General features: G+C 69.0%; 219 protein-coding genes, 12 tRNA genes and 1 pseudogene (1 of these 232 running past the window's edge). 131 read left to right on the forward strand and 101 right to left on the reverse strand.

Going from position 1 to position 224011, the window contains the following annotated elements; all coding sequences use genetic code 11:
- Positions 1-95: 95 nt before the first annotated feature.
- On the forward strand, positions 96-746 hold the full coding sequence (locus tag DMC61_RS02995) for a DUF4232 domain-containing protein (protein ID WP_125686598.1): 651 nt from the start codon (positions 96-98) through the stop codon (positions 744-746).
- Here DMC61_RS02995 and DMC61_RS03000 read toward each other — a convergent pair.
- From DMC61_RS03000 to DMC61_RS03015, 4 genes are all read right to left on the reverse strand, one after another.
- Complete coding sequence (locus DMC61_RS03000) at positions 743-1180, reverse strand: hypothetical protein (RefSeq protein WP_125686600.1); 438 nt, start codon at positions 1178-1180, stop codon at positions 743-745. The genes DMC61_RS02995 and DMC61_RS03000 overlap by 4 nt on opposite strands.
- 61 nt (positions 1181-1241) lie before the next feature.
- On the reverse strand, positions 1242-2501 hold the full coding sequence (locus DMC61_RS03005) for an MFS transporter (protein WP_125686602.1): 1260 nt from the start codon (positions 2499-2501) through the stop codon (positions 1242-1244).
- A gap of 215 nt (positions 2502-2716) precedes the next feature.
- Positions 2717-3067: a metallopeptidase family protein gene (locus DMC61_RS03010; RefSeq protein WP_037333558.1), complete on the reverse strand. Its 351-nt coding sequence runs from the start codon at positions 3065-3067 to the stop codon at positions 2717-2719.
- A gap of 4 nt (positions 3068-3071) precedes the next feature.
- Complete coding sequence (locus tag DMC61_RS03015) at positions 3072-4052, reverse strand: septum formation family protein (protein WP_043848504.1); 981 nt, start codon at positions 4050-4052, stop codon at positions 3072-3074.
- 94 nt (positions 4053-4146) lie between these two features.
- On the opposite strand from DMC61_RS03015, the gene DMC61_RS03020 reads away from it, so the two are divergent.
- Genes DMC61_RS03020 through DMC61_RS03035 form a run of 4 tightly spaced genes read left to right on the forward strand, consistent with a single transcriptional unit; the run spans position 4147 to position 7380 of the window.
- Positions 4147-4749 (forward strand): hypothetical protein, encoded by a 603-nt coding sequence (locus DMC61_RS03020; RefSeq protein WP_172843547.1) that lies wholly within the window; start codon positions 4147-4149, stop codon positions 4747-4749.
- Complete coding sequence (locus tag DMC61_RS03025) at positions 4750-5916, forward strand: glutathionylspermidine synthase family protein (RefSeq protein WP_016330637.1); 1167 nt, start codon at positions 4750-4752, stop codon at positions 5914-5916.
- 50 nt (positions 5917-5966) lie between these two features.
- Positions 5967-6419 (forward strand): DUF350 domain-containing protein, encoded by a 453-nt coding sequence (locus DMC61_RS03030; RefSeq protein ID WP_016330638.1) that lies wholly within the window; start codon positions 5967-5969, stop codon positions 6417-6419.
- Positions 6420-6474: 55 nt separating this feature from the next.
- Positions 6475-7380: a haloalkane dehalogenase gene (locus DMC61_RS03035; RefSeq protein WP_125686604.1), complete on the forward strand. Its 906-nt coding sequence runs from the start codon at positions 6475-6477 to the stop codon at positions 7378-7380.
- 69 nt (positions 7381-7449) lie between these two features.
- Here the strand turns inward: DMC61_RS03035 and DMC61_RS03040 are convergent, their stop codons facing one another.
- Entirely contained in the window at positions 7450-8733 is a 1284-nt protein-coding gene (locus DMC61_RS03040; protein ID WP_125686606.1) for an aspartate aminotransferase family protein, read from the reverse strand.
- Between the two features lie 133 nt (positions 8734-8866).
- Here DMC61_RS03040 and serS point away from each other — a divergent pair, with 133 nt between their 5' ends.
- The 3 genes from serS to DMC61_RS03055 are packed head-to-tail and all read left to right on the forward strand — an operon-like array spanning position 8867 to position 11979.
- A complete protein-coding gene (gene serS, locus DMC61_RS03045; protein WP_076153332.1) occupies positions 8867-10135 on the forward strand; it encodes a serine--tRNA ligase in 1269 nt (422 codons plus the stop codon).
- 24 nt (positions 10136-10159) lie between these two features.
- The gene (locus tag DMC61_RS03050) at positions 10160-10927 is read left to right on the forward strand and encodes a DUF3558 domain-containing protein (protein ID WP_125686608.1); all 768 of its coding nucleotides are present in this window, start codon (positions 10160-10162) and stop codon (positions 10925-10927) included.
- Positions 10928-10974: 47 nt separating this feature from the next.
- Positions 10975-11979 carry a DUF3558 family protein gene (locus DMC61_RS03055; protein ID WP_125686610.1) on the forward strand — a complete coding sequence of 335 codons (1005 nt, stop codon included), beginning with the start codon at positions 10975-10977 and terminating at the stop codon, positions 11977-11979.
- Here the strand turns inward: DMC61_RS03055 and lhgO are convergent.
- Positions 11976-13160: an L-2-hydroxyglutarate oxidase gene (gene lhgO, locus DMC61_RS03060; protein ID WP_125686612.1), complete on the reverse strand. Its 1185-nt coding sequence runs from the start codon at positions 13158-13160 to the stop codon at positions 11976-11978. The two genes, DMC61_RS03055 and lhgO, sit on opposite strands and share 4 nt — an antisense overlap.
- Positions 13161-13240: 80 nt before the next feature.
- On the opposite strand from lhgO, the gene DMC61_RS03065 reads away from it, so the two are divergent.
- The gene (locus tag DMC61_RS03065) at positions 13241-13837 is read left to right on the forward strand and encodes a TetR/AcrR family transcriptional regulator (protein ID WP_125686614.1); all 597 of its coding nucleotides are present in this window, start codon (positions 13241-13243) and stop codon (positions 13835-13837) included.
- Positions 13834-14322 carry a nuclear transport factor 2 family protein gene (locus tag DMC61_RS03070; protein WP_125686616.1) on the forward strand — a complete coding sequence of 163 codons (489 nt, stop codon included), beginning with the start codon at positions 13834-13836 and terminating at the stop codon, positions 14320-14322. Before DMC61_RS03065 ends, DMC61_RS03070 begins: the two co-directional genes overlap by 4 nt.
- Positions 14323-14521: 199 nt before the next feature.
- Here the strand turns inward: DMC61_RS03070 and DMC61_RS03075 are convergent, their stop codons facing one another.
- Together DMC61_RS03075 and DMC61_RS03080 are read right to left on the reverse strand one after the other, a co-directional pair.
- Positions 14522-16054 (reverse strand): MFS transporter, encoded by a 1533-nt coding sequence (locus DMC61_RS03075; protein ID WP_125686618.1) that lies wholly within the window; start codon positions 16052-16054, stop codon positions 14522-14524.
- Complete coding sequence (locus DMC61_RS03080) at positions 16051-17142, reverse strand: C45 family autoproteolytic acyltransferase/hydolase (protein ID WP_125686620.1); 1092 nt, start codon at positions 17140-17142, stop codon at positions 16051-16053. The genes DMC61_RS03075 and DMC61_RS03080 overlap by 4 nt, the downstream gene beginning before the upstream one ends.
- Positions 17143-17285: 143 nt before the next feature.
- Between DMC61_RS03080 and DMC61_RS03085 the strand changes: the two genes are divergently transcribed.
- Both DMC61_RS03085 and DMC61_RS03090 read left to right on the forward strand, forming a co-directional pair.
- Positions 17286-17504, forward strand: a complete 219-nt coding sequence (locus tag DMC61_RS03085; protein WP_038507458.1) for a hypothetical protein — start codon at positions 17286-17288, stop codon at positions 17502-17504.
- Positions 17501-18187 (forward strand): hypothetical protein, encoded by a 687-nt coding sequence (locus DMC61_RS03090; protein ID WP_125686621.1) that lies wholly within the window; start codon positions 17501-17503, stop codon positions 18185-18187. Before DMC61_RS03085 ends, DMC61_RS03090 begins: the two co-directional genes overlap by 4 nt.
- On the opposite strand, the gene DMC61_RS03095 is transcribed toward DMC61_RS03090, so the two are convergent.
- A complete protein-coding gene (locus DMC61_RS03095; RefSeq protein WP_125686623.1) occupies positions 18166-21288 on the reverse strand; it encodes a BTAD domain-containing putative transcriptional regulator in 3123 nt (1040 codons plus the stop codon). The two genes, DMC61_RS03090 and DMC61_RS03095, sit on opposite strands and share 22 nt — an antisense overlap.
- 124 nt (positions 21289-21412) lie before the next feature.
- Between DMC61_RS03095 and DMC61_RS03100 the strand changes: the two genes are divergently transcribed.
- From DMC61_RS03100 to DMC61_RS03135, 8 genes are all read left to right on the forward strand, one after another.
- The gene (locus DMC61_RS03100; protein WP_016330652.1) at positions 21413-22543 is read left to right on the forward strand and encodes a DegT/DnrJ/EryC1/StrS aminotransferase family protein; all 1131 of its coding nucleotides are present in this window, start codon (positions 21413-21415) and stop codon (positions 22541-22543) included.
- A gap of 7 nt (positions 22544-22550) precedes the next feature.
- The gene (locus DMC61_RS03105) at positions 22551-23480 is read left to right on the forward strand and encodes an NAD-dependent epimerase/dehydratase family protein (protein WP_016330653.1); all 930 of its coding nucleotides are present in this window, start codon (positions 22551-22553) and stop codon (positions 23478-23480) included.
- Positions 23481-23506: 26 nt separating this feature from the next.
- Entirely contained in the window at positions 23507-24703 is a 1197-nt protein-coding gene (locus tag DMC61_RS03110; RefSeq protein ID WP_125686625.1) for a glycosyltransferase family 4 protein, read from the forward strand.
- A complete protein-coding gene (locus tag DMC61_RS03115) occupies positions 24690-25316 on the forward strand; it encodes a DapH/DapD/GlmU-related protein (protein WP_038507474.1) in 627 nt (208 codons plus the stop codon). Before DMC61_RS03110 ends, DMC61_RS03115 begins: the two co-directional genes overlap by 14 nt.
- 216 nt (positions 25317-25532) lie before the next feature.
- Positions 25533-26069, forward strand: a complete 537-nt coding sequence (locus DMC61_RS03120) for a Uma2 family endonuclease (protein ID WP_233594680.1) — start codon at positions 25533-25535, stop codon at positions 26067-26069.
- A gap of 156 nt (positions 26070-26225) precedes the next feature.
- Positions 26226-26786, forward strand: coding sequence for a copper resistance CopC family protein (locus tag DMC61_RS03125; RefSeq protein ID WP_125686628.1), 561 nt, complete (start codon positions 26226-26228; stop codon positions 26784-26786).
- A gap of 45 nt (positions 26787-26831) precedes the next feature.
- Positions 26832-27341, forward strand: a complete 510-nt coding sequence (locus DMC61_RS03130; protein WP_125686630.1) for a SigE family RNA polymerase sigma factor — start codon at positions 26832-26834, stop codon at positions 27339-27341.
- Positions 27338-28078, forward strand: coding sequence for a hypothetical protein (locus DMC61_RS03135; protein ID WP_125686632.1), 741 nt, complete (start codon positions 27338-27340; stop codon positions 28076-28078). The genes DMC61_RS03130 and DMC61_RS03135 overlap by 4 nt, the downstream gene beginning before the upstream one ends.
- Here the strand turns inward: DMC61_RS03135 and DMC61_RS03140 are convergent, their stop codons facing one another.
- On the reverse strand, positions 28079-29038 hold the full coding sequence (locus tag DMC61_RS03140) for a Gfo/Idh/MocA family protein (protein WP_125686634.1): 960 nt from the start codon (positions 29036-29038) through the stop codon (positions 28079-28081).
- Positions 29035-30141 carry a DegT/DnrJ/EryC1/StrS aminotransferase family protein gene (locus tag DMC61_RS03145; protein WP_043847842.1) on the reverse strand — a complete coding sequence of 369 codons (1107 nt, stop codon included), beginning with the start codon at positions 30139-30141 and terminating at the stop codon, positions 29035-29037. Before DMC61_RS03145 ends, DMC61_RS03140 begins: the two co-directional genes overlap by 4 nt.
- 158 nt (positions 30142-30299) lie before the next feature.
- Here DMC61_RS03145 and DMC61_RS03150 point away from each other — a divergent pair, with 158 nt between their 5' ends.
- From DMC61_RS03150 to DMC61_RS03180, 7 genes are read left to right on the forward strand one after another with little or no spacing between them, the layout of a single operon-like run.
- Entirely contained in the window at positions 30300-31025 is a 726-nt protein-coding gene (locus tag DMC61_RS03150) for a UDP-N-acetylglucosamine acyltransferase (protein WP_125686636.1), read from the forward strand.
- A gap of 17 nt (positions 31026-31042) precedes the next feature.
- Positions 31043-31282 (forward strand): acyl carrier protein, encoded by a 240-nt coding sequence (locus tag DMC61_RS03155; RefSeq protein WP_063275939.1) that lies wholly within the window; start codon positions 31043-31045, stop codon positions 31280-31282.
- Positions 31282-32007, forward strand: coding sequence for an SDR family NAD(P)-dependent oxidoreductase (locus tag DMC61_RS03160; RefSeq protein WP_199749874.1), 726 nt, complete (start codon positions 31282-31284; stop codon positions 32005-32007). Before DMC61_RS03155 ends, DMC61_RS03160 begins: the two co-directional genes overlap by 1 nt.
- A complete protein-coding gene (locus DMC61_RS03165; RefSeq protein WP_125686640.1) occupies positions 32007-33404 on the forward strand; it encodes an AMP-binding protein in 1398 nt (465 codons plus the stop codon). Before DMC61_RS03160 ends, DMC61_RS03165 begins: the two co-directional genes overlap by 1 nt.
- Positions 33401-34453 (forward strand): acyl-protein synthetase, encoded by a 1053-nt coding sequence (locus tag DMC61_RS03170; RefSeq protein WP_016330668.1) that lies wholly within the window; start codon positions 33401-33403, stop codon positions 34451-34453. Before DMC61_RS03165 ends, DMC61_RS03170 begins: the two co-directional genes overlap by 4 nt.
- Entirely contained in the window at positions 34450-35691 is a 1242-nt protein-coding gene (locus DMC61_RS03175; protein WP_125686642.1) for an acyl-CoA reductase, read from the forward strand. The genes DMC61_RS03170 and DMC61_RS03175 overlap by 4 nt, the downstream gene beginning before the upstream one ends.
- Positions 35692-35725: 34 nt before the next feature.
- Positions 35726-36697 carry a lysylphosphatidylglycerol synthase transmembrane domain-containing protein gene (locus DMC61_RS03180; RefSeq protein ID WP_125686644.1) on the forward strand — a complete coding sequence of 324 codons (972 nt, stop codon included), beginning with the start codon at positions 35726-35728 and terminating at the stop codon, positions 36695-36697.
- Positions 36698-36701: 4 nt separating this feature from the next.
- Here DMC61_RS03180 and DMC61_RS03185 read toward each other — a convergent pair whose 3' ends face one another.
- Positions 36702-38645 carry a DUF6541 family protein gene (locus tag DMC61_RS03185; protein WP_125686646.1) on the reverse strand — a complete coding sequence of 648 codons (1944 nt, stop codon included), beginning with the start codon at positions 38643-38645 and terminating at the stop codon, positions 36702-36704.
- A gap of 261 nt (positions 38646-38906) precedes the next feature.
- On the opposite strand from DMC61_RS03185, the gene DMC61_RS03190 reads away from it, so the two are divergent.
- From DMC61_RS03190 to DMC61_RS03200, 3 genes are read left to right on the forward strand one after another with little or no spacing between them, the layout of a single operon-like run.
- Positions 38907-40517 carry a hypothetical protein gene (locus DMC61_RS03190; protein WP_125686648.1) on the forward strand — a complete coding sequence of 537 codons (1611 nt, stop codon included), beginning with the start codon at positions 38907-38909 and terminating at the stop codon, positions 40515-40517.
- On the forward strand, positions 40514-41950 hold the full coding sequence (locus tag DMC61_RS03195) for a hypothetical protein (RefSeq protein ID WP_125686651.1): 1437 nt from the start codon (positions 40514-40516) through the stop codon (positions 41948-41950). Before DMC61_RS03190 ends, DMC61_RS03195 begins: the two co-directional genes overlap by 4 nt.
- A 53-nt stretch (positions 41951-42003) precedes the next feature.
- Positions 42004-42738: a 1-acyl-sn-glycerol-3-phosphate acyltransferase gene (locus tag DMC61_RS03200; protein ID WP_125686653.1), complete on the forward strand. Its 735-nt coding sequence runs from the start codon at positions 42004-42006 to the stop codon at positions 42736-42738.
- On the opposite strand, the gene DMC61_RS03205 is transcribed toward DMC61_RS03200, so the two are convergent.
- The gene (locus DMC61_RS03205; protein ID WP_016330675.1) at positions 42735-43535 is read right to left on the reverse strand and encodes an HAD family hydrolase; all 801 of its coding nucleotides are present in this window, start codon (positions 43533-43535) and stop codon (positions 42735-42737) included. The two genes, DMC61_RS03200 and DMC61_RS03205, sit on opposite strands and share 4 nt — an antisense overlap.
- Before the next feature lie 82 nt (positions 43536-43617).
- On the opposite strand from DMC61_RS03205, the gene DMC61_RS03210 reads away from it, so the two are divergent.
- Positions 43618-44511 carry an LLM class flavin-dependent oxidoreductase gene (locus DMC61_RS03210; protein ID WP_125686654.1) on the forward strand — a complete coding sequence of 298 codons (894 nt, stop codon included), beginning with the start codon at positions 43618-43620 and terminating at the stop codon, positions 44509-44511.
- 281 nt (positions 44512-44792) lie between these two features.
- On the opposite strand, the gene DMC61_RS03215 is transcribed toward DMC61_RS03210, so the two are convergent.
- Positions 44793-46802 carry a DUF6541 family protein gene (locus DMC61_RS03215; protein WP_125686656.1) on the reverse strand — a complete coding sequence of 670 codons (2010 nt, stop codon included), beginning with the start codon at positions 46800-46802 and terminating at the stop codon, positions 44793-44795.
- Between the two features lie 81 nt (positions 46803-46883).
- Here DMC61_RS03215 and glf point away from each other — a divergent pair, with 81 nt between their 5' ends.
- The 5 genes from glf (at position 46884) to DMC61_RS03240 (ending at position 51567) form a co-directional block, all read left to right on the forward strand.
- Positions 46884-48110 (forward strand): UDP-galactopyranose mutase, encoded by a 1227-nt coding sequence (glf, locus tag DMC61_RS03220; protein ID WP_125686658.1) that lies wholly within the window; start codon positions 46884-46886, stop codon positions 48108-48110.
- The gene (locus DMC61_RS03225) at positions 48103-48618 is read left to right on the forward strand and encodes a phosphatase PAP2 family protein (protein WP_125686660.1); all 516 of its coding nucleotides are present in this window, start codon (positions 48103-48105) and stop codon (positions 48616-48618) included. The genes glf and DMC61_RS03225 overlap by 8 nt, the downstream gene beginning before the upstream one ends.
- On the forward strand, positions 48615-49574 hold the full coding sequence (locus DMC61_RS03230; protein WP_125686662.1) for a decaprenyl-phosphate phosphoribosyltransferase: 960 nt from the start codon (positions 48615-48617) through the stop codon (positions 49572-49574). Before DMC61_RS03225 ends, DMC61_RS03230 begins: the two co-directional genes overlap by 4 nt.
- 98 nt (positions 49575-49672) lie before the next feature.
- The gene (locus tag DMC61_RS03235; RefSeq protein WP_072029246.1) at positions 49673-50023 is read left to right on the forward strand and encodes a hypothetical protein; all 351 of its coding nucleotides are present in this window, start codon (positions 49673-49675) and stop codon (positions 50021-50023) included.
- Positions 50024-50061: 38 nt separating this feature from the next.
- On the forward strand, positions 50062-51567 hold the full coding sequence (locus tag DMC61_RS03240; RefSeq protein WP_199749875.1) for a hypothetical protein: 1506 nt from the start codon (positions 50062-50064) through the stop codon (positions 51565-51567).
- 79 nt (positions 51568-51646) lie between these two features.
- Here DMC61_RS03240 and DMC61_RS03245 read toward each other — a convergent pair whose 3' ends face one another.
- The 4 genes from DMC61_RS03245 to DMC61_RS03260 form a co-directional block, all read right to left on the reverse strand.
- Positions 51647-52240 carry a hypothetical protein gene (locus DMC61_RS03245; protein WP_125686666.1) on the reverse strand — a complete coding sequence of 198 codons (594 nt, stop codon included), beginning with the start codon at positions 52238-52240 and terminating at the stop codon, positions 51647-51649.
- Positions 52240-52926, reverse strand: a complete 687-nt coding sequence (locus DMC61_RS03250) for a hypothetical protein (RefSeq protein ID WP_125686667.1) — start codon at positions 52924-52926, stop codon at positions 52240-52242. Before DMC61_RS03250 ends, DMC61_RS03245 begins: the two co-directional genes overlap by 1 nt.
- A 170-nt stretch (positions 52927-53096) precedes the next feature.
- Positions 53097-53852, reverse strand: a complete 756-nt coding sequence (locus DMC61_RS03255) for a decaprenylphospho-beta-D-erythro-pentofuranosid-2-ulose 2-reductase (RefSeq protein ID WP_125686668.1) — start codon at positions 53850-53852, stop codon at positions 53097-53099.
- Positions 53849-55219, reverse strand: a complete 1371-nt coding sequence (locus DMC61_RS03260) for an FAD-binding oxidoreductase (RefSeq protein ID WP_043848510.1) — start codon at positions 55217-55219, stop codon at positions 53849-53851. The genes DMC61_RS03255 and DMC61_RS03260 overlap by 4 nt, the downstream gene beginning before the upstream one ends.
- A gap of 101 nt (positions 55220-55320) precedes the next feature.
- Between DMC61_RS03260 and DMC61_RS03265 the strand changes: the two genes are divergently transcribed.
- From DMC61_RS03265 to DMC61_RS03275, 3 genes are all read left to right on the forward strand, one after another.
- Positions 55321-55803 (forward strand): GtrA family protein, encoded by a 483-nt coding sequence (locus DMC61_RS03265; protein WP_016330686.1) that lies wholly within the window; start codon positions 55321-55323, stop codon positions 55801-55803.
- A 6-nt stretch (positions 55804-55809) separates the two neighbouring features.
- Entirely contained in the window at positions 55810-57735 is a 1926-nt protein-coding gene (locus DMC61_RS03270) for a glycosyltransferase (RefSeq protein WP_125686670.1), read from the forward strand.
- 133 nt (positions 57736-57868) lie between these two features.
- On the forward strand, positions 57869-58882 hold the full coding sequence (locus DMC61_RS03275; RefSeq protein WP_125686672.1) for an acyl-CoA dehydrogenase family protein: 1014 nt from the start codon (positions 57869-57871) through the stop codon (positions 58880-58882).
- Here DMC61_RS03275 and DMC61_RS03280 read toward each other — a convergent pair.
- Positions 58879-59121 carry a hypothetical protein gene (locus tag DMC61_RS03280; RefSeq protein ID WP_125686674.1) on the reverse strand — a complete coding sequence of 81 codons (243 nt, stop codon included), beginning with the start codon at positions 59119-59121 and terminating at the stop codon, positions 58879-58881. The genes DMC61_RS03275 and DMC61_RS03280 overlap by 4 nt on opposite strands.
- 115 nt (positions 59122-59236) lie before the next feature.
- On the opposite strand from DMC61_RS03280, the gene DMC61_RS03285 reads away from it, so the two are divergent.
- The 4 genes from DMC61_RS03285 to DMC61_RS03300 all read left to right on the forward strand — a co-directional run bounded on the left by DMC61_RS03285 (position 59237) and on the right by DMC61_RS03300 (position 62649).
- Positions 59237-60001 carry an ESX secretion-associated protein EspG gene (locus tag DMC61_RS03285; protein WP_063277345.1) on the forward strand — a complete coding sequence of 255 codons (765 nt, stop codon included), beginning with the start codon at positions 59237-59239 and terminating at the stop codon, positions 59999-60001.
- A gap of 143 nt (positions 60002-60144) precedes the next feature.
- Positions 60145-60621: a hypothetical protein gene (locus DMC61_RS03290; protein WP_228709301.1), complete on the forward strand. Its 477-nt coding sequence runs from the start codon at positions 60145-60147 to the stop codon at positions 60619-60621.
- 6 nt (positions 60622-60627) lie between these two features.
- Positions 60628-61179, forward strand: a complete 552-nt coding sequence (locus DMC61_RS03295; RefSeq protein ID WP_125686678.1) for a DUF3558 family protein — start codon at positions 60628-60630, stop codon at positions 61177-61179.
- Between the two features lie 12 nt (positions 61180-61191).
- Positions 61192-62649 carry a hypothetical protein gene (locus tag DMC61_RS03300; RefSeq protein ID WP_125686680.1) on the forward strand — a complete coding sequence of 486 codons (1458 nt, stop codon included), beginning with the start codon at positions 61192-61194 and terminating at the stop codon, positions 62647-62649.
- 53 nt (positions 62650-62702) lie between these two features.
- Here the strand turns inward: DMC61_RS03300 and DMC61_RS03305 are convergent, their stop codons facing one another.
- From DMC61_RS03305 to DMC61_RS03315, 3 genes are read right to left on the reverse strand one after another with little or no spacing between them, the layout of a single operon-like run.
- Positions 62703-63611 carry a glycosyltransferase gene (locus DMC61_RS03305; protein WP_125686682.1) on the reverse strand — a complete coding sequence of 303 codons (909 nt, stop codon included), beginning with the start codon at positions 63609-63611 and terminating at the stop codon, positions 62703-62705.
- Entirely contained in the window at positions 63608-64432 is an 825-nt protein-coding gene (locus DMC61_RS03310) for an ABC transporter ATP-binding protein (protein ID WP_125686683.1), read from the reverse strand. Before DMC61_RS03310 ends, DMC61_RS03305 begins: the two co-directional genes overlap by 4 nt.
- 3 nt (positions 64433-64435) lie before the next feature.
- Positions 64436-65389 (reverse strand): ABC transporter permease, encoded by a 954-nt coding sequence (locus DMC61_RS03315; RefSeq protein ID WP_199749876.1) that lies wholly within the window; start codon positions 65387-65389, stop codon positions 64436-64438.
- 145 nt (positions 65390-65534) lie between these two features.
- Here DMC61_RS03315 and DMC61_RS03320 point away from each other — a divergent pair, with 145 nt between their 5' ends.
- The 4 genes from DMC61_RS03320 to pseI are packed head-to-tail and all read left to right on the forward strand — an operon-like array spanning position 65535 to position 68182.
- The gene (locus tag DMC61_RS03320) at positions 65535-66164 is read left to right on the forward strand and encodes a hypothetical protein (RefSeq protein WP_038507558.1); all 630 of its coding nucleotides are present in this window, start codon (positions 65535-65537) and stop codon (positions 66162-66164) included.
- Between the two features lie 35 nt (positions 66165-66199).
- Complete coding sequence (locus DMC61_RS03325) at positions 66200-66640, forward strand: hypothetical protein (RefSeq protein WP_038507561.1); 441 nt, start codon at positions 66200-66202, stop codon at positions 66638-66640.
- A 3-nt stretch (positions 66641-66643) separates the two neighbouring features.
- On the forward strand, positions 66644-67096 hold the full coding sequence (locus DMC61_RS03330; RefSeq protein WP_125686685.1) for a GNAT family N-acetyltransferase: 453 nt from the start codon (positions 66644-66646) through the stop codon (positions 67094-67096).
- A 30-nt stretch (positions 67097-67126) separates the two neighbouring features.
- Positions 67127-68182, forward strand: a complete 1056-nt coding sequence (pseI, locus tag DMC61_RS03335) for a pseudaminic acid synthase (RefSeq protein WP_125686687.1) — start codon at positions 67127-67129, stop codon at positions 68180-68182.
- Here pseI and DMC61_RS03340 read toward each other — a convergent pair.
- Positions 68179-69312: a DegT/DnrJ/EryC1/StrS aminotransferase family protein gene (locus DMC61_RS03340; RefSeq protein WP_125686689.1), complete on the reverse strand. Its 1134-nt coding sequence runs from the start codon at positions 69310-69312 to the stop codon at positions 68179-68181. The genes pseI and DMC61_RS03340 overlap by 4 nt on opposite strands.
- A complete protein-coding gene (gene pseB, locus DMC61_RS03345; protein WP_125686691.1) occupies positions 69305-70288 on the reverse strand; it encodes a UDP-N-acetylglucosamine 4,6-dehydratase (inverting) in 984 nt (327 codons plus the stop codon). Before pseB ends, DMC61_RS03340 begins: the two co-directional genes overlap by 8 nt.
- Positions 70289-70337: 49 nt before the next feature.
- Between pseB and DMC61_RS03350 the strand changes: the two genes are divergently transcribed.
- Genes DMC61_RS03350 through DMC61_RS03370 form a run of 5 tightly spaced genes read left to right on the forward strand, consistent with a single transcriptional unit; the run spans position 70338 to position 75087 of the window.
- Positions 70338-71084, forward strand: coding sequence for a cytidylyltransferase domain-containing protein (locus DMC61_RS03350; RefSeq protein WP_125686694.1), 747 nt, complete (start codon positions 70338-70340; stop codon positions 71082-71084).
- The gene (locus DMC61_RS03355) at positions 71081-72049 is read left to right on the forward strand and encodes a spore coat protein (protein WP_125686696.1); all 969 of its coding nucleotides are present in this window, start codon (positions 71081-71083) and stop codon (positions 72047-72049) included. The genes DMC61_RS03350 and DMC61_RS03355 overlap by 4 nt, the downstream gene beginning before the upstream one ends.
- Positions 72046-73623, forward strand: a complete 1578-nt coding sequence (locus DMC61_RS03360) for a hypothetical protein (RefSeq protein ID WP_125686698.1) — start codon at positions 72046-72048, stop codon at positions 73621-73623. The genes DMC61_RS03355 and DMC61_RS03360 overlap by 4 nt, the downstream gene beginning before the upstream one ends.
- Positions 73624-73627: 4 nt before the next feature.
- Entirely contained in the window at positions 73628-73873 is a 246-nt protein-coding gene (locus DMC61_RS03365) for a hypothetical protein (protein ID WP_016330706.1), read from the forward strand.
- A gap of 59 nt (positions 73874-73932) precedes the next feature.
- Positions 73933-75087: an epoxide hydrolase family protein gene (locus tag DMC61_RS03370; protein WP_125686700.1), complete on the forward strand. Its 1155-nt coding sequence runs from the start codon at positions 73933-73935 to the stop codon at positions 75085-75087.
- Between the two features lie 82 nt (positions 75088-75169).
- Here DMC61_RS03370 and DMC61_RS03375 read toward each other — a convergent pair whose 3' ends face one another.
- Positions 75170-75775, reverse strand: coding sequence for a bacterial proteasome activator family protein (locus tag DMC61_RS03375; protein WP_125686702.1), 606 nt, complete (start codon positions 75773-75775; stop codon positions 75170-75172).
- A 134-nt stretch (positions 75776-75909) separates the two neighbouring features.
- Between DMC61_RS03375 and DMC61_RS03380 the strand changes: the two genes are divergently transcribed.
- Complete coding sequence (locus tag DMC61_RS03380; protein ID WP_016330709.1) at positions 75910-77109, forward strand: cysteine desulfurase-like protein; 1200 nt, start codon at positions 75910-75912, stop codon at positions 77107-77109.
- On the opposite strand, the gene DMC61_RS03385 is transcribed toward DMC61_RS03380, so the two are convergent.
- On the reverse strand, positions 77106-78083 hold the full coding sequence (locus tag DMC61_RS03385; RefSeq protein ID WP_125686704.1) for an NAD(P)H-quinone oxidoreductase: 978 nt from the start codon (positions 78081-78083) through the stop codon (positions 77106-77108). The two genes, DMC61_RS03380 and DMC61_RS03385, sit on opposite strands and share 4 nt — an antisense overlap.
- An 80-nt stretch (positions 78084-78163) precedes the next feature.
- Here DMC61_RS03385 and DMC61_RS03390 point away from each other — a divergent pair, with 80 nt between their 5' ends.
- A complete protein-coding gene (locus tag DMC61_RS03390; protein WP_199749877.1) occupies positions 78164-79705 on the forward strand; it encodes a M28 family metallopeptidase in 1542 nt (513 codons plus the stop codon).
- An 83-nt stretch (positions 79706-79788) separates the two neighbouring features.
- Here DMC61_RS03390 and DMC61_RS03395 read toward each other — a convergent pair whose 3' ends face one another.
- Complete coding sequence (locus DMC61_RS03395; protein ID WP_125686706.1) at positions 79789-80700, reverse strand: neutral zinc metallopeptidase; 912 nt, start codon at positions 80698-80700, stop codon at positions 79789-79791.
- Between the two features lie 539 nt (positions 80701-81239).
- Between DMC61_RS03395 and DMC61_RS03400 the strand changes: the two genes are divergently transcribed.
- Positions 81240-81743, forward strand: coding sequence for a MarR family winged helix-turn-helix transcriptional regulator (locus DMC61_RS03400; RefSeq protein ID WP_199749878.1), 504 nt, complete (start codon positions 81240-81242; stop codon positions 81741-81743).
- On the opposite strand, the gene DMC61_RS03405 is transcribed toward DMC61_RS03400, so the two are convergent.
- Both DMC61_RS03405 and DMC61_RS03410 read right to left on the reverse strand, forming a co-directional pair.
- Positions 81733-82878, reverse strand: coding sequence for an RNA polymerase sigma factor (locus tag DMC61_RS03405; protein ID WP_125686708.1), 1146 nt, complete (start codon positions 82876-82878; stop codon positions 81733-81735). The two genes, DMC61_RS03400 and DMC61_RS03405, sit on opposite strands and share 11 nt — an antisense overlap.
- Positions 82875-83282 (reverse strand): YciI family protein, encoded by a 408-nt coding sequence (locus DMC61_RS03410; protein ID WP_125686711.1) that lies wholly within the window; start codon positions 83280-83282, stop codon positions 82875-82877. Before DMC61_RS03410 ends, DMC61_RS03405 begins: the two co-directional genes overlap by 4 nt.
- 103 nt (positions 83283-83385) lie before the next feature.
- Here DMC61_RS03410 and DMC61_RS03415 point away from each other — a divergent pair, with 103 nt between their 5' ends.
- On the forward strand, positions 83386-85110 hold the full coding sequence (locus DMC61_RS03415; protein ID WP_125686713.1) for an RICIN domain-containing protein: 1725 nt from the start codon (positions 83386-83388) through the stop codon (positions 85108-85110).
- A gap of 49 nt (positions 85111-85159) precedes the next feature.
- On the opposite strand, the gene DMC61_RS03420 is transcribed toward DMC61_RS03415, so the two are convergent.
- The 3 genes from DMC61_RS03420 to DMC61_RS03430 form a co-directional block, all read right to left on the reverse strand.
- Positions 85160-85248: transfer RNA gene (locus tag DMC61_RS03420), tRNA-Ser, on the reverse strand.
- A 44-nt stretch (positions 85249-85292) separates the two neighbouring features.
- Positions 85293-85655 carry a DUF4190 domain-containing protein gene (locus DMC61_RS03425; protein WP_043847845.1) on the reverse strand — a complete coding sequence of 121 codons (363 nt, stop codon included), beginning with the start codon at positions 85653-85655 and terminating at the stop codon, positions 85293-85295.
- Positions 85656-85678: 23 nt separating this feature from the next.
- Complete coding sequence (locus DMC61_RS03430; RefSeq protein ID WP_016330718.1) at positions 85679-85966, reverse strand: DUF2277 domain-containing protein; 288 nt, start codon at positions 85964-85966, stop codon at positions 85679-85681.
- A gap of 113 nt (positions 85967-86079) precedes the next feature.
- Between DMC61_RS03430 and DMC61_RS03435 the strand changes: the two genes are divergently transcribed.
- A complete protein-coding gene (locus DMC61_RS03435; RefSeq protein ID WP_123798234.1) occupies positions 86080-87024 on the forward strand; it encodes an Ldh family oxidoreductase in 945 nt (314 codons plus the stop codon).
- Here the strand turns inward: DMC61_RS03435 and DMC61_RS03440 are convergent.
- Both DMC61_RS03440 and DMC61_RS03445 read right to left on the reverse strand, forming a co-directional pair.
- Positions 87021-87239, reverse strand: coding sequence for an RNA-binding S4 domain-containing protein (locus tag DMC61_RS03440; protein ID WP_016330720.1), 219 nt, complete (start codon positions 87237-87239; stop codon positions 87021-87023). The two genes, DMC61_RS03435 and DMC61_RS03440, sit on opposite strands and share 4 nt — an antisense overlap.
- Positions 87240-87246: 7 nt before the next feature.
- Entirely contained in the window at positions 87247-88008 is a 762-nt protein-coding gene (locus DMC61_RS03445) for a serine protease (protein ID WP_125686715.1), read from the reverse strand.
- 146 nt (positions 88009-88154) lie between these two features.
- Here DMC61_RS03445 and DMC61_RS03450 point away from each other — a divergent pair, with 146 nt between their 5' ends.
- Entirely contained in the window at positions 88155-88979 is an 825-nt protein-coding gene (locus DMC61_RS03450; protein WP_125686717.1) for an SDR family oxidoreductase, read from the forward strand.
- A 102-nt stretch (positions 88980-89081) separates the two neighbouring features.
- Positions 89082-89762, forward strand: coding sequence for a hypothetical protein (locus DMC61_RS03455; RefSeq protein WP_125686719.1), 681 nt, complete (start codon positions 89082-89084; stop codon positions 89760-89762).
- Here DMC61_RS03455 and DMC61_RS03460 read toward each other — a convergent pair.
- Positions 89750-90598 (reverse strand): LysR family transcriptional regulator, encoded by an 849-nt coding sequence (locus DMC61_RS03460; RefSeq protein ID WP_233594682.1) that lies wholly within the window; start codon positions 90596-90598, stop codon positions 89750-89752. The two genes, DMC61_RS03455 and DMC61_RS03460, sit on opposite strands and share 13 nt — an antisense overlap.
- 76 nt (positions 90599-90674) lie before the next feature.
- On the opposite strand from DMC61_RS03460, the gene DMC61_RS03465 reads away from it, so the two are divergent.
- The 3 genes from DMC61_RS03465 (at position 90675) to DMC61_RS03475 (ending at position 94156) form a co-directional block, all read left to right on the forward strand.
- Positions 90675-91391: a hypothetical protein gene (locus tag DMC61_RS03465; protein ID WP_125686724.1), complete on the forward strand. Its 717-nt coding sequence runs from the start codon at positions 90675-90677 to the stop codon at positions 91389-91391.
- A gap of 72 nt (positions 91392-91463) precedes the next feature.
- Positions 91464-92726: an MFS transporter gene (locus DMC61_RS03470; RefSeq protein WP_125686726.1), complete on the forward strand. Its 1263-nt coding sequence runs from the start codon at positions 91464-91466 to the stop codon at positions 92724-92726.
- A 293-nt stretch (positions 92727-93019) separates the two neighbouring features.
- On the forward strand, positions 93020-94156 hold the full coding sequence (locus DMC61_RS03475; RefSeq protein ID WP_233594683.1) for a diguanylate cyclase: 1137 nt from the start codon (positions 93020-93022) through the stop codon (positions 94154-94156).
- A 69-nt stretch (positions 94157-94225) separates the two neighbouring features.
- On the opposite strand, the gene DMC61_RS03480 is transcribed toward DMC61_RS03475, so the two are convergent.
- The 7 genes from DMC61_RS03480 to DMC61_RS03510 all read right to left on the reverse strand — a co-directional run bounded on the left by DMC61_RS03480 (position 94226) and on the right by DMC61_RS03510 (position 106481).
- Positions 94226-99181, reverse strand: coding sequence for an RHS repeat-associated core domain-containing protein (locus tag DMC61_RS03480; RefSeq protein ID WP_125686730.1), 4956 nt, complete (start codon positions 99179-99181; stop codon positions 94226-94228).
- Between the two features lie 34 nt (positions 99182-99215).
- Complete coding sequence (locus tag DMC61_RS03485) at positions 99216-99740, reverse strand: YbaB/EbfC family nucleoid-associated protein (RefSeq protein ID WP_125686732.1); 525 nt, start codon at positions 99738-99740, stop codon at positions 99216-99218.
- Positions 99737-100066, reverse strand: coding sequence for a type VII secretion target (locus DMC61_RS03490; RefSeq protein ID WP_063277286.1), 330 nt, complete (start codon positions 100064-100066; stop codon positions 99737-99739). The genes DMC61_RS03485 and DMC61_RS03490 overlap by 4 nt, the downstream gene beginning before the upstream one ends.
- Positions 100063-102057 (reverse strand): WXG100 family type VII secretion target, encoded by a 1995-nt coding sequence (locus DMC61_RS03495; protein ID WP_125686734.1) that lies wholly within the window; start codon positions 102055-102057, stop codon positions 100063-100065. The genes DMC61_RS03490 and DMC61_RS03495 overlap by 4 nt, the downstream gene beginning before the upstream one ends.
- A gap of 11 nt (positions 102058-102068) precedes the next feature.
- Complete coding sequence (locus tag DMC61_RS03500) at positions 102069-102479, reverse strand: hypothetical protein (protein ID WP_063277284.1); 411 nt, start codon at positions 102477-102479, stop codon at positions 102069-102071.
- A gap of 31 nt (positions 102480-102510) precedes the next feature.
- Complete coding sequence (locus tag DMC61_RS03505; protein WP_125686736.1) at positions 102511-103362, reverse strand: ESX secretion-associated protein EspG; 852 nt, start codon at positions 103360-103362, stop codon at positions 102511-102513.
- A gap of 179 nt (positions 103363-103541) precedes the next feature.
- Positions 103542-106481 carry an AAA family ATPase gene (locus DMC61_RS03510; protein ID WP_125687120.1) on the reverse strand — a complete coding sequence of 980 codons (2940 nt, stop codon included), beginning with the start codon at positions 106479-106481 and terminating at the stop codon, positions 103542-103544.
- 472 nt (positions 106482-106953) lie between these two features.
- On the opposite strand from DMC61_RS03510, the gene DMC61_RS03515 reads away from it, so the two are divergent.
- Positions 106954-108048 carry a S1 family peptidase gene (locus tag DMC61_RS03515; RefSeq protein ID WP_125686738.1) on the forward strand — a complete coding sequence of 365 codons (1095 nt, stop codon included), beginning with the start codon at positions 106954-106956 and terminating at the stop codon, positions 108046-108048.
- 75 nt (positions 108049-108123) lie between these two features.
- On the opposite strand, the gene DMC61_RS03520 is transcribed toward DMC61_RS03515, so the two are convergent.
- Together DMC61_RS03520 and DMC61_RS03525 are read right to left on the reverse strand one after the other, a co-directional pair.
- Entirely contained in the window at positions 108124-108528 is a 405-nt protein-coding gene (locus tag DMC61_RS03520; protein WP_016330736.1) for an SsgA family sporulation/cell division regulator, read from the reverse strand.
- Between the two features lie 417 nt (positions 108529-108945).
- The gene (locus tag DMC61_RS03525) at positions 108946-109419 is read right to left on the reverse strand and encodes an Lrp/AsnC family transcriptional regulator (RefSeq protein ID WP_016330737.1); all 474 of its coding nucleotides are present in this window, start codon (positions 109417-109419) and stop codon (positions 108946-108948) included.
- 155 nt (positions 109420-109574) lie between these two features.
- Here DMC61_RS03525 and DMC61_RS03530 point away from each other — a divergent pair, with 155 nt between their 5' ends.
- The gene (locus DMC61_RS03530) at positions 109575-110612 is read left to right on the forward strand and encodes a beta-ketoacyl-ACP synthase III (RefSeq protein WP_125686740.1); all 1038 of its coding nucleotides are present in this window, start codon (positions 109575-109577) and stop codon (positions 110610-110612) included.
- On the opposite strand, the gene DMC61_RS03535 is transcribed toward DMC61_RS03530, so the two are convergent.
- Positions 110599-112077 carry an adenylate/guanylate cyclase domain-containing protein gene (locus tag DMC61_RS03535; RefSeq protein ID WP_125687122.1) on the reverse strand — a complete coding sequence of 493 codons (1479 nt, stop codon included), beginning with the start codon at positions 112075-112077 and terminating at the stop codon, positions 110599-110601. The genes DMC61_RS03530 and DMC61_RS03535 overlap by 14 nt on opposite strands.
- Positions 112078-112161: 84 nt before the next feature.
- On the opposite strand from DMC61_RS03535, the gene DMC61_RS03540 reads away from it, so the two are divergent.
- Entirely contained in the window at positions 112162-112662 is a 501-nt protein-coding gene (locus tag DMC61_RS03540; RefSeq protein WP_125686742.1) for an FBP domain-containing protein, read from the forward strand.
- A gap of 50 nt (positions 112663-112712) precedes the next feature.
- On the opposite strand, the gene DMC61_RS03545 is transcribed toward DMC61_RS03540, so the two are convergent.
- Positions 112713-113528, reverse strand: a complete 816-nt coding sequence (locus DMC61_RS03545) for a class I SAM-dependent methyltransferase (protein WP_125686744.1) — start codon at positions 113526-113528, stop codon at positions 112713-112715.
- Positions 113529-113605: 77 nt separating this feature from the next.
- A complete protein-coding gene (locus DMC61_RS03550; RefSeq protein WP_125686746.1) occupies positions 113606-114298 on the reverse strand; it encodes a FadR/GntR family transcriptional regulator in 693 nt (230 codons plus the stop codon).
- Between the two features lie 74 nt (positions 114299-114372).
- Between DMC61_RS03550 and DMC61_RS03555 the strand changes: the two genes are divergently transcribed.
- Complete coding sequence (locus DMC61_RS03555) at positions 114373-114999, forward strand: GNAT family N-acetyltransferase (RefSeq protein ID WP_125687124.1); 627 nt, start codon at positions 114373-114375, stop codon at positions 114997-114999.
- A 107-nt stretch (positions 115000-115106) separates the two neighbouring features.
- Positions 115107-115868, forward strand: coding sequence for a sulfite exporter TauE/SafE family protein (locus DMC61_RS03560; RefSeq protein WP_016330744.1), 762 nt, complete (start codon positions 115107-115109; stop codon positions 115866-115868).
- A 49-nt stretch (positions 115869-115917) separates the two neighbouring features.
- Here DMC61_RS03560 and hisC read toward each other — a convergent pair whose 3' ends face one another.
- Positions 115918-116973, reverse strand: coding sequence for a histidinol-phosphate transaminase (hisC, locus tag DMC61_RS03565; protein ID WP_016330745.1), 1056 nt, complete (start codon positions 116971-116973; stop codon positions 115918-115920).
- Positions 116974-117070: 97 nt separating this feature from the next.
- Between hisC and DMC61_RS03570 the strand changes: the two genes are divergently transcribed.
- The 8 genes from DMC61_RS03570 to DMC61_RS03605 all read left to right on the forward strand — a co-directional run bounded on the left by DMC61_RS03570 (position 117071) and on the right by DMC61_RS03605 (position 124075).
- Positions 117071-117703 (forward strand): dienelactone hydrolase family protein, encoded by a 633-nt coding sequence (locus DMC61_RS03570; RefSeq protein WP_125686749.1) that lies wholly within the window; start codon positions 117071-117073, stop codon positions 117701-117703.
- A 48-nt stretch (positions 117704-117751) separates the two neighbouring features.
- Positions 117752-118231 (forward strand): hypothetical protein, encoded by a 480-nt coding sequence (locus DMC61_RS03575; protein ID WP_233594684.1) that lies wholly within the window; start codon positions 117752-117754, stop codon positions 118229-118231.
- Entirely contained in the window at positions 118231-119367 is a 1137-nt protein-coding gene (locus DMC61_RS03580; RefSeq protein ID WP_125686751.1) for a PPE domain-containing protein, read from the forward strand. Before DMC61_RS03575 ends, DMC61_RS03580 begins: the two co-directional genes overlap by 1 nt.
- Positions 119367-120128, forward strand: coding sequence for an ESX secretion-associated protein EspG (locus tag DMC61_RS03585; RefSeq protein WP_125686753.1), 762 nt, complete (start codon positions 119367-119369; stop codon positions 120126-120128). The genes DMC61_RS03580 and DMC61_RS03585 overlap by 1 nt, the downstream gene beginning before the upstream one ends.
- Positions 120129-120147: 19 nt before the next feature.
- Positions 120148-122124, forward strand: coding sequence for an acetoacetate--CoA ligase (locus tag DMC61_RS03590; protein ID WP_125686755.1), 1977 nt, complete (start codon positions 120148-120150; stop codon positions 122122-122124).
- Between the two features lie 30 nt (positions 122125-122154).
- On the forward strand, positions 122155-123804 hold the full coding sequence (locus tag DMC61_RS03595; RefSeq protein ID WP_125687127.1) for a phosphatidylglycerol lysyltransferase domain-containing protein: 1650 nt from the start codon (positions 122155-122157) through the stop codon (positions 123802-123804).
- A gap of 65 nt (positions 123805-123869) precedes the next feature.
- Positions 123870-123959, forward strand: a tRNA-Ser gene (locus tag DMC61_RS03600).
- A gap of 42 nt (positions 123960-124001) precedes the next feature.
- Positions 124002-124075 (forward strand) — tRNA-Arg (locus DMC61_RS03605).
- 135 nt (positions 124076-124210) lie between these two features.
- On the opposite strand, the gene DMC61_RS41090 is transcribed toward DMC61_RS03605, so the two are convergent.
- The 5 genes from DMC61_RS41090 to DMC61_RS03620 form a co-directional block, all read right to left on the reverse strand.
- Positions 124211-124282 (reverse strand) — tRNA-Cys (locus DMC61_RS41090).
- Positions 124283-124297: 15 nt separating this feature from the next.
- Positions 124298-124369: transfer RNA gene (locus DMC61_RS03610), tRNA-Arg, on the reverse strand.
- A 3-nt stretch (positions 124370-124372) separates the two neighbouring features.
- Positions 124373-124461 (reverse strand) — tRNA-Ser (locus tag DMC61_RS03615).
- Positions 124462-124474: 13 nt separating this feature from the next.
- Positions 124475-124551 (reverse strand) — tRNA-Pro (locus DMC61_RS41095).
- A 35-nt stretch (positions 124552-124586) separates the two neighbouring features.
- Positions 124587-124660, reverse strand: a tRNA-Arg gene (locus DMC61_RS03620).
- A gap of 632 nt (positions 124661-125292) precedes the next feature.
- Here DMC61_RS03620 and DMC61_RS03625 point away from each other — a divergent pair.
- Both DMC61_RS03625 and DMC61_RS03630 read left to right on the forward strand, forming a co-directional pair.
- Positions 125293-126312, forward strand: a complete 1020-nt coding sequence (locus DMC61_RS03625) for a DNA cytosine methyltransferase (RefSeq protein ID WP_233594685.1) — start codon at positions 125293-125295, stop codon at positions 126310-126312.
- A gap of 38 nt (positions 126313-126350) precedes the next feature.
- The gene (locus DMC61_RS03630; RefSeq protein WP_125686757.1) at positions 126351-127547 is read left to right on the forward strand and encodes a DNA cytosine methyltransferase; all 1197 of its coding nucleotides are present in this window, start codon (positions 126351-126353) and stop codon (positions 127545-127547) included.
- On the opposite strand, the gene DMC61_RS03635 is transcribed toward DMC61_RS03630, so the two are convergent.
- The 6 genes from DMC61_RS03635 to DMC61_RS03660 form a co-directional block, all read right to left on the reverse strand.
- A complete protein-coding gene (locus DMC61_RS03635) occupies positions 127534-128439 on the reverse strand; it encodes a DUF6339 family protein (protein ID WP_125686759.1) in 906 nt (301 codons plus the stop codon). The genes DMC61_RS03630 and DMC61_RS03635 overlap by 14 nt on opposite strands.
- The gene (locus tag DMC61_RS03640; protein WP_125686761.1) at positions 128436-129398 is read right to left on the reverse strand and encodes a hypothetical protein; all 963 of its coding nucleotides are present in this window, start codon (positions 129396-129398) and stop codon (positions 128436-128438) included. Before DMC61_RS03640 ends, DMC61_RS03635 begins: the two co-directional genes overlap by 4 nt.
- Positions 129395-131491, reverse strand: coding sequence for a helix-turn-helix transcriptional regulator (locus DMC61_RS03645; RefSeq protein WP_125686763.1), 2097 nt, complete (start codon positions 131489-131491; stop codon positions 129395-129397). Before DMC61_RS03645 ends, DMC61_RS03640 begins: the two co-directional genes overlap by 4 nt.
- 107 nt (positions 131492-131598) lie before the next feature.
- Positions 131599-132021: a very short patch repair endonuclease gene (locus DMC61_RS03650; protein ID WP_255431472.1), complete on the reverse strand. Its 423-nt coding sequence runs from the start codon at positions 132019-132021 to the stop codon at positions 131599-131601.
- A gap of 117 nt (positions 132022-132138) precedes the next feature.
- Positions 132139-134475, reverse strand: coding sequence for a hypothetical protein (locus tag DMC61_RS03655; RefSeq protein ID WP_125686766.1), 2337 nt, complete (start codon positions 134473-134475; stop codon positions 132139-132141).
- Positions 134476-134719: 244 nt separating this feature from the next.
- The gene (locus DMC61_RS03660) at positions 134720-135277 is read right to left on the reverse strand and encodes a TetR/AcrR family transcriptional regulator (RefSeq protein WP_125686768.1); all 558 of its coding nucleotides are present in this window, start codon (positions 135275-135277) and stop codon (positions 134720-134722) included.
- A gap of 47 nt (positions 135278-135324) precedes the next feature.
- Between DMC61_RS03660 and DMC61_RS03665 the strand changes: the two genes are divergently transcribed.
- Both DMC61_RS03665 and DMC61_RS03670 read left to right on the forward strand, forming a co-directional pair.
- Positions 135325-135993, forward strand: a complete 669-nt coding sequence (locus DMC61_RS03665; protein ID WP_125686770.1) for an SDR family oxidoreductase — start codon at positions 135325-135327, stop codon at positions 135991-135993.
- A 4-nt stretch (positions 135994-135997) separates the two neighbouring features.
- Complete coding sequence (locus DMC61_RS03670; RefSeq protein WP_016330760.1) at positions 135998-136891, forward strand: SWIM zinc finger domain-containing protein; 894 nt, start codon at positions 135998-136000, stop codon at positions 136889-136891.
- On the opposite strand, the gene DMC61_RS03675 is transcribed toward DMC61_RS03670, so the two are convergent.
- Positions 136888-137880: a tetratricopeptide repeat protein gene (locus DMC61_RS03675; protein ID WP_125686772.1), complete on the reverse strand. Its 993-nt coding sequence runs from the start codon at positions 137878-137880 to the stop codon at positions 136888-136890. The genes DMC61_RS03670 and DMC61_RS03675 overlap by 4 nt on opposite strands.
- 177 nt (positions 137881-138057) lie before the next feature.
- Between DMC61_RS03675 and DMC61_RS03680 the strand changes: the two genes are divergently transcribed.
- Together DMC61_RS03680 and DMC61_RS03685 are read left to right on the forward strand one after the other, a co-directional pair.
- Complete coding sequence (locus DMC61_RS03680; protein WP_370456386.1) at positions 138058-138714, forward strand: HNH endonuclease family protein; 657 nt, start codon at positions 138058-138060, stop codon at positions 138712-138714.
- Positions 138715-138742: 28 nt separating this feature from the next.
- The gene (locus DMC61_RS03685; RefSeq protein WP_125686776.1) at positions 138743-139399 is read left to right on the forward strand and encodes an alpha/beta fold hydrolase; all 657 of its coding nucleotides are present in this window, start codon (positions 138743-138745) and stop codon (positions 139397-139399) included.
- On the opposite strand, the gene DMC61_RS03690 is transcribed toward DMC61_RS03685, so the two are convergent.
- On the reverse strand, positions 139377-140012 hold the full coding sequence (locus DMC61_RS03690; RefSeq protein ID WP_125686778.1) for a nitroreductase family protein: 636 nt from the start codon (positions 140010-140012) through the stop codon (positions 139377-139379). The genes DMC61_RS03685 and DMC61_RS03690 overlap by 23 nt on opposite strands.
- Positions 140013-140067: 55 nt before the next feature.
- Here DMC61_RS03690 and DMC61_RS03695 point away from each other — a divergent pair, with 55 nt between their 5' ends.
- A complete protein-coding gene (locus DMC61_RS03695) occupies positions 140068-140544 on the forward strand; it encodes a MarR family transcriptional regulator (RefSeq protein ID WP_125686780.1) in 477 nt (158 codons plus the stop codon).
- Here DMC61_RS03695 and DMC61_RS03700 read toward each other — a convergent pair.
- From DMC61_RS03700 to DMC61_RS03710, 3 genes are all read right to left on the reverse strand, one after another.
- Positions 140513-140938, reverse strand: coding sequence for an ATP-binding protein (locus DMC61_RS03700; RefSeq protein WP_063277263.1), 426 nt, complete (start codon positions 140936-140938; stop codon positions 140513-140515). The genes DMC61_RS03695 and DMC61_RS03700 overlap by 32 nt on opposite strands.
- A gap of 77 nt (positions 140939-141015) precedes the next feature.
- The gene (locus DMC61_RS03705) at positions 141016-141789 is read right to left on the reverse strand and encodes a SigB/SigF/SigG family RNA polymerase sigma factor (protein ID WP_125686782.1); all 774 of its coding nucleotides are present in this window, start codon (positions 141787-141789) and stop codon (positions 141016-141018) included.
- Positions 141786-142202, reverse strand: coding sequence for an anti-sigma factor (locus tag DMC61_RS03710; RefSeq protein WP_016330768.1), 417 nt, complete (start codon positions 142200-142202; stop codon positions 141786-141788). Before DMC61_RS03710 ends, DMC61_RS03705 begins: the two co-directional genes overlap by 4 nt.
- A gap of 136 nt (positions 142203-142338) precedes the next feature.
- Here DMC61_RS03710 and DMC61_RS03715 point away from each other — a divergent pair, with 136 nt between their 5' ends.
- The 6 genes from DMC61_RS03715 (at position 142339) to DMC61_RS03740 (ending at position 145457) form a co-directional block, all read left to right on the forward strand.
- Positions 142339-142647, forward strand: coding sequence for a WhiB family transcriptional regulator (locus DMC61_RS03715; protein WP_037315146.1), 309 nt, complete (start codon positions 142339-142341; stop codon positions 142645-142647).
- A gap of 214 nt (positions 142648-142861) precedes the next feature.
- A complete protein-coding gene (locus tag DMC61_RS03720; RefSeq protein WP_016330770.1) occupies positions 142862-143215 on the forward strand; it encodes an STAS domain-containing protein in 354 nt (117 codons plus the stop codon).
- Between the two features lie 54 nt (positions 143216-143269).
- The gene (locus DMC61_RS03725; RefSeq protein WP_037336001.1) at positions 143270-144055 is read left to right on the forward strand and encodes a metal-dependent hydrolase; all 786 of its coding nucleotides are present in this window, start codon (positions 143270-143272) and stop codon (positions 144053-144055) included.
- A gap of 63 nt (positions 144056-144118) precedes the next feature.
- The gene (locus tag DMC61_RS03730; RefSeq protein ID WP_125686784.1) at positions 144119-144676 is read left to right on the forward strand and encodes a TetR/AcrR family transcriptional regulator; all 558 of its coding nucleotides are present in this window, start codon (positions 144119-144121) and stop codon (positions 144674-144676) included.
- A 53-nt stretch (positions 144677-144729) separates the two neighbouring features.
- Positions 144730-145041, forward strand: a complete 312-nt coding sequence (locus tag DMC61_RS03735; RefSeq protein ID WP_125686786.1) for a hypothetical protein — start codon at positions 144730-144732, stop codon at positions 145039-145041.
- 35 nt (positions 145042-145076) lie between these two features.
- A complete protein-coding gene (locus DMC61_RS03740; protein ID WP_125686788.1) occupies positions 145077-145457 on the forward strand; it encodes a hypothetical protein in 381 nt (126 codons plus the stop codon).
- A 44-nt stretch (positions 145458-145501) separates the two neighbouring features.
- Here the strand turns inward: DMC61_RS03740 and DMC61_RS03745 are convergent, their stop codons facing one another.
- Together DMC61_RS03745 and DMC61_RS03750 are read right to left on the reverse strand one after the other, a co-directional pair.
- Positions 145502-147136: an ABC transporter permease gene (locus tag DMC61_RS03745; RefSeq protein ID WP_125686791.1), complete on the reverse strand. Its 1635-nt coding sequence runs from the start codon at positions 147134-147136 to the stop codon at positions 145502-145504.
- On the reverse strand, positions 147133-148029 hold the full coding sequence (locus tag DMC61_RS03750; RefSeq protein ID WP_125686793.1) for an ABC transporter ATP-binding protein: 897 nt from the start codon (positions 148027-148029) through the stop codon (positions 147133-147135). The genes DMC61_RS03745 and DMC61_RS03750 overlap by 4 nt, the downstream gene beginning before the upstream one ends.
- A 94-nt stretch (positions 148030-148123) precedes the next feature.
- Between DMC61_RS03750 and DMC61_RS03755 the strand changes: the two genes are divergently transcribed.
- Entirely contained in the window at positions 148124-148627 is a 504-nt protein-coding gene (locus DMC61_RS03755; RefSeq protein ID WP_038507712.1) for a GbsR/MarR family transcriptional regulator, read from the forward strand.
- A gap of 179 nt (positions 148628-148806) precedes the next feature.
- Here the strand turns inward: DMC61_RS03755 and DMC61_RS03760 are convergent, their stop codons facing one another.
- Complete coding sequence (locus tag DMC61_RS03760; protein WP_125686796.1) at positions 148807-149397, reverse strand: TetR/AcrR family transcriptional regulator; 591 nt, start codon at positions 149395-149397, stop codon at positions 148807-148809.
- A 96-nt stretch (positions 149398-149493) separates the two neighbouring features.
- Here DMC61_RS03760 and DMC61_RS03765 point away from each other — a divergent pair, with 96 nt between their 5' ends.
- The 6 genes from DMC61_RS03765 (at position 149494) to DMC61_RS03785 (ending at position 155282) form a co-directional block, all read left to right on the forward strand.
- Positions 149494-150126 (forward strand): NAD(P)-dependent oxidoreductase, encoded by a 633-nt coding sequence (locus DMC61_RS03765; protein ID WP_125686797.1) that lies wholly within the window; start codon positions 149494-149496, stop codon positions 150124-150126.
- An 87-nt stretch (positions 150127-150213) separates the two neighbouring features.
- On the forward strand, positions 150214-150930 hold the full coding sequence (locus DMC61_RS03770) for an SGNH/GDSL hydrolase family protein (protein WP_125686799.1): 717 nt from the start codon (positions 150214-150216) through the stop codon (positions 150928-150930).
- Positions 150931-151055: 125 nt separating this feature from the next.
- A complete protein-coding gene (locus tag DMC61_RS41335; protein WP_199749879.1) occupies positions 151056-151226 on the forward strand; it encodes a hypothetical protein in 171 nt (56 codons plus the stop codon).
- 334 nt (positions 151227-151560) lie between these two features.
- Positions 151561-152166 (forward strand): RNA polymerase sigma factor, encoded by a 606-nt coding sequence (locus DMC61_RS03775; RefSeq protein ID WP_101611873.1) that lies wholly within the window; start codon positions 151561-151563, stop codon positions 152164-152166.
- Positions 152163-152642: a hypothetical protein gene (locus DMC61_RS03780; protein ID WP_007030725.1), complete on the forward strand. Its 480-nt coding sequence runs from the start codon at positions 152163-152165 to the stop codon at positions 152640-152642. Before DMC61_RS03775 ends, DMC61_RS03780 begins: the two co-directional genes overlap by 4 nt.
- A gap of 111 nt (positions 152643-152753) precedes the next feature.
- The gene (locus DMC61_RS03785) at positions 152754-155282 is read left to right on the forward strand and encodes a CHAT domain-containing protein (RefSeq protein ID WP_125687130.1); all 2529 of its coding nucleotides are present in this window, start codon (positions 152754-152756) and stop codon (positions 155280-155282) included.
- A gap of 252 nt (positions 155283-155534) precedes the next feature.
- On the opposite strand, the gene DMC61_RS03790 is transcribed toward DMC61_RS03785, so the two are convergent.
- Entirely contained in the window at positions 155535-155975 is a 441-nt protein-coding gene (locus tag DMC61_RS03790) for an SRPBCC family protein (RefSeq protein WP_125686801.1), read from the reverse strand.
- Between the two features lie 49 nt (positions 155976-156024).
- Here DMC61_RS03790 and DMC61_RS03795 point away from each other — a divergent pair, with 49 nt between their 5' ends.
- The 4 genes from DMC61_RS03795 (at position 156025) to DMC61_RS03810 (ending at position 159824) form a co-directional block, all read left to right on the forward strand.
- A complete protein-coding gene (locus tag DMC61_RS03795; RefSeq protein ID WP_125686803.1) occupies positions 156025-157989 on the forward strand; it encodes an FUSC family protein in 1965 nt (654 codons plus the stop codon).
- A 72-nt stretch (positions 157990-158061) separates the two neighbouring features.
- On the forward strand, positions 158062-158400 hold the full coding sequence (locus tag DMC61_RS03800) for a hypothetical protein (protein ID WP_125686805.1): 339 nt from the start codon (positions 158062-158064) through the stop codon (positions 158398-158400).
- Positions 158401-158602: 202 nt separating this feature from the next.
- Positions 158603-159535, forward strand: coding sequence for a TauD/TfdA family dioxygenase (locus DMC61_RS03805; protein WP_125686807.1), 933 nt, complete (start codon positions 158603-158605; stop codon positions 159533-159535).
- Between the two features lie 61 nt (positions 159536-159596).
- On the forward strand, positions 159597-159824 hold the full coding sequence (locus DMC61_RS03810) for an antitoxin (protein ID WP_016330787.1): 228 nt from the start codon (positions 159597-159599) through the stop codon (positions 159822-159824).
- A gap of 69 nt (positions 159825-159893) precedes the next feature.
- Here the strand turns inward: DMC61_RS03810 and DMC61_RS03815 are convergent, their stop codons facing one another.
- The 5 genes from DMC61_RS03815 to DMC61_RS03835 form a co-directional block, all read right to left on the reverse strand.
- A complete protein-coding gene (locus DMC61_RS03815) occupies positions 159894-160871 on the reverse strand; it encodes a prephenate dehydrogenase (RefSeq protein WP_255431470.1) in 978 nt (325 codons plus the stop codon).
- 23 nt (positions 160872-160894) lie between these two features.
- Positions 160895-162913, reverse strand: coding sequence for an NADPH-dependent 2,4-dienoyl-CoA reductase (locus DMC61_RS03820; RefSeq protein ID WP_125686809.1), 2019 nt, complete (start codon positions 162911-162913; stop codon positions 160895-160897).
- 9 nt (positions 162914-162922) lie between these two features.
- Entirely contained in the window at positions 162923-163459 is a 537-nt protein-coding gene (locus tag DMC61_RS03825) for a PadR family transcriptional regulator (RefSeq protein ID WP_125686810.1), read from the reverse strand.
- Positions 163460-163570: 111 nt separating this feature from the next.
- Positions 163571-164419: an SAM-dependent methyltransferase gene (locus tag DMC61_RS03830; RefSeq protein ID WP_172843546.1), complete on the reverse strand. Its 849-nt coding sequence runs from the start codon at positions 164417-164419 to the stop codon at positions 163571-163573.
- Positions 164420-164446: 27 nt separating this feature from the next.
- Positions 164447-164914 carry a MarR family winged helix-turn-helix transcriptional regulator gene (locus DMC61_RS03835; protein WP_125686812.1) on the reverse strand — a complete coding sequence of 156 codons (468 nt, stop codon included), beginning with the start codon at positions 164912-164914 and terminating at the stop codon, positions 164447-164449.
- 144 nt (positions 164915-165058) lie between these two features.
- Between DMC61_RS03835 and DMC61_RS03840 the strand changes: the two genes are divergently transcribed.
- Positions 165059-166009 carry an alpha/beta hydrolase gene (locus tag DMC61_RS03840; RefSeq protein WP_125686814.1) on the forward strand — a complete coding sequence of 317 codons (951 nt, stop codon included), beginning with the start codon at positions 165059-165061 and terminating at the stop codon, positions 166007-166009.
- 131 nt (positions 166010-166140) lie between these two features.
- The gene (locus DMC61_RS03845) at positions 166141-167358 is read left to right on the forward strand and encodes an esterase family protein (protein ID WP_125686816.1); all 1218 of its coding nucleotides are present in this window, start codon (positions 166141-166143) and stop codon (positions 167356-167358) included.
- Here the strand turns inward: DMC61_RS03845 and DMC61_RS03850 are convergent.
- Positions 167338-168189: an oxygenase MpaB family protein gene (locus tag DMC61_RS03850; protein WP_125686818.1), complete on the reverse strand. Its 852-nt coding sequence runs from the start codon at positions 168187-168189 to the stop codon at positions 167338-167340. The two genes, DMC61_RS03845 and DMC61_RS03850, sit on opposite strands and share 21 nt — an antisense overlap.
- Positions 168190-168234: 45 nt before the next feature.
- A complete protein-coding gene (locus tag DMC61_RS03855) occupies positions 168235-169131 on the reverse strand; it encodes a hypothetical protein (protein WP_125686820.1) in 897 nt (298 codons plus the stop codon).
- Positions 169132-169262: 131 nt separating this feature from the next.
- On the opposite strand from DMC61_RS03855, the gene DMC61_RS03860 reads away from it, so the two are divergent.
- Positions 169263-169859: a DUF4383 domain-containing protein gene (locus DMC61_RS03860; RefSeq protein ID WP_125686822.1), complete on the forward strand. Its 597-nt coding sequence runs from the start codon at positions 169263-169265 to the stop codon at positions 169857-169859.
- 3 nt (positions 169860-169862) lie between these two features.
- Here the strand turns inward: DMC61_RS03860 and DMC61_RS03865 are convergent, their stop codons facing one another.
- The 3 genes from DMC61_RS03865 to DMC61_RS03875 all read right to left on the reverse strand — a co-directional run bounded on the left by DMC61_RS03865 (position 169863) and on the right by DMC61_RS03875 (position 172864).
- Positions 169863-170843 (reverse strand): SCO0930 family lipoprotein, encoded by a 981-nt coding sequence (locus DMC61_RS03865; RefSeq protein ID WP_125686824.1) that lies wholly within the window; start codon positions 170841-170843, stop codon positions 169863-169865.
- Positions 170844-170925: 82 nt separating this feature from the next.
- Complete coding sequence (gene pcaB / locus DMC61_RS03870; protein WP_125686827.1) at positions 170926-172299, reverse strand: 3-carboxy-cis,cis-muconate cycloisomerase; 1374 nt, start codon at positions 172297-172299, stop codon at positions 170926-170928.
- Positions 172300-172324: 25 nt separating this feature from the next.
- Positions 172325-172864, reverse strand: coding sequence for a DinB family protein (locus tag DMC61_RS03875; protein WP_125686829.1), 540 nt, complete (start codon positions 172862-172864; stop codon positions 172325-172327).
- A 99-nt stretch (positions 172865-172963) separates the two neighbouring features.
- Here DMC61_RS03875 and DMC61_RS03880 point away from each other — a divergent pair.
- Both DMC61_RS03880 and DMC61_RS03885 read left to right on the forward strand, forming a co-directional pair.
- Positions 172964-173036 (forward strand) — tRNA-Lys (locus DMC61_RS03880).
- Positions 173037-173301: 265 nt separating this feature from the next.
- Positions 173302-174099 carry a hypothetical protein gene (locus DMC61_RS03885; protein ID WP_043847851.1) on the forward strand — a complete coding sequence of 266 codons (798 nt, stop codon included), beginning with the start codon at positions 173302-173304 and terminating at the stop codon, positions 174097-174099.
- 62 nt (positions 174100-174161) lie between these two features.
- On the opposite strand, the gene DMC61_RS03890 is transcribed toward DMC61_RS03885, so the two are convergent.
- The 3 genes from DMC61_RS03890 to DMC61_RS03910 form a co-directional block, all read right to left on the reverse strand.
- A complete protein-coding gene (locus tag DMC61_RS03890) occupies positions 174162-174890 on the reverse strand; it encodes a dienelactone hydrolase family protein (protein ID WP_125686831.1) in 729 nt (242 codons plus the stop codon).
- A gap of 168 nt (positions 174891-175058) precedes the next feature.
- Entirely contained in the window at positions 175059-176267 is a 1209-nt protein-coding gene (locus DMC61_RS03900) for an amidohydrolase family protein (RefSeq protein WP_125687135.1), read from the reverse strand.
- 70 nt (positions 176268-176337) lie between these two features.
- Complete coding sequence (locus tag DMC61_RS03910) at positions 176338-180774, reverse strand: DUF6531 domain-containing protein (RefSeq protein WP_125686832.1); 4437 nt, start codon at positions 180772-180774, stop codon at positions 176338-176340.
- Positions 180775-180987: 213 nt separating this feature from the next.
- On the opposite strand from DMC61_RS03910, the gene DMC61_RS03915 reads away from it, so the two are divergent.
- From DMC61_RS03915 to DMC61_RS03930, 4 genes are all read left to right on the forward strand, one after another.
- Entirely contained in the window at positions 180988-182514 is a 1527-nt protein-coding gene (locus DMC61_RS03915; RefSeq protein WP_125686835.1) for a nucleobase:cation symporter-2 family protein, read from the forward strand.
- 38 nt (positions 182515-182552) lie between these two features.
- Entirely contained in the window at positions 182553-183461 is a 909-nt protein-coding gene (locus DMC61_RS03920; RefSeq protein ID WP_125686837.1) for a serine protease, read from the forward strand.
- Between the two features lie 298 nt (positions 183462-183759).
- Positions 183760-183963: a cold-shock protein gene (locus DMC61_RS03925; RefSeq protein ID WP_016330817.1), complete on the forward strand. Its 204-nt coding sequence runs from the start codon at positions 183760-183762 to the stop codon at positions 183961-183963.
- A gap of 102 nt (positions 183964-184065) precedes the next feature.
- Entirely contained in the window at positions 184066-184710 is a 645-nt protein-coding gene (locus tag DMC61_RS03930; RefSeq protein WP_125686839.1) for a GNAT family N-acetyltransferase, read from the forward strand.
- Here DMC61_RS03930 and DMC61_RS03935 read toward each other — a convergent pair.
- Positions 184700-185347 (reverse strand): response regulator transcription factor, encoded by a 648-nt coding sequence (locus tag DMC61_RS03935; RefSeq protein WP_016330819.1) that lies wholly within the window; start codon positions 185345-185347, stop codon positions 184700-184702. The two genes, DMC61_RS03930 and DMC61_RS03935, sit on opposite strands and share 11 nt — an antisense overlap.
- Positions 185344-186540 carry a sensor histidine kinase gene (locus tag DMC61_RS03940; RefSeq protein WP_125686841.1) on the reverse strand — a complete coding sequence of 399 codons (1197 nt, stop codon included), beginning with the start codon at positions 186538-186540 and terminating at the stop codon, positions 185344-185346. The genes DMC61_RS03935 and DMC61_RS03940 overlap by 4 nt, the downstream gene beginning before the upstream one ends.
- A gap of 141 nt (positions 186541-186681) precedes the next feature.
- On the opposite strand from DMC61_RS03940, the gene DMC61_RS03945 reads away from it, so the two are divergent.
- Positions 186682-187770, forward strand: coding sequence for an alpha/beta hydrolase (locus DMC61_RS03945; protein ID WP_125686843.1), 1089 nt, complete (start codon positions 186682-186684; stop codon positions 187768-187770).
- Here the strand turns inward: DMC61_RS03945 and DMC61_RS03950 are convergent.
- Positions 187767-188723, reverse strand: a complete 957-nt coding sequence (locus DMC61_RS03950; protein ID WP_125686845.1) for an SDR family NAD(P)-dependent oxidoreductase — start codon at positions 188721-188723, stop codon at positions 187767-187769. The genes DMC61_RS03945 and DMC61_RS03950 overlap by 4 nt on opposite strands.
- A 56-nt stretch (positions 188724-188779) precedes the next feature.
- Here DMC61_RS03950 and DMC61_RS03955 point away from each other — a divergent pair, with 56 nt between their 5' ends.
- Positions 188780-189172: a MerR family transcriptional regulator gene (locus DMC61_RS03955; protein WP_016330823.1), complete on the forward strand. Its 393-nt coding sequence runs from the start codon at positions 188780-188782 to the stop codon at positions 189170-189172.
- A gap of 106 nt (positions 189173-189278) precedes the next feature.
- Positions 189279-190265, forward strand: a complete 987-nt coding sequence (locus tag DMC61_RS03960) for an MCE family protein (RefSeq protein ID WP_125686847.1) — start codon at positions 189279-189281, stop codon at positions 190263-190265.
- A 16-nt stretch (positions 190266-190281) separates the two neighbouring features.
- Here DMC61_RS03960 and DMC61_RS03965 read toward each other — a convergent pair whose 3' ends face one another.
- Positions 190282-190704, reverse strand: a complete 423-nt coding sequence (locus DMC61_RS03965) for a hypothetical protein (RefSeq protein ID WP_016330825.1) — start codon at positions 190702-190704, stop codon at positions 190282-190284.
- On the reverse strand, positions 190697-191062 hold the full coding sequence (locus DMC61_RS03970) for a hypothetical protein (protein ID WP_125686849.1): 366 nt from the start codon (positions 191060-191062) through the stop codon (positions 190697-190699). The genes DMC61_RS03965 and DMC61_RS03970 overlap by 8 nt, the downstream gene beginning before the upstream one ends.
- 425 nt (positions 191063-191487) lie before the next feature.
- On the opposite strand from DMC61_RS03970, the gene lanKC reads away from it, so the two are divergent.
- From lanKC to DMC61_RS03990, 4 genes are all read left to right on the forward strand, one after another.
- Positions 191488-194031, forward strand: a complete 2544-nt coding sequence (lanKC, locus tag DMC61_RS03975; protein WP_125686851.1) for a class III lanthionine synthetase LanKC — start codon at positions 191488-191490, stop codon at positions 194029-194031.
- A 39-nt stretch (positions 194032-194070) separates the two neighbouring features.
- The gene (locus tag DMC61_RS03980) at positions 194071-194214 is read left to right on the forward strand and encodes a SapB/AmfS family lanthipeptide (RefSeq protein ID WP_123798255.1); all 144 of its coding nucleotides are present in this window, start codon (positions 194071-194073) and stop codon (positions 194212-194214) included.
- A 111-nt stretch (positions 194215-194325) separates the two neighbouring features.
- Positions 194326-195993 (forward strand): ABC transporter ATP-binding protein, encoded by a 1668-nt coding sequence (locus DMC61_RS03985; protein ID WP_125686853.1) that lies wholly within the window; start codon positions 194326-194328, stop codon positions 195991-195993.
- Entirely contained in the window at positions 195990-197726 is a 1737-nt protein-coding gene (locus DMC61_RS03990) for an ABC transporter ATP-binding protein (RefSeq protein WP_125686855.1), read from the forward strand. The genes DMC61_RS03985 and DMC61_RS03990 overlap by 4 nt, the downstream gene beginning before the upstream one ends.
- On the opposite strand, the gene DMC61_RS03995 is transcribed toward DMC61_RS03990, so the two are convergent.
- Together DMC61_RS03995 and DMC61_RS04000 are read right to left on the reverse strand one after the other, a co-directional pair.
- The gene (locus tag DMC61_RS03995; RefSeq protein ID WP_016330831.1) at positions 197682-198101 is read right to left on the reverse strand and encodes a thioesterase family protein; all 420 of its coding nucleotides are present in this window, start codon (positions 198099-198101) and stop codon (positions 197682-197684) included. The genes DMC61_RS03990 and DMC61_RS03995 overlap by 45 nt on opposite strands.
- The gene (locus tag DMC61_RS04000) at positions 198095-199327 is read right to left on the reverse strand and encodes a hydroxyacid-oxoacid transhydrogenase (protein ID WP_063275109.1); all 1233 of its coding nucleotides are present in this window, start codon (positions 199325-199327) and stop codon (positions 198095-198097) included. Before DMC61_RS04000 ends, DMC61_RS03995 begins: the two co-directional genes overlap by 7 nt.
- A gap of 171 nt (positions 199328-199498) precedes the next feature.
- Here DMC61_RS04000 and DMC61_RS04005 point away from each other — a divergent pair, with 171 nt between their 5' ends.
- From DMC61_RS04005 to DMC61_RS04035, 8 genes are all read left to right on the forward strand, one after another.
- Positions 199499-201160 carry a thiamine pyrophosphate-dependent enzyme gene (locus DMC61_RS04005; RefSeq protein ID WP_255431473.1) on the forward strand — a complete coding sequence of 554 codons (1662 nt, stop codon included), beginning with the start codon at positions 199499-199501 and terminating at the stop codon, positions 201158-201160.
- 259 nt (positions 201161-201419) lie between these two features.
- On the forward strand, positions 201420-201590 hold the full coding sequence (locus DMC61_RS41340; protein WP_170064563.1) for a hypothetical protein: 171 nt from the start codon (positions 201420-201422) through the stop codon (positions 201588-201590).
- Between the two features lie 248 nt (positions 201591-201838).
- The gene (locus tag DMC61_RS04010) at positions 201839-202042 is read left to right on the forward strand and encodes a cold-shock protein (protein ID WP_005163378.1); all 204 of its coding nucleotides are present in this window, start codon (positions 201839-201841) and stop codon (positions 202040-202042) included.
- Positions 202043-202183: 141 nt separating this feature from the next.
- Positions 202184-202894: a hypothetical protein gene (locus DMC61_RS04015; RefSeq protein WP_125686859.1), complete on the forward strand. Its 711-nt coding sequence runs from the start codon at positions 202184-202186 to the stop codon at positions 202892-202894.
- A gap of 78 nt (positions 202895-202972) precedes the next feature.
- Positions 202973-203845, forward strand: a complete 873-nt coding sequence (locus tag DMC61_RS04020; protein ID WP_125686861.1) for an ATP-NAD kinase — start codon at positions 202973-202975, stop codon at positions 203843-203845.
- Positions 203846-203927: 82 nt separating this feature from the next.
- On the forward strand, positions 203928-205178 hold the full coding sequence (locus DMC61_RS04025) for a GAF domain-containing protein (RefSeq protein ID WP_199749880.1): 1251 nt from the start codon (positions 203928-203930) through the stop codon (positions 205176-205178).
- Between the two features lie 104 nt (positions 205179-205282).
- Positions 205283-206668: a hypothetical protein gene (locus DMC61_RS04030; protein WP_125686864.1), complete on the forward strand. Its 1386-nt coding sequence runs from the start codon at positions 205283-205285 to the stop codon at positions 206666-206668.
- Positions 206668-207633: a glutamate ABC transporter substrate-binding protein gene (locus tag DMC61_RS04035; protein ID WP_125686866.1), complete on the forward strand. Its 966-nt coding sequence runs from the start codon at positions 206668-206670 to the stop codon at positions 207631-207633. The genes DMC61_RS04030 and DMC61_RS04035 overlap by 1 nt, the downstream gene beginning before the upstream one ends.
- A gap of 43 nt (positions 207634-207676) precedes the next feature.
- On the opposite strand, the gene DMC61_RS04040 is transcribed toward DMC61_RS04035, so the two are convergent.
- The 4 genes from DMC61_RS04040 to DMC61_RS04055 all read right to left on the reverse strand — a co-directional run bounded on the left by DMC61_RS04040 (position 207677) and on the right by DMC61_RS04055 (position 211003).
- The gene (locus DMC61_RS04040; RefSeq protein ID WP_125686868.1) at positions 207677-209155 is read right to left on the reverse strand and encodes a PPE domain-containing protein; all 1479 of its coding nucleotides are present in this window, start codon (positions 209153-209155) and stop codon (positions 207677-207679) included.
- A 19-nt stretch (positions 209156-209174) separates the two neighbouring features.
- Complete coding sequence (locus DMC61_RS04045; protein WP_125686870.1) at positions 209175-209729, reverse strand: DUF3558 family protein; 555 nt, start codon at positions 209727-209729, stop codon at positions 209175-209177.
- A gap of 10 nt (positions 209730-209739) precedes the next feature.
- Positions 209740-210156 (reverse strand): hypothetical protein, encoded by a 417-nt coding sequence (locus tag DMC61_RS04050; protein ID WP_125686873.1) that lies wholly within the window; start codon positions 210154-210156, stop codon positions 209740-209742.
- A gap of 94 nt (positions 210157-210250) precedes the next feature.
- Positions 210251-211003 carry an ESX secretion-associated protein EspG gene (locus DMC61_RS04055; RefSeq protein WP_233594686.1) on the reverse strand — a complete coding sequence of 251 codons (753 nt, stop codon included), beginning with the start codon at positions 211001-211003 and terminating at the stop codon, positions 210251-210253.
- Positions 211004-211127: 124 nt separating this feature from the next.
- Here DMC61_RS04055 and DMC61_RS04060 point away from each other — a divergent pair, with 124 nt between their 5' ends.
- Complete coding sequence (locus DMC61_RS04060) at positions 211128-213794, forward strand: tetratricopeptide repeat protein (protein WP_125686875.1); 2667 nt, start codon at positions 211128-211130, stop codon at positions 213792-213794.
- Between the two features lie 24 nt (positions 213795-213818).
- Here the strand turns inward: DMC61_RS04060 and DMC61_RS04065 are convergent, their stop codons facing one another.
- The 6 genes from DMC61_RS04065 to DMC61_RS04090 all read right to left on the reverse strand — a co-directional run bounded on the left by DMC61_RS04065 (position 213819) and on the right by DMC61_RS04090 (position 218790).
- On the reverse strand, positions 213819-214403 hold the full coding sequence (locus DMC61_RS04065) for a PaaI family thioesterase (protein ID WP_016330842.1): 585 nt from the start codon (positions 214401-214403) through the stop codon (positions 213819-213821).
- Between the two features lie 9 nt (positions 214404-214412).
- Positions 214413-215828, reverse strand: coding sequence for an MFS transporter (locus tag DMC61_RS04070; protein WP_125686877.1), 1416 nt, complete (start codon positions 215826-215828; stop codon positions 214413-214415).
- A gap of 214 nt (positions 215829-216042) precedes the next feature.
- A complete protein-coding gene (locus DMC61_RS04075; RefSeq protein WP_233594687.1) occupies positions 216043-216501 on the reverse strand; it encodes a hypothetical protein in 459 nt (152 codons plus the stop codon).
- 4 nt (positions 216502-216505) lie between these two features.
- Entirely contained in the window at positions 216506-217063 is a 558-nt protein-coding gene (locus tag DMC61_RS04080) for a SigE family RNA polymerase sigma factor (protein WP_125686881.1), read from the reverse strand.
- Positions 217064-217408, reverse strand: a complete 345-nt coding sequence (locus DMC61_RS04085) for a hypothetical protein (RefSeq protein WP_125686883.1) — start codon at positions 217406-217408, stop codon at positions 217064-217066. It lies immediately after the preceding gene.
- Between the two features lie 140 nt (positions 217409-217548).
- Complete coding sequence (locus DMC61_RS04090) at positions 217549-218790, reverse strand: Ig-like domain-containing protein (RefSeq protein WP_125686885.1); 1242 nt, start codon at positions 218788-218790, stop codon at positions 217549-217551.
- A 421-nt stretch (positions 218791-219211) separates the two neighbouring features.
- Between DMC61_RS04090 and DMC61_RS04095 the strand changes: the two genes are divergently transcribed.
- Positions 219212-219415, forward strand: a complete 204-nt coding sequence (locus DMC61_RS04095) for a cold-shock protein (protein ID WP_003097368.1) — start codon at positions 219212-219214, stop codon at positions 219413-219415.
- A 118-nt stretch (positions 219416-219533) separates the two neighbouring features.
- Here DMC61_RS04095 and DMC61_RS04100 read toward each other — a convergent pair whose 3' ends face one another.
- Complete coding sequence (locus DMC61_RS04100) at positions 219534-219953, reverse strand: hypothetical protein (RefSeq protein ID WP_125686887.1); 420 nt, start codon at positions 219951-219953, stop codon at positions 219534-219536.
- A gap of 514 nt (positions 219954-220467) precedes the next feature.
- On the opposite strand from DMC61_RS04100, the gene DMC61_RS04105 reads away from it, so the two are divergent.
- From DMC61_RS04105 to DMC61_RS04125, 5 genes and pseudogenes are all read left to right on the forward strand, one after another.
- The gene (locus tag DMC61_RS04105) at positions 220468-220725 is read left to right on the forward strand and encodes a hypothetical protein (RefSeq protein WP_020633070.1); all 258 of its coding nucleotides are present in this window, start codon (positions 220468-220470) and stop codon (positions 220723-220725) included.
- A 126-nt stretch (positions 220726-220851) separates the two neighbouring features.
- Positions 220852-221630 (forward strand): annotated as a pseudogene (locus tag DMC61_RS04110) (hypothetical protein).
- Between the two features lie 145 nt (positions 221631-221775).
- Positions 221776-221848: transfer RNA gene (locus DMC61_RS04115), tRNA-Glu, on the forward strand.
- Positions 221849-221876: 28 nt separating this feature from the next.
- A tRNA-Asp gene (locus DMC61_RS04120) sits at positions 221877-221950 on the forward strand.
- A gap of 31 nt (positions 221951-221981) precedes the next feature.
- A tRNA-Phe gene (locus tag DMC61_RS04125) sits at positions 221982-222055 on the forward strand.
- Between the two features lie 125 nt (positions 222056-222180).
- On the opposite strand, the gene DMC61_RS04130 is transcribed toward DMC61_RS04125, so the two are convergent.
- Entirely contained in the window at positions 222181-222960 is a 780-nt protein-coding gene (locus tag DMC61_RS04130; protein ID WP_016330851.1) for a trypsin-like serine protease, read from the reverse strand.
- Between the two features lie 157 nt (positions 222961-223117).
- On the opposite strand from DMC61_RS04130, the gene DMC61_RS04135 reads away from it, so the two are divergent.
- The gene (locus DMC61_RS04135; RefSeq protein WP_125686889.1) at positions 223118-223939 is read left to right on the forward strand and encodes an arylamine N-acetyltransferase; all 822 of its coding nucleotides are present in this window, start codon (positions 223118-223120) and stop codon (positions 223937-223939) included.
- 4 nt (positions 223940-223943) lie between these two features.
- On the opposite strand, the gene DMC61_RS04140 is transcribed toward DMC61_RS04135, so the two are convergent.
- Positions 223944-224011, reverse strand: the final stretch of a protein-coding gene (locus DMC61_RS04140; protein ID WP_016330853.1) for a GNAT family N-acetyltransferase. It continues 232 nt past the right edge of the window; 68 of the gene's 300 nt are visible here — the last part of the coding sequence; the start codon falls outside the window, past its right edge; the stop codon is at positions 223944-223946.

The following is a 224011-nucleotide window of genomic DNA, read 5'->3' on the forward strand; positions in this document are numbered from 1 at the left end:
ATTAACACCTTGTGGGGAATTAACCGGTGGGGCGCAACCTCGTCGGCGGACGACACGTCTACTGGACGGTGGGTCACCCGGATACAGGGAGGCGAATGACCATGGTTCGTTCGAAGTTGATCTCCATCGGCGGTCTCGTCGCGGGTACCGCCGGGCTGTTGATGCTCAGCGCGTGCGGTGCGGAGAACGTGCCCGTCGCCCAGAACACGTCCGCGTCACCGTCGAGTTCGGTGCCGGACACCTCGGCGGCGCCCAGCGCGACCTCTTCGGCTCCGGCCCCGGCTCCACAGCCCGTCCAGCCGCCCGCGCAGGCGTCGAAGAACGACGGGCTCTGCAAGGCCGGCGACGTCAAACTGTCCCTCCAGGACAGTGACGCCGCCGCGGGCACGGTGTACCGGAAGCTCGTCATCACCAACACGAGTGGCAACTCGTGCACCATCCAGGGCTTCCCCGGCGTCTCCTACGTGACGGGCGCCGACGGCCACCAGGTCGGCGAGGCCGCGTACCGCGACGGCACCAAGGGCGGCCCGGTCCAGCTGGCCAACGGCGAGAGCGCGATCGCCGACGTCGGCTTCGTGAACGTCCGCAACTACCCCGAGGAAGTCTGCAAGCCGGTCGAGACCCGGGGCCTGCGCGTGTACCTGCCGCAGGAGACGGCGTCGAACTTCCTGGCGGTGCAGGGACTCGGCTGCACCGGCAAGATCTCGGGCAACCAGCTGACGGTCAAGACCGTCCACAAGGGCTAGAGCTGCGTGCAGAGCTGTTCGGCCTGCGCGAGGTGGCGCTGCCCCGAGATCTGGTTGAAGTGCAGGCTGAACACCATCCGGCTGACACCGTCGATATGGTCGGCCAGCGGCCGGTAGGTGTCGTTGGCGGCGGCCGCCGCGGCGGAGAGTTCGCGGGCGGCCGTCATCCGGTGCAGGACCTCGGGCGCCAGGACGGCCACGGTCCGCTCGCCGGGCGCGGAATCGGTGGTGTCGGGGATCGTGCCGACCCTGGCCAGCGCCGAGCACGCTGCTTGCGCGTCTTCGAGTGCCCCCGCGTTGACGCCGGAGAGCGCCCAGAGCATGCCGATCACACCGCCACCGATCACGAAACCGATGACGGCGGTGAGCACTTGCGGGCGTCTGGAAGGTTCTGTCGTCCCCACGCCGGCCTCCGGCACCAGTGTCTGCTGCATCGCGGACCTCCCCGTCACCCGTGGCGGTGATGGGCTATTTCAGCACCAAAGACCTTGGTTTTCACCGGTCTTGGTGGAGAACCCGCTCCTCCGTGGCCGATTCGTCATCGAAGGCGCCGGGCCGTAACGAGACGAACGCGAAACCGGCTACGCCGAACAGCAGCAGCCCGGACGTGAGGAACGTCCGGGCCGGGGAACCGAGGGCGTGGGTGAGGACGCCGCCGAGCAGGGCGCCGATCGGGATAGCGCCCCACACGACGGTGCGCCACACGCCCAGCACCCGGCCGAGCAGGTCGCCGGGGACGAGGGTGTGCCGTGCCGTCCCGAGCACGATGTTCACCGCGACGACGGCCGCCGCGAACAGGCCGAACAGCGCCGCCCCGGCCACCGGCGAGCTCGTCAGGCCCATGCCGGTGAACGCCGCGCCGCAGCAGGCCGTGCCGCCGAGCAGCACCGCGCGACGGCTGAACGCCTTCACCAGCCGCGGAGCGAGGGCGGCGCCGAGCAGACCGCCGATACCGCCGACGAACGCGAAGAGCCCAAAGGCCGCTTCGCTGAGGCGCAGGTACTCGATCGCGTACAGCACCAGCTGCGCCTGCGCGAGTTCGCTGACCAGGCTGATCGCCCCGGCGAGGACCACCAGGCGCAGCACCAGCCGACTTCGCTTCAGCCAGCGGAAACCCTCCGCCAGTTCGGTGCGGAGGTCGGTGGTGGCGCGCTCGGCGGTTCGCGGCCGGTAACTCCCGGCGAGGCCGATCAGCACGACCGCCGCGATCGCGAAGCCCACCGAGTTGAGCAAGAACGGGAAGGTCGCGAAGAGCGCGAAGGTGGCGCTGCCGACCGGCCCGCCGAGGAAGGTCTGGCCGACGATCTCGGTGGCCTGGAGCTTGCTGTTCGCGCCGTCGAGCGAACCCTCGCCGACGACCGCCGGGATGAGCACGTTCGCGGCGCTGTCGGCGACCACCTCCGCGAAGCCGATGAGCAGGGCGGCGGCGTAGACCATCCAGATCGTCACGCCGCCCGCGGCGACCAGCGCGGCCGTCCCGCCGACGACCACCGCGCGGACGCCGTTCGCGAGGATCATCGCCCGCCGCCGGTCGACCCGGTCCAGCAGCGCGCCCGCCGGGAGCGCGAACAGCAGCCACGGCAGGAACTGGGTCGCCGAAAGCCCGGCGATGAGCAGCGGATCCCGGGTCAGGGTGACCGCGAGCAGAGGGAACGCGACCTTGCCGATGCCGTCGCCGAGGTTCGACGCCGCGCTGGACGCGAGCAGCCAGCGCAACCGCCGGTCGCTCCTCCTTCGCACCGTCGATTCGGCCATGCACCGCCTCCCCAGGCATTCGCCGGCGACGGCCGGCGACAACGTGTCGAAAAGTTTAGCGGGGCTGTCGCCCAAAGTGGCGGGGTTGTTACACCCAGTTAAGAATCCGGAGAACCCTTGGTGCTCCACGCACAAAAATCACCGACCATGCGGCCCCCGGCGCGGAATCCGTCGCGGGGAGAGCAAGGGACCTTTGCTATCACCCGCGCGGCGGCTCAGCCCCACCCGAGTTCGTGCAGCCGCTCGTCGTCGATGCCGAAATGGTGGCCGACCTCGTGGACCACCGTGATCAGCACCTCCTCGACGACGTCCTCCTCGGTGTCGCACATCTGCAACAGCGGGCGCCGGTAGATCGAGATCCGGTCGGGCAGCACCCCTCCGTACTCGTGGGTCCGCTCGGTCAGCGCGACCCCGTGATAGAGCCCGAGGATCGTGGGCGACTCCTCGTTGAACTCCTCCACGAGCACCACGACGTTGTCCATGGCGTCCGCGAATTCGGGTGGGAGCTCGTCCAGTGCCTCCGAAACCAGCTCTTCGAAACGCTGCTGGGTCATCTCGACGGGCACCTGATCACCCTCCGGTCTTCGGCGGTGAGGAAGACGACGGCGGCGGGGACTCGCCGGTGCCGACCTTGACGCTCCCGGTGACCGGCGCCAGCCCCTTGTTGTCCGGCAGGACCGCCGCCACCTTGCAGTTCACCAGCGTCGACCCGGCGTCCCAGCTCTCCTGCTCGCGGACGTCCCAGCTGATGATGAGCTTCTTCGCCGCCAGGTCCGCGTTGCCGCTGTACTCCTGCGCGGCCGTCGAGCACTCGGTGTCCAGCCAGGTGTTCTGCTGCTCCTGCGACGGGTAGCCGTCCTTGAACTTCGTCTTGAGGTCGAGCGTCGCGAAGATCTCGTACGAATGCGCCTGCGCGCAGTCGATCGGGTCGCCGAAGCTGTTGTTGAGCAGCGCGAGGCAGGTGCCCGGCTCCCACACCGCGGACTGGTCCTGCTCCTTGGCGGGCCCCTTGGTCGGCTGCAGCTTGCCGCCCTGGCCCGCCCACTGGAGGCCGCAGCGCAACTGCCGGTCGCCGTCGGCCCACTGCGCGGGCGTCGGCCGGAGCAGGTTCATGCTCAGCTTGCCGTAGGGATCGAGGTTGCGGCCGAGGTACGGCTTGACGTCCACAGTGCACTGCGACCGGGAGATCTCCTGCCACTGCTCCAGGTTCGGGCTCGGCACCCCCGGCGGGTACTGCGCGCCGATGTCGACGATGCTGGTGACCTCGAACAGGTGGGACTCCGCGCACGGCACGCGCCGCGCGTCGGTGGCGTCCGGGTTGTTCCAGGTCAGACAGGTGCCAGGGGGAGACTGGAACGCCTCGGCCGCGGCGGGCGACAGTTTGGGGGCGCCGCCGCCCGCACCGCCCTCCGGGCCCACGTTCCACGAAAACGCCACACTCAGCGAAAGCGCGATGATCGCGCCCACGAACACACCGGCCATGACGAGCCGGGTGCGCAGGGTGCTCAGCGCGTTTCGCGGGTCACGGAACCGCTCGGCCTGTTGAGACATCCACTCCATGATGCCCGCGCCGCACGTAAGGTGCGCGTACCGGGTGGTTAGTGTTGGACACGAGTTCGGGCCGGCGGGCGATTACGGAGCTTCGATGACGCAGGATGACAACCAGGGGGCACAAGCGCCTCAGGAGCCGCCGAAGCGCGGCACCATGCGCTTCCAGGACAGCAGCACGCAGGCGCGGCAGCCGTCGCTGGCCGAGCAGCGGGCACGCCAGCAGGCGCTGGCGGAGCAGGAGCGCCAGGAGGCGCTTGCCGCCGAGGCCGCCCGCGCGGCCGAAAAGAAGTCTTCGACCAAGAAGAAGATCCTGATCGGTACCGGCGTGACCGTCGGCCTGGTCGGCCTGGTCGCGACGTTCTACACCGTCGCGAAGCCGGAGAACGTCACGGCCGTCTGCACCACCAAGGACGGCATCGTCGACCAGGACGACAACTGCGACGAGCGGTACGTGACGTCGCACGGCGGCTACCACTCCGGTGGCTTCTTCTTCATCCCGATTCCGGGCGGCGGCGGATACAACAGCTACCGCTACAACTACGGCGGCACCGGGACCATCGGGCAGCGCGTGTCCGGCGGCTCGTACACCGCGCCGTCGGGCGCGAACATCAGCACGAAGTCGGGCAAGTCCGTCCAGCGCGGCGGGTTCGGCATCAGCGGCAAGAGCGGCGGCAGCGGCAAGAGCGGGGGCTCGTAGGTGTACCGGGATTCCAAGCCGCCCCGGCGGGACTGGCAGAACATCGTCGAAGAGCAGGGTCTGGTCTTCGGCACGCCCGCCCGTGACGGCTCCGGCAAGTCCCGGCCGTACTGGGACGAGTCGGTCCACTACGTCTTCGACATGGACGAGATCCTGTCGGTCGAGGCGGACGTGGAACTGCTGCACTCGATGTGCCTCGAAGCGGTCGACAACGTGATCACCACCGAGCAGTACCACCGCTTCGGCATCCCGGAGTGGGTCTGGCCGCATATCGCGGAGTCGTGGAAGCGGCAGGATCCGCACGTCTACGGCCGGTTCGACCTGCGCTACGACGGCAAGAGCCCGGCGAAGCTGCTCGAATACAACGCCGACACCCCGACCTCGCTGCTCGAGGCCGCGGTGCTGCAGTGGCACTGGAAGACCGCCGTCTTCCCCGAAGACGACCAGTGGAACTCGATCCACGAGAAGCTCGTCGAGCGCTGGGGCGAACTCGCCGACAAGCTGCCCTCGAATGAACTGCACTTCACCTGGTCTTCGGCCGATCCGTCCGGTGAGGACCACGTGACGACGGCGTACCTGCAGGAGACCGCGGCCGAGGCCGGGCTCGACACCGTCGGCCTGTCGATCGAGGAGATCGGCTGGGATCCGGTGCTCAAGCGGTTCGTCGACCTCGAAGAGGCGCAGATGGCGACCGTGGTGAAGCTCTACCCGTGGGAATGGGTGGTCGACGAGGAGTTCGGCCGCTTCGCCGTGGAGACCATGCCGCGCACGCTGTGGGTCGAGCCGCTGTGGAAGATGATCCTCTCCAACAAGACGCTGCTCGCGATCCTGTGGGAGAACTACCCGGGCCATCCGAACCTGCTGCCCGCCTTCGCCGACGACCCCGGCCTGCTGACCGAGTACGTCCGCAAGCCGAAACTCGGCCGCGAGGGCGCGAACGTGCAGATCGTCGCCACCGGCTACGAGACGCAGACCGACGGGGTCTACGGCGCGGAAGGGTACGTCTACCAGGCGTTCGACCCGCTTCCGGAGTTCCAGGGTTACCGGCCCGCGCTCGGCGCGTGGATCGTCGGGGACCAGGCCGCCGGTCTCGGTATCCGCGAGACCGCGGGACTCGTCACGGACGACGGTGCGGCGTTCGTCCCGCACCGCATCATCGAGACGTGATAGAAGCAACCGCACAAACCTGACATTTCCTGACTTCCTGGAGAACCCCTGTGACCACCACCCTTGCGCTGTCCGACACGTTCGGCTCCGACCTCGTGCGAGGGATCGGCGCGATCCTGCTGTACGGCGTCGTCGGCCTGCTGATGATGTTCGCCGGGTTCTGGGCGATCGACTGGACCACGCCCGGCAAGCTGTCCCAGCTGGTCACCCGCGGCCTGCCGAACGCGGTCATCGTCACCGCGTCGGGCCTGCTGTCGATGGCGTTCATCATCGTCGTGGCGATCGCGAACTCCGCCAGCGACCTGACCGAGGGCCTCATCACCTCGCTGGTCTACGGCCTGCTCGGGATCATCGTGCAGGTGGCCGCCGTCCGGCTGCTGGAGTGGGCGACCCGGATCGACATCCGCTCGACCATCGAAAGCGAGAAGTTCGCCCCGGCCAGCGTCGTCGTGGCCTCCGCGCACCTGGCGCTCGGCCTCATCGTGGCCGTTGCCATCTCGTGACTTTCTGACGCACTGAAAGCGGCATAGGCGCACGATTCCCACTAACGTGGGAGTCGTGCGCCTTTTAAGGACACCGGACGACCGGTTTTCGGACCTGCCCGATTTCGACTTCGAACCGCGCTACGCGGAACTCGTCGACCTTCACGGCGGCGTGATCAGAGTGGGCTACGTGGAGGCCGGACCCGAGGACGGACCGCCCGTCCTCCTGCTCCACGGCGAGCCGACGTGGTCCTACCTCTACCGCAAGGTCATCCCGGTGCTCGCCGACGCCGGGCTGCGCGCCATCGCGCCCGACCTGGTCGGCTTCGGCCGCTCCGACAAACCCGGCGACATGGTCGACCACACCTACCAGCGGCACGTCGAGTGGATGCGCGCGTTCGCCTTCGACGTGCTCGACCTGACCGACGTCACCCTGGTCGGCCAGGACTGGGGCGGACTGATCGGCCTGCGGCTGGTCGCCGAGAACCCCGACCGGTTCGCCAGGGTCGTCGCGGCCAACACCGGCCTGCCCACCGGCGACACCGACATGCCCGAGCTCTGGCACAAGTTCCGCGACGCCATGGAGAACGCCCAGGTCATCGACATCGGGCGGTTCGTCCAGTCGGGTTGTCAGACCAAGCTGAGCGACGAGGTCCGCGCCGCCTACGACGCGCCCTTCCCGAACGAGATGTACAAGGCCGCGCCGCGCGCGATGCCGTCGCTGGTGCCGATCACCCCGGAGGATCCGGCCTCGGCCGCCAACCGGGCCGCGCTCAAGGTGCTGTCCGAACTGGACAAGCCGTTCCTGGTCTCGTTCTCCGACGGCGACCCGATCACCGCGCCGTGGGGCCTCGAACTGCGGGGTTCGATGCGCGGCGCCCGCGAGCTGGAGCATCCGACGATCACCGGGGCCGGTCACTTCCTGCAGGAGGACGCCGGCGTGCGGCTGGGCGAGGTCATTGCCCGTTTCGCCCGCTCCTGATCCCCGTGGATGTCATGAACGACCCTTTCCTGACGGAAAACGTCAGGAAAGGGTCGTTCATGACACTTGTCAGGAGACGGCGGCCAGCGCGTCCACGATGATCCCGAGACCCTCCGCGGCCTCTTCGGCGGTCAGCGTCATCGGCGGCGCGATCCGCAGCACGTTGCCGTGCAGCCCGCCCTTGCCGATCAGCAGCCCCCGCGCCTTGGTCTCCTCCATCATCCGCGCCGCGGCGCCCGGGTTCGGCGTCATGCCGCCCGGCTCGACCAGCTCGACGCCGATCATCAGCCCCTTGCCGCGCACGTCCCCGATCAGCGGGTTCCCGGCCGCGCGCAGGCCGTCGAGCAGTTCGTTGCCGCGGGCGAGCGCGTTGGCCTGCAGGTCGCCCTCGGCGATGTGGTCGAGCACCGCGGCCGCGCCCGCCATCGCGACCGGGTTGCCGCCGAAGGTCGAGATCGAGTTCGCGGTCAGGCAGTCGACGAGGTCGCCGCGCGCGACGAGACCGCCGATGGCGAGGCCGTTGCCGAGCCCCTTCGCGAAGGTCATCGCGTCGGGGACGACGTCGTGCGCCTGGATCCCCCAGTAGTGTTCCCCGGTCCGTCCCCAGCCGGTCTGGACCTCGTCGGAGATGAACAGGATCCCGTACTGGTCGAGGACCTCCTTCATCGCCTTGAACAGGCCGTCCGGAGGTGAGCTGAAGCCGCCGACGCCCTGGATCGGCTCGGCGATCATGCAGGCGACGTCGCCCGAAGTACCCGTCTCCAGGACGTCCACGAGGTCCGCGACGCACGCGTCGATGTACTCGGTGTCCGAAAGCTCGCGGAACGGGCTGCGGTACCGGTAGCCGCCGTGCACGTAGCTCACCTTCACCGGGCTGAGCGACGACGCCGACCAGCCGCGGTTGCCGGTGATGCCGACCGTCGCGAACGACCGCCCGTGGTACGAGTTCCGCATCGCCAGCACCTGGTTGCTGCGCCGGTACTGGGTGGCGAGCATGAGCGCGGTGTCGTTGGCTTCGGTCCCGGAGTTGGTGAAGAACACCTTCGCGTCGGGGATGCCGGAGAGCTTCGCGATGCGCTCGGCCAGTTCGACCTGCGAGCGGATCAGGTACAGCGTCGACGTGTGCAGGATCCCGGTGTCGAGCTGCTTGCGCACGGCGTCGCTGATCGCCGAGACGTCGTAGCCCATCGAGTTCGTCAGGATGCCCGCGAAGAAGTCGAGGTAGGTGCGCCCGGTCGAGTCGATGACCCGGCGGTCCTGCGCGTGCACGATCTCGATCGGCTCGTCGTAGTAGAGCGCCAGCCACGACGGCAGCACCGCCTTGTGCCGCGCCAGCAGGTCCGCATCGGTCATCGGGTTTCTCCGTCCGCAGCAGGGAGATCTCAGTATGGGGAGCGGCCGAAACGGGCGGCAACGATCAGACTGTCGGGTTATCCGCCCGGACCCGCACATTTTGTGCGACTCGCACGGACTACCCTCAGCACTCGTGATTGACCCCAGGACTCTGCGCGATGAACCGGACGTCGTGCGCGCTTCGCAGCGTGCCCGTGGCGAGGACGAAGGAGTGGTCGACAAGCTGCTCTCCCTCGACTCCCGCCGCCGGTCCTCCATCGCCGCCGCCGACAAGCTGCGCGCCGAGCAGAAGTCGCTGGGCAAACTCATCCCGAAGGCGCAGGGCGACGAGCGGGCCGGGCTCCTCGCCAAGGCGAAGGAGCTCGCCGCCCAGGTCAAGACGGCCGAGGTCGAGCAGACCGAGGCGTCGGAGGAGTTCGAGCAGCTGCACCGCCTGGTGCCGAACCTCGTCCACCCCGACGCGCCCGAAGGCGGCGAGGACGACTACGTCGTGCTCAAGCACGTCGGCGAGCCGAAGAAGTTCGACTTCGAGCCGAAGGACCACCTCGAACTCTGCGAGGGCCTCGGCGCGCTCGACATGGAGCGCGGCGCGAAGGTCTCGGGCTCGCGGTTCTACTTCCTCACCGGCGTCGGCGCCCAGCTCCAGCTCGGCCTGCTGAACATGGCGATCGCGCAGGCGACCGCGAACGGCTTCACCCCGATGATCACGCCGACCCTGGTGCGGCCGGAGATCATGGCGGGCACCGGGTTCCTCGGCGCGCACTCGTCGGAGGTCTACCGGCTGCGCGACGACGACCTGTACCTCGTCGGCACCTCCGAGGTCCCGCTCGCCGGCTACCACGCCGACGAGATCCTCGACCTCGGCAAGGGCGCGAAGCGGTACGCGGGCTGGTCTTCCTGCTACCGCCGCGAGGCCGGTTCGTACGGCAAGGACACCCGCGGCATCATCCGCGTGCACCAGTTCGACAAGGTCGAGATGTTCGTCTACACGCGTCCCGAGGACGCCGAGGCCGAGCACGCGCGCCTGCTGGACTGGGAAGAGCAGATGCTCGCCAAGATCGAGGTCCCGTACCGGGTGATCGACACCGCCACCGGCGATCTCGGCACGTCGGCGTACCGGAAGTTCGACTGCGAGGCCTGGGTGCCGTCGCAGGGGACCTACCGCGAGCTGACCTCGACGTCGAACTGCACGACGTTCCAGGCCCGCCGCCTCGGCATCCGTTACCGCGACGACGACGGCCGCCCGCAGACCGTCGCCACGCTGAACGGCACGCTCGCCACCACCAGGTGGATCGTCGCGATCCTGGAGAACCACCAGCTCGAAGACGGTTCGGTCCGGGTGCCGGAGGCGCTTCGTCCCTTCCTCGGCGGAACCGAGGTGCTCACGCCGGCATCGAAGTAGGGTCCGCACCGAGGAGGGACCCGAATGAACCGCCGTCGCAAGTCGATCACCGCGCTGTCCGCGGCGGTCCTCCTGCTCGGCGGATGTTCCGAGACGATCTCGGGTACGGCGTCGCCGGTGCCCGGCCAGGGGCCGGTGCTCACCAAGGCGGCGCCGTACCTGTCCGAACGCGACGACACGCCGCGCGGCGTGTCCCTGTCGATCACGCAAAGCGCCGACATCCCGCTGAACGACTTCCACGCGGGCGCCCTGCCCGGTGAGAAGTTCGGCATCGGCGGCTTCACCTGGACGCGCTACGCGTCCCCGCTCGGCCCGACGGCCTGCGATCTCGCGCTCGCCGCGGCCCCCGCGATCGCGTCGAAGCTGCCCGGCGGCGAGCCGAACCCGAAGATCGTCCCGCCGCCCGGGCAGAAGAAGCCCGACGAAGCCGCGAAGCTGGCCATCGCCCCGGGCACGCCGGTGGATCCGGCCAATCTGGCAAATCCCGAGGACAAGGGCTGCGAGTGGAAGGACTCCGACGGCGACAAGGGGCAGCGTCCGCTGAACGTGACGCTCTTCCTCGCGACGGCCGTCGCCGGGCTCCAGGGCACCCCCGAGGAGACCGACCTCGGAGGTCGCAAGTGGACGGTCCGGTCCGACACCGCCACGAAGTACTGCACGGCCGCGACGCCGATCAGCGCGACGTCCACCGTGAAGGTCTCCAGCGGCCACTGGGACGACGAGACGAAAGCCTGTGACCTGCTGCGGGCCGCGCTGCCGACGGTGAGCGCCGCGCTGCCCGCCGGTTCGTGAACGGCGGCCGCGCACAAGTAGTGTGCGAGCCGATGAGGAGGGGACGCATGCGGTTTCGTAACTCGCTCGCGATCGGGCTGGCGGTGGTGACGCTCGGCGGCTGCACGTCGACGGTCGCCGGTACGGCTTCGCCGGTGCCCGGACAGGGACCCGTCATCACGAAGGCCGAACCGTGCGGCCTCCTCTCGGAGGAACACGCGAAAGCGCTGGGAGTCACCTATCCCGGAGCGGAGCGCCCGGCCAAACCCGAACAGAAGGTCCCCGCGACCTGCCGGTTCCGCGAGCCGGAGGACGTGCGCAAGGCGTCGAACCTCGAGGTCTCGCTGAGCAAGGACCTGCCGCTGAACGAGTACATGAACGGTGCCCAGCCGGGCGAGAAGTTCGGCATCGGCGGCTTCACCTGGACGCGGTACGCGACCATCCTCGGGCCGACCTACTGCTCGCTGAGCACGGAGATCACGCCGGACTCGTTCGTGGAGATCACCAGCGAAAGCCCCGACCACACCGAGGCCAACGCGTGCGACCTCGCCAAGGCGGCGGCCCCCGCGATCGCGTCGAAGCTGCCGGGTGGGGAGCAGAACCCGCAGATCACCGCCCCGCCGGGGCAGAAGCCCGCCGAGCCGGGCGGGCCGCTCGTGAGCACCGACCCGTGCGCCATGCTCAAGCCCGAGCAGACCGCCCAGTTGCGGCTCGCCCCCACCGGCGAACCGATGAAGTCCAGCGCCGACCCGAACCAGTTCGGCTGCGAGTGGGCCGACACGGACGGCGAGAAGGGCGAGAAGGCCTTCGACCTCTGGTTCTACACGACGAAGCCGATGGACGAGACTCCGACGCTGATCTCGCAGGGCCAACCGCAGGATTTCGACTCGGGCGACCGCAAATGGAAGCTCTACACCGAATCGGGCAGCAAACTGTGCGCGGCGGGTATCGCGATCACCCCGACATCGACGGTGGCGATCATCGCGGGCAACCTCGACGACCCCGCGAAGGCGTGCGAAGTGATCAAGGCCGCGGTCCCGCTGCTCAACGCGAACCTGCCGCCGTCGTCCTAGCCGGTCACCTCGTCGGCGATGTGCTTCGCGATCTCCAGCGCGCTCGTCGCCGCCGGTGAGGGCGCGTTGAGGACGTGCACCTGGTTCCGCGCGGTCTCGATCAGGAAGTCGTCGACGAGTGAGCCGTCCGGGCGCAGCGCCTGTGCCCGGACACCGGAGCCGTGCCGCACGATGTCGTCCTCGGTGACGGCGGGCACGAGCCGCGCGAGGCTTTCGGCGAAACGACGGCGGGAGAACGACCGGCGGACCTCGTCGAGCCCGGTCGGGTACGCGTACTTGCGCGCGAGCCGCCAGACGCCGGGGAAGCGGGCGACTTCGGCGAGGTCCTTCGCGGAGATGTCGCGCCAGGTGTAGCCCTCGCGCCGCAGCGCGAGCACGGCGTTGGGGCCGGCGTGCACGCTGCCGTCGAGCATGCGGGTCAGGTGCACGCCGAGGAACGGCAGCGACGCGTCGGGGACCGGGTAGATCAGGCCCCGCACCAGATGGCGGCGTTCGGGCTTCAGTTCGTAGTACTCGCCGCGGAACGGCACGATCCGCGCGCCCGGGGTGAGCCCGGCGAGCCGGGCGATCCGGTCCGCGTGCAGGCCCGCGCAGTTGACGAGGGCGTCCGCGTGGAGCACGTCGTCGCCGGTCGCCACCTCGACACCGCCGGTGCGGCCGGGGCGGATACCCAGCGCGGGTGTGCCGAGCCGCAGGTCGGCGTCGGACTCGTCGAGCAGCCGTACCAGCGCGGAGCAGACCGCGGGGAAGTCGATGATGCCGGTGGACTCCACGCGCAACGCGGCGACGCACGAGACCTCGGGCTCGTACTCGCGGGCCTCGCTCGGGGTGATCAGCTTGGCCGGGACCCCGTTGGCCTCCGCGCGTTCGGCGAGCACCTTGAGCGCCGGAAGCTCGGCTTCGGCGGTGGCGACGACCAGTTTGCCGCAGACCTCGACCGGCACCCCGTACTGCCTCGCGAAGTCCACAATGGACCGATTGCCCGCGGTGGACATCCTGGCCTTGAAGGAACCCGGCTTGTAGTAGAGCCCGGCGTGCACGACGTTCGAGTTGTGCCCGGTCTGGTGGGCCGCCCAGCGGTCCTCCTTCTCGAGCACCGTGACGTCCAGACCTCGTTTGGTCAGCTCCCAGGCGGTGGCGAGACCGACGATCCCGCCTCCGATGACTACGACTGTGCGCACGATCGACCAGGTTACCCGGAGCGCTACCTGACAGCCGTCAGGTTAGGTGGTACCGTACCTGACAAATGTCAGGTAAGCGGTTGAGCAGGGAAGAGCGCCGGGAGCGGATCCTGGCCGCGGCGGCGCGGGTGTTCGCCGCGTCCGGGTACGACGCGGCGGGGATGCGCGAGGTCGCGACGGCGGCGGGGATCAGCACGCCGGTGCTCTACGACCATTTCCCGTCCAAGGCGGCGCTGTACGCAGGCCTGCTGGAGTCCGAAGTGGACAGCCTGCTGGCGGGCTGGGCGGAGCTGCCGCCATCGGACACCGCCGAGGAACTGCTGCACGCCAGGGTGGCGGCGATCTTCGCCTGGATGGAGGCGAACGAACGCGGCTGGCGGATGATCTTCGCCGAGACGCCGTCCGACGAGGGCGTCGCCGAGGTGCACCGGCGTGGTCAGGCCCGCTCGACCGCGCAACTGACCGAGGTGTTCGGCCGGGTCCCCGGCCTGGCGCTGACCGCGGACCTGCCGCGCGACCGCGCGAACGAAGCGCTCGCCGAAGCGGCGAAGAGCGCACTGAACGCCATCGCCACCTGGTGGTGGGACAACCGCGACATCCCGCGGGAGCAAGTCGTCGCGCTCACGACGGATCTGTTGTGGCGCGGCCTGGGGAACCTGATCCAGGAGGACCGATGAGCATCGAAACCACCGAGCGGTACCGCCGGGCACTCGAGACCCGGGACGTGGACCTCGCGCTGAGCGTCTTCGCGCCGGACGCCGTCGTGCACTCGCCGCTGACGAGCCGGGTCCGGTTCAGCGGGCACGCGGAACTCAAGCCGTTGCTGGAAGTCGCCTACGCGCATCTGCGCGACGTCCGGTTCCACACCGACACCGGGGACGGCGAGACGCGCCTCGTCGTCTATACCGCGCATATCCGCGGCGAGGAGATCGAAGAGGCGGCGGTGCTGAAACTCGGCAAAGACGGGCTGATCACCGAGGTGACGCTGTTCGTGCGGCCGTTGCCCGGGCTCGTCGCGCTGATGGACGCCTTCGGCCCGGACATCGCGCGCCGCAACGGCCGCACCTTCGCGGCGCGGCTGCTCGCGGTGGCCGCGAAACCCTTGCTGGCCATGGTGCGGTCGGGTGACCGGCGCGCCGTCCCGCTCGCCGGCCCCCGCTGACGGACGACACGCGTGATCAGACGGACGACACGCGTGATCGGACGGACGACACGCTCGTCGTCCGTCCAATCACGCGCGCCGTCCATCCCGTCCCGGGAAGAGTCCCTTATGGACAATGAGTGCCTGAAACCCCGCTGACGGATGTCATGAACGACCCTTTCCTGACGAAAAACGTCAGGAAAGGGTCGTTCATGACACTTCACGCGGCCACAGGGACCGGAGCAGGTTCCTCTTCCGGGTCTTCGAGGACCTTCGGCACCCCGCGCAACGTGAACAGGGCGCTCACCGCCAGCACCGCCATCAACCCCGCCGAGCACAGCATCGTCACCTGCAACCCGTCGACGAACGCCAGTTTCGCGTTGGCCAGCACCAAAGCCCCCTGTTCGGGTGGCAGCTGGGCCGCGACCTGGACGGCGCCGCCGAGGGTGTCCGAGATCGCCTCCGGCGGCACACCCGGCGGGATGACGAGTTCGCTCCGGTACAGCGCGCCGAGCGCACTGCCCAGGACGGCGATCCCCAGCGCCCCACCGAGTTCGGTCGCCGTCTCGGAGATCACCGACGCCGCGTCCGCGCCGGCCTTCGGCACGACACCGAGCACCGTGTCCGTCGCGACGGTGAGGATCAGCGCCAGCCCCACGCCGAAGATGATCATCGCCGCCAGCAGATCCGTGTAGACGATCGTCACGCCGATCCCCGAGTACAACGCGAACCCGACCGCCGACAACGCGCAGCCCAGCGCGATGGTGACCGCGCGGCCGAAGAGCTTGATCCCGAACGGCGCGAGCACGCCGCCGAGGATCGCGCCGCCCATGCCGGGCAGCCCGGCGAGCCCGGATTTCAGCGGCGACCAGCCCGCCACCAGCTGCAGGTACTGCGCGAACATCAGCGAGACCGCGAGCTGCGCGAACATCGCCACGATGGTGGTGCCGACGGTCGCCGAGAACGCCCGCCGCGCGAACAGCTTCAGGTCCATCAGCGGTTCGGCCAGCCGCGGCTGCCGCAGGACGAACGCCAGCAGACAGCCGAGCCCGAGCACCGCGGCGACCGCGACATCCCAGTGTCCCCAGCCCTTGTACGCCACTTCCTTGATCGTGTAGACGATCCCGACCATGCCGACGATCGACAACAGCACGCTGAGGACGTCGATCCGGCCAGGGGCCGGGTTCTTCGACTCGGGCAGGATCAACGCGCCCGCGATCACCATGACCACCACCACCGGCACGTTGACCAGGAACACCGAACCCCACCAGAAATGGTCGAGCAGGAAACCGCCGACGAGCGGCCCCATGCCGAAACCGAGGATCGTCAGCCCGCTCGAAATCCCGATCACGGCCGCGCGTTCCTTGCCGGTGAACACGTTCCGCACGATCGACAGGGTCGACGGCATCAGCGTCGCGGCGGCGACCCCGAGCAGCGCGCGGGCGGCTATCAGGAGTTCCGCCGTCGGCGCGTACGCCGTGATCACCGAAGCGACCCCGAACAGCGACGCCCCGATCAGCAGCAGCTTCTTCCGGCCGACGCGGTCGCCGATGTTCCCCATCGTGATCAGCAGCCCGGCGAGCGCGAAACCGTACGCGTCGGCGATCCACAGCAGTTCCGTCGTCGAGGGATGCATCTGCTCCGAAAGCGACGGCAGCACCAGATGGAGCACCGTCAGGTCGATCGCGATCAGCAACTGCGCGAGCACGCAGACCGCGACCGTGCCGATCTTGCGGCCCTTGCCGATGGTCACCGCGACACCCCGAAGGTGAGTTCGGGCGAGTTCCGCGCGGTGCCGTTGTCGCCGTCACCGAGGTAGAACCGCGTGCTCATGGTGCGGGCCGCCGGGTCGAGGACACTGCGCCACAACGTCCGCCACGGCGCACCGGGCTCGACCGCGAACGACACCGCGTCGAGCGCGGCACGCGGTCCGGCGCCCGCCTCCTTGGTGACGGTGCGCAGCCGCTCGTAGGTGCGCATGGTCTCCGGCGTGTCCTCCGGCAGCGCGTCGATGTCCGGGTGCCGGTGCAGCAGGTGGTTCGTGACGCACAGCGGTCCGTCGGCCACCTCGACGAAGTACTCGACGTCGTGCGCTCCGCGTTCGTAGACGAAGCCGCGGCCGGAGGCGTCGGCGACGATGTAGTGACAGGGCGCGCCGTGCGCGTACTGCTTGGCGAGCATCAGCGCTTCCTTGGCCTCGTCGACGTTCTCGCAGGTGTCCAGCAGATACCGGCACACCTGCAGCACCGACAGGCCCGCCTGCGGACCGTGTTCCAGCGGCATGGCCGTCTCGACGTCGGCCATCAGCAACGCGACGACCAGCCCGGCCTCGTTGACCCCTTCCGTCGCACCGTCCATCGTGGCCATCGTCAGCGCGGTCGAGGCGATGCCGTCGTCCGGGATCGTCGTCAGGACGTAGGGCCGCGACGCCATCGGAACGGTCCCGTCGTCGACGGGTTCCTGCCCGGCCAGCACCGCACCCAGCTGGGTCCAGCTCATGGTGAAGAAGTCGTAGTTCCGGCCGAGCGCGCTCCCCGTCCACAGCGCCGAACACCCCGATCCGGCGGGCAGCGCGCTCGCGTCGTCGAAGGAGACCGCCGCGTCGGCCGGGAGCCCGTAGGCCTCGGCGAACCCGGCCAGGCGTCCGGCGTACTCGGGCCAGTTCCGGGTGAACCAGGTTCGCCGTGCCCTGGCGACGACCGGGTCGAGCGACGACGGCGACCAGTCCGAGCGCGCCTTCACTTCGGCGCCGAGCGCCCGGCCGATCTCGGCCTGGGAGCCGCGCAACGTCAGATGCCGCACGGCGAGGAAGTCTTCGGGAGATCCAGCTGCGTAAGTCATGTCCGGAGGGTCTCCGCGACCGCTGACCGTCCGCGCACCGATGGCTGACGGCGTCTGTCAGTGCCTGTCAGTGTTTGTCATCGGAATGTCATGTGCCCCGCGCGAAAGTGGTCCCACCAAGGCAACGACAAGCGAGGGAAACCATGCTCAGCAACAAGGTCTACATCATCGGCGGGGCCGTCATCAGCGTCCTCTTCGTCGCGCTCGCGATGGTCGAGTTCTCCACGGGCTACCCGGAGGACGGCCTGCAGGACCTGCTCTACGCCGTCGTCAGCGCCGGTGCCGGCGCCCTGCTGTACGTCCTCGACCGTCGCCAGCGTGAACGCCGTGCGGCTGCGGAAGCACAGCGTGACGCCCGATGAGGAACATCGATGGCGGCTTCCTCGCCGCACCCGACCAGGCCTCGCTCCAACGCCGCGAACAGGACGTGCGCAAGGGAAAGCTCGCGCTGATGCTGGCCGTCGTGGGCGGCTTCGTCGCACTGATCGCCGGCTACAACGTCTTCGCGGACTTCTCGCCGGTTTCGCTGGTGGTGACGATGCTCGGGCTGGCCGCCGCGGTCGGCGGCGGGGTGCTCACCAAACACCTGACGCGCAACGTGCGGTTCCGGGTGCACAAACCGAACGCGGGCCTGGTCGGCGCCGCGAAGCTGACCGGGCTCCTGGTGGCCTTCCTCGGGGTCGCCGCCCTGCTCGGTGCGATCGAGGCGCCCGGTGCGCTGCGCGTCGTCCTGATCGCCGGCGGCGTCGGCACCATCGCCTACGTGAAGTCGCTGCACGACCAGCAGTGGGTGCTCTTCGAACTGGACGCGGTGGGCGTCCGGATCGAGCGGACCGTCGTGCCATGGCGTGACGTCGCCCGGCTCACCATCGACCCGGTCGGCCCCGGGATGACCCGGCTCGGCGCCGTCCCGAACAACGCGGCGCCGCTGTACGTCGCGGTCCAGGACAGCGAGCTCGACCAGCGTCACCTCGCCGGCGCCGTCGGCCGCTTCGCGCCCCAGGGGATCCAGCTGGCAGGCGGTCAGAGTTTCCCGGTCAATTGAGCGGCGCCGCGCACGCCGAGCCCTCGGCGATAGGCCCGGTCGAAATCGTCCCCGAGCCGCTGCCGCACGGTCGTCCTGAGCAGGGCGGCGTCCAGATCGACGGCGAACGAGGTGCCCCGGATGGTCACCGCCGCCCCGATCAGGACCGCCGCCCGCTCGGCGTCGCCCCGCAGCAGCGCGACCCCCGCGAGGCCTTCGACGGCGCAGGCCATGGTGATGCTGTCGTGCCAGCGGTCCGCCGACACCAGCGCCAGCCGGTGCAGTTCCTCGGCCCCGTCGGCGTCGCCCTCGGCGGCCAGCACCCAGCCGAGCGAGATCTTCGCGCCGGCACGCACCCCTTCGGCCGCGAACGAACCACCGGAACACTCCGCGAGCGCGCGTTCGCTCAACGCGCGGGCCGCCGTCAGATCGCCCTCGTGCCGGGCGAGCACCGACAGCCCGACATACCCGGCCGCCCGGCTTTCGGGCATCCCGGCCCGGCGCGCGATCTCGATGGAGAGTTCGAGATCCGCCCGCGCGCCCGCCGCGTCGCCGTGAAGTAGTTTGCTTCCGCCGCGACGGCACAACAGATCCGCGTTGTCGTCGGACGCGCCGAGTTCCCGCATCAGCCGCAGGGCCTCGTTCATCGTTTCGAGGGCTTCGGCCTGCCGGTTCGTCCAGATCAGGGTCTGTGACAGATGGTCGAGGGCCATGGAAAGGCCCCAGCGTTCCCCGATCGAGCGGAACGCCTGCGCCCCCTCGCGCAGGAATTCCTCCGCCGTGTCGAGATCGCCCTGCATCATCGCGCGGAGGCCGTAGCCGGTCGGCGCGAGGGCGAGACTCCAAGCGTCACTGTTCGCCAGCAGCGCCCGGCTGCGTTCGATCAGCGCGTCGTCGTCACCGGGCGGGCCGCTGACGACCCCCATCAACAGCAGCAGCGCCGGGTTCCGGGGCGCCTTGACGAGGCTCAGCATGAGGCCTTCCACCAGCGGCAGGTGCCGGTCGAGCGCCTCGTGGCCCCGCAGCCCCGCGGCGGCGGTGAGCACGCAGAGCTGGTGTTCCTCTTCGAGACCGTCCGGCGCCCGCTCTCCGAGCCGTTTGACCACTTCCAAGCACAGCGTCGAGCCCTCGAACCGGCGACCGCGCATCCACCAGTACGTCACCAGCGAAGCCGAAAGCCGGAGCGCGAGCCGCGGGTCGGATTCGGCGGCCCAGCGCAACGCGGCGAGGAGATCGTCGTAGGCGGCGTCGAGACGGTCGAGCCAGCGCAGCTGGTCGCCGGTGCGCAGCTTCGGATCCGCTTCCTCGGCGAGGGCGAGGAAATGCTCGGCGTGCCTGCGCCGCACTTGCTCGGTTTCGCCCGCTTCGGTGAGTTTCCCGGCGAAGAAGGCCCGGATCGTTTCGAGCATCCGGTACCGGTCGCCGCCGCGTTCGACGAGTGATCTGTCCACAAGGGACGGAAGCAGCTCAGCGATGTCCGGTACGGCGCAGACCGCTTCGGCGTCGGCCAGTGTCGTGCCGCCCGCGAAGACCGTCAGCCGCCTGCCCAGCAGACGCTCGTCCTCGTCGAGCAGATCCCAGCTCCACTCGACGACGCCGCGCAGGGTGCGATGCCTGCTCTCGGCGGCCCGGCTGCCCCGCGAGAGCAGCCCGAACCGGTCGTCCAGCCTGGCCGCGATCTCGCCGATCGGCAGTGTCCGCACGCGTGCGGCGGCGAGTTCGATGGCCAGCGGCAATCCGTCGAGCGCGGCGCAGACCCGCTGGACGTCGCCCGCGGTGGTGTCGTCCACGGCGAATCCCGGGTCGCCGGCCCGCGCGCGGTCGGCGAACAGCCGGACGGCGGCGAAGTCCAGCGACCGGGCGGGCGGCGTGCCCGGCGGCGGCACGGCGAGCCTCGGCACGGGGGAGACGACCTCGCCGGTGATGCCCAGCGGTTCACGGCTGGTGGCGAGCACCCGCAGGGCCGGGGCCGCGCCGAGCAGCCGGGCGGCCAGCTTCGCGGCGGCCTCGACCAGATGCTCGCAGTTGTCGAGCACCAGCAGCACCGCCCGATCGGCCAGCGCGTCGATCAGCCGGTCCAGCGGCGCGTTCTCCACCGGCGCGGTGACCGCCCCGAGCGGGACCGTCCGCAGACCGAGCGCGGTCAGCACGGCGTGGGCGACGTCCGGCTCCTCGGTGTACGGCGCGAGCTCGACGAAGACCGCCGGGAGGTCCATCGCGGCAGCGGTCTCGATGGCCAGCCTGGTCTTGCCCGTCCCGCCGGGACCGGTCAGCGTCACGAGCCGCGAGCGGTCCAGCTGCCCGAGCACGTGCCGGAGGTCGCCTTCGCGACCGATGAAACTGGTGAGCTGCGCGGGAAGTGGCGCGGTTGTGGTTTTAACCGGCGGCGTCTCACCCCGCAGCACGGCCAGATGCGCGGCGGCGAGTTCCGGTCCGGGGTCGGCGCCGAGCTCGTCGGCCAAAATCCGGCGGGCGTCCTCGAACGCGGTCAGCGCGTCGGCCTGACGGCCGGCGGCGTGCAGGGCGCGGATCAGCAGCGCGCGGGGCCGTTCCCGTAGCGGCTGCTCGTCGATGACCTCGCGAAGCTCGCCGAGGACGTCTTCGTGTCTCCCGAGCTTGAGAGCGGCCTCGACACGGTCTTCGATCGCCGACGTCTTCAGCTCGTTCAGCCGCGTGACCTGCGGATCCCGGAACGGCGCGTCGGTGATGTCCGCGAACGCCGGACCGCGCCAGAGACCGAGAGCGTCACGAAGCAGCTCAGCCGCTTTCGCGGCGTCTCCCGTCGCGAGAGCGCGTCGGCCCTCGGCGGCGAGCCGCTCGAACCGGTGGACGTCGACGTCGTCGGGGTCCACGACGAGGCGGTAACCCGCCGGGCTGAACTCGACGGGCGCGAGCTCCTTCAGCGCGCCGCGCAGCCGCGAGACCTGCGATTGCAGCGCGTTCGCCACCCCATCGGGTGGCTGCTCGCCGTAGAGGCCGTCGATGAGCCGCTCCGCCGGGACGACCCGGCCCGCCTCCAGCGCGAGCAACGCGAACAGCGTGCGGACCCTCGGGCCGCCGACCGGCACGGTGGTGCCGTCCTCGCGGCGCACCTCCGTCGCCCCCAGAACGCCGAATCGCATGCCGTCACCCTAGGGCGTCGTTGACCTGGGCGGATCCAGCCCGCCCGAGATCGGCCGAATGGCGTCTATACACTTCGCCGGGTCCCCACGCAATGGGAGAGGGCGGCGGGAGAGGGTAGAGGAAATGTCTGAGCACGAACCCGTGGTCCTCGGTCAGCCGACCGTCGGCGACGAAGAGCTCGCCGCGGTGGCGGAGGTGTTCCGGTCCGGCTGGCTGGCCGGTGCCGGTCCCGCCTGCCGCCGTTTCGAGGAACGCTTCGCGAAGACCGTCGGCACCGCGCACGCCCTGACCACCAGCAACTGTGGCTCGGCACTCTTCCTCGGGCTGCGTGTGCTCGGTGTGAAGCCGGGCGACGAGGTCATCGTCGGCGACTACACGTTCCCCGCCACCGGCCACGCCGTGCTCCAGGCAGGCGCGACCCCGGTGTTCGCCGACATCCGCCCGGACGTGTGGAGCGCCGACCCGGCGTCGATCGAAGCGCTGATCACGCCGCGCACGGTCGGCATCCTCGCCGTCGACGTGGCCGGGCAGCCCGGTGACTTCGACGAGTACCGCGCCATCGCCGACAAGCACGGCCTGTGGCTGTTCGAGGACGCCGCCTGCGCCGCGGGCGCGACGTACAAGACCCGCCCGGCAGGCAGCCTCGCCGACCTCGCCGCGTTCTCCTTCCACGGCCGCAAGGGCATCACCGCGGGCGAAGGCGGCGCGCTGGTCTCGGACCGCGAAGACCTCATCGCGCACGCGCGCAAGCTGCACACCTACGGCATCGAGCCCGCCATCACCCGTGAGGGTTCCGGCGCGCTGCCGATCCCGGAGTTCCACGAGCTGGGCTACAACTTCCGGCTCTCGGACGTGCAGGCCGCGATCATGAACGTCCAGCTCGACCGCCTCCCGGACCTGCTCTCGGCCCGCCGTTCGGTGGCCAAGCGCTACCACGAGGCGTTCGAGAATCTGCCCGGTATCGACGTCCCGGTGGAGCTGCCGGACCGCGAGCACCCGTGGCAGGCCTACATCCTCACCGTGGCCCCGGAGATCGACCGCGACGCGCTCGCGCTGCGGATCCGCGAGCAGGGCGTGCAGTGCAACTTCGGCACCTACGCCTCGCACCTCCAGCCCATCTACGGCAAGAAGCAGACCTTGCCGGTATCGGCGGACCTCTTCGCCCGTCACCTCGCCATCCCGATGCACGCCAACCTCACCGATGCCCAGGTCGACCGGGTCATCGGGACCGTCAGCGCCGCACTGCCGAGCTAGGAGAGAAATGCCCGACAAGAAGGTCCTCTTCACCGGGGGCGGCGGTTTCATCGCCGCGCACGTCATCCCGATGCTGATCGAAGGCGGCTACACCGTCCGCGTCTTCGACAACATGACGCGCGGCGACCGCGCCCGGATCAACGAGTTCGTCGCCACCGGCAAGGTCGAACTGGTCGAGAAGGACGTGCGCTACGGCGGCGCCGTGCGCGAGGCCATGCGCGGCTGCACGCACGTCATCCACTTCGCCACCGTGTCGATCAACAAGTCGGTCGCGGACCCGCACGAGTCCATCGACATCAACATGGTCGGCAACCACAACGTCTTCGCCGCCGCGGCGGACGAGGGTGTCGAGCGGCTGGTGTTCGCCTCGACCGCGTCCGTCTACGGCGACCCGAAGCGGCTGCCGATGCACGAGGACGACGAGCTCAAGCCGCTCACGCCGTACTGCATCTCGAAGCGCGCGGGCGAGGACATGCTCGGCTTCTACGAGCGCACCAAGGGCCTGTCCTGGAACGCGCTGCGGTTCTTCAACGTGTACGGCCCCGGCCAGAAGATCGAGGCCTACTACACGTCGGTGATCAACCACTTCATCCAGCGGCTGCGCGCCGGCCAGCCGCCGATCATCGACGGTCGCGGCGACCAGTCGATGGACTTCGTGCACGTCACCGATCTGGCCCGCGCCGTCGTCGCCGCGCTCGAATCGGAGCAGGCCAACGTGCCGATCAACATCGGCACCGGTATCGACACCTCCATCGCGACGCTGGCGAAGATCCTCATCGACGCCGTCGGCGTGAACGTCGAGCCGCTGTTCAACGAGCGCGACGTGCTGGTTTCCCGGCGTGCCGCCGACATCACCCGTGCCCGCGAGATCCTCGGCTGGGAGCCGAAGATCTCGGTGGAAGAGGGCATGTACGAACTGGTGAAGGCTTCGGAGTGAGTGCCGGGCCAGGGGAGAGCCGCCCCATGCGTATCGCCGTGGTGAACAACTTCTTCCCGCCGAGGGTGGGCGGAAGCGCGCACATGGCGGCTTCCCTGGCCGAGCAGTACGCGGCGCGCGGGCACGAGGTGCTCGCGATCACCGCCGCGTACGCCGACGCCCCGGCCGACGAGACGAAGGACGGCTACCGCGTCGTCCGCCTGCCCGCGGTGAAGATGCCGCAGCTGGGCCTGTCGATCGACTTCGACATGAGCTTCGCCTCGCTGCGGCCGGGGAACTGGCGACGGCTGCGGAAGCTGCTGGACGAGTTCAAACCGGACGCGATCCACCTGCACGGGCAGTTCTTCGACCTGTCGTGGCTGGCCGGACGGTACGCGCGGCGGCACAAGCTGCCGATGCTGCTGACCATCCACACGCTGCTGATCAGCGACAACAAGCTGTACGGCGGCGTCTTCCGGTTCCTGGACACCGTGCTGGTGAACCCGATCCTGCGCTACCTCAAGCCGCGGTACGTCATCCTCGACAAGCTCGGCGTCGACTACTGCGTCGAGCGCTACGGCACGAGCGACGCGAACTCGGACTACTTCCCGATCGCCGTCGACACCGGGAACTTCGAGAAGCCTTTGACGAAGGATGTCCGGGCGGAGCATGGGCTCGGCGACGGTCCGGTGATCGTCTCGCTCGGGCACGTGATCCCGCTTCGCAACCGGTTGCCGCTGGTCGAAGCCCTTCCGTCCATTTTGGACAAGCACCCCGGCGTGAAGGTGCTCGTCGTCGGCCGCGTCTATCACGACGTCTTCCTCAAGCGGGCGGAAGAACTCGGGGTCGCGGACGCCATCATCGTCACCGGCGCCGTGCCGAAGGCGGACGTGCCCGCGTACTTCGCCGCCGCCGACATCGTCACGCACGACCTCAACGGTGGCTGCGGCACCGCGTCGCTTGAGGCGATGCTCTCGGGTACCGCCACCATCGCTTCGGTCACCGAGGACAACTACCCGGGCATCGAACTGCGCAACGGCGAGAACATCCTGCTGGTGCGCCCGGACGACAGCGAGGCGGTGGCGAACACCGTCATCGAACTGCTCGACGACCCGGAGAAGCGGGCTTTGGTGGCACAGCGGGAAAGCGCGATGGTGCGGGCCAACTTCGGCCTCGACGTCGTCGCCGAAGAACACCTGCGTACCTTCGAGAAACTGGTGACCGAGGCCGATGTTCTTCGATGACGAGCGCAGCAACCGGTTGCGCCCGCAGATCCTGACCGAACTCGTTTCGCAGTACATGAACGACGCCGAGCGCGCTCGTTTCTACGGGCTGCCGGAGTCGACCAGGGTCCGCGAACGCGTCAAGATCATCAGCCCGGAGAACCTGAAGATCGGCGAACACTGCTGGATCGGCGAAGGCGCGGCGCTCGACGCGAGCGGCGGGCTGGAGATCGGCGAGCACACCAGCATCGGCCTGAACACGCTGATCTTCACGCATTCCAGCTGGCTCGCGAACATGACGCTGCAGAACCACTCCGGCAGCGACCTCATCGAACGCAAACCCGTGAAGATCGGCAAAGGCTGCTTCATCGGCGGCCTCGTGGTGATCATGGCCGGGGTCACGATCGGCGATTTCGCCACCGTGCAGCCGAATTCCGTGGTCGCCAAGGATGTCCCGCCGCGCAGCCTGGTGGCGGGCAACCCGGCGCGGGTGTTCCAGAAGTACGACGACGAGTACATCCAGTCCGAAGTGGAGCGTGTGCGCGCCGAAAACGCGCGGCGGCGGGCGCTGGCGGAGGAGCGCGGGGACGCCGCCGGTTCTTGGGGTGCCCCGGCGGGCGACTTCACGGAGTAGCTAGAGCCGGCGTCACGTGATCAGGCACGTAACTCGCGTGATTCGACGCCGCACTCGGTGTTGCGCCTCTGATCACGCGAGTTCCGCCTTCGATCACGCGAGTGCGGTCTTACGACCAGCCACACCGGCTGCGTTTGCGGCTCCGCAAGAGCACGCTCGTCCACCACTGTGCCGAGTGATGAATCCCGGCTCGATCCCGCAGTATGTTCGATGCCGATGTCTCAGGTGACTCTCGACGACTGGGCGGCCATGCCGCTGAACCGGGCCGAAGTGCGGCGCGGCGTCCTGGTCGCGGCACCTTTCCTGGACATCCGGCACCAACTGGCGGTCACGCGGCTGGCCTACTTCCTGGACGAGCGCTTTCCGGATCTGGTCGCCCTCGCCGGAGTCGAGCTGTTGCTCGCCGAGGAGCCGTTGACCATCCGCGTGCCGGACGTACTCGTCACGAGCTCGACCGAGCTGAATGTCCGCCGGGCCTCGCCGCCGGACGTGCGCCTGGTCATCGAGGTGCTCTCCGAAGGTACCGTCCGCACCGACCGGGTCACCAAATTCTCCGAATACGCCGAAGTCGGCATCGAGCACTACTGGATCGTCGACCTCGAAGAACCGGCGAGCATGACCACCTACCGCTTGATCGACGGCGAGTACGAGAACTTCGGCGAGCACACCGGCAAGGTGAGCCTCGACTTCGACGGCACCCCGCTCACCCTCGACCTCGACGCGCTGACCACCCGCCACGCGCAGCGCCCCTGAATGTCATGAACGACCCTTTCCTGACGAAAAACGTCAGTAAAGGGTCGTTCATGACATTCGACCAAGCAGCAGGGCCGCTCACGACCGGGAACCACCACCCCGCTCGACCCGACTACTAGGCTCGGCGGGGGAGTTCCCCGGTGAGAAGGGTGTCAGATGAGGTTCAAGCGGTTCGGTGCGTCGTTGCTGGTCACCGGGTTGGCCCTGCTGGGCACCGCGTCCCCGGCGCTGGCCCACTCGGAGCTGAAGAGCAGTGACCCGGCGAGGGGTGCTTCGCTGGCGACGCCTCCGACGCAGGTCAAGCTGACCTTCTCGGGCCCGGTCACGCTCGCCGACGACAACCCGATCCAGATCACCGGCCCGGAGAACGCGTCGTGGACGGTCGGCCGCGCGGAGGTCGCCGGAGCGGTCGTCACGGCGCCGGTCCAGGCCGTCGGCCCTGCGGGTGAGTACACGCTCCGCTACAAGGTCACCTTCGAGGACACGCACGCCGCGAGCGGCTCGGTGAAGTTCAACCTCAGCGCGCCGGCACCGAGCCCGACGAGCCAGGCCCCGACGAGCAGCCCGGCCTCGGCCAGTAGCGCGGCCCCGGCACCACAGGCCGGCGAGACGACTCCCGAGGCTTTGGTGCCCGCCTGGGTGTGGATCGTCCTGGCGGTGGCCGTGGTCGTGGCGGGAATCGTCGTCGCGCTCCGGTTCACTCGCCGGAAGGACTAAGCAACCTTTCCGGTGGTCAACCGTCGAACGGAGATGAGGACCAGGGTGGCTCGCGGCGATGACGAGTTCGTCGAGTTCGTGCGGAACTCGGCGACGCGTCTTCAGCATGCCGCCTACCTGCTCACCAGCGACCGTCACCAGGCCGAGGACGCCACCCAGACGGCGCTCGCCAAGACGTACGCGGCCTGGTCGCGGGTACGCCGCAAGGATGCCTACGCGTACGCGCGGCAGGTCCTCGTCAACCACGTCATCGACGGCTGGCGCCGCCCGATCCGCGAGAACGCCACGGAGGACATCCCCGAGCAGCCGAGCGGCCTGGACCTCGCCGGTGCCGTCGTCCAGCGGAAATGGCTGCTTGACGCGTTGCGTACGCTCACAGACCGGGAGAGGGCCGTCGTGGTGCTCAGGCACTTCTTCGACTTGAAGGAATCCGATGTGGCCGGCGAACTCGGTGTCTCGGTCGGCACCGTGAAGAGCACCAATTCCCGCGCCCTGACCAAGCTGCGGATCACCGCGGAGGACGGAACGGAACTGATCGGGGGGCTGGGACGATGACCGACCTCGAGATGCTGCGTTCGGCTTTGCGGGAGCCGCCCGCCGAAGGGTTCGCCGAGCCCGACCTCGGCGCGATCATGACCAAGGGCAGGCGTATCCGCCGTCGTCGCCGCCTCGCGACCGGTGCGGGCGGGGTCGCCGCCGCCGTGGTGACGGTGCTGGTCATCGTCGGTGCGGTGGCCTTGAGGGAACCCGCTCAGCAGCCGCTCCCGCCCGCCGCGAGCGCGCCGGTCGCCCCCGTCCCGACGATCCCGGCACCGGTGAGCCCGTCGATCACGGCGGCCCCGTCGGCCGCCCCGCTCGGTGAGGTGATCCCGCTCGGGTACAAGGGTGAAGGCGGCCGCGAGCTGGTGATCTACGCGTCCGAGATCGACGAGCCGTCGATGCCGGAGGTCCGGTTCGGTCTTCAGGTCGCGTACCGGGACGGCGCGGGCGAGTACGAGGCGCTGCTGAGCGCCAACGAATTCAAGGGAGCCGACCGGTCGTTCGGCTTCCACGCCGTGGACGGCGGCGACGTGGTCCAGGGCACGTTCGTGCCGGTGTTCGGCTACTTCTCCGGTCCGGCGGTGCGGGTCACCAGCACCGTCCGCGGGAAACCGGTCGAGGCCACGGTGATCCCCTGGAGTGAGGACCCGTCGGTCGTCATCTTCTGGTTCAACCCCGACCAGGTGGAGTCGCCGTACGTGCTGACCCCCCTCGTCGCGTACGACGCGAAGGGCCAGCGGCTCACCAAGTGATCAGGCCGCGGCCTGCGTCAGCACCTGGTCGACGACGGCGTGCGAAGGCAGGATCAGGTCCCGCTCGGTGTCGGCGTCGATCTTGCCTTCGAGCAGGTCGACGAACCGGTCCAGCTGCGTCGCGAGCGGCTCGCGCGCGGTGACCAGCTCCGGGATCTCGATGACGGTCTGCTGGCGGTAGCCGAGGCCGTCCTCGGTGACCGAGTCGTGCGAGACGTGCCGGTAGATGGTGACGTCGCGGCGGAGCAGGTCGATCTCGATCATGCGGTCCAGTTCGGACACCCACAGCGAACGGACCTTGCGCTGGCCGAGGCGGGACGCCGAAACCGTGGCGAGTCCGGACTCGAACGACAGCACCGTCTCGATGGTGTCCTCGGCGCCCTCGACCGAGCTCGGGTGGAAGTAGCCGGCGCCGGAGGCGACCCGCTGCGGGGTCGCGCCACCGAAGAACTGGATCGCCAGGTCGACGTCGTGCACCAGGAGGTCCCACGCGACACCGGTCTTGATCCGCGGCGCGTACGGGCCGTGGCGGCGGGCCATCAGGTGGATCGGCTCGTTGACCAGCGCCCGCGCGGTCATCACGGCCGGGTTGTAGCGCTCCAGGAGCCCGCACATCAGCGGGACGTCCTTCTTCGCCGAGAGCCCGACGATCTCCTGCGAGAACTCGAGGCTGTTGCACACCGGCTTCTCGACCAGCATCGGCTTGCCCTGGCCCAGGATCTCCTGCGCCAGCTCGTAATGCGCCTCGGTGGCCGAAGCGAGCACGACGGCGTCCACATCGGACAACGAGCCGATTTCGGGCGTCCACTGGGTTTCGTAGCGTTCGGCGACCTTGCGGCCCGCCTCTTCGCGCGGGTCGATCACGCGGACGAGGTCCACGCGCTCGTTCGCGGCGAGCACACGGGCGTGCAGCGAGCCCATGTTCCCGGTGCCGATGAGGGCGATCTTGTGGGTGCTCATGCGCCGAGTACCTCGCGAACCGTTTCGATGATGGTGTCCAGGTCGGACTCGGAAAGGTGCGGGTGCACCGGCAGGGAAAGCGCCTGCGCGGCGACGGAAGCGGCCACCGGGAAGTCCTCGACCTTGGCGTCGGGGATCAGCGGGTGGTTCCGGTAGCAGTCGTAGTCGAAGACGATCTTCGGGTAGTAGATCCCGTTGCCGATACCCCGCTCGGTCAGCGCGGCGGCGAACTCGTCACGCGAGAGCATCGCGTGCGGGCCGACCAGCACGGTGTACTGGTGCCACACGTGCTCACGGCCCGGCAGGACCTGCGGGACGTCGAGGCCCGGGGTGCCGGCGAGGCCTTCGGAAAGGCGCTTCGCGTTGGCCTGGCGGGCGGCGGTGAGCTGGTCCAGCTTCTCCAGCTGCGGGATGCCGACGGCGGCGTGCAGGTCGGTCATCCGGTAGTTGTGCCCGGCGACCTCGTACTGGTACCGGGCGCGCATGCCCTGGTTGCGCAGCACACGCAGGCTGTCGGCCAGCTCGTCGTCGTCCGTGGTGATCACGCCGCCCTCGGCGGTGGTCACGTTCTTGGTGGCGTACAAGGAGAAGCAGCCGATCCCGAAGGAACCCGACGGCTTGCCCTGGAACGACGCGCCGACGGCCTGCGCCGAGTCCTCGATGATCTTGAGACCGTGCTCGGCGGCCAGCGGCGCGAGCTTGCCCATGTCCGCGGTCTGCCCGTAGAGGTGCACGGGCATGAGGACCTTGGTGCGGTCGGTGATCGCGGCGGCGACGGCGTCCGGGTCGATCGCGAAGTCGTCGCGCCGGATGTCGGCGAAGCGGACGGTCGCGCCGGCTTCCAGGATCGCGTTCAGCGTCGCCACGAAGGTGAACGGCGAGGTGACGACCTCGTCGCCCGGCTTGAGGTCGAGCGCCTGGATGGCGGCGACCAGCGCGGTGGTGCCGTTGTTGACGGCGATCGCGTGCTTCGTGCCGGAAACGCTCGCGAACGCGTCCTCGAAGCGCTTGACCATCGGTCCCTGTGCGATGGCGCCGGATCGCAGCACCTCGACGACGAGGTCCTCCGCGTCACGGACGTCGACCACGGTAATGGGGATCATCTGCAAGTCTCTCTCGACTGGGCGTTCTGGTGCGTCCGGTACAGTGAGCCGCCGGTTCTGCGCCCGGCCGCCCCCTCTGGCGCGGGCCACACGTTACCGGGACCGTCGAAGCGCCCATTACCCCAGGCTGCCTCCAGCCACAACGAACGGATCTTCACGTGGTGAACCGCATCCACCCGACAGCAGTCATCGGCGAGGGTGTCGAGCTCGGGGAAGACAACGTCATCGGACCGTTCACGGTCATCGTGGGCCCCACCCGGATCGGGGACGGCAACTGGATCGGCCCGCACGTGACCATCGGGACCCCGGGCGAGGACCGGGGCCGCGAGCATCCCGCCGCCTGGGAGGCCGCGCCGAACGGTGATCCCGATCACGACGGCCACGGCGTCGTCATCGGCAGCCGGAACCGCATCCGCGAGTACGTCAGCGTCCACCAGGGCACCTGGCGCACGACCACCATCGGCGACGGCGGCTACTTCCTCCGCGGCTCGCATATCGCCCACGACTGCCTGGTCGAGGACGCCGTCACGGTCGCCTCGAACGTCATCACCGGCGGCCACTGCCACATCTGGTCCGGGGCGAACCTGGGCATGGGCGCGATCCTGCACCAGCGGGTCGTGGTCGGCCCCGGCGCGATGGTCGGGATGAGCTCCGCGGTCCGCAAGGAGGTGGGCGCGTTCACCATCGCCGTCGGCAACCCCGCCCGGGTGACCGGCGTCAATACGGTGGGACTGTCCCGCCGAGGCCTGGACGAGGCCGCCATCGAGGCGCTGGGACCGTGGCTGAAGGGTAAGGCCGGTCTCCCTGAGGACGGGCTGGCCGACCGGCTGCCCGGCGACCTCTCTACCTTGGTGAAGGCGTGGGACGCCCGTCCGCGCGAGTGAGTACTAGGAGTCGAACGATGGCGGATGTCGCCGGCAAGCTGCGTGAGGTCTTCGTCGAGGCGCTGGACCTCGATGGCGAGGTCGACGTCGAAAACCTGAAGTACCGCGACATCGAGGCGTGGGACTCGGTCGGTCACATGGCGCTGGTCGCGGCCATCGAGGACGAGTTCGATGTGGAGTTCGACACCGACCAGGTGATCGACATGTCCAGCTTCAAGGTCGCCGTCGACATGGTGACCGACCTCCAGTCCAAGTGATGCTGGACGGCAAGATCGCCCTGGTCACCGGGGGCACCCGGGGCATCGGCCTGGCCACCGCGCGGGCGCTCGCCGAGGCGGGCGCCACCGTGGTGCTGACCGGCCGCGACGAGGCGAAGGCCAAGGAAGCGGCGGCCGCGGCGGGGGCCGCGAGCGGGCTCGCCCTGGACGTCACCGACGCCAAGGCCGTGTCGACGCTGGTCCGCGGGGTGGCCAAGGAGCACGGCAAGCTCGACATCGTGGTCGCCAACGCCGGGATCATGGAGGACGCGCTCCTCGGCATGATCCGCGAGGAACTGGTCGACACCACGCTGAGCACGAACGTCGCCGGCACGCTGCACACCGTCCAGGCCGCGGCCAGGGCGATGATGCGCAAGAAGACCGGTGCCATCGTGGTGCTGGCTTCGATCGTCGGCGAGCACGGAAGCGCCGGTCAGACGGTGTACGCGGCCTCGAAGGCGGCGGTGGCGAACATCGCGCGTTCGGCCGCGAAGGAACTCGGCCGCTCCGGGATCCGGGTCAACGCGGTGGCGCCCGGCGTCATCGACACCGACCTGACCTCCGGCCTGACCGAGGACGCCAAGGCCGAGAACATCGGCAAGACCCCGCTGGGGCGCCTCGGGACGCCCGAGGACGTGGCGAACGCGATCCGGTTCCTCGTCAGTGATGACGCTTCGTTCATCACCGGGCAGGTGCTGGGCATCGACGGAGGCTTGGTTCTGTAATGACCCTTCTGGGTGTGGGTGCGCGACTGATCGATGTCACGAGCGGCAGGACGCTCGAAGGCGAGGAACTCGACACCGAGGTCACCCGCGTGGGTGCCGCGTTGTCGCTGCTGCCGCCGGGCGCGCTGTTCGCGCGGATGTCGGTGGACCTCTCCAGCGTCCTGAACTACCTCGGCGCGTTCGAGGCGGGCCGCGCGATCGCGCTGATCGACCCGGCGCTGGACGCCGACGTCCTGGCGGGGCTCATCGAGCGTTTCCGCCCGGCCGCCGTGCTGTCCGCGCCGGACGCGCCCGCACCCGAGGGGTACGGCGTCTCCGACGGCCACTGGGTCCGGGAGTCCGCCGAAGGTGTCGAGCCGCATCCGCAGCTCGCGGTCCTCTTGCCGACCAGCGGTTCCACCGGGAACCCGAAGCTGGTCCGGCTGTCCCGCGGCGCGATGTACGCCAACGCCGATGCGATCGCCGAGGTGCTCGACATCGACCGCCACGAGATCGCGCCGACCAGCCTCCCGCTGCACTACAGCTACGGCCTGTCCGTGCTGAACTCGCATCTCGTCCGCGGCGCGACCGTGGTCATCGAGCCCTCCGGCGTGCTGGGGCGAGGCTTCTGGGACGCGGTCAACGAGCACAAGGTCACCTCGCTCGCCGGGGTTCCGTACCACTACGAGATGTTGCGGCGCCTCAAGTTCGACCCGGCGAAGTACCCGACGCTGCGCACGCTCACCCAGGCGGGCGGCAAACTGCGCGACGATCTGGTCGCCCAGTTCAACGACAAGATCCGCGAGGTCGGCGGGCGGATGTTCGTCATGTACGGGCAGACCGAGGCCGCCCCGCGGATGACCACCGTCCCGGCGGAACGGCTCGCGGAGAAGCTCGGTTCGGCCGGGCCCGCGCTGCCCGGCGGTTCGTTCGTCATCCGGCGCGAGGACGGTTCCGAGACCACGCATCCGAAGATCGTCGGCGAGGTCGTCTACCGCGGGCCCAACGTGATGATGGGCTACGCCGAGGACGAGGCAGGGCTGGCCGCGGGCGACGAATACGGCGGCGTGCTGGCCACCGGCGACCTCGGCTACCTCGACGAGGACGGGTTCCTCTACATCACCGGACGTCTCAAGCGGATCGGCAAGGTCTTCGGCAACCGCGTCAGCCTGGATGATCTCGAGCACGCCGTGCGTTCGGCATCGGTGGGGATCGACGTCGTGGCCGCCGTCCCGGCCGGGGACAAAGTCGTCCTGTTCGCGGAAGGGGCTGACAAAGAAATGTGCAAGGACGCCGCCAAGGCGCTGTCCGAGCGGCTGCATCTGCACACCAGCGGGTTCGACGTCCGCGCATGCGACACCGTGCCGCTGCTCGCCAGCGGCAAGATCGACTACCGGTCGCTGGAGGCCCAGGTATGAGTGTGTTCACGCTTTCGCAGGCGGAGCGCGAGAAGTCGTTGCTTCCGCAGCTCGCCGAACTGACCGCGCACCACCGCGAGAACTCCGAGGGCTACGAGCGCATCCTGTCGTCGCTCGGCATCGCGCGGGACGCGGAGTTCGCGTCCATCGCGGATCTGCCGTGGCTGCCGGTGCGGATGTTCAAGACGCACGACCTGCGCAGCATCCCCGAGTCCGAGATCTTCAAGACGCTGACCTCCTCGGGCACCACCGGCGCGGGCGCGTCCCGGATCTACCTGGACAAGGACGCCGCCGGCGCGCAGACCAAGCAGCTCGGCGCCACGCTGCAGGAGGTCCTCGGTGGCGAGCGCCTGCCGATGCTGATGGTCGACACGATCGGCATCATCAAGAACCGCCGCTCGTTCTCCGCACGCGGCGCGGGCGTGCTGGGCATGGCGAACTTCGGCCGCAAGCACACCTACGTGCTCGACGAGAACGACCAGCCGGACGTCGAGGCGGTCAAGACGTTCCTGGCGACGTACGGCGACAAGCCGTTCCTGATCTTCGGCTTCACCTTCATGGTGTGGCAGTACCTCTACGAGGTCGCCCGCGAGCACAAGCTCGATCTCTCCAACGGGATCCTGATCCACTCCGGCGGCTGGAAGAAGCTGATCGACCGCGCGGTGGACAACACCGAGTTCCGCCGTCGCTTCAAAGAGGACACCGGACTCACCCGGATCCACAACTACTACGGGATGATCGAGCAGATCGGCACCGTGTTCCTCGAAGGACCGTCCGGGAACTCGTTGTACTGCCCCGATTTCGCCGACGTGGTGATCCGGAACCCGGAGACCTGGGAAGAGCAGCCGGTCGGCGAGCCCGGGGTGATCGAGGTCGTCAGCACGCTGCCGCGTTCGTACCCCGGCCACGTCCTGCTCACCGAGGACCTCGGTGTCTACAACGGGATCGACGACGGCGACTGGCCGGGTAAGCACTTCTCGGTCATGGGCAGGCTGCCCAAGGCCGAAGCCCGCGGTTGCTCGGACACCTTCCAGGGAGCGGCGGCATGAGTCTCAACCAGCGTTTTCCGCTCGGCGACGCGATCGAGGTCTCCTCGCTGGTCGACGAGCTGCGGGCCGAGCCCGTCGGCGGACGGCTTCGCGTCGGCGACCCACGAGTCGTCGAGTTCCTGACGAAGTTCGCGCGCAAGCTGCTCGCCCCCGCGACGGCCCGTCGGTTCCCGGAGCTTGCGTCCCTTGGTTTCTTCCTGCGCAAGGGAGAGATCGCCAAGGCACTGTCCACTTTGGAGACTTCTGGCGACGCGCTGCGCTTCCCGCGCGGGCTGGTCTTCCACGTGCCGCCCGCCAACGTCGACACGATCTTCGTGTACTCGTGGGCGCTTTCGGCGCTGGCGGGCAACCACAACGTCGTCCGCGTCTCCTCGCGTTCGGCCGGTGCCGCCGAAACGGTGCTGGAGGCACTGAACGCCGCACTGTCCGAAGTGGACGCCGACACCGCCGCCGCGATCACCGCGACGCAGCGCATGGTCACCTACGACCGCAGCGACGAGATCAGCGGTGCGCTGTCGGTCGCCGCGGATCTGCGGGTGATCTGGGGCGGCGACGCCTCGGTCGCCGCGCTGCGCAAGTACCCGCTCGCGCCGCACGCCCGCGACCTGACCTTCCCGGACCGGTCGTCGTTCGCGGTCGCGTCGGTACGCGGCTGGCAGAACGCCTCCGAGGCCGAGCGCCGCGGTGCCGCCGAGGGCTTCTACAACGACTCGTACTGGTTCGACCAGGCCGCGTGCTCGTCGCCGCGCGCGGTGTTCTGGGTCGGCGAGGAAGAGGGCGCTCGCGAAGCCGGGCAGGAGTTCCGGAAGCTGCTCGCCGAGGTGCTGGCGACGAAACAGCACGTCACCGAGCCGGCCATGGCCGTGCAGAAGCGGGTCTCCGCGTACGGTGCGGCCGTCGACGGGCTCGTCAACGGCATCGAGTTCCAGGGCAACGGCATCGCGACCCTGGAGCTCGCCGACCCCGCGGTCCTGCCGCGCGAATGGCTCGGCGCGGGCACTTTCGCCAACGCACGCGTCGGCACGCTTTCCGACCTCGTCCCGATCGTGCTCCGCAAAGATCAAACCGTCGGTCAATTCGGCTTCACCAAAGAAGAATTGACGGAATTCGTGACGGAATTGGCCGGCCGCGGTGTCGACCGGGTCGTTCCCTTCGGCTCGGCCCTGACGTTCTCCGCGATTTGGGACGGCTACGATCTGCTGACCGAGTTCAGCCGCTTGGTGACCGTACAGGCCTGACCTGCGGTGACGGGGTAGCAGCAGAGGAGGTTCAGTGACGACGGTCGAAACGCCCGAAGAGGACACTTCGGTTGCGGTAAAACAACCGAAATCCACGAAGGCGAAGATCCTCGACGTCGTCCGCTGGATCGCCATCCTGCTGGTCGTCGGTTTCGCGGCGAAGACGTTGGTCACCAATTGGGGTGAATTCTGGCGGACCTTGTCCGAGGTCGCGTGGGAATCCTCCACGTTGAGCCTGCTCGCGCTCATCGCCGCGATCATGGTGTCGACCTACGGCTGGCAGGTCATGGTCGACGACCTCGGCAAGCCGATCGGCTACGCCCGCGGCGCGCAGATCTGTCTCGTCGGCTCGCTCGGCAAGTACGTGCCGGGTTCGGTCTGGGCGTATCTGCTGCAGATGGAACTGGGCCGCAAGGCCGGGCTCGCCAGGGCCCGGATCTTCACCGGCTCGCTGATCCAGCTCGGCGTCGGCGTGGTGTCCGCGCTGGTCATCTCGCTGCTCGCGGCCCCCGCGGTGTTCAGCAACAGCCCGCGGGCGCTGTGGCTGTTCGTGCTCATCCCCGTCGGGCTGGCGATGCTGCACCCGCGCGTGCTCACCTGGGGTACGTCGCTGGTGCTGCGGATCCTGCGCCGCCCGCCGCTGGACCACCGGCTGAGCTGGTCGGTCGTCGGGAAGGTCTTCGGCTCGTCGACGGCCGCCTGGGCGCTGCAGGGCGTGCACCTGTGGCTGCTGGCGAACTCCGTCGGCACGCCGGGATTCAGCGGCTTCGTGCTGTGCGTCGGCGCGATGGCGGTGGCGATGACCGTCGGGACGTTCGCGTTCATCCTGCCCAGCGGGGTCGGCGTGCGCGAGGTCGCGCAGGTCGCCGTGCTCACCGCGTCGGGTCTCACCGTCGTCCAGGCGACGGCCTTCGCCATCGCCTCGCGGGTGATGTTCACCGTCGCCGACCTGATCACCGCCGGCGGCGCCGCCCTGTCGGCCCGCCTCGTCACCTCCCGCGTTTAGTCCTCTAAATGCGGTTCACCCGGTAGATCACCGCGTCCGCGTTCCGGTACACCTCGGTCACGAAGTTCAGACCGTCCAGATCGCGGAGGCCCGCCTGACGCGGGGCGCCGGTCGGGTAGCCGTACTGCCCGAGGATCACCCACCGCACGTTCAGCCGCGCCACCGCGTCCCGAACCTGGGCATTCGACGGGTACTCCCGGAAGTGCCACTCCAGCAGCCGCGCGTCCGACGGCGAAAGCGTCTCGTCGAAATGCCCGGAAGTCGTGCGGACGCCGGACAGCGCGTAGGTCCACACCGTCCCGTCCAGTCGATCGTTCAGCGCGCGCTCGCCCGGTTTCACGAACTCGGCGAGCTTCTCCATCGCGACGACCTCGTCCGGGCTCACCGGCAGTTTGTGCGGGTCGATGCCGGGGGTGTTCGCGTAGCCGGGCGCGACCTTCTCCGCGTTGGACGGCGCGTAGAAACCGTTGCTGAGGAAGGCGAACGCGCCGAACACCACCACCGCGACGGCGAACGCGGGCACCTTCCGGTGCGCGACGACGTTGTCCCGCAGCCATGCCTGCGTCTCGGCGAGGCCGTGCGCCGCGATGATCGACAGCGGGATCGCCGCCATCGACATGAACCGGTACGGGTCGTTCCACCACGGCCGGGACAGCGCCAGCACGATCGGCTGCTCGGACGACGTCACCGCGATGTAGGCGAGCCCGGTGATCAGCGCCGTGACGCCGATCCAGCGCAGCGCGCCCGCGCGCGAGAAGAAGATGAACCCCAGCAACAACGCCACTGAAAGCCAGATCTGTGGATACGGCTCGTGGTGCTGGAAGCCGAGCAGCGCGCCGAGCGCCGTCGTCGCCCGCCATTCGACCGGCCAGCTGCGGTAGGGCACCTCGCCGCTCGCGAGCCCGATCGCGCCGAACAGTTGCAGCCACGCCACGAGGATCGCGACGACACCGACGATCGCCAGCGCACGCAGGTCCCGCCCGATCCGCCGCCACCGTTCCCCGGGCGCGAGCCACCGCTGCAGCAGGAGCGGGCCGGCGAACAGGATCGCACCGAACAACGCCGACGAGTGCACGCACAGCAGCCCGACGGCGCCCGCCAGCAGTACGAACCCGGTGTCGGGCGCGGGCCGGTCGAGGTAGCGCTTCACCGCGACGGCGGCCAGCGGCGTCAACGCGAGACCCAGCAGGAACGGGAGCAAAGGTCCCCTGCTCATCGATTCGTACAGGCCCATCACCGGCGCGATCGAGACGAGGGCGACGGCGCCCGCGAACACCGCGCGCCCACGGAACACGCGCACCATCGTGACCAGCGACAACGCCAGCAGGACGGGCAGCAGCGCGGTGTTCACGTCCAGGGCCAGCGGGATGGTCGCCGGGCTCAGCAGGTACACCACGGACGCGAGCAGGTGGTACGCGTTGGGATAGAACACCGGTGCCGCGTCGCCGTACCAGTTCACCTCGCCGGTGCCGAACAGGCTGCCGTCCCCGGTTTCGGCGATCTGCCGGACGCCGTTCGCGTGATACACCGCGTCGAACCCCTGCGGGATGGCGTCCAGCCTGCCCATCCCGCGTACCACCGCGTACATCCCGACGGCGGCCGCGAGCAGGAGGCACGCCCCGACGGCGAGGTGCCCGGAGCGTCCCCACAGCGGTTCCTCCGGGGCGGGCGGCCACCGGCGCAGCGTGAGCCGCCGCAGGCCGAACGCGACTCCGGCGAACACCACCGTCGCGACCGCGTACGTCACGGGATTGAACGGGAGCCCGAGCGCGGCCGCCCACGGGCCCGCGAGACCGCCGATGGCGTAGCTCAGCAAGGGCGTCATCCCCGCGAGCACCCAGCCGCGCAGGCCGGCGGCGAGACCGGTGAGCAGACCGGGAAGGCCGATGACGAGCAGCGCGACGACCACCGTGAGGACGTCGGCGGACAGAGAGGTGTGGGTGGGCACGGGCTACCTCGGATGGGGAATCCGCACGGAACCCCCGAGGTGCGGAACGGAATGGGAAGCCAGATTAACCGCCGGGCACCGTTACCCGAAGGAGTCACATCCTGCCGGGCAAACCGGCGGAACTTTGCCTACTTTGCGCACACTTGCTGGCCCATTCGTGTCAATTGACTGCGCCGAAAGAAACACCTTGCCGCGGTGATCGATACTTGACCGTAGCCTTTTGGTCAGGGGAGTGGCTCGGCCCGGGAGGGTGGGGATCAGGTGGTGGTCGCGCTTGTCGTCGCCTGGTCCGCGGTCGCGATCTTCGTGCTGGTGGCCTGGCCCAAGATCGGCGTCGACAAGGGCTGGCGCGCCGCCGCGCTGCTGCTGACCCTCGGTTTTTCGCTGGTGCACCAGCTGGTGTTTTCGACCATCGCGGAAGACGCGTACATCACCTTCCGATACGCCCAGAACATCGCCGACGGCAATGGGCCGGTGTTCAACACCGGCGAGCGGATCGAGGGTTACACGAATTTCCTCTGGATGATCGTGATCGCGTTGCCGAAGGCCGCTTTCGGGGCTGATATCGAGGCCTCCGCGGTCGCGCTCGGCGTTCTCGCCACGCTCGGCGCCGTCCTGCTGGCGTACGTGACGGTGAACCGGGTGGTTGCGCGGGCCGCGGGCGAGTCACGGCCCGCCTACGGGGTGGCCGCTGCGGTGCTCGTCGCCGGAGCCGGAGGCCTGGCCGCGTACGGCGGCTCCGGCACCGAGACGCCCTTGTTCGTTCTGCTCGTGTTCGGTGTCTTCGCCGCGCTCGCGGCCCGGCGGCCGGTGGTAGCGGGGGTGCTCGTGGCCTTCGTGATGATGACGCGCCCGGCGGGGATCCTGCTCGCGGTGCTGGTGGGCTGCTGGCTGGTCGTCGCCGCCCTGCGCGGCCGGTACACCTGGTGGTCGCCGGTGGGCTGGCTGCTCGGCGGGCTCGTCTTCGCCGTGCCCTGGACGGCCTGGCGGGTGACCTACTACGACCACGTCCTGCCGACCTCGGTCGTCATCCCCTTCGACCTCGACGTCCAGTCGCGGATCGACCGCGGTTGGCAGTATCTGTCGGGTTTCTCGGTGGCCCACCAAGGATTCCTGCTGCTCGGCCTGATCTCGGTGGTGGCGTTGTCACTGCGCCGCACCGGCCGGACCCCGCACGAGGCCGAGGCCAGGTCCCTGACCTGGCTGATGCTCGGCACCGCCGTGGGGCTCACCGGTTTCGTGGTCTTCTTCGGCGGCGACGCCGGGCCGGCCTGGCGTTTGCTGGCGCCGATCCCGCCGCTGCTGTCGGTGGCGGCGGTCTCGGTCTACGGCGTGCTCGTCGCGACCGCGAAGCCGAGCCCAAGGCCCCGGCCGCCGATCCAACGGCTGATGCCCGCCGCGGCGGTGACGTTGTCCGGGCTCGCGGTGCTGGTGTCGGTGTTCAGTCCGGAGATGCTGGGCCGGGTGCGTGCCTGGCACGACCACGGCGCGCAGATGGAGGAGATCGGCCGCTGGCTCGACGCCTACCTGCCGCCCGGTTCGGTCGTGAGCACGTCGGCGCCCGGCGTGCTGTCGTACCACGCCGGGACGCAGCTGCAGATCGTCGGCGTCCGCGGCCAGACGGAGGAAGCAGGGGAGGCCGTCGTCTCCCGGCGCCATCCCACGATCGCCGTCATCACCGACAGCGGTTATTCGACGAAGCAATCCTGCGTGATCGACCCGGCGTACGCGGCGAGGTACCGCGTCGCGACTTTCGCGCGTGAAGGCAGCTCGTCGTGGATCGCCGTGTTCCTGCGGGCGGACGTCGAGCGGGCGGTCAGGTCGGCCCTCGACCGCTCGCCCGATTTCCGCCACGTACCGTGCCCTGCGTGAGTGTCGTTTCCCCCAGCAGACCGGCAGCGCTCGAAGCATCCTCGCGCCTGTTCGGCGTCGGCGTGTTCGCCGCCGCGCTCACCGTGCTGCTGGTGCGTTTCCTCGTGCCGAGGCCGGTCGCGATGGCCGACAACGGTGACGGGTTCCGCGTGCTGTGCGGCGCGGGCATCCCGTGGAAGGGAAAGCCGGAGGGTTTCGTCCACCTCGCTTACACCGCCCCGGCAGGCGAATGCGACGCCACCTATCTCCTGACCCAGAGCTGGTTCGCGCGGATCGCGCGGTCGATCGGCGGGCTGCTCGGCCTCGAATCGACGCTCAGCCTGGTGGTGCTCGGCGTGCTCACCAGTGTGCTCGCCGCCGCCGCGGTCGCGCTGATCGTCGTCGGGCTGCCGTATTCGCGCCGCGTCCGCGGCTTCGCGGCCGTGGGACTGCTGCTCGTCGTCGCGGACTCCGCGTTCTTCGGCTACTTCGCATCCGTGCTCGGCGAAGGCGCCGCGTTCCTCGGTCTCCTGCTCGCCGTCGGCGGCCTCCTCGTGTCCGCGAGGCCCGGCTGGTGGCGCTACGCGGGCTTGGCCGTGCTGCTCTTCGGCGGCGTGATCGCGGTCAACGCCAAGGTCCAGACGCTGATGATCCTGCCGTTGCTCGCGCTCGCCGCGCTGCTCGTCCGCCCGGCGGGCGTCCACGGCCTGAAGCGCTGGCTTCCCGCGGTGTTCGTCGTCGGCGCGCTCGCCGGTGGAACGGCCTACGCGCAGCAGACCGTCGAGCCCGCGAAGCTGCCCGACGGCTCCCTCGCCGCGCGTCCGGGCGACGACTCGCGCGAGATCAACATGTTCAACACGATCTTCCTGACCATTGTGGACGGTCGGCACGACACCGGGGCCGACCTCGAAGCCCTGGGGCTGCCCGCCTCGTTCGGCCAGTACGCGGGCAACGGCTGGTGGCATCCGAAGCCCGCGACGCTGGATCCCGACTACCCGAAGTACCGCGAGCAGATCAGCAGGCGCAACGTCATCGAGTACTTCGCGACGCACCCCTTCCGCACCGTCGAGATCCTGGACCGCGCGGCGGGCGATCTGCTCACCGCGCGGCCGCCCTACCTCGGCAGCTTCGACCAGTCGGCCGGCTTCGCCCCGGAAGCGCAGGAATACCGCGTTCCGATCGTCTCGACCGTGACGAAACTGCTGGCCCCGCTGGGTTTCTTCGCGCTGCTGCCGATATGGGCTTTGGTCGCCTGGCGTGGCTGGAAGACCCGGCGCACCGCGCTCGGTGTCGTGCTGGGTTTCCTGCTCGCCGTCGCCGCCGGGCAGTTCGTGCTGGCCGCGCTGGGCGACGGGCTGGAGAACGTCAAACACCAGGTGATCGCGCTGTACTGCACGCTGCTCGGCGTCGTCCTGGCGGTGGTGTCCTTCGCGCGCCCGGAGCGCTCGGAGTGATGTGACCTACGCGACCGTAGGTTGGTTACCCTACGGTAGCGTAACCTGAACGAATGGCTGAGCTCGTTTACCCGCCCGTCATCATGGCGGCGAAGTTGATGTTCCGGGTGCTGGACAACCGCATCCGGGTGGAGGGGACCGAGCACATCCCGTCGTCGGGCGGGGCGGTCATCGCCTGCAACCACGTGAGCTATCTCGACTTCATCTTCTGCGGCCTCGGCGCGCAGCCGGCGAAACGCCTGGTCAGGTTCATGGCGAAGAAGGAGATCTTCAGCAACCGCATCGCCGGACCGCTCATGCGCGGCATGCACCACATCTCCGTCGATCGCGGCGCGGGTCTCGCCTCGTACCGGGAAGCCGTCGAGCGCCTTAAGGCCGGCGAGGTCGTCGGGGTGTTCCCCGAAGCGACGATCAGCCGGTCGTTCACCGTGAAGGACATCAAGTCCGGAGCCGTCCGGATGGCCGCCGAGGCGGGTGTCCCGGTCGTGCCGATGGCGCTGTGGGGCACGCAGCGGCTGTGGACCAAGGGGCGCCCGAAGGACCTCACCAAACGCCACGTCCCGATCTCGATCCTCGTCGGCGAGCCCATGCACCCGAAGGCCGACGATGACGCCGAAGTGCTTTCGAAGGACCTTCGCGTGCGGATGTCGGCGCTCGTGGACCGCGTCCAGGCCGACTATCCGGAGAATCCGGCCTCCGAGGACGAGCGCTGGTGGCTGCCCGCCCACCTCGGCGGCACCGCGCCGACGCCGGAAGAGGCCGCGAAGCTCGACCGCGAAGGCCGCTAGAACCAGCGCTCCAGCACCTGCGCGACGCCGTCCTCGGAGTTCGGCCCCGTCACCTCGTCGGCGGCGTCGAGGGCGTAGCGGTGCCCGTTGGCCATCGCGACGCCGTGCCCGGCCCAGCCGAGCATCTCGACGTCGTTCGGCATGTCCCCGAACGCGATCACCCGCTCGGCCGGGACGTCCAGCCGCGCGGCGACCTCGGCCAGCCCGGTCGCCTTCGTGATGCCGTGCGCGGCGACCTCGATCAGGCCGGTGTTGGTCGAGTAGGTGATGTCCACCGAGCCGTCGAGCACCTCGCGCGCCGCCCGCGCCATCTCGTCGGAGTTCATCCCGCGCCTGCTGATCAGCAGTTTGATCGCCGGATGCCCGAGCACCTCGGCCCGCGGTGCCTCCGTGCCCTCGTGGTTGCCCCACGGGTTGTGATAGTCCGGCTCGATCACGAAATTGCGCATCTCCGGATCGAGCGCGGACTCGCCGACCCGTTCCGCGGCGAACCGGCAGCCGGGCAGAGCGTGATCAAGAGCACTCACCGTGTCGTGCAGCAGCTGGGGTTCCAACAGGCCGTGGACCGCCACGATCCGGTCCGTCCCGATCTCGTACAGCACCGCGCCGTTGGCGCAGACCGCGTACCCGGTCAGGCCCAGCGGGTTCGCGATCGGGGCGATCCAGCGCGGCGGACGGCCGCTGGCCAGCACGAACGGGACTCCGTCCTCGGTGACGCGCCGGACGACGTCGATCGTGCGTTCGGACAGGACCTCCAGCGGGCCGAGCAGGGTGCCGTCGACGTCGGAGGCGATCAAGAGGGGCTTATCCACCGGCACATTGTCCCCGAAGATCCGCCCATCGGGCGAAGTGTCGGTCTGGACCAGTACCTTCCCGGGTGTGCGCGTAGGCATCGTGATCCTTCCGGAAGATCGTTGGTGGGCGGCCGAGCCGAAATGGCGGGCCGCCGAGGAATACGGCTTCGACCACGCTTGGACGTACGACCACCTCGGCTGGCGGACTCTCGTCGACGGCCCCTGGTTCAGTGCGATGCCAACGTTGACGGCGGCCGCGATGGTGACGTCGCGGATCAGACTGGGCACCTTCGTGGCTTCGCCGGTCGCCCGGCATCCCGTGCCGTTCACCCGCGAGCTGACCACCCTCGACGACATCTCCGACGGCCGCTTCATCCTGGGCGTGGGCGCGGGCGTCCCGGACACCCACTACGACGCCGCCGTGCTCGACGGCCCCGAACTGTCGGTCAAGCAGCGCACGGACCGCTTCACGGAGTTCGTCGAATCGCTCGACGGGCTCTTGATGACCGACGGCTTCGACTTCGACGGCGAGTACTACCGGGCCAAGGGCGCACGCAACCTGCCGGGCTGCGTGCAGCGGCCGCGGCTGCCGTTCCTGGTGGCCGCGAACGGCCCCCGCACGATGACGCTCGCCGCGCGGTTCGGCGCGGGCTGGGCCACCACCGGCGTCAAGGCGGACACCCAGGACGAGTGGTGGAAGGGCGTCGCGGAGCTCGTGAAGACCTTCGACGAGCGGCTCGACGCCGTGGGCCGGGACAAGGCGAGCGTGCAGCGGTTCCTGAGCCTCGACGCTGCGCCGGTCTTCTCGCTCGACAGCGTGGGCGCCTTCACCGACGCTGCCGGACGGGCCGGTGAACTCGGGTTCACCGACATCGTCACGCATTGGCCGCGGTCCGGCGACTACTACGTCGGCCGCGAGTCGACGCTCGAAGCGGTCGTCAGCGACGTACTCCCGGTACTCCAGGGAAGAAGCGCTTAGGCCGATCGGGTGACGTTGGCGAGCCGGGTAAACCGGTTCCGCCCAGTAGTCGTCTGAAGAACAAGTACAGCGAGTGGGTGTGGCCGACGACGGCTGCCCCTCATGGGTCACCCCGGGGGTGAATGGGGGACGAAGGGCTCGCGTGGTCGTGGCAGGGGCAGTCCACGACCACGCGAGCCTTTTATCTTTGGCCCCGTCCGATGCAATGAAAGGTCCTTTCCTTGCAAAATTTGCAAGGAAAGGACCTTTCATTGCACGCGTCGGCCGCGCGAAGCAGCCCGTCAGCGCGTCAGCGTGTAGATCGAGGCACCCGCGTTCGAGAAGTCCTTCCGCAGGAAGCCCAGCCCGTCCAGATCCCGCAGTCCCGGCGCCGGCGGCTCGCCGATCTTGATCGGCGTGCTCCCGATCAGCACGTGCTTGATGTTCAGCCGCCGCACCGCGGCCCGCACCTCGGGGTCGGTGTCGTAGTCGCGGAAATGCAGCGCCAGGTACTTCGCGTCCGGCGGCGGCACGCCCGGGTCGTAGTGCCCGGCGACGGGGTGGATCCCGGTGATCGCGTACAGCCAGGCCGTCCCGTCGAAGCGCTCGTTGAGCACCTTCTCGTCCGGCCCGACGTTCATCTTGGTCAGCTCGTTCATCGCGGCCAGTTCGTCGGCGCTGACCGGCGGCGTGACCTCGCCCTCGGGCCCGTTGTAGTACAGGAACGACACCGCGTGCGCGTTCGACTCGGTGTAGAAACCCTTGGTCAGCACGGCCGACGCGGCCACGACGAACACGGCGGTCGCCAGCCCCAGCCGGGCGGGCAGCGCGGGACGGCTCTTCACCCAGGACCGTCCGCTCGCCCACTTCGCGAACCAGCGCTGCAACTCCGCCATCCCGTGCCCGGCGAGCAGGCACAGCGGGATCGCGGCGAGCGCCATCAGCCGGTACCGGTCGTTCCACCACGGCCGCGACAGCGAGATCACCCACGGTTCGGCGCCGAACGAGGCGACCAGCACGAACAGCGCCGAGAAGCCGATCGCCGAAAGCCCCACCCAGCGCATCCGCCCGAGCCGGAACAGGCTCAGCACCCCGATCGCCAGCAGCACCGTCAGCCACACCTGCGGCGCGCTCAGCACCTGCCGGAAGGTCACCAGCAGCCCCAGCGACTTCAGCACCGGCAGGTCGGAGCCCCACGCGTAATAAGGGTATGAACCCGAAGTGAATTTCAGGGCGCCGAGGATGTGCGGCGCCGCGAGCAGCCCGCTGCCCGCCATCACCGGCACCATCTTGACGACGTCGCCGCCGATGACCCGCCAGCCGGCGCGGCCCTCGGGCACGCCGTCGAGCGGCTTGTGCCGCAGGGCGCGGTACCAGCGCTGCACCACCAGCGGGAAGGCGAACAGCAGCGCGCCGAACAGGGCCGACGAATGCGCCGCCAGCAGGCCGACCGCGGTCAGCGCGAGCACGTAGCCGGTGTCGAGGCCGGGCCGCGCGAGGAAGCGTGCGAGCGCGACCACGGCCAGCGGCGTCAGCACGATCCCCAGCGCGAACGGCAGCAGCCCGCTGGACACCGACTCGTACGCGCCGGTGGTGGCCGCGGCGGCCACCAGTGCCGTGCAGCCCGCGAACACCGCGCGCCCGCCGAGCTGGCGGATCAGGGCGACCATCGACAGCGCGAAGATCCCGGCGACCGGCATGGTGATGGCGTTCAGCGTGACCGGGATCGTCGTGCCCGAGATCGAATACACGAGCGAGCCGACCAGGTGATACGCGTTCGGATAGAACGAGCCGTCCGGGTACCAGTTGATGGTGCCCATGCCGGTCAGCGAGCCGTCGCCGGTCTCGGCGATGTAGCGGATGCCGTTCGCGTGGAACACGGTGTCCCAGCGCTGGAACACCGCCGTCGTGCCGCCGCGGGCGGAGAGCACCACGAGGATCGAGATGCCGACGGCCAGCGCGACGCAGGCCGCGACGGCGTAGTGCGCGCGCGGGTGCCACTTCTTCGGCGGCTCCTCGGCGCCCGGCTTGATCCAGCCGCGGCTCTGCCCCAGTTTGCGGAGGCCGAAGCCGATCCCGGCGAGCACGGCCGTGACGGCCGCCACGGTGAGGGGGTTGTACGACACGCCCGCGAGTGCCAGCCACGGACCGGCCAGTCCGGTTACCGTGTAGGACAGCAGCGGAGCCAGCCCCGCCAGGGCCCAGCCACGCAGGCCGGCGGCCCGGCCGACGAGCCCGCCGGGAACCGCGAGGACGGCCAGGTAGGTGAGGGTCGCACCGAAATACGACCAGAAGGTGTCCGGAGTAGGCACTGCTTCCTAAATGTGTCTGTCGAAGGTGAAAACCGGTGCTCGCTGCAGGGCACGGAGTCGACGTGCGTACCCTCGACGCCCGTGAGCGCGCACACGAACCCCGACAAGATTACTGAAGCCGATTTCACCGGCTACGACCTCATCGTGGTCGGGTCCGGTTTCTTCGGGCTGACCGTCGCCGAACGGGCCGCGGCCGAGCTCGGCAAGAAGGTCCTCGTGCTGGAGCGGCGGCACCACATCGGTGGCAACGCCTACTCCGAGGCCGAGCCCGAGACCGGGATCGAGGTGCACCGTTACGGTGCGCACCTGTTCCACACCTCCAACAAGCGTGTGTGGGAGTACGTCAACCGCTTCACCGAGTTCACGAACTACCAGCACCGCGTGTTCGGCAAGTACCAGGGTCAGGTGTACCCGCTGCCGATGAACCTGGCGCTGATCAACCAGTTCTTCGGCAAGTCGCACACGCCGGACGAGGCCCGCGAGCTGATCGCCAAGCAGGCGTCGGAGTTCGAGACCGCGAACGCGCAGAACCTCGAGGAAAAGGCCATCTCGCTGATCGGCCGCCCGCTCTACGAGGCGTTCATCCGCGGCTACACGGCCAAGCAGTGGGAGAACGACCCGAAGAACCTGGGCGCCGACATCATCACCCGGCTCCCGGTCCGCTACACCTTCGACAACCGCTACTTCAACGACACTTACGAGGGTCTGCCGGTCAACGGCTACACCGCGTGGCTCGAGAAGATGGCGGAGCACGAGAACATCGAGGTGCGGCTGAACGTCGACTACTTCGACGTCCGCGAGCACATCCCCGCCGGCACCCCGACCGTCTACACCGGGCCGCTCGACCGCTACTTCGACTACTCCGCGGGCCGCTTCACCTGGCGCACGGTGGACTTCGAATCCGAGGTCGTCGAGACGGGTGACTTCCAGGGTGCCTCGGTCGTCAACTACAACGACGAAGAAGTGCCCTACACCCGGATCATCGAGTTCCGGCACTTCCACCCGGAGCGCAAGCACTACCCGAACGACAAGACGGTCGTGTTCCGCGAGTACTCCCGCTTCGCCGGCGAGGCCGACGAGCCGTACTACCCGATCAACACCCCGGAGAACCGCGAGAAGCTCGAGGCCTACCGCGAGCTGGCGAAGGCCGAGGCCAAGAACAAGAACGTGCTGTTCGGCGGCCGTCTCGGTACCTACAAGTACCTCGACATGCACATGGCCATCGGCTCGGCGCTGTCCGTGTTCGACAACAAGATCGCGCCGCACCTGACCGATGGCGCGCCTCTGGACGGATCCCTCGATGCTTGAGAAGGGCGTTCCCACCGGTGAGGTGGCGGTTCTCGCGAAGGCTCAGGGCGTCCTGAAGACCGACGTCACGGTGAAGGCGGCACGCGGTCTTTCGCACTTCGGCGAGCACAGCGCGGGCTGGTTCGCGCTGGGGCTCGTCGGGGCGGCGGTCGACAAGAAGCGCCGCAAGGACTGGCTGGTCGCGGCGGTCGGCGTCGTCGGCGCGCACGCCGCGTCCATCGCGGTGAAACGCGTGGTCAGGCGGCCGCGACCGGACCACCCGAGCGTCGAGGTCCTGGTCTCCACGCCGAGCAAGCTGAGCTTCCCGTCCTCGCACGCGACCTCGACTACGGCGGCGGCGGTGCTCTACTCCGGATTGACCGGGCGTAACCTGGTCCCGGCCCTGGTACCGCCGATGCTGGCCTCCCGGCTCGTGCTCGGCGTCCACTACCCGACCGACGTTCTGGCCGGAGCGGCCCTTGGGGGCGTAGTCGGCGGCTTGATACGTAGGAAGCTGAAGCGACGATGAGTGAAACGACCGAGAAGGCCGATTCCAAGCCTGACGACGTAGAACCCGTGGCCGAGGCCGCCGAACCGAAGAAGGTCGCCGGCGGTCTCGTCGGCGGCATCATCAAGACGGCACGCCCGCGCCAGTGGGTGAAGAACGTGCTGGTGTTCGCCGCACCGTTCTTCGCCTTTTCGAAGTCGACGGACCGGACCGGCCTGCTGATCGCCGCGCTGATCGCCTTCGCGGCGTTCTCGCTGGTGGCCTCCTCGGTCTATCTCATCAACGACGCGATCGACGTCGAGGCCGACCGGGCGCACCCGACCAAGCGGAACCGGCCCATCGCGGCCGGGATCGTGCCGGTGCCGGTGGCGTTCGTCGCGGCGGGCGTGTTCTTCGCCGCCGGCCTCGGCATCTCGTTCTTCGCCAGCTGGCAGCTCGCGGTCGTGCTGGCGGTCTACGAGGCCGTCCAGCTCGGCTACTGCTTCGGGCTCAAGCACCAGCCGGTGGTCGATCTGGCCATCGTCGGCTCGGGCTTCCTGATGCGGTCGATCGCCGGTGGTGTGGCCGCGGGTATCGCGCTTTCGCAGTGGTTCCTGCTGGTCACCGCGTTCGGTTCGCTGTTCATGGTGGCGGGCAAGCGCTACGCCGAGATCATGCTCTTCGAGCGCACCGGAGCGAAGATCCGGTCTTCGCTCAAGAAGTACTCGGCGAGCTACCTGCGGTTCGTCTGGGCGACGTCCGCGGCGATCCTGATCATGTCCTACTGCCTGTGGGCGTTCGAGATCCGCCAGGTCGAGCACGACTCGGTCTGGGCGGTCGTCTCGATGGTCCCGTTCGTGGTGGCCGTCCTGCGCTACGCCGTCGACGTCGACGGCGGCAACGCGGGCGAGCCGGAGGAGATCGCGCTCAAGGACCGCGTGCTCCAGGTGCTCGGCGCGAGCTGGGTCATCACGCTGTTCCTGTCGTTCTATCTCTGATTCGACAGCTCACGCACAGCGCATCCATAGGAAGCGCACGGATCCTCGGTGATGGGGGCGGGCACACAGCCCGCCCCCATCAGCCTGAGGAGCGAAAAATGACCGACCAGCAGCGGCCGTCCGAAGACGAGGACAAGACGGTCGAGCAGCCTTCAGTGGCGGACGAGACCCCGAAGCAGCAGCCCGCCGCGCCTCCGCCGGTGGTGCAGGCCCCGCCCCGGAAGGGCGGATTCCGCCGGTTCGCCGGGCACCGCGCGACGCAGCTGGTGGCGGTCGGCGCCCTCGGCTTCGTCCTCGGCGGCGGCATCATCGGCACCGCCGTCGGCCTGGCCTCCCGCGACGGCGACCGGCCCGGTTTCTCCCGTGAACACCGTGGCCCGGGTGGTCATGGCATGGATCGCGACTTCCGTGACGGCCCCGGCTGGCGTGACCAGCGCCACGGCGGGTAGATAACGGAATCATCACGCCGCCGTGTACGGTGTTCGTGATGCGAAGCGCCTCCGCCGATCTGCCCCAGGCTCCCGGTGCGCTGCCGGGAGCCGCCGTCCTTACCCGACCCTGGGTGCTCCCGGCCGGGGCGGCGGTGGCGTCGGCCCTGGTGTTCGTGCTGGTCAGCGGGCATTTGATCGACGACACGTACATCACGCTCTCGTATGCGAAGAACCTCGCCTTCCACGGCCACTGGGGCCTGATCGAAGAAGGCACCGCCAACACCGCGACGTCGCCGCTGAACGTCCTCGTACTGGCGCTCATCACCTTCATCGTGCGAGACGCCGTCTTCGCCGCCGGGATCGTCTTCGTCGCGAGCCAGGTGGCGCTTGTCCTCGGCCTCCGCCGCATCGGCGCCGCGACCGGCCTCTCGGGCTGGTTCGCCCCGCTGGCACTGGGCCTGCTCCTGGTGAACCCGCTGCTGCTGTCGTCGGTCGGTCTCGAAGTCGCCCTCGGCGCGGCGGCCGTCGTCTGGTCGATGGTGTTCCTCCACGAACGACGGCCCGCCGCCGCAGGCGCGGTGATCGGCCTGATCGCGCTGATCCGGATCGATCTGCTGCTGATCGCGTTCGTGCTGTTCCTCGGGCGCCGCGAATTCTGGGTGGGCATCTGGCGGATGACGTTCGCCGCGCTCGCGGTGATGCTGCCGTGGTTCGTGTTCAGCTGGCTGGTGCTGGGTTCGGCGGTGCCGGACACCCTGGTCATCAAGATCATGCAGCGGTCGTGGGGCCCGTTCAGCTTCACCAACGGCCCGCTGCTGTACTGGCGCAACTTCCCGGTGGCGGCGACACTTTCCTTCCTGCCGCTCGTGATCGGCGCGCTCGCCGGTCTACTGTGGACATTCCACTTCCGGCGCGGCTCGGAGCGGGCGAAGCGCCTGCTGCCGTTCGCGACCCTCGCCATCGCCGGCGCGGCGCACTATCTGGCCTATTGCTGGCTGAACGTCCCGCCGTACCACTGGTATTACGCGCCCAGCATCATCGGCGCGACGGTGTTCTTGGCCGCCGCTGCCTGCGCGGTGCCCGGCCGGGCCCGGCTCGGGACGGGGATCCTCGCGGGCGCCTTCCTGCTGACGAGTGCCGTTGCCTACGCGGCTCCCGAACTGCCGCGCCGGTTCGCTCCCATCACCAGCAATCACGCGGCGTCGGACGAATACCGCGCGATCGGCTCACAGCTGGGCGCCTTGACCAAGGGGCGCAAGGTGGAGAGCGCGGGGGAGGTCGGCGCGCTCGCGTACTCCTGCGACTGCGACATCGTCGACCAGTTCTCCGACCGCGGGTCGGTCGATCCGGCGATCGTCGAGACGAAGAACCGCAGCAGCGATCTGGGGAAGGCGCTGCTGGCGGCGAACTTCCGGTTCTTCGATCACAGCGTCCCGCCCGCGACGCCGGATCTGGTGCTGGCCACCACCAGTAAGGCCCCGCCCGCGAACGCGCTGGCGAGCTGGACGATCCACTCGCCGTGGATGGGCACGCAAAGCCTGTACCTCCTCCCGGCCCGCTGACCACCCGCCCGCATTTCGTCCTCTGAATGCGGTAGTTGGCATCGCGCACTATCGCATTCAGAGGACGAAATGCGAGGGGTCAGCGGCGGGAACGGGCCCGGTCGGCCTTCGTGACGGCCAGCATGTCCCGCTGGCAGATCATGGACCCGTCGGCGAAGACGAACTGAAGCACCGGCCGAGGCGGGAAACTCCGCCCCAGGTAGAGCGCGGAAACCGAACGCACCACCTCCGACGGCATCTCCTCGAAGGTCCGGAACGGCTGGGCGGGATCCTCGCCCTCCAGCAGCCGTGCCGGGTACACGACGGCCAGCCGCCGATCCGATAGCGTCAGCCGCGCCTCGCCCTTGCCCCCGGCGAGATGGTCCGCGAGCCGCACCGCGGTCTGGTCCGTGGTCCGCGCGACGACCCAGTACGCGATCGTCGGGTCGTCGGTCCAGTCGCCTTCGAGGACGTCCGCGGCGGGCAGCGGCCATCGCGTCTTCCCAGTCACCGCAGGGGTTTCGCGCGACGCCGAGTAGGGCAGCGTGAGCTCGCCGTCCAGCACGAGACCCACGTAGCCGTGCGCGGGCGGGCAGCCGATGATCAGGCATTCGCCGGGCGCGAGCCAGAACTGATGCAGTTCCTTCTCGACGATCTCGTCGACGGACTTCGCCATCGGAAGCGTGTTCTCCATCAGCTCACCGTCACCGAGTGGAGCCAGGCGAACTGCCGGGGATCGTCGCAGTCGAACAGGAAATCCAGCCCCGATCCGTCCACAAAGGACGCACGAAGACACGGACGCCGCTTCTTGCCGTGCTCGGCCACGGCGAACCCGGCGATCGACTCGCGCGGGATCTCGGCGCACGGCACCATCTCGTGGCGCGCGATCGGGACGCCCGCCGCGTTCTCGCCGTAGGTCTTCGTGGTCATGATCGCGGCGATGTCCTTGCCGAACCCGATCGCCTTCGACAGGAACGACTTCTCCGAGGGCTTCTCCGGCGCGACGAACCTCTCCAGCACCAGCAGCCGCGCGCTGGTGAGTGCCCACAGCCGCGAAAGCGACCCGTCGGTGGACAGCTCCCGCACGGCCGCGTGCGCGAGGCCGCCCTGCTCGCCGAGCACGATGACCTGCGGCGAGGGCGGATTCGACCGGCCGCCGTCGTCGCCACCGCCCAGTGCCGCGCCGACCATGTCCCCGGCGAAGTTCGCCGCGCCCGAGCCGAGCTTGCCCAGCACGCTCTTCTTCGGCACACCCCAGGGATCAAGGCCGCGCACGTCGTAGTTCAGCGTCCGGCCGTACGCGGCCCACAGCAGCCGTTCGCCCGGGCGCAACGAAGGCAGGGCCTGCGACGCGGCCCCGAGCGGATAGCCGAGGTTCATTCCTCAGTGGTTGCCATCGGAAGTCCTTCGGGGGTATTCGGCGGATTCAGGTTTCCGCTGGGCGTGCGGCCGTGAGGTCCTCGTACCGGGTCGTACTCGGGCCTCGCGGCCGTGCGCCCAGCGGGAAGCTGGACCGTCGAGACCCCCGGAGGACTTCCGATGGTGACCACTCAGATCGGCAGCTTCCGGAAGATCGGCCGGGGGATGTGCCGCAGGGCCGACATGACCAGCCGGAACGGCGCGGGCGACCAGACCAGTTCCTTGCCGGCGCGCGAGGCGGCGACGGCGGTCTCGGCGACCTGCTCGACGTCCACCGTCAGCGGGGCGTCCTTGAGGCCTTCGGTCATCTTGGTCCGGACCTGGCCGGAGCGGACGACGGTGATCTGCACGCCGAACTCGGCCAGTGCCTCGCCGAGGCCCAGGTAGAAGCCGTCGAAACCGGCCTTGGAGGAGCCGTAGACGAAGTTCGACCGGCGGACCCGCTCACCGGCGACCGAGGACAGCGCGATGACCTTGCCGTGCCCCTGCGTCTTGAGCTTGTTCGACAGCGCGACCCCGACGGACACCGCGGCCGTGTAGTTCACGGTCGCCGCCTCGACGGCCTTCGCGTGGTCCTGCCACAGCTCTTCCTGGTCGCCGAGCAGGCCGAACGCCACGACGGTGACGTCGATGTCGCCACCCTCGAAGGCCTTGTCGAGCACGGCGGGGTGGGTGTCCAGGGCCTTGGCGTCGAAGTCGACGGTCGACACTTCGGCGCCCTTGTCCTTCAGGCGCTGAGCGGCCGCGTCGAGCCGCGGCGACTGCCGTCCGGCCAGTACGACCCGGAGGGGCTTCTCGGCCAGGTACTTCTCCGCGATCGCGAGCGCGATGTCGGAGGTGCCGCCGAGCAGCAGCAGGGACTGGGGGTTGCCCACAGCGTCGATCACAGTTCCAACCTTCGGGACATGTCAGAGGCGAAAACGCCTTCGGGGTCTACGGAAGCGCGGACCTTGCGCCATTCCTCGAGCCGCGGGTACATCTTCGCGAAGTTCTCCGCGGAGGTGCGCGAGTCCTTCGCCGTGTACAGACGGCCGCCGAGCGCGAGCACGTCCTCGTCGAGTTCCTGGCAGAACCGGCTCAGCCCGTCCTTGATCGGGAAGTCGAGGCAGACCATCCAGCCGGGGTGCGGGAACGACAGCGGCGCCGCGTTGCCCTCGCCCATCTGCTTGAACACGTTGAGGAACGACACGTGCCCGGAGTCGGCGACCTTCTGGATGATCCGGCGCAGCGGCTCGTGCGCGTTCAGCGGCGTGCTGAACTGGTACTGCAGGAAACCCTTGGAGCCGTACGCCCGGTTCCACTCGCCGAACAGGTCGAGCGGGTGATAGAAGGCGGTCAGGCTCTGGATCTGGTCGCGCGCGTTCTTGGCGGTCTTGCGGTAGTACAGCTCGCCGATCGCGGAGAACGACAGCTTGTTCGCCAGCCCGTTCGGGAACACGTCCGGCAGGGTCGCCAGGGTGCCCGGGTTGAACTTGAGCGGGTCGGCCCGCAGCTTGGGCGGCAGTTCGTCCAGTTTGGCGAGCGAGCCGCGCTGGAAGGCGGCGCGGCCGAGCTTCGCGCCCCTGGAGATCGAGTCGAACCAGCCCGAGGAGTACGTGTAGTTGTCCTCGGAGCCGTCGGTGACCAGCGCCAGCGTCTCGTCGAGGTTCGCGGTGCGCTGGATGTCGGCCTTGAAGTAGGCCGTCTCCGTCTTCGTCATCCGGATCTTGGCGCGGACGATGATGCCGGTCAGGCCGATGCCCGCCACGGTCGCCCAGAACAGCTCCGCGTCGGGGCCGTCCGGCGTGATCGTGCGCACCTGCCCGTCGGCGGTGACCAGGTCCATCGACACCACGTGGTTGCCGAAGCTGCCGGCCGAGTGGTGGTTCTTGCCGTGGATGTCGTTGGCGATCGCGCCGCCGATGGTCACCTGGCGGGTGCCCGGCAGCACCGGGACCCACAGGCCGTAGGGGAGGCCCTCGCGCATCAGCTTGTCGAGGCTGACCCCCGCGTCGAGGTCGACGATGCCGGAATCCGGGTCGATCGAGTGGATGCGGTCCAGCGCGGTCATGTCCACGACCAGGCCGCCCGCGTTCTGCGCCGGGTCGCCGTAGGAGCGGCCGAGACCACGCGCGATGACCCCGCGTTCCCCGGCCCGCGTCACCGCGCGGGCGATGGCTTCCACGTCGGGGGTGCTCAGGACGTTCGCGATACTCGGCGACGTCCTTGCCCAGCCCATGAGCGACTGCCGCTGTGTCTTGGGTGCTTGGGTCACGCCGACCAGGGTAACCACGCCGAACACTGCCCGGAACGTGACCCTGAAGTGCTCGCTTCTACACTTTGCGCATCAGCCCCAGCAGTTTATGAGGTAGAGCAGTGGTGGCGACCGACCCGAAAGCCGGCGTGACGGCAGCAGCGCCGTCCTCCCCTGGGCTGCTCGGGCAGCTCATCCGCTTCGGCCTCATCGGCGGCTTCTGCGCCCTGGTCGATTTCGGCGTCTACCAGGGGCTTCGTGCCCTCGGAATGGACGCGACGCCGTGGGTGGACATCGCCCGCGCGCTCAGCTTCATCGTGGGCACCACGACCGCCTTCTTCCTGAACCGCAAGTTCACCTTCGCCGGTGGACGCCAGGAGGGCGCGCGTCAGATCGGTGGCTTCGTGCTCTTGTACGCCGTGACGTTCCTCGTGGCCGTCGGCGTCAACCGCACGATGCTGCACGTCCTGCCGGAGTCGGCCTGGAAGGCCACCTTCGGCTGGGTCGTCTCGCAGGCAACCGCGACCGTGATCAATTTCGTCATGCTCAAGTGGGTCGTCTTCCGTGAGCCCCGCGCCACCGCCACCAGCACAGAGGAGAACTGAGGATTCATGCCCGGTAAAGCCGCCGTCACCGGAGAGGCCCCGAGCGCCATGGTGAGCACTGTCGACGACACCCGCTTCGCGGAACGCACCCCGCAGGGCCGTCTCACCGCGCAGCGCGGGCTCTACGCCGGCCCGGCCCCCATCGTCAGCAAGGACCTCTACGCCGAACTCGAATGGGGGACCGCCGTGCGCGAGCGCGGGGGCATCTCCATCGAGCCGGCGTCGAAGGTGTCCGGCAACACGTACTTCGGCCGGTTCCCCGCCAGCTACTGGCAGCGCTGGACCGACGTGACCGAGGTCCAGGTCGAGGCCGTCGTCACCGGTGACGGCCAGCTGTCCATCGGCGCTTCCGACATCGAGGGCGACCCCCGCGTGGTCGCCGCCGAGATCGTCGCGGGTGCGAAGCAGCAGAAGGTGACGCTCACCGCGAAGCTCGACAAGTTCTACGACGGCGGCGCGCTCTGGCTCGACATCGAGACCGAGGGCGGCCAGTCGCTGCGTGTCGAGAAGGTCCGCTGGACGGTCGAAGCGCCGGAGAAGATCCGCCCGACCGCGGTGACCATCTGCACGATGAACCGCGCCGACGACTGCCTGTCGAACCTGCAGGCGCTCGCCGCCGACGTCTCCTCGCTGGAGACGCTCGACGCGATCTACGTCGCCGACCAGGGCACCGACCTCGTCGAGTCGCGCGACGGCTTCGAGCAGGTCGCCAAGGACCTCGGCGACAAGCTGCACTACATCAAGCAGCCGAACCTCGGCGGTGCCGGCGGGTTCACCCGCGGCCTCTACGAGGTCGCCGGGCACACCGAGACCGAGCACGCGAACGTCCTGTTCATGGACGACGACGTGCTGCTGGAGCCGGATCTGGTGATCCGGATGACCGCGTTCTCCAACCGCACGGTCAACCCGGTCATCGTCGGCGGGCAGATGCTGAACCTGCTGCACCCGAACCAGCTGCACGTCGGCGCCGAATACGCCCGGCTGAACACGCTGGAGCCCGGCCAGCCGGTGCAGCACTCGCTCTCGACCGCCGACCTGCTCGGCGTCGACGAGGAGACCCTCAAGCCGAACCGCCAGGAACGCCGCCTCGACGCCGGGTACAACGGCTGGTGGTCGTGCCTCATCCCGTACGAGGTCGTCAAGGCCACGGGCTACCCGCTGCCGTTCTTCTTCCAGTGGGACGACGCGGAGTACAGCTACCGCGCCCGCGCGCACGGTTTCCCCACGGTCACCCTTCCGGGCGCCGGCGTCTGGCACGCCGACTTCCACTGGAAGGACTGGGACGAGTGGCACCGCTACTTCAACCTGCGGAACTCGATCATCACCGCCGCGCTGCACTCGCCGTTCAACCTGAACCTGCTCTCGCGCGTGCTCATCGCGCAGCTGGTCCGGTACCTGCTCGGCATGCAGTACGGCCTGTCCGCCACGCTGATCAAGGCCGTCGAGGACTTCCTCGAAGGGCCGGAGGTCCTGCGTGACGGCGGCGTCGCCGCGATGAAGGAGATCCGCCGGATCCGCGACGAGTACCCCGAGACCAAGCGGCACAAGGCCACCGACGTCCCGGGTATCGCGTCGAACGACATCGGCATCATCAACAGCGCGCCGCGGCCCAGCATGCAGCGCCTGGTGCTGATCAAGCGGATCCTCGACCGGGTGCTCGGCCGCAGCCGTCACTCGCTCGGCGCGATCCCGATCGACGAGGCCCACTGGTGGCACGTCGCGACCTTCGACACCGCCGTCGTCACCGACGCTTCGCAGGAAGGCGTGCGGGTCCGCTCGTACGACCGCGCGAAGATGTTCGACCTGGCGCGCCGGGGCGCGAAGGTGATCCAGCGGCTCCGCAAGGAAGGCGCGGCGGTGCAGGAGCAGTACAAGCGCGCCATGCCCGAGCTGACCTCGCGGGACAACTGGAAGCGGCTTTACGAGCTGTAAGCACGCTTCGCTTTATCGAGTGTCATGAAAGGGTCGTTCAGGACGTTTTTCGTCCTGAACGACCCTTTCATGACGTTTGGGATCGGTCCTGACAGCCAGGAAAAACCGGTCAAGTAAGGGTAGCCTTACCCGCATGACGGATCTGGTCGCCCGCGCCCAAGCCCTCGCCGATGATCTCCTCTTCCCCGCCGCCACCGAAATCGACCTCAAGGGCGAAGTGCCCTCAAGCCACTTCGACGCCCTCGCCGCCGAAGGCTTCTACGGCCTCGCGGCGCCCAAGGAAGCCGGCGGTCCGGGCGCCGACCTCCCGACGATCGTCCAGGTCCTCGAAACGCTGGCGGGCGGCTGCCTCAGCACGATGTTCACCTGGATCCAGCACCACGGCCTGGTCGCCGCGCTCACCACGGCCGACAACGCGGAACTGCGCGACCGCTACCTCCCGCGGCTGGTCAGCGGGGAACTCAAGGCGGGCGCCGCGTTCGCCGCGGTGATCCCGACCCCGCCCAGGCTGCGCGCGGAACGCGTCGAGGGCGGCTACCTGCTCGACGGCGAAGCCCCGTTCGTCAGCGGCTGGGGCGTCATCGACCTGCTCCAGCTCTGCGCCCGCGACGGCGACACCGTGGTGAGCGCGATCATCGACCCGGTGGCGGGGGAGCAGCTGGAGGCGCGGCCGCTCGACCTCGTCGCGGCGCAGGGCACGGCCACCGTGCACCTCGTCTTCACTCGCTACTTCCTGCCCGATGACCGCGTCTACGGGAAGATCGCGCACGCGGACTTCGTCGCGGGCAACACCTTCGCCTCCCGGCTCAACGGCTGCGCGCCCCTCGGCCTCGCCGCCCGCGCCGCGCGGCTCATCGAAGAACTCGGGAAACCCGACGTCGCCGCCGGGATCCGGGCCGAGATCGACGCGGTCCGCGGCAGGCTCGACGCGGCCCTCGCCGATCCGCCGTCGCTGCCCGCGGCCAGGGCGGCGGGCGCGGAGCTCGCCTTCCGGGCCGCGGGCGCGCTGGTCGCGGCCAACGGCAGCACGTCGGTGCTCGCCGGACGACACCCCCAGCGGCTCGTCCGGGAAGCCACTTTCCTGCTGGTCGCCGCCAGTCGCCCGGAAATCAAATCCGGTCTGCTGGAGCTCTTTTCCCGGAATTAGTGGAGGCCGAACACTCTCGTCTTGCGGTTGAGATCGTCGATGTAGGCGGCGGCGACGTGGGAGAAGTTGATCGCCACCTCGGAGTCGTCCCTCGTCTGGATCGTCTGCACCGAACCGGTGCGGACGAAATGCGAGAGATCCTTGGTCAGCCGTGCGGTTTCTTCCGTCGTGAGCGCGAAGAGCAGCGGCTCCCCGCCGGTGGCGAGATGGAGGACGAGCGCGGGTTTCTGGTCTGCCATGAATCCATGGCACCAGCCGTGATCACAACCGGGCAAGCGGGTTCGCTGCGGGCGTATCGGGCGCGTGGACTACGTTCATCCCGACGGACAAGACACCCGCGGGGGGGAAATGGCGATGCCGCATTCGTTCTCGTTGTCGCTGGCGGCGGTGGACATCCTGCTCGAACACGGCCGGTTCGGACCGGCGCCCGTCCCGTTCGAGGTCCCGCACATCGGCACGACGACCGATCAGCGCGCGATGGTGCGCGAGGCCGTCTTCCGCGATCTCGAAGGCCGCGGCCTGATGCGCGGCGGCAGGCTCGACGCCGACGTCGAACTCGCGATCGCCACCTTCGCCAATCCGCAGCTCGCCGTCTGGGCGGTCGCGCAGATGGACAAGGACAAGCAGCTGTTCGCGCGGGCGGCGACGAACGGGCAGTTCGCGGTCGTCGTGCGCCAGGAAGAGAACCTGCTCGTGTTCGAGGAGACCAGGCCGACCGCGATCGTCGCGTCGATCGTCGATCTGCTGCCGCTCACCCCGGCGGGCCCCGGTCAGTCGGTCACCATCGCGAAGCCGGCGAGCGCGCCGAAGCGCCCCCGGAACGACGACGCGTACGACCCCTTCGCCAACGTCAGCGGGCCGCGGTCGCACGGGTCGAACCCGCAGCAGCGGCAGGTGGAGCGGATCTTCGAGAAGCCGAAGACGCGAGTGGGCCAGTTCAGCGTGTTCATCCGCGGCGGCCAGGTGTTCCCGCCACTGGCGTGGTTCGACACCGAAGCGGGCCGCTTCATGATGACCTCGCGCCAAGCGGCCGACGGGCAAAGCTGGCTGACCTACGCTCCCGCCGACAACGCGAGGATCGCTCAGCAGCTGTACGCCCAGCTCGAAGGGCAGTTCTGAACGACTGGGAACCGGGGTGACGCCCGTTTCGTCACAGTTTCGGAGATCTTCGGCGATCGGTGAATCACCGTCGCGCAGAGTGCCCGGCTAGTAGACTTCCGGGCGATACGCACGGGCGAGCAGACGAGGCAGTGGGGCGGGCGATGGCTTTCGAAGCGGACGGCGGACAGGCGGCACCGGACTTCTCGATCGGCGCGGCCATGGGCGCGGCAGCCGGTTACGTGGCGGCGGGTGGCCTGAACGCGGCCGCGGTCGCCCAGGTGAGCGCGGAGACCCAGAAGCTGGTCTCGGCCGCCAAGAGCGGCGGCTTCAAGATCACCGCCGAAGGCGTCAAGCCGCTTCTCAAAGCGGTGCGCGACATGGGGGCCGAGCTCACCAGGCTGGAGCGGCAGACCATCCGGCTCTCCGAAGCGCCGCAGCTCGGCGACCACCCGTACGGCAGGACCGTCGCGGCCCACGACCAGAAGGGCGCCGCCCAGTCGGCCAATTCGGCGAGTGCGGTGCTCGGCAAGTTCAAGCAGGTGGTGCTGGACACCGAAGAAGCGCTGTTGCGCGCGTCGGGCCAGTACAAGAAGAAGGAAGACGAAACGGTCGAGGCGCTCGATCGGCTCAAGAACTGAGGCGGAATGAAGAAGCTGCTCCTCGTACCGCTGACCGCGGCCGCGCTCGTGCTCGCGGCCTGTTCCACCGAAAAGCCGGGCACCCCGTCCGCGGCGCCGTCGTCGCCGGCGCAAGGTGGCGAGTCCACCGCGCCGACGACGGCCACCGGTGGTGCCGACCCCGCGTCGATCGATCCGTGCTCGCTCCTCGGCGTGGCCGACCTCGCGTCGTACGGCACTTTCAAGGGGCCGGTTCCCCAGAACGACGCCGGTGCCCGTGGCTGCGAGTTCGCCAAGGAGGCCGAGTCGGCGGCGGACTCCGTTTCGCTCGGCGTCGACATCCGTGACAAGCAGGGCATCGACAGCGTCGCCGACAGCGGGAACGGCAAGACCACCGGCAACGTCAACGGCCGCAAAGCGGTGCTCGTCCCTAAGCCGCCTTCCGGCTGCCTGATGGCGCTCGAAATCGGCGCCTCCGCCCGGGCCGACATCGTGGTCGTCAGCACGGATCCGGAGAAGTCGTGCGGGATGGCGGAGAAGATCGCCGACATCGTCGAACCGAAGCTTCCGAAGGGCTAGGGGGAACAGAGGATGACCACCAACAAGGGTCAGATGACCGAGCAGGAGTACGTCAGCGGTCTCTCGCCCCAGGCCCGGGACCAGTACTACCAGGACAAGGCCAGCGGCGAGGCCGGCGACGGTCCGTTCGCCATCTTCCAGCGGCTGATCGCCCAGGGCAGGGCTCAGCAGCAGTCGGAAGACGTCGGGAACAAGACCGTCGACGAGCTGACCAAGAACAAGGACATCAAATACGTCGAGGGGCTCGAGCCGCCGAACGGCGACTACCTCGGCTACGACCACGAGAAGCTCGAACAGTTCGTCAACAGCAACCTGAACGTCGAGCAGGTCTCCGAGGTCTCGACCGCGTACCACGAGATCCACAAGGCCTTCGACACCTTCTCGAGGACGATGGACCAGGCCGTCACCGCCTCGCAGGGCACCTGGGAAGGTGACGCGGCGGGCAACGCGCAGGGCTACTTCAAGAGCCTCAGCAAGTGGTCCGAGGCGAACTCGCAGAACGCCAAGCTCGCCTCCGAGACGATCTACGACCAGGGCACCGCGGCTTCCACGGTGAAGAACACGATGCCCAAGCCGATCCCCTTCAACTGGAAGGACGAGGTCGGGGGGTGGATGACGTCGAACCCGTTCAATCTCGGCGAGAACATCGACAAGTCCATCCAGAAGCAGAAGGACAGCCAGGAGGCCCACACCCAGGCGGCCTCCGCCATGAACAGCTACGACAAGGCCTTGTACGAGGCCGCGTCGAAGCAGCCGGCGTTCGCCGAGCCGCCGAAGTTCGGCGAGGGCGGCGGTGGCGGGATCGACGATCCGGGCAGGCCGCAGCCGTACCAGGTCCCGCCCGGCTCGAACACGCCCGGCTCCAACAACCCCGGCAACACCTACATCCCGCCCGGCAACGGTGGCGGGGGCAGCGGTGGTGGCGGAGGCGGTGGCGGCGGCTACGGCTCCCAGTTGCCCGGCCCGGGCAGCACCACGGGGTCCGGCAGCCTCCCGTCGGGTACGACGCCGTCCGGCTTCCAGAACAACCCGGCGCCGATCACCACGCCCGGCCCCAACAACAACGCGATGCCGATCAGCCCCATGCCGATGGCGCCGCCCATGATGGGCGGTGGCATGGGTGACTCGGACTACAACAGCCGGACCGGCCGCGGTGGCGGCGGAAGCGGCTTCGGCCCCGGCAGCGGCGCCGGTTCGACACCCGGCTCGGGTTCCGCGTCCGGCGCGGCCCGCCCGGGCGGCGTCGGCGCCGCCGAAGCGGCCGCCGGCCGCGGTATGGGCGGTCTCGGCGGTGGCGCAGCCGGTCGCGGTGGTCCGGGGATGGCGGGCGGAGGAATGGGCGGCCGCGGTCAGCAGTCGGACGGAGACGAGGACACCGAGCACCAGCGTCCGACGTACCTCGTCGAGGGCGACCCCGACGAGGTGTTCGGGACCGACATGCGCACCGCGCCGCCGGTCATCGGCGAGTAGACGGACGAAAAAAGGGCCCCTCGCGCGAGCGAGGGGCCCTTTTTTCGTGGAGCTCAGTAGCGGTAGAACTTCTCCTTGCGGCCCTGGCGAACCAGCTTGAGCCACTGCAGGAAGGCCTTCGGATCCCGCTTCACACCGACGAAGTACAGGCCGAACCGCACCACTTCGAGCGCGCCGATCTTGCGCATGCCCGGCTGCGACAGCAGGTAGCCGCGGTTGCGGTAGGTGTAGTAGCGCTTGACCTCGTTCTCCGGATCCTGCGCGTGGAACCGGCCGCCCAGCATCGGCTTGAACTCGTCCGAGCCGTCCGGGTGCAGGTACGCGGTCTTGAGCGAGGTGCCGAACGGCAGCCCGGAACGCACCAGGCGCCGGTGCAGCTCGACCTCGTCGCCGCGGAAGAACAGCCGCAGATCCGGCACCCCGACGACGTCCAAAGTGGACGCCCGGAACAACGCGCCGTTCATCAGCGAAGCGATCCCCGGCAGGAAGTCGGCGCCCAGCTCCGACGACGATCGCTTCCAGGTCAGCCCGCGCCGCAACGGGAACGCGAGCTTGTCCGGCGCTTCGATGTTCGACACCACCGGGGAGATCTCGGCCAGATTCCGCTTCTCGGCCTCGTCCAGCAGGATCGCCAGGACGTTCTCGTCGGCGGGACGGCCGTCGTCGTCGGCCAGCCAGATCCAGTCCGCGCCAAGGGAAAGCGCGTGCAACATGCCGAGCGCGAACCCGCCCGCGCCGCCGAGGTTGCGGTGCGAAGGCAGGTACGTGAAGGGCAGCGGGTAGTTCTCGACGATGTCCCGCGCCGATTTGTCCGGCCCGTTGTCGACCACGACGAGGTGGTCGACCGGCCGGGTCTGCGCGGCGATCACCTTGAGCGAGTCCGCGAGCAGTTCCCGTCGATGGCGCGTGACGACCACGCCGACGACCGCGCCTTCGGGTAACTGCCGGGTCTCGTCGGTCATCCTTGGCCACCGTTCGTCGTCGCCACCGGCTCGGGTTCGATACCGAACCGCTCCAGCGTCTCCTTGCTCATGTTCTCGAACGGGTCGCGCCCCTTGTAGCCGGTGAGCACCTCGCGCAGCGAACCGCGCTGTTTGACGTGCCCCTCGTCCATCCAGATGGCGGAGTCGCAGAGCTCGAAGAGGAACTCGTCCGAGTGGCTGGCGAACACCAGGATGCCCGACCGCTTCACCAGCGCCTTCAGCCGGTCCTTCGCCTTGTTGAGGAACGCCGCGTCGACCGCGCCGATACCCTCGTCCAGGATCAGGATCTCCGGGTCGATCGACGTGACCACACCCAGCGCCAGGCGCACCCGCATACCGGTCGAGTAGGTCCGCAGCGGCATCTGCAGGTAGTCGCCGAGTTCGGTGAACTCCGCGATGTCGTCGACGCGGGCTTCCATCTGCTTCGCGGTCATCCCGAGGAACAGGCCGCGGATGATGATGTTCTCCAGTCCGGAGATCTCCGGGTCCATGCCGATGCCGAGGTCGAAGACCGGCGCGATCTTGCCGGAGATCTTCGCCGAACCGCGGGTGGGCTCGTAGATGCCGGACAGCAGCCGCAGCAGCGTCGACTTGCCGGCGCCGTTGTGGCCGACAAGGCCGACCCGGTCGCCTTCGCGGAGCTGGAGGCTCACGTCGTGGAGGGCTTCGATGATCGGCACCTTGCTCTCGGTGCCGATCTTGCCGCCGACCTTGCCCAGCACCTTCTTCTTCATGGAGCGGGTCTTCGCGTCGAAAATGGGGAAGTCGACGTAGGCGTTGTGCACATCAATGCTGACCATCTGTCACACCCAATAAGAGACGCGGGAACGGTAATTGCGCATCGCGACCAGCGCGAGACCCCAGCCGACGACGGTGATGCCGAGCACCACGTACCAGCTGTTGAGGCTGACGGCCTGGCCGATCAGCGGCGCGCGCACGATCTGGATGAAGTGGAAGAGCGGGTTGGCGTAGACGAACGGGAGGGCCGCCGAAATGCCGTCACGGGCCCCACCCGCCATCAGCTGGTCGATCGGCCACACGATCGGCGTCATGTAGAAGAGCAGCTGGATGAGCGAGTTGATCACCTGCGGGATGTCCCGGTAACGGGTCGAGATGATGCCCAGCAGCAGGGTGACCCAGCCGGCGTTCAGCGCGAGCATCAGGATGCCGGGGATCGCGCTCAGCGAGTACCAGCCGATGCCGGGGTGGCAGATACCGGAGAAGCCCTCGTAGCAGTTGCCGGTGTTCAGCGAGTACTGGTGGTTGAGCGAGGTGAAGAAGATCGCGACCACGATCACGTAGATGATCAGGTTGTGCGCCAGCATGAGGGTCTGCCGCCAGACCGTTCGCAGCACGTAGACCGAGAGCGGTGCCGGGAGCTGTTTGATCAGCCCCTCGTTGGAGATGAAGGTCTCCATGCCCTCGGACAGACAGCCGCTGATGAAGCCCCAGACGATGAAGCCCGTGCTGATGTAGGGAAGGAACGTCGCCGTCGGCATGTTGAACAACTGTGAGTACAGAAGCCCCAGGCCGAGCGCGATGACACCCTGGCTGATGGTGATCCAGAACGGGCCGATCACCGAGCGGCGATAGCGCTGCTTGATGTCCTGCCAGCCGAGGTGTCCCCACAGCTCTTTGGCGGCGAAACCGGTCTTGATATCGGCGAACGCGCGCGAAAAGGTCTTGCTGTCCGAAATCGGCGGAACCGAGGTCGGCGCAGCACCGTCGGCGGCGTGAACCGTGCTGGTGGCATGCACGGGAACGAGGGTACCGATGGGGCCGATGATGCCTGGGGCGCCCCGTCCCGACCACGGAACGCTACCGTCGGATTCGAACCCGAACGCGGTGCGTGTGCTGGTACTTTCTGCCCTCATGACTGCTGCACTCGGCGACGCGAGCCTGATGGTCAATCTGCTCGCCGCATACGCCGACCGGCCGGAGCCCCGTTCGGTGGCCGTGGTCGGGAATCAGCCGCTTCCGCCGGACCCCCGGCGGGCGAAGGCCATCGACGCGTGTGACCTCGTGATCCGCGTCAACGGCTTCGTCGTGGACGAGCCGGGCGGACCCGAAACGGTCGGTAGCCGGGTGCACGTCGTGGTGTTCAACCGGGCCGTCCGCGCCACCAAGCACGTCTTCCGTGACTACCGCAAGCGGCTCTACCTGCTGGTCGAGCCGGGCCGGATGCACTGGGAGCCCGAAGACATCCCGGGCTGGTGGCCCGGTGACCTCGGTTACGTGCCGGTGCCGAACCGCGAGGTCGTCCTGCCGCTGTCCGACGCGCTCGGGCTGCCGAGCCGCGAAGAAGGCCTGTGGTCGACCACCGGGACGCTGGCCGCGTGGATCGCGCGCACGTCGTTCCCGCACGCCACGCTGGTCCTGTCCGGGTTCTCGTTCATCGACGACCCGGCCCAGACCCACTGGGAGCACGCCGCGGGCGACTCCTGCATCGTCGGACCCGAGCACCGCATCGCCGCCGAGGGCAGGCTGCTGGACTCGTGGACGAAGACCGGCGAAACCGAACTCCTGCGCTGAACTCCCAGCCAGCCCATCCCGAGAAGGAACACCCCATGGCAGTGCAGAAACTCCGCAGCGGCGTGATCGGCCGGATCGCCCGGCTCATCGACTTCCGGATCGACGAGCGGCTTCGCGACCTCAACGGACGCGTCAACGACCTCGAACACGCCACCGCGGACCACCGCCGCCGGCTCGACGGCGCCGAGAGCGGCCTCGAACACGCCCGCGGCGACCTGCGCTGGACCCGCGCCGAGCTGGACCGCCTGATCCCGAGCGTCGCGGCACAGGAGGCCCAGCTGGAGGATCTGCGCGAGTCGCTGTCGCTGCCGGTGCACGCCGACAAGCCCGAACTGGCCGAGGCGCGCAGCCTGATCCAGGAGATCCAGCGCCAGCACGCCCAGATCCGCGTCCGGCTCGCCGGGATCGCGCGGTACGAGGACCGGCTGCGCCGGATCGAGGACCGCCAGCGCGAAACCATCGAGCAGACTCAGTGACCCGTGCTGGCTCGTGAGGCCACGGAGGCCGACGCCGGGTTGCTGCTCGCCTGGCGGAACGACCCTCGTACCCGGCAGGCGTCCCGTTCGACCGCGGTGATCACGCTCGACGAGCATTCCGCGTGGTTGCGTGGGGTGCTGGCGTCGCCGGACAGGGTGCTGTACGTCGTCGAACTCGACGGGGTCCCGGTCGGCACCGTCCGGTTCGACCGCGAGGACGAGGGCGTCTGGGAGGTCAGCATCACTCTCGCGCCGGAAAGCCGTGGCCGCGGATTGGCGGCTTCGGTCCTGGCGGAGGGCGAGCGGGCCTTCACCGCCGGTCACCGGGTGCGGGTGGTGGTCGCGGCCGTGCACCGGGACAACGCGGCGTCGGCCGCGCTCTTCGACCGGGCCGGGTACACCGAGACCGCGCCTGCCGTCGACGGTTTCCGGAAGCTGCGTAAGACTGTGTCCTGACCAGACCGTCGTCAGGGAGGCGTTTCGTCCATGTCAGCACAGGAAGTCCGGATCGGCGCGCACCGCATCGGGGCCGGGCATCCGCCGTTCGTCATCGCCGAAATGTCCGGTAACCACAACGGCGAACTCGCCAGGGCACTGGAGATCGTCGACGCGATCGCCGAAACCGGCGCGCAGGCGGTGAAACTGCAGACCTACCGGCCGGACACCATCACGATCGACGTCGACGCCCCCGCCTTCCGGGTCAGCGACTCGCATTCGCTGTGGGGCGGCGAGAACCTCTACAAGCTCTACGAGCGCGCCCACACGCCGTGGGAATGGCACGAGCCGCTGTTCGAGCGCGCCCGGGCCCGTGGCCTGGAGATCTTCTCCAGCCCGTTCGACCCCACCGCCGTCGAACTGCTGGAGTCGCTGGACGCGCCCGCGTACAAGATCGCCTCGTCGGAGATCGTCGACCTGCCGCTGATCGAACTGTGCGCGAAGACCGGCAAACCGCTGATCATCTCGACCGGGATGGCCAGCGTCGCCGAGATCGACGCGGCGGTCCGGACCGCGCGCGAGGCGGGCAACGACCAGCTGATCGTGCTCGGCTGCACCGCGAGCTACCCGGCGTCGCCGACCGAGAGCAACCTGCGTGGCCTGCCCGTCCTGGCGGGCGTGACCGGGACGCTCGTCGGCCTGTCCGACCACACGCCCGGCATCGGCGCCCCGCTCGCGGCTGTCGCGCTCGGTGCCGTAGCCATCGAAAAGCACGTGACGCTGGCCAGGAGCGACGGCGGTGTCGACTCGGAGTTCTCCCTGGAGCCCGCCGAACTGGCCGCGCTGGTCACCGAATCGCACCGCGCGTGGGAGGCGCTGGGCGCGGCGGTGATCGGGCCGCGCGAGAGCGAGAAGGAAGGCCTGCGGCTGCGGCGTTCCCTGTACGTCGTGGAAGACGTGCGTGCCGGGGACACGGTGACGCGGGAGAACGTCCGCTCGATCCGGCCCGCCGGTGGGCTGGCCCCCGCCGAGATCGTGAACGTGCTCGGCCGCACCTTCTCCTCCGATGTTCCGAAGGGCACCGCGCTCACCTGGGGCCTGATCTAGCCGAAGAAGCCGTGGACCTCGTCGATGACGCGGTCCACGTCGGCGTCGGTCAGCGCCGGGAACAGCGGCAGTGAGAGCTCCTGGCTGTAGTACAGCTCCGCGTTCGGGCACATCCCGCGCTGGTATCCGAGGTCCTCGAACACCGGGTGCCAGTACGCGGGGATGTAGTTGACCTGTACGCCGATTCCCTTGGCGCGCAAGTGATCGAACAGCGCGCGGCGGCGTCCTTCGAGGACTCGCAGCGGGTACAGGTGCCACACCGGATCCGCGCCTTCACGCACCGCGGGCGTCAGCACTCCGTCCAATGAGGACAGTGCGGCGGTGTAGCGCGCGTGGATCTCCGCGCGCCGCTTCTTGAACTCCGCGAGCCTGCGCAGCTGGCTGCTTCCCAAGGCGCACAACACATCCGGCAACCGGTAGTTCAGGCCGAACTCGTGCACCTCCTGATGCCAAGCGCCTTCGTCCGGATACCGCTGCGCCGCCTTGTCCCGCACCAGCCCGTGATTGCGGAAACCGCGGGCGCGCGTCAGCAGCTCGTCCGAACCGGCGACCACCGCGCCGCCTTCGGCCGTGGTGAGGTTCTTGGTGGGGAAGAAGGAGAACGTCGTGAGGTCGGCGAGCGAGCCGACCGGCCTGCCGTGGGAGCTTCCGCCCACCGAATGCGCGGCGTCTTCCAGCAGCAGTGCGCCGTTGTCGTGCGCGATCCGGCCGAGCTCGTCCAGCTCGGCCGGGTGGCCGGCGTAGTCCACGGCCGCGACGACCTTGGTCCGGGTGGTGACGACCGCCGAAGCCGCCGCCGGATCGAGGTTCCCGGTGTCCGCCTCGACATCGGCGAACACGACCTTGCCGCCGAGCAGTGCGGCTGTCGCGGCGGTGGCGACAAAGGTCATCGGAGACGTGACGACCTCGTCACCGGGACCGATCCCGGCCGCCGCGTACGCGACGTGCAACGCGGCCGTGCCCGAGGTGACGGCCACCGCCGGCGTGCCACCGGTGTGCTCGGCGAGGTCCGATTCGAAGCGCGTGACGGCGGGGCCGGTGGTCAGCCAGTCGCCGCGCAGCACCTCGGTGACGGCGGCGATGTCCTCGTCCGAAACGGACTGACGGCCGTAGGGCAGGAAGTCAGCCATACTGCTCGACCAGGTCGCGCAGCTCGTCCGCGTCGAGCCACAGGTCGTTGGTGTCCGAGCGGTAGGCGAAGTTCTCCGGCACGGCCTCGCCGCTGGTCGGCGGTTCGTAACCCCAGCCCGCGATATGCGGCTGGACGACGTACCGGTCGCTCAGCCGCACGGTGCGGCGGGCGTCGTCGGGGGCGATCATCTCTTCGTGCAGCTTCTCGCCGGGACGGATGCCGACCTCGTGCATCGGCGAACCGGGCGCGATCGCCTGCGCGAGATCGACCAGCCGCATGCTCGGGATACGTGGCACGTACAGCTCGCCGCCGTTCATCTGGTCGAAGGAATCGATCACGAACTGCACGGCCTGCGGGAGCGTGATCCAGAACCGGGTCATCTCCTTGTGCGTGATCGGCAGCGACTCGCCCTTGGCCGCGAGCGCGCGGAAGAACGGGATCACACTGCCGCGCGAGCCCATCACGTTGCCGTAGCGGACCACGGAGAACCTGGTCGGATGCGTCGCGGCGTAGTGGTTCGCGCTGATGAACATCCGGTCGGCGCACAGCTTCGTGGCGCCGTAGAGGTTGATCGGGCTGGACGCCTTGTCCGTCGACAGCGCGACGACCTTCTTCACCCCGGTGTCGATCGCGGCCTCGATGACGTGCTGCGAGCCGACGACGTTGGTCTGCACGAATTCGAACGGGTTGTACTCACCCGTGTCGACCTGCTTGAGCGCGGCGGCGTGCACCACGTAGTCGACGCCGTGCATGGCGCGCTCGAGGCGGCGGCGGTCCCGGATGTCGCCGATGAACCAGCGCAGCCGCGGGTCGTTGTCGAACTGCTGGCGCGCTTCGTACTGCTTGAGCTCGTCGCGGGAGAGCACGACCAGCCGTCGCGGGTTCAGCTCGGCCAGGGCGTAGGTGATGAACGCCTTGCCGAACGAACCGGTCCCGCCGGTGAGCAGGATGCTGGAGCCATCCAGCTCGGACATCGTTGACCTCCGCGTTTCGGTGCTACTGCCGCAGGACATCATGTCACCCATGGATCCAGACCCCGGGGCCCACGTGGTCAACGCCGTCATCCAGGCACGCGCGTCGTCCACCCGGCTACCTGGCAAGGTGCTCCGCCCCCTGGCGGGCCGGAGCGTCCTCGGCTGGGTCGTCCGGGCCGCCGCCGCTTCGCCGGGGATCGACAACGTCGTGGTCGCGACCTCGACGGAGGCCGACGACGACGCGGTGGCCGAGGAGGCCGCCCGGCACGGTGCCCTGGTCGCGAGAGGGCCGCTCGACGACGTCCTCGCGCGTTTCGCGGTCGCTATCGAGTCCTACCCGGCCGACGCGGTGGTACGGCTCACGGCGGACTGCCCGCTGCTGGATCCCCACCTCATCGGCCAGCTCGTGGCGCAGTGGCGCGCGCAGCCGTCGCTGGACTATCTGAGCACCGTGCTGGTGCGCACCCTGCCGCGCGGGTTCGACGCCGAGCTCGTGCGCACCGGGGTGCTCGCCGAACAGATCGAGACGGCCCGCGGCGCCGATCGCGAGCACGTCACCTCCGGCGTCTACGCGAACCCGGAGCGGTACTCGTGCGCCGGGATCGTCGTCAGCCCGCCCGCCGACGACCTGCGCGTGACTTTGGACACCGTCGAGGACTGGTCGGTCATCGAAGGGATCGTCGCCGAACTGGGCGACCGCGTCGGCGACTGGCGCGAGGTGGTCGCGGTGCTGCGCTCACGGCCCGAACTGGCGAAGCTCAACGAGCATGTCGAACAGAAGAAGGTGGCCAGGTGACCCGGCTGCTGCTTCGAGCCGACGCCTCGCCGTCGATCGGCGCCGGCCACGTCGCGCGCATGGTCGCCTATGCCGAACGCGCCGTCGCGCGCGGCTGGGAGGTCGTGTTCGCGGGCCGGGTGGACAACGCCGAATGGCTGGCCGCCCGGTTCGGCGAGCTTTCGGTCCCGGTGGTGCCGTCCGCGCCCTTCGAGGGTTTCGACGCGGTGGTCGTCGATCACTACGGCCTCGGCGAACTGCGTGAGGAGGTCAACGCCGCGGGCGCGCTGCTGGTGTCCATCGAGGACGACGTTTTCGGCAGGCGTGCGGCGGACCTCGTCGTCGACTGCGCCTTCGAGCCGGGTCCTCGTCCCGAAGACGGCTCGGGTGAGTTGCTGCGAGGCGCGCGCTACGCGCCACTGAGGGAAGCCGTCGTGCGTGCGCGGGAAAAGCGGTCCCAGGGCCCAGTAGGGGAACGACCGCGGATCACCGTCGTGCTGGGAGGAGGCGCGGAATGGGCCGAAACGGTCAGCGCGCTCCTACGCGCCCTTCGCGACACTCACGCGCCCTTCGAAGCCGACGTGCTCGTACGCGGTGAACCGACCGTGCCCGAACCGCTGCCCGGCCAGGAGTTCCGCATCGCGCCGCCGGGGCCGGGCCTGCTCGACCTGCTGGTGGAAACGGACGTGGCGATCAGCGCGGCTGGGGTGACCCTCCTCGAACTGTGCTGCCTCGGCGTGCCCACCGCCGTCGTCCGGCTCGTGGAGAACCAGGACGCGGGATATCGCGCGGCACTCGATCTCGGGCTGGCGGCCGGGTTGGGGAGCGCGGACGCGCTCGACGGCGGGGCCACCGAGACGCTCAGGGGACTGCTGTCGGACTCGGCCGTGCGTAACGGTCTTTCCGCGACTTCGATGGCTCTTGTGGACGGCCGAGGAGTCGACCGGGTACTGGACCGGCTGGAGAAGACGAGGATGGCGGAATGACGACCACGGCGGAGCGAAGCGAGGCCGACGCCGTCCCGGAACCGAAACCGCGTCGAGGACTTCTCGTCGTCCTGCTCGGTTTCGGAGCGCTCTTCCTCGCCGGATGCTGGGCGGCGTGGTTTTTCACCATCGACGACGCCTTCATCACCTTCCGGTACTCGGCGAACATGGCGGACGGCCACGGTCCGGTGTGGAACGTGGGCGAAGACCCGATCGAGGGCTTCACGAACTTCCTCTGGATGCTCTGGCACGTCCCGTTCGCCCTCGCCGGCCTGCCGTTGGAGACCGTCGCCAAGATGACGTCCGTCGTACTGGGCGGCTTGATCCTGGTGATGCTGGTCCGCGCCGGGCATCGCGCGGCGGGCGTCCTCGGCGCGCTCGTGGCGGGCGGCGCGCTGCTGCTGTTCGTGCCGACCTACTTCCACGTCACCGCCGGCCTGGAGACCATCGCGTTCGCCGCCGTGGTGCTGCGTGCCGCCATCGTCGGCGTGGACCTCGTCCAGGGCCGCGCGGTGCGCGACTGGGAACCGCCGCTCCTGCTGCTGCTCGCCGGGATGATCCGGCCCGAAGGTGTCCTCGCGACCTTCCCGGCCTTCCTGATCTGGCTGTGGCTCGGGCGTGGACGACGGCGGACCTGGGCGCTGGCGGCCGCTGTCCTCGTCCTCGGCGGTGGCTACTTCGTCTGGCGGTGGACGTACTTCGGGCATCTGTTCCCGAACACCTTCTACGTCAAGTTCGGCAACCTCGACGCCGGATCGGTCTGGCTGGAGACCACCGCCTGGCTCGTCCTCCCGCTGCTGGCGCTGACCGTCTTCCTGCTGTTCCGGAAGGCGAGCAGGGGAGCGGGCCTGGTGCTTTCGTCGGTCGTCCTGCTGACCGGCATGACCTACGCGGTTTCCGGGCCGACCATGGACTACATCCACCGCTTCGCGTTCCACGCCTTCCCCGTGCTGTGCCTCGGCGCGGGACTGGCGATGGCACACCTCGGCCGCCGGTGGATCGCCGCGGTCTCCGGCGCGGTGGCGGTCGGCTGGGTCGCCGTCACCGGTGCGCAGTCGACGGATCTGCCGGTGATCGCCAACTACGGTCCCGACCTGCAGCGCGCCCACGTCGCCATCGGCAAGGGCCTCGCGAACGCCCAGGTGCCGGAGGCGGCGCGGAGCCTGGCGGTCTCCGACGCGGGGGCGATCCCGTACTACAGCGGCTGGAAGTCGATCGACTACATCGGACTGAACGACGAGGCCATCGCGCACGGCGCCCCGCCGACGGACGTCGTCAAGGCCGTCCGCCCGACGGTCATCGTCGTCACCGCTCGCGACCGCGGCGCCACCCCCGGCTGGGCGTACGGCCTCATCGTCCCCGACGCGGCGCGCGACTATCAGCTGGTCGCGGACGTCCAGATGCGCGAAGGCTACTTCCAGGAGGTCTTCGCGCTGCCCGAGCACGCCGCGCGAATCCGCGCGGCGCTCGACGAGTCCGTCGGCGAGGCACAGCGCCGGAACGACCCCGGCCGGTACGAGGACACCATCGACCGCTGGCTCGACCGGCTGCGTGCCCAGCTGCCGGGAGGATGAGGGCATGGGGGTCAGTGCGGACTTCCGGACCCGTCTTCTGGAGCTCGTCGCCGCGGGTCTGACCATCTTCGAGATCCGGCCCCTGCTCGCCGCGGAGCTCGAGCGCGGTGTCTCGCGGGAGAAGCTGTATCAAGAACTGCTCGACACGATCCTGTTTCTCCGTGAGCAGGGCCGGGAGGCTGAAGAAGACCGTGTCGCGGATGTCGCCGACCTGATGTCGGACTGGGTTCCGCGGGAATATCGCTTGTAAGGGCGCGGACACTGGATCAAGGACCGTAACTGTCCTCGATCCGCCCTACCGTCGTCCCCATGACCATCACGCCGTTCACGATCGACGTCCCGCAGCGCGACCTCGACGACCTCACCGCCCGCCTGGCGAACACCCGCTGGCCGGACGAGATAGACGGCGTCGGCTGGGGCCTCGGGACGCCGCTCGGGTACCTCCAGGAGCTCGCCGAGTACTGGCGCCTCCGCTACGACTGGCGCGCCCACGAGGAACGCCTCAACGGCTTCCCCGGATTCCTGACGAACCTCGACGGGGCGAACGTCCATTTCCTGCACGCGCGGTCGCCGGAGCCGGACGCGATCCCGCTGGTGCTCACGCATGGTTGGCCGGGGTCCATTGTGGAATTCCTCGACGTCATCGGGCCGCTTTCGGACCCGCGCGCGTATGGCGGCGACCCGGGGGACGCGTTCCACGTCGTCGTGCCGTCGCTGCCGGGGTTCGGTTTCTCCGGGCCGACGACCGACGCGAACTGGGGCACCGGCCGGATCGCCGACGCCTGGGGAGTGCTGATGTCGCGCCTCGGGTACGAGCGATTCGGGCTGCACGGCGGTGACTGGGGCGCGATCGTGTCGCGCGACGTGGGCGTCCGGTGCCCGGAGCGGGTGATCGGCGCGCATCTGACGATGCTGCCGCACGCGGTCCCGGAATCCGAGGCCGATCTCGCAGGGCTCACCGGCGAAGAGCTCGCGCGGGGTGAGGCGGCGCTGGCGCGCGGGCGGGAGTTCCAGAGCGGCGAGCTGGGCTACGCGATGATCCAGGCGACCAAGCCGCAAACGCTTGCCTACGGGCTCACCGACTCACCGGCCGGGCAGCTCGGCTGGCTGGTGGAGAAGTTCAAGTCCTATTCGGACTCGCGGGACGTCCCGGAGGACGCGATCGATCGCGACGATCTGCTCACCAGCGTGATGCTCTACTGGCTCACCGGCACGGCGAACTCGTCTTCGCGGATCTACGCCGCGCTGGGTCCGGCCTGGGGCGAGGGGCCGGCGAAGTCCACAGTGCCCACCGGCGTGGCCGTGTTCCCGAAGGACACCGGCCTGCCGATCCGGCACCTCGCCGAGCGCACCGACAACGTCGTGCACTGGTCCACTCCGGACCGAGGGGGTCACTTCCCGGGGCTGGAGGTGCCGGACCTGCTCATCGAGGACCTGCGGGCCTTCTTCCGCCCGCTGCGCTGACTCGCGGATGTCATGAAAGGGTCGTTCAGGACGAAAAACGTCCTGAACGACCCTTTCATGACATTTGGAGAGGGGGCGCGTGTCAGAGGTACTGGCCCGGCCCGTGCGACTCGCCGGCGGCACCGTGGCCGCCTAGCGCGCCGCCCGCGGAAGGACCCGCCGGCAGCCCCCGCCGCATCTGCTCCAGCTGCACCCGCGCCGCCATCTGCTGCGCGAACAGCGCGGTCTGGATGCCGCTGAACAGCCCTTCCAGCCAGCCGACGAGCTGCGCCTGCGCGATCCGCAGTTCGGCATCGGACGGCGTCGAGTTCTCGGTGAACGGCCGCACGAGCCGCTCCAGCTCGTCCTGCAACTCGGGCGCGAGCGCCTGCTCCAGCTCGCGGATCGAGGTCTGGTGGATCTCGCGCACGCGGGTGCGGCTAGCGTCGTCCAGCGGCGCGGCGCGGACCTCCTCCAGCAGCTGTTTGATCATCGTGCCGATGCGCATCACCTTGGCGGGCTCTTCGACGAGGTCGCCGAGCGATTCCTCGTGTGCCTCTTCGCCGGAGTCGGCGCCGGGGGAGGCGACGCGCGCGGTGCCGACCGGAGTGCCGTCGGGACCGACGACCACCACATGGTGTGTGGAGTCTCCTCCGCCGTCACCGGGGGTGGTCGATTCGCGGGAAACTGGGTCGGTCATGTGCTCCATCCTGGCCTACGTCGGGCACGAAGCGCAGTGTGGTTTTCAGCGCCGTCTCCGAGCGTAGCGGGAATCGTCGCGCCCCGTGATCGGGCAGCCAACCCCGGGTAAAGCGCCAAACCGCACGTCCGTACGGTGTCCACATGGCGTTCGACGTCGCTCGTATCCGTGGGTTGTTTCCCGCGCTGGGTGACGGCTGGATTCACTTCGACGGCGCCGCCGGAATGCTCGTACCTGAACAGGTCGCTTCGGCCGTATCCACGGCCATGCGCGCTCCGGTGTCCGGGCCGGGTGGAGCGTTTCCGGCCTCCCAGCGCGCGGAAAGCATTGTCACGGCCGCTCGCCGGGCGGTCGCCGACCTGGTCGGCGCCGACCCGGCCGGAGTCGTGCTCGGACCCAACGCGCCCGATCTCATCCGCCGTCTCGTCGACGCGATGGCCGATCGCTGGACGATCGGTGACGAGGTCGTCGTCTCCCGGCTCGACGAGGAGGCCAACCTCGCGCCGTGGCGCCGCGCGGCGAAACGCGTCGGCGCGGTCGTGCGCTGGGGCGAGATCGACATCGAGACCTGCGAGCTGCCCGCGTGGCAGTACGAGAACCTCGTCTCCGCGCGCACCAAGGCCGTCGCGGTCACGCTGGCGTCCGGTTCGGTCGGCACGCGGCCCGACGTCCCGACGGTGATCGAGTTCGCCAAACGTGTCGGCGCGCTGGTCGTCGTCGACGCGACGTACGCGGCGCCGTTCGTGCCACTGGACCTCAACGCGCTCGGCGCCGACGTGATGGTGGTTTCGGCGCAGGCCTGGGGCGGGCCGTCGGTGGGGGCGCTGGTCTTCCGCGATCCCGAACTGCTCGAACGGCTGCCGTCGGTCTCGCTCGACCCGGCCGCGCGCGGTCCGGCCCGGATGGAGCTGGGTCCGCACGCGTACCCGTTGCTGGCCGGGCTGATCGCGTCGATCGACTATCTGGCCGGTCTGGACGACGCCGCGCTGGGCTCCCGGCGCGAGAAGCTGGTGACGTCGCTGGGCTCGGCGAAGTCGTACCACGCGGGACTTCTGGCACAGCTGTCCACGGAGCTGCGTTCGCTGCGGCACGTCATGGTCATCGGCGACGCCATGCGCAGGATCCCCGCGCTCGCGTTCGCCGTCGCGGGCAAGAAAGCACCCGAGGTCGCCGAATACCTGGCGTCCCAGGGGCTCTGCGCCTTCGCCGACGACGGGACGAGCGGTGTCTTCGGGTCGCTCGGCGCCGCCGAAGTCGGCGGCGCCGTCCGCATCGGGCTCGCGCACTACTCGAACGTCTTCGAGGTCAATCAGCTCGTCCGAGTGCTGGAAGAGATCCGCTAAGACTTCGCCGCCAGCAGAACCTTGCCGAAAACCGTGCCTTCTTCGAGCGCGCGGTGCGCGGACGCGGCTTCGGCCATCGGGACGACCTGGCCGACGATCGGCTTCACCGAACCCTGCTCCACCAACGGCCAAAGCCGCTCGCGGACGTCGGCGACGATCGCCGCCTTCTGCGCCAGGGGCCGCGACCGCAGCCCGGCGGCGTACACGCTCACGCGTTTGCCGAGCAGCTTGCCGATGTTGAGCTCGCCCTTGACCCCGCCCTGCATGCCGATGATCACCAGCCTGCCGTTGGCCTTCAGCGCGTCGATGTTGCGGTCGAGGTACTTGGCGCCCATGTTGTCGAGGATGACGTCCGCGCCGCCGGTCTCGGCGCGCAGCACCTCGACGAAGTCCTGCTCCTTGTAGTTGATCGTGATGTCGGCGCCGAGCTGGCGGCAGCTCTCCAGCCGCGCTTCCGAACCCGCCGTCACCGCGACCGTCACGCCGAGCGCCTTCGCGACCTGGATCGCGTGCGTGCCGATGCCGCCCGCGCCGCCGTGCACGAGCAGGACCTCACCCTCGGACAAGCCGGCGTGCATCACCACATTCGCCCAAACCGTGCACGCGACTTCGGGCAGTCCGGCGGCCGCGAGCAATTCGACTTCGGCGGGAAGCGGAAGCAGTTGTCCGGCCGGAACGGCGACCTTTTCCCCGTAGCCACCACCGGCGAGCAAAGCACAAACTTCGTCGCCGATTCGCCATCCTTCGACGCCTTCGCCGATTTCGGCGATCGTGCCCGAACATTCGAGCCCGAGGATTTCGCTGGCACCCGGCGGCGGAGGATAGTTTCCCTGACGTTGCAGCAGGTCAGCGCGGTTGACGGCGCTCGCGGCGACCTCGATGACGACTTCGCCTTCACCCGCCACGGGATCAGGGACCTCGGTCCATTCGAGAACATCGGGATCGCCGGGCTCACGGATGGTGATCGCGTACATACAAACGACCCTATCCCGGTGTCGTAAAGTCCGCCGAACGTCGGTTGACCTGTGGCGCAAACCACACAAAGGTGACGCCCATGTCATATTCGCGAAGAAGCATTGTTCCCTCGATCGTGGTGATGGCCACCGCCGCGCTCACGGTCGGAATGGCTCCCGCTGCGACAGCGGCCACGGGGATCGACGGTCCCGCGCTGGCGAAGCAGCTCGTCAGCAAGGTCGACGTGAACAACGTCAACCGGCACCTGGTCGCGTTCCAGCGGATCTCGGACGCGAACGGCGGCCGCCGCGCCGCCAGCACCGAAGGGCACAAGAAGTCCGCGGAGTACGTCGCCACGAAGCTGGAGCAGGCGGGCTTCACGGTCACGCGGCAGGAGTTCCCCTTCACCTACGCGGAAACCCTCGCGGAGAGGCTGACGGTCGCGGGCGCCGACGTCCCGATCATCATCATGTCCTACAGCCCGTCGACTCCGGACGGCGGAATCACCGCCCCGCTCGCGGTGGTCCCGGTCGACGACACCAGCGGCTGCGAAGCGGCCGACTACGCCGGCGGAGTCACCGGCAAGATCGCGCTGATCCAGCGCGGTGGCTGCTCCTTCGCGCAGAAGCAGGCGACCGCCGCCGCGGCGGGTGCCGTCGGTGCGATCGTCTACAACAACGTCCCGGGCCCGGTCAACGGCACCCTGGGCGACCCGTCCGCGGCCAAGATCCCGACCGGTGGCATCACCCAGGCCGACGGCCAGGCGCTCGCCGGCAAGGCCGGCGCCTCGGTCACCCTCGACCTGCGTGCCTTCCAGGAGGAGCGGACCAGCTACAACGTCCTCGCCGAGACCAAGACCGGCCGCAAGGACAACGTCGTGATGCTCGGCGCCCACCTCGACAGCGTCACCGAGGGCCCCGGCATCAACGACAACGGCACCGGCTCCGCCGCGCTGCTGGAGACCGCGCTGCAGCTGGGCAGCAAGCCCAAGGCCAACAACGCCGTCCGCTTCGGCTGGTGGAGTGCCGAGGAGTTCGGTCTCGTCGGCTCGACCTACTACGTCAACTCGCTGAGCTTCGAGCAGCAGCTCGACATCGCGCTCTACTACAACTACGACATGATCGGCTCGCCGAACGCGGCGTACTTCGCCTACGACGGTGACAACTCCGACGGTGTCGGCGCGGGTGCGGGCCCGTACGGTTCGGCTCAGCTCGAAAAGACCCTGGTCGACTACCTCCAGCTCGGCAAGGGTGTCCCGGTCGAGGGCACGGACTTCACCGGTCGCTCCGACTACGGCCAGTTCATCGCGGTCGGCATCCCGTCCGGTGGCCTGTTCACCGGCGCCGAAGGCGTGAAGACCGCGGCGCAGGCGGCGAAGTGGGGCGGCAGCGCCGATGTCGCTTACGACAAGTGCTACCACCAGGCGTGCGACAACCTCGGCAACGTCGACCGCGTCGCGCTCGAGCGCAACTCCGACGCCGTCGCGTGGGCGCTGGGCGTGTACGCGACCAGCACCGCGAACATCAACGGTGTGTCGGGCAGCTCGACTGCGAAGGCGAAGGCCCTTCGCGCGACTGAGCGGTCTCAGCAGCGAAGCATGACGGCTTCGGTCCAGGCCGACGACCACCACGTCGCCGCGTAGCAGCCCTTCGAATGCAAGGAACGGTCCTTTCCTCGCAAATTTTGCGAGGAAAGGACCGTTCCTAGCGTCTACGGGGGGAGCGCTCAGCCCAGGCTGTTAGTCGCGAAGGTGTCGCACCGCGCCGGCTCGCCGGTCTGGAAGCCGGTGGTGAACCACTTCTTCCGCTGCGCCGAGGTCCCGTGGCTGAACTTCGACTCGTCGACCCGGCCCCCGCCGAGCTTCGACTGGATGTAGTCGTCTCCGATCCGCGCGGCGGTGTCCAGCGCGGAATTGACGTCCTCCTGGCTGACCTCGGTGATCAGCGGCCGCCCGCTCTCGGTCGGGGTGGTGGTGGCGTGATTCGCCCAGACGCCGGCGTAGCAGTCGGCCTGCAGTTCGAGCCGCACCGAACCCGACGTCGGCCCGCTCCCGGTGCCCTTCTTGGACACTCCGGTGAGGTTCTGCACGTGGTGCCCGTATTCGTGGGCCAGCACGTACGCCTCCGCGAACGGCCCGCCCTGCGCGCCGAACCGGGTGCGGAGTTCGTTGAAGAAGCCGAGATCGATGTAGACCTCGGAGTCGCCGGGGCAGTAGAACGGCCCGACGTCGGAGGTCGCGCTGCCGCAGGCCGTGTTCACGCCGCCGTTGAAGAAGTTGGTGACGGCCTTGCGATAGGTCGACCCGGACCGCTGGAACTCCTGTCCCCAGTAGTCCTGGATCGAGTTGATGATGGCGACGATCGCGCAGTCGTGGTTCCGGTTCGCGTCCGCGCCGGTCTTGCACTCCTGTGCCAGCGACGTGTTGTCCATCTGCTGCCCGGTGCCCAAGCCGCCGAGCCCGCTCGACGACGGATTCAGGCTCACGCCGCCGAATTGGGAGAAGAGGAAGTAGATGACCAGGCCGACCACACTGAGCCCGCCGCCGCCGAGTGCCACCCGGCCGCCGATCCCGCCGCCACCGCCGCGCAGGTCCTCGACCTCGGAGGTGTCCAGGCCCGCGCCTTCGTCGAATCGCACGGGGAAAGCGTAGCCGGAAGACTCCGGATACGCCTGGGTGCGGCCGCGAGGGGCGGCCGCACCCAGGACTACCGAGGTTGTCTTGTTCCGATCGCCGGTCGGCCGCGATCACCGGGCCGGCGTCCTGGCGCTGCCGAGGCGGTCGAAGAGGCCGCTAACCCGAAACAGGCCGGAGTGACGCCGAATGCGCCAGAATTGTCGAGCGCATCCGAGATGCCCGCGCTCGTCGCTGTTCACAGTCGCGACCGACCCGGTCCGTTCCGTTCCGGTCGCGGGGACACAGCAGGCGGTCAACCGCGAGAATCACCCGCCATACCACCACCTTGACCCTTCCCGGCTGGGAGCAGGTCCGGCGACCCTTCCACGGGTTCGCCCGGTACTTGCCCGACCATCCGCTGACAAGCAGAATGCGCCTTTTCGCGCCGAGTCTCAACCTTTTCGTAACCCTCCTTCGGGCGAATGTTCCACCGGATTTTTCAGGTGCCGAAAAGTGACCGGTGGGTATGCGCCTTGTGCGATCAACGCTCTACTCTGCGTGGATGGCGGTGGAGCAGAAGGAAGTGCGCTGGCTGTCCGAGTCCGAGATGGTCGCCTGGCGCTCGTACATCGTCGCCACCATGCGGCTGCGGCAACGCCTCCATCGCGAGCTCTCCGAGCGCCACGACGTCACCCTCGCCGACTACGAGGTCATGGTCTGCCTTTCGCTCCAGCCCGACCGGCGGATGCGGATGACGGAGCTGGCGAGCATGCTCGGCTCGACCAAGAGCAGGCTTTCGCACCAGATGGTCCGGCTGGAGGCGGAGGGCCTTATCCGCCGCACACGCGACCCGGCCGACAAGCGCGGTGTCGTCGCGGAGATGACCGAGAGCGGTGCGGAGCTGCTGGAGGGCGCGGCGCCGACGCATGTCGAGGGGGTCCGGGAGCATCTGATCGACCTGCTGAGCCCAGAGGAGCAGCGAGTGCTCGGGAAGGCTTTCGGGCGCGTGCTGGAGCACCTGTCGGAGATCGACGGCCTGCCGCGCCTGCCGCCGATCACTTCCTGAGCCGCGCGGCCTGACGCGTCAGGTGGGCACGCTCGGCCGGGTCGGCCGCCTGGCCGGCGGCCTCGTCGTACAGCCGCGCCGCCGTCGCCGGATCGCCGTCGCGCTCGTGGAGGTACGCCGCCACCGCCGCGTACCTCGGCAGTGAAGCGTCCAGTTCCGCGAGCGCGGCCAGCCCCGCGCGCGGCCCGTCCGCCTCACCGACGGCGACCGCGCGATTGAGCCGGACGACCGGGCTGCCGGTCAGCCGCGTGAGTTCGTCGTACCACTCGACGATCTGCACCCAGTCGGTCTCCGCCGCGGTCGGCGCGTCGGCGTGGAGCGCCGCGATGGCGGCCTGCGCCTGGAACTCGCCCAGCTTGTCGCGGGCCAGCGCGGCCTGCAGGATCTCGACGCCCTCGGCGATCAGGCGTGTGTCCCAGGCACCGCGGTCCTGTTCGGCGAGTGGCACCAGTTCGCCGTCGGCCGACGTCCGCGCGGCGCGGCGGGCGTGGTGGAGCAGCATGAGGGCGAGCAGCCCGGCGACCTCGGGATGGTCGATCGAGCCGAAGAGCCGCCGGGTGAGCCGGATGGCTTCGGCGGCGAGGTCGACGTCGCCCGAGTAGCCCTCGTTGAACACGAGATAGAGCACGCGGAGCACGGTGGCGACGTCGCCCGCCTGGTCGAAACGCACTCCCGAGACGGTGCGCTTGGCGCGGCTGATGCGCTGCGCCATGGTCGCTTCGGGCACCAGGTACGCCTGGGCGATCTGGCGGGTGGTGAGCCCGCCGACGGCGCGCAGGGTGAGCGCGACCGCCGAAGACGGCGTCAGTGACGGGTGGGCGCACAGGAAGTAGAGCTGCAGCGTGTCGTCGACCGCGGGAGCGGGCCCGGGAGCCGGCTCTTCGTCGACGAGGTCTTCGCGACGTCGGCGGGCGGCGTCGGACCGTGCCATGCCGAGGAACTTGCGCCACGCGACGGTGACGAGCCAGCCCTTCGGGTCCTTCGGCCGGTCGCCGGGCCAGACGCGGACGGCCTCGATCAGCGCCTCCTGGACGGCGTCCTCGGCCGACGCGAAGTCGGCGCCGCGGCGGACCAGGATCCCGAGGACGTTCGGTGTGAGGCTCCGGAGCAGGGCCTCGTCCGGTTCGGTGGTCACTCCGTGCCGACGAGCGGCTCACCCAGCACCGGGCGCAGTTCGAGCCATTCGTGGATCGGCTTCCCGCCCGCTCCCGGGGCGGCCGACAGCTCACCCGCGAGTTCGAGCGCCCGCTCGTAGCTGTCGACGTCGATGATCATGAACCCGGCGATGAGGTCCTTGGTCTCGGCGAAGGGACCGTCGGTGACCGGAGGCTTGCCCTCGCCGCCGTACCGGACGAAGGTGCCTTCGGGCGCGAGAGCCTGCTCTCCGACGAATTCGCCGGTCTCCACGAGGCGGGTCGCGAAGTCCCGCATGTAGTCGATATGCGCCGTGATCTCCTCCGGCGCCCATTGCTCCATCGGGATGTCGTTCACCGCTGCCGGAGCGCCGCGGTAGTGCTTGAGCAGCAGGTACTTGGGCATGGCCGAAGGGTAGCGGCAGACTGCCGGTCCTTCTGCCTGGCGCGGCCATACATCCGATCTCTAGCGTCGTCAGGGCGTTCCTCCATCGCGAAAGGAAGAGCCCTTGTCCAAGGCGAAACGGCGATCCGCCTGCCTGCTTGTGACCATCGGTCTCATCTGTGGCCTGCTCACCGGAGAAGCGGGCGCCTCCGATGTGGCCCCGGCCCCGCTCGCTCCAGCCGTCGCCCAAGCGCTGATCGCCGCGAACCCGGTGGTCTGCGAGGGCGACGGGGTTTCCGGCAAACGTGTCGAGCTGGTCTACGTCCGCGAGGCCGGTCAGCCGGACCGGTACGCGACCGTGGTGCCGTCCCTGCGCGCGTACGCGTCCGGGATCGACGATTCGTTCAACGACAGCGCCGCGGCGACCGGCGGCAGCAGACATCTCCGTTACGTGACGACGGCCGGCGCGGGATGCCAGGTCGCCGTCGCGAATCTCGTGGTGCCCGACGGCACGTATCTTTCCGGCGCCATCCGCGACCGCGCCATCCAGGCCGGTTTCTACAACGCGGACCGCGACTACATGCTGTTCTCCGACAACCCGCACACCTGCGCGGGCACCTGGGGCGACAGCGACGACCAGCCCGGTCCGGCCAACGCCTTCAACAACGGCAGGCATTACACGGAGATCGCCGTCCCCTGCTGGGGGGTCAACGCCGCCGCCCACGAACTGGGCCACATGCTCGGCGCGGTCCTGCCGGGTGCGCCGCACTACCAGGGCGGCGGGCACTGCTCCCAGGAATGGGACCTGATGTGTTACGGCGACACCCAGTCCTTCGACTGCACGGAACGCGACTTCGACCGGCTGCTGGACTGCGGGAACGACGACTACTTCAGCACGAACCCCACCCCGGGCAGCTGGCTCGCGACGCATTGGAACGTCGCGAACAGCGCCTTCCTGATCAAGAAGGACACCCCGGACAACGACGACGGCCACGCCCGCGGCGGGAAGACCTACGTCATCACCGGTGCGAGCGGAAACGCCATCGACGTCGTGGGCTCGTCGACCGGCGGGCTGGCCAACCTCAGCCATCGCTCGCGGACCGATTCCCCGAGCCAGAAGTGGATCCTGGGGTACAACACCGGCCTTCAGCTGGTCAACGCCAACAGCCAGCTGTGCGCCGACAGCGCCCAGAGCGGGACGGCGCCGGGAACGCCGATCCTGCAGTACAACTGCAACGGCCAGAACGGCATGCGGTGGGCGTTCCAGCCGCTCGGCAACGGCAAGGTGGCGATCTTCAACTACCTGACGGGATTCGCGATCACCGACGGCGGCGCGTACCCGGCGCCCCTGGTCCAGCAGCCCTACACCGGGGCGGCCAACCAGCAGTGGACCCTGAACCCCGTCGCCGATCCCGGTCCGCAGGCGGGCAAGAAGTACTACTTGACCGTCGCCACCAACGGCAACAGCGCGGCGGTCGTCGACGGCTCGTCGTCGGCAGGCGCGAAGATCACCCATGTGGCCAGGCAGAACGACAACGGCCAGAAATGGCGGCTCACCGACGTCGGCGGCGGGTACTGGAGGATCTCCAACGAGCGGAGCGGTCAGTGTCTGCGGCCGGTCTCCGGCAGCACCGCGGAGGGCGCGCAGTTCGAACAAACGCACTGCGGCTCGGCCGTCAACCAGCAGTGGAAGCTGTTGCGGAGCGCCGACATGCGCTACGGGCTGGTGAACAGGGCGAGCAACCTGGCGGTGCGGCAGATCAACAACGGCACGGCTTCGCTGCTGGAGCAGCGGCCGTTCCAGGGCGGCCGTAGTGACGAGACCGTCTGGGCACTGGTGCCAGCGTGACGCGAAGCGCCCCAGGTCGGTCGGCCTGGGGCGCTTTCGTTTTCAGGACTGGCGGTAGCGGTGGGATTCGAACCCACGGAGGACAGAGCCCTCGCATGTTTTCAAGACATGTTCCTTCGGCCGCTCGGACACGCTACCGCTGTCGAGGGTATCCGACGGGGCTTTGCCGGAACGCTTCGGATCTAGTCGAAGTCCCAGTCGGTCAGGATGCCCACGAAGATGAAACCCGCCAAGAGCAGCAGGATGATGGCGACGCCGAGGTAGCCGATGATGATCGCCGCGAGCGCCATCCCCTGGCCGCCCGCTTCCCCGCGTTTGGCCTTGGAATGCGCGATATGCCCCATGATGACGCCGGCGATCGACGGCAGCCCGCTGCACGCGACGAGGCTCGCGATCGACACGACCAGCGCCGCGATCGCCAGACCCTGTTCCTGCGGCGGCATCGCCGGGCCGTATCCGTAACCCGGCTGCTGGTACGGCTGCCCGTACGGAGGTTGCTGGCCGTAGGGCTGCTGCTGACCGTAGGGGTCTTGCGGGTATGTCACCCGCTAACCGTAACCGGCGACGCTCAGGATGCCTGGCTCTTCGCGGCCTTCGCCGCGATTCGGGCCTGGACCTCGGGACGGCGCAGCGGCGGCACCGTCGTCGGCGGCTGACGGCGCGGGGGCAGCTCGGCCAGCACACGCCGGGTGATCTCGGTGATCTCGGCGACGGCGGCCTCGAACGGCTCGCGGGTGGCGTCGGAAAGGCTCTGCACCCCGGACACCTTGCGGACGTACTGGCGGGCGGCGGCCTCGATCTCGTCCGGCGTCGCCGCCGGTTCCAGGCCTCGTAGCGTGGTGATGTTGCGGCACATGCCCCGATCGTACGTCCGCCCACCGACGTTTCCGAGCGCTCCGATCACACAGTCGGTTAGAAGCTGCGCTGGTTCGTTGACGCCGAAAAACGCGTTTGGGCACCCTCGGCGGAGTGCCCCTCAGACCTCGCTCTCTCCGCCGTGCGCCCGTCGAGCCGATCCCCGAACCGGCCGAACCCTCCCCGATACCGGAACAGGTTTGGCAGCGCGTCCCGATCGACGCCTTGATCGACCTGGTCACCGAGATCTTCACCGCGCACGACCTGCCGTGGTCGCGGGCCAGGATGGCCGCGGAGGCGTTGTGCCACGGCGATCTCACCGGAACGCCGGAGTCCGGCGTCGCCGAACTGACCCGTCTCCATCTGCCGATGCTGGCCAACGGGATGGTGCGGCCGAGGGCCGAACCGCTGATGATCGCCGACCGCGGCGCCGCGGCCCTGATCGACTACCGCCGCGCGCCGGGCCTGTGGGCCGTCGGCGACGCGATGGACCGGGCGGTGTCCCGGGCGGGCCGGTACGGCGTCGGGCTCATGTCGGTACGCGGCGTCGGGCCGTTCGGCCGTGCCGGGCATCATGCCGCGAGGGCGTTGCCGCACACCATGATCGGGCTCGTCATGGCGGCGGGCGGGGAGCGCGGGACGGCCGCGAACCCGCTCGGCATGGCCGCCCCGGCCGGCGCGTACCCCGAATTCGTGCTCGACCTGGACACGCTGGCGGAGGTCGACAGCGCCGCGATCGCCGGTTTCGCCCTGCTGGTGGAGATCTTCGCCGGGGTGCTGTCGGGGGTCGGCGACCACGACCACGACACCGGGCTGATGGTGATGGCCATCGCGCCGACGACGCTGCGCAGCGCCGACGGGTTCTACAAGGCCGCGAGCGCGTTGTTCGGCAGCCTGCTCGGCTGGGAGGGCGGCACCCCGGTCCGCTATCCGGGCTGGCGCGAGGCGCAGTACCTCGAACAGTGCCAGGCGCTGGGTGTCCCGCTCAACGAGCCGGTGCATCGCGAGCTCGAAGAACTCGCGAAGGCGTTGCGCCTGGCGCCGTTGCAGGGCCGCTAGCCCAGGACGACGCGGCCGCCTTCGCCGCCGACCTCCACGACGTCGCCGTTCGTCAGCTGACGGCCGCGCCGGACCTCCACCTCGCCGTTGACCGTGACCTCTTCGGCGTCGAGGAGGTCTTTGGCGTGCGATCCGTCTTCGGCCAGGTTGGCCAGTTTGAGGAACTGGCCGAGGCGGATCGGTTCACCGGTGATCGGGACGTCGTGGATGCTCATGGGGAGATCATCCCCGTGCGTCCATCTTCCGGTACAAGGTGGCGACGTCGGTGTCGAAGTAGCTGCTGTAGGACGTGTCCGGATCGTCCCCGCCGTAGAGGTAGCCGCCGATCACGCCGACGACGGTGCCGAGCTCGGTCTTCGGGTCCGGGTCGACCACCCACGGGCCGCCGCTGGTGCCGGTCGTGAAACCGGGGCACGCGACGCGCATCTGATAGGTGTCGGCCTGGGCGCTGGTGCCGTGGCAGACGACCGGCGCCTCCCGTTCGTCGGGATACCCGGTCAGGGTGATCGAGTGGGCGAATCCGCCGCCGGTCAGCAGGGTGTTGGCGCCCGTGACGCTTTCGAGGGTCTTCGTGGTGCCCGCCTGACGGGCGGTCGCGAAACCGACGTCCAGGTCCGGGTCGGAGGACTCGGCCCAGCCGTCGGGAACCTGCGGATCCGAGACCTCCCAATACCCGTACGGCGCGACACCGTCGTGGTAGCCGGGTGCGAACGAGATCCCCGTCGCGTACTCGCCGCCTTCGCCGTCGTGCAGGCAATGCGCCGCCGTGAGCAGGAGGTCGCCGGGGGCGCTGCGGACGACGCTGGCCGTGCAGAAATGCGTTCCGTCCAGGAAGAGCGCGCCGATCGCGGGATTGGTCCGCGGTGCCTCGGGGGTGGCCGCCACCGTCGCGGCGGGGGCGGCGTCTTCGGTCGCGGCGGGATCCGACGCGGCGGAGCAACCGGACAGAACGACACAGAGCACGAGCAACAGGGCGCGGCGCATCGTCTTCCCTTCGCTCGTCCACGGCTGTCCGGTTACAGATCACCATAAGCGGGGTGCGAACACAGCCCGAATCGATCAACGCACAGCAAGCTCACAGCCGTAGTATGTGTTACCTCCGGTAACAGTCGAGCGGGTTGGGAGCGGGTATGAAGTCGTTCACGGACAAGGTCGTGGTGATCACGGGCGCGGGCTCGGGGATCGGCAAGGCGCTCGCGATCGAGCTGGCGGGGCGGGGCGCCAGGCTGGCGCTCTCCGACGTCGACGTCGTCCGCGCGGCGGGCACCGTCGCGGAGTGCGAGAAGGCGGGCGCGACCGCGAAGGCGTACGAGCTCGACGTCGCCGACCGTGACGCCGTCCTCTCGCACGCCGAGGAGGTCGCCGTCGATTTCGGCGGTGCCAACGTCGTGGTGAACAACGCCGGGGTCGCGCTCGGCGCCACGGTCGAGGAAATGACCTGGGACGACTACGACTGGCTGATGGGGATCAATCTCGGCGGCGTGGTCAACGGCACGAAAGCGTTTCTGCCCCAGGTGATCGCTTCGGGTGACGGGCACATCGTCAACCTTTCGAGTGTGTTCGGCTTCATCGGCGTGCCCACGCAGAGCGCTTACAACGCCGCGAAATTCGCGGTGCGGGGGTTCACCGAGGCGCTGCGGCAGGAAATGCTGATCGCCCGGCATCCGGTCAAGGTCAGCTGCGTGCATCCCGGTGGCATCAAGACGAATATCGCCCGTGACGCGCGGGGCGGCGCCGAGCGGGACATCGACAAAGCCGCCGAGGGATTCGAAAAGATCGCGAGGACGACGCCGGAGAAGGCCGCGCAGACCATTGTCCGCGGTATCGAACGGGGGACGGCGCGGATCCTGATCGGTCCGGACGCGTACGCCATCGACGCGATTCCCCGTGTGCTCGGCTCCTTTTACCAGCGGCCGCTCGCGCTGTTGGGGCGCTTGGGAATGCGGAATCTCTGAGAAAGCGGAAGCCACTGAACGGAGTAACCCTCCGTGGTCCGGACGGCTCGGGATAACTCGATCGGGGTGCGTTACTTACGGCGGCGTCGGAAATGCACCACAATGCTCAAGTTCGTGATTCCCCTTCCGGAGGTCCCCATGCCGCGCGCCGCCCAGCGCCGTACGCCGACCGATGCCGCGCTCTCCGTCGAGACGGCGGAGTTGCTGGACCGGACCGGGATCATCGCGGCGAGCCTGCCGAAACGGCGGCGCAGCCCGGAGAACGAACCCGAGCCCGAGCCGATGCCGGTGCGGCCGCCGGTCTGCGAACCGGTGGTGGACAAGGATCTCCGCCCCAAGGCCGTCGTCATCCACCGCCGCGCCCGGTCCTGGCTGGTCGGCGGGGCGGGGGTGGCGCTGCTCGCGATCGGCTGGTTCGCCGGCACCTTCACCTTCCAGCCGGTCGACGACACCGCCTTGCCCGAGCAGCCGCTGCCCGCCGTGGGGACCCAGCAGGCGGCCCCGCCGGTCGCGCAGCCGCCCGCGCCGCAGGCCGCCCCGGTGACCGTCTACGTCCCGGTCACCGTGAAGCAGCAAGCGCCCGCGACGAAGAAGAAGCCCGCCAGGGAACGGGTCGTCGCCCTGCCGCCCGCCGAGACCAGGCCGCCGGAGCAGCCGCGCTCCGACCTCGGCTCGCGCGACAAGCCCACGCAGGACATCCGGAGCATGATGGACCCCGTCGTGGCGAGTTCCCTGGCGATGCAGATGGCGCAGGGAATGGTGAGCTACGGCTACGGCCGCTGACCCGTCAGCGCGGCGGCCAGCGCCGAACCCTCGCCGGGATCCCCGTGCACGAGTTCGGTCCGGTGCACCACCCGCGGCGAGGACAGGGAAAGCGCGCTCACGCCGGTGATGACGTCCGCCGGGAGCAGCGCCAGTCCCTGGCCGGCGGCGACCAGGCCGAGCAGACCGCGGACGTCGGTGCCGGTGTAGCGCAGCCTGCCGCGGAATCCGTCGGTCGAGGCGAACTTTCTCAAGCGTTCCAAGGGAATCGCCGTGTCCGGCGCGTCGATCCAGCCCGCGTCGGCGAGTTCGGCGATCCGGACCGCCCGCCCCGCCATCGGATGCCCGTCGGGCACCGCGACCGCCAGCGGGCGTTCGCCGACGACGGTGGTGGTGAGCGGGCCGACGTCCGGCAGCGGGAGCGGATCGCTCGGCGCGGTCATGCCGTCGACGAGGCCGAGGTCGAGCGAGCCCGTCGCGACCTCCGGCAGGACGTCTTCACGGCCCAAGACGCGTAGTTCCGTGCCGCGACGCGCGGCGGCGGCGACTTCGGCGGTGAGCGACAGCGGGGTGAGCCCGAGGACGACCCTCCCGGTGGGCGCCGCGGTGAGCCGGGCGAGGTCCGCGCGGGCGGCGTCGAGCCGGGTCAGCAGCGGACCGGCGTGTTCGAGGAGACGTTCCCCGGCCCGCGTCGGGGCGACGGGCCGCCGGGTGAGCAGCGCGGTGCCGAGGTCCTGTTCGAGCGCGGCGATGTGCTGGGAGATCGCGGATTGCGTGTAGCCAAGGTCGTGAGCCGCTCGCGAGAACGAGCCGCCGCGGGCCACCGCCACGAAGGTGCGGAGCAGATGGGTCTCCATGAGCATCAGTATCGCTTATGGACACAGCAAGGATCATCGTTGGCGCTGAACTCGGTTCGCGGGTCAGGATGACCGCATGACACAGACAGCCCGGGTCGCCGTGGTCGGCGACCGCTCGGACGGCGTCCGCTCCCACGTCCGCATCCCGATGCTCTTCGAACGGCTCGCCGAACGCGACGGCCTCGAACTCGACGCCTACTGGATCCCGACCGACGCCGCCGGGGACCTCACCGGTTTCGACGCCGTCTGGCTGGTTCCCGGCAGCCCCTACCGATCCGAAACCGGTGCGGTGGAAACCGTGCGCGCCGCTCGCGAGAACGGCATCCCGTTCCTCGGCACCTGCGCCGGCTTCCAGCACGCGCTGCTGGAATTCGCGCGGAACGTCTGCGGTCTCGGCGGAATCGGGCACGCGGAGAACGCGCCGGACGCGGAAGAGCGGTTGATCGTCCCGCTCGCGTGCTCGCTCGTCGGCCACGAAGGCGCCGTCCACATCACGCCGGACAGCCTGGCGGCTCGGGTGCTCGGAGCGGCACGTTCCGTCGAGCGATACCACTGTTCGTACGGTCTCGACGCCCGGCATCTGGACACCTTGGCGGCGAACGGGGTGGTCTTCAGTGGATTCGACGACGACGGCGACGCGCGGATCGCGGAACTGCCGGAGCACCCGTTCTTCCTGGCGACGCTGTTCCAGCCGGAACTCGCCGGCGACGGAACCCGGCCGCATCCGATCGTCCGGGCCTTCGCGCTGGCCGCGGTGGAGCACGCGAAACTGTCGGTCCACAGTGGACACTGACGGCCGTCGTGGGCCGGATGGACGCTGACACTGCGGAAGTGATCGACTACCGTGAGCCAAGGGGAGGGGCTCATGGAGAAGGGGGATTCCGCTCGGGGCACCGCGTTCAAGGCCGCTTTCGCGGTCGGCGAGTTCCGTGCGTTGTGGGCGGCGGAGGCGCTTTCGCAGGCCGGTGACCAGCTGGCCAGGGTAGCGTTGACGGTGCTGGTCTGGGAAAGAACGGCGTCGGCCGGGCTGACCGGGCTCACCTACGGCCTGACGTATCTGCCGACCCTGATCGGCGGCACCCTGTTCGCCGGATTGGCGGACCGGTATTCGCGGCGGACGGTGATGATCGTCTGCGACCTGCTGCGCGCGGCGATCGCGGCGCTGATGGCCGTCCCGGGGATACCGCTGCCGGTCCTGGCCGGGCTGCTGGTGATCCTGACGATGGCGGGCGGCCCGTTCCGGGCGGCGCAGCTCGCGTTGCTCCCGGACGTCCTCGAAGGCGACCGGTACGTCGCCGGGCTCGCCGTCCGGACGATCACCATCCAAACGGCACAGCTGGCCGGATTCGGCGGTGGCGGACTGGTGATCGGGCTCGTGACGCCCTACTGGGGACTGGTGATCGACGCGGTGACCTTTGTGGTCTCGGCGCTGCTCGTCTCCGCCGGGGTGCGCCGACGAGGGCCCGCCGCCACGGAATCTTCGGTGAAAAGCCGTGTGGCGCGGGCTTTCAGTGGCGAAGGTGCCAGGGAACTGTGGCAGGGCAAGGGAATCCGGGTGCTCTTCGGGTTGAAGATGCTCGCCGGGTTCGCCATCGCGCCGGAGGGGCTCGCGGCACCGCTCGCCGTCGGGCTCGGGGCGGGCAGTTTCGCGGTCGGTCTTATTCTCGCGGCCGATCCGATCGGTTCGGTAATAGGTTCGTGGATCTTCACGAAATGGGTTCCGGCGCGACGGAAAACGCGAATCGTCGGCATTCTCGCCATCGCATCCGTCGTTCCTTTGGTCTTTGTCTTCTTTCGCCCGTCATTGCCCGTCTGTCTCGTGCTGATCGGGCTCAGCGGGGCCTTCGCGGCGCCGTACCACCTGCAGGCCGTCGCGTTGATGGCCCGCGCGGTGCCGGACGGCGTCCGGGCGCAGGTGATGGGCCTGACCTCGACGAGTTTGGTGACCGTGCAAGGAATCGGGATCATGCTCGCGGGCGTTCTCGCCCAGTTGACCGGTCCGTTCGTGGCCGTCGGGGTGGCCGCGACGGTGGCCGTCGTCTCGGCGGGACCGATGGCGATGGCGTGGAAACGGGCCATCGCCACCGGCCCCGATGTCTGGCTCCCGGCCGGGAGCCGAACCGGCTGAATTGGTGGGATCAGTCCTCGCGACCGTTCATGATGGTCCTCCCTCCCACTGCTCCATCTGTGTGTTCCGGAATTGACTCGAGCCACCCTCAGTACTACCTCGGATACATTGAAATGTGTACGGAAGGGGGACCGGTGACGATGATTATGGGGGATACGGAACTCGCCGGAGAAGGGGCCGGTACACGTCTGAGAGCCAGGGTCCGACGCTGGGAATTATGGTCCGGACCACGCGGTGTTCCCGCGGTTTTTCTTGTGGTGGAAGGCCTCGCGGCGGCAGTCGCCGTAATCGCCTTGCTCCGATCGAACTACGAGACTACGGAATTCGTCCGATTTGGATCACTGCTCGGCCTCGCTGTGCTGCAGGCCGAGCTTTCGCGTTCGGTGGAACGGTTGCGGCGCACGCTGTGCGACCGGCCGCATATCAACATGACTTCGGTGTGGACGTTCGCGGGGGTGCTCGTCCTGCCGTCCGGGCTCGCGCTCGCCCTCGGTTTGCTCATCTACCTGCATCTTTGGTTCCGGGTGTGGCGGGGGATGAGTCACCGTCCGGCCTACCGCGTCGTGTACTGCGCGGCGGCGATCGTGATCTCCTGTCTCGCCGCGGGAGCCATCGTCGCGGGGTGGAACGGACTGCCCGTCGGGTTCGCCGGCTCGCTGAAGATCGTCGAGGCGGCGGCCGTGTTCACCGTGGCCAACGCGTTCATCGTGGCGCTCTCGGTCTACCTGCACACCGGGGCCAGATCGCTGCGGGCGCTGTTCGGCACGGGCGACGACAACCTGCTGGAAGTCACCACCCTGGTGCTCGGGACCTCGACCGCGCTGGGCATCGTGCACGCGCCGGCGCTCGTCCCGTTCGTGCTGCTCCCGGTGCTGGTGCTGCACCGCAGCGTGCTGGTGCGGCAGCTGGAGATCGCGGCGAACATCGACGGCAAGACCGGCGTCCTGAACGCGCACGCGTGGCACGCGCTGAGCGAACGGGAGCTCTCGTCGGCCGCGAGGGCGAAGAGCAAACTCGGCGTGCTGATGCTCGACCTCGACCATTTCAAGCAGGTCAACGACGTCTACGGGCATCTCGCGGGCGACGTCGTGCTCAAGGTCGTCGCGAAGACGATCTCCGAGCACGTACGCGACTACGACTCCGTCGGCCGCTTCGGCGGTGAGGAGTTCGTCGTGCTGCTTCCCGGCGCGACGGAGACCGAGGTGCTCCCCGTGGCCGAGCGGGTCCGCCGGGCGGTGATGGCGATCGAGGTCGAGGTCGCGACCGCTTCGGGGCCTCGGGTCGTGCGAGGGCTTTCGGTGTCGATCGGCGCCGCGGTGTACCCGTCGGGCGGCACCGTGCTGGAACGGCTCCTGCACGTCGCCGACTCCGCGCTCTACCAGGCGAAGAACAGCGGGCGGAACCGCGTCGTCGCCCTCGCCGCCGCCTGACGACCCGCGTTTCGTCCTCTGGATGCGGTAGTTGCACACGCAAGGACCGCATCCAGAGGACGAAACGCGTCAGTCGACGTCCATCGCGTCCGGGTCCTTCTTGCCGTAATCCAGGTCGCCCCAGCCGCCCTCGCCGGTCTGGTACTTCGCCCGGTCGGCCGCGCTCGGCTCCGGGTAGTTGTCGTGGATCCGATCGACTTCCTGCTCGTAGGTCTCGCGGTTCTGCCGCTTCATCTCCTCGGGCCAGTCACCGTCCCGGATGGTGTCCCGGGTCATGTGCAGTTCCTTGACGTCGTGACTGGACAGCGGCGGCGTGGTCGCGGTCGTCCCGGGACCGGTCGAGTAGGTGAGGCCCTTACCGCTGGCGTGCGCGTCGTCGATCATCTTGTGGTACGAGTCGTCCGCGATCTTGCCGTCGAGGGTGCCGTCGGTGTTCTTGAACCCGTCCCGGAACGCGTAGTCGAGCTGGTTGAGCTGGATCGCGGTGTTCGCGTCGCCGCCTTCCAGCGCGTTGCGCTCGGAGTCGCGGTAGTCCTGGCTGTTCTTGAAGCCGCTCGGCTTCGCCGAACCTTCGGTCAGGTCCTGGTCGCCCTTGTTACCGGTGCCGATATGCGACGAGTGCGCGGGTTTGGCCTCCTGATACGCCCAAGCGTGGTTCTCCAGGTCCTTTTGCTCGTGACTCGAACCCCGTGCGCCGCCACTGCCCCGGCCGATCGCCTCGTAAGGGACCGGGTGCTCGGACTCGTGGGAATCCCCGGAGACCTTCTCCCGGCCGTCGGCCTTGAGTTCGTTGTCGTACTTCTCCGTGAGCCGGTTCTGCTCACGCTTCTTCGCGCCGTGCGTGCCGTCGAGGTAGTTCTGCGGCGGGCGCCGCGGCTTCTTCGGACCCGGCGCCGGTTTCGGCTTGGTGACCCGGTTGCCCGGCGATTTCGTCTTGCCGCCGCCCCCGCGGGTCCCTTTGCCGCAGGTTCCCGTCTTGGGTTTCGTGGGCGCCAGGCCGAGCGGGTCGATCAGGTCCGTCGGGTTGCCGACGTAGGCCAGTGAGTCCGACGCCGGTTCGAGGCCGAGCGGGTCGTGCGAGAGGTATCGCCCGGTCGCCGGGTCGTAGTAGCGCTTGAAGTTGTAGTGCAGCCCGGTTTCCGGGTCGTGGTACTGGCCGGGGAAGCGCAACGGCGTGTACGCCCGCCCCGGCGGCGAAAGCACCTTGCCCCACAACGAGGTGTGCAGATGCCAGGCGATCTCGCCCGACTCGTCGAGCAGTTCGCTCGGCGAGCCGACGAGATCGGTGACGATGGCGTGGAACCGGGCGTCCTGTCCGGGGATCCGCTCGATCTGCGTGATCGGCCGTTCCGTGCCCGGCTCCAGATCCCAGACCACGGCGGTGCCGCCGCGGATCTCCTCGGCGAGGTTCGAGCCGTCCCAGATGAAGTCGATCTGTTCGAGGATCCGGCCGTGGACGTCGAGGTGCTGCTTGGCGATCCGCCGTCCGAGCGCGTCGTAGTGGTAGAGCCAGCGTTCGCCGTCCGGGGTGACGACGCCGGTCAGGCGGTCGTCGGAGTTCCACTGATAGGTCCAGGCTCGGCCGGGTTCCCGGCGCGCGATCGTGCGGCCTTCGGTGTCGTGCAGGTACGACGTCGATCCGGCGCCGGTCATCAGGGTGCCCTGGTAGCGCCGCGGTCCGACGGCCGGATCCGCGCCCGGCCAGCCGGCCTGCGTGAGCGCGCCCGCGAGGTTGTAGCCGTAGCTCTCCCGCCAGCCCCGGCCGAGGACGTCGACCACGCGGCCCGCCCGGTCGACCCGCAGCGACCTCGGCCCGGACACCGAATCCGAGATCGACGAGACGAGCCCGTCCCGCAGGTAGCCGTACTCGCGGTGCTGCACCACACCCCGGCCGGTGGACACGGTCTGGGAGGTCAGCCGGTCGGCGGCGTCCCAGCCCTGGCGCAGTTCGACCGGCGTGCCCTCCAGCCGCCGCGACACCTCCCGGCCCGCCGGGTCGTACTCGAACCGCAGGGTGCGCCCGGCGGTCCGCAGCGCGACGGGACGGCTCGCCGCGTCGTAGGCGAAGAACGACTCGGCGCCCGACGGCGTGCGCCGCGCGACGCGACGGCCGATGGCGTCGTACTCCGAGCGGACGGCCCGGCCGTTGAGCGCTTCCGAGACGATCCGGCCCAGCGCGTCGTAGGCGATGGTGACTTCGGAATGCGCGTTGCGGGCCGAGGTCATCCGGTCGGCGCCGTCGTAGGTGAACGTCGCGACGTCGTCGCCCGCCCGGCGCCCGACGACGCGGCCCAGCGCGTCGCGTTCGATGACGACCGTCTGGCCGAGACTGTTGGTGCGCGACACCAGTTGCCCGGCGGCGTCGTAGCCGTAGCGGGTGGTGCGGCCGTTGAAATCGGTCTCGCGCACCAGGTTCCCGGCCGCGTCGTGGTCGTAGCGCCAGACGAGACCGTGTTCGTTGGTGACCGACACGAGCCGCAGCTCGGTGTCGTACACATAGGACAGTCGATCGCCGTCCGGGCCGATTTCGGCGGTGGGCAGGTCGAATTGCGAGTACTCGGTGCGCACCGCGTTCCCGCGGGCGTCCACGGCTTCGTCCGCCGAGCCCGCCGTGGTGCGATTCCAGCGCCACACGGAGCCGTCCGGGTCGATCTGCTCGGAGATCTCGCCGAAGCCGTCCCATTTCGTCCGGGTGACGCCGCCGAGCGGATCGGTCACCGAGGTGGTCTGCCCGAACTCGTCGTAGGTGTACCGGGTGACCGCCCCGAGCGGGTCGGTGACCGCGACCGGCAGGCCCGCCGCGTTCGACTCGATCAGGGTGACCCCGCCGAGCGCGTCGGTCACGACCGCGACGTTGCCCGCGTCGTCGTAGCCGTAGGTGGTGGCGGCGCCGGTCGGATCCGTGGCCCGCACGAGCTTCCCGCGCTCGTCGTACTCGCGGCGCCAGACGGCGCCGTCCGGTCCGGTCCGGCTGGTCCAGCGGCCGGGCGCGGAGTACTCGGCGAGTGCGCGGCCGCCGTCGGGCTGCAGCACGGTGACGACGTTCCCGTCGTCGTCCATCTCCCACCGCGTGGTGCGGCCCAAGGCGTCGGTGCGGCTGAGCAGCTTGCCGAAGCGGTCGATCTCGTACCGCGTGGTGTTGCCCAGTGGATCGGTCTCCGCGACGATCCGGTGCAGTTCGTCGAGCTGATAGCGGGTGACGTGGCCGAGCGAGTTAGTGACCGAGGTGACCAGGTTTTCCCGGTCGTACTCGATGTCGACGTCGAGGAAGCCGCCGGTGCCCTGCGCCCGCACGACGCGGCCCGCGGAGTCGAAGCCGTATCCGTACCAGCGCCCGTCGACGTCCTCCCAGCGCACGATCCTGCCTTCGGCGTCATAGGTGAACCGCAGGGGCTGCCCGGCGACGTCGGCGATCTCGACCAGCCGGCGTCGCTCGTCGTACCGGTAGCTCCGCAGCGCGGTTTCCGCTCCCGGCAGCCGAAGGGCGGTGACGAGGCCGTCCTTCGACTCGACGAGCAGGCGGTAACCCGCGGAATGCTCCAGCTCGCGGGGGACGCCGTTGTCGTCGTAGTGCACCGAGATCCGGTGACCGTCACCGTCCACGATCGCCCGCAGGGGAAGGGAATCCCCGGGGCCGGAGAAGAGCAGCATCCCGTCGGGAGTGGTCACCGCGTAGCCGTCGTCCACTTTGGACAGCGGCAGCCGTTGCCCGAATTCCGGAAGGACGGGGCCGGAAACCGGGACGGGGTAGGACAGAAGCGTCCCGTCGGCGAGCGCGAGGTGCAGGCCGTCGTCCTCGACCTCGATTCGCTGGTCCACAGTGGACGCCCAAGACGTGCCGAAGAACCGGCCGAGGCGGTACGACGAGAGGTGCGTCCGCGAAACGGTCAGCGGCAGGACGCCGGCGAACACGACGTCGTCCTGCGTCAGCATCATCGAGCCGGTCGCGACGTCGATCGGGTCGCCACAGCCGCCGCGGTCCTTGGGCGGAACGCGGTCTCCCGGGGTGGTTTCGTTGTCCTTGATCCGGTTGTTCGTCTCGGGTTTCGGGGCACCGCGGTCCTTGGGCGGCGGAGGTGGCGAGCCGGACGGCGTGGTCGATCCGTCCGGGGTCTCGTTCTTCGGCGGCGGAGGCGGATCCGATTTCACCGGCGGCGGATCGGTCTTGCCTGGCCCCGCGCCGGACGGTGAGGTACCCCCGCCGTCGGGGCTGCTCTTGGGCGTCGTGCCTTCGTCCAGCTTGTTCGGCTTCGGCGCGGGCGCGCCCTTGCCCGGCTGGAGCTTCTTCAGCGCCTTGGCCGCGCTGTCGAACAGGTCGTCCGCCCGCTTCAGCAGCGGCATCAGCGCCTGAAGCGCCTTGACGGTCTTCTTCGTCAGGTTCGCGATCTTGCTGGCGGTCTTCGCGACCGCGTTGACCACCTGCGGGACCACCCAGGTCAGCCCGATCCCGAGGGTGAACAGCACCTGGAGCGCCCAGCTGATCAGATGCCCGATCAGCTCGGCGATGATGTCGCGCACCAGCGCGCGGACGGCGGCGACGACCTCGCCCGCCGTCTTCACGCCGCTGGAAGCGCCCTCGCAGCCCGCCTTGGCCGACTCCAGCAGGGTGACCGTGTCCTTGGCCTGGGCACGGTAGGCGTCGGCCGAGTTCCCGGTCCAGCTCTGCAGGTCGGCGGAGACCATCCCGGCGAGATCCGCGCCGACGTCACCGAGTTCGGTCGCGATGTTCATCCAGGTCTCGGCGTTCGCCGCGATCTCGTCGGCGTTGCCGGTGAGCGCGTCGAGCGCCTCCTTGAGCGGGCCGACGTGTTCCATCAGCCAGCCGACGCCGTTCGCGAGGATCGCGCCGAAGGGGTCCATCGCCATCGACAGCGCGTCGAGCGCGGTCCCGACGGCGCCCAGCGCCACCGAGGCCCAATCGCCGCTTTCGATGGCCGATTTCAGTTCGAACGCCGACTCCAGCAGTGACGAGCCGGTGTACGCCTTCGTCGAATCCTTTACCTCGGCGACAAGCGGGTTACCCACGACGACCTTCCTCGTGATTCAGGGGACGAGGAGCTCACCAGGGTGAGTTCTCCTCGTCGTCCGGCGCTTCGTGACGCTTCTCGCGAGGCGCCTGCGGCGGAGGCGGCGTGTCGGCGGACGACGCCGGGGGAGCGGGCGGCGGAGACGGCGGCTCTTCCTCCTCGATCTCCGGGAAGCGGCTGCGCAGGGTGCCGATCATCAGCGCCCTGGTCTCCTGGTCCTCGTCGCCGAGCGATTCCTGCATGACCTCGGCGACCTGGCCCGCGATCCCGGCCTGCGCCTGGTGCATCGTCTTCAGGATCGCCCGCGACAGTTCCTCCAGCGGGTACGTCCTGGCCTTGTTCCCGAACTCGATGTCCGTCACGCCGCCGTCCGCGCCGACGGTGATCTTCACGGCGCCGTCGGCACTGGACGCGGACAGCCGGAGCTGCTCGGTCCGCTCCTGGGCGGCCGCGTACCGCTGGGCCTTCTCTTCCAGCCCCGCCGCCCATCGATCCATTTTGCGCTGGGCCTCGTCCGGGTCCAGCATGAGCTCGCCGAGCTCGTTCGCGCCGGTCACTTCTTACCTCCGATGTCCAAAGCGGCGAAGTCCGCTTTGAACGGTTCCGCGTTGGTCTTGTCGCCGTCCACATAGGACTTGGCCGCGGTGCGGACGTTGTCGGCGGTCGCCTGGATGCCTTCCGAGGCCGCCTTGATCGTCTCCGCCGCGCGTTCACCGGCCGGGTTGACGATCGGCGGCAGGAACGCGCACAGCAGGCCGTACGCGTCCGCCGACATCGCCGAACCGGTCGCGGAGTGCGCGGTGTTCAGCCGGTCCACGAGCCCGTCGAGATGGCTCGCGTGCGCGGTCAGGTCGTCCGGATCGACCTCGAACGAAGCCGTCACTTCCAGTCCTTGTTCTTCCAGTCGCCGATCACCGGCGGCGCCACGACCTCGTCGGCGGCGAAGAACGACGGGTCGTCGGATTCGACGTAGTCGGCGACCTTGTGCTCCTTGTCGTCCTGGCCCTGACCCCGGCCGGCGGCGGGGGCCATCCCGCCCATCGGGCCCATGCCGCCGGGCGTACCCGGCTTGCCACCGGAGCCCGCCGCACGGGCCGCGGCCGCTTCGGCGTCCATCGCGCCCGCGCCGACGGCGCCGCCCATGCCGAGCGAGCCGGACGCCCGTCCGGCACCGCCGAGACCGCCGCCGCCCGCGCCACCGGCACCGGTACCGCCGCCACCGAAGCCGCTGGTCCCGCCGGTACCGCCACCGCCGGGGATGTTCGGCATGCCACCGAGCTTGGGCGGGTTGTACGGCGTGCCCTTGTAGGAGTTGCCGTCGGGGAACGAGGGGCCGGTGAGCCGCTCGCCGATGCCACCGGGCCGCGGGATCGGCGGGATGTTCGGCATGACCGGCCTCGGCCCGCCGCTGTTGGGCCCGCCGCTGTTGGGTCCGTTCGGGATGGGGATGTTCGGGGGCGTGAACGGAAGACCGCCGCCGGGCCGCGGTCCGCCGCTCTCCGGGATCGGGATGTTCGGCGGGGTGAACGACGGCGGCGAAACGGATGGGGGCGTGTAGCCCGTGGTGCTCGTGCCGTCGTCGAACTTGGGCAGGTTCGGGAGGTGGGGACCCGTCGAGGCGGCGGGCTTGTACGTCTCGCCGCCGGTCGGCCCGTTCGGGATGTTGATGTTGGGCATGGCCGGGCTGGAGCCGGGGCCGCCGCTACCGGGGCCACCGCTGCCGGGAACACCGCCACCGGGGAAGCCGCCGGGACCGCCGCCCGGGCCACCACCGGGGCCACCGCCCGGCCCGCCGTTGGGCGAGCTGAACGGCGACACACCGCCGGGCCCGCTGGTCCCGCCCTGCGGTGTCCCGTCCATCGAAGCGACGAGGCTGTCCGGACGCGTCCGGTCCGTGGTCGCGCTGAAGGGAGTGCCGTCGGCGCCTTCGGGCGACATCCGGTCGCGAAGCGTGCCGGCGGGCGAACCCGCGCCACCGCCGGCGGGACTGCCCTGCAGCTGCCTGGTCGCCGTCGCCAGCTTCGGCGGGGCGGGGAACGCCGGGGTGGCGATCGCCGAGCCGACCGTGGTGTCGAAGTCGGTCATCACCTTCGCGGCCTGGTCCCGCGCGTCCTGCTGCTTCTTGAAGGTGGAGAGGTCCTTCCCGAGCTGCGCCATGTACACGTACGGGTCGGTGATCTTCTGCAGGTTGGCGTTGGCCTCCTGCACGTTGAACGCCACCGGCGGGTTCGCCGCCATCTGCTTCTGCGTCTCGTTGAGCGTCTGCGAGTGGATCTGCTGCTGCCGTCCGGCCAGCGTCGCGCCGTTCGCGGTCGAGCCGAGCCATTTGCCGACACCGGCGAGGTGCTCGCGGGCCGCGTCGCCGCCCTCGCCCTCCCAGTTGGCCGTGCTCGCGCTGATCGCCTTCGCCAGGTTGCGCTGATGCGAGGCCAGGTCGTTGCCCGCCCGGATCCACTCCTCGGAGGTTTCGGCCACCGCGGCCGGATCCCCGTTGTCCGCGATCGCGGTCTGCATCTGTTCGTGGGTGGCGTTCGCCCAGATCGTGGACGGCGGCTCGCCGGGTTTGCGGATGTCCAGGTTCTTGTCGAGACCCTCGCGCGCCTTCTCCAGCTGCCCCTCGTACATCTTCTGCGTGAAGATGTCCTTGAAGCCGTTGAGCGCCTTGTCGCCCCAGCCGAGGATGTTGAAGAGAAGGTCCGTCCCGGCCGAGGCCCCGGCCCGGATCTCGTCGCCGGAGGCGGCCTCGTCCGCCAGCGGCCCGACGTAGTAGTCGGACGACGAGTCGGCCGTGGGGTCGTAGTTCGGGTCGAGCTTGTCGTAATCGGGCGAGTTCGGGTCGGAGACCTTCGCCGTCTTCTCCTCGGATTCGGTCACGGGTCTCTCCTTCAGATCTCGGTGTCGATCCGCTTCAGGTCGCGCTGGTTCTCCGCGTCGCGTTCCCGGTAGTTCCGCTGGGCGAGTTCGATCGCCTCGATGTAGGTGGGGAACTCGGCGCGAGCGGCCTGGAGCTGGGTGAGCAGCCCTTGCGCGTCCGTCGCGGTGCCATGCATGTGCTCGGACACCCAGCGGGCGGTCGCGGTGGAGCTCATCGGCGGCGACTTCTGCAGCTTGGTCAGCGCGCTCCAGCGCTCTTCGAGGCTGTCGATCACACCCTGGAGTGAACGGATCATCTCCTGGCCGGTGGTCTCGTCGACGGCGAAACCGCCCTGCTTGGCCATCTCCTTCAGCCGCGCACTCGCGAACGCCACCTTGCGCGCCGCCATCAACGGCTGCAGTTCTTGTGCTTCCTCGGTCAACGGAGGGTCCTCTCGCCGGATTCAGGAAGGGTCAGTAGATGTCCGCGATGGCGTCCCGGATCGAATTCGCCACGCCCGACTGACTCGCCGGTTCGTAGTGCCCGATCACGGCGCCGGAGGCCTCGTCGGTCTCGGTCCGGATCAGGTACCGGCCGTCTTCGGTGTCGAGCCAGCTCAACGGCGTGGACCGGAGCCGTTCGCCGCGGCGGCCGATCCCGCTCACGATGATGTATCCGCCACCGAGGCGGGTCCCGGACAGCACCTTCTCCAAGACCTCGACGTCGCTCTCGTCGTTGCGCGGCGCCGCGGCTTCCGGCCGGGCGCGGACGACGCCGGTGAACTGGAGGTTGCCGAACGCGTCGGTCTCTTCCTCGTCGAACTCGGCTTCGGCCTGGCGGCGCGCGGCCATCGCGGAGACGGCGCGCTCCTCCTTCTGCACGAGCGTGCGGCGGCCGGTCGACGCGGGGCGCATCCGCGGCAGCACCCCGGAGAGGACCTCGACCAGCTCCTCGTCGTCGAAGAGCGCGAACTGCAGGAGGTCTTCGCCGTGGGCCTGCGTGATGCCGAGCGCCTGCCTGCCGTCGGTGAGCGCGAGGACGGCGATGTCCTGGCCGATGCCGTCGATACCGTTGATCGAAACGGTGATCCGGTGGTTCCCGAGCAGCTCGAACGCGGTGCGGACGGCCTTGTTCAGCTCGCCGTTGATCGACAGGCGGCGCTGTTCGAGATCGGTATAGACCTTCCGGACGATCGCGGCGTAGCGCTCCGGATCGATCGAAGTGTTCTGGACGCGCAACGGAAACAAGCGGGCGTCGACGCCAAGCGCCCGCCCGACCACTGTCGCCTCGACCGTCCCCAGCGCGAAATCGGCTCGCTCAGCCATGCTTCTGCGCTACTCCCTCACGGGGGCGGGCCCCGACTTTGTTAATGGCCAAAACAAACTAGCACAGCGCATGAACCTACGGAACCATACGTACACGGCTGAACACGATGGAATGGATCACCGTGCCCGATCGGGCACTTTTCTTGCCCCTAAAGGAATAACGGCCGTTCACCGGCACGTCACCGGTCGGCCGCCGCGGGGGCGTACGTCGTCATCCGGCGGGCCACGTCGGTCCGCGAACGGGCGCCGAGTTTCCGCAGGACCTTGGCCACGTGCTGTTCGACCGTACGCGGCGAAAGGAACAATCCGTCCGCAATCTCGCGATTCGTACGCCCGTCGGAAAGCATGCGCGCGACCTCGAGTTCGCGGGGCGAAAGCTCCTGACCGTAGCCGCGCCGCCCGCGCTGCGAAGGTGCCCACGCGCCGTGTTCCCGCAGCAGGTGGCGGCAGCGGCCGGCGTCCCTGGTCGCGCCGAGCCGCTCGTAGGCCTCCGCGGCCGCCGCGAGTTCCTCGATCGCCTTGCGGTCACCCGCGGTGAGACGGCCGGCGTCGAGCCGTCCGGCGGTCAGACGGCACAGCGCCGCCCGTTCGCGGGCGCCGATGGCCTGATAGGGCATCGGCAGGGCTTCGTAACCGGCCGCGGCCTCGTCGAAAACCGTTGCCGCGGCGGGATGTTTGCCGCGCGCGTCGAGCAGGATCGCCCGGCCGGCGAGCAGCGCGACCCGGGAGACCGGCGAATCCTTGCCGTCGACGCCGCGGGCGAATTCCTCGACCACGGCGTCCGCCTCCGACCAGCGCCCGGCCCGCGTGTAGGCCTCGGCCGCGGCGGGGACCAGCGCCGCCGCCCACACCCAGACACCCTTGCGCCGGGCCGCCGCGACGGCGTTGTCGGCCACCGCGCACGCCCCGTCGACGTCGTCCGTCGCGAGGAGCACCCGGATCAGGACACCCGCCGCCGAAAGGACCACCGGGATGGGCCCGTGTTCCGGGGCGTGCACGCTCGCCGCGGCCAGATGTCGTTGCGCGGCGGCGAATTCCCCGCGCACGGCGGCCAGCCCGCCGAGGACGAGCGAGCATTCCATGACGATCGGGCCCAGATCGGGATAGCCGTCGCGGAGCTGTTCGGTGGCCTCCGCGAGCCCGGACCAGTCACCGCGCACCCAGTCGAGCCGGACCCTGGTGCCCTGCGCGAGGCCGGCGGCGTAGAGCGCGCCGGCGTCGGTCGCGCGGCGGATCCCCTCCGTGACCAGCTTTTCCGCCCTGGTCAGATGCCCGGCCCAGGACTGCGCGTCGGCGAGGTTGCACCACAGCCGGGCCAGCTGGACCCGTTCGGCCACCCCGCCACCCTGGTCGGCCAGTTCGGTGAACTCGGTCCAGGCCGAGCCGTCGCCGATATGCGCCTGGGTGGAGATCCGGTCGCCGAGCACGGCGAGCCGCAGCTCCGGGTCTTCGATCCGGTCGAAGACCTCGCGGGCCCGGTCCATCCAGACCTCGTGCCAGGACAGCGGGGTCAGCCCGTCGATGGGCTGGGCGAGCAGGTTGATCCCGCGCGCGGCCAGCTCCGGCTCGTCGACCAGTTCGGTGATCGCCTTCTCCACCTCGACCCGGCCGCGGCCGAGCCGTCCGATCGTGCGGACCAGCAGCATCCCGAGGCTGAGCCGGATCGTCCCGCGCACGCTCGGGCGCAGGTCGGTGAGGTCTTCGAGGATCCGCTCCAGTGTCTCGATGACGTCCGGGCGGAACCCGCGCAGCGCGACCTGGCTGAGCTTCGTGGCCAGCCGGGCGATGTCGTCCTCGCCGAGCCCGGCCTCGGCCAGCACGGACTGGAGCAGGTCGATGGCGCGCGAGGTGTCGCCGTGGGCGATGGCCTCGTCGGCGGCGGCTTCGGCGTAGTGGCGCCATTGCCCGGTCCGGCCCGCCGCGCGCGAATGGTTCGCCAGCAGGGTCAGCGGCGGGGCGGGCTGCTCGGAGAGCACCTTGATGGCGCGCGAATGCAGCAGAGTCCGTTCCGGACCGCTGATCGTGTCGTAGACGGCCTTGCGGGCCAAGGGATGCCGGAAGCCGTAGCGGTCGCCGCCGAGTTCGCCGAGCACCCCGCCGTCCAAAGTGGACAAGAGGGCGGTGCGGAGGGCGTCGCCGTCGAGGCAGGCGAGTTCGCCGATCACCCCCGGTTCGGAGGGGACGGCGAGCACCGCCGCCGCGCGGGCGAGCCGGACGGCGGGTTCGGGCAGCGCGTCGAGCCGTTCGGTGATGGCCTCACGCAGGGAGATCGGGACTTCGAGGCTTTCCAGCAGGCGGTCGCCCAGCACTTCGCCGATCGGCAGCCGCCCCGCCGCGTCCCGCAGCGCCCGCAGGGTCTCCTCGACCACGAACGGGATCCCGGCGGTGCTTTCGTGCAGCTTCGCGGTGAACGGCGCGGAAACCCTCGGCAGGTCCAGCAGTTCCTCCGCGAGCTTCCCGACGGCGTCGAGGTCGAGCGGGCCCAGCGTCACGCGGGCGGTCTGGACGTTCGGCGGGGTGCGGAACGGGATGCCGGCACCGTGCCCGGAGGGCGAACCGGTCCGGTAGGCCGCGACGACGGCCAGCTCGGCGGGCATCGCGGCAGCGAGGAAACGCAGGAGGTCACGGGTGCCTTCGTCAGCCCACTGGAGGTCGTCGATCAGGACGAGGGTGGGCCCGCAGGCGATCAGGAGTTCGCGGACGGCGCGGAACTGACGGTGGCGTTCGGCGCACGGGTCGGCGAGCGGTTCCGGTTGGGGTGGAAGGCTTTCGGCCAGTTCGGGCAGCAAGGGTCTCAGCACCCCGGCGACCGGGCTGAGCGGCCCGAGCGGCCGGTCGCCCGCCGAGCGCAGCGCTTCGAGCACCGGCCCGAACGGGAACGGCTCGCGCATCGGCTGGCAGGCGCCCGAAAGCACCCGGGCGGACGCGAACTCGCGACGTCCGGCCAGCTCTTCGAGCAGCCTGCTGCGGCCCATCCCGGGTTCGCCTTCGATCAGCACGGCGGCGGGACGGCGCAGCAGGATCTTCACGATCGCCGAGACCTCGACGTCGCGGCCCACTAGTGCCGTCGATCCGGCGCGGACCGAAACCGAGGTCGGGCGAGGGGTGGCAAGCCACATCATGCGCTCCTCGGTGTGGAGTTCCCGCTGAGCCCGACACGATCTTGTGCGTTGTCCTGCGGAGCCTAAGCACTGCCTACCGGGTCGTAAACCACCCAACACGGACACCCCGGGCACCCCCTGAGGCCGTTCGGGGACGCAGCGTCACCGGTTGGCTGACGGATCGTCGGTTGGAAAATCACCAGGCACCCGAAACATCGGCCACCAACCCGATTCGGCGATTCATCCCACGTTCAGGGGGTGGAAACGACTACGCAAGGTATTCGCTCGAAACCCTACTTACGGACGTGTCCGTCCGGGTGCCTGCTCTAGGTGGCTGCCCGTGGAGCAGGGCATTCGGGTCCCGAAGAATGGGTATACCTATCCCGCGCCGACCCGGATTGCGGCCTTCCCCGGAGTCCAGAACCCTCACCCGTCAGGGGAGGGCTATCGCATGGCGAACCGGAGCCGTGCGTGATGACGAGGGAGAAGCATGAAGATCACGAAGCTCCTCGGTGTGGCCGCCACGGCAGCATTGGCCACCGGCGCGCTCGTCACGGGTACCCCCGCGGCAGCGACCTCGAACACTCTGCTCAACGCCGAGATGGTCCCCGCCCTGCAACGGGACCTCGGCCTGACCGCCGACCAGGCACTCGCCCGGATCCAGAGCGAGACCGCCGCCGGCACGCTCGAACAGGCACTCGCCTCGGCGCTCGCCGGCAGCTTCGGCGGCGCGAGCTACAACGAGGCCACCGGCAAGCTCCGCGTCGGCGTCACGGACGCGGCGAAACTCGGCCAGGTCCTCGCCAGTGGCGCGGAAGCTGAACTGGTCCGCTTCTCGGCCGCCCAGCTCGATTCCACTGTGGACAGACTGAACGCGAGTGAGCGCGCGGCGGACGGCGCGATCACCGGCTGGGGTGTGGACACGAAGACCAACCGGGTGACGGTGAACGTCCTGCCGGGCAAGAGCGGCGTCGTCGACTCGTACCTGGAGAAGGCCAAGGTGGACAAGGCCGCCGTCGCGGTGGTCGAGACCACTTCGGTGCCGACCCTGAAGTACGACGTCCGCGGCGGTGACGCCTACTACATCAACAGCTCTTCGCGGTGCTCGATCGGCTTCTCGGTGAACGGCGGCTTCCTCACCGCCGGGCACTGTGGCCCGGGCACGGTGACCGGTTACAACCGGGTCGCGATGGGCTCGTTCGCCCGCGCCAGCTTCCCCGGGAACGACTACGGCCACGTCCGGGTCAACAGCAACTGGACGCCGCGCGGGGTCATCAACAACGGCACCCGGGTGAGCGGTTCGAGCGAGGCCGCCACCGGCGCTTCGGTCTGCAAGTCGGGCTCGACCACCGGCTGGACCTGCGGCACCGTCGGCGCCAAGAACCAGACCGTCCGCTACGCCGAAGGCACGGTCTACGGCATGACCGCCACCAACGTCCGCTCGCAGGCGGGCGACTCGGGCGGCTCGTTCATCGCCGGCAACCAGGCGCAGGGCATGCTGTCCGGCGGCAACAGCTCGGTGACCTACTTCTTCCCGGTGCGGCCGGCGTTGTCCGCGACCGGGACCTCGCTGGTCCTCGGCTGAGCATAGGACGAAGGGCGGACCGAGTGCCTCCAGCGCACTCGGGCCGCCCTTCGTTTTCGTGCCGCGGGAAAGTTCTCAGACGTTGCTGATCTCCTCGATCAGCGCTTCGACGTCGAAGTGCTCGCTCTCGGACCCGAGCGGGACCAGGTCGTAGGTGGACTCGAGGAACGTCTCGACGTCCTCACGCTCCAGCTCGAACGACGCATAACCGTCGGGTGACTCGATTTCGAGCGTCAGCATCGCCTCGTCCTCGGAGAGGTCGGGGCGGACGCGGACGTCGCCGAGCCCGGCGGGGTCGGTGAGGCCGGTGACGAGCAGCTCACGCGCGAAGGTCCACTCGACCCACCGGCCGCGCTCGGTCCGGAACGACACGGTGACCGCGAAGGGTTCGCCGGCGTGGAAGGACAGGCGGGAGAGAACGGGCGTGCTGCTGTTGTTCAGCAGAACGAACTGGCTCTGGTGAATTGCGTCGGTGTGCACGGCCACTCCTCAGTGCTCTCGTGGTTCGCGCGGCGCGAACTTTTCGTCTCGGGGAGGAGATGGCCGGACACGGGCCGGATGACGCGACTGTCGCGACGTTCACGCTATCGGCTGCATATGTCCATAGTGGTGTAACGCCGGGCACAGACCCCTTGCGTCCGGGCGGATACCCGTGGTGACGAGGTCAGGGGTGGCGAGTTCGCGACCGGACTGTCCTCTTTGGAGCCGGTGGTCGTGTGACGCGGCGCCGCACTCACGTGATCGAAGCCGTAACTCGCGTGATCGGCGGCGGAACACCGTGTGCGGCATCCAAACACGCGAGTCACGCGCCTGATCACGCGAGTTACGCGTCTGATCACGCGAGTCACGCCTTTGCTCACGCCGCGCCTCTGTAACCAGCAGCGGGGAAAGCGTCCTTCAGGGCTCCAGCGGCAGGGACAGCCCGGTCTTGACCCGGTCCATCGCCACCGACGTCGTGAAGTGCCGCACGTTCGGGTTGTCGAAGAACATCCGCCGCGTGAACGTCTCGAAATCCGCCATGTCCCGGCAGGTCACCACGAGCACGAAGTCGGCGTTGCCGGTGACGTAGTAGCACTGCTGGACGTTGTCGTCCGCGAGCACCTGACGGCGGAACCCGTCGAGCACCGCGAGGTTCTCCCGTTCCATCTCGACCATCACCACGAAGGTCATCGACAGCCCGAGCGCCCGCGGTGACAGCACCGCCACCTCGCGTTCGATCACCCCGGTCTCGCGCAGCCGCTTGATCCGCCGCTGCACGGCCGCCGCCGACAGGCCCACCTTCGCCCCGATGTGCTCGGCGATCGTGCGGGCGTCGGACTGCAGGCAGGCGAGGATGGCGACGTCCAGGCGGTCGAGGTCGGGTGTGTGCACCAGGTCAGGCTAACCGGACGGCTCTCCCCGGCGCCTGTTCTTTGATCGCGCCCTCGCGCGGCGTCGGTCACGCCGCCGGGCGAAGGTGAGAATTCTTTGAATTGTGACCCGGAACACAACTGACGGGTCTACTGAATGGTAGCGCTTACAAGTGAATGGCAGACCTCCCCTTTGCCCCGCGAAAGGATTTCTTGGTGCCCTCATCTCAGGCGGCCGTTCTCGCCGGTCTCGGCTCTTGGCTGCCTCCGCGCGTGGTGGGCAACGAGGAGATCGCCCAGCGGCTGGACACCTCCGATGAGTGGATCCGCTCGCGCACCGGCATCGCCGAGCGCCGGGTCGTCGATCCCGGGACGTCCACTGTGGATCTCGCCGTCGAGGCGGGACGACGGGCGCTGGCCTCGGCCGGGGAGACCGAGGCGGACGCGGTCGTGCTCGCGACGTCGACGGCCGACCAGCTGTGCCCGGCCAGCGCGCCGCAGGTCGCGACGAAGCTGGGGCTGAACGGCGTCGCCGCCTTCGACGTCAACGCCGTGTGCAGCGGGTTCGTCTACGGGCTCGGCACCGGCGCCGGGCTGATCGCGGCCGGTATCGCGCGGCGGGTGCTGGTGATCGGCGCCGACGTCTTCACCTCGCTCATCGACCCCGGAGACCGCGGCACGGTGCCTATCTTCGGCGACGGCGCGGGCGCCGTCCTGCTGCGCGCGGGCGACCCCGGCGAACTCGGCGCACTCGGACCGTTCGACCTGCACAGCGAGGGCGAACTCGCCGAACTGCTCTGGGTCGAGGCGGGTGGCGCGAAGAACCGCCGCTCAGACGACCCGCGTGACCACTATCTGGTGATGCAGGGCCAGACCGTCTTCCGGCACGCCTGCGCCCGGATGGTCCAGTCGGCGCGCGCGGTGCTCGATTCCGCGGGCTGGATGGTCGGCGACGTCGACCGGTTCATCGGGCACCAGGCCAACATCCGCATCCTGCAGACCTGCGCGAAACAGCTCGGGCTCGCGGAAGACGTGATGTATTCGAACATCGAGAAGGTGGGCAACACGAGCGCGGCGTCCATCCCGATCGCGCTGGCCGACGCGGCCAAGGACGGGGCGCTCCAGCCGGGGCACCGCGTCGTGATGGGGGCGTTCGGGGCCGGGCTGACCTGGGGTTCGACGTTGCTGCGCTGGCCGGACGTCATTCCTGGCTGAGCGCCGCCCAGGCGTGCGTCGGTTCCTGACGCCCGCGCAGTTCCAGCTCCGCGTACGGCTCCCAGTGCGAGCGCTCGCTCTCCAAGGCCGCTTTGAGCACCGCTTCGCTCGCCAGGATCCGGCCGCCGGCGGCTTTCGCGTACTCGGTCAGGCGCGCGGCCTCGTTCACCGCGTCGCCGATGACGGTGTACTCGAACCGGCTGCTGGTGCCCAGCTGACCGGCGAAGACCCGGCCGCTCGCGACGCCGATGCCGAGGTCGAGCTCGCCGGTCTCCTGGACGGCGTCCCTGATCGCCCGCGCGGCCGAGAGCGCCGCCGTCGGCGCGTCCGCGAGCCGGGTCGGGGCGCCGAAGACGCAGAGCGCGGCGTCACCCTGGAACTTGTTGACCAGCCCGCCCCGTGCCCCGACCGCGTGCACCACGCTGGTGAAGAACCGGTTGAGCATCTTCACCAGGTCCTCGGGCGGGGTGCGGCTCGCCAAGGCCGTCGAATCGACGACGTCCACGAACAGCGCCGTCACCTCGCGCACGTCACCCGAAAGGGAGGCGCCGTACTCGAGCGCGTGCCGTGCGACCTCGTCCCCGACGTGCCTGCCGAAGAGGTCCCGCATCCGCTCCTGCTCGCGCAGCCCGGCGGCGAGGTCGTTGACCGACGTCTGCAGCAGGCCGATCTCACTGGAGTCGTCGACCTCGACCACGACCTCCTTGTTGCCGCGGGCGATCTCGTCGAGCGCTATCCGCAGGCGGTGCAACGGGGTCGCGACGGCCTTCGCGAGCAGGCCCGTCCCGATCGCGCCGACCCCCAGCCCGATCACCGAAATCATGATCAGGCTCGCGACGTGGTCACCCTGCCCGAGGTCCGGCGGCGTGGCCACCAGCAGCACCCCGAGGAACGGGACCCCGCTCGCCAGCGACCAGGTGACGACCACCCTGGTCAGCACGGTGACCTTGAGCGTCCCCTTCGGCGGGGTCACCTTGAGCGCGATCGTCATCACCGGGCGGGCGACCCATTCCGCGGCGAGATAGGTGAGACCGACCGTGGTCAGCCCGCCGAGCCCGATGACCAGCGCCATCCCGAGCGCGTCCATCCAGGAGCCGAGCACCCGCGCGAGTGCACCGAGCACGATCGTGCCGATCAGCCAGAGCGTGCCGCTCACGATCCCCATGTCGACCGGGAGCCGGAGCGCCCGCGCGGCCTCGGCCTTCGTCGGCGGGCGGCCGAAGACGAACCAGACCGCGGTGCGCCGTTGCAGCCACGCCGTCCACGCGGTGCCGACGATCAGCGACAGCGCCACGATCCCGGCCGCGGTGACGCCGAGGATCCAGCCGCGATCGCCGACCTCGCTCGGGAGGCCCTGCAGGAGCAGCAGCAACGCCACGACACCGGCGCCGCACACACTGGACCCGACGCCGAGCGCGGCGAAGCCGAGACTGGTCCTGAGCACCAGCCGGAACCGGCTCGACATCGTCTTCCCGCGCACCCGGTGATCGTATGACCTCCGGCGGAAAACGGTTCGCCTGTTCCCGGACGCGGTGGCTACCGTGCGGGTATGGAACCGCTGGGCCAGGACGAGATCAGGGCGTCCTTCGTGAACTGCACCCGAGGCGAGGCCAAAGGGGTCACGTTGCCCGCCCGGCCCGAAGAGATCCCTTGGGAGAAAAGGGAATTCCTCGGCTGGCGTGATCCGAAGGCCGCCGGGCGGGCGTATCTGGTGCTGCCGTACCGCGGGGAGACCGTCGGGCTGTCCCTGCGCGCCGCTCCCCGGCCGAAGGGCCGTGTCCTGCTGAGCAACATGTGCGGCCTGTGCACGACGACACACCCGCTGTCCGACATCGCGCTGTTCTCCGGCCGTCGCGCCGGGAAGCTCGGGCGCGAAGGCAACACGCTCGGCATCTACGCGTGCGCGAATCTGGCGTGCAGCCAGTACATCCGCGGCGAGCTGAAGTCGGACGTGCCGCAGCCGGCGGAAACGCTGTCGCTCGAAGAACGCGTCTTCCGGCTGGAGGACAAGCTGCACCGGTTCGTGGAGCGGGTACTCGAGTCACGCTGATCGGCCTGCGGTAGAACGCATTTAGAGGACTAAATGCGTTCTATCGCGCCTCAGAACCGGAACCGCAGGATCCGCCCCATCTTCTTGAACGCCGGGAACAGCCCCGCGAACCACAGCTGTGCCCGCATCGACGCGGACAGCCGGTCCTTCACCTCAGGCGTCGCGTAATCCGTCGAGTCGAGTTTCGACACCAGAGTCAGCCCGAGCCGCTCCAATTCGGAGATCTCGTCGATGCCCCAGTACAGCGTCGCGTTGGCTTTGCGGACCACGGGATTCAGCTTCTGCAGTTTGATCCCCAGCCTGCTGAAGATGTCGAAGACCATTTCACCGCCTTGCGGGAAATGCGCGATCAGCCGCCGCAGCAATTCCTCGCCTTCGGACGGTCGCAGGTACATCGTCAGCCCCTCCGCGATCACCAGACCGGGTTTGTCGGAGGGAATCTCGTCGATCCAGCCGAAGTCCGTCACCGACGAGCCGATGGTCCGGTAGCCGTCCCGTTCGGGATAGATCCGGGCGCGCAGGCCGACGACCTCGGGGTAGTCGACGTCGAACCATCGCACCGTGGGCGGCGGGTCGACGCGGTACACGCGGCTGTCCATCCCGCAGCCGAGCTGGACGACGGTCGCGTCCGGATGCGCCCGGAGGAACGACGCGGTCCAGTCGTCCAACGGCTTGGCCCGCAGGGCGACGGTCAGCCCCATGTCGGCGTTCACGCCCAGCGTGGCGAAGTCGTAGTCGATCTGCTTGACGGCCTCGTCGGCGGCCTTGTCGCCGAGGATCGGCCTCTCGCTGCGGGCGTCGAGCGCCCGGCCGTACAGCGTGGCGAGCATCGTCGCCTTCTCTTCGGTGAACCGGACCTTCTCCACCGCACACCCCCGTCAGAAGTTTCACAAACTTCTGAAAATAATACTCGTGCGCGGGCGGTCGCGCCATCAAGGGAGCGTTAATCCCCGGTCGTGTAGTCGTGGACGTAGGTCTTCGCGTCGAGCAGGTGCCGCAAGGTGATCTCCCTCGCGGCCGCCGCGTCCGACCGGCGGATCGCTTCGAGGATCGCGCGATGCTCGTCGACGGCCTTGCGGATCTGCCCCGGAAGCCGCAGCGCCGCCCGCCGCTCCTCGCCGACCAGCGCGAGCACCGAACGCAGCAGATCGGTGACGTCGTCGTTGCCGGCGTTGCCCGCGATCACCCGGTGGAATTCGGCGTCGGCCGCGATCACGCGCAGCATATCGCCGTCGGCGGCGGCCTGGTCCATCTCGTCGACGGTGCTTTCCAGCCGGGCGAGCACCCGCGGCGTGTGGTCGAGCGCGAGCCGCTCGGCCAGCGTCGGCTCGACCGTGGTCCGCAGGTCGAAGAGCTTCTCGACCAGCTGCTCGTGTTCGGAGAACCAACCGCGCAACGGCTGTTCGCCGAGGTTCTCGCGGACGTAGGTGCCCGAACCCGGCCGCACCTGCACGTAACCGATGGAATCCAGCACCCGCAACGCCTGCCGCAGCGAACCGCGGCTGATCCCGAGCTGCTCGCAGAGCGCCCGCTCGGCGGGCAGTCTCGACCCGGCGGGGAGCCTGCCCGAGTCGATCATCGTGCGCAGATGATCGACGGTCGCACTCCACACCTGTTCGCGCTCGTCGTCGGCCACGGCCCCATCCTCGCAGGCCCGGCGGGACGCCCGGAATTGTCGGTGCGGGATGTCATCCTCTGACGATGACTGGGGTGGCAGGGCTGATCAAGGCATGGGTGCACGGCTGGGCGCTCTCCCGCGGCGTCGGCGTCCCCGTCGCCGAGCCGGACGGTTACCGGCTCGACGTCGGGCGTCCGGGGCATCGCGTGCGGTACGTGCTGGCGGGCACCGGATCGGTCGCGAGCCGGGCTCGTTCGCTGACCGAGCCCGGAACTTGGTTGAAGGTGAGCGGTCCCCGTGAGGAAGTGGCGAAGACGGTGCCGCCGGAGTGGGAGGTCGGCCCACCGGAGTACCTGATGAGCGCCCCGATCGCGCTGCGGCCCGTCATGGCCGCGCCCGAGCCGTACCGGGCGGAGCTGGTCGGCGACGGCGTCGTCACCGACGTCGTCGTGCGCGCCCCCGACGGTTCGCGCGCGGCCACCGGCCGGGTCGCGATCGCCGGCGGCACCGCGGTGATCGATCAGGTCGTGACGGAGCCCGAGCACCAGCGGCGCGGGCTCGGCCGGTTCGTGATGCGCAGGCTCGACGAGGTGGCGGTCGCCGCCGGGGCGGAGCGGGCTGTCCTGGTCGCGACGGAGGAGGGGCGCGCGTTGTACCTGACGCTCGGCTGGACGGTCGCCACGGAGATCACCGCGGCCCATCTGCCGGAGGAGAACTGAATGGTTCCCCGTCGAACGGGACATAACGGGCTCGTTGAATGTTCGACTAGACACATCCGCAGCGCGAAAGGAGGTAACGGTGCTTAGGGTGCGGACGTGAGTGCTTTATGACGTGGTGGCACGCGGTCGTGATCTTCGTCGCGGGGCTCTGGGCGGGCACCATCAACACGGTCGTCGGTTCGGGCACGCTGGTGACGTTCCCGGTCCTGGTCGCGCTCGGCTACTCGCCGCTGACGGCGACGACCTCCAACGCGATCGGCCTCGCCCCCGGCACGGTGAGCGGGGCGATCGGCTACCGCGAGGAGCTCAAGGGCTACTGGCCCCAGGTCGTCAAACTCGCCGTGGCGTCGTTCTTCGGCGCGATCTGCGGGACGATCCTGCTGCTCTCGCTGCCGAAGGACGCCTTCGAGACCGTCGTGCCCGCGCTCGTCGGGCTCGCGGTGGTGCTCGTGATCGTCCAGCCGCGAGTGGCCGCCTGGGTCGCGAAGCGCCGCGAGGAGAACGGGAAGGTCCACAAGATCGGGCCGCTCCTGTTGTTCCTGATCTTCCTGATCGGCATCTACGGCGGATACTTCACGGCCGCGCAGGGCGTGATGATGATGGCCGTGATGGGGATGCTGATGTCGGAGTCGCTGCAACGGCTCAACGGCGTCAAGAACGCCCTGTCCGCGGTCGTGAACATCGTCGCGGGCGCGATCTACGCCTTCATCGCGCCGGTCAGCTGGCCCGTGGTCGCGCTGCTCGCGGTCGGGTCGACGATCGGCGGCCAGATCGGCGCCAAGATCGGCCGCAAGCTTTCGCCGAAGGTGCTTCGCGGCGTGATCGTCGTGATCGGCCTCGCCGCGATGGTGCAGCTGCTCCTCAAGTAGGAAACGGCCCGCACTACGTCCACGAAGTGCGGGCCGCCGTGAAGCCTTGTCAGCGCGGGAAATCCCCGGCCGCTTCAAGGAAGAGGTCGTTCTCCTCAGGCGTCCCGATGGTCACTCGCGCGCCTTCGCCCGCGAAGGGCCGCACGATCAGCTTCCGCTCCAGCGCGTGCTCCGCGAACGCGGTCGTCCGCTCGCCCAGCGGCAGCCAGACGAAGTTCGCCTGCGTCTCCGGCACCTCGTAACCCTTGGCCACCAACGCATCCCGGACCCGGGTGCGTTCCGAGACGATCTCCTTGCAGCGTTCCAGCAGTTCGTCGGCCGCGTCGAGCGAGGCGATGGCCGCCGCCTGGGCGATCATGTTCACCGAGAACGCGACGTAGACCTGCTTCAACGCGACGGTGATCGCTTCCGGGGCCACCGCGTAACCCACGCGAAGGCCGGCGAGGCCGTACGCCTTCGAGAACGTCCGAAGCACCGCGACGTTGTCCCTGCCGCGCGCGAGCTCGACGCCGTCCGGCACCTCGGCGTCGGTCACGAACTCCTTGTACGCCTCGTCGAGTACGACGAGGACGCCCGAGGGCACGGCGTCGAGGAAGCGCTCCAGCTCCGCGCGCCGCAAGACCGTCCCGGTCGGGTTGTTGGGGTTGCACACGAAGACCAGCCGCGTCTTCGGCGTGATCGCCGCCAGCATCGCGTCGAGGTCCAGCCCGTGCCCGGCGGTGAGCGGCACCTTCACGCTCACGGCGTTCGCCACCTGCGTGACGATCGGGTACGCCTCGAACGAGCGCCACGGGAAAACGACCTCGTCGCCCGGGCCGCACAGGGCCTGGATCATTTGCTGGCAAAGGGAAACCGAACCGCAGCCGATGGCGATCCGGTCGACGGACTCGTTCAGCTCGCGGGCCAGCCGCTCGACGAGCGCGGAAGCCGTGATGTCCGGGTACCGGTTGATGCCCTGCGCCGTCTCGGCTATGGCCTGCGCCACACTCGGCAGCGGGCCACCGGGGACCTCGTTGCTCGCCAGCTTGATCGCGCCCTGGATTGTCCGGCCAGGGACGTACTTCGGCAACGATTCGAGATCCGCACGCGGCGAAACAGGTGACATCTTCGGCGCTCCTACGTCTGGGGGACGGCTCCGACACCGTATCCTCCCGCGCGGGCGCAAGCTCCGAATATTTACCTAAGAGTGGTCTGATGGAGGAATGACCCTGACGACCACCGTGGAACATCAGCACGCCGACGGCCACACGCTGCGCCTGACCTTCGCCGAACCGGATGGTGTCGTCCGCGGCGGACTCGTGGTGCTGCACGAGGAGGCCGAAGAGGTCGAAGAGGGTTTGGGCCTGCTCCTGGCCGGTCTCGCCGGCGAAGGCTGGCTCACCGTCACGCCGCATCTCGACCGGGACGACCTCACCCAGCAGGACCTGCTCGAAGCCACCGACGCGACGCTTTCCTGGCTCGCGGAACGCGGTGTCCAAGCCGATCTCGTCGGTGTCGTCGGTTTCGACCTCGGAGGAACGGCCGCGCTGGTCGTGGCGTCGAACCGCAGGCTGGGCGCGGCGGTCAGCGTCGGCGGGCAGGGTGTCACCGGGCTGCCGGTCCTCGTCGAGATCGCGGGGCGGCTCACGAGCCCGTGGCTCGGCATGTACGGCGACGCGGGCGACGCCGCCGGAGGCGCCGAAGTCGAGCAACTGCGCGACGCGGCGGCGACGGCGAACGTCGCGACGAACGTCGTCCACTACCCGGGCGCCAACCACCGCTTCGACGCCGACCCGGACGCGGCCGCGGAGGCCTGGCAGCGCACGTTGAATTGGTTCGACGCCCACCTGCGCTGACCCCGTTCGCGCTAGCATTCCCCTCAAGATGTGACAGGGGAGGGTCGAATGGCACAGTCACCCAAGGTGCCCGTGACGCCACAAGCCGTGTTCGGAGCTTCGGCTCCGGCGCTGGCTCCCGTGGCGGGTCAGATCCGGGATTCCAAGACCGATGCCAAGAAGGGGGCCGTCAAGGTCTCCGAGGATGCCGCGAAGAAGCTCGTCGACGCCCTGCTCAAGGCGCGCCACGAGCTCAACGCGCTGATCAAGGACTCGACGGAGTTCAACGCGCCGTTGAAGCTGGGCGACAACCTCATCGGTCACACCATGAGCGAGCGTTTCCAGGGCGCCGCGAACAAGGGGACCGAGGCGGCCGTTCCCGTTCTCAAGGACTTCGCCAAGGTCCTCAAAGACTTCCAGCTCACCGTGATGGCGGCGCGCAAGATGTACGTCGCCGCGGATGAAGAGGGCCAGGAGCAGCTCGAACGGGTCGCTCGCCGGTTCGACATGGAGGACATCGTCGGCCAGGAGCGGAAGGACGAGCACTGATGCGCATCCTGCCCATGCCGTGGCCGCCCCGGGAGCCCGAACCGCAGCCGGGCCCCGAAAGCCTCACCGCCGACATCGACTGGATGAGCTACTCGCACCGAGAGCTCTACGCGATGGTCCACAACGAGCTGGACCTCGCGAGCGCGGAAGCCGTCGCCGCGCAGTGGACGAAGATCAGCGCCTTCCTCGACCGGGCCGGTTCCGAGCTCAGGGCGGCCCTCGCGGCCACCGCCGACGGCTGGACGGGCGAGGGCGCGGACAGGGCCCGTGACGCCGCGGTCAAGCTCGTCGACTGGGCGGCCGAGACGGGCTGGCGGGCGGAGAACGTCGCGAACTGCGTGCGCCGCCAGGCGGACATCGCCGAAACCGCGCGCCGCACGATGCCCGAGCCGCCGGGATACGTGCCGCGGCCCAAGCCGCCGGAGCCGCCGAAGCGCCGCCCGATCCCGGTCTCCGATTCGACGCAGGCGATGTCGGCTTCGACGCCGTCGGGATCCGAATTCGCCGAAGCCGGGCGCATCGTCGCCGACCCCACCGACGAGAGCTCGCAGGATCTGCACCGCCAGGCCGCCGACGTGATGACGCGGATGCAGTTCAGCTCCGGCGAGGTCTACGAGAACGTTCCCAGCTTCACCTCGTACGGCAAGCAGCCGAAGATCCTTGAGACACCCGAAGAACCGAAGCCGGAACCCGACCCGAAACCGGAGCCGGAGCCCGTCCCGCCGCCGGACGACTCGACCCGCAGCAGTGGCGTCGACGACGCGGCCCCGATCCAGGTCCGGGAGCCGGTCGAGGCGCCGCGCGCGCCGGGTGCGGGCAGCGGCGCCTACGTGCCACCGCCGCCCGGCGCCCCCGGAGGAACCCAGGAACAGCTCGGGCAGGGCGGCCGGTCCGGTGCCGGCGCCGGTGGCTTCGGGCCGTCGGGGCAACCCGGCCAGCCGGCCGGGACCCGCGCGGCGGCCGCGGGCATGGGCGGCTTCGGCGGCATGCCGATGGGGATGGCGCCCGCGCAAGGACGGCAGGGCGAGGAAGAGCGCAAGGCGCCGGACTACCTCGTCGAGGATTCCGACGTGTGGGGCCTCAGCGGGCACGTCACCCCGCCGGTCATCGGCGAGGATCCGAGGAGCGGTCGCTGATGGACTGGATCCGGCTGCACGTCGGCGAGCTGTTCCTGCTCTGGTCGGCGCACGGACGCGACGAACTGCCCGCGGTACTGGCGGTCCCGCACGTCGGGCGGACCCCGGAGTTCCGGGCGGAGCTGGTGGCCACGGCGAGCGCGACGCTGTCCGAGCGCGGCCTCGGCACGGTCGACTCACCCGCGCCCGAGCTGGTGCGGCTGCTGCACACCGTCGCGAACAGCGAACTGACGCTCGACCTTCGGCTCGACGGTGATCCGGCGTACCGGGCGGTCGGCTGCGTGTCCGATCGCGGTGCGGTCGTGATCGGCGTCTCGGGCACCGACGTCGAACTGGCGGCGCTGCGGGAACCGCTTGTCGCCGCGACCCTGCTGCAGGCTTTGCCGCCGTGCGAACAGGGGCGGGGCCTCTCGGTCAACCTGCGCGTCGACGACTACACGGCCGCGTGCGAGGCGGGGGAGCGCGGCGGGCAGCCGGCGTTCTCCGACGTCCTGCGCGACGCCGGGCTGCGGGAACCCGAGATCATCGTCATGGTGCGGATCGCGACGCAGCGCATCGGCAGCGGACGGCTCGGCGCGGTCAGGAAGTCTTGGGAGGGTCGCTGGGTGCGCGGGGAGGGTACGTTGACCTGGGTGGACACCCCCGACGGCCGCTACGGGCTCCGGCGCGACCGAGGCTGGCTGACGGTCACCCCGCTCGACGCGTCACGGCTGAAGTCGATGGCGTACGAGCTGTTCACGGGGGCTCGCCAAGCAGGTTAACGAGGGTTAACATCGCGGGGTGACTCACACCGCCGACGCCCCGGAAGTGCTCTGGCGCCCCGAGCCGAGCCGCCTGCCCGACACCAAGATCGACGCGTTCCGCCAGTGGCTGCGCACCGAACGCGGCGTGGAGGTCGACGACTACAACGCGTTGTGGGAGTTCTCCGTGCGGCAGGGGCCGGAGTTCTGGTCCGCCGTCGCCGAGTTCCTCGGCGTGCGCTGGCACGACCAGCCCGGCGAAGTGCTCACCGGTGAGATGCCGAACGCGCAGTGGTTCGCGGGCGGCACGCTGAACTACGCCGAGCACTCGCTCATGCCCGGCGTCGCGGGCGCCGCGAAGGCCGACGACGAGATCGCCGTGATCTTCCACCGCGAGGACGGCCTCTCGTCGCAGCTGACGTACGGCGCGTTGCGCTCCGCCGTCGCCGCCGCGCGGGAGGGACTGCGCAAGCTCGGAGTGTCCAAAGGGGACAGGGTCGTCGCGCTGGCGCCGAACTGTCCGCAGACGCTGATCGCCTTCCTGGCCACCGCGAGCCTCGGCGCCGTCTGGTCGTCGTGCTCGCCGGACTTCGGTGTCCGCGCGATCACCGACCGGTTCGCGCAGATCGAGCCGAAGGTGCTGATCGCGGTCAACGGCTACGTCTACAATGGACGGTGGTTCGACAGCAGGCCGACGGTGAACTCGTTGCGCGACGAGATCCCCACGCTCGAAGCGACCGTGCTCGTCGACTACGCCGGCGGCCGCCTGGACGGCACACTCGACTGGGAGAAGCTGCTCGCCGACAACGAAGGCGCGGAGCTGGCGTTCGAACCCGTCGACTTCGCCCACCCGCTGTGGGTGCTGTACTCCTCGGGGACCACCGGCCTGCCGAAGGGCATCGTCCACGGACACGGCGGGATCACCCTCGAACACCTCAAAGCCCTTGCCCTGCAAAGCGATCTCGGCCCGGGCGATCGGTTCTTCTGGTTCACCACCACCGGCTGGATGATGTGGAACTTCCTCATCTCCGGCCTGCTGACCGGCACCACGATCGTGCTCTTCGACGGCAGCCCGGGCAGCCCGGACCTCAACGTGCTGTGGCATCTGGCCGAGCAGCACCGCGTCACGTACTTCGGCACGTCGGCACCGTACATCCAGAGCTGCCTGAAGGCCGGGATCAAACCGGCCGAGCGGTTCGACCTGACGGCGTTGCGCGCCTTGGGATCCACCGGTGCGCCGCTGAGCGTCGAGGGCTTCCGGTGGATCGTCGACGAGGTCGGCAAACGCGTCCAGATCTGCTCGGTGTCCGGTGGCACGGATCTGTGCGCGGCGTTCGTCGCTTCGGCCCCCGACGTCCCGGTCTGGCTGGGCGAACTGTCGGTCCGCGCGCTCGGCGCCGCCGTCGCCGCCTTCGACGAGGACGGGAAGCCGGTGGTGGAGACGGTCGGCGAACTGGTGATCACCGAGCCGATGCCGTCGATGCCGGTGTTCTTCTGGAACGACCCGGACGGCTCGCGGCTGCGCGAGGCGTACTTCGAGATGTACCCGGGGATCTGGCGGCACGGTGACTGGATCCGGATCACCGGCCGCGGCTCCGCCGTCATCTACGGGCGCAGCGATTCGACGCTCAACCGCGGCGGGGTGCGGATGGGCACGGCCGAGTTCTACCGGGTCGTCGAGTCGTTCGACCAGGTCGCGGACTCGCTGGTGATCGACACTTCGGCGGCGGGCAACGAGGACGGGCAGCTGCTGTGCTTCCTCGTGCTGGCCGAGGGCGCGTCGCTCGACGAGATCGAACCCGCCTTGCGCAAGGAACTGCGCGGCGCCCTCTCGCCGCGGCACGTGCCCGACCGGTTCGTCCAGGTGACCGAGGTACCCCGCACGCTCAACGGCAAGAAATGCGAGGTTCCGGTCAAGAAGATCCTTTCGGGGGTTTCACCTGACCGCGCCGTCAGCCGGGATGCCCTGCTGAACCCCGACGCCCTTGTACCGTTCGTGGAGCTGGCAAGGAGCTGACAGGGGCGGAATTTGGCGGGTGCTTGGCGGGTGGCGGGCGCCACCACGGTGGCGGTGATCACCTGGGTGACGCGGCTGGCCGGGTTGCTGGCACTGGTCTCGGTGCTGGTCCCGGCCGGACGGCGAACCCTGCGCGGACACGTCGCCGCCTGGCTGGAACTGCCGCACGAGGCCACGGTCGGCGCGGCGACGGTCGCGCTGGTGACCGGGGTGCTGCTGATGCTGCTCGCCACCGGGCTCAAGCGACGGAAGCGCCGCGCCTGGCAACTGGCGGTCGCAGCGGCAGCGCTGCTGACGGTGTCGCACCTCGGGCTGAGGCACACCCTCGGCGCTGGGCTCGTGTCGCTCGCGCTGCTGATCGCCCTGATCGCGACGCGGCGGCACTTCATCGCGCTCCCCGATCCGGTGACCGGCCGGTGGCGCGCGATCCGGGTCTTCCTGCAACTGACGGTGGCCGGGGTCGCGATCAACTTCGCGCTGCTGTCGGTCGCGCCTGTCGACGCGGGGGTCGGCGACCGCCTGGCGCAGTCGACGCTGGCCCTGATCGGCGTGAGCGGCCCGGTGACGTTCCCCGCGCTGTGGCTGGAAGACCTGTCGGCCGCGGTCGGCCTGCTGTTCGGGATCGGCGCGGTGCTGCTGGCGGCCTACTTCCTGCTCCGCTCGGCCGAACCCGCGCCGGAACTGACCGACGAGGAGGTCGAGCGGCTCAGGGGGCTGCTGGGGGAGCGGGACTCGCTGGGGTACTTCGCGCTGCGCCGGGACAAGTTCGTGGTCTTCTCGAAGTCGGGGAAGGCCGCGGTGACCTATCGGGTGATCGCCGGGGTCGCGCTGTGCTCGGCGGACCCGCTCGGTGACCCGGAAGCGTGGCCGGGCGCGATCGAGGAGTACCTGGACGTCTGCCGGCGGCACGCGTGGACCCCGGCGACCATGGGCTGCTCGGAACTGGGCGCGACCGTCTGGGCCCGCTTCGGACTCGAAGTGCTGGAGATCGGCGACGAGGCCGTCGTCGACACCGACACCTTCACCCTCGAAGGGCGCGTCATGCGCGGAGTCCGCCAAGCCGTCTCACGCACGAAGCGCGCCGGCTACACCGCACGCATCCGAAAAGCCGAAGACCTGCCGGCTGAGGAACTCGACGAACTCCGCGCCCTCGCGGCCACCTGGCGCGGCACGGATACGGAACGCGGTTTCTCGATGGCCCTCGGCCGCATGGGCGACCCGGGCTCGGTCCTCGTGACCGCCGAACACGACGGGCAGGTGCACGGCCTCCTCCAGTTCGTCCCCTGGGGTGAAAAGGGCCTGTCGCTGGACGTCATGCGCCGCGACCGGACCGCCGACAACGGCGTCAACGAACTGATGATCTCCGAACTGCTCCTGAGCACCTCGGCCCAGCACGTCTCCCTGAACTTCGCCGCCTTCCGCGCGGTGCTGGAACAAGGCCAGCGCATCGGCGCCGGTCCGGTCGCCCGCCTATCCGCCCGGACACTGCGATTCTTCTCACGCTGGATCCAGATCGAGACCCTCTACCGCTTCAACGCGAAGTTCCAGCCGCGCTGGGTCCCGCGCTACCTCGCCTACCCCGCGGCCCGAGACCTCCCTCGCGTCGGCGTCGCCGTCTTCGAAGCCGAAGGACTCGGCGGACGTCCATCGGGCCTGCTCAGAGCCCTGCAACGCGTCTAAGGGGGGTGCCTTCCGAGGGGGTCAGGAGGGTGTGTAACCTATTTGAGCAGTGGTCGTTGGGCCTGGGAGGCTTCGCCTAGTCTGGTCTATGGCGCCGCACTGCTAATGCGGTTGGGGGTAACCCCCCCTCCCGGGTTCAAATCCCGGAGCCTCCGCTGGTGCCTGTTCCGGCAGGTGCTAGATTGATAACTGAACAAGCGCCCGTAGCTCAGCTGGATAGAGCATCTGACTACGGATCAGAAGGTCAGGGGTTCGAATCCCTTCGGGCGCACGTCTGGTTGAGACAGCACTAAGGCCCTCCCGTTCGCGGGAGGGCCTTTTTGTCTGTCCGTTGTGGACTAACCGCGGCGTCGCCGAGCCGCCACCGAGCAGTGAAGAACTCTGCCTAGGGCTAGGTAGAGACAAGAGACCCAGCCGGGAGTCGAACCCGGAGTCCAACGGCTTTGCAAGCCGCCGCACGACCGTCGTGAAGTGGGCCGAGTTCGGACCATCGTGCCCTCGGCAGGAGTCGAACCCGCGTTCCCGGCTTCGGACGCCGGCGTCGTATCCGTTGGACCACGAGGGCTTGCGGAGGATGCAGGATTCGAACCTGCGCGACGCTCTCACGCCGACCACCGTTTTCGGGACGGTTGCCTTACCGGACTCGGCCAATCCTCCTTGTCGTACCACGTGGTCGGACGCCCGCGAGTCGAACGCGGTGACTCCTGATCCCAAATCAGGCGGGGTCGCCAGTGCCCCTCGCATCCGTCGGCCGGCGTATCCCCCTCGAACACGCCGACCAGTACCCCTGCCAGGACTCGAACCTGGGACCTCCGCATTCGTAGTGCGGCGCTCTGTCCACCTGAGCTACAGGGGTGAGGTGGAGACGAGCGCACGCCTCCACCGGCGCTCGTCCTGGCCGCCTCTTTCGGCGACGGGGACGAGCTTTGGGAAAAGTCTTCTGTTATCAAAGTTCGCGCTGAATTGGGCAGCGTCGAGCACCGGCGGGAGGAGTCGAACCCCCTGGATACGGTTTTGGAGGCCGTTCCGCTTCCCAAGCTCGCCGATAGGGAATTGTTTTGCGCAGCAAAAAGAGAAGCCGCCCGGATCAGTTTCCCGATGGGCGGCTCCCTGTCATCACACGCGCTATGGCGTCATGATGGGGAGCCCTTGCCGGCCAGAACTCGCTGGTCAGCCCAGTGTGAACCTCGCCAGGAACAGCGCGACGGACATACGGCGGTGGGCGCGACGGCTGAATGCCAACGCTGTGCCCTTCGCTCACGCATGTTCATCATGGCTGCTCCTTGGTCTGGTTGATGGAGCCAACTATGACCTAGGGATCACGAGGCGGCAACCCATTTTGGGTGGATCGTGTCGACGAGGCTGAATCACGACAGGTGTATGGATCGTCGAGCGGCGGCCCGATCATCGACGACAAATGAGCTGGTGTTGGCGTGACGACGAGTACACTCGGTTCTCCTGAGGTGAGGCTATGGAGGGACCGCGGGAATGGCAAAGATGGTGGAAAGTTCCACGTCGTACGCAGAATCAGGTAAGCGGCTCACGTCATTCGAAGTGTGTGCGGGCGGGGGTGGGCTTGCTCTTGGAATGCACCAAGCGGGCTTCGATCCGGTGCTGCTGGTGGACAACAACCCTGACGCATGCGGAACCCTTTCCGCGAATATGTCGGATTGGCCGGTCCTGCATGCCGATTTCACCGATCTCGACCCGGCGGAGCACGATGAGGTGTACGACGTGGACGTGCTGGTCGCCGGATTGCCGCGACTCAAGGCCACGGCCGCTGTCGCGCGCCCCGACGGAGGGGAACCCGAACTCGCGCTCGTGAAGGCCGCCGCCTTGCTCGTCACCAGTGTCCAGCCAAAGGCGCTGGTCATCGAGAATGTTCCGGATCTGGTGACGAACGAGAAGTACCAGGGAGTCCGGGTCTATGTGGAGGACTGGCTCCGAGACCTGGACTACCGGTGCAAATGGTTCGTGGTCAACGCGAACGAGTTCGGTGTGCCGCAGGACCGGAAGCAGGGTGTCCTGGTCGCGCTCAAAGGTGACGGAATCGACGCTTTCAAGCCGCCGGTCGCGAGTGGTGAGTCTGCCGGCACCGTCGGTGGCACGTTGTTCGAGTCGATGGCCTCTCAGGGCTGGCCGCAGGCCAAAGAGTGGGCGTCGATGGCCTCCCATGTCGCGCCGACGTTGGTCGGCGGTTCAGAAAAACGCGGAGGTGCCGATCTCGGCCCTCGAGGGTCGAAACGGGCGTGGGAGAGGATGGGAGTCAACGGCGGCTCGCTGGCCGACGAGCTGCCGGACCAGGACTTCCGGTGGGATCCGGCAGCCGGCCCACGAGGTATGGTTCGCTTGACGGTTGCGCAGGCAGCCCTTCTTCAAGGGTTCCCTCCTCACTGGCAGTTCGTGGGCCGCAAGACTTCGACGTATCGTCAGGTCGGGCAGGCGTGCCCGCCCCCGGTCGGGCGGGCGCTGGGCGAAGCGGTTAGAGAAGCACTCGCCGTGTGTTGATTCCTGCGTTCTCATGGTCCCGGATAGGATCCGGGACCATGACCGCGGAACCACCCAACACACTCGAACAGGTCCACATGGTCGACCTGTTCGCCGGACCAGGCGGACTCGACGTAGCCGCCCACTGGCTCGGCGTGACGGTGGAAGGCGTCGAATGGGATGACGACGCGTGCGAGACCCGTGAGGCGGCGGGTCTGCGCACACTCCATGCTGACGTCCGAGGCTACGGCCCTGGAAACTTTCCGAAGGCGACTGTGCTCGCCGGCGGACCGCCATGCCAGACCTACACGGTCGCCGGACGTGGCGAGGGGCGACGAGCCTTGGAGACAGTCCTCGGCTACGTCAAACGCATGGGAGCGGGACACGACGTTCGTCCTGAGCTGGATACGCTGGACGACGAGCGCACCGGCTTGGTGCTGGAACCCCTCCGCTGGGCGATCGAGGCGTGGCAGGCAGGACGCCCGTACGAAGCCATAGTTTTGGAGCAGGTACCTGCGGTGCTCCCCGTATGGCTCGCCTACAAAGATGCGCTCGAAGGATTGGGCGAAGAAGGACTCAAAGAATCGGGGCAATCCGGAGACTCGGAAAGAGTTACGGCTGTTCAGGAGAAGCCGAAGTACCGAGTGGCGTGCGGGATCCTCCATACCGAGGAATTCGGGGTACCACAGACGCGGAAGCGTGCGATTCTGATTGCGAGGCTGACGAATGGGGACGTTCCCAGGCTTCCCGAGCCGACACATCGCCGGTATCGCAAAGGTGTGAAGAGGACCGAGGGCGATCCCGTGCTGCGGGAATGGGTGACGATGGCCGAGGCCACAGGAATCTCGCGATCATTCAAGGTCGTCTCCAACTATGGCACCGGAGGGGACCCAAAAGCTCGCGGTGAGCGAAAATCCGCTGAACCGGCCGCGACCGTGACCGGTAAGGTGACGAGGAATCGCGTGGTCATGGCGGACGGGACCGAAGACCGATTCACCCCCGCTCAGGCAGGACGTCTGCAGACCTTTCCCAAGGACTACCCGTGGTCCGGCAAAGCGGTCGGTCAGCAGATCGGCAATGCCATCCCACCACGGCTCGCTGTTCATGTCCTGGCCGCGGCGCTCGGACGAAAGCCCGTAGAGGAGAGCCTCGACTCGGCGGTCAAAGGTAACTGGACGGTAACCAGGGAATCCTGCCCGGTCGAGACTGTCCCGCTGACAGCTGAAGCCGAACAACTCGACCTTACTCGTCTATAGACTTGGCTTTCTTGGGTCGTTTTCGTTTCGGCGCTTCCGTGAGCAGCTGTTCGAAAAGTGGTGTCAATCGAGCGATCGCGGCGTCACTGACTGCTCCGTCATCTGGTCCTGCCGGGAGTCGATCCCAGTGAACAGCAGGCACTTCGGCGGACTCCTCGATCCAGAGGCGCAGCGCGTCGTCATCGGTGGGCTCGTCCGGGGCGAGTACGTCGTACAACAAGGTGCTTCCGGCAGCATTCACCGCAGGGGAAAGCGCGTTGACGAGGTCACTGTGCCCCGATGAGCGCTCGATCAGCATAGGTTGCAGAACCTTGATGAACGCCAACGCGGTAGGGCGATGGTCGATCACGTCTAGGCGCATAGTGGAGTTCAGGACATCTTGGGCCCGGCAGGCCAGCTCGACGGTCCGATAGTCACGGCCGTTGCGGAAGAGCTCGGCTGCCCACCATAGGCGAGCGAAGGACTGGTCATAGTGTCGACCACTGAAACGACTTGCAGCGGTGCCTTTCACGCCCTTGTGGCGCCAGATGACGTAGTCCGGTGCCACGATGAGTGCAAGGAAGTTCCATAAGCCGGGGTCGGCCGCCTCCGCGCGAGTCATTCGCAAGGTTGCGTGTAGCCGTGGGGCGAACCAGCCGTCCGCCGCCGCCCTGGCTCGTGGGGTGCGGAGTTCCTGGAAACGGCGCATCGCTTCGTCGGCCAGCGCCCGGATCGGTGCCGTCCGCCATCGCATTTCGTCTTCGGACAACGGGACTGCCGCCTTGCGCAGTGTCAGGCGCGGGAGTGCCTCGTGACCGGAGAGGATGCCGGCAGTGAGATGTCTGGCTACGACCGCGTTGGGGAGAGATCCCATGACCTCTGGGATATCGATACCTACTTCGGACGTCTTCATCGGGTTCCCCTTTCGACCTTGACGGAACGGACCGCATCGGTCAAGCGTCGGGTTACCCGGCTGCGTTTCGCGGCCGCGTAGTGGATCCCGGTTTGAAGCTCGGCCCATCCGTAGCGGTCTTGCTGTCGCTTGTGAACTTCGTAGAGTGCATCCGAAGAAGTCCTTCCGGGTAGGACATTCGACAGCATCGACTCGATGACGTTCTTGCGCCAGTCATCCGGTAGCAACGGGGTCCCCTCGTCCACCTCCAGACTGCTGATGGCGCTCTCGAACATAGCTACCCAGGCGTCGTGTGCGATGTGGGCGGAAGTTGTATCGCGGAGGGCCCGCTCTTCCGGCGTGCCGCCCTTCGCGTAGAGAACTTCGATCAGTTCTGGGATTGCGGAGGTGTTGAGATACACCTTGGGTGTCGCGCCGGTCGTATCGACGATCCATGGCGCGTCCTGGTACTGGCGCAGCCACTCCTGCGGGCCGTTCTGGAAGTCGATCTTCTCGACCTCTACCTGCTGCCGACGTCTGGGTGTTGCGGCTTGCAGGTCCGCATGCCAGTTCTCCTCCGTCGACCCGATGATCCGACCGGGCACCCCATCGACCGTCGCGACGACGGCAAGGGACAGCGTCGCGCGATGAATGTGCCTGCTCCGTACCAAGTCGATCGATCCGGTCCAGGCACTGTCGCCGGCCTTGGTCAGGGGAATTGTTCGGCGTGCGTTCGTCGCGGACTCGGTGAGGACGGCCATGCATCGGATGTCCTCCCACGGTCCCTGCTCCACCGGCGTCGTCGCCCGCAGGCCGAGAGTCGCGATCTCCCAACGATCGCGGCCGATGCTGTGCAGGGCCACGACCCGATCGGCTGTCGAGATCCTCGTATAAGGCAGCTTGTCGCCGTCGACGGCGACGGATACGACTTCGAGTTCGACATCGCCGAACAGGGTCCTGTACGGAAATACCTGCTTCACGCGACACCTCCGCGCGGCCTCTGGAGATCGATGACTAGACGGGCAAGGTTGCCCTTCACCGGATGGGTGGCAGGGTCGGTGACGCCTTCGAAGGAGGCTGCTCGCACGCCGGGTTCGATCAGTACATGGCCATCCTCGATCCGGCAACTGTCGACCGGGTTCAAGGAAAGCCACTCGACGGTAGGACGGCCGCCGGAACGTACGGCGAATTTGGCGACCGGAGCAAGCTGCCAGGCGTCCTGGGCATCTGGGAGCTTGAGCGTCACTCGAACGTTCCAGGCACCGGCGTCGTCGACCCTTGCTTCAACCTTGTCGATCGCGGCCGTGCCCGGCGCGCGACGATTGCCGGAAGACCCAGAACCGTCCAGCTGTAGGAGTTCAAGCAGCGAAGACGGTCCTTCGTCGGTGTTGGACTCGCGACGTCCGACCAAGCGTCGGACCGTATCGTCAATGCCCGTGCGGAACTCCCGGAGCCGGGTTTGCGCACCGCGTTCGTACAGCGACGTGAGTTCTTCGGTTCGGTCCCATTTGTTGTGCTCGGGTGGTTCGGACGCTCGGAGGAACTCCTCGGCGAGCTGTATGTCTTCGCCTCTTCCTCGGGTGGCGGCGCCCGCCAGCAACACTGCCCTGAACGGCGATGTCCCCAACGGCAGTTCGCGCGGCCTGTGGTCGGTGATCGTCATACGATTGCCCCGCATCAGGACCACGTGGTTGAGGGGTTCGTCCTCCTCGTCGGTGTGGGTGAGCAGCAGGACCGCTTCGTGAGTGATGCCCTTTCCCCGGATACCCTTGCCTTTCAGCGGCGGGACGGTAAGGGGGACTTCAGTCTTCACCACCTGATCCGCAGTGGTCAGTTCGGAAACAGTCTCTTCGTCCAAATAGGACTTCAGTGCTCGGGTGAGGGCAGGATGGCGTCGGCGTGGATCGATGCGGTGGTCCGGCTTGTCCACGTGGCCGTTGCGCAGTGTCGTCACTTGAGCCTCGAGTAGAGGTCCCGCGGTGCGACCGCCCACCATGGCCGCCCAGAAATTGTCCTCCAGGGACTGTACGAGTTTGTCGCGCATCTCTTCCAACGTCTCGGCGAACCCCGATGCGTCGTGCGCGCCGACGACGAGGAACGAGGTCCCCGGTTCCGAGCCGGCGCGAGTCAGGTGCAGGTCCGCGAGAGTTCGCTCGTCGGCCCACCAGGAGCGCGAGACGCCAGCGTACCGTGTTTCCGTCTCGGGCTCCCCGAACCAAGCCGGACCTGCGTAAGGCTGTCCTTCCACTTCGCGCCATGGAAGGTCGAGGCGACCGACGACGCGTCGCTCGGTACGTCCCTCCCACGGTTGCGACAAAGTGCTGTTCATGAACACCATGCCGAATCGGCTCGCCGCCCAGAGTGTGGCCTTGCCCAGCCCGTACGAGCCGCCTGCCTGTCCGCCGGTGTGCTTGTGGCTGTCGAGCTGGCGACGTACGACTGCGGCATATCGCCCGTCGTCATATTCGGAACCGGTTAGGCCGGAAGCGTTGTAGTCATCGACTCGAAGGAGTACCAGTGATCTGGTTTCCGCCAAGTTGGACAAGGAGGCGCGCAGGCTTCGGGAAACTTTCTGGTCGGCCTTAGCGGCTTCGGTGAAGTGCGCTTCGAGTGAGCCCCACTGGATGGCCTGCTGAAAAGTGTCCAGATGCTCGCCGGTGAGTTCGTGGAGGGTGAAGTGCACGCGAACCGGTTCGGTGTCGTCATAGCGCTCGTCGAGGGAGTTCTGAGTTGCCTCACGTGCGAGTCCGGCGAGATCGGCGTCGAAGGCGAAAGCCGCGGCGTTCCCGTACTCACGGCCGCCGTCGTTGTGGCCGGGACGGTGTTGCCACCCACGCGGTAGTTCGACCGCCACGTCGGCCGACAGGTTGAACAGCGCGGACGGGTCCGTGCCGAGCTGAGTGGCGATCCTGCGCTTCATTTCCTCGCGGGGTTCGGCGCGGTGGTTGACCCATGCCGATACGGCGGCCCGCGTGACGTCCAGCCGCACCGCGAAATCTGCCTGGGTCATCCCTGTGCGTCGGAGCTGACGGGCCAGCCATGTTCCGAACTTCTCGACTTCCGCGGAAGACATCGCTGTCGTCACCCCTTGGCGTTGTTCGCGTAACACTTCAGGGGGACAACCGTATTTGACAATTGCACATGTGTCAAATGTCGCTTGACGGCAACTCTTTCGGCTGGTCAGGTGCTCGAACGACGCAGCCGGACCGCCTCGTGGATCTTGGCACTGGCGGAGGCCACTGGCTCGTGTTCCCAGATGCGGACGACCAGCCATCCTGCTTCGGCGAACTTTCGGTCCGTGTCGAGGTCTCGCCTACGGTTCGTCTCGATCTTGGTTCGCCAGAAGTCGGGATTCGTCTTGGGCCATGTCGCGTGTTCGGGGCAACCGTGCCAGAAGCATCCGTCGACGAATACGGCGACTCGAGCCGGACCGAACACGATGTCAGCCTCGCGGCGCACGCCCTTGACCGGACGTCGGTGGATGCGGAATCGCAGTCCGGCAGCGTGCAGGGCGCGGCGTAGCTCTACTTCGATCCTCGTGTCGCGTGACCGCTGCTTGCTCATCCGAGTGCTCGTCTCGGGGGTTGTCTTGAGTCGCTCCACTTCGCCAGTCTGGCAACCTCTCGGCGATCGGTTCGGGTCGGGATGAGAACGACCGTCAAGAAGTGGCACCGAGGTGCCTGCGAACATGCGGGTCGAATGTGCGCGGCGCCTGGAAGATCACTCTTCCAGGCCGGCCTGCTTGGCCAGCTCGTCGAAGGCAGGCATTATGGAAAGCACGGCGCGTGCGCCTGCTTCCTGTGCGCTTGCGAGGAAGTTTTGCTCGATGTTCTTGCCTGCTTTTGCCTGAGCCTCGACTTCTTGATGAAGCAGCAGAAGCTCGACGCCTACACCTGTGGCATAACGATCCTGCACCTGTGCCAGTTCGGTCAGCTTCTTGCTTCTCCCATGAAGGTAGCTCTTATAGGACGTGTAATCCTCGTTCAGGAGAACTGTGGGAATCGTCGTGTCGCCAAGGACTGCAAGATCCTTGTAGTCCTCGATCTCATTGGCCAAATCCGATGCCTTGATATCAATGACTTCCCCGACAGTTATCTTGCTCCAGCCGGTTTCACGTTCATGGGATGTCCACTTGACTGCGACGTGATCTCCTGCTGTGGCGCCCTTGCTGCCACTGCCCGCGCCGGTCGACTTCCCGGATCCCGTGCCGCGACCTGGAATTGAGTCCGTGAGTTCCAGTTTGCAAGTGTGCACCAGTGTCGGCCCCGGGCCGCCTGCGGCTCGGTGCCAATCCTCGAGTATGACCCGTAGCTCCTCGGTGCCTTCCCTGGATGTGTCCGGGACAGCGAGGGAGATGCGAACGCGCCCATTTCGACCCTTGCCGATCGTGATCTCATTCGGGCCGATGCCCTCGTGATCGCACTCGACCTGCAGGCTTCCGCGGCTATTCCAGAATTCGTCGACTACGTCAACAGTGAAGGTGAGAAACCTGGTGTGACCGATTTCCGCCCTGGCGGCGGCAGGGCCGTCGATTCGAGTTGGGTCGTTGTGTTGTTCGATCGACTTCGGTCGTCCGCCGCGTGTTCCACCCGATTTTCCCGCCCCGGGCCCATCGCCGCTGGTTCCCGGATCTCCGCCGACGCGGAATCCCCTTGCGGCAACGGCCCTGCTGATCCGTCGTGCGATGTCCAGTGTCGGTCGATCACTGCCCCGGAGAGCCTCGCGAATAAGCTTGCTATTTGCCTCCTGCAAGGCCTCCCAATCCTTCAGGAAGGCAGCCACTGCTTCTTCTAGCCTCAGGGCTGCAGGATTCTGCACCATCTGTGAGCGGTCCGGCGTGAAGAGTGAAGTGCGAAGGTCGATAGGTAGGGCGTCGGTGTCGACGGTGACGAACACGCGGTCGGACAACCTGGTCAAGCCGGTCCGGTTTCGGAAGTCTTGCCTGTTCCAGCAGTGGTGGACCTGACCGTTGCTCGTGAACGTGACGACATGATCCTTGGCCACGAACTTGTCGCGCCCGCCTTCCTTTCGCTCGTCGCCGAAGAGGTAATATTTGACTGGAAGGTGGTATGTCTTGCCGCTGTGATGAAACGGAAGAACCTCATCCTGTCGCGGCGTGTCCTTGATCGACCTGTTGTCGAGCCTTACGCGCAATCCTCTGAGAGTGGTGTTGCGACCGCGTGTCGTCTTGTTCGTGAAGATGATTGGCATGACCGGATTGAAGAGTCGAGTATTGGCGACCGTGTCGAAGGTGCGCTCGTCGCCTTCTCTTGTTCGGTAAATACCTTCCACGCCGTAGGAAATTAGAGCGATGTGCGTGCCCGGACGAAAGTCAGGGAACTCGTCGGCAGGACACGACCATGGAACCCCGGCGTCGCCTGGTTTACCCCACGGCTCATCGACGAGATAGTAGGCGCTCCTGCCCTTCGTCTTCGTGTGCCATAGAACCACCGAGATGCTGATTCGGTCCTCGCAGTCTGCGGGGAGAAGGTGGGGGTGTCGGCGAGTCACCAATACTACGGCGTCCGCATTGCGATACGTCATTGCGCCGCCCATGCCGAACGCGCCGAGCTGCCACAAGCGATCGTCTTTCAGGCTTCCGCCCAGTTGGAAGATGGTGGTCGGAACCTGTTCCGGTGTCAGTCCTGAACCAAGGTCTCGAAAGATCGCGGTGAGTCGTTTTGTCTTCGTGGCGCCGTCGGAGTCGGAGTTCTCGAAGATCACTCGCGCTAAATCTGCTCTTTCTTCGGCGGGAACGTCCTTGAGGAGGTTTTCGGCTGCTTCGTGGGGCGTCTTGTAAGGAACACGCTCCGGGGTTGAAAACCTTTCCAGCGCGAGACGTTCGAGGACGCTGTCCTGCATGTTCGTGGCGAGTTCGATCAGCTTCAAGTCGTAACTTCCGGACTGACTCATCAGACCGAGATTGGCTTCGCGATCACCGATCGGACGTCTGTGCTCTGCTCCCAAGCTCGAAATCAACATGTGCTGAAGCTGTTCCGCGTCAACTAGAGTCTTCGCGTTCAGCGCCTTGTGGATGAGAGTGTGGGGTTCGTGCACGGCGGTGTCCTTCTAAGCCTCGCGATCTTGTTGCTGGTCGATTCGTAAGGTCGAGCATCGCGGTGCTTGCGTTACGCATCGAAACATTTGACCGTGATTTTGTTGCGAGTTCGTCACTTCAGTCTGGAGTACCGCTCATCTGAGCGGAGACTCGACGCAGTTCGCGCAAGTGAGAACGAGCATTCGCTCGCAGGAAACTTCGCGCTTCCTCGCAGTTCGGGCGTGACGCGGGCTGGGCTTGCGACTAGTCCCCAAAGACGCTGGTCAGCGTCTCCCGGATCAACCCCGCCAGATTCGCCTCCCCGTCCGTCTCCGCCCACTGAAGCAGCGCCACATGCGCCGCCCCAAGGCACGCCATAGCCGTAGCCCGCACCCGAAACTCCTCATCGGGAGAGCAACCGAGAGCGGCCACGATCGCATCGGCCGTCGCGTACTGGCTGTCCAGATGCCGCGCCCGCAGCGCCGGCACCGAGATCATCAGTCGCAGCCGCGCCAGCAGGAACGCCTTTTCCGCCGAGGACCCGTGAGCGGCTGTCTCCGAGAGCGCGTGTCCGATCCGCGCGGGCAAGGGGCCAGTAGGCGCGGCAGCGACGGCGGAAGCGGTCACGGGGTCGTATTCGTCGTAGAGGACCAGGTCCTCCTTCGTCGGGAAGTGCCGGTAGACCGTCATCGCCGAGACGCCGGCGGCCGCGGCGACGTCGGCGACGGTGGTCGCGTCGTAGCCGACGTCGGTGAAGAGGCGGATCGCGTGCGTCTGGACAGCGAGCCGGGTTTCGGCACGCTGGCGGTCTCGGAGGCTCACGTGGTAGACACTATCAAAGTGTTAGTCACTAACATCTGGGGTGAGCGATGAAGACGGCATTGGTGACCGGGGCGTCGCGGGGGATCGGGGCGGCGATCGCGCGGCGGCTCGAAAGGGACGGCATCGAAGTCCTGAGACACGACAGCACCAAGGGTGACTTGTCGACCATGGAGGGAGTCGACAAAGCCCTCGAGGGCATCGACAGCCTGGACATCCTGGTCAACAACGCGGCGGCCGCGCCGCGAGGGCCGATCGAGACCGACACGCCCGAGGGCTTCGACCACCTGATGGCGGTGAACGTCAAAGCGCCGTACTTCCTCATCCAACGGGCACCGCTGAACGACGGCGGCCGCATCGTCAACGTCTCGTCGGTCGCCACCAGGATGGCCAACCCGGCGCAGACCTCCTTCGCGATGACCAAGGGTGCGCTCGAGACGATGAGCCGCACCCTCGCCCACCAGCTCGGGCCCCGCGGCATCACGGTCAACGTCGTCGCGCCGGGCGCCACCAGGACCGCGGACAACGGCGAGATCTTCACACCGGAGCTGGAGGCGGCCATCACGACGCTCACCGCGCACCGAAGGCTCGGCGCCGCGGAGGACATCGCGGACGTGGTCGCGTTCCTCGTTTCCGACGACGCCCGGTGGGTGACCGGGCAGGTCCTCGACGCGAGCGGCGGGTTGTTCCTCGGTCCTCCGGGCCAAGGCGCAGAATAGGCCGGTGACGTGGTTCAGCGAGGACGAACTCCGCAGGCAGGCCGGTGACGTCTCGTTCGCGCGCGGCGCCAAATACCGGGAGTCGGTCGAGACGCTGGACGACGTCGCGGGCGGGGTGACGGCCGTGGTCAGCGGCACCGACCGGTACACGGTCCGGTTGCGCAACGTCGACGGCGAGCTCGTCGGCGAGTGCTCCTGCCCGCACGCGGCGGACGGCTTCTTCTGCAAGCACTGCGTGGCCGTCGGGCTGCTGGTCCTCGAAGGGGTGGCGGACGGCGGCGCGGCCGACATCCGCGGGTACGTCGAGACGCTCGACCGCGACGAGCTGGTCGAACTGCTCGTCGGGCACGCGAACGAGGACCCGGTCCTGTTCCGCAAACTCTCGCTCAAGGCCGGCCGCGGCGACCTCGACGCGTTGCGCCGTCATGTCGAGGGAACGTTGCGGTTGCGCGGTTTCGTCGGCTTCCAGGGCACGGTCGCGTACACCGAGAAGGTGCGCGAGGTGCTCGCCACCGTCAGGGAACTCATGGACGGGCCGCTGCTGTGCCTCGTCATCGAACTGGTGGTGGAGGCGCTGGACTTCGTCGAGGACTCCTTCGGCGCGCTCGGCTCCGAGGTCTCGGGCGCGCTCGCGCTGTACGCGGAAGCCTGCGCGGACACGCCACCGGAGCCCAAGGAGCTCGCGGAGTGGTTGCTACGGCTGGATCTCGACGGTTCCGGCCGGATCGACGTGAACATCGCGGACTTCACCGCGGGCCTCGGGTTCGAGGGGCTCGCGGTGTTCCGCGCCGGCGTCGAGGAGCGGTGGCGGCTCGACGACGGCGAGGACCCGTACCGCAGCCGCAAGCTCCAGCGGCTGCGCGAGGGGTTCGCGGCGATGCGGAACTGGAAGGCCTAATACCGCTGCCGGTTGCGGTACAGCTCCTCCAGGTCCCGTCGTCCCGCCTGGTCGCCGGTGTCGGCGGCCGCGCGGAACCAGTGTTCGGCCTCCTGGAAGTTCCCGTGGTCGGCGGCCAGCCTGCCGAGGTTGGTGTACGCGGGAACACTGCCGAGTTCCGCGGCCTTCCGGTACCAGGCGGTGGCCTCGCCGGGATCGTTGCGGTCGTTGGCCAGCACGCCCAGGTTCGTCATCGCGGCGGCGTCGCCCCGTTTGGCCGCCTTGAGATACCAGCGCTCGGCGGCGTCGAGTTCGCCGCGGCGGTGCAGCACCAGGCCGAGGCGGACGGCGGCGTCGGGGGCGCCGGCGGCCGCGGCCGCGTGGAAGTAGCTTTCGGCACGCGCGAGGTCGCCTCGTTGCTGGGCCTGGTGGCCGAGTTTGATCAGCGACGCCGCGTCGGCCTCTTCGCTCGCCTTGCGCCACCAGGGATCCGCTTCGGACGTCCGGCCGGTGTCGCATAGCACGGCGCCGAGCGTGATCATGCCTTCGACGTTGCCCGCCTCGGCGGCCTCGCCCGCCCAGTACTCGGCCTCTTCGAGATCACCACTGCGGTGCCTGGACCGCGCGAGCTCGGCCATCGACTCGACGCGGCCCTCGGCAGCGGCCCGGCGCCACCAGTCCTCCGCGGCCTCCCGATCCCCTCGGCGCGCGCAGAGATTTCCCAGATGCGACATGGCATGCGAATCACCGGCGGTCGCGGCTTCGCGATACCAGCGTTCGGCCTGTTCCGGCACGCCGCGTTCGTTCAGGAGGTGCGCCAGGTTGCCCATCGCGACCCTGTCCCCGCCCTCGGCGGCCTTGCGGAACCACGTCTCCGCCTCGTCGAGATCGCCACGCTCCAGCGCGGTGGATCCCATACGTGCCATGGCGATCACGTGCCCGCGTTCCGCGGCCTTCCGGTTCAGATAGTCGTCGACCCGGGTGTTCCACTTACGTTTTTCGGCGCCCACAAGCCCGCTCCTTCCGGCAGCGTCCCTGGGGTAGTCGCTGCTCAGGGCCCCGATGTGACAACAACTACCGGGTGTCATCGTCGTGTCGCGCGCGGTTTCCCCGCGCCGCGCGGCGATACTTGGCGCTCCCCATCCCCGTCGAGAGGAAACCGCGCGGTGGCCACGCGTACCAGCCAGATGACCACGGCTCAGCGGTTGCTCCTGCTGATCACCCTCGCCGCCGTCGTGCTCGCGGTGTTCTGGTTCGTGAGCGGCAAGGGCGACGCGTTGCAGCCGAAGCCCGCGAACCCCGCGAACCCCGCGAGCGCGGCCGACGCACGCAAGCAGCTGGACGAACTCACCGTCGCCCCGCGCGGTTCGATGGACGGCTACGACCGCAAGAAGTACCCGCACTGGGACAACCAGGGGAACAACTGCAACACCCGCGAGTTCGTGCTCAAACGCGACGGCAAGGACGTCAAGGCCGGTTCCGACTGCGCCCCGACCTCCGGCAGCTGGACGAGCGTCTACGACGGCGAGACCTGGACCAAACCGACCGACATCGACATCGACCACATGGTGCCGCTCGCGCAAAGCTGGGTCAGCGGCGCGAAGTCGTGGACCGACGAGAAGCGGCGCCAGTTCGCGAACGACCTGACCCGGCCGCAGCTGTTCGCCGTCACCGACAACGTCAACCAGGAGAAGAGCGACAAGGCGCCGGACCAGTGGAAGCCCCCGCTCGTCTCGTTCTGGTGCACCTACGCCACCGACTGGATCACCGTGAAGCACTACTACGGCCTCACGATCACGACAGCGGAGAAGAACGCGCTCAGCGACATGCTCGGTCGTTGCTGATCTCCCCGGTTTCGGGTTGGCTGTGGCCATGGCGACCTTCGTACTGATCCACGGCGGTGGCGGCAGCGCCTGGGACTTCCACCTCCTCGAGGCGGAACTGACCGGACGCGGGCACGACGTCGTCGCGGTGAACCTGCCGATCGACGACGAGAAGGCAGGCTTCGCAGAACACGTCGAAGCCGTCGTGGACGCCATCGGCGATCGCGGGGATCTGGTCGTGCTCGGCCATTCCTACGGCGGTTTCACCGCGCCGTTGGTGGCCGAGAAGCTTTCGTCGCGGCTGCTCGTGCTGTTGACGCCGATGGTCCCGAAGCCGGGCGAGTCGCCGGGGGACTGGTGGGGCGCCACGGGTTTCGAGGACACCCCCGGCCTCACCGACGAGGAGAAGTTCTTCAACGGCGTCCCCGCGGACATCGTCGCGGAGGCGGGCTCGCACGGCCGGAACCAGGTCAGCGCCGAATGGGGAGAGCCGTGGCCGCTGGACAAGTGGCCGGACGTCCCGACGAAGGTCCTCATCGCGCGCGAAGACCGCTTCTTCACGCCTGAGTTCCAGCGCCGGGTCGTCCAGGACAGGCTCGGGTTCGCGCCCGACGAGATCGACGGCTCCCACTCCGTGCCCTTGAGCCACCCCAAGGAACTGGCGGACCGGCTGGAGTCCTATCTCACCAGCGATCCAGCCGCATGACGTCGTCGAGCGGCTGACGCGCGGCGGGCTTGAAGGTGTCCCCGGTGTAGAACGCCGTCGGGATGAGCGCGGCCTGGTGCACGTTCTCCGGCAGGCCGAGGATCTCCGCGGCCTCCTTCTCGTACGCGAGGTGCAGCGTCGTCCACGCCGTGCCGAGCGTGACCGCCCGCGCCGCGAGCATGTAGCTCCACACCGCAGGCAGCAGGTTGCCCCACAGCCCGGCCTGGTTCCCGGCGGGCAGTTCCGCGCTGTTCGTCTCCAGGCAGGGGATGACGTGCACGGGCACCTCGCCCATCTTGTCGGCGAGGTACTCGACGCTGGAGCCGACGCGCTTCTGCACCTTCGACCGCTCCGGGTCGTCCGCGAACAGCTTTCCCGCCGCCCGAGGGGAATCCAGGTACTCGCGGCACGCCCGCTGATAGAGCTTGCCGAGTTCGGCCCGCTGGCCGGGATCGGTGATCACCAGCCAGTGCCAGTGCTGCGTGTTCGACCCGCTCGGCGCCTGCAGCGCGACCTGCAGGGCGTGTTTGACCAGTTCGAGAGGCACCGGCCGGGTCAGGTCCAGTCGTTTGCGGACGGTCCGGGTGGTCGTCAGCAGCTCTTCGGGCGTCATCCCAGAAGTATGTCGTTATGATCCGCTGGTGGGGAGGCCGCCGCGCGAACGAGGGATGGGCACTTTGCTCAGGCACGTCCTCGACGTGACCGAGGCGGACGTCTCCGCGTTCTTCGAGGACATCGGGCTGGGGGACTACCGGCCCCGGTTCACCCCGTTCGTCCGCGCGATCGTCGCGCACGGGCCGCTGCCCATCCGCGACCTCGCCGCCGAAGTCGGCGTCACCCATTCCGCGGCCAGCCAGACGATCGCGCAGATGGCGCGTCAGGACCTCGTCTCGCTCCGGCCGGGGACCGACGCCCGGCAGAGGATCGTCTCGCTGACCGAGAAGACCCGAAGTCTGATGCCCACGCTGGAAGCGGAATGGGCGGCGACCAGCGCCGCGGCCGCCCAGCTGGAAGCCGAACTGCCGTACCCGCTCAGGGAGGTACTGGTCGCCGCCGTCGAGGCGTTGGAACGGAAACCGCTTCGGGAACGCATCGCCGAAACGGACGCCGCGCTCAAGCTGAAGCGTCGGCTCGATCAAGATTGAACACGGCCCAGACGTACTTCCCGCCTGAGCAGAGTTCGTGTCCCCAGTCTTCGGACAACGCGTGCACCAGCTGAAGACCGCGGCTGCGCGCCGCCATCGGCGACGGCTCCTTCAGCTTCGGCCGGTTCGTCCCCGAGTCGAAGACCCGCAGGGTGAGCCTTCCACCGGAGTACTCGACCTCGAGCCTGTCCGGCTTCTCCCCATGCTCGAAGGCATTCGTGACGAGCTCGGAGGTGGCCAGGAGGACGTCGTCGACCGCCGGCCCGTCGAGGCCGAGGCTCCCGAGGGTCGCCCGCACGGCCTGTCGCGCGACGGCGGGGGCCGTCACGTCGACCGGCAGGGGCAGGGAGACCACCGGCAACGAGCCCTCCGATCGCGTCTTGGACATCGTCATGGTTCCGCACCTCCCCTCACGAGAGACTCCCAGATCCGCTGTTCGCCTCCCTGATACCCACAAGGGCCGAGGTCGAATCAGACTCCGTCGGTGAGTTCGGTCTCGGTCAGTCCTTCACGCATTTTCTTGAGTGTGGCGGCCAGCAATCTCGACACCTGCATCTGGGATACACCGACACGGCGCGCGATGTCCGACTGGCTCATCCCGGACCCGAACCGCAGCGCGACGATCTTGCGCTCGCGATCGGGCAGGCGTTCCAGCATCGGCCGCAGCGCCTCGCGCAGCTCCGCCTGGCTCAGATTGGCGTCCGCCTCGCCGAAGCGGGTGTGCGCCGAGTTCTCCAGGAGGTTGTCCAGCGAGGCCCCGTACCGGCCTTGACCGGCGCGGAGACCCTCGTAGACCTCGTCGATCGGCACGCCGAGATGCCCGGCGATCTCACTGGGCTTCGGCGCGCGCGAGAGCCGGACGGTCAGCTCCTCACGGGCGGCCGAGATGTTCGCGTTCAGCTCCTTGAGCCGCCGCGGCACCCGGACCGACCAGCTGTTGTCGCGGAAGTGGTGTCGCAGCTCGCCGGAGATGGTGGGGACCGCGAAGGCCAGGAAGTCGCTGCCCTGGCCCGGGTCGAACCGGTCGACGGCGTGGATCAGCCCGATCGTCGCGATCTGGACCAGATCCTCCATCGACTCGTCCCGGTTGCGGAACTTGCGCGCCAGATTGCGCGCGAGTTCGAGGTGCGCGCGCACCAGCTCGTCCCGCAGCGCCTCGCGCTCGGGGGAGTTCGGGGGCAGCGCGCACATGCGCTCGAACAGGACCGGGACATCCGCGCCGTCTTGCTCGACGGGTTCGGTCACGGCCGGGCCGCCTCGCTCTCCCGGATGAGCTCGACCCTGGACAGGTAGCCGCCGTCGGCCGGGGTGACACTCCGCCGCGCGGACGTCGCCAGCGCGGTGAGCAGCTGCCAGGACAGACCCGTCTCGTCGTCGGGTTCCGGGGAGTCCGAAAGCACCGACACGGTCACCTCGATCCGCCCGTCCTTCCACGAGAAGACGCAGGTCAGATGGCCGTCGGCGGCCGACGGGAGCAGCATCGAGCAGGCCTCGTCCACCGCCATCCGGAGATCTTCGACGGCGTCCAGATCGAAGTCCTGGCGCATCGCGATATCCGCGACGATCGTCCGGAGGGTCGGTACCACGTGCGGTACCGCGGCCGTGCGTACCTCGATGAGTTGAGCGCCCTCCCCGCCGGGCGGGGTGTTGTCCACCACGTGTGTTCCTCTCTCGAGCTGCGCTGCCGCTCCGTCAGATGCCCTTGGTGTGAGCAAACCAAACCCACGTTTGAGCCGTGCAGGGGGCGGGCATGTAACCCGCGACAAACGATCTCCTTGGAAGGCGGGGACCGACATGGCTGACGTGAGCCGGCTGCCGAACGTGGTGGCGGAAGAGTGGGACTGGCAGCTCCGTGGGTCGTGCCGAGGCGCGGACAGCAGCTTGTTCTTCCACACGGACAACGAACGCGGATCGGCCCGTGAGCGGCGCGAATCGCGGGCCAAGGCCATCTGCCAGACCTGCCCCGTGCTGGCGCAGTGCCGCAAGCACGCGCTCGCGGTGCAGGAGCCGTACGGCATCTGGGGTGGTCTCGGCGAGATCGAGCGCCGCGAGCTGTTCCTCCGTGAACGCCGCGCCGGGCGCAAGGCCTTGACCGCGCATTGAGCGCGCCCCGCGCACCGGTCGGCGACGCGCACGACGGCGATCGTGGCGCCCCGTCCGTACTGGGTTAGGGTTGGGACTGTCGTTGCGGGGACAGCCACGCCTACCCGCCGAAGAAGAGCGTGCGTCCGTGTCCGGACTGGGCGCGGCCGTCGCTTGAGACCACAGGCGCGTTCCGGCGCTGAGCGTCGGTTCTCACCTGATGAGGAGAATGTGCATGCCCGCAGCGGACCAGAACACCACGCCGCCCGGTTTCAGCATCACGCTGGACGCCGACGCGTCTGAACCGCGTGTGGTGGTCACCGGTGAGCTCGACCTGCTGACGAGCCCGCAGCTTCAGGAGACCCTCGGGGCCCTGATCACGGACAAACCGTCGGGCCGGGTGGTCGCCGACCTGACCGGCGTGACCTTCTTCGACTCTTCGGCGCTGAACGTGGTGCTCCAGGCGCAGCGCCAGGCCGCCGAGAAGGCGGTCGAACTCGAACTGGTGCCCAGCCCCCAGGTGAGCCGCGTGATCGAGCTCACCGGCGTCGCCGAGCACCTCAGCGTGTCGGAGGAGCCCCCCGCCTGATCCCCCGCTACGGTCGTGGGCTCGTGATCCGCGACACCTGGGGGCGGCAAGATGATGGGGCGGACGCATGCCCTGACGGGGTGGTGCGCGGGCCTCGCGCTCGCACCTGCCGTCGGAGCGGGCACGGTGCACCAGGCGGTCGTCTTCGCGGCGACCACGGCGGGGTTCGCCCTCCTTCCCGATCTCGACCATCCGGGCGCTCGCGCGTCGAAGCTGCTCGGCTGGTTCACCGGCGCGATCTCCTGGGTGCTTCGCCGCGTTTCGGCGGGGCTCTACGCGCTGACCAAGGGGCCTCGGGACGAGAAGGTCACCGGTAAGCACCGGCATCTCTCGCACACCGTCCTGTTCGCCGTCGGCCTCGGCTTCCTGACCTCCTGGGGGACCACCGAGGGCGGGCCATGGGCCGTGTTCGGCGTCGTCGTCCTCGGCCTGCTGCTCGCGGAAGGCGCGCTCGGCGACTGGCTCCTGCCGGTCAGCGGCGCCGCCGTCGGGTGGTGGGTGTGGACCGCCCCGCCGGACAAGGCGGCGCAGCTCGCGGAGATCTCCGGCTGGCTCGGCATCGCCGTCGCGGCCGGATGTTTCGTGCACTGCCTCGGGGACGCGCTGACCGAGTCCGGCTGCCCGTTCCTGTTCCCGATCCCGATCGCGGGCGAGACCTGGTACGAGATCCGGCCGCCGAAGCCGCTGCGGTTCCGCACCGGCAAGAAGGTGGAGAACCGGCTGATCTTCCCGGTGTTCGCGGTCGCCGCGGTGGTGCTGATCCCGGGTGTCTGGGAGTACCTGTTCACCACGGTCCAGGGCCTGCTCACGCCGGACGGGACGCAGACCGCGGTGCAGTGAGGAATGCCCTCGTCACCGTCGGCGTTGAATCGGAACGCCGGACCCGGTTGAGGAGGGGGAACAGTGGACAAGCCCGTGCTGCGCGCCGACGCGCGCCGCAACCGCGCGAAGGTGCTCGCGGCCGCCGAGGAGGCCTTCGCCGTCGACGGCCTGGCCGTCCCCCTCGACGAGATCGCCCGCATCGCCGGTGTCGGCGCGGGCACCGTCTACCGGCATTTCCCCAGCAAGGAAGCGCTCTTCCAGGCCGTCGTCGTGGACCGTCTCGAGCAGTTCGCGGGAGAAGCCCGCGAGCTCTTGGCCGCCGAAGACCCCGGTGAAGCCTTCTTCGACTTCTTCAGACGCGTCGTCCAGCAGGCGTCCCGCAACCGGGCCCTCTGCGACGCGCTCGCCGAAACGACCGGACTGGGTTTCAAGGCGGGCGCGGGCGACGAGTTCCGCTCGGCGACACAGGCGCTGCTGACCCGGGCACAGGCCGCGGGCGCGGTCCGCGAGGACATCGACGGCGACGACCTGCGCGCCCTGATCGCCGGTTGCCTCGCGGCCGAGCGGTACTCACTCGAAGAGCGGCATCTCGTGCGGATCATTGTCGACGGATTGCGCACGTTGCGTAACAAAACGTAAGATCAACGCGAGTAGTCCCCGTACCTGCGCTTCGCATGGCGAGGGGGTGCCGGATGTCGAGCCAGGGTTCCGTCGTGGTCGCGGCCATCGCGGGCATCGCGACCGGGTTGCTCGTCGCCGCGCTCTTGGTGGCCGGCCGCGAGCCGCAGCGCCGCGTCTACGAAGTCGGCACGACCCCGGCCCCGACCTCGACCTCCCGTTCGGTCGGACCGGTCACGGTGACCGTGCCGGCGAGCACCCCGGAGCCGCTCGTCGTCACCCGCACCAGGACGCCGGTGCCGCGCACGGTGACCAGGACCGTGACACCCTCACCGACCTCGACGGCGCTTCCGCCCAGTACGACCACAGGATTCCGAAGCGACTGATGCAACCAGGGCGGCCTTCGCCTCGTCTGCCCGGTATGCGGCGACTACCCGTTTTCCTGCTCCTGCTCGCGGCTTTGACCGCGTGCGGTCCCGGTGAGAAGGCATGTCCGGCCATCGCCCTGTCGGAGGGGATCTCCCTCGACGTCCCACCCGAAGTCACCCGGGTGTCGCTGGAGTTGTGCTGGGCCGGTACCTGCGTGACCGAATCCGCGCCCGGTGGCGAGCACGTCTTCGTCCCGACCCGGGGCCTGCCGACCACGCCGGTCCGGACCACGGTGACCCTCGACGACGGGAAACCCCACGTCCTCGACGTGACCCCGGTGATCGCCTATCCGGCGGGCGAGGCGTGCGGAGGCGGCGTGCCGACCGCGAAACTGGTCGTGACGCCCGATGGCGGAGTACGGCAAGTACCGTGAAGGCCGCCCTCCCCGGCGGGCGGCCTTCACGGTTTCCCCTGTGGCTAGCCGACGTCGCGACGCCGCCAGCCCATGAGCCCGGCCACGAGCGCGACCACGGCCACCCCGGTCAGCCAGACCAGCGGTGTCGCGGTGAACTCCGCGGCGGGCAGCTTCGGAACATGCGAGAACGGTGAGGCGTCCACGATCGCCTGCGGCAGGTTCAGCACCGGGCCGAACAGGCTGAGCAGCAACGCCAGCCCGGCGATCGCCCACGCCGCCGTCGTGAACTTCGGCGCCAGGCCGAAGAGCGTCACGGCGAGGCCGGTGATCACCCACACCGCCGGAAGCTGCGCGAGCGACGCGACCACCATGTCGCCGACCGCGTCGCCGACACCGCCGGACCGCATCCCGTTCGAAAGTCCTAAAAGGACACCGCTGACGACCATCATCAGCGCCGTGCCGCCGAACGCGAACACGAGATGGCTCCCCAGCAGCCGCAGCCTGCCCACGCCCGTCGCGAGCAGCGGCTCGACCCGCACCGCGGACTCCTCGGCGCGGAGCCGCAACGCGGCCTGCACCCCGTACAGCGCGACGACCATGGCGAACAGGCCGCTCATCGCCGCCATGAAGGCGTCGATCAATCCGTCCGTGCCGCCGAGGCGCTGGAAGATCTCCTTCGCCTGCTGGCTTTCCCCGACGACGTCGCCGATCCCGCTCGCCACCGAGCCGAACACCGCGGCGCAGACCGCCGTGCCGATCAGCCAGCCGATCAGCGGACCCCGGTGCAGCCGCCACGCCAGCGCGAACGGGCTACGCAGGGATGCCGCGGCTTCGGCGGGTCCGGGCCGCGGCGGGACGATGCCGGTGCCGACGTCGCGCCGCGGGAGCAGCGCGTACCCGGCGGCGCCGACGACCACGGTCGCGGCCAGCGGCAGCAGGAGCACCCACCACCGCTCGTCGGCGAACGGCCGGATCCGTTGCGCCCACCCGATCGGGGACAGCCACGAAACCCAGTTCGCGTCGGAGGTCGAGTCGCCGACCGCGCGCAGCAGGAACGCGACCCCGACGGCGGTTGCGCCGATCCCGTTGGCCGTCCTCGAATACTCGGCGACCTGGACGGCGACCGCCGCGATCGCCGTGAAGACCAGCCCGGTCACCGCAGTGGCGGCACCGAGCGCGAGCGAGCCTTCGACGGGCAGCTTCGCGCCGATCATCAGCGCGGCTTCGACGAGTCCGATGAGGACACTCGCCCCGGCGGACACCAGCACGCCCGCGGTCAGCAGGGCGTACCGGCCGACCACCGCGGAGGCCAGCAGTTCCGCGCGTCCCGAGTCCTCCTCGGCCCTGGTGTGCCGGGTGACGGTGAAAACCGCCATCAGCCCGATGACCAGGGCGAGGAAACCGCCGAGCCGCCACGCGGTGAACCCGCCCGCGGTCGAGAGGTCGAAGGCCGGGCCGTAGATCAGCGAAAGCGACGGGTTCGCGCCCATGCTCGCGGTGAGCCCGGCCCGTTCGGCGGCCGTCGGGTACAGGGTTTCGAACGTGCCCGACGACGTCGAGGGCATGATCCCGAGCAGGACGATCCAGATCGGCAGGACGATCCGGTCCCGCCGCAGCGCCAGCCTGGTCAGCTGCCAGGTGCCGACCAGTCCGTGCGCCGGCCCGGTGGCCACGGGACGGTCCAGCGTCGCGGTCATTTCGCGCTCGCTTCGGTGGTGTAGTGGCGGAGGAACAGCTCCTCCAGCGTCGGCGGCTGGCTGGTCAGGCTGCGGACGCCGACCTGGGTGAGCTGCCGCAGCGCTTCGTCGAGGGAGCGGGTTTCGACGTCGAAACGGACGCGGTTGCCCTCGACCTTGAGGTCGTGGATGTTCTGGAGTTTCGTGAGGCCGTTCGGCGGACCGGCGAGTTCGGCCGAGATCGACGTCCTGGTGAGGTGCCGGAGCTCGGCCAGCGTGCCGGTCTCGACGGTGTGCCCGTTGCGGATGATGCTGACCTTGTCGCAGAGCGCCTCGACCTCGGCCAGGATGTGGCTCGACAGCAGCACCGTGCGGCCCTGCTCGCGCTCCTCCTGGATCGCGTACTGGAAGGTGGCCTCCATCAGCGGGTCGAGGCCGGAGGTCGGCTCGTCGAGGATCAGCAGGTCCACGTGCGAGGCCAGCGCGGCCACGATCGCGACCTTCTGCCGGTTGCCCTTGGAGTAGGTGCGCCCCTTCTTCTTGGGGTCGAGGTCGAAGCGTTCGACGAGGTCCTTGCGGCGGCGCTGGTCGAGCCCGCCCCGCAGCCGCCCCAGCAGATCGATCACCTCGCCGCCGGAAAGGTTGGGCCAGAGGTTCACGTCGCCGGGGACGTAGGCGAGGCGCCGGTGCAGGCTCGCCGCGTCCTTCCAGGGGTCGCCGCCGAGCAGGCGGACGTCGCCCGAGTCCGCGTGGAGCAGACCGAGCAGGACCCGGACGGTGGTCGACTTCCCCGCGCCGTTCGGGCCGAGGAAGCCGTGCACCTCCCCAGCGGGTACCTGCAGGTCAAGGCCGTCCAAAGCCTTGGTCCGGCCGAAGGATTTGTGGAGGCCGGAGATGGAGATGGCGTTTTCCATGAAGCTGAAGGTACAGTGATTTCACGAAGTTGTGAAGTTAAGAAAACGTATGGATGGTGTGATCACTCTGGGGGATGTGAGAGAGGATGTGCCCATGACGACGACGCCTGAGAGTGCTTCGAGCACGCAGAGAGACGAGGACGCCGTCCGCCGTTACGTGGAGCACCTGGGCCTCACGCTTTCCCAGATCGGGATGCAGCGGATGCCCGCCAGGGTGTTCGCCGCGTTGATGACCACCGACGCCGGCCGTCTCACCGCGGCCGAGCTGGCCGACCAGCTCTCGGTGAGCCCCGCCGCGATCTCGGGGGCCGTGCGGTACCTGGAACAGATCGGCCTGGTCGCCAAGGAACGCGAGCCCGGCTCGCGCCGCGACCACTACCGGCTCTTCGACGACCTCTGGTACGCCACCTTCATGAAACGCGACCGCATGATCACCATGTGGCGCGACGCGGCCGACGAGGGCGTTTCGGCGCTGGGGTCGGACACGCCCGCCGGCGAGCGGGTCGCCGAGATGCGGGACTTCCTGAGCTTCATGATCAAGGAGCTCAACGACATGTACGCGAAGTGGCACGAGATGCGGGCCGAAAAGGGCAAGTAGGTCTGATCCAGCCTGCGCCAGTACGCGCTAGTGGAGTGGCGGTGTGGGCTGAAGGCTCCCTTCACTGAGTCTGATGCGACGAAAGGAGCCTTCGCCCCCTCGACCTTGCCCAGTACATGAAGGCCCCCCGCCTAGGTACAGGAAGGGGGCCTTCATGTACCTCAGGCGAGCAGGGCGACTTACGAGGCCACCGCCACCAGGAGCGTGCCCGCCAGCCTCTCCGCCCATTCGTCCAACTCCTCCGGGGACGGCTCCCGGTCCTCGAAGGACGCCAGGAACGCGTACTGGAAACACGCCCCGAGCAGCAGCGACGCCGAAGCGTCCAGGTCCGCGTCCTCGCGGATCCTGCCGAGCCGGACCTCCTCCCGCAGGTACTCGGCGACACGCGCGAGTGGGACGTCCGGTCCGCGGTCCCTGCTCATGACCCGTTCCCGATGGGTCGCGAGCAGTTCCCGCGACGAGAACAGCGACACCGCGATCGGGAAGCTCTCCAGGTAGAACGACAGCGTGATCCGCGCCAGCCGGGCGAGGTTCGCCGCGAGCGGGGCGTCCGCCGCGGCCTTCATCAGCTCGTCCAAGGTCGTCCCGAGCGCGGGCAGCCGCTCGGTGAGCACGCTCGTGAAGATCTCGGTCTTGTCCTTGAAGTGTTTGTACAGCAACGCCTCGGAGTAGCCCGCCGCCTGCGCGATGGCCTTCGTCGTGGCGTGTGCGTAGCCCTGCTCGCGCATCACCTTCGCCGCCGCGGCGACGATCTCCTCGCGGCTTCCCATGTTCGCTCCTGAGGGCTTCTCAGCGTTCGCTCGACAAGTGGTTAGTGAACACTCACCATAGTGGGTGAGTGTTCACTAACCTAGGAAGGCGTGACCATGAAGCTCACTGTTCTCGGTGCCACGGGCGGGGTCGGCTCCGAAGTCGTCAAGCAGGCGCTGGCCGCCGGCCACCACGTCACCGCGGTCGTCCGCGACCCGTCCCGGCTCACCGTCGAGGGCGACCTGCTGGAGGTGGTCGTCGCGCAGCTGTCCGAGCACGGCGCGCTGACCGAGGCGGTTTCCGGACGCGACGTGGTGATCTCCGCCCTCGGCGCCCGAGACCGCAACCCGACGACCATCGTCACCGACGGGGCGCAGGCCGCCGTCGCCGCGCTCGGCTCGGCGGGCGTCCGGCGGCTGCTGCTGGTGAGCGCCAGCGGACCGTTCGTCGACGGTGACGCCTTCTTCACCAGGAACGTCGTCAAACCGATCCTGGGCAGGATCCTCCGGCACGCGTTCACCGACATGATCGCCGCCGAGCGGATCGTGCGCGCGAGCGAACTCGACTGGACGATCGTGCGTCCGCCGCGTCTGCTGAACGGACCGCACACCGGCGAGATCGCCGCCCGCACCGACGGCAACGTGCGCGGGAGCTACAGCATCAACCGCGCCGACGTCGCCGATTACCTGCTCCGCGCGGCCGCGGACGACTCGCTCGTCCGTCAGACGGTCTCGATCGCCCACGGCTGACCCTTCCCGCATTTCGTCCTCTCGATGCGGTTGTTGCGTGCGCAACGATCGCGTTCAGAGGACGAAACGCGGCAGTAGGGTCCTGACGTGATCAGCCGTGCGGTGGTGCTCGCCCCGATCCTTCTCGCGCAAGCCGTCCGGGTGCGCCGTACGACGCCCAGGCTGCCCGGTGCCGCGGGGCCGGTCACCGGCCTGGTGGCCGGCGACGGCGACCCGGTGCGGCTCGCGGTGCTCGGCGAGTCCACTGTGGACGGGGTCGGCGCGCCGACGCACGCCGAGGGGCTGACCGGACGGCTCGCGGACGAGCTCGCGCGGGACGGCCGCGCCGTCGCCTGGCAGGCACTCGGCCGGACCGGCGCCAACGCCCGCGTGGTGCGCGAGGACCTGGTGCCGCTGCTCGAACCCGCCGACCTGGTCGTGATCGCCCTCGGCGTCAACGACACGATCGAACTGCATTCGGCCACGCGCTACCGGCGTGACCTGCTCGATCTGATCGTCGCGGTGCGACGTCGCGTGGGGCGGGTCCCGGTGGTGCTGGCCGGCGTGCCGCCGATGGGCCGGTTCCCCTCGTTGCCGCGTCCGCTGCGGGACGTCCTCGGCGCGCGGTCGGCCGTCCTCGACGCCGCGGCCGCCCGGCTGACCCTGCTGCCCGGCGTCGTCCACGTCCCGATGCCGGCCGCGATGCTCGATCCCGCGACCTTCGCCGAGGACCGTTTCCACCCCGGCCCCGAGGGCTACCGGCGCTGGGCGGGACAACTCGCGGACGTGAGCCGACGGCTACTCAGCGACACCTTTTCGGGGTAAAAGCGCTGATCAGGTCACTCGCTTGCCACAGATTAAGAAATTTCCATGAAAAAGCTGGCTCTGCGTGTATCTGGTGGCAGCCTCGTTGCGTCCTATGGAGCAGTCGAGGAAATGAGGGACACCCGATGACGACCGAGACCAACACCGCGCCCGTCGACGACGAGGCCACGGCCACCGAAGACCTCGAAGAGACGACCCCGAAGCCGAAGCCGATCACGGCGCCGGTCCCGCCCCGTCCCGGCACCAGCCCGGACGGCAACTGGGAGCCGAACGGCACCAACCCGACCGTGAACTGAACCAACACAGACAGGTGATGTCCGGAGGCCGAGGGGGCCTCCGGGCATCACCTCCGGGTGCTCCCTTCGGGGGAGGGGGGACGCCCGGACGCGGGCCCGTTGGGGAGCGGGCCCGGGGGAGGGAAAAAGGGCCGGCCGGTGCGCAGTCCACACCTACTCGCGCCGGCCGGTGCCTTTGTCCTCCGCCCACATCGAGGGGGACGACCGGAAAACTCGACACAAAAAAGTTAGTGACTTGATGTATCCCAGAGCCTCTTGCACGCTCCTTCTCCCCGAAGGGCCCGCGATACTGCCAGCGCCGACACGAAGACACGTCCGAAGTGGGGCAGATACGGTGACCGACGTGCAAACGACCGAGGTAGACCCGCCATGGGAAGGACTGACCGGTGCCGACCTGCATGCCGCCTGCATGCGCGCGGCGCGGGCCGGTGACCGCCAGGCGATGGACAGACTTGTGCACGAGCTGACCCCGCTCGTGTGGCACGTCGCGCGCGCGAACGGGCTCGATCGCCTGACCGCCGAAGACGTGGTCCAGACGGTATGGCTCGCCCTGTTCAGCCAACTCGACAAACTCCGTGACCCCAAGGCGCTCGCCGCGTGGCTGATCACCACCACCAGGCGCGAGGCCCAGCATCCCTTCGGCCGCCGCGCTCAGCCCGTCCCGCTGACCGACGAGCTGGCCGAAAGCATGGAGAGCACCCATCCGGCCCCCGAAGAGGAAGCCGTCCGCGCCGACCGGGATCGCCGGGTCTGGCGCGCCTTCCTCCGTCTGCCGCACCGCTGTCAGCAGCTCCTTCGGCTGACCGTGCTCGCCGGGCGGGCCGAATACCAACTGGTCGCCGAAGCACTCCGTATGCCGCGCGGAAGTGTCGGCCCGACCAGGGGCCGTTGCCTCGAATCGATGCGCGACCTGCTGGCCCACGAAGGGGGAAGCCGATGAACGACCTCGGGACGCCGGGGGAGATGACCTCCCCGGGCGATGAGGCCTTGCTCGCCGATATCGGGCGCTTCATGGACGAACTGGACCCGCCACCGGGAGACCTGGTGCAGCGGGTTCAGTTTGCGCTCGCGCTCGAAAACCTCGACGTGGAGGTCGCCCGCTGGGAGCGGATGGACGCCACGGCGGGTGTTCGCGGCAGTGACACCGGCACGATCACCTTCACCGTCAGCGATCTGACCGTGATGATCAACCTCACCAAGATCGGCAAGAAACACCGGATCGACGGCTGGCTCGTGCCCGCCGGCGAGTACGGAGTGGAGGTTCGCGTCGCCGAGCACGGCACGAGTTCCACCACCGCCGACGAAGGAGGCCGGTTCGTGCTGGACAACGTCCCCCAGGGCACCACCCAGATCGTGATCCACCTCGGCGACGTGACCTGTCGGCGGACGGTCGTGACCCCCACAGTGGTGCTGTAACCGGACGGCTGTTCCGTTATGCGGCGCGGGTGTGCTCCCATAGTGCGTGTGCCCGCGCAGCTTCCCGTCGTCGATCCCGTAGCCGAGGCCGCGGACCTCCATCGTCAGGCGATGGCCGCGGCCGCCGACCACGGGCCGGGCGCCGCGATCAGGTTGCTGCAGCGCGCTTTGTCGTGCCTCGGCTCGCCGGAGGCCGCCGGGCCGGAACGGCTGGAGATCCGGGTCCGGGTGCTGATCAGCCTCGCCGCGGCCGAAGCCGAGGTCCTGTCCCAAGAGGACGGATTCGCTCGGCTGAACGAGGCGGAGCGAGTGCGGCTTTCACTTCCGGAAGGCGAAATCCGGCGGCTGCTGCGGTTCACCGTCGTCCTGCAGCGCGCCGTCGTCCTGATGCGGATCGGGAGGCTGGAGGAGGCGCTCGCGCTCTACGACGCGGTGCTGCCCAGCCTCGCCGACGAGGTGGAGGTCCACAGCCTGCTCCTCACCCGGAACATGATGAACCGGGCGTGGCTGCATCTCCAGATGACCAATCCCGACGGTGCCTACAAGGATCTGAGCGGCGCGCTGGACATCGCGGTCGAGTACGGCCATCGCCGTCTCGAAGGGAAGATCCGGCACAACCTGGGTGATCACGCCCAGTTGCTCGGCGACATCCCCGAAGCGCTCCGGCACTACGAGCAGGCGGCCTCGATCTTCGTCACCGACGGGCCCGGTTCGCTGCCGCGCGTCCGGCTCGACCAGGCGAAGGCGCTGCTCACCGCCGGGCTCGGCGAGGAGGCGGCGCGACACCTCGACGAGGCGATCCCCGAACTCCGGGGCAACGGCGCCCACCATCTCGTCGCGGAGGCGGAGGTCGCGCGGGCCGGGGCCGCCATCCTGGAGGGCGACCACGTTCTCGCGAAGAAGCTCGCGACGTCCGCACGGCGGAGCTTCCTGCGGCGTGGCAACGGCCGGTGGGCCGAGATCGCCGAGCTGACCAGGCTTCGCGTCGACGCGGTGAAGGTCTTGGCGGACCGGGAGAAGAAGCCGTCCGCGAAACTGCCGGAGCGGCTGGCCGACCTCGCCATCCGGTTGGCGGGCCTGGGGCTGCGCGACGAAGCGGGCGCCGCTCGGATGTTCGCGGTGCGGCTGCTGATCCGTCGCGGGGAGACGGCCGCCGCGCAGGAACTCCTGGCGCAGGTACCGAAACCGCGGCAGACCACGCCGATCGACCACCGGATGCAGCTGCGGTTGTGCCGGGCCGAACTCGCGGTGGCGTCCCACCGGCCGCGTTCGGCGCTCGCGCAGGCGCGGGCCGGACTGGCGGAGCTCGGGCAGATCCGCGACCGCATGGGCGGGCTCGACCTCGTCTGCGGGACGGCGGCGCACGGCGAAGAGCTGGGCAAACTCGCGCTGACGCTGGTGCTCAAGAAGGCGAGGCGCAGCGGCGCCGGGGCGAAGAGCCTGTTCGCGTGGCTGGAACGCACGCGCGCGCAGGTGTACCGCTACGAGCCGCTCCCGGTCATCGAGGATCCCGCGCTCGCCCGGCACATCAACGAGATGCGGCACGTGCAGGGGACGATCCAGGCGCGGCGGCTGTCCGGTGAACCGGTCGGGAAGCTCGAGGAGCGCTACGACCGCTTGCAGCGGGAGGCGACGCGGCTCGGGTGGTACACCAGCCAGTGGGGTCGCCCGCGGCCGGTCTCGGCACCCGAAGAGGTGGTCGAGCGGCTCGGCGATCGCGTGCTGGTCAGCCTGATGGGGTATCGCGACACCTTGTACGCGGTGGTCGTCGACCGCGGCCGGTTCCGGCTCCTGAAGCTGGGGCCGCTCGGGGAGATCGTCGAGACGGCGCGGCAGTTGCACGCGGACCTCGACGCGCTGGCGCCGGACAACCTGCCCGCGCCATTGGTCGAGGTCGTCACCGGTTCCGCGCGGCGGCGGGCGGACAAACTGGACCGGCTGATCTCCGCGTCGCTGGCGAAGACGCTGGAAAACCGTGAGCTGATCATCGTGCCGATCGGCTCGCTGTACGCGTTGCCTTGGGGCGCTTTGCCTTCCCTGCACGGACATCCGGTGTCGATCGCGCCGTCGGCGACCGCCTGGGTGACCGCGTCGGGGCGGCGGAACTCCGGCCCGGTGCTGCTCGCCGGCGGGCCGGGGGTGCCGGGTTCGGTGGGCGAGGTGCGGAACCTGCGGGCCGTGTACCCGCACGCCCGGCTGGTCGACGGGAAGGACGCGACCAGCGACACCGTCCTGTCCGCTTTGGACGGTTCCGGAATGGCGCACCTGGTCGCGCACGGCGCGCACGAACCGGCGAACGCGTTGTTCTCGCGGCTGGAACTGGTCGACGGCCCGTTGTACGCGCACGAAACCGCCCGGCTCGCGAAGCCGCCGGAACGGGTGGTGCTGGCCGCGTGCGAACTCGCGATGAGTCACATCAGGCCCGGCGAGGAGGCGCTCGGGTTCGCCGGGACGTTGCTCGCCAGCGGCTCGCGGACGGTCATCGGCGCGATCGCGCGGGTCGGCGACAAGGCGGCCGCCGCCGCGATGGCCGATCTGCACCGGCGGCTGGCGCTGGGGACCGCGCCCGCTCTGGCACTCGCGGAAGCGACCGCGGCCGATCCGCTGCGGCGCCCCTTCCTGTGCCTCGGTGCGGGCTGAGGTTTCTCGTCCTCGCGGGGTGAAAGCTCCCTTCGCCGCGTCTCATGCGGTGAAAGCGTCCTTTACCGCGTCCTACGGGGCGAAAGCGTCCTTCACCGCGTCCTATGCGGCTATGGCGTCCTTCGGCTACCCACAGGACTTGTCCACAAGCACCGCCCTCTGTGGACAACTCCGTCGAGCGCCCCTTCCCGCCGCCCAGGGCCGGTAGACTGGACTCGGGGTCGCCCCCCTTGGGAAGGGCGGGGGGTGGGGTCAGGCGCGTTCGGCGTGTTTCACCAGGCGCATGGCCAAGATCGAGATCACGGTGCGGAGGGCCGTGCGGACGGCGGCGCCGGTGCCGGGCAGCGGTTCGGTGAACCGGCCGGTCCATCGCAGATCCGTGCCGCCGGAAGCGTTCGGCGTGAACGACACTTCGGCGCGATAGTCCTTCAGCAGCGCGAGACCCGCGAAGCCGTAGACGTGCTTTCGGTCTTGTTCGTACTCCAGCGTCTCTTCGTGGAGGTACACCGGCCACAGGCCGACGGCCCGCACCGCGCCCACGCCGTCCGCGCCCGGTTCCCGCGCCCAGCGCGAGTGGAACACCACCGGCTTCGCCCATTCCGACCACCGGGAACCGTCGGCCTCCAGCTCGAACAGCGAAGCGGGCGAGGCGCTGCTCGTCCGGTTGACCTCGAAGGAGTACGTCTTGCCCATGTGGCGACGATAACCGCTCCGAACGCCACGGATAAGTAAAGATAGGGACGTGAGCACGCCGCGCCGCGAGATCGCCGCACCACATTGGCTGGTGCAGCTGCTCCGCAGCACACCGGTTCCCATTCCGTGGAACATGGTCGCCCGCGCCGTCCTCGCCCTCGCCGTCCCGCTCGCCGTCGGCTACGCGCTCGGCGACATCGGCGTCGGCGCGCTCGTCTCCACCGGCGCCCTGCCCACCGTCCTTTCCGAATCCGCCGGCCCGTACCGCTACCGCGCGCGGCGGCTCGGCGGCGCCACCGCGGCGGCGGGTCTCGGCTACTTCGCCGGGTTGATCACCGGCGGCATCCCCGCCGCGTCCATCCCGGTCGTCGTCGGGGTCGCGGCGGTGTCGGCGCTGATCAGCGCGGCGGGCAGCAACGCGTCGGTCGCCGGACTCCAGATGTTCGTCTTCTGCGTACTCGGCACTGGCCAGCACGTCACCGGCCTGCGCGTCGAAGTCCTCCTCGGCTACTTCTGCGCCGGCGCCGCCTGGAGCCTGCTGATCGCGCTCGCCACCTGGACCTTCCGCGCCACCAGCCCCGAACGCGGCGCCGTCGCACACGTCTACGTCGAGCTCGCCGCGATGCTCTCCGCGACCGACGAAGCCACCTCCCGCGTCGCGCGGCACCAGCTCACGACCGCGATGAACACCGCGTACGACCGGCTCCTTACCGCCCGCTCCTGGCTGTCCGGCCGCGACGCCACCTACCGCCAGCTGCTCAACCTGCTCTCGGCCAGCACACCCGCCGTCGAGGCGTCGGTCGCGATGGTCAACGCCGGCCGCCACGCCCCGGACGACGTGATCGACCACTTCATCGCGACCTCGGCCGCCGTCCTCGCGAACCAGGAACTCCCGGAGCCTCCCGAAGCGCCCGAAGACGCCGACCCGGTCCTCGCCGCGCTCTACGCCGGGCTCGCCCGGATCGGCAAGGGAGACAACCGGAAACGGCGCGAGGTCCAGCCGTGGCACAAACGTCTTCGCGGCTGGGCGGGTTCGCTCGTCTCCGGCCCGCTCACCTGGTTCGCCGCGCTCCGCCTCACGTTGTGCGTCGCGATCGCCGAAGTCGTCGCGTTGCTCGTCCCGTTCGAACGGTCCTACTGGATCACGCTCACCGTCGGCATCGTCCTCAAACCGGACTTCGGCTCGGTCTTCGGTCGAGCCGTGTTGCGCGGCATCGGCACGGTGATCGGCGTGGGCATCGGCGCGGCCGTGCTCGCCGTGGGCGGCGAAGGCTGGCTGCTGGTGTTGCTGATCGCCGTCTTCGCGGGCGGCGTCGCGGTCGGCAAGGTCCGCAACTACGGCATCCTCAGCGCCTTCGTGACCCCGCTGATCATCCTGCAGATGGACCTCGCCAGCACCGGAAGCTGGAACATCGTGCTCGCCAGGCTCGTCGACACCGTGCTCGGCTGCGCGATCGTCCTGATCTTCGGCTACCTGCTCTGGCCGGGCAGCCGGCGGCCACAGGTCGGCGGACGGCTCGCCGACAGCCTCGACAGCCTGGTGAAGTACGTCGACAAAGGACTCGTGCTCGCGCCGTCCGGCGAGGCCCGGCTGGACCGCTCGCGCGCCCGTCGCCGCGCCTACCGCGCGCTGGCCGACCTGCGGACCGCGTTCCAGCAGGTCGTCGTCGAACCCTCCGCCGCCGGACGGCAGGCCGTCGCCTGGTGGCCGGTGATCGCCGGGCTCGAACGCGTCGCCGACGCCGTCACCGAGGTCGGTGTCACCCTCGGACGCGGCGCCCCCGCCCCCGACGAGGCCGACATCGCGCTCCTGACGGCGGCCCTCGCCGAACTCGCGGCCGCCGTCCGCGAGGAACGGGACCCGGCGGAGATGCCGATGCCCGACAACGAGCAACTGTCCGGCGTCGTCGACCAGATCGGCGCCGCCTTCGACGCCGTGCGCGGCCCCGACCTCGTCGAACGCGCGCCGTTACGGCTGGTCCGGCGCTTCCTGCCGTATCACCGCCGCGCCTGACCACCCACCCGTACGGGGGATGGGTGAGCATCATCTCGAACTAATGTTCGAGTTTTCACGCATAATCGACGCATGCTCGACACTGGTGACACGCTGCCGCCGGGGCCGCGTCACCTGCACATGGTCCGGCCCAATCAGCCCGTTTGGGTCGATCTCACGCTGGTGTACCCCGTCGGCGCGGTGAAGACCCGTCTGCCCGACGGCCTCGACCTGACCGCCACCGTCCCCGGGCTGCTGGGGATGTGGCGGGCCACGACGACGGGGCACTGGGTCGGCTGGGTCACCTTCCAGCTCGGCCCGGTGGGCCGGGGCAGCACGACGCATTCGCAGTGGGTGCTGGCGGAGGCGCTGCGACCACGCGAGCACCGGAACACGTGGTCGGGCAGCTTCCCCTCCGAGCGGAGGCGATGATCGTCCCGGCCCGTGGACGGTATTGACCGCATGCCAAAACATGCCCACGATGGCCACGTGTCCGCCATCCTGGAGTCCCCGCCGATCCGTTCGGTGGGCGAAGGTGCCGTCGCGCTGTTCCTGCGCCGTGGACGTTTGGGCTCTCCGCCCGCGTAGCTCCTCGTCTCGCCAAGTCGTCCGACGGTGAATCCAGGGAGCCCCCATGTCCATCGAACTGCCCGACCGTGTCCGTCTCCGCCCCGCGACCGTCCCCGGCGGCGGAATCCTCGAAGGGCCGCGCCTGCTGCGGCGTTTGCCGGAAGGTGCCGAGGAGCGCCCGTACGAACTTTTCTCGCTACGCCCGCTGGGAAGGGTGATCGGCGCCGAGATCGGCGGCGTCGATCTCGCCCGGCCGCTGACCCCGGAGCTCCACGCCGAGCTGAATCGCGCGCTGCTGGAGTGGAAGGTGCTGTTCTTCCGCGATCAGGACATCACTTCGGCGCACCAGCGCGCGTTCGCCGCCAACTGGGGCGAACTGGAGACGAACCCGTTCATCCCCAAGGGAGAGACCGAGGACACCACGCGGTTCGCCCGGTCCGCGACCATGCCCGCGTTCGAGAACATCTGGCACGTGGACGTCACGTTCCGGCCCGCGCCGGCGCTCGGTTCGGTCCTGCGGCTGATCGAGGTCCCGCCGGTGGGCGGCGACACGATGTGGGCCGACATGGCCGCCGCCTACGACAACCTGCCCGACGACATCCGCGAGCGGATCGACGGGTTGACCGCCGTGCACGACTTCATCCCGGGCTTCGACCGCTTCTCCGACCCGGAACTCCTGCTGCGCCACCAAGACGCGTTCCCGCCGGTCGAGCATCCGGTCGTCCGCACGCATCCGGAGACCGGACGCCGCACCCTCTTCGTGAACCAGGCCTTCACGACGCACATCGTCGGCATCGACCGCGACGAGAGCGACCGGCTCCTGCGGTACCTGTTCAGCCGGGCGCATATCCCGGAGTTCCAGGTGCGCTTCGCCTGGCGGCCGGGTTCGGTGGCCTTCTGGGACAACCGCGCCACCCAGCATTACGCCGTCAACGACTACCACCCGTACGCGCGAGTGGCCGAACGCGTCGCCATCGCGGGCGACCGGCCGTTCTGAGCGTCCCCACGACGGGTGATCGTCGAGGCGTGTTCACCGGTCCCTGTGTGACGATGAAGCCATGGGCATCAACTTCGATGAATTGAAGAACAAGGCCACCGACGCTCTCCGCGAGCACAACGACAAGATCGAGGGCGGCCTGGACAAGGCGGCCGACTTCGCCAAGTCGAAGTTCTCCGGTCACGACTCCCAGATCGACTCGGGTGTCGAGAAGGCGAAGGGGTTCATCAACAAGTTCGACGACACCCCCGACAACCCCCAGCCCCAGAACCCGCCGCAGGGTCAGTAACCTCCCGCATTTCGTCCTCTGAACGCGGTACTTGCGTGTGCAAGGACCGCATTCAGAGGACGAAACGCGTCAGGAGACCTCGCCGATCGCGGTGTCGCCCTCGATGGCCGTGATCCGGCCGCCGCGCTCCCCGAGCGCGATCAGGCCGTCGCGCGCGTCCGGGGCGGTCAGGCTGACCCGCACCCCCGCGCGTTCCGCGTCCTTGCTGGCCGCAAACGCTTGCGCGCCCTCGTGACCCGCGTTGACCGTCACCGCGAGACCGCCCGTCGACGCCAGCGAACCCCGCGCCGCGCCCAGCCGCCCGAGCGCCTCGTCGACGATGGGCAGCAGCGCGTCCCGGTTGCCCTCGGTCATCGCCCGCACCAGCGCCGGGCTCGACCCGGCCACCCGCGTGCCGTCCGTATAGGACCCGGCGGCCAGCGACATCGCCAGCGGCCCGCCCTGCGCGCCGATCGTGGCCAGGATGGCCGCGAAGATATGCGGCAGATGCGAAATCCGCGCGACCGTCTCGTCGTGCGAGTCCGCGGGCAGCGGCACGACGTGCGCGCCGACGTCCAGCACGAGCTGGGCGACCTCCGCCCACGCCGTCAGATCGGTGTCGTGCTCGACGCCCAGCACCCACGCCGCGCCGCCGAACAACGCCGGATTGCTCGCCTTCCAGCCCGAGTTCGCCGTCCCGGCCATCGGATGCCCGCCGACGAACTTCGCATACGGCGCGCGGCGCCGGACCGAGTCGAGCACCGGTCCCTTCACGCTGGTCACGTCGGTGAGCACGCAGTGCCCGGCGACCCGCGAAACGGTACGGAGCACCTCTTCGACCGCGGGCAGCGGCACCGCGAGCACGATCATCGCGTCCCGCTCCGCCGCCTTGCTCAGCGCCGCTTCGACCTGCGTGGTGACGTCGAAACCCGCTCTGCTGGCGGCGTCCGCGTCAGCTTCGGAGGTCGTCGCCCCGAACGTGGTGCGGCCGATCGAATGCGCCGCGCGCAGCAGCGAACCACCGATCAACCCGAGCCCGATCACGCATACGTCCCGCACAAGGCTCATCCTGCCATCTAGGTGGCCACTCGTCAGAGAACGGCGGCCAGGCGGGTTCCCTGATCGATCGCCCGTTTGGCGTCCAGTTCGGCCGCGACGTCGGCGCCGCCGATCAGGTGCACCGGCAGTCCGGCCGCCCGCAGGTCGTCGACGAGGTCACGCACCGGCTCCTGCCCCGCGCAGACGACGACCGTGTCGACGTCGAGCACACGCGGCTTGTCACCGACGGTGATGTGCAGGCCGTCGTCGTCGATCCGGTCGTAGGCCACCCCGGTGAGCTGCTCGACGCGTTTGGCCTTCAGCGCGGCCCGGTGCACCCAGCCGCTGGTCTTGCCCAGCCCCGCGCCGATCCCGGACTTCTTGCGCTGCAGCAGGAACACCTGCCGCGGTGACGGCTCGACCTTCCGCTCGGTCAGCCCACCCGCGGCCCGCTCGGGATCGGTGACACCCCATTCGGCCATCCACGCGTCCAGATCGAGCGCGGGGGAGGTGGCGTGCGTCAGGAACTCGCTGACGTCCACGCCGATCCCGCCCGCACCGATCACGGCGACCTTGCCGCCCACCGGCTTCCCGTGCCGGACGACGTCCACATAGGACAGGACCTTGGGGTGGTCGATACCGGGGAGCGACGGCACGCGCGGCGTCACGCCGGTGGCCAGCACGACCTCGTCGAACCCGGCGCCGATCAGGTCGGCCGCGGCGACGCGAGTGCCGAGCCGCACCTTGACGCCGGTGACCTCCAGCCGCCGCGTGTAGTAGCGGATGGTCTCCGCGAACTCCTCCTTGCCCGGGATCTTGCGCGCGATCCCGAACTGGCCGCCGATCTCGTCGTCGGCTTCGAACAGTTCGACCGCGTGCCCGCGTTCGGCGAGGCCGGTCGCGGCCGCGAGCCCGGCTGGGCCCGCGCCGACGACGGCGACGCGTTTGGTCTTGCGGGTGGGCGAAAGCGTCAACGTCGTCTCGTGGCCCGCGCGAGGATTCACCATGCAGGACACCAGCTTCCGCTTGAAAGCGTGGTCGAGGCAGGCCTGGTTGCACGCGATGCAGGTGTTGATCTCGTCCTCGCGCCCGGTCTCGGCCTTGCGGATCCATTCCGGGTCGGCGAGGAACGGCCGCGCCATCGACACCAGGTCGGCGTCGCCGCCGGCCAGCGCCTCCTCGGCGACCTCGGGCATGTTGATCCGGTTCGACGTGACCACCGGGATCCCGACGTGCGGCTTGAGTTTCCCGGTCACCCAGGTGAACGCCGCGCGCGGCACGGACGTCACGATCGTCGGCACCCGCGCCTCGTGCCAGCCGATACCGGTGTTGATGATCGTCGCGCCCGCCTCTTCGACCTCCTTGGCCAAAGCGACGACGTCTTCCCAGCTTTGCCCGCCCTCGACGAGGTCCAACATGGACAGCCGGTAGATGATGATGAAGTCCTCGCCGACCGCCTCCCGCGTGCGGCGCACGATCTCGACGGCGATCCGCCGCCGGTTTTCCGCGCTACCGCCCCATTTGTCGGTGCGTTTGTTGGTCCGTTCGGCGAGGAACTGGTTGATGAAGTAGCCCTCGGAGCCCATGATCTCGACGCCGTCGTAACCCGCTTCCTTAGCCAGGAAGGCACAATCGGCGAACGCGCGGATCTGGCGCAGCACACCGTATCCGGAAAGGGCCCGCGGTTTGAAGGGGTTGATCGGCGCCTTGATACCGGACGCGGAAACGCTCAGCGGGTGATAGGAATACCGGCCGGCGTGCAGGATCTGGAGCGCGATCTTGCCGCCCGCCTCGTGCACCGGATCGGTGAGTTGCTTGTGCGCTTTGGCTTCCGCGCGCGTCGACAGCTTCGACGCCAGCGGCAGGAGCCAGCCGGTCCGGTTCGGCGCGAAGCCGCCGGTGACGATCAGCCCGACGCCGCCGCGAGCGCGTTCGGCGTAGTACTCGGCCAGTTGCGGGAAATGTGCTTCCTTGTCCTCGAGGCCGGTGTGCATCGAACCCATGATCACCCTGTTGCGCAGGGTGGTGAAGCCGAGGTCGAGAGGGGACAGCAGGTTCGGGTACGGGCTCATCGCTGGTCCTTACGCATCGTGGTGGAATGCCCGGAGGACTTCCTCGAGCCACTCGATGTGGCCCTGTTCGGTTCGGATTCCTCCGCGCAGCACGAGGAACTGGTGCAACGACTGTCCACTGAGGACGCTGGGGTCGGGGAAGTCGCGCTTCTCGATCAGCAGGTACGCGTCGAGCTGTGCCGCGTGCGCGTCGCGATGCCGGGTGACCTCGGCGGCGCCGGCGGCCGGATCGCCGAGGGCCGCGCCGCGGATCTTCACGGCGAGCTCCCTGGCGGTGGCCGACGGATCGGGTTCGGCGAGCCAGCGGGCGAGCTCGGCCCGCCCCGCGTCGCCGACGGTGTACACCTTCTTGTCGGGTTTCCCGGACTGCGCGACCTGGTCGACGGTGACCCAGCCCGCGTCCTCCATCCGCTTGAGGACGCGGTAGATCTGCTGGTGGGTGGCGCTCCACCACAGCCCGATGGACTTCTCGAAGCGGCGCGTCAGCTCGTAGCCCGAGCCGGATCGCTCGGACAGCGAGACCAGGATCGCGTGCTCCAGTGCCATGCACCTAGTTTCATATGCACCTAGTTGCACGGCAAGGCGACGCGCGTCACAAGCGCGTGAAGGCCCCCTTGCCTCGGCTCAGCCGAGGCAAGGGGGCCTTCACGGGAAAAGCTACGGCTTGCGGGCGATCCCGCCGATGACGCGGGACTCCGACGGCGAAGCGGCGAAGATCGTCTTCTCGTCCGGGTGCCACGCCGGCGCGTAGACCAGGCCCGGCTCCAGCAGTGGCCAGCCGCCGAAGAAGCGCCGGAACTCGTCCATGGTGCGCAGGAAACCGGGGTTCGTCGTGGTCTCGTAGTACTCGAGGATGTCCAGCAGCGCCTGCCGTTCCTCGTCGTTGGCCGGGTTCTCGTTGGTCATCTGCGAGAGCACCAGCAGCGAACCCGGCGCGAGCCGGTCGCGGTAGAAGTCCAGCAGCCCGTCCGGGTCCTGCTCGTCCTTGATGAAGTGCATGACCGCGTTGATCACCAGCGCGATCGGCTCGCGGACGTCGATGATGCCGGAGTCCATCACCCGGGCCCAGAGGTCCTCGGGATCGAACAGATCCGCCGCGATCGCGTGGTGGCGGTCCGGGTCGGCGGTGTCGGCGAGCAGCAGCGTCGAATGCGCGAGCGCGATCGGCTCGTTGTCGATGTAGAGGACGTGCGTGTCCTCCTGCGGCCGCGCCTCGTCGGCGACCTCGTGCACGTTGCCCGCGGTCGGCAGCCCGGAGCCGATGTCGACGAACTGCTTGATGCCCTGTTCGGCGCAGTGCCGCACGGCCCGGCCGAGGAACTGCCTGCTGGTCTTGCAGTAGTCGCCCATGAGCGGCAGGCGCTCGCGCACCTTTTCGGCGAAGTTGCGGTCGATGGCGTAGTGCGTGTCGCCGCCGATGAAGTAGTCGTAGACGCGGGCCGCGGACGGCCGGTCCAAGCTGTTCTCGACGGCCTTGAGCGCCGCGTCGTGATCGATCATCGTCATCCCTTTGTCCGCGCCGGAAATCCCATGCTAACCGGCCGGGACGTAGGCCTCGCGGTAGGCGTTGACGGATTCGGTCAAGCGATCGAGCTCCGCGCGGGTGCGGGCTAGACCGGCCGCGTCGAGCCCCATCGCCTCGCCGATGATCTTCGGGATCCCGCTCGCGCGCTCCCTGAGCGCGGCGCCGTCCCCGGTCAGGCTGATACGCACGGACCGTTCGTCGTCGGCCTGCCGGACGCGCTGGATCAGTCCGGATTTCTCCAGCCGCTTGAGCAGCGGGGACAGCGTGCCGGAGTCGAGGTTCAGCACGGTGCCGAGCTCCTTGACCAGCCGCTCGTCCTCCTCCCAGAGCGCGAGCATCACCAGATACTGCGGATAGGTCAGGCCCAGGTCGTCGAGCACCACGCGATAAAGCGCGGTCACGGCCCGGGATGCCGCGTAGAGCCCGAAGCACAGCTGATCGTCCAGGCACAGCGAGCCGGTGTTGTCCGTGGGCATCGGTCCTCCTCGTCCCCATGGTGCGTCGATCATGCCGCAGACCGCCACTTGAATGGGCTAAATCTCCTTGAGCACATTTTAGTTGTGCACAACTGAGTTGCGAGCTACCTTTACCGCATCGACTTCGGAACCCAGGAGGCAGAAATGACCGCCAACCCGCACAACCTGGCCCTCGAACCGGCCGCGCAGGCCTTCGTGGAGGCCACCGCCACGCCGCCGTTCCTCTTCCAGCTGCCGCCGGAGGAAGGACGCAAGGCCGTCGACGAGGTACAGGGCGGCGACGTCGAGCTGCCCGCCGCGGACGTCGAGACCACGCACGTCGACGGAGTCGAGGTCCGCATCGTTCGGCCGCAGGGTGTGACCGGGCCGCTGCCCGTGATCGTCTACATCCACGGCGCCGGCTGGGTCTTCGGGAACTTCCACACCCACGAGCGCCTGGTCCGCGAACTCGCCGTCGGCGCGGGCGCGGCCGTCGTCTTCCCCGAATACGACCGCTCGCCGGAGGCGCGCTACCCGGTCGCCATCGAGCAGAACTACGCCGTGGCGAAGTGGGTCGCCGAGCACGGCGCCGAAAACGGGCTGGACGGCACCAAGATCGCGATCGCCGGAGACTCCGTCGGCGGGAACATGACCGCGGCGCTCACCTTGCTCGCCAAGCAGCGCGGCGACGTCACCTTCCGCCAACAGGTGCTCTTCTACCCGGTCACCGACGCGAGCTTCGAGACCGAGTCCTACCAGCGGTTCGCCGAGGGCTACTTCCTCGCCCTCGACGGCATGAAGTGGTTCTGGGACCAGTACACGACCGATCCGGCGCAGCGCGCGGAAATCACCGCGTCGCCGCTTCGGGCGAGCCTCGACGAGCTGGCCGGTCTCCCGCCCGCGCTGGTGATCACCGCGGAGGCCGACGTCCTGCGCGACGAAGGCGAGGCGTACGCCGCGAAGCTGCGTCAGGCCGGTGTGCCGGTGACGGCCGTGCGGTACCAGGGCATCGTCCACGACTTCGTCATGCTCAACACGTTGCGCGGCACGCATGCCGCGGAAGCCGCGATCAAGCAGGCGATCGGCGTGCTGCGCACGGCTCTCGTGTCCGAGTAGTCAGGAACCCGGTTTGTCCAGGGTGACACGCGTCACCCTGGACAACACTTTCCGGTGGTCGCACGTCTCTTGATCCAGTTGTGGGAATGCGGTGCGGGGGCGTGCCGCGGCCGGAGAGGGACACGATCGCCATGGGACTGGGACTGAGTGCCATCCGGCTCGATTCGACACTGAACCTCGTCATCGTCCTGGTGCTGACGCTGCTCGCGATCATCGCCGTCCCGTTCTTCTGGGAACGCTGGCGCCGCAAGGTGGTCGGCCGCAGCGGCACGATCCTCGTCGCGGTGGTGCTGATCGTGGTCAGCACCGGGATGGGCGGCAACATGATCGGCGGGTTCTTCCCGACGGTCGGCGCCCTGTTCGGCACGGGGGTGTACTCGGCCGACAGCGTCGACGCCGTCGCCGGGCAGAACGGTTCGGACCTCGACAAACTGCGCGACGCCGGGGCGATGCGGGCCAAGGAGGGCAAGGGTTCCGTCGTCCACATGACGGTGACCGGCAAGCGCACCGGTCTCACGCGCGACGTCTCGGTGTACTTCCCGCCCCAGTACTACGATCCCGCGTTCCGGTCGCTCAAGTTCCCGGTCATCGAATGGATCCCGAACTACCCGTCAGGGCCCGAAGTGGTCACCGGTCCCTACGAACTGCCGGCCAGGCTCGACGCGGCCATCGCGAAGCACGTGCTCCCGCCGACCCTGGTGATCATCCCGGACCCGACCGGGAAACCGAAGGTCGGCCACGACACCGAATGCATCGACGAGGTCAACGGCACCGCCAACGACACCTACCTGACCGCCGACATCCGCGACTGGGCGATCGAGAAACTCGGCGCCAACCCGCAGCGGAAGGCGTGGACGATGGCGGGCTGGTCGTCGGGCGGGTATTGCGCGATGAACCTGGTGACCCGGCATCCGCAGTGGTATGGGCAGGCGGCGAGCGTCAGCGGCTACTACAAGGCTTCGGTGGACGCGGAGACGGAGAACCTGTTCAAGGGCAGGCAGGACATCGCCGACGCGAACACGATCACGGTGAACCTGCAGAAGCATCCGTCGCCCGTCGACATCCTCGCGATCGCGGGGGACAAGGAGAGCTTCGAGAGCTTCTCGATCGACCAGATCCAGGCGGCCGTCCGCGCGCCCGCGACCCTCTCGTCGTGGCGGATCCCGGACGCCGGGCACAACATGAACACCTTCAAGGCGCAGGTGCCCGACGTGCTGGCGTGGATCGGCGCGCGGACCGTGCCGCCGTGCGCGCCGCAGGACAAGAAGATCATCACCAACGGCGGGGTCGCGCCGTGGCCCCTGCCCAACACCGGCGCCAAGGGCGCGCTAGTGGACGTCGTCGAGTAGCTTCGCTCGATAAGCCTTGGGATACAAGCGGATCCGATCGGGAACCCGGTTCCCGGCCGCCCTCGTGAGCATTGACAGGCGCCGGAGACGGCGTTCGTCGCCGTCTGTCCACTTGAGACTCAAGCGCTCGCGCAAGGTCTCCGGAAGCAGGCCGATCGCGCACAGCGTCAGCACGTTCCCGCCCGCCGGCCGGACGGGGCGCCACAGGGCTTCCGGCAGGAACCACCACGGGGGCGGTGGCGTGTCGCGCATGGTGATCGAGTGGAGCAGTTCCCGGACCGCGTGGTTGTCTTCGAGCCGGTTCGCGACGACGTCGTCGAAGTAGGCGTCGAATCCTTCGAGATCCTCCGGCATGTGGTGCTCACGGAGGCCGAGAAGCAGGCCGACGCGCCGCCATTCCGTGTAGAACCGGCGCTTTTCCTTGTCGGACAACGGATGGATGAAGACCTCGTGCATGTGGACGGTCGTCCAGAACGTCGAGCCGTGCACCCACCAGTACGCCTCGGGATTCAGCGCGTGATAGCGCTCGCCGTGGTGGTCGACGCCCTTGATCGCTTTGTGCAGCTCGCGGAGCCGCTCGGCCTCCGCGACCGCCTCCCGGCCGCCGAAAACCTGGCTCAGCAAGGAATCGATGGTCCGGTCGAGGCGGCCCCACGGATCCTGGGTGTAGTTCGAATGGTCGTGGACACCGGCGCCGACCACCGGATGCGCGACCTGCAGGAGCAACGCCGTCCCCGCGCCGAGCAGCAGTCTCCGGTCGCCGACCACCTGCCAGGCAACGGAATCCGGGCCGAGCGGGGCCACGGCGGGCAGGCGGGCTTCGGTGCTCATGACGACCTCCCGAGAGAGCGGCGTGAAGCCACTGTCCCACCTTGTTTACACGTCGTCAATAGCGGGGAGCAGTGCCTTGACCACGTCCGTCACCCGCCTGCCCGCACTTGCGTAGGTGGTCGAGGACGGCTGCGAGCTCAGGACGACGACGAGGTAGCGGTCGTCCTCGCCGACCGCGCCCGAGCTGTGCAGGATCCGCGAGCCGCGGCAGCACGCCCAGCCCTGTTTGATCGACCAGGGAAGGGAACCGACGGCGTCCGGGATGCCGAAGTACTGCCGGACCCCGTCGGAGCCGCTCTCCGTCGCGCCGCTCAACGCCCGCATGATCGTCGTGCGCGCCCCGCCGCCCGCATGGTCCAACAGGTAGCGATAGATCTTCACGACGTCCGCGGCGGTGATCCGGGTGTCGCCCCAGCGGCCGGGACCCTCGGGCGGACGCGTACCGGTGAGACCGATCTTGTTCGCCCAACGGGTGACGATGAGGGGGCCGCCGAGGGCCGTCCACAGCCTGCTGGCGATGTCGTCGTCGCTGACCGACAGCATCCGCTGCACGGTGCTCGGCGGCGTGCCCGCTTGAAGCGCCTCCAGTGCGATGAGGAGTTTCACGAGCGACGCCGAGGTGTAGGACCGTTCCGGCTTGAGGGAGACGGTGTTCTCCTTGGCGGTGCGGTCGTAGACGACCACGCTGACCTGCCCGCCGGGGACGAGGTCCTGGAGCGCCTGGCTGTCGGCGGACTTCGGCGGTGGGTCCGGCGCGGCCGACGACGAGGGCGTCGGGGACACGACCGGATCCTCCGGTTCTTCGACGGTCGGCGTCGTGGCGCTCGGCGCCGCCTCCGCGACCGCCACCGGACCGGGTCGCGACGGCGGGATCAGGACCATCGCGAGGATGGCGCCCAGGCACAGCCCCACCAGGAGGAAGACTCCGCTCACCTTGCCCACATGACCTGTTGACCGCGTCACCCGTTCGTGTTCACGGGTAGCCCGTTCGGCCGATGCTGTTTGTCCGGAAGGGCAGCGGGGTATTCGTGGCCCAGCGTGAAATCAGGAGGCCAACTCTGGGAGGCGGAGCAATGGCACGTGCACAACGCGCTCGTATCCGGACGGCGGGGCTTCAGCCCGCGCAGGTCCTCGCCGGGTTGTCGAGCCTGGCGTTCCTGGTGTTCGGGATCGTGGGCTTCACCAGGACCGGGTTCGCCGACTTCGCCGGCCGCAGCGACGCGACCGTGCTGGGATTCTCGGTGAACCCGCTCTACAACCTCGGTTTCGTCGTACTGGGCGCGATCGGTCTGCTGCTGACCTTCGGGTCGGGGCGGTCCCGGGTCTTCGGTTTCCTGACGTTCGTCGCCTTCGCGGCGCTGTTCGTCTGGGGGCTCATGATCGTGGGCACCGTTTCGACGAACCCGGTCTCACAGGCCGGAAACCCGTTCAACCTCAACGGGCCGGACAACTGGCTGCACCTCGGCCTCGCCGCGCTCGGGCTGGTGATCGCGTTCCTGCCCGCACGGCACAAGGTGCTGCTGCCGGAGGACGAAGAAGAGACCGTGGTCACGGACCGGGCCGACAGCGCCACGGCCGTCGAGCCCCTTCCGGACGCTTCGCGACGGCCGAAGCACGGAAAAGGCCCGACCGTCGCTCGGGAAGAGCGACCGCCGGGCCTGGCCCACTAGCGCTCAGTAGCCGGAATCCTGGGCGGGAGCGCCTTCCTCCTTCTTGGGGGCGGCGTTCCCGCTCTGCGCGGCCTTGTCCTTCACCGGCGCGGTGCTCTTGCACCCGGCGGGCTCGATGACGAACCAGGTGCCGCCGACGCCGTGTCCGTTGGCCTGACCGGCTTCCGTGTCCTTGGCGTAGCGATAGACGGCCCACCCGCCGACGGTGACCTGCATGGTGCCGTCCGCGCGCTTCACCTTGCCGAGCAGCTTCTGATCGATGCCTTCCAGCTGGACGTCGCCCTCGGCGAGCACCGGCGGCCAGGTCTTCGCGCAGTCACCGTTGCAGGTGGGCTGCTTGTTCTTCTTGTCCTTGGTGAACATGTACAGGGTGAAGCCGTCCTGGTCCACAATGGCCGGTCCGATGCCGTCGACGTTGCTCGCGACGAGCTTCGCGTCGCTTTCCTTCTGTTCGGCCGGGGCTTCCTTCGCCGCCTGACCCGCCTTGCCGCCCTTGGCGTTCGCGGCGTACCAGGTGCTGCCGACGCCCTGCCCCTTCGCTTCGCCCGCCTTGGCGTCCTTGGCATAGCGGTAAAGCGCCCATCCGCCGACGGTGACCTGCTTGCGTCCGTCGGCACGGGTCACTTCGCCGACCAGGGCCTGATCCACGCCTTCGATCTGGACTTCGCCCTCGGCCAGCACCGGCGGCCAGGCCTTCGCGCAGTCACCGTCGCAATTGGACTTCGGCGGCTTCGCGCTGTCCTTGTCGAAGCGGTACAAGGTGAAGCCGTCCTTGTCGACGAGGACCTGGCCGAGATTCCCGGCTTCGGCCACGGCCACCTTGGTCTCGCCCTTGGCCGCGGGGGCGTTCCCGCCCGCCCCGGCCACCGCCGCGGCGGGAGCGACGGCGGGCGCGGCCGCCTCGGTGCCGCCGGAGCAGGCCGACAGCACAACCAGGCCCGCGGCCGCGGACGCCGCTGCGACGACGAAACGCTTGCGAAGCATGGGATTTCTCCTTGTTCGTAGGGGTTCCGCGGCTTGGCGCGGTGAGCTTGTACCCCCTACACGGAGCCGGTCCGGGACCGGTTCAAGGAGTTTTCGGTTTTTCTTCGCGGTCTTCCAGCGCGGCGTCGACGAGCACCCCGGCCGAGCCGGTGTAGTGGGCGGGATCCAGCAGGTCGGCCAGGGATTCGGCGGGAAGGACTCCGGTTACCTCCGGCAGGCCGGAAAGAACCTCGACGAGGGCCTTGTCCTGTGCGAGGGCGAGCTTGGCCGCCTGCCCGAGAACCTCCTTGGCCTGTTTCTTGCCGAGCAGCGGGGCGAGCACGGTCGAAAGCCGCTCGGAGACGATCTGGCCGTGCGTGAGGCCGAGGTTCTCGCGCATGCGCTCGTCGTTGACGACCAGACCACGGGCGAGCTCGGCCGCCGTATGCGCGGCGCCGCCGGTCAGGCGCAGACATTCGCGCAACAGCTGCCACTCGGCGTGCCACGCGCCCGCGGACCGTTCGTCCTCGGAGACCAGGGCCTGGGTGACGCCGGTGGCCAGCACGGGTACTTGGAGCGCGGCCGACCGGATCAGCGTCGCGAGCACCGGATTGCGTTTGTGCGGCATCGCCGAGGACCCGCCACGGCCCTCGCCCGCCGGCTCGGCGACCTCGCCGACCTCGGTGCGCGTCAGGAACTGGACGTCGACCGCGATCTTCCCGAGCGCGGCGGCGGTGAAGGAGAGCGCGGCCGCGAGGTCGGCCGTCGGCGTGCGGAGGGTGTGCCAGGGGAGCGTGGTCTCGGCGAGCCCGGTCTCCTCGGCGAAGGCTGTCTGGAGGCGCTGCGGATAGCCGTCGGGCAGGTTGGCGAGGCGCGCGTACTCGGCGTACGCCGCCCTCGTCCCCGCGGCGCCCCCGAGCGAGACCGGCAGAACGACCCGGTTCAGCCTGTCGAGCGCGTCGAGCGTCAGCTGACGCCAGCCCGCCGCCTTGAGCCCGAACGTCGTCGGCACCGCGTGCGCGGTGAGGGTGCGCCCGGCCATGGTCGTGTCGCGATGCGCGCGGGCGAGCTCCGCCAGCGCCTCCGCCGTCGACTCGAGATCCGCGGTGAGGAGTGCCCGTGTCCGCGAGGCGACCAGCATCATCGCGGTGTCGAAGATGTCCTGGCTGGTGGAGCCGCGATGGACGTACTCGGTCCCGGCGGCCTCGGTAAGCTCCCTGATCAGCCCGACGACCGGGTTCGCCGTCTCACGGGCCGCCCTCGCCAACGCGACCACGTCGATGTCGGCGGCCGCGGCCGCCTCGGTGATCGCCGCCGCGGCGTCCTGCGGGATCAGCCCGGTGCGGGCCTGCGCCCTGGCGAGCGCCGCCTCGGTGTCGAGCAGGGCCCGCAACCAGGCGAGATCACCCGTCGCCGCCTCGGCGGGCGTGCCGGCGCGGACCGGGGACAGGAGGCCGGAATCGGGATCGGCGTTCATCGCCCCAGCATCGCATTTCAAGGTTTCAGTGGCCTGTCCTCCCGTCGATGCGCTCGCGAAGCAAGTCGGCGTGGCCGGTGTGGCGGGCGTACTCGGCGATGTGATGGGTCAGCAGCCACCGCAACGAGAACGGCTTCCCGCCGCGACGGCTCGTGCCCGTGTCGTCGAGCGACGCGGCCGCCACGATCTCCCGCGCCCGCGCGCACTCCGCACGCCACGCCGCCCACGCCTCCTCGACATCGCCGCCCAGATCCTCGAAGTCCTGCTCGGGCCAGTCGTCGGAGTAATAGAGCAACGGGACGTCCTCGCCCGCGAACTGCAAGCGGAACCACCAGCGCTCGACACCCGTGAGGTGCCTGAGCAGCCCGTGCAGCGACATGCTCGACGGCTCCACCGACGGCAGGGCCATCTGCTCCGGCGTCAGCCCCTGGCACTTCAGCTCGAAGGTGCGGCGATGCCAGTCGAGCGTGGACGTCAGGATCTCGCGCTCGCTCGCCACGCGCGGCGGCTCCGGGCGCTCGCCCTCCCAGCTCGCCGCGTAGTTCTCGTCGGGGATCGTGTCCATGCTCACAACCATGGCAGAGACCCCCGACAATTCCGTGGCGCTCCGGCGGCGGCCCCGCCATCCTGGTGGTCGACGGCGGTCTACTAGACTCGGCCGCACGGGCCGTTAGCTCAATTGGTAGAGCTGCGGACTTTTAATCCGTAGGTTCTGGGTTCGAGCCCCAGGCGGCCCACTCTTTCCCCTTGGTCCACGCCTCGTGGCCACCCAAGCCCAAGATCATCTCCCCGGTTTATCCCCGGTTTCGGGTCGACCGTCTTCCGTACCAGGTAGTTGTCCTGCGTCATCGACTCCCGCGAGCGGCCCGCCTTCACCCCGAAGCACTGCCTGGCAAGCGGCAGTTTTGGCCAGAAGGGGTCACAACCGCGCCGCATTCTGTGACACTTTGACGGGCTGTGTCCCGTTGTGACAGTGCGAGAAGGGAATCTGCTGTGTCCGGAATGCTCAACAGACGCAAGGCGCTCGCTCTCGGTGGTGGTGCCGCGCTCGGCGCCATGGTCGCCGGTGCCGGTACGGCTTCCGCCGCGACGGGATGGATCCGGTTGCCGATCGTCACCGCCAACATCGGCCGCGACAACCTCGGGGCGCGTGAGGCCGCGATCGACGCCGTCCGCAACTGTGACTCCCTGGTGCGGCCTCTGGTCGGTTGGCAGGAGATCAACGAGGGCGACACCGGTGAGCCCGCGATGATCGACCACTACTTCGGGCCCCTGTACAACAACGCGTTCCTGCGGCACAACACGTCGTTCCGGATCCCGATCTCGATCCCGCAGCCGTGGGAGGTGGCGAGTTCGAAGACCACGTATGTGCACGGTGGCATCACCGGGGTGACCCCGCCGCGCTGGATCAACGAGGTCGTGGTGCGTCACCAGAGCCACCCGACGCTCCAGTTCGCGCTGATCAACTCGCACTACATCGCGAACGCGTACAACGGCGACCAGCGTGCCGACCTGCGCGACGAGTGGAACGAGCACAAGAGGATCCACGCCAGTCGCGTGCTCGCGCATCACAACGTCGGGCGCCTGGTCTTCTGGACCGCGGATACCAACAACCCGAACTACTACAAGGCCACCAGCCTCGAATCGGAGCGCCGGTGCTTCGGCACCGGGATCGACCGCATCAACTGGCTGGCGGGCAACGGCGTCGTCCAGGAGCAGTTCATCGACACCAAGACCGTGGACATGCGCGTGGACGGGCATGACGCCCGGGTCGCCGTGTTCCAGGTCCGTCTGGCCTGACGGCACGCACGGCCTGAAACCGGGGCCGCGGCGGCACGGCCGTCCCGCCGCGGCCCCGAACCTCACTTCAGGTGCCGGGCGAGGAACCGGCCCGCGGCTTCCCCCGCGAACCAAGGGACGCCCGTGTGCCCGCCCATGTTGGCGTTCAACGTCTTCTCCTTGGAGCCGAAGGCGTCGAACAGATCCAGTGCCTGCTGCCGGTCGTTTCCTTCGTCGTCCCACTGCAGCAGGACATGCAGCGGGATGGTGACCTGCCGGGCCTCTTCGAGGATGCTGCGCGGCACGTAACTCCCGGCGAACAGGACGGCCGCTTCGAGGCGTGGTTCGACGACCGCCAGCCGGGTGCCGATGGCGATCACCCCGCCCGAAAGCCCGACCGGGCCGCGGATTCCGGGCAGCGCGAGGAGTGCGTCGAGGGTGGTCCGCCATTCCGGGACGGCCGTTTCGACCAGTGGGAGGACGAGCCGGTCGATGATGTCGTCGGTGACCGGCTCGCCGGCCTGCAGCACGCGCCGCAGATCGGCGCGGGCCTCGTCGACGACGGGGAAACGCGGCCGGTCACCGGCTCCGGGGAGTTCGAGGGCGGCCGAAGCGTAGCCCTCCGCCGCGCAACCCAGGGCCCTGGCCACGAGCCGCGGGTGCATCCCGCCCAGCCCGCCGGGGTGGCCCATCAGGATCAGCGGGGCCGGCGCCGCGGAGTCCGGCGTCCACAGGATGCCGGGGATCCCGCCGAGGGTGAATTCGCGCTCGAGAACACCGTTTTCGAGGTGTTTTTCGGAAGTGAAGTGCATGGTCGTGCCTTTCGGGAGTGCTCGTGAAACGGCGCTCCCGGACGACCTATCGCCCGACCGTGACCCCGGAGGGGAGCACCCATGTCTCGATGTTCACGGGTACCACCTCCTCGTTCGCTCGCACGGCCTCCGGCAAGGTAGCAGCGGCCGCGATCGGGCACCAGCGCTTTAACCCACCACCGAAAGCCCGTCCGCCACGACGACGCCGTCGTGCAGCACCGTGCGGTCCTTGCCCCGGTCCATCACCGCGCTCGTCGGGGTCTCGCCGTCCACCAGCACGAGGTCGGCGCGGTCGCCGACGGCCACGCCCGGACGGTCGGCGATGCCCGCCAGCCGCGGCACGTCGTGGCTCATGATCGACGCGCCGCCCATCGTGGCGACGGCCAGCGCCATCTCGATCAGGTCGTCGCGGCGGAAGCCGTTCGTGAAGGCGAGTTGCCAGGTGCGGTCGAGCAGGTCGCAGTTGCCGTACGGGCTCCAGTAATCCCGCTGTCCGTCTTCCCCGAGGCCGACGCGCACACCCGCGGTCGTGAGGTCCGCGAGCGACAGCTGGCCGTCGGTCGACGGCGCGACGGTCGCCATCGCGATGTCCAGTTCCGCGAACGTGTCGATCAGGCGACGGCTCACCGATTCCGAGATCGAGCCCAGTTCGTACGCGTGCGACATGGTGACCTTGCCGCGCATGTCCAGCGCCCGGACCCGTTCGATCACCAGATCGGTGGAGAACACGCCGAGGTGGCCGGGTTCGTGCAGGTGGATGTCGACCTCGACGCCGTACTTCTCGGCGAGCCCGAACACGACGTCGAGATGCCCCTTGGGGTCCTTATCCAGCGAGCACGGGTCGATCCCGCCGACGACCGTGGCGCCCGAGCGCAGCGACGCCTCCAGCACGTCCACGGTGCCGGGTTCGCGCAGGATCCCGGCCTGTGGGAACGCCATGATCTCGACGTCCGCGTGCTTGGCGAAGCGCTCCTTCGCGGCGAGAACGGCATCGAGCTTCTCGAGCCGGCAATCGACGTCGACCTGCGCGTAGGTGCGCACGCGGGTGGTGCCGTTGGCGATCATCCGCTCCAGCGTCCCGGCGACGCGTTCGGGCAGCGGGACCTCGGCGTTCCGCCAGTTCTCGCGGTCGTTCAGCATCATCGCCCACACGCCGGGCGCGCCGGTGTGCGGCCGGAACGGCAGGCCGATCCGCGTCGAGTCCAGGTGGACGTGCACGTCGCTGAACGACGGGAACAGCAGCCGCCCGCGCCCGTCGACGGTGTCCGGCGCCGTCGCGGCGGCGGGATCGTGCGGCCGTACCGCGGTGATCCGGCCATCGGCCACTTCGACGTCGCTGCGCTGTCCGCCCCAGGGGCGGACGTCACGGATCAACAAAGGGAGCACCTTTCTCGACGAGCTCCCTTTGGTATACCAAAGCCCTACCGCAGGGGCAACGTCAGGCGACTCACTTCGTGTGCCGGTACGGGCGCGTGTGCCCGGTTTCCGCGTTGTGCTTGGTGATGTGGTCGATCCCCATCGATTCGAGCCTCGGGTACTCGGTCACGTCGAACACGTTGTCCTCGCGGCGATGCGGGTAGACGTCGTGTCCCTTGCCCGGCCAGTAGGGGAAGACCACGTGCGTGTCCTTGTTGGAGTTCTTGGCGAAGGTTTCGGAGACGTAGTCCCACTTCTCCTGGACGAGCGGCCTTCTCGGGTCGTTGGGATCGTTGATCCACCCGGGCATCTTGATGTTGTTGTCCTTGAGGGTGCCCTCGAGGGTGTTGCCGCCGTTCTGCTTCGCGATCTTGGTGGCCTTCTCCTCGATCGAGCCGAGGTACTCGTCCTCTTCGCCGCGCTTGCGCTTCTTGGTACCGCCGGACCAGAAGAAGTGCTTGTCCGCCTTCAGGATCTCGTCGAGCTTCGGCTTGAACTTCTCGAACTCCTCCTTCGACATCTTGTCGACGTCGATGGGCGGTTTCCGCGGGCTCCTCCGCAACGGCTGGGGTTGCCCGCTGGGGCCGACCGGCTGAGGTCGCGACTGACTGCCCGGACCGCTCCTCCCGCAAGGCGGGACCAGGCCGAGCGGGTCGCCGATGAGCAGCGGTTGATCGACGTAGCCGACCGGGTTCGGCGCGGCCGCGAGGCCGAGCGGATCCTGGCTGAGGTAGCGCGACGTCCGCGGGTCGTAGTAGCGGAAAACGTTGTAGTGCAGCCCGGTTTCCTCGTCGCGGTGCTGGCCGGGGAAGGCGAGCGGCATCGACGCGGTGTCCGCGCCGGGCAGCGGCACACCCCAGAAACTGCTGCGGTCCTGCCAGACCAGCGTGCCGCGTTCGTCGAGCATCTCGGTCGGCGTGCCCGCCGGCGACGTGATCACGGCGCGGAACAACGCGTCTTCGAGGCCGCCGGTGCGCTCGATCTGCACGACGGGACGGTCGTCGTCGTAGCGTTCCCAGGTGAAGAGCCGGTAGGACTCGTCGGCGGGGTCGTAGTCCATGCGCTCGACCACGGTCATCCCGCTCCACAGGAAGCGGACGTCGTGCGTCAGTCCGGCCTCGCCGTCCTGATCGATCAGCCAGCGGCGTTTGGCGAACCGCCGCCCGAGCGGGTCGTAGTGATACGTCCAGAGCGCGCCGTCGGGAGTGCGCACCGAACGCAGCCGGTCGAGGTGGTCCCACTCGTAGGCACAGGACCGGTCGGCGGTGACGCGCCCTCGCTCGTCGGAGTCGTAGACGCCCTCGTCGTGCGTGAGGTTGCCCGCCGCGTCGTGGGTGAACCGCTCGATCCCCGCGGGTCCGTGCGCCTCGCTGACCCGGCCCGCCGTGTCGAAGCCGAGCCGCCACGGCCGGATCGCGTCGTCGACGGCGGCGAGCCTGCCGTCCGGGCGGTAGCCGTACACGCGTGTCCCGACGCCCGCGATCTCCTCTTCGGCGAGCCGGTCTTCCGCGTCGAAGCGCCGCCGGAGCACCACGGTGCCGTCGACGGCGCGCGTGATCTCGCGTTCGGCGTGGTCGTAGCCGAATTCGATCTCGTGCCCGGCGATCTTCAGCGACCGTGGCAGTCCCGATTCGGTGAACCGCCACTCACTGTCCACACCGGACGAAGTGCGGCGGACGAGCACGTCCCCGTCGTACCGCCAGCACACCCCGAGACCGTTGATCGTGTCGACGACGACCTGATCCCCGTCGTGCACCATCTCGACCCGCGACTCGATGTTCTCGGCGACGGTCATCCTGCCGAGCGCGTCGTATTCGTACCGCGTGACGTCGTCCGGGGTGCGCCGCGCCACGACGTTGCCCTGGAGGTCGTAGAAGTACTCGGTCGCGTCACCCGTACTGCTGGTCATGCGAAGCAGTTGCCCCGCGGCGTCGTAGGTGTAGCCGGTCCGGCGGCCGTCGTAGTCGGTCTCCTCGACGAGCCTGCCCGCGGCGTCGCGGACATAGCGCCAGGTGCGGCCGTTCGGATTCGTCACCGAGGTGAGCCGCAGTTCGCCGTCGTAGGTGAACGGCGTGCACGCGCCCGCCGCGTCGGTCTCCTCCAGGACGAGGCCGAACGGGCCGTACTTGCGGCGCCGCGCGGCACCGGTCGCGTCACGGTGCTCGACGACGTGGCCTTCCGCGTCGTGCACCCACGTCTCGCGGCCGCCGTCCGGGCCGAGCCGCCACGCGCGCCGGCCGTCGGCCGTCCAGCCGAGCTTCGCCGCGCCGCCGGACGCCGTGTACGCGAGCCGCGGGCGGCCGAACAGGTCGCGATCGCCGGGGCGATCCGTCACGGGGGCGTCGGTGAGCGGGTCGGGCGCGTCCGGGATCTCGACCGGCAGCCCGGTGCCGGTGAGGGTGGTGGCCGGATCGAAGGCGGGGACCGTCCGCCGGACGTCTCCCGCCGAGAGCCGGACCTCGCCCGCGGCGTGCGCCAGCGACACCGTTTCCCCGCCGGGACGGTGGACGGCCACCAGTTCGCCGTCTTCGTTGTACTCGTAGCCGGTCTCCCGGCCGATTTCGTCCACTGTGGACAGAAGCTCGTCGCGCCGGTTCCAGTTGTAGCGCTGGGAGTTGCCCAGCGGATCGATCCGTTCGATCAGCTGCTTGGCGTCGTTGAGGCGGTACGTCCACGTGTGGCCGACGGCGTCGGTGTGCCGGGTCGTGCCGGGCTCGTAGGCGAACGTCGCGTTGTAGTACCCGCTCGCGCCCACGGCGCGGACGCAGCGCCCGGCGTCGTCGTAGACGTAGCGGTACCAGGTGCCCGTTCGGTCCTTCCAGCCGACGAGCCGGTGCCCGAAGTCGTAGTCGAGTGTCATCGGTCGGCCGGCGTAGTCCGTGACGGTGCTCAGCTGGCCGTGCCGGTTGTAGGCGAAGCGCACGAGCGGTGGCTGCCCCGGAGCGCCGAGTGCGACGATCCGCCCGTTCGCGGTGCCGATCGCGAGTTCGACGCCGTCGTCGCGGCGGAGCCCCACGGGCGTGCCGTCGGCCGCATACGCGAACTCGGTCCGACCGCCGTTCTGCTCGATCGCCACGAGCGGCAGGATCCGGCCCGCACCGGCGAAACGCAGTTCGCGATCGCCCATCGACAGCCGATAGCCGTCCGCCGCGCGGCGCAGCCGGTGCCGCGGGCCCTGGGCAGGCAGCACGGGCATACCCGTCGGAACGGGATAGGTGAGCACCATGCCGTCTTCGGCGTAGAACAGGACGCGGTCGCTCGCCAGCACCAGCCTTTGGTCCATTGTGGACGTCCAAGAAGGACCGAACCAGCGGCCCGCGGTGTAGGACGACAGATGTGTGCGGGAGAGCTCCAGCTCCGCCGCGTCGCCGGGCAACGTCACGTCGACCTGCTTCATGACGACCTCGCCGGTCGCGACGTCGACGGGGTCACCGCAGTAGTTCTTGGAATCCGAGGACGTCGAGCGGTCCCCGTTGCCGTCCTTCTTGGTGGTGTCGGTGTTGCCGCCACGGTCCCGGGTGCCTCCGCCGCCGGTGCCGCTGCTGTTCGTCTGGTCGTTGTCGCTCTTGGTGTCGATGCTCCTGTCGTTGGAGTTGCCGCCACCGCCACTACCACCGCCGTTGCCGCCGCCGGCGCTCGAACTGGTGGTGCCCTCGTCGAGCCCGCGATCGTTGCCGCCCTTGGTCTTGGGCGGCGGCGGGGCGTCGACCTTCCCGCCCTGCAGCTTGCGCAGGGCCTTGGCCGCGTCGTCGAAGAGCGAGTCGGCCCGCTTGAGCAGCGGCATCAAACCCTTGAGCGCCTTGACGAGTTTGGTGGTGATGTCGGCGATCTTCGCGGCGGTCTTGGCGACCGCGGTCACCACCTGCGGCACCACCCAGGTCAGCCCGATGCCGAGGGTGAACAGCACCTGCAGCGCCCAGCTGATGAGGTGGCCGACGAGTTCGGCGATGATGTCGCGGACGAGGGTGCGGACGGCGGCGACGACCTCGCCCGCGGTCTTGACCCCGCTGGACGCTCCTTCACAGCCCTTCTGCGCGGCCATGAGGACGTTGACGGTGTCTACTGAGCGCTCGCGGTAGCGGTCCGCCGCGTCGCCGGCCCAGGTCTGCAGGTCGGCCTTGACCAGGTCGGTCAGCTCCGTGCCGACGGCGCCGAGTTCCTTGGCGATGTTGGTCCAGGTTTCGGCCTGCGCCTTGATCTGGTCGGCGTCGCCGGTCAGGGCGTCGAGCGCGTCGGAGAGCGGGCCGACGTGTTCGAGCAGCCAGCCGACGCCCGCGGCGAGGATCGACCCGAACGGATCCATGGCCATCGACAGCGCGTCGAGAGCCGTCCCGACGGCACCCATCGCGACGGCGGCCCAGTCGCCCTTCTCGATGCCTTCTTTGAGGTCGTTCGCCGATTCCAGCAGCGGAACGCCGGAGTGTCCCTTGGTGGAGTCCTCACGTTCAGCGACCAGCGGATTCGCCATATGTGCCGTCTTCCTGCCTCGGGATCTTCGCCGACTGGGCCAGCCGATTTCTACCACCGCCGCGCCCAGGAACCCGGTGTGGGAAAGGATCTTTGTCCGCGCGCCGGGAGATCGACCCGTACGGGCAGGGTCTTGCGAGTTCTGCTATGTGGAAGTTAACCTCCGCAGATTGAAATTGCCCGGCATCGCTCGCTTCTACCGAGAGGCGGATCCATGGTGAAGAGGACGCAGGCCGGAACGGCCGCGAGCGGCAGGCCCGAGGACGAACGGCTCGGGATCGGCAAGAGTTTCACTTACGGCATCCAGCACGTCCTGACGATGTACGGCGGGATCATCGCGCCGCCCCTGATCATCGGCGGTGCCGCGGGCGTTTCGACGGCCGAAATCGGGTTGCTCGTCGCGTCGTGCCTGTTCATCGGCGGGCTGGCGACGATCCTGCAGTCGTTCGGCGTCCCCTTCTTCGGCTCCCGGCTGCCGCTGGTCCAGGGCACTTCCTTCGCGGGTGTGGCGACGATGACCGCGATCGTCGCGGACGGCGGACTGCCCGCCGTCTTCGGCTCGGTGATCGCGTCCGCCGCGCTCGGCCTGCTCATCACGCCGGTGTTCTCGCGGCTGGTGAAGTACTTCCCGCCGGTCGTCACCGGGACGGTCATCACCGTGATCGGGCTCAGCCTGATGCCGGTCGCGGCCCAGTGGGCGATGGGCAACAACACCAAATCGCCGGAATTCGGCTCGGTCTCCAACGTCGGGCTGGCCGCGATGACGCTGGCGATCGTGCTGCTGCTCAGCAAGGTCGCCGTCCCGGCGATCTCCCGGCTCTCGATCCTCCTGTCGATCGTGGTGGGCACCGTACTGGCCGCCGTCCTGGGCAAGGCCGATTTCTCCAAGGTCTGGGACGGCCCGATCTTCGCGGTACCGACCCCGTTCGCCTTCGGGATGCCGACCTTCGACGTCGCCGCGATCGTGTCGATGTTCATCGTCGTGCTGGTGACCCTCACGGAGACCACGGCCGACATCCTCGCGGTCGGCGAGATCGTCGACACGCGGGTCGGCAAACGCCGGATCGGCGACGGGTTGCGCGCCGACATGGCGTCCTCGGCGATCGCACCGGTGTTCAACGGGTTCATGCAGAGCGCGTTCGCCCAGAACGTCGGTCTCGTCGCGATCACCGGGATCAGGAGCCGGTTCGTGGTGACCGCGGGCGGCGTGATCCTGCTGATCCTCGGCATGCTCCCGGTGCTCGGCCGCGTGGTGGCCGCGATCCCGTACCCGGTGCTCGGCGGTGCCGGTCTCGTGCTGTTCGGCACGGTCGCCGCGTCCGGTATCAAAACTCTGTCCAAAGTGGACTACAACGGGAACATGAACCTGGTGATCGTCGCGGCGTCGGTCGGGATGGGCATGATCCCGATCGCGGCGCCCGAGTTCTATCACCACTTCCCGGCGTGGGTCGGCACGATCTTCCACTCGGGGATCAGCTCCGCCGCGCTCACGGCCGTCTTGCTGAACCTGTTGTTCAACCACCTCAAGCCCGCCAAGGCGGGCGGCGATCCGTCGGTGTTCGCGACGGCGACCAGGGTGATCGACTACTCCGATCTGAAAGCCTTCTCCCGGCTCGAAAACGGCGACAAGATCGTCGACGGCAAGATCGTGGACGCCGACGGCAAGCCGGTCGAGGTGCGGGACGAAGAAGGCAGGCCCGTGTCGTACCGGATCGGCTCGGAGCCCGACACGCACGGGTGAGTGAACAACCTTCCCGGCGGCCGGCACGTCCATTTCGTATGGACTTGAAGCACGCAGTTCGCCGGATCGCCGCCCTGTCGGCCGCCTTCGGTGCCGCGACGGTGGCCGTCGCCGCTCCGGCCGCGGCCGACGACCAGGTCGTCACCGTGGTCAGCGAGGCCGGCCGGGCGGCGGCCCTGGCCCACTGGACGCCGGAGCGGATGCGGCAGTGGGTGGGCGACGAGGATCTACCGCCCGCCGAGAAGATCGGCCGCGCATGGGAAGGGCCGGTCCCGCCGGGCGTCGGACGGTTGTTCTTCACCGCCGAGCCCGGCGTCGACGGGTCCTGCACGGCGACGGTGGTTCCCAGCGCCAGCAAGGATGTCGCGTTCACCGCCGGGCACTGCGTGAACGGGGGACTGGACCGGTTCGACCGGCCGATCAAGATCGTCAACGTCGTGTTCGTCCCGGGTTACGACCGCGGCGCCGCACCGCACGGCGTCTTCCCGGCGCGGTCTTTCGCCTGGTCCAGTACGTACGCGGGGCCGATGAGCGGGTCGGACGACGACGCGGTGATCGCGCTGGACCCGGTCGGCGGCCGTCACGTCGCGGACGTCGCGGGCACCCAGGACATCTCGTTCGAGCAGCTGCCGTCCACTGTGGACACGACCATGTTCGGCTATCCCGTGTCGCGGGCGGCGGGTGGCGAGGCGTTGTTCTCCTGCGTCCGGCCCGCCACGCGCGAGGCGAACTCGGTCACCACGACGTGGAACACCGATTGCGATCTGGCCGGCGGCTCCAGCGGTGGCCCGTGGCTGCGGAACTTCGACCCCGCCAGTGGCAGGGGCACGATCTTCAGCGTCACGAGCCGGGGGACGATGACCGAGGACGGCGTGACCACGGACCTGAGTGGCGCCGCCTTCACGGAGCCCGTGCGGAAGCTGTACGAGCGGGCGGGCGAACTCTGAACGGCTGTCCGTGCTCGTCGTGAGCGGCAATGATCGTGATTAATCGGACATTTCGTCGCCGCGCAGGCGCGGCTCGATGGCCCGCGCTCGGCGAGCGGCGGGTGGACGTCACCGCTCCCGGCGACGTCGAAACCGGCGATCCGACGATCCGGCCGACTCGCCAAGGTCGATGTTGACCTGGGGAAATGACCCGGTTCGGGACGGCAGCGTGTGCGAACGGGCAAGACCTGCGACAATGGACAGCGAGATCGGGGCATCGAATGGGCTCAGACTCGCTATGAAGAGCAGGTAGAAAAGTATGGCTCAGGGCAGCGTTAAGTGGTTCAACGGCGAAAAGGGCTTCGGCTTCATCGCTCAGGACGACGGCGGACCGGACGTTTTCGTGCACTACTCCGAGATTCAGGGCACCGGCTTCAAGTCCCTGGACGAGGGTCAGCGCGTCGAGTTCGAAATCGGCCAAGGTCAGAAGGGCCCGCAGGCCCAGCGCGTCGTCGCCATCTGACTTTTTCCACGCCGAAGGCCTCCATCCGTACCGGGTGGGGGCCTTCGGGCGTTTCGGGTACCGATATCGTCGAGGCATGCTTGTGATCGTTCGTGAGCACACGTGCGGCCGGACACGGTGAGCCGCTCCGCCCTGGAGCCCGAGCAGGTCGGGCGGAAGGTGCGGTTGCGCGAGGTCGGCCTCCGGGACCGCCGCGTCCTGATGGGCTTCGACCGGGACATGGCCCGCGAGGCGACGCCGCTGATCGGCGGCGGGCACCGGCATTGGGCTTCGCACCGTTCTGGGTCAGCGGGCGACGACATCCACTTCGGCATCGAGACGGTGCGCGGCCGCATGCTGGTCGGCTCGGTCTGCACCATCGGCGCCGACCCGGCGACCGGCAAGTTCGGCTACGGCATCGGGATCGCCCCGCGTCACCAGCGCTGCGGCTACGCCACGGACGCCATCACCGTCCTGCTGGCGCATATGTTCGGGCAGCGCGGCTTCCGCAAATGCGAGGTCAGCGTGTACGGCGGCAACCTCGCGTCGCTCTCGCTGCACGGCGGCCTCGGCTTCCGGGAGGAAGGCAGGCTCCGGGACACCGAGGTGGTGCGCGGCGAGATCAAGTACCTGGTGCGGATGGGCATCACGGCCGAGGAGTTCGCCGCCCGGCCGCTGGACGCCCTCGGCGACCTCGGCAGGCGTGGCCAGCACCGGCGGCCCCGCCGCGGGAAGCACTGGCGTACGCCCGCCGCGGTCAGCGGCTGATCAGCCCGGATTCGTAGGCGAACACGACCGCCTGGACGCGGTCGCGGAGGCCGAGTTTCGTGAGGATGCGGCCGACATGCGTCTTCACCGTGCCCGGTGAGAGGAACAGCAGCTCGGCGATCTCGGCGTTCGACAGTCCCCGGGCCAGCTGCTGCAGGACCTCGTTCTCCCGCCCGGTGAGCAGGGCGAGCCGGTCGTCCGGCGGCGCCGCGGGCAGGCCGGTGACGACGCGGTCGAGCAGTCGCCGGGTGACGGTGGGCGCGAGGGTGGCCTCGCCAGAGGCGACCACGCGGACGCCGGCGAGCAGATCCGGCGCCAGCGCGTCCTTGAGCAGGAAGCCGCTGGCCCCGGCCCGGAGCGCGGCGTAGACGTATTCGTCCAGGTCGAACGTGGTCAGCACCAGGACCCGGGCACGATGGGCCGCGGCGATCGCGGCGGTGGCCTCGACACCGTCCATCTCGGGCATCCGGATGTCCATGAGCACCACGTCCGGGTCGAGGTCCGCCACCAGCGCGACGGCCTCCGCGCCGTCGCCCGCCTCGCCGACGACGTCGATGTCGTCCGCGTTGTCCAGGATCATCCGCAGGCCGGTGCGCACGAGCGACTGGTCGTCGGCGATGACCACCCGGATCGTCATGACGGCAGGGTCACGCGGACGGCGAAGCCGCGCTCCGGACGCGGTCCCGCGTCGAAGGTGCCGCCCAGGACGTTCACCCGTTCCCGCATGCCCTCGAGGCCGTGCCCGGAGCCGGACGGCTCTGCCGCCGCGAAGCCGTCGTCGGTCACTTCGATCTCCAGCGTGTCGGGCTCATACCGCATCACGATAGTCACCGACGCCGCCGGGCCGGCGTGTTTCAGCACGTTCGTCAGCGCCTCCTGCACGATCCGGTAGGCCGCGAGGTCCACTGTGGACGGAAGCGGCCGTGGTTCCCCTTCGACCCGGAACTCGACCGGTGTGCCCGCGGCACGGATGTCGGCCGCCAGCCGCGGCAGGCGTTCGGCACCGGGCTGGGGCTCCCAATCCGGCTCGTCCTGGCCGAGCGCGCCGAGCAGCCGCCGGATCTCGGCCAACGCGGTCCGCCCGGTGCCGACGATGGCGTCCAGCGCCTCCCGCGTCCGTTCCGGCCGCCGCTCCAGTTCGGCTTGGGCGCCCTGTGCCTGCAACACCACCACCGAAAGCGCGTGCGCGACGACGTCGTGCAGCTCGCGGCTGATGCGGCCGCGTTCGGCGGCCACGGCCAGCGCGGCCTGGGTGTCCCGCTCGCGTTCGAGGTCGGCGGCCCGCTGTTCCAGCACCGAGAGGCGGATCCGGCGCTGGCGCGTGTTCAGCCCCGCGAGCCAGGCCACCGTCAGCGACAACCCGATGCCGGCGAAACCGCCCCAGTCCTGCACCTGGTCGTCCTTCGGCTCGGGAGGCGCCAGCCGATCGATGATGATGATCCGCGGCGGGATCGGAGCCGGTTCCCGTGTATTGGCGTCGGCGGCGTGGATCGCCCACGTGCCGGCGACCAGCAGGCTCGCCGCCAGCAGCGCGAACGAAAGCCGTCGAGAACCCCAAGCCGCGACCGAGAAGAGACCGATCAACGCCACGACGTCGACCGGGCGGAGATCGTTGCCCATGGCCAGATGCAGGAGTGAGACGGTCGCACCGGTCACGAAGGTGATCGCGGGACGGTGGTGCCGGACGAGCAAGGAAGCCAACGCCGCCAAGGAGGTCAGCCACCAGTCGAAGCCCTCCGGATCATCGGCCGAGACCACAGTGGACAGTCCGATGAGCACGGTCAGCCCGATGTCCACGGATTTCGGGTGGTTCCTGAGGAAGGAGAGCACCGGCCGAGCGTAATCCCGGACCGGGGCCTCGCGGATCCCTCTCGCGGCAGACATCGGGATACGACCTGCGGCAGACGCGCGAATACGGCACCGGGTCCCAGGCTGGACGCCAGGAAGATCCCCGACAGAAACGGAATCCTCATGAGAAGGCTTCTCGTCGCGCTGGTTGCCCTCGCCGGCCTGGTGTCGTTGGCGAGCCCGGCCGCGGCGGCTCCACGACTCAAGCTGCCGCCGCCGACCGGTTCGCATCCCGTCGGCTCCACCGACCTGCATCTGACCGACTCTTCGCGTAAGGACCCTTGGGTCCCGACTGGGCCGCGCGAGCTGATGGTGTCGATGTTCTACCCCGCGCTGGTGCCTTTCGGCCGGAAACGGTCCTACCTCACCTCGGCCGAGGCCAAGGCGTTCCTGACCGAATCGGGGCTTCCCGACGTCGACCCCGCGCTGCTCTCCGGGCTCCGGACCAGCGCCAGGGTCGACGCCCCGCCGCTGCCGGGGAAGCACGCGCTCGTGGTCCTGTCGCCGGGATTCGGCAAACCGCGCACCACGCTCACCGGGCTGGCCGAAGATCTGGCGAGCAAGGGTTTCGTGGTCGCGCTGATCGGCCACAACCACGAGTCCCACGGCACCGCCTTCCCCGATGGGCACGTCACCGAGTGCGCCGCCTGCGGGTCGGACTCCACGTTGCTCCCGCCGATCCGCTCGGCGGACGCCTCCTTCGTCCTCGACACGCTGACAGCGCCTTCGTCGCGCTGGGCCCGGCTGATCGACCGGACGCGGATCGGGATGGCCGGACATTCCATCGGCGGGTACAGCACGCCGACCGCGATGGTCGACGACCGGCGGATCCGGGCGGGCGCCGACCTCGACGGCAGGCTGTGGTCGCCGATCCCCGCGTCCGGCATCGACCGGCCGTTCCTGCTGCTCGGCCGCGAGAGCGAGTACACCCCGGCAGGCCCGGACACCACCTGGGCGGGCAGCTGGCCGAACCTCACCGGCTGGAAGCGCTGGATCAGCGTCGCGACGGCCGGGCACGCGTCCTTCACCGACGTCGGCGTCCTCGGTGAGCAGCTCGGGCTGAGCAAACCCGGTCTGCTCGGTGGCGAGCGCGGGATGCAGCTGACCAGGGCGTACGTCTCGGCGTTCTTCGACGCGAACCTGCGCGGCGGGCATCAGCCGCTGCTCGACGGGCCGGTCGCGGACAACCCCGAGATCAAGTTCTGGAACTAGCCGAGGGGGACCCCGGTGAGGTCGGCGGAGAGCTTCCAGAGCCGCTCGGCCTCACCGGCGTCGATGGCGTAGGGGCGCACGCCGACCCACTCGCCCTCTTCGGCGGCGATCTCGGCGACGTCGCAGTCCTCGCAGTAGAGCCCGCCCATCCCGTCGAGCCGCGGTGACGTCGCCGCCCAGACCTGGGTGGCCGCGCCCTGCTCCGGTGATTTGAAATCCGGGTCGGCCTGGTTCCCGTGCTCGTCGATCCAGCCGCGCTCGACCATCTCCTCCGGCCGCAGATGCCGCTGCAGGGGAGTGAGGATGGCGCCCGGATGCAGGCTGAACGCGCGGATCCCGTGGTCGGCACCGAGCCTGTCCAGGTGCACCGCGAACAGCACGTTCGCCGTCTTGGCCTGGCCGTAAGCGAGCCAGCGGTCGTAGCCGCGCTCGAACTGGACGTCGTCCCAGCGCATCGGCGACGAGTGATGGCCGGACGAGGCCACCGTGACGACGCGGGCGCCGCCGCCGGCCTTCAGCGCGGGCCAAAGGCGGTTCACCAGGGCGTGGTGGCCGAGGTGGCAGATCGCGAAATGCGACTCCCAGCCGCGGCCGACCCGCCGTTCCGGCGCGGCCATGATCCCGGCGTTCGCGATCAGGATGTCGATCGGGCGGCCGGTGCCGAGGAAGCGGCGGGCGAAGGCGTCGACGCTCGCCAGGTCGGCGAGGTCGAGCTCGCCGACCTCGGTGCCGGGGATCCCGGCGAGGGCGGCCTCGGCGTCGGCCGGACGGCGCGCGGGGACGACCACGTGCGCGCCGGCGTTCGCCAGTGCCCGCGTGGTTTCCAGGCCCAGCCCCGAATATCCGCCGGTGACGACGGCGAGCCTGCCGGAGAGGTCGATGCCGTTCAGTACTTCTTCGGCGGTGCTGCGCGCGCCGAAGCCGGAGCCGATCTTGTGTTGTGCGGTGGTCATGGGGCGGACGCTAAGAGCTAGAGGGCTCTCTAGGTCAAGGCGCTATCGTCAGCCTGGTGACGGAACTCGCGATCGGCCAGGTCACCGAGCGGACGGGCCTCAGCGTGCACGCGCTTCGCTTCTACGAGAAGGAAGGCTTGCTCGCGGCGCCGGTGAAACGGGACGCGAACGGCCGTCGCGTGTACACCGAACACGACGTCGAATGGCTGCTGAACTGCACGAAGTTCCGGGCGTCCGGAATGCCGCTCGCCGTCATCCGCGAATTCGCCGAACTCGTCCGCCAAGGGCCCGGAAACGAGGAAAAGCGGCTCGAACTGCTGCGGGAACATCAGAACACCGTCCGCGACCGGATCGCCGAGCTGGCCGATTGCCTGGAACTGATCAGCCGGAAGGTCGAGGTCTACGAGGAGCACGTCGCGCGGGGGACCGCGAACGAGCTCTGGCGCTAGAGTCCATAGTGGACAGACGTTGCCACCCGATCGGTGCAACGTTTCGCCTGGCGATGGGCAGGGGCGGCCCTTAAGCTGTGCCGCTCGTGACCTGCGAGGTGAGACGATGAGGTCCTTCGGCGCGGTGGATCCGGTCAAGATGGCGCTCGCCGGGCTCACCACGATGGCCCTCGGCATGGTGGCGGCGCTCAACGCCGACGCCCTGCCGGTGATCGGCGGCGGCACCACGTATTCCGCCGAATTCTCCGACGCGGGCGGACTGCGCGCCGACAACGACGTCCGGATCGCCGGGGTGAAGGTCGGCAAGGTGTCCGAGATCGACCTCGAAGGCGATCGCGTGCTCGTCTCCTTCCGGGTGAAGGACGCCTGGGTCGGCGACGCCACGAGCGCGTCCATTCAGATCAAGAACGTCCTGGGACAGAAGTACTTGGCGCTCGACCCGCGCGGCGAAGCGATCCTCGATCCCGGAGACCCGATCCCGCTGCAGCGGACCACCGCGCCGTACGACGTCCTTGAAGCGTTTCGGGATTTGTCGAAAACCGTCGACGCCATCGACGTCGGTCAATTGGCGAAAAGCTTCGACACGATTTCGGCGACCTTCGCCGATACGCCTGCCGACGTCCGCTCCGCGCTCGACGGGATCACGAAGCTCTCCGGCACCATCGCCTCCCGCGACCGGCAGCTCCGGGCGCTCGTCGCGAACACGCGTCAGGTGTCGCAGACCCTCGTCGACCGAGACACGGAGGTCCAGCGGCTGATCCAGGACGGCAACGCGCTGCTGCGCGCGATCTCCACCCGCCAGCAGGCGATCAAGGACCTGCTCGACGGCTCGAAACGGCTCGCGACCGCGCTTGATGGCATCATCGCCGACAACGACGGGCAACTGGGCCCGGTGCTCGAACAACTCGACCGGCTGACGTCGATGCTCCAGCGCAACCAGGATTCGCTGGCCAAGGGGATCGCCGCGTTCGCGCCGGCGATCCGGGTGCTCACCAACGTCGCGGGCAACGGCCGCTGGATCGACGGCTACCTGTGCGGGCTGGTCCTGCCCACGTTCGGCCCGCTCAACGAAAAGGGCTGCTTCGAGAAGTGAGCGGAAACGCTCTGCGTCAGGGCTTCGTCCGACGCAACCAGAACAGCCCGATCACCGGCAGCACCAGCGGGATGAAGAGGTAGCCCTGCCCGTACACCGACCACACGGTGGCGTGCGGGAAGGCCTCGCGGTCGAAGAGGCTGAACGTGCCGACGGTCAGCACGCCGACCAGTTCGACGCCGCAGGCGATCAGCGCGATCCGCCACCAGCCCGCGCCGCGGCGGGCCAGCGCCACGGTGGCCAGGAGGTACACGACGGCCGCGAACGCGGAGAGGGCGTACGCCAGCGGGGCTTCACCGAACTTGGTGCTGATCTGCACGGCGGCGCGTGAGGTCGCCGCCAGCGCGAAGATCGCGTACACGGCGACCAGGATCCGTCCCGGGCCGGAGGCCTTGTCCGTCGCGGTGTCCACCGTCTTCTCCTCGGTTTCTTCAGGCACTTGCGCCCGCCCAGACCTCGTGCAGCCGGAGCACCATCACCGGGATGGCGAGGCAGGCGATGCCGAGGATCGCGGTGCTCGCCCGGGTGCGCTCGGCCAGCGCCCAGAAGGTCCCGAGCGGGAGCACGACCAGGCAGCCGATCAGATAGGCGAGATAGGTGGCCATGCTGCCGGGTCGGCCGCCGCCGATCAGCAGGACGACGCCGATCACGAGCTGGGCCACCAGGAGTACTTCGAGCACGGCGAGGCCGGCGAGCAGCGCGTTGTCCGGCAGCTTCTTGCGTGCCGCCTGGACGAAACTCCACCCCGCGACCAGCGCCGCGCAGATCGCGACGGTCACCGCGAACCCTGTGATCACGTCGGCCTCCTTACCCGCTCCACCGGCGACAACGTACCTCCGGGCGGATCACCGCCGACGGGCGACCGGTGGGCCGCGTGGCGGGCGCCACGGGCCGGGCAGTGGTCCAGACCTCGGGTGAATAGATCACGAAACGCGGTCGATTGGCGCACTGCCAATTCCATGGCGCGTTATTGCGTTCGGCGCCTCGACCTGGGATTACGGCGCCGGTGCGTTCTTGTTACACACCGACCGGGTGGTTGGAATCCGAGTTGATCTCACGCTGGGTACCCCTACCATTCGGTAGTTTTCGAATTCACGTCCCTGAACAGCCCATCCGAACCCCCGATATGGCGGATTGGCCGTTCGGGGTCCGGCAGGTGGAATATTCTGCATCGCGATGGTGCACATGGCCCATCCGATTGGTGCCAAGGAGGGGGCGCTCGATGGACGTCCGGTACGAAGCGTATTGCTTCGCCGATCCACTGTTCTTCGACGAACAGCGGGAAACCGGGGACGCCGCCGACGATTTCGCCTCCCTGCTGCCCGCTCCCGGGGACGGCTGGCGCACCGGAGTGCGCGGAGTGTGGCGGTTGTTGCACCCTGTTGCTCGAAACCTTCCCTTGCAGGGCTGGAAAATCCACGTGTCGGCAGGTCTGGGCAACGCCGAGCGAGTGCTCGTGAAGGTGCACGAGCATTGTGTCGAGCACGCCGTGTCCTACAAGCATCTGCGTTCACGGACCACCCTGCTGGCCAGGAATTCCAAATACGCGCCGCGTGACGGAAGCGGTAAGTTACTGACTCTTTATCCGGCTGACAACAACGAGCTCGAGCGTGTTCTCGTCGCGTTGTCGGCGAAGCTCGACGGCGAACCCGGGGCATACATTCTCAGTGATCTTCGGTATGGTGCCGGGCCGCTCTACGTCCGCTACGGCGGATTCGCCGAGCAATGGGTCGAACTCGACGGCAAGCGGGTCCTCGCGATACGCAAACCGGACGGGACGCTGGTCCCCGACAAGCGCGAACCGACCTTCTCCGTCCCCGACTGGGTGACGATTCCGGAGTTCCTGGCGCCTCATCTCGCAGCTCGCAAGAGCGGTGGTGCGGATCAGTTCCCCTATCAGGTGAAAAGTTCTCTGCACTTCTCCAACGGCGGCGGCGTGTACCTCGCCGACCGGAAGTCCGACGGCGAACGTGTGGTCCTCAAGGAGGCCAGGCCGTTCGCCGGCCTGGACCGCGACGGGGTCGACGCCGTCGAACGTCTCCGCCGTGAGCACGAGGTGCTGGAGCGATTGAAGGGCATCGACGGCATCCCCACCGCCTACGACCGCTTCACCGTCTGGGAGCACCACTTCCTGGCGATGGAGTACATGCCCGGCGTCTCGCTCGGCAACTGGCTCGCCCGCAACTACCCGCTCACCCGGCGCGACACCACCGAGGCCGACATCGCCGCGTACACCGAACGCGCGCTGGCGCTGGTCCGGCGGGTGGAGGCGATGGTCGGCGAGGTGCACGGCCGCGGGATCGTCTTCGGCGACCTCCATTCGTTGAACATCCTGGTGGACGGGGACGACGACAACGTCTCCCTGATCGACTTCGAGATGGCGGCCGACGTCGAAAGCGGCACCCGGCCCGCGCTCGGCGCGCCCGGCTTCCGTGCCCCGAGGGACCGGAACGGGTTCGAGGTCGACGAGTACGCGCTCGCCGTCCTGAAGCTGTGGATCTTCCTGCCGCTCACGACGCTCCTGGAGCTCGCCCCGGCGAAGCTGCGCGGGCTCGCGGACTTCGTCCAGCAGCGCTTCGACGTCCCGGAGGGCTACGCCGACTCGATCGTCGCGGAGCTCGCCCCTCGGAATCTGCCGCCGCTCACGAGCGCCACCGAGCTGGACCAGGAACGACCGGACTGGGCGCTGGTCCGCAAGCAGATCACCGAGGCGATCCTCGCCAGCGCGACCCCCGAGCGCACCGACCGGCTGTTTCCCGGTGACATCGAGCAGTTCCGCGTCGGCGGAGCGTGCTTCGGCTACGGCGCGGCAGGCGTCCTCCACGCACTGAAAACCGTCGGCGACGAGCGGCATCCCGCGCACGAACGCTGGCTGCTGGACTCGATCCGCCGCGATCCGCCCGGACGGCCGGGGTTCTACGACGGCTCGTACGGAATCGCGTACGTCCTCGAAGAGCTCGGATACCGGGACGAGGCCACCAAGCTCTTGGCGGCGTCGGCGACACTGGTCGAGCAGACCACCGACCACGGCCTTGAAGGCGGCCTGTCCGGTATCGGGCTCACCCAGCTGCATTTCGCGGTGGCCCGCAAGGACAACGAGTTCGGCAGGCAGGCGCTCGCCACCGCCGTCCGGCTCGCGGAAGCGCTCGAGATCGCCGACCCGCCCGGCGACTTCGGCCGCGCCGGGTTGCTCAACGGCTGGTCCGGTCCGGCGTTGCTGTTCGTGCGGCTGTTCGAACGCACCCGCGAAGAGGGCTGGCTGTCCTTCGCCGACCAGGCGCTGGAGCGGGACATCGAGGAATGCGTCGAGTCCGACGACGGCTCGCTGCAGGTCCGCGACGGCGAGACCCGGACGTTGCCCTACGCGGGTGTCGGCAGCGCCGGGATCCTCATGGTCGCCGAGGAACTCGCGAAGCACCGTCCGGACGCGAAGGCGTTGAAGAGCCTTCCCGGCCTGCGTGAAGCGTGCCGCGGCGAGTTCGTCATCCACCCCGGGCTGTTGTTCGGGCGGGGCGGGCTGATGACCGCGCTGGCCATGGGCGCCGAACCGGACCAGCGCGTCCGCGACGCCATCGACCTGCATCTTTCCCGGCTGGCCTGGTACGCGGTGCCGTACAAGGGCGGCCTGGCGTTCCCCGGCAACCAGCTGCTGCGGCTGTCGATGGACGTCGTCACCGGCGGCGCGGGCGTCCTGCTCGCCCTGGCCGCCACCCTGGACGGGAAGGCCGCGCTGCCTTTCCTGTCCTCCCGAACTGCCGTCCGATGAGGACGGCGGACCAAGAGGTAACTAGTGAAAGGGAACACCATGGAACTGGTTCTCGACCTGCAGGCCCTGGAAGCCCCCGAGGTTCTCGAAGGCGGCGGCGGTGGCAGCCACGGCGGCGCGAGCAACCTCAGCCTGCTGGCCTCCTGCGCGAACAGCACCGTCAGCCTGCTGACCTGCCACTGAGTCACGGCTGAGCACTGAAGGCGCGGGAGCGGCACAGGCCAAGTGCGCCGCTCCCGCGCCTTCATTTTGCCTTCCGGTTCATCTCGTTGGGATCACGGTGTGAGGAGTGGGATGGCGGGTTCCGCCGATCGGTTGCTGGTCAAGGTGACCGCGCTGGATCGCCCCCGCCTGATCGCGCTGATCCTCAGCGCGCTCGCCGGGACGGCGGCGGGGCTGCTCCTGCCCGGCCCGCTCGCCGCGGCGGTCGACGCCGTCGTGGCCGGACGGCCCAGCCTGCCCGAGGTCACCTGGCTGATCGTCCTCGGCGTCACCGAGATCGCCGTCGGCCTGATCGGCGGCATCCTCACCGCGCGGATGACCGCGTCCGCCACGGCCTGGCTGCGCAGGAAACTCGCTGACCGCTACCTCGCGCTCGGCACCCGATCGACCTTCGCCGACGGCGACGCGATCAGCAGGCTCACCGGCGACTGCACCGGCGCGGGACTGGTCGCCTCGGTCGTCGTCCAGCTCGGGTCGACCACCCTGATCTCCGGCGGGGCCGTCGTCCTGCTCGCGCTGATGGACTGGCGGCTCGCGCTGGTCTTCCTCGGCAGCATCCCGTTCGGCCTGATGCTCGCGCGCACCCACCTGAAGAACACCGCCGACGACGTCCTCACCTACCAAGAGGTGTCCGGCGAACTCGCGGCGAGGATGGTCGACGCCGTCGCCGGGCTCCGCACGATCGCCGCGTCCGGCACCGCCGACCGCGAAGCCGGCCGGGTGCTGCGGCCGTTGCCGAAACTGAGCCTCGCCGGCCGCGGGATGTGGCGCACGCAGGCCCGGATGGTGTGGCGCTCCGGACTGCTGCTGCCCGCGGTCGAACTCGCGGTGCTCGGCGCCGCTGGTTTCGGGGTGCTGGAAGGCAGGCTGACCGTCGGCCAGGTTCTCGCGGCGCTCGGCTACGTCGCGCTCGGCATGGGCTTGATCACGCAGATTCCCTTGCTCACCACACTTTCCCGCGCCCGGTCGTGTGCGCGGCGGATTACCGAGGTGCTGGAGGCGCCGGTCCCCGAACCGGGTGACCTCGGCGTCGTCCCCGGGCGGGGCACGCTCGAACTGCGCGGCGTCGCCGTCGAAGGCGCGTTGCGCGACGTCGACCTGCTCGTCCGTGGCGGGCGGTTCACCGCGGTCGTCGGGCGGTCCGGTTCGGGGAAGTCCGCGCTGGTCAACGTCCTCGGCGGGCTGCTGACCCCGGACGAGGGGACGGCGACGCTCGACGGCCGCCCGCTGGAGAAGCTGCGGCCGTACGAACTCCGCGCGGTGGTCGGGTTCGCCTTCGAACGGCCAGCGCTGCTCGGCGCGACGATCGGCGACGCCGTCGGCTACGGCTCGTGGGCCGGTGAGGCCGCCGTGCGCGCCGCCTGCCGGTCCGCGCAGGTCGACGACCTGATCGTCCGGTTGCCGGACGGCTACCGGACGCCGCTCAGGGAAACCCCGCTCTCCGGCGGGGAGGCGCAGCGGATCGGCCTGGCCCGCGCGATCGCGCACGCGCCGCGGGTGCTCATCCTCGACGACGCCACCGCCAGCCTCGACACGGTCACCGAAGCCGCCGTCGAGGAGGCGATCGAACGCACGCTGCCCGGCCGGACCAGGGTGGTGGTGACGCATCGCGCGGCCACCGCGTCGCGCGCGGACACGGTGGTGTGGCTGGAAGACGGCCGCGTCCGGGCGGTCGGCACCCATGACGAACTGTGGCGGACTCCGGCGTACCGGGCCGTCTTCACCGAGGGCGCGCAGTGAGCGTCTGGGGGCTCTACCGCTCGGCGCTGGCCGGGCAGTGGCGCGGCGGTCTGGTGCTGCTGGCCTGCTCCGTACTGGAGAGCGCCCCCGCGTTCTTGTCCGGTCGCCTGGTCGAACTCGCGGTTGACGAGGGGTTTGCCGCGGATCGGCCAGGCACCGGACTGCGTTGGCTCGCGGTCTTCGGGCTGGTCGCCGTGATCGGCGCGTTCGGTTCGCGGCTGGTGTGGCATCAGCTAGGCAAGGTCGTCGAGCCGTTGCGCGACGCACTGGTGACCGCCGTCGTGCGCGGGGTCCTGCACGATCCGGCGCCACCGCGGAATCAGCCGGACGCCAGCGGCGTCGCCCGCATCACCCAGCACGTCGAGGTGGTACGCGACGCCACGGCCGGGCTGCTGGTGCAGGCGCGCGGGATGATCGTGACGACGGTGGCGGCGCTGGCCGGGTTGTTCACCGTCGCCGGTTCGCTCGCGTTGATCGTGGCGATCCCGGTGGTGGTCTCGGTCCTCGTGTTCGCCTGCCTGCTCCCGTCGCTGGCGCGGCGTCAGCGCGCGCTCGCGCTGGCCGACGAGCGGACCGCCGAGGTCGCGGGCGCGTCGTTGTCCGGTATGCGTGACATCGTCGCGTGCGGTGCCGAACCCCTTGCCGCGCTGGAGCTTTACGACGCCATCGACACGCAGGCCAAGGCGGCCGTGCGGGTGGCGCGGTCCGGGGCGGCCCGCACGGTGGTGATCGCGACCGGCGGTTTCGTGCCGCTGCTCCTGGCGTTGCTGGTGGCGCCGGGCATGGTCCAGGCCGGGGTGCTCACCGCCGGCGCCGCGCTCGGCGCGCTCGTCTATCTGGCGACGACGATGCAGCCCGCGTTGCGAGGGCTGGCCGCGACGGCGAGGACCGTGGTGCTGCGGCTGATCGTCGCCCTGCGGCGGCTCGCCGAGACCGCCGAGGCCGAGCCGGAGGCCGACGGCACGGCCGAACCCGACGGGACCGCGATCTACGTGCGCGACCTGACCTTCAGCTGGGGCGCGGCCGCGCAACCGGTGGTGCGCGGGCTCGACCTGCACCTGCGGCCCGGCGAGCGGCTCGCGGTGGTGGGGCCGAGCGGAATCGGCAAGTCGACCTTGGCCGGGCTGCTGACCGGCATGCTCGCCCCGCAGGCCGGCCGGGTGCTGCTCGGCGGCGTGCCGGTCCGCGAAGTCCCGGCGGCCCTGCGGCACCGGATGGTCGCGCTGATCCCGCAGGAGGCGTACGTCTTCGCGGGGACCGTGCGGGACAACGTCGGCCTGTTCGCGCAGACCGCGATGGACGGCGAACTGCTGGCTGCGGTGCGCGCCGTCGGCGCGGAACCGCTGGTCACGCGGCTGGGCGGGCTCGACGGCGAGATCGGGCACGGCACGCTGTCCGCCGGTGAGGCGCAGTTGATCGCGCTTGCGCGGGTGTACGCGAGCGAAGCGACCGTCGTCATCCTCGACGAGGCGACGTCGCATCTCGACCCGCCCGCCGAAGCCCGCGCGGAACGGGCGTTCGCCGAGCGGGGCGGGGTGCTGGTGGTGATCGCGCACCGGCTGACGTCGGCGTTGCGCGCGGACCGGGTCCTGGTGATGGACGGCAAGGAGACCGCCCTGGGCACCCACCTCGAACTCATGGACCGGTCCACGCGCTACGCCCAGCTCATGCACGCGTGGTCGCCGCGGCTACCCCAGCCCAGTGCGCAGTTCTTCCAGCGCGCTCCTGAGTAGACCTTCGACGGGAACCGGGCGCCGGGATTCGCGATCGACGAAGACGTGCACGAAATGCCCCTCCGCGATCACCGTCTCCTTCGAATACATCCCGACCTCGTAGCGGACGCTGGACCGGCCGAGGTGGCCCACCCGCAGGCCGACTTCGAGTTCTCCCGGGAACGACACCGAAGCGTGGTATTTGCACTGCGATTCCACGCACAACCCGATGACCGCGCCGGTCTCGATGTCGAGGCCGCCGCGTTCGATCAGCCAGGTGTTGATGACGGTGTCCATCACCGAATAGTGGACGACGTTGTTGACGTGTCCGTAGACGTCGTTGTCCTTCCACCGCAACGGAACCGTCTGCCAGTGCGGATACTCGGCGTTCACCACAGCGTCACCGACTCCCGCAGGATCACCGCGAGGTCCGCTTCGGACGCCTCGCGCGGCGCCGTCGCCAGCAGCCGTTGTTGTTTCACCGTGCCGGAAACCAGGGAGTCCACATCGGACTCGGTGTAGCCGACGGCGCCGATCCCGTTGGGGATCCCGATCTCCCGCATGATCTGCCCGAGCACCGCGGGCAGGTGGTCCCGCAGATCGCCCGGCCATTCGTAATCCGGCGCGAGCAGCCGCGCCACCCGGATGTGCCGGTCCGGCGCGGCGTCGAAGGTGAACCGGAACGCCGCCGGCGCCGTCAGCGAGACGGCCATCCCGTGCGGCACCATCGCTTCGTCACCCGGATACCCCGGAGGATGGAATTCCCGTACCTGCCCGGCGATCGGATACGCGTTGGCGTGCGGGATGTGCACCCCGGCGTTGCCGAAACCGAGCCCGGCGAACGTCGCCGCGAGCGCCATCGCCTCGCGCGCCTTCATGTCCGAGCCGTCGCGCACGGCCGCGGGCAAGGCCCACGACAGCAGCCGCAGCGACTGCTCGGCGAACATGTCGGCCAGCGGATTCGAGCCACAGTAAGGAACCCGGTCCTCCGGCCGCTTCCGGTCGAACTCGGTGTACGGCTTGGCCGTATAGCTTTCCGCGGCGTGGCAAAGGATGTCCATCCCGCTGGCGGCGGTCACCTCGGGCGGCTGCGAGACCGTCAGCCTCGGGTCGACCACCGCGAGGCTCGGCCGCATCCGGAGATGGCTGATGCCGCTCTTCACCCGCAGCGACAACACGTCCAGCACGCAGACCGTGGTGCTCTCCGAGCCTGTCCCGGTGGTGGTCGGCACCGCGACCAGCGGTTTCAGCGGCGAGCTCGGGGCGCGGCCGCCGCCGACCGGCGCGTTGACGTAGTCCATCAGGTCGCCGTCGTTGCTGGTCAACAGGTTCACCGCTTTGGCGGTGTCGATGGCCGACCCGCCACCCACGGCGACGAAGGCGTCCCACTCGCCCTGTCCACGCGCGAAGTCGACGGCCTTCCGCATGCTGACGTCGGTCGGCTCGACGTGCACGCCGTCGAAGACGACGGCTTCGATGCCATAGGTTTCGATGCCTTCGGCGATCCGTTGCGGCCAGCCCGTCGCGGCGACACCCGGATCGGTCAGAACGAGCACCCGGCGGGCGCCGTACTGGGTGAGGTCGTAGCCGATCTCATCGCTCGACCCGGTGCCGTACTTCAAGGCAGGCGCCCCGTAAGTGAAAACAGTTTCACGTCCGGCGGTGGCTGAGGTCACGTTTTCGTGCTCCCTTGCTCGAACACGTTCCGAATATCGGACATTCCGCCGCTCCGGGGTTGCCGGAATCGGAAGATCGCTTGACGGCACCGATCACCGCCCGCCTAAGCTCTTCTCATTAGATACCAACCGGGAGCGTCCGTCGCCCAGACGGCCGTGCGGATCCTGACCGAGGCGCAGATCCACCGCGTGTACGCGGTGGTGGGTGAGTCCTTCCTGGATCTGCTCGACGCGCTGCAACGCGAGCGCTCGATCACCTTCGTCTCGGCGAGGCACGACTCCGGCGCGGCCTTCATGGCGGAGGCCGAAGGCAAGCTCACCGAGCATCCCGCGGTCCTGCTCGCCGGCCGCGGCCCGAACGCGGCGAACCTCGCGATCGGCGTCTCCACGGCGTACCAGGACGAGAGCCCGATGGTCGTCCTCCTGGAGAACCCGCCGCAGGATCCCGGCCCGACGAGCGAGCTGCCCACCGCGGACCTGGCCGCGATGTTCGAGCCGATCTCGAAGTGGACCGGCCGCGCGGAATCGCCCGACGAGGTGCCCGGTCTGCTGGTCGAGGCGCTGACCCGCTGCCGCGAGGGGCGGCCGGGCCCCACCGTCGTCGCCGTCCCCGCCGATTTCTGGGGTGTCCCGTTCGATTCGGCGAAACCGGTCGCCGCCGTGCGCCCGCCCGCCACCGGCGCGCTGGGCCGGACCGCCGAGGCGGTCGCGCAGCTGGTCGACGAGGCCCGCTACCCGGTGGTGATCGTCGGCGGCCGGGCCCGCGCGGCGCGCGACGAGCTGATCGCCGTCGTCGACGAGCTCGCGCTGCCGGTGTACAACGCGTTCCGCCGCCAGGACGCCTTCCCCGAGAACCACGCGCGCTACGCCGGCCACCTCGGCATCGGCATCCCCGCACGGCAGCTCGACGCGCTGGAGCGCGCGGATCTCGTGCTCGCGCTGGGCACGCAGCTCGACGAGGTCACCACTCAGTCCTTTCGCTACCCGACGCCGTCGCAGACGCTGGTGCTGGTCGGCACCGGGATCGAGCCCGCCCGCCGCGGCGGCCTGACCTTCCGGGTCGACTCCGAGGTCGAGCCCTTCCTGCGTGAACTGCGCAATGTCGCCTCGCCCCGGCAGCGGCGCGCGTCGGCCGCGAACGCCGCGGTGCACACCTTCATGACGCCGCCCGACACCAGCGGCGCCACCCGCGTCCACCCCGCCGACGTCATCCGCGCGGTGCGCAAACTCGCGCCCGAAGACGCGATCGTGACCAGCGACGCGGGCAACTTCGCCCAGTTCATGCACCGCTACTGGTGTTTCACCGCGCCGCGCAGCCAGCTCGGGCCGAGCAACGCGGCCATGGGCTACGCGGTGCCCGCGGCGGTCGCGGCGAAACTCGCCGAACCACGCCGGACGGTGATCGCGATGGCGGGCGACGGCGGCGCGCTGATGACCGGGCAGGAGATCGAGACCGCCGTCCGCTACCGGGTGCCGGTGACCGTCCTGGTGTTCCAGAACGGACTGCACGGCCCGCTCGCGGTGCACCAGGCGCGCAAACACGGCCGGCTGTCGGGGGTCACCGTCCCCATCACCGACTTCGCGTCGTGGGCGCGCGGGCTCGGCGCCGCCGGGTACACCGTGGACGACCGGGAAGAGCTGGAGCCGATCATCGCGAGCGCGCTGGTGCGGCAACGGCCTTGTGTGATCGACATCCGCACGGATCCGGACGTGGTGACCCCGGACATCCGGCTGACTAGCCTGCTGGGCGCCGCGAGGCCGCAGCAGGGCGGCCAGTAGGGGCCGCCACGCCGACTACCGGGCGGTACTTTTTCTCAGGGGATACACAGAAACCCTTGTGGTGCCGCCTTCACCTGCTCCAAAGGGTGGGAACGAGGTGACGACTCGGCCGACTTTCGGTCGCGGACACCGGATTTTGTCGGTCGGCCGTGGCACAATCGCGGCATCACCGAGAGTCCGATATGGACGGGGCAATGGCCGGTGTGGTTGTTGGCACGCAGTACGTACGTAGAGCGTTGTGTTGACACTGGGAGAAAACATGGCTGACGAAGCGAAGCCACAGGACAAGTCCGTTTCCGGCGTGGTGCCGGTGCTGTTCAGCGCGGACGCGGAGACCCACGACATCGCCGTCGTGGCCACGAACCGGGAGGCGCTGCGCCGCTCGCCGTTCGGCACCGAGGTACCCCTGCGCGCCGCCAGCGGCGAATAGCCCGGCCGGTCGCCTCTTCGGCCGGAGGGGTACAGTGCGGCTGCGCACACCCGGGTGATGGCGCTTGTCGGCCTGCGTGAGGTGTGCTTTACTGCACCAGGTCTCGATTTTTGTGTTCGTGTTGGTTCACGCTCGCAGAACTCAGCGGGCGTAGTGTCTCCTCGTGTTTCCGGGGAAGCAAACCGTCTGGTCATGACCCGGGCTGCCGACGTGGCTTCCTGTTTGTTTGTGTTGCATATGGAGATTTTATGACTCAGGGCACTGTGAAGTGGTTCAACTCCGAGAAGGGGTTCGGCTTCATCACTCCCGACAACGGCGGCGGCGACGTCTTCGTGCACTACAGCGAGATCAAGGGCAACGGCTTCCGTACCCTCGAGGAGAACGCCCGCGTGGAGTTCGAGATCGGGCAGGGCGCGAAGGGTCCGCAGGCCACCTCGGTCACCGTGATCTGATCCAGGTTTTCCAAGCAGGGCCGTCATCCCCTCGGGGAGGCGGCCCTGCTGCTTTTCCGGGACCGATCCTGACGAAAGTCGAGGCCCGCGCCTGACTTTCGGGCGCTGTCCCGCGCCGCCCGGCCCGGCGACGATTCCGTCATGAACGGTAAAACCGGCCGATGGATCGGCGGAGTGGCCCTGATTCTCGCCCCGCTCGTCTGGTTCGCGGGCCTGCTGTTGCGACATCTGGTGCTCAAGGACTTCACGCCGGAGCAAGCCGCGTGGTTCGACGAGCAGCCCTTCGCCGCCCCCGGGCAGCTGGCCGCGTACGCCGCGAACCCCGGCCTGGTGACGGCCGCGTACTCGGTCTTCCTGCTCGGCGCGGTCCTCCTGCTGCCGGCCTTCCTGATGCTGGCGAAGATCGTCGCGGAGAAGGCGCCGGCGTTGGCGGGCTGGGGCTTCCTGCTCCTCGCGCTCGGCCTGTTCGCGAGGGTCTACTTCGCAGGCGTCGACCTGACGGCCTTCGAGCTCGTCGACAAGCTCGGGCTGGAGCAGGCGACCAGGCTGGTGATGGACGACTACGTCGACCTGTCCTACGGCCTGTGGCGGATCCCGGTCACCGCGTCGGTCGGCCAGTACGCCGGAGGCCTGCTGCTGGCCATCGGGGCGTTCCGGGCCGGCACCTTCGGCACCGGGCGGGCGCTGCTGTTCCTCTGGCCGTGCACCCTCTGGATGGGCGTGCTCAAGGAAAGCGAGTTCCTGAGCGTCGTCACCGCGGTGGCCCTCGGCCTGGTGCTCGTGCCGCTCGGCGTCCGTGTCCTGACGGGCAGGCGGCCGGTTGACCAAAAGTCCCGCGCCCTTTCCTGGTGATGCAACCTCGTGCAACTCTTTCTTTCGTGGCCCGGACGTCGTTTCCTTGTAGGGACTTGGCGCGGCAGCGGAGGACATGTGGGCGAAGCGGTTGCGGGGATCGTGGCGAACCCCGCTTCGGAGCGTGACATCCAGGGCCTGCGTTCGGCACTGAGGGTGGCCGGCGTCGGCCGCGTGATGGTGTGGGCCGACGCGGGCAAGATCATCGGCACCGTCCGCCGGATGGTGGACGCGGGTGCGAGCGTGCTCATCTGCCTCGGCAACGAGAGCATGATGCGGGCCGCGGCGGCCGCCTGTGGTGACGTCCCGCTGCTGATGCTGCCCGCCGGTGGCGCCGACGAGTCCACCGTCGCCGGGCTCGCCGCCGGGCTGGTGGCCACCCATCAGGTGGACACGGACCTGGTCACGAACCGCGCCACCGTGCTCGAGGTCGTCACGAAGGCCCGCCGTGAGATCGCGCTGACCGACGTCAGCGTGTGCTCGGAGAGCCGGTGGGATCCCGCGTCGCTGACCGAGCTGTACTGCACGTTCGCGGTTCCGGACGGGGTCGGGCTGTCGAGCATCCCCGGGCGGCTCTGTCCCAGCCCGAAGTCCACTGTGGACGGTGTCGCGGTCTCGCTCGGGCCGGTCGACGAGACGCCGTACGTGGTGCAGGCGCCGATCGCGCCCGGCGACGTCCGGGCGGTGGGCGTCCGCGGCTGGAGCGTGCTGCACGCCGGGGTCCGCGTCGATCTCGCCGCCGGCGGCGGCTCCATCGCGCTGGACGGCCAGCCGCACTTCGTGCTCAAGCCGGGAGAGAGCGCTTTCGTCGAATTGAAGCCCGACGGGCCGTGGTGTGTCGACGTCCGCGCCGTGATGGCCGAGGCCACCAGGACCGGCCTGCTGCTGGGCAGGAAGCCGACGGCGGCCCTTCCCACGCCGCGCCTGGCGGACGCACCCTTCCCCGGATAGCCCGCGCCCAGGTCACAGAGACCTTCCGCTCCCCGGGTCACGCAGGCACACTGGCCTGAACAGAGCAGAAGGAGTAGGCCAGGTGCAGCTCGAGGCGGCGCTGCCGGTCGGTGCGGATCCGCGGCGGCACGCGCGTGCCCTCGCCGAAGTGCGCGAGGCCGCGCTCGCCGGGACCACGCTCCCGGGCAGGCCCCGCGCGGTGATCGGCGCGTCCTGGCAACGGATGCGGCGGCTGGGCCTCGACCCGGACCGCGGCTCGCCGACCCCTCCGCTCGCCCCGGACCAACTGGAAGCCCGGCGCCGGGACAGCGGCCTCGCGACCGTGCTCCCAGCACTTCGCGGCGGCCTGATCGGCCTCGCCGAGCAGGCCGCGCACATCATGGTCGTCGTCGACGCCGACGGCCGGGTGCTCTGGCGCGACGGCAGTACCGCGGTCCGCCGTCGGGCCGACGGGCTCGGCTTCGTCGAAGGGGCCGACTGGCACGAGCCCGCCACGGGCACCAACGCCATCGGGACGGCGCTGGTCGCCAGGCATCCGGTGCAGGTCTACTCGGCCGAGCACTACGTCAGCAACCAGCACGACTGGACCTGCGCCGCCGCCCCACTGCACGATCCGAGGAACGGCAGGCTGCTCGGCGCGGTCGACCTCTCGGGACCGGCCTCCACCGTGCATCCGTCCACTCTCGCCCTGGTCGACGCGGTCGCGAAGCTCGCCGAAGCGCATCTGCGCACCACGCATCTCTCGGATCTCGAACGGTTGCGCGGGCTGGCCACCCCCTTGCTCGCCAAGGTGAAGGGGCGGGCGGTCATCACCGACCCGCACGGCTGGATCGCGGCCTCGGCGGGGCTCGTCCCGGTCGGCCGGATCGCGCTGCCGAACGACGCGGCCCCGGGCCGCACCTGGTTGCCGACGTACGGCGACTGCCTGCTGGAGCCGCTGCCCGGCGGCTGGCTCGTCCGGCTCACCGAGGAGGAGGACGCGCCGCCGACCCGGGTCGTGCTCGATCTGAGGTCGTCGCGGGAAAGCACGCTGCGCGTCTCGGGCGCGGCAGGCACCTGGTCGCATCGGCTGAGTCCGCGGCACGCGGAGATGCTGTACGTCCTCGCGCTCCATCGAGCGGGGAGATCGGCGTCGGAACTGTCGCTCGACCTCTTCGGCGACGCCGGGCGCACTGTCACCGTCCGCGCGGAGATGTCCAGGATGAGGCGGCATTTCGGCGGTTTCCTGCTGGCCCGGCCGTACCGGTTCGACGACGACGTCGAGGTGGTCGTCGAGCGGCCCGCCGACGGCGAGGTCCTGCCGCATTCCGTCGCGCCCGCTGTCCGGGGTTGACGGCCCGCAGATCACGTGCCGATGACACACCCCGGTGTCACTGGCTGCGCTGATCCCGACTCGGATACCTTCTTTGCGGATAGAGCCAATGGGGAGGATCGGCGATGACGAGCACTGTGACCCGGCCGGGGAGTCCCGCGCCACCCCCCGCGCCGGAAGGCCGCGGCGGGATCGCCGGGCTGCTCGAGCTGCCGGGGAACGGGATCCGCGCGATCGTCCGGTCCGCGGCGACCACGCCGGGCAGGCTGTCGGTGATCGCGATCGGGCTCGTGCTGCTGTCGCTCGTCGCGGGTCTGTTCGGGACGCTGGCGGCGCAGGACAAGAAGGACACGATCAACGGCCTGATCGACCACCGCGAACCGCTGGCCGCCGCCGCGCAACAGGTCTATCGCGCGCTTTCGGACGCCGACGCGACCGCGGCCAGTTCGTTCCTCTCCATCGGCGCCGAGCCGCTTCCGATGCGCCAGCGGTACGAACGCGACATCGCCGAGGCCGGGGCCGCGCTGGCGAAGGCCGCCTCGGACTCGTCCGGTGCCGGCAAGGCCGCTGAGCAGATCAACATCCTCGGCCGCGAGATCCCCGTCTACACCGGACTGATCGAGACCGCTCGCGTCTACAACCGGCAGGGCTATCCCGTCGGTGCCTCGTATCTGCGCGAGGCGTCGGAGCTCATGCGGTCGAAAATCCTTCCCGCCGCACAGGATCTCTACCGGACCGACACCGACCGGCTCGCCGCCGAACAGGACGACGCGACCGGATTCCCTTGGCTGGCAACGGCTTTGGTGCTGGTCCTGCTCGCCGCGCTGATCGTCACGCAGGTGCACCTGACGCGGAAGACCAACCGGTTGCTGAACGTCGGGCTCGTCGTCGCGACCGCGTCGGTGGTGGTCGCCCTGCTGTGGGGCTCGGTCGCGCTGATCGTGCAGAGCACCCTCGTCGGCGGCGGTGAAGAAGACGGCTCGCACCAGGTGGACGTGCTCGTCCGGGCCAGGATCGCGGCGCTGCAGGCGCGAGCCGACGAAACGCTGACCCTCGTCGCCCGCGGCGACGGCGCGGCGTACGAAAAGAACTTCGGCGACCTCGCCGCGCAACTCGGCGGGACCGACGGCCAAGGCGGTCTGCTGGGCGAGGCCCGCGGACTCGCGGCGGGCGGCCCGGCCGCGGAGAAGGTGGACGCGGCCATCCAGGCGGCGTCGGCGTGGTTCAAGGCGCACGCCGAGGTGCGGCGGCAGGACGACGACGGCTTCTACCAGGACGCCGTCGGGACGGCCATCCGCGACGACAAGAAGGACGGCGCGGCCGGGGCGTTCCTGCGGCTCGACGAGAACCTGGTGGCCGCGATCAACGTGGGACGACAGGAATTCCTCGACGACACCCGTAATGCCGAACGCGCGCTGACCCTGCTCGCGCCGGGTATCGCGGTGCTGGCGGTGCTGGCGGCGGCGGGGTCGGCCTTGGGAATCCGTGAACGGCTGAGGGAGTACCGGTGATGCGGAACGGTCTGCGGACGGCCGTGCTCGGCGCGGTGTTGGTGCTGGCGACGGCTTGTGGCAGCGCGGGGTCGCCGGTGGACCCGGCACCCGTCGGCGACGTCGCGCCGCCGCTGCCCGCGAACGTCGGCGGCGCCGACAACACCGGCGGCGGCGGAACGACCGACACGAGCTGCAACCCGTTGGCCAGCCTGCGGCCGACCAACGGCACGTCGATCACCAGCGGCTCGACGATGGCGAAGATCAAGGAGAACGGCAAGCTCGTCGCGGGCGTCGACCAGACGACGTTCCTGTTCGGCTTCCGGAACCCGACGTCGGGCCAGCTCGAAGGGTTCGACATCGACATGGTCAACGAGATCGCGAAGGCGATCTTCGGCAGCGCGGAAGGCCGCGTGCAGTTCCGGGCGATCCCGTCGAAACTCCGGGAAGACGTGCTCGAGAAGAAGCAGGTCGACATCGTGGTGCGGACCTACAGCATCACCTGCAGCCGGTTGAAGAAGGTCAACTTCTCGACCGCTTATTACCAAGCGGGGCAACGGATCCTGGTCGAAGCCGGGTCGAAGGTCGCGCAGTTGTCGGACCTCGCCGGGCGGCGGGTGTGCGCGACCAAGACGTCGACCTCGCTGACGAAGATCGCCGCGGATCCGTCGAAGCCGGTGCCCGTCTCGGTGGACAACTGGTCGGACTGCCTGGTGATGCTGCAGCAGAAGCAGGTCGAGGCCGTGTCGACGGACGACGTCATCCTCGCCGGGATGCTCGCGCAGGATCCGACGCTGAAGATCGTGGGGGACCGGTTCACCGAGGAGAACTACGGCATCGGGATCCCGAAGGAGAACGAGGACATGGTCCGGTACGTGAACGCCGTGCTGGAGAACGTGCGCGGTGGCGCGTGGCAGACGATCTACGCCAAGTGGATCGGCAACAAACTCGAGGGCGGGACGCCGCCTCCAGCCCAGTACAAGTGAGAACGGGCCGTTCGGGATTCGCTCCCGAACGGCCCGCTTCGTCTTACCGGGACTTGTCGCCGATCACCGGCGGCACCGGCTTCATCTCGCCCTCGTAGCCGCCGAACAACACGTCGGCGTCTTCCTCCTGCAGGTAGTTCGGGGCCTTCTTTTCCTTGTCCTCTTCCTTCTGCCCCCGGCCACCGGGCGCGCCGGCGCCCATCGGTCCGTGGCCGCCGCCCTTGCCCGCCGCGGCCGCGCCACCCCGGGCGACGCGCTCCTCCGGCAGCTTGCCCGACCCGGACCCGCCGCCCTTGCCCGCGAGCTTCTCTGCGTCACCGGCCGCGACCTTGCCGCCCGCGAGCCGCTCGGTGACGTTGCCCGACCCGCCGTTGCGCCCGAACCCGCCGCCACCGCCGCTGGTCAACCGGTTCGCCGCACTGCCGCCCGGCCCGCTCGTCGTCCGGCCGGGTTTGCCGCGATACTGCTCGCTGCCCAGCCGCCCGAGCCCGGTGGGACCAGGCCCGTTCAGCGCCGCCAACCCCGGCCCCGGTCCCGGCCGGAACGACCCCGGCGGCCCGCTGACCGGCTGATTCGGCCCCGGCACGCCGGTGTGCCCGCCACCCGTGGTGATCCCGGGTCCCGGCGCCGGCCCGCTCGGACCACCCGGCACGCCTGGCCCTGGGCCAGCGTTGGGCCCGGGCCCCGGCCCGCCGTTGAAGCCTCTGGGCTCGGTACCCCCGGAAAACCCGGACGCCGTCGTCGACTCGCCCATCTCCGGCGGCGGCGCGAAGGTGGGCTGCTTGGAATTGACGTCGAAGAGCGACTGGTCGTAGTTGTGCATCACCTGCGCGGCCTGCTGATGTGCCTGGAACGACTGCTCCTGCTTGGCCGAGATGTTGCCGACCGTGTCCACCGCGCCGGCGAGATTCCCCGTCGCGAGCTGGTTGAGCGCGTTCTTGTACTCGGCGTTGCGGTCGAAGGGGATCTCTTCGGGCATCGAGTTCTTCGCGGTGGTGGCCGCGGCGGCGGACTGGGAGAAGCGGTTGGAGGCGAGGTACGCGCCATCGCCCGCGGTGTCGGCCCACTTGCTGATGTTGGTGAAGAAATCGGTGACCGACTTGGCGCCGTCGCCCTGCCAGTGCTCGCCTTCCTTGCCGATCGCGTCGCGGACGGCGTTGCTGAAGTTGTTCAGGGAGTTGCCCTGGTTGTTCCAGAGCTCGCCCTTCTCGTCGATGTCCCGCGGATCGAGGTCCTGCGTGACCATGTTCTTGAGCTCGCCGTGAGGGACGGCTTCATAGCGCTGTTCCGACGGGTTGAGACCGGTGCGGAACTGCTGGCCCTGCGTGAGCGCCGCGGCCTGCTCGGCCGAGTACTGCCCGGCCTTCGCTTCAGCCGTCAGCCTGGCGGTCAGGGAGTTGCCGCCGGGTCCGGCGTTGGTCTCGTTGTACGTGTCGGAGTACCGCTTGGCCTCGTACGTCCGGCCGGGGTTGCCCAGCGCGGAGAACTTGCTGTCGAAGTCGTCTTGCCCGACGTTGACCATGGTCCCTCCCGTTCCGTCGTCAGTTGCCTCTAGGCAGTTTCGGTTCAGCGGCTTCTGCGATCTCGCGGGAGAGGGCGCAGGCTTCCTCGTTGGTCCCTGTTTGTTCCAAAGTGGTTGACGCCGTCATTCGCGCGTTCGGACCGACAGCGACAGCGACTGTGCAGGCATCGGTCCCCGCGTCACCCGGGATTTCCACCGCTTCACGGCCGTTCAACTTCGAGGGGACTTTGGTTCCTTGCCCAGGCGACAGCTTGTCGATCCCGGCCTCGGGGACGAGGTAGATGCTGACGGAGGCATAGCCGCGTTTCGCGGTTCCACATCCATTGTCGCTCTCGTAGGTCTCCACCTTCGGAGGCTCGAAACCCTTGGCCGCAGTCGTCGGCTCCAGCAGATCGCAGGCTTTCAGGTCTTTGAACACATCTGCAGGATCAGTACCTGAAGAGGTCGCCGTGGATGGGCCGGGTGACGTCGGTATGGGCGTCGCTGTTCCGGGTTTCTCCGACGAACAAGCGGTTGCGGTAAGTAAGGCAATCGTCAGTGCCGGCACTAGGCGGTGGCGAAGGTGAAGTTTCATAGGAAAGAAGTCAGCCCTGCTTCAGATTCTTGAATGCGTCCGCGCCATTTTCGTCTTGTTGCTTGTACTTGGTCTTTGCCAGTTCGATGGCCTCATTGGCTCGAATCACGATGTCTCTCAACATGTCCAACTGCTTCTTTGCCGACAAGTCGTCACCGTCCGCAACCAGGACTGCATGGTCACCGATCCGCTGCGCGTACGGACCGGTACCGAGCTTTGGTTTTTCCGCAAGGCGTTGGAACCAGCGTTTGTTGCTGTTCCAGTCGTAGAGATAGTCGTTGACCGCCTTCTTGAGGGCTTCCCCGGCCTCTTCGCTGACCTTGAACCGCCCCTCCTTCGCCGCGGTCACCATCGCGTCGGCCTGCGCCGAGAAGTCACCCAACATGTCGGAGAAGTTGCCCGGCGGTCCGCCGGTGCCGTCCGTCATGGTCTCTCCCCTGTACCAAGTCCCGGTTACTCGTAGCGCTCGTCAGATCACGATATCAGCGGAAACGGCCTCGAAGGCCGCCTCTCGACGAGGATCACGCGCTGCCGACACGGGCGGCTTCGACCAGGTCGTGGACCCATCGGGCCAGGTGAGAGCCACTCGTCGGGGTGAAGGTGCGGCGGACTTCGCCGTCGGGGAAACGGTCGGTGTTGAGCATGAAGCGGCCCTGAAGGCTGTCGAACCACTGGACGCTTTTCTGCTGCGGTTTGCCCCGGTCGTCGCGCAGGGTGACGCTGATCGTGCCCAGTCGCGCGAGCGGGTGTTCGAAGAAGCGGGCGGCCGCGCCCAGGCGGAGGTTGTCCGGGTCCTCGTCGAACGGGTCGTCCGGTCGCTTGGCCGGGGGGAGCGTGCTGGACGTCGTCACCCGGCCGGGGAACGGCTGCAGGGACGGCAGATATCCGAGCAGGGTCGCGACGACCTGTTCGGGGTAGACCGGTTCGAAGAGGATGTCGAAGCCGCGCTGCTGGCTCACGATGCCCTGGCGGCTGTTCCACGCACCCCGATAGAGGTATTCGGCGTCCTGCTCGACCTCGTGCGCCTCCATGGTGACGACGAAGTCCCCGGTGGCCCAGAGCCGGAGGGACTGTTCGTAGTCGCGCAGGAGTTCGCGGCCGCGGGCGAAGCCTCGGTCGGCCAGCCCGGACCAGATCTCTTCGCAGTGCCGCTCGCGTTCGGTGATGGTGGTTCCGACGGTCGGGATCTCGAAGGGCAGCACGAATCTGCCGAGCCCGAGTTCTTCGAGTACGACGTCGAGCTGGGCCATCGACATCGAAAATGACGCAGGCACCGGTCCCTCCCCCTCATCACCTGCTGAATCGGTTCTCCACCGCACCGTAGCGGGTTCGACCCGGCGCGGGCATGACCTGCCTGCTCACGGCTAGGATCGAATCCCAAGCCGTCGGGAGGTACCAGTGTCGGAAGAGCCGCGCCGTCCTCGGCACGCAGCGCCGGACGACGCCACGCCGGAGCGTGAGCCGGAGTCCGCCTCCTGGACGCCGCCGGCGCCGGTCCGCTGGGAAACGCCCGAGCCGTCCATTTCCGGCAGGCTCGATCTCTCCGAGCCGCGGCCCGAGCAGGAGCCGGAGAAGGACGCCGAGCGCACGATTTACCACGCACCCGTCCAGCGTCCGCAGACTCCGCCGCGCGGCCAGCAGCGGCCGATCCCCGGCGCCGAGGATCCGACGCGTCCGCCGGGCGACATGGCCCCGGTGAGCCCGCAGACCCAGGTCGTCCGTCCCGCCTGGCAGGCGCCCGCCGACGCGCCGCAGCCGACCAGCGTGCTCGCCTCGCCGGCACCGGAGACGCAGAGCATCATGCCGCCGACGCCACGCGTCGACAGCGGTCCCGGGCCGTTGCCGGACCCGGGCACGGAAAGCGTCCTTCCCGAACGCTCCAGCGAAAGCCGGGGAACCGGCACCGGCACCGGTTCGGGCAGCCACGGCACGGGGACCGGCACCGGAACGGGTTCGTTCCCCGGCACCGCGCGCCGGACATCGTCCCGCACGTCGCGCCGCGGCCGTCTCGGCGCCGGGCTCGTCGACGTCCCGCAGGTGCCGTACCGCGACCCGGCGTCCGCCGTCCTCGAGAACCCGATGGTCTCCGAGGAGAAACGCTTCTGCGGCAGCTGCAGTGCCAAGGTCGGCCGCGGCAAGGACGGCGAGCCCGGCTCGCCCGAGGGCAAATGCGAGAAGTGCGGGAACCCGTTCTCCTTCGTCCCGAAGCTGCGGCCGAACGAGATCGTCGGCGGCCAGTACGAGGTGCTCGGCGCGCTCGCGTACGGCGGCCTCGGCTGGATCTACCTCGCGCAGGACCACAACGTCAGCGACCGCTGGGTGGTGCTCAAGGGCCTGATCGACACCGGCGACGCCACCGCGATGGCGGCCGCCGCCAACGAGCAGCGCTTCCTCGCCGAGGTCGAGCACCCCAACATCGTCAAGATCCACAACTTCGTGCAGCACCCGGACGGCGACACCGGCAACTCGGTCGGCTACATCGTCATGGAGTACGTCGGCGGCCAGTCGCTGCGCCAGCTCGCGCTCGCGCACCACCGCGAGACGAAACGCCCGGAGCCGCTGCCGATCGGCCAGGTGATCGCCTACGGGCTCGAGATCCTGCCCGCCATGGGCTACCTGCACGGCCAGAACCTGCTGTACTGCGACCTCAAGCCCGACAACGTCATCCAGACGCACGAACAGCTCAAGCTGATCGACCTCGGCGCGGTCCGCCGCATCGACGACTACGAGAGCCCGCTGTTCTTCACCACCGGCTACAGCGCGCCCGAATTGGCGACGCACGGCGCTTCGGTGGCATCGGACCTGTACACGGTCGGCCGCACGCTCGCCGTGCTCAGCTTCGAATTCTCCGGTTACACCAGCAAGTACAAGACGACCCTGCCCGGCCCGGACGTCGTGCCGCTGTTCGCGCTCTTCGGTTCGTACTACCGCTTCTTGAAGCGCGCGACGCACACCGACCCGGACCGCCGGTTCATCGCGGCCGAGGAGATGGCCGACCAGCTGACCGGCGTGCTCCGCGAGATCATGGCGCTGGGCACCGGGAAACCGCGCCCTGGCGCGTCGACCGTCTTCGGGCCGGAGACCCGCACGTTCGGTGTCGACATGGTCGTCCCGGAACACGGCGGGAGCGTGCCGCTGCCCGATCCGGGCGAAGTGGTCGCCGGGCTGCCGATCCCACAGGTCGACACCGATGACCCGGCGGCAGGCGTGCTCGCGTCGACGGTCGCGCTCGATCCCGCGGGCGCGATCGAGTCGCTGGCCGGGGCGCCGCGCGAGTCGATCGAGGTCCGGCTGCGCATCGTCCGCGCGCGGATCGAGCTCGGTGAGCTGGTCGAGGCGCAGCGGCAGCTGCAGGCCGCGCAGTACCTCGCGATCAAGGCCGGTTTCCCGCACGACTGGCGGATCGACTGGTACCGCGGCCTGATCGAGCTCGCGGGCGGACGGTCCCGCGTCGCGCACGTCGCGTTCGAAGCGGTGTACGACGACCTTCCCGGGGAGATCGCGCCGAAGCTGGCCTTGGCCGTCAGCGCGGAAGGGGTCGGGGACTACTTCGGCGCCGCGCGCTATTACGAGCTGGTGTGGCGAACGGACCGGTCGTACGTCAGCGCAGCCTTCGGGCTCGCTCGCGTGTACCTCGCGCAAGGCGCCAGGGCCAGCGCGATCGAGGTGCTGGAGGCCGTCCCGGCGTCGTCGTCGCATCACGTCGCCGCGCAGGTGGCCGCGATCAAGATCAAGACCAGGATCAACGGCGGCGGCAAGGATCCGGTGATGGTGTCCGAGCGGGATCTCGTCGACGCCTCGACGCGGCTGGAGCGCTTGCAGCTCGACGCCGAACGCCGCACACGTTTGTCGGCGGAGGTCCTCGAAGCGGCGTACGGCTGGCTGAACTCGCAGAACCAGCCGACACCGGGCGCGAAGGTGCTGGGCTGTGCCCTGGAAGAGCGAGACCTGCGCTTCGGGCTCGAGCGTTGCTATCGGACGCTGGCGAGGCTGGCCGGATCGGTCGACAAGCGGGTCGAACTCGTCGACAAGGCGAACGCGATCCGGCCGCGAACCCTCACCTAGCCCCGCATTCAGAGGACTGAATGCTCAGGGGTTGATGTCCCACTCGCGGGCGCGCTGGGCCTTTTCGTGCGCGGCGGCGAGTTTCTGCAGCGCCTCGGGATCCCCGTGGGTGCTGAAGTGCTCGAACTCGACCCGCACGAACAGCGCCCGCGCGCGCACCGCGACGGGGCCGTCTTCGGCGTCGAGCCGTCCGTCGGCGCTCACGTAGATCTTCCGGCCGGCGATGCCGTCCAGTTTCGTGGCGATGTACAGGGTCGAGCCGACCGGGACCGGCCGGAGGAAGTCCGTCTCCAGTTTCCCGGTGACGGCGGGGCGGCGCAGCAGGTTCCCGACGGTCGCGCCGAGCGCTTCGTCGAAGGCGCAAGCCAGCAGTCCGCCATGGGCGAGGCCGGGCGCACCCTGGTGGGCGGAGGTGACGGTGAACTTGGAGTACACCGTCGTCCCTTCGCCCACCGTCGAATGCAGGTGAAGCCCGGCCTCGATCTCGTCGCCGCACCCGAAACACTCACCGAAGTGGATGCCGAGGTGGCTGCCCTGCTTGGGGGCTTCCGGGTGGACGGTCGCCGGTTCGACTTCGACCGGCGGCCACGGCTGCGAGATACGGCTCATGGAAAGACGTTAACTCGCCGGTAGCTCCGAGGCGCCGCCGGGAGTGGCCGTTTCCGGTTTCCGGCGCCGGATGATCCGCGAGCTCACGATGCGACGCAGTGACACCCCGGCCGTTTCCGGCAGCAGCAGGATCGGGATGGCCGCGATCGCCGCCGAGCCCATCAGGTAGTACGCGGGCCACAGGGTGTCGCCGGTCGAGTTCACCAGGCTGCCGATGACGTACGACGCCGTGCCGCCGAACGCCGCGGTCGAAACGCTGTACCCGATGGAGAAGCCGCCGTAGCGCTCCTGTGTCGGGAACATCGCCGGCAGCGTCGCCGCCAGCACGGCCAGGATCAGCACCAGCGGCACCGCGATCATCAGCACGCCGAGGGTGAGCTGCCAGCCGTTCTGGTCGTCCGCGGCCGCGCCCATCAGCGAGAACGCCGGGATGGGCAACACCAGGAAGCTGGCACAACTCGCGATCAGGATGGGTTTTCGCCCGATGCGGTCGGACAGCATGCCGATCGGCACGATCAGGACCAGCATCAGCGCGATGGTCGCCAGGATGATCAGCAACGGCGCGTGCCCGCTGAAGCCGACCACGTCCTTGAGGTAGGTCTCCAGATAAGTGATCACGATGTAGTCGGCGACGTTCAGCATCACCACGATCCCGATCAGGTGCAGGATCGACGTCCAGTGCTTCTTGAGCAGCGCCTTCAGCGGCGACTTCTCGACCTGGTTCTTCTTCTCGATCTCCTGGAACAGCGGAGTGTCCTCCAGCTTGTTCCGCAGGTACAGACCGATGATGCCGAGCGGGCCCGCGATCAGGAACGGCAGACGCCAGCCCCATTCGCGCATGGCCTCGTCGCCGAGGACGACGGTGAAGATCGTGACGAAGCCGGCGCCCATCGCGAAGCCGACGAGCGTGCCGAACTCCAGCCAGCTGCCCCAGAAACCCCGGCGCCGGGCGGGCGCGTACTCCGCGATGAACGTCGCCGCGCCGCCGTACTCACCGCCCGCCGAGAAGCCTTGGATGGTGCGCAACAGGATCAGCAGGACCGCCGCGGCCGGGCCGATCGTCGCGTAGGACGGCAACAGGCCGATGATGAACGTCGACCCGGACATCAGGATGATCGTCAGCGCCAGCACCTTCTGGCGCCCGATCTTGTCCCCCAGCGGACCGAACACGAAGCTGCCGAACGGCCGGACGACGAACGTGATCGCCAAGACCGCGAAGGTCGCCAGCGCGCCTTCGGAAGTGCTCGACGCGTTGAAGAAGACCTGCCCCAGAATGGCCGGCATGAAGCCGAAAACACCGAAGTCGTACCACTCGATGCAGTTACCCATCGCCGCCCCGGCGACGGCTTTTCTGATCTGCTCAGGTGGGGCCTCCGATGGTTCCCCTTTTTTCTGATGTGACGCACTCAGCGCCTCTTCGGCCATGGGTTTGACCTCCCGACCCACCCGTTTACTTACCCATCGTCGAGGGTTTGTTCCCCCGACCGTAGGCGTTCAAACGTCCGGGTTCAGCGCTTTGGATCGGCCGCGGGAGCGCCGTTCCGCCAATACGGTGACGAACCACCAGGTGAAGCCGATGTCGGAGAATTTCCGATTACTTTGGGTCACACTTCGGGAAACGGACGTTCCGGAGGGGAGATCAGCGGGTCGCGGCCGTTGTCGGCGGCTCGCCCGGCTGCTTCGTCGGAGTGGGCGCACGAGGGGGAAGGGCCGTCGTCGTACGGCCGGGCGTGATGGTCCGCGGCGTCGAACGTGGCGGTTCGGTCTTCGGGGCGGAGGAGACGGGAGGCGGCTTCTCGGGGGTGACCTCCGGCCGCGGCGTCGACTCGGCGGGCGCGGGGGAGACCGGTGCCGGGGCGATGGTCGACAGGCCCGGCCCCGCGGGTTGGACCGGCGCGGGCCCCTCGCCACCGCGACCGCCGACGGCGAGCGCGCCGAACACGATCACCCCGATCGTCGCCAGCGAACTGCCCGCCACGGCCAGCCGTTTGCGTCGTCGCCGGATCCGGCCACCCCGCTCGATGATGTCCGCCGCCCGGATGCCCATCGGTGGACCGCTCGCTCCGTGCGCAAGCACGCCTTTGATGTCCTCGTCCATCTCCTCACCTCCCATCGTCGTGCGCTCCGCTCAAGGCCAGTTCACTGAAATGCGGACCGAGCCGTTTACGCAGGGTCGCGAGCCCCCGCGCGCCCTGGCTCTTCACGTTCCCGGTGCTGCAGCCCAGCGCCGTGGCCGTCTCTTCGACGCTGAGATCCTCGAAGTAGCGCAACACCAGGACGGCGCGCTGCTTCGGGGCGATGCCGGACAGGGCGTGCCTGACCAGCATCTCCTGTTCCGTGCCGGTGGTTTCGGCCGGGACGTCGGGGAGAGCGTCCGTGAGCTTCTCCCGTTTGCGCCAGACGCGCCGATGCTCGGAGAGGAACGTCCGCAGCACGATCTTGCGCGCGTAGCCGTCGAGCGCGTCGTGCCGGGAGAGCCTCGGCCAAGCCAGATACAGCTTCAGCAGCGCGGCCTGGGTGATGTCCTCGGCCTGATGCCAGTCGCCGCACAGGAGGTACGCGGTGGCACGCAGGTTGTGCGCGCGCTCGTCGAAGTACCGGGCGAACTCGCCGTCCCACGGCGAGCCCGTCCCGGTCTTCGACGAGCGGCTCGGCGTCACCTAGTTACCGGCTCCTTCGACGATGGCGGGGAGGTGCAGATCCCCGGTCGGCCCGGCGGGAACGGCCTTGGGCACGCGGTGCTCACCCGGAGCGACGACCGACGGCGTCTTCGGGACATCGCGCGGCGGCGCGGTGGTGGCGCGGGGCGGCTCGGCCGGCCGCGTGGTGGTGGGCGCCTTGGTCGGCGGCTGGGGCGCCTGAGTGACCGTCGGCGACGGGGCGCTCTGATCGGCCGACGCCAGCGACGTGGTCGCGAAGGCGGCGCCGCCCGCCAGCAGCAGCGCGCCGAGAGTGAGAGCGATACGAGTACGCAAGAGTGTCTCCTCGATCCGGGCGCCGCTCATTGGCCGCGGCGCCTTACGTCGTTAGACATGCGTCCCGCCCCGCCATCGGTTGCATCGACTTTTCGGGAAATCTCAGGCGACCGACACGAACGGCCGGAGACCACAGAGGGTCTCCGGCCGCCCGGTTCCATGGAAGTACTTCAGCTCGCGAGCGCGGAGAGCTTGGACCACTCCTCCCAGGAGTACGTCCAGTCGCTGTAGTCGCGGGCCCGGTTGATCTTCACCGTGCTGCCCTCGATCTCGACGGGGTCCCCGACCAGGGCGCCGTCCATGTACGCCTTGGCGTTCGCCGGCGCCAGGTTCACGCAGCCGTGCGAGATGTTCTTCTTGCCCTGCGCCCAGATCGAAGGCGCGTAGCCGTGGATGAACTCGCCGTTGGTGGAGAACCGCACCGCGGACGGCACGACGATGTTCTCGTAGTTGTAGCGCTCGTTGGTCATCGAGTACGTGTCGTGCTTGGACATCACCACGTGCGTGCCGCTCGGCGTGACGCGGCCCGGGTCGGCGTCGAGGCCGTAGCTGGCCGGGTAGTCCGCGATCTGCTGCCCGTCGCGGATCACCACGAGCCGGTGGGTCTGGGTGTTGCCCTTGACGATCTGCGAGCGGCCGATCGTGAAGCTCGCCGAGCGGTCTTCCTTGCCGTACACGCCTTCGCCGATCTTGACGCCGTAGATCTTGGCGTTGAACTTCACCGTGGTGCCGGGCTGCCAGTAGGCCTTCGGCCGCCAGTGCACCGAGGTGTCGTCGTGGACCCAGGCCCAGGAACCCTCGGTCTTCGGCGTGGTCTCGACAGACAGCGCCTTCTCGACCGAGGCCTTGTCGGTGACCTTGCTCGGGAACGTCAGCGTGATCGGCATGGCGACGCCGTACGTCTGCCCGTCGAAGACGTTGATGTTCGCGCCCACCTGCTTGCGCGGTTTGACGGTGGTGAAGGCCCCGCCGATGTCGACGGGCTTGCCGTCGGTGCCGGTGGCCTTGCCGGACCACGTGTAGGACTTGCCGTAGCCGAGCTGCTCGGTGGTGGACCAGCTCTTCTTGTCCTCGGACGGCTGCCCCGCGACCTGCTTGCCGTCCGGGTTGGTCAGCACGACCTGGTCGAGCGTGCCGTCGGCGACGCTGACCTTGATGGGCTGCCCCGGCGCGACGTCCTGCGCGCCCGCGGCGGGCTCGTACGTCAGCTTGGCCGGCGCGGGCGCCTTGCCGCCGGTGTCGCTGCTGACCGGCCCGCCGCCGTCCGGCCCGCTGGCCGAAACGGTCGGCTCGCTGCTGCACGCCCCCAGCGTCAGAACGGCCACCAACCCCAGTGCCGCGATCGCCGCCCGGCGGCGCGCGGTTTCCGTGAACCTCAAAGCTTCCCCTTTGCTCCCCTGTACACCGACCATGACGTCCGGACAGCCCCGTAAGTTGATCCCACGGAGAGTGATGCGAGTCACAATCGGGTGGATCGTAGTTCACGATCGGGGCATGGCCGACTTCGGTCCGTGTCCGGCGATGAGCTGAGGTCGGCGTGCGGCGACAGGCTAGCGAGGGGGTCCGACAGAAGCCGGATCGGTATACGACGTTCCGGTGACCTTGGTGCTTGGGGGTGCCCAGAGTCCGATCACGGGCTTCAAATATGGCCAGATCCCGGTACGCTGCCATCAGGCCGTCGTTTTGCGTGTTCGTGGCTTCACACTCGCGGAACTTCTGACGCGAGCCATGAGCCGGTGACGCGCTCTTCGCTCGACTCGTTGGAACCGCCCGGGACGGTCTGGGTGTCGCTTCGGAGGCACTCGAAGCGGATGTGCAACGAGGAGTAAAGCGGTGGCGCAAGGCACTGTGAAGTGGTTCAACGCGGAGAAGGGCTTCGGCTTCATCGCGCAGGATGGCGGCGAGGGCGACGTCTTCGTTCACTACTCGGAGATCGAGGGTCGCGGTTTCCGCACGCTCGAGGAGAACCAGCGAGTGGAGTTCGAGGTCGGTCAGGGCCAGAAGGGCCCGCAGGCCCAGAAGGTCCGCGCGATCTGAGTCCGCCCTTCAGGCGTTGCTCAGACTGATCGGAAAAGCCCCCGGCGATCTCGCCGGGGGCTTTTCCCTTTGTTGCTGAAGCTTCTTCTGTTGTGCTGTTCCGTTCCGGGGCGAGGAGTCAGCGCGGGACGGGCTGATCCCACGCGTTGGCGTCGAAGCGGAATTCGTCGGTGTGGGCTTCCTCGTGGCGGCGCTGCTGGGCCGAGTTGGCCTGCGACTCCCACGAAAGGCGCTCGAGGATCCATTCCTGCGCCAGCGCCTGCGGAGACAGGTTGCGCTCGGCCGCGGCGTCCTTGAGCTGTTCGCAGGCGATGAGGTTCATTCGCAGCTGGAAGACCTGCGCTTCGCCGAAACGCTTGCCGGTGCCGGTGCTCTCCGGGTCGTTTTCCGGGGCGAGGGCACGAAGGTAGCTGGTGAGCTCCGTGTCTTCGACGACCGCTTCGGCCTCCTTGGTGGGGGAGTTGCGGTGACGACCGGGGTTGACCGGCTTCAGGTTCGTGCGGCTGCCGCTACGACGGCTGAGGGAAGGAAGGGGCACTGGGCCACGATAACGGTTGGGTCTCGGCAAACCAACCACAGTGAGCCACGACACACCCATTTTCTTGTCTCGAATGGCCCAACCCCGAGAGGAAAACCTTTTCCTGTGATCACAACCCGCGACCGGAAGAGGAAAGACCAACGGGACCGGGCATCGGCCGCCAACCGCCGCCGCAAGGAACCTGGGGTCTGGGGGTGGCCCCCAGAAAACGGAGCGACCCCCGCGCCAGGGGGAGGAACGCGGGGGTCGGAGGGGATCTCCACAGGCGCTGACCGGGGGTGTGTCAGCGAATCGATTGTTGCACGGTTTCCTGAGAAGGGCGAGTGGGCGCGGGCAGAATTCCGGTCAGGGCGCCACCTCTGGTTCGCCTGTGGTTCATGTGGCGCGGGTGTGCGCGTGATCGCTCTGCGTTGTGCGGAGCGTGGCGACAGGTTCACTCTCCGGGGGGCTGTGTGTCGCGGCCGGCTCTGGCTAGCCTCGCGGCCAAGCTGTTCGTTGGCCGTCTGGAGGAACCATGGGTGGGTCTGTGGAAGTGCGACAGTTCCTCCTTCGGTACGAAGGTGCCGATGGGGGAAGCTCGACGACGTTGGCCGGTGGTCTGCCGGCGCAGCGCACGGGTCAGGGGGACGCCCAGCGGGTGTCCGACGACCAGGTGCGGCGTGCCCGGCTGGCGGTGGCCAACGGGGCGCTGGGCGTCGATGACTGTGTCCAGTTGCTGGACATGCTGGGGTTGACGCTGGACGAGGACGGGCAGGCGCCCGTCCAGCGCTGAGTTCGTTCGTTCACGAGGCCCGGTCGCGCGGGGTGTGCCGCGCGGCCGGGCCTTCGTTCGTCCTCGACGCCCGTCCACCAGTTGTGTAACACTGTTATCAAACGACTGGCGGGAAGGTGCGACGACATGGCCGACGAAGCGGCGATCGCGGTGGCTCGGGAGATTCGAGGCCCGGTGCAGGTGCTGGGCGGGAAATTCATGACCTCGCCGGAGCTCGCCGAGGTCGAGGCGGAGGTGGGCCTGTCGCCGCGGACGCTGTACCTGCGCGGCCGGTCCGCGGTGCTGGGCGACCCGCCGCCGAAGGTGGTCGCGGAGCTGTTCGGCATCTTCCCGTCCTGGCTCTTCGAGTTCGCTCTTCCGTCCGCGACGGTGGCGCTCGACGCGGCCTCCGCGGTCCGCGCCTACTCGCGGTCATCGGCGAACTGGGCGCGCGTCAGCCTTTCGGGTGTCGACGATCCGGGTCGTCCGGCGGATCTGTTGTTCCGTCTCGTGGACGCCGCGGACGCGAGCGGTCTCGCGTTGTTCGCCGGTTGGCAACTCGCCGAACGTCCGGCGGACGACGTCGAGCGGCTGGCGTTCGCCCTCATGGTCTTTCGAGAGTTCCGCGGGGGCATCCACTTCGCGGCCCTGCGCGCGGTGGGCCTGACGGTGCCCGAGGCGGTCGTCGCGGATCCGGAGGGCGGTCGCGGCCGTCTCCTGCGCACCGCGTGGTCCGAGGAAGCCGCCGACGGGTTGATCGTCGCGGCGGAGGCGAAGGCGATCTGCGGCAGCGGTGGCGGCAGGCGGATGACCTGACCGATCGGCGCGTGGCCGAACTTCTCGCCGTCACCCTGACGGGCGACGAGCAGGAGGAGCTTCGGCAGCGTCTCGGAGCCCTACGGGACGCCTCGGCCCTGATATCCTGAACTCACCGCGTTCTCGCAGGTCCCAGCCCTGTGAACAACTAGAGGACCCCCTGTGCGGGAGCCGAAACAGGCGTGTCCTATAGTTATGTTCGCTCCCGGGGACACCGGAGAGCGCGGGTCGGTCGGTTCGCCGAAACCGAACCGGGCTCCCATCGTCCAGCGGCCTAGGACTCCGCCCTTTCAAGGCGGCAACGCGGGTTCGAATCCCGTTGGGAGTACGCAGTACAGTTACAAAGCAGTATGCAAGGCCCTGTGGCGCAGTTGGTTAGCGCGTCGCCCTGTCACGGCGAAGGTCGCGGGTTCGAGTCCCGTCAGGGTCGCAAGATCGTTCGGCTCCTCGCCGGCGTTCCCGGCCAGGTAGCTCAGTTGGTACGAGCGTCCGCCTGAAAAGCGGAAGGTCGCCGGTTCGACCCCGGCCCTGGCCACCGCTCAACGAACCGCCTCGATGCACATCGAGGCGGTTTTTTCATGCCTGGGGCCGATTCCACGCCAACGCGCGGTGGCGTCCGATGTCGCAGGAGCATCGGGCGCCACCGCGCGGTGCGGTGTCCTACTTGCCGGTCTGCTGCTTGACCCAGTCGGTGAACGCGGTCACGTCGGTGTAGATGCCCGGCATCTCCGGGCAGCTGGCGGTCTGACCGCGGCTGGTGGCGCCGACCAGCGTCCACTTGTCGCCGTTCTTGACCACGGCGGGGCCGCCCGAGTCGCCGTAGCAGGCGCTCGCCTTGCCGCCCTGGTTGTCCATGCACAGCTCGGTCTGCGCGTCGTAGGCCCCGGAGCCGGAGCAGCCGGAGTCTTCGGCGACCTTGGTGTCGAGCTGCTGGAGCACCACCGGAGCCTCACCGCAGCCGCGTGTGGGGCAGGTCAGGCCCCAGCCGATCTCGCGCACGTCGGTGCCCGCCGCCGGCGACTGGCCGATCTCGATCGGCGTCGCTTCCGCCGGCTTGGTCAGATGCACCAGGGCGATGTCGTACGGGCCGGAGCCGTCGTACTTCTCGTGGACCACGAACTTGTCGACCTCGGCGACTTCACCGCCCTTGGTGTGGTCGGTGGTGTTGATGCGGTACTGCCAGTTGGCGGGCTGCTCGCCCTCGACGCAGTGCGCGGCGGTCACCAGCCACTCCGGCGAGATCAGGGACGCGCCGCAGTTGTGGTCGCCGCTCTTGGTCTGCATGGAAGCCATGAAGGTGTAGGTCTCGGTCGCGTCCACACCACCCACGATCAGCGGCTGAACGCCCGAGGGCGGTTCGGCGGCGGAAGCAGGCATCGCCAACCCGAGTACGGCGGCCGCTCCGGTCAGCAGACCGGCGACGAGGGAACGAGTCCTCATCTGCTTTCTCCTTCCAGGCCGGTGTGTTTCACCGGCTCACTCCGGAAGGGTGGCCAATCGTCACTCGTCCGTGGAACTTACGAAAGTCGGTGGCCGTTGCCAGTTACCAGTTGGCCGATCTTGACTTCGAGTTAGGTGGAGGTGTCAATCTCGGGGCATGACAAGCACAGCTGAGCAGGTCGACGAATGGACCGTCGGCACCCTCGACCTCGACGCGTACCTCGGCCGGATCGGCCAGAATCGCGAGACGCCGTCCGCCGCCGCGTTGCGTGAGCTGGCGAAGGCGCATGTCCTCGCCGTTCCGTTCGAGAACGTCGACGTCGTTTTGGGGCAGCACAAGGGAATCGCGCTCGAAGACGTGATCGGCAAACTCGTCGGCCGTCATCGCGGCGGCTACTGTTACGAGCACGGAAGCCTTTTCGCCGCGGCCGCCGAGCAGCTCGGTTACTCCGTGCGCCGTCTGGTCGCCCGTGTACAGCCGCAGAAGAACGGGCCGTACACGCATATGACGCTCGCGATCGAGGCGGACGGCGTCCAGCACCTGGTCGACGTCGGCTTCGGCGCCGGGATGCTGGTGCCGATGCCGCTGGTCGACGGCGCGGTGGTGGATCAGGCGGGCTGGCCGCACCGGCTCGTCGCCGACGGCGACTGGTGGCGCCTGCAGAAGAAGGAGGGCGAAGACTGGACCGACCTGCACGCCTTCACGCTCACGCCGATGCACCGGATCGACTACGAGGTCTACCACCACTACACGTCGACACATCCGCGGTCGCCGTTCACCGGGCAGCTGGTGGTCATGCGCCTGGAGGAAGGGCTCAGCCGCAAACTGGTCGGCGAAGAGTTCATCGTCGAACGCCCCGACGGGACCAAGGAGACCACCACGATCCCGCCCGAGCGGCTCGACGCGACACTGCGCGAGCTGGACGTCGTCCTCACCGAGGACGAGCTCGCGGAACTGCTGAAGATCTACCCGGGCTGAGCGCTCAGAGCTCGAATTCGGCGCGCTTGTCCTCGGGGACGAGGTCTTCGTACTCGCGGTGTTTCGCGATGA

This window comes from Amycolatopsis sp. WAC 04169 (assembly GCF_003947535.1).
Taxonomy (GTDB): Bacteria; Actinomycetota; Actinomycetes; order Mycobacteriales; family Pseudonocardiaceae; genus Amycolatopsis; species Amycolatopsis keratiniphila.

Coding starts and splice junctions, on each gene's coding strand:
- DMC61_RS02995 (WP_125686598.1), top strand. CDS start 96: ATGACCATGGTTCGTTCGAAGTTGATCTCCATCGGCGGTCTCGTCGCG.
- DMC61_RS03000 (WP_125686600.1), bottom strand. CDS start 1,180: ATGCAGCAGACACTGGTGCCGGAGGCCGGCGTGGGGACGACAGAACCT.
- DMC61_RS03005 (WP_125686602.1), bottom strand. CDS start 2,501: ATGGCCGAATCGACGGTGCGAAGGAGGAGCGACCGGCGGTTGCGCTGG.
- DMC61_RS03015 (WP_043848504.1), bottom strand. CDS start 4,052: ATGTCTCAACAGGCCGAGCGGTTCCGTGACCCGCGAAACGCGCTGAGC.
- DMC61_RS03020 (WP_172843547.1), top strand. CDS start 4,147: ATGACGCAGGATGACAACCAGGGGGCACAAGCGCCTCAGGAGCCGCCG.
- DMC61_RS03040 (WP_125686606.1), bottom strand. CDS start 8,733: ATGACCGATGCGGACCTGCTGGCGCGGCACAAGGCGGTGCTGCCGTCG.
- DMC61_RS03050 (WP_125686608.1), top strand. CDS start 10,160: ATGAACCGCCGTCGCAAGTCGATCACCGCGCTGTCCGCGGCGGTCCTC.
- DMC61_RS03055 (WP_125686610.1), top strand. CDS start 10,975: ATGCGGTTTCGTAACTCGCTCGCGATCGGGCTGGCGGTGGTGACGCTC.
- DMC61_RS03070 (WP_125686616.1), top strand. CDS start 13,834: ATGAGCATCGAAACCACCGAGCGGTACCGCCGGGCACTCGAGACCCGG.
- DMC61_RS03080 (WP_125686620.1), bottom strand. CDS start 17,142: ATGACTTACGCAGCTGGATCTCCCGAAGACTTCCTCGCCGTGCGGCAT.
- DMC61_RS03085 (WP_038507458.1), top strand. CDS start 17,286: ATGCTCAGCAACAAGGTCTACATCATCGGCGGGGCCGTCATCAGCGTC.
- DMC61_RS03090 (WP_125686621.1), top strand. CDS start 17,501: ATGAGGAACATCGATGGCGGCTTCCTCGCCGCACCCGACCAGGCCTCG.
- DMC61_RS03095 (WP_125686623.1), bottom strand. CDS start 21,288: ATGCGATTCGGCGTTCTGGGGGCGACGGAGGTGCGCCGCGAGGACGGC.
- DMC61_RS03100 (WP_016330652.1), top strand. CDS start 21,413: ATGTCTGAGCACGAACCCGTGGTCCTCGGTCAGCCGACCGTCGGCGAC.
- DMC61_RS03105 (WP_016330653.1), top strand. CDS start 22,551: ATGCCCGACAAGAAGGTCCTCTTCACCGGGGGCGGCGGTTTCATCGCC.
- DMC61_RS03110 (WP_125686625.1), top strand. CDS start 23,507: ATGCGTATCGCCGTGGTGAACAACTTCTTCCCGCCGAGGGTGGGCGGA.
- DMC61_RS03115 (WP_038507474.1), top strand. CDS start 24,690: ATGTTCTTCGATGACGAGCGCAGCAACCGGTTGCGCCCGCAGATCCTG.
- DMC61_RS03120 (WP_233594680.1), top strand. CDS start 25,533: ATGTCTCAGGTGACTCTCGACGACTGGGCGGCCATGCCGCTGAACCGG.
- DMC61_RS03125 (WP_125686628.1), top strand. CDS start 26,226: ATGAGGTTCAAGCGGTTCGGTGCGTCGTTGCTGGTCACCGGGTTGGCC.
- DMC61_RS03135 (WP_125686632.1), top strand. CDS start 27,338: ATGACCGACCTCGAGATGCTGCGTTCGGCTTTGCGGGAGCCGCCCGCC.
- DMC61_RS03140 (WP_125686634.1), bottom strand. CDS start 29,038: ATGAGCACCCACAAGATCGCCCTCATCGGCACCGGGAACATGGGCTCG.
- DMC61_RS03145 (WP_043847842.1), bottom strand. CDS start 30,141: ATGATCCCCATTACCGTGGTCGACGTCCGTGACGCGGAGGACCTCGTC.
- DMC61_RS03155 (WP_063275939.1), top strand. CDS start 31,043: ATGGCGGATGTCGCCGGCAAGCTGCGTGAGGTCTTCGTCGAGGCGCTG.
- DMC61_RS03160 (WP_199749874.1), top strand. CDS start 31,282: ATGCTGGACGGCAAGATCGCCCTGGTCACCGGGGGCACCCGGGGCATC.
- DMC61_RS03165 (WP_125686640.1), top strand. CDS start 32,007: ATGACCCTTCTGGGTGTGGGTGCGCGACTGATCGATGTCACGAGCGGC.
- DMC61_RS03170 (WP_016330668.1), top strand. CDS start 33,401: ATGAGTGTGTTCACGCTTTCGCAGGCGGAGCGCGAGAAGTCGTTGCTT.
- DMC61_RS03175 (WP_125686642.1), top strand. CDS start 34,450: ATGAGTCTCAACCAGCGTTTTCCGCTCGGCGACGCGATCGAGGTCTCC.
- DMC61_RS03200 (WP_125686653.1), top strand. CDS start 42,004: ATGGCTGAGCTCGTTTACCCGCCCGTCATCATGGCGGCGAAGTTGATG.
- DMC61_RS03225 (WP_125686660.1), top strand. CDS start 48,103: ATGCTTGAGAAGGGCGTTCCCACCGGTGAGGTGGCGGTTCTCGCGAAG.
- DMC61_RS03230 (WP_125686662.1), top strand. CDS start 48,615: ATGAGTGAAACGACCGAGAAGGCCGATTCCAAGCCTGACGACGTAGAA.
- DMC61_RS03235 (WP_072029246.1), top strand. CDS start 49,673: ATGACCGACCAGCAGCGGCCGTCCGAAGACGAGGACAAGACGGTCGAG.
- DMC61_RS03240 (WP_199749875.1), top strand. CDS start 50,062: ATGCGAAGCGCCTCCGCCGATCTGCCCCAGGCTCCCGGTGCGCTGCCG.
- DMC61_RS03245 (WP_125686666.1), bottom strand. CDS start 52,240: ATGGAGAACACGCTTCCGATGGCGAAGTCCGTCGACGAGATCGTCGAG.
- DMC61_RS03250 (WP_125686667.1), bottom strand. CDS start 52,926: ATGAACCTCGGCTATCCGCTCGGGGCCGCGTCGCAGGCCCTGCCTTCG.
- DMC61_RS03270 (WP_125686670.1), top strand. CDS start 55,810: ATGCCCGGTAAAGCCGCCGTCACCGGAGAGGCCCCGAGCGCCATGGTG.
- DMC61_RS03275 (WP_125686672.1), top strand. CDS start 57,869: ATGACGGATCTGGTCGCCCGCGCCCAAGCCCTCGCCGATGATCTCCTC.
- DMC61_RS03280 (WP_125686674.1), bottom strand. CDS start 59,121: ATGGCAGACCAGAAACCCGCGCTCGTCCTCCATCTCGCCACCGGCGGG.
- DMC61_RS03285 (WP_063277345.1), top strand. CDS start 59,237: ATGCCGCATTCGTTCTCGTTGTCGCTGGCGGCGGTGGACATCCTGCTC.
- DMC61_RS03290 (WP_228709301.1), top strand. CDS start 60,145: ATGGCTTTCGAAGCGGACGGCGGACAGGCGGCACCGGACTTCTCGATC.
- DMC61_RS03295 (WP_125686678.1), top strand. CDS start 60,628: ATGAAGAAGCTGCTCCTCGTACCGCTGACCGCGGCCGCGCTCGTGCTC.
- DMC61_RS03300 (WP_125686680.1), top strand. CDS start 61,192: ATGACCACCAACAAGGGTCAGATGACCGAGCAGGAGTACGTCAGCGGT.
- DMC61_RS03305 (WP_125686682.1), bottom strand. CDS start 63,611: ATGACCGACGAGACCCGGCAGTTACCCGAAGGCGCGGTCGTCGGCGTG.
- DMC61_RS03310 (WP_125686683.1), bottom strand. CDS start 64,432: ATGGTCAGCATTGATGTGCACAACGCCTACGTCGACTTCCCCATTTTC.
- DMC61_RS03320 (WP_038507558.1), top strand. CDS start 65,535: ATGGTCAATCTGCTCGCCGCATACGCCGACCGGCCGGAGCCCCGTTCG.
- DMC61_RS03325 (WP_038507561.1), top strand. CDS start 66,200: ATGGCAGTGCAGAAACTCCGCAGCGGCGTGATCGGCCGGATCGCCCGG.
- pseI (WP_125686687.1), top strand. CDS start 67,127: ATGTCAGCACAGGAAGTCCGGATCGGCGCGCACCGCATCGGGGCCGGG.
- DMC61_RS03340 (WP_125686689.1), bottom strand. CDS start 69,312: ATGGCTGACTTCCTGCCCTACGGCCGTCAGTCCGTTTCGGACGAGGAC.
- pseB (WP_125686691.1), bottom strand. CDS start 70,288: ATGTCCGAGCTGGATGGCTCCAGCATCCTGCTCACCGGCGGGACCGGT.
- DMC61_RS03350 (WP_125686694.1), top strand. CDS start 70,338: ATGGATCCAGACCCCGGGGCCCACGTGGTCAACGCCGTCATCCAGGCA.
- DMC61_RS03360 (WP_125686698.1), top strand. CDS start 72,046: ATGACGACCACGGCGGAGCGAAGCGAGGCCGACGCCGTCCCGGAACCG.
- DMC61_RS03365 (WP_016330706.1), top strand. CDS start 73,628: ATGGGGGTCAGTGCGGACTTCCGGACCCGTCTTCTGGAGCTCGTCGCC.
- DMC61_RS03370 (WP_125686700.1), top strand. CDS start 73,933: ATGACCATCACGCCGTTCACGATCGACGTCCCGCAGCGCGACCTCGAC.
- DMC61_RS03375 (WP_125686702.1), bottom strand. CDS start 75,775: ATGGAGCACATGACCGACCCAGTTTCCCGCGAATCGACCACCCCCGGT.
- DMC61_RS03380 (WP_016330709.1), top strand. CDS start 75,910: ATGGCGTTCGACGTCGCTCGTATCCGTGGGTTGTTTCCCGCGCTGGGT.
- DMC61_RS03385 (WP_125686704.1), bottom strand. CDS start 78,083: ATGTACGCGATCACCATCCGTGAGCCCGGCGATCCCGATGTTCTCGAA.
- DMC61_RS03390 (WP_199749877.1), top strand. CDS start 78,164: ATGTCATATTCGCGAAGAAGCATTGTTCCCTCGATCGTGGTGATGGCC.
- DMC61_RS03400 (WP_199749878.1), top strand. CDS start 81,240: ATGGCGGTGGAGCAGAAGGAAGTGCGCTGGCTGTCCGAGTCCGAGATG.
- DMC61_RS03410 (WP_125686711.1), bottom strand. CDS start 83,282: ATGCCCAAGTACCTGCTGCTCAAGCACTACCGCGGCGCTCCGGCAGCG.
- DMC61_RS03430 (WP_016330718.1), bottom strand. CDS start 85,966: ATGTGCCGCAACATCACCACGCTACGAGGCCTGGAACCGGCGGCGACG.
- DMC61_RS03440 (WP_016330720.1), bottom strand. CDS start 87,239: ATGAGCATCCACGACGTCCCGATCACCGGTGAACCGATCCGCCTCGGC.
- DMC61_RS03445 (WP_125686715.1), bottom strand. CDS start 88,008: ATGCGCCGCGCCCTGTTGCTCGTGCTCTGTGTCGTTCTGTCCGGTTGC.
- DMC61_RS03450 (WP_125686717.1), top strand. CDS start 88,155: ATGAAGTCGTTCACGGACAAGGTCGTGGTGATCACGGGCGCGGGCTCG.
- DMC61_RS03455 (WP_125686719.1), top strand. CDS start 89,082: ATGCTCAAGTTCGTGATTCCCCTTCCGGAGGTCCCCATGCCGCGCGCC.
- DMC61_RS03460 (WP_233594682.1), bottom strand. CDS start 90,598: ATGGAGACCCATCTGCTCCGCACCTTCGTGGCGGTGGCCCGCGGCGGC.
- DMC61_RS03465 (WP_125686724.1), top strand. CDS start 90,675: ATGACACAGACAGCCCGGGTCGCCGTGGTCGGCGACCGCTCGGACGGC.
- DMC61_RS03470 (WP_125686726.1), top strand. CDS start 91,464: ATGGAGAAGGGGGATTCCGCTCGGGGCACCGCGTTCAAGGCCGCTTTC.
- DMC61_RS03505 (WP_125686736.1), bottom strand. CDS start 103,362: ATGGCTGAGCGAGCCGATTTCGCGCTGGGGACGGTCGAGGCGACAGTG.
- DMC61_RS03510 (WP_125687120.1), bottom strand. CDS start 106,481: ATGTGGCTTGCCACCCCTCGCCCGACCTCGGTTTCGGTCCGCGCCGGA.
- DMC61_RS03515 (WP_125686738.1), top strand. CDS start 106,954: ATGAAGATCACGAAGCTCCTCGGTGTGGCCGCCACGGCAGCATTGGCC.
- DMC61_RS03530 (WP_125686740.1), top strand. CDS start 109,575: ATGGCAGACCTCCCCTTTGCCCCGCGAAAGGATTTCTTGGTGCCCTCA.
- DMC61_RS03535 (WP_125687122.1), bottom strand. CDS start 112,077: ATGTCGAGCCGGTTCCGGCTGGTGCTCAGGACCAGTCTCGGCTTCGCC.
- DMC61_RS03540 (WP_125686742.1), top strand. CDS start 112,162: ATGGAACCGCTGGGCCAGGACGAGATCAGGGCGTCCTTCGTGAACTGC.
- DMC61_RS03560 (WP_016330744.1), top strand. CDS start 115,107: ATGACGTGGTGGCACGCGGTCGTGATCTTCGTCGCGGGGCTCTGGGCG.
- hisC (WP_016330745.1), bottom strand. CDS start 116,973: ATGTCACCTGTTTCGCCGCGTGCGGATCTCGAATCGTTGCCGAAGTAC.
- DMC61_RS03570 (WP_125686749.1), top strand. CDS start 117,071: ATGACCCTGACGACCACCGTGGAACATCAGCACGCCGACGGCCACACG.
- DMC61_RS03575 (WP_233594684.1), top strand. CDS start 117,752: ATGGCACAGTCACCCAAGGTGCCCGTGACGCCACAAGCCGTGTTCGGA.
- DMC61_RS03580 (WP_125686751.1), top strand. CDS start 118,231: ATGCGCATCCTGCCCATGCCGTGGCCGCCCCGGGAGCCCGAACCGCAG.
- DMC61_RS03585 (WP_125686753.1), top strand. CDS start 119,367: ATGGACTGGATCCGGCTGCACGTCGGCGAGCTGTTCCTGCTCTGGTCG.
- DMC61_RS03625 (WP_233594685.1), top strand. CDS start 125,293: ATGGCAAAGATGGTGGAAAGTTCCACGTCGTACGCAGAATCAGGTAAG.
- DMC61_RS03630 (WP_125686757.1), top strand. CDS start 126,351: ATGACCGCGGAACCACCCAACACACTCGAACAGGTCCACATGGTCGAC.
- DMC61_RS03635 (WP_125686759.1), bottom strand. CDS start 128,439: ATGAAGACGTCCGAAGTAGGTATCGATATCCCAGAGGTCATGGGATCT.
- DMC61_RS03645 (WP_125686763.1), bottom strand. CDS start 131,491: ATGTCTTCCGCGGAAGTCGAGAAGTTCGGAACATGGCTGGCCCGTCAG.
- DMC61_RS03665 (WP_125686770.1), top strand. CDS start 135,325: ATGAAGACGGCATTGGTGACCGGGGCGTCGCGGGGGATCGGGGCGGCG.
- DMC61_RS03680 (WP_370456386.1), top strand. CDS start 138,058: ATGACCACGGCTCAGCGGTTGCTCCTGCTGATCACCCTCGCCGCCGTC.
- DMC61_RS03685 (WP_125686776.1), top strand. CDS start 138,743: ATGGCGACCTTCGTACTGATCCACGGCGGTGGCGGCAGCGCCTGGGAC.
- DMC61_RS03690 (WP_125686778.1), bottom strand. CDS start 140,012: ATGACGCCCGAAGAGCTGCTGACGACCACCCGGACCGTCCGCAAACGA.
- DMC61_RS03695 (WP_125686780.1), top strand. CDS start 140,068: ATGGGCACTTTGCTCAGGCACGTCCTCGACGTGACCGAGGCGGACGTC.
- DMC61_RS03700 (WP_063277263.1), bottom strand. CDS start 140,938: ATGACGATGTCCAAGACGCGATCGGAGGGCTCGTTGCCGGTGGTCTCC.
- DMC61_RS03715 (WP_037315146.1), top strand. CDS start 142,339: ATGGCTGACGTGAGCCGGCTGCCGAACGTGGTGGCGGAAGAGTGGGAC.
- DMC61_RS03720 (WP_016330770.1), top strand. CDS start 142,862: ATGCCCGCAGCGGACCAGAACACCACGCCGCCCGGTTTCAGCATCACG.
- DMC61_RS03725 (WP_037336001.1), top strand. CDS start 143,270: ATGGGGCGGACGCATGCCCTGACGGGGTGGTGCGCGGGCCTCGCGCTC.
- DMC61_RS03735 (WP_125686786.1), top strand. CDS start 144,730: ATGTCGAGCCAGGGTTCCGTCGTGGTCGCGGCCATCGCGGGCATCGCG.
- DMC61_RS03740 (WP_125686788.1), top strand. CDS start 145,077: ATGCGGCGACTACCCGTTTTCCTGCTCCTGCTCGCGGCTTTGACCGCG.
- DMC61_RS03745 (WP_125686791.1), bottom strand. CDS start 147,136: ATGACCGCGACGCTGGACCGTCCCGTGGCCACCGGGCCGGCGCACGGA.
- DMC61_RS03750 (WP_125686793.1), bottom strand. CDS start 148,029: ATGGAAAACGCCATCTCCATCTCCGGCCTCCACAAATCCTTCGGCCGG.
- DMC61_RS03755 (WP_038507712.1), top strand. CDS start 148,124: ATGACGACGACGCCTGAGAGTGCTTCGAGCACGCAGAGAGACGAGGAC.
- DMC61_RS03760 (WP_125686796.1), bottom strand. CDS start 149,397: ATGGGAAGCCGCGAGGAGATCGTCGCCGCGGCGGCGAAGGTGATGCGC.
- DMC61_RS03765 (WP_125686797.1), top strand. CDS start 149,494: ATGAAGCTCACTGTTCTCGGTGCCACGGGCGGGGTCGGCTCCGAAGTC.
- DMC61_RS41335 (WP_199749879.1), top strand. CDS start 151,056: ATGACGACCGAGACCAACACCGCGCCCGTCGACGACGAGGCCACGGCC.
- DMC61_RS03780 (WP_007030725.1), top strand. CDS start 152,163: ATGAACGACCTCGGGACGCCGGGGGAGATGACCTCCCCGGGCGATGAG.
- DMC61_RS03785 (WP_125687130.1), top strand. CDS start 152,754: ATGGCCGCGGCCGCCGACCACGGGCCGGGCGCCGCGATCAGGTTGCTG.
- DMC61_RS03790 (WP_125686801.1), bottom strand. CDS start 155,975: ATGGGCAAGACGTACTCCTTCGAGGTCAACCGGACGAGCAGCGCCTCG.
- DMC61_RS03800 (WP_125686805.1), top strand. CDS start 158,062: ATGCTCGACACTGGTGACACGCTGCCGCCGGGGCCGCGTCACCTGCAC.
- DMC61_RS03805 (WP_125686807.1), top strand. CDS start 158,603: ATGTCCATCGAACTGCCCGACCGTGTCCGTCTCCGCCCCGCGACCGTC.
- DMC61_RS03810 (WP_016330787.1), top strand. CDS start 159,597: ATGGGCATCAACTTCGATGAATTGAAGAACAAGGCCACCGACGCTCTC.
- DMC61_RS03815 (WP_255431470.1), bottom strand. CDS start 160,871: ATGAGCCTTGTGCGGGACGTATGCGTGATCGGGCTCGGGTTGATCGGT.
- DMC61_RS03820 (WP_125686809.1), bottom strand. CDS start 162,913: ATGAGCCCGTACCCGAACCTGCTGTCCCCTCTCGACCTCGGCTTCACC.
- DMC61_RS03825 (WP_125686810.1), bottom strand. CDS start 163,459: ATGGCACTGGAGCACGCGATCCTGGTCTCGCTGTCCGAGCGATCCGGC.
- DMC61_RS03830 (WP_172843546.1), bottom strand. CDS start 164,419: ATGACGATGATCGATCACGACGCGGCGCTCAAGGCCGTCGAGAACAGC.
- DMC61_RS03835 (WP_125686812.1), bottom strand. CDS start 164,914: ATGCCCACGGACAACACCGGCTCGCTGTGCCTGGACGATCAGCTGTGC.
- DMC61_RS03840 (WP_125686814.1), top strand. CDS start 165,059: ATGACCGCCAACCCGCACAACCTGGCCCTCGAACCGGCCGCGCAGGCC.
- DMC61_RS03845 (WP_125686816.1), top strand. CDS start 166,141: ATGGGACTGGGACTGAGTGCCATCCGGCTCGATTCGACACTGAACCTC.
- DMC61_RS03850 (WP_125686818.1), bottom strand. CDS start 168,189: ATGAGCACCGAAGCCCGCCTGCCCGCCGTGGCCCCGCTCGGCCCGGAT.
- DMC61_RS03860 (WP_125686822.1), top strand. CDS start 169,263: ATGGCACGTGCACAACGCGCTCGTATCCGGACGGCGGGGCTTCAGCCC.
- DMC61_RS03865 (WP_125686824.1), bottom strand. CDS start 170,843: ATGCTTCGCAAGCGTTTCGTCGTCGCAGCGGCGTCCGCGGCCGCGGGC.
- pcaB (WP_125686827.1), bottom strand. CDS start 172,299: ATGAACGCCGATCCCGATTCCGGCCTCCTGTCCCCGGTCCGCGCCGGC.
- DMC61_RS03875 (WP_125686829.1), bottom strand. CDS start 172,864: ATGGACACGATCCCCGACGAGAACTACGCGGCGAGCTGGGAGGGCGAG.
- DMC61_RS03885 (WP_043847851.1), top strand. CDS start 173,302: ATGCTCAACAGACGCAAGGCGCTCGCTCTCGGTGGTGGTGCCGCGCTC.
- DMC61_RS03890 (WP_125686831.1), bottom strand. CDS start 174,890: ATGCACTTCACTTCCGAAAAACACCTCGAAAACGGTGTTCTCGAGCGC.
- DMC61_RS03910 (WP_125686832.1), bottom strand. CDS start 180,774: ATGGCGAATCCGCTGGTCGCTGAACGTGAGGACTCCACCAAGGGACAC.
- DMC61_RS03915 (WP_125686835.1), top strand. CDS start 180,988: ATGGTGAAGAGGACGCAGGCCGGAACGGCCGCGAGCGGCAGGCCCGAG.
- DMC61_RS03920 (WP_125686837.1), top strand. CDS start 182,553: ATGGACTTGAAGCACGCAGTTCGCCGGATCGCCGCCCTGTCGGCCGCC.
- DMC61_RS03925 (WP_016330817.1), top strand. CDS start 183,760: ATGGCTCAGGGCAGCGTTAAGTGGTTCAACGGCGAAAAGGGCTTCGGC.
- DMC61_RS03935 (WP_016330819.1), bottom strand. CDS start 185,347: ATGACGATCCGGGTGGTCATCGCCGACGACCAGTCGCTCGTGCGCACC.
- DMC61_RS03945 (WP_125686843.1), top strand. CDS start 186,682: ATGAGAAGGCTTCTCGTCGCGCTGGTTGCCCTCGCCGGCCTGGTGTCG.
- DMC61_RS03950 (WP_125686845.1), bottom strand. CDS start 188,723: ATGACCACCGCACAACACAAGATCGGCTCCGGCTTCGGCGCGCGCAGC.
- DMC61_RS03960 (WP_125686847.1), top strand. CDS start 189,279: ATGAGGTCCTTCGGCGCGGTGGATCCGGTCAAGATGGCGCTCGCCGGG.
- lanKC (WP_125686851.1), top strand. CDS start 191,488: ATGGACGTCCGGTACGAAGCGTATTGCTTCGCCGATCCACTGTTCTTC.
- DMC61_RS03980 (WP_123798255.1), top strand. CDS start 194,071: ATGGAACTGGTTCTCGACCTGCAGGCCCTGGAAGCCCCCGAGGTTCTC.
- DMC61_RS03985 (WP_125686853.1), top strand. CDS start 194,326: ATGGCGGGTTCCGCCGATCGGTTGCTGGTCAAGGTGACCGCGCTGGAT.
- DMC61_RS41340 (WP_170064563.1), top strand. CDS start 201,420: ATGGCTGACGAAGCGAAGCCACAGGACAAGTCCGTTTCCGGCGTGGTG.
- DMC61_RS04010 (WP_005163378.1), top strand. CDS start 201,839: ATGACTCAGGGCACTGTGAAGTGGTTCAACTCCGAGAAGGGGTTCGGC.
- DMC61_RS04015 (WP_125686859.1), top strand. CDS start 202,184: ATGAACGGTAAAACCGGCCGATGGATCGGCGGAGTGGCCCTGATTCTC.
- DMC61_RS04030 (WP_125686864.1), top strand. CDS start 205,283: ATGACGAGCACTGTGACCCGGCCGGGGAGTCCCGCGCCACCCCCCGCG.
- DMC61_RS04035 (WP_125686866.1), top strand. CDS start 206,668: ATGCGGAACGGTCTGCGGACGGCCGTGCTCGGCGCGGTGTTGGTGCTG.
- DMC61_RS04040 (WP_125686868.1), bottom strand. CDS start 209,155: ATGGTCAACGTCGGGCAAGACGACTTCGACAGCAAGTTCTCCGCGCTG.
- DMC61_RS04045 (WP_125686870.1), bottom strand. CDS start 209,729: ATGAAACTTCACCTTCGCCACCGCCTAGTGCCGGCACTGACGATTGCC.
- DMC61_RS04050 (WP_125686873.1), bottom strand. CDS start 210,156: ATGACGGACGGCACCGGCGGACCGCCGGGCAACTTCTCCGACATGTTG.
- DMC61_RS04065 (WP_016330842.1), bottom strand. CDS start 214,403: ATGAGCCGTATCTCGCAGCCGTGGCCGCCGGTCGAAGTCGAACCGGCG.
- DMC61_RS04070 (WP_125686877.1), bottom strand. CDS start 215,828: ATGGCCGAAGAGGCGCTGAGTGCGTCACATCAGAAAAAAGGGGAACCA.
- DMC61_RS04075 (WP_233594687.1), bottom strand. CDS start 216,501: ATGGACGAGGACATCAAAGGCGTGCTTGCGCACGGAGCGAGCGGTCCA.
- DMC61_RS04085 (WP_125686883.1), bottom strand. CDS start 217,408: ATGAGCGGCGCCCGGATCGAGGAGACACTCTTGCGTACTCGTATCGCT.
- DMC61_RS04090 (WP_125686885.1), bottom strand. CDS start 218,790: ATGGTCGGTGTACAGGGGAGCAAAGGGGAAGCTTTGAGGTTCACGGAA.
- DMC61_RS04105 (WP_020633070.1), top strand. CDS start 220,468: ATGGGTGGGTCTGTGGAAGTGCGACAGTTCCTCCTTCGGTACGAAGGT.
- DMC61_RS04130 (WP_016330851.1), bottom strand. CDS start 222,960: ATGAGGACTCGTTCCCTCGTCGCCGGTCTGCTGACCGGAGCGGCCGCC.
- DMC61_RS04135 (WP_125686889.1), top strand. CDS start 223,118: ATGACAAGCACAGCTGAGCAGGTCGACGAATGGACCGTCGGCACCCTC.